The sequence below is a fragment of the Streptomyces sp. NBC_01591 genome (assembly GCF_035918155.1).
In the GTDB taxonomy this organism is placed as follows: Bacteria; Actinomycetota; Actinomycetes; order Streptomycetales; family Streptomycetaceae; genus Streptomyces.
This window is the reverse complement of the sequence record NZ_CP109327.1, coordinates 8,279,399-8,510,084: the sequence shown is the minus strand read 5'-3', so window position 1 is coordinate 8,510,084 and position 230,686 is coordinate 8,279,399. Positions and strand designations below refer to the sequence as shown.

Sequence of the window (230,686 nt, the reverse complement as noted above, 5' to 3'; positions counted from 1 at the left end):
CTCGCCCAGGGCATCGGGCCAGTGCAGACCGAAGACCGCAGCCGTGATCCTGGGTTCGATTGCCACAAGCGGCACTCTGATCGCGGTGCCCATGCTGATGCCGAAGTGGCCGACCGGCCCGCCGGTGCCGATCTCCGGAAGCTCCTGGAGCGCGTCCTCGTGACCGGCTGCGGCTTCCATGTCGCCGTCAGCGACGCGCCCGGTCACGGCGACCGGCCGCGCAGCCGCAGTCGGCGTCCGCGATCACTCACCGGAAGGGGATCCTGTCCTGACGCGGCGGACCATGGCCTTGACCATAACCTCCCTCACGTACGATCCGCATGTCGGCCCACCGGCCGATGCGGCCCCGGGCGGGCCCGAACGTCGGCGGGCACTGACGTGGAAGGGGCCCGCGGTGCCCCACTGGCCCTCTGCGGTTCGGACGATGGCGCTCATCACCGTGGTCGGCATACGGAGCGCTCCGGCACGGGCAGGGGATCGTGCCGCTGCACATGAGCACCCGCCTGATACCGGAGCACGCGTTCAGCCTCAGGCCGCCGCATGGCGAACCGGGGTCATGTGGTCGGTGAACCATTCACGGGCCAGATCGGTGACCTTCTCCAGGGCGCCGGCTTCCTCGAAGAGGTGGGTGGCGCCGGGGACGACCGCGAGCCGGTTCTCGCAGCGCAGCCGAGCTTGTGCCTCGCGATTGAGGTCGAGCACCAGCTGGTCGTGGCCCCCGACGATCAGCAGTGTGGGTGCCGTCACCGTCGGCAGCCGTGGCCCTGCCAGGTCGGGCCTGCCGCCCCGCGAGACGACCGCGGCGATTCGCGCACCCGGCTCGGCGGCTGCCCACAACGCGGCGGCCGCGCCGGTGCTGGCGCCGAAGTACCCGACAGCGAGCCCTTCGGCCTCTGGCTCTCCGAGCAACCAGCCGGTTGCGTCCGCCAGGCGCCGGGCCAGCAATCCGGTGTCGAACACGTTGGCCCGGTCGATCTCTTCCTCCTCGGTGAGCAGGTCAAACAGCAGGGTGCCCAGCCGGGCCCGATTCAGTCCGGCGGCCACGAACCGGTTGCGCGGGCTGTGCCGACTGCTGCCACTGCCGTGCGCGAACACCACGACCCCGCTCGCGCCCTCGGGCACCGTCAACTGCCCGCGCAGCACCACCGCACCAGCCCGCACGTCCACCTCCCGATCCTCGGGCACGGCGTGACGCGACTCAGTCCGGTCGGTGTTCACCGGGCGGGCGGCCGCCTCTTCCAGACAGGCGACGACCTCATCGTCGTCGACCTGGGAGAAGTCGACTGTGCAGAATTTTCCGACCGCAAAGAAGTTCCGTGGGGCGTGCAGACATATGAGTTCGTCGGCCTCCCCGCCGAGCCGTGCGGTCCAGTCGTGAGGCGCCACGGGGACAGCGAGCACGATCCGTGCAGCCCCGCGGGCACGGGCGACCCGGCAAGCCGCGCGCGCCGTGGACCCCGTGGCCACCCCGTCATCGACCACCAGCACCGTACGGCCCTCCAGCCTGATCGGTTCCCGCCCGCCCCGGCACCGCTGGGCACGGCTCTCCAGCACCTTCCGCTCACGGGCCTCGACCTCAGCCAGCTCACTCGGGGTGATGTGCGCCGTGCGCACCACGTCATCGTTGATCATGCGTACCCCGCCCTCACCGATCGCTCCCATTCCAAGCTCCGGGCGGAAGGGCACGCCCAGCTTTCGCACCAGGCAGACATCCAGCGGCGCGCCCAGCGCCTCGGCGACCTCTGCCGCGACCGGAACTCCTCCGCGGGGCACGCCAAGCACCACCACCGCAGCCCCCTTGAGATGCTCCAGCCGGGCGGCCAGTTGACGGCCGGCGTCACGACGATCCATGAAGAACACGATCAGACCTCCTTGTCACGGAGGAACACGGTGGCTGACGCGTACCCCCGTACTTCCATCCTCGCCCGCGCAGGGCACGGATGCGCACCGCTGCGAGACGCGCGTTCGCGCCTGTCCTCACACGGAGTGGTCGACCCGCGTGAGGACGGAGTACAGCTCCAGGGCATCAGGAGGCGATCACGATGTCGGGCCGTGTGGTCGGCTTCCACAAGCTGTTGCAAGCCTGAACGCCACTCCGGCAGGCGAGCTCGGACGGCCTTGACGGGTTTGAAGTGAGCGGTGGGGCCGAATACGCTCCTCGAACCACACAAAGCTGGCATCGGCCGGCACGGCACGCTGTGGCCATGCCGTCGCGCTTCCCGATGTCACAATGGCGTCGGCGTGAACGCAACCCCGCCCGTGGTGTGCTGGCTGTGCCTCTCCTCATGTCGCAGGGCTGCCGGAATGCGGCCAGCCCGCTGCGGTCCGCAGGGCTAGGAGGCGAAGCCTTGCCGTCCTTGCAGACGAACAGAGTGCGAGGGAATGCACCCGCCAGCGCTCCAGCCCCAGCGGCGCGCAGGAAGGCACGACGTGCTCTCGACCGCCGGCCCGATGGGCTGTACGAAGCGGGCTCCGCAACGCAGTTGCTTGGCCACCAGCGCAGAAACCTCTGGGAACACGTCGGACACGATGACTGCACCGTACGGAGCTCGGTCCGGCAGAAAAGCCTGGCGGAAATGCGTTCACGCCTTCGACCGGCGGCCGCCCACCGCGCCTCACACCCCGCCGGTGTCCGGCAACGGGGCGACCGGATCTGGGCGGACTTCTGCCTGCCGCGGCCCGTCCGACGATGCCGGGCACGGTCACAGACCGCCGCACTGCCGAGGGCGGTATTCATCAGCCACGTCGCCGTGCGGCTGACGTCCGAGAGCGAGACGATGACGACGAGCCTGCCGTGATCAGTGACCAGGACCCGGTGTTCGGCGCCCGGTTCCGCGACGGTGGTCCGCGTCTGCGGCACCATCACCTCCCTCACCGTCACGGCACTTCTCACAGCCCTGCCCTCGGAACAGCAAAGCAACTGAGACCGCCGGTCGGGTCCCCCCTCCCAAGATCCGGACCATACCCGGGCCAACGTCTGCCCGTATCCCTCCGCACAGCGCATTTGCGCTGGTCAGAGCCATGCAGACGGTGTACCACCAGCAGACGAAGAATCTTCTCGTGTCGTACTCGGCGAAGAAGCTCGGATTCTTCTAGGGACACGAGAACGGGTGCCTGACTTGGCCTTTCGCCGGTCAGGCACCCGTGTTTCGCTCCGAGAACAGCCGAGGGCGCTTTGCGCGGCAACTCCCAGTTCCTCACGCCGCCGTCCCGCTCTCGACCAGCTCACCCCACATGCCTCAGGCGCCCCGTCGGCTGACGGTCCCACTACCTGTCCCTCGCTCCGCAGGTGAGCGTGGGCCGGTGCGTCGAGGAGGCCCTGCGCCTCTACGGCCGAGATCCTCGACGCGACTCACCACCCTGCACACGCCTGCTGCTCAGCTCTGTCCCCCGCCACCGCTGGAACCCCACCGACGCCACGGCCGCCCGCCGCTCCCTCTGTTGACCAACCCGTTCCGAGCCCCGGACATCGCGGCATATCTCAACTTCCTGCCGAAGGACCTGGAGGCCCTCGGCCTGGGGCCCTGCCGACCAACTCGTCGATTCAGCTCGTCAGGCTCTGCCGGTGACAACTGCTGAGCCCCGACAGAGCGCGTGATGCCCCTTCAGGGAACCTGCTGCCCAAAACTGCGTGCATGGGATGCGAGAATCCGGCGCCGCCCAGCGTCCGCCGGTCTGTAGCTACGCGGCGGCAGAGCGGACCGGTATGAGGCTGAGGCAAGTGACACGGAGACCCCTGCCCCGGGCGGGATGATGGCAACACAGACATCAGTCCCGGGACTCCACAGTGATCGCCTTGTGCACCACGCCTGCGAACGAGGCCTATCCCCCCTGCCACCTCGCCTTGTAACCTCTGATCATATTGTTCACGGAAGACGACGGTTCGGGCACGCCGTCGCCTGTCTCCCACGGTGGGGCGAATGTCTACCAGCGATTCCGACACACGCGACCTACCGGCGATAGCATCACCCGGCTTGGTCGGACGCGAGCACGAACTCGCCGCCTTGAGAGCGGCGTTGTCCGATCCGCCGGTGGTCGTGCTGATCGAGGGCGAGGCCGGGGTCGGTAAGAGCCGACTGGTCCAGGAGCTACTCGCGGCGCATGCCCCGGCCCGGCAGCGGGTGCTGCTGGCAGCCTGCCCGGCTGTTCGACAACCCTTTACGCTCGGGCCGGTGGTGGACGCGATCCGACCGGCGACCGAGGATGTCGCCCGGCTCGGCCTGAGTGGGCTGGCGGGGGCGCTCCGGCCGTTGTTTCCCGAGTGGGCATCGGCGTTGCCGCCCACACCCGACCCGGCCGAAGACGCAGCAGCGGCACGACACCGACTGTTCCGGGCCATCGAGGAGATCCTGGAACGGCTCGAGATCGAGCTGCTCGCGGTTGAGGACGTGCACTGGGCAGATGAGGCCACCCTGGAGTTTCTGCTGTTCCTGACATCACGTCCGCGGCAACAGGTCAGCCTGCTGGTGAGCTACCGCCCGGAGGAAATCGCGCCGGACTCTCTGCTGCTGCGGTTGTCGTCGCGACAACCGGCGGGTGCAGCGCGGCTTCGGCTGTCGTTGGAACCGTTGGATGTCCCCGGGACCGCCACGATGGTGTCCTCGATGCTGGGTGGGCAACGGGTTTCCGACGAGTTCGCGACCATCCTGCACGACCGGACCGACGGGCTTCCGCTCGCGGTCGAGGAGTCTGTCCGGCTGATGTGGAACCGCGCCGGCCTGACCCGGCGGGGTGACTCCTGGGTGCGGCAGCGACTGAGTGAGATCGACGTACCGCCGACGGTGCGGGACGTCGTACTGGAACGCAGCGCACGGCTCGGCCCGGCGGCGCAGGCGGCGTTGCGCGCGGCCGCCGTACTCGCCGACCCCGCCCCCGAGAACGCCGTCGTCGAGGTGATGGCTCCGGAAGGCGATCCGGCGAACAGGCTCGCAGGCCTGGCGGAGGCGGTGGGTTCGGGGCTGCTGAGGGAGGACCCGAGCGGGCTGGTCTCGTTCCGGCACAAGCTGGCGTGCCGCGCGGTGTACGAGGCGATTCCTGGGCCGCAGCGGCGGGCGATGCACCTGCGTGCCGCACACGTCCTCGAAGGCGCCACCCCGTCCCCGGTCGCCCAGCTCGCGCGCCACTTCCGGGAGGCCGGCGACACGACGGCGTGGTGCCGGTACGCGGAACAGTCTGCCGACCTCGCGCTCGCCTCGGGTGACGATGCGACGGCGCTCATCCTGCTGCACGATCTGCTCACCAACGCCGACCTGCCGCCCGCCGACGTGGTCCGGCTGACCGGCAAGGTTCCGTTCTGTCTGCTCAGCGGGCACGAACGCTACGGCGAACTGATGGACGCCCTCCGCCTCGTGCTGGACACCGGTGAGCCGGCGCGGGGCAACGCGGCGGAGATCCGCTTCCATGTCGCCAGGCTGTTGCAGCAGATGGAGGCGTTCGAGCAGTCCCGGATCGAGATGGAACGAGCGTTGCCCGGCCTCGGGCACGACCCGGTGAAGGCAGCCCGCGCAATGGTGTTTCTCGGCCTGCCGTACGGGACGACGACACCGGCGGCCGAACACCTCAGGTGGTTGCGGCGCGTTGCGCAGGTGCCGGTCTCGATGGCGCCGGGGGACCGGCTGAGCATCCGGGTCGGACGGGCGAGCGGACTCTTGCTGCTCGGTGAGGAGGAGGGGTGGGCGGAGGCAGCGTTGATCGCCGATGATGCGTCCACTGCCGCGGAGAGGCAGCAGATCACGGTCGGCCAACTCAACGTCGGACACATGGCGCTGATCTGGGGGAGGTACCCGGAGGCGAGGCGGGTGCTCACGCTGGCCGCAGGGCTGGCCGACACGTATCAGTACCGGAAGCTTCGAAGGCTCGGGCAGGTGACGCTGACCCACCTGGACTGGCTCACCGGCGACTGGGACGGGCTGGCCGACCGGGCCGGATCGCTGGCCGGTGATGAGGAACTCCTGCAGCCGGTGAGTCGCCTGGCGCCGGCCATGGTCACCGGCTTGCTGTATGCGGCCCGCGGTGACCAGGACCGAGCGGACGAGGTCCTGCGGCTCGTCCTGGAGCAGGCGGACCGACATGGCGGTGCGGAGTATTCCGTCGAACCTGCCGGCGCCCTTGCCAGGCTCCGGCTCGGCGCCGGGCGGATCGACGACGTGCTGCAGCTGACCGACGATCCGATCCGGTTCCTGGAACACAAGGGCACTTGGATCTGGGCCACCGAACTCGCCCCGGTCCGGGCCGAGGCACTACTCATGGCTGGCCGCATCGACGAGGCCGGCGACCTGGTCGACGCTTTCGCAGCGGGAGTGCGTGATCGTCGCGCACCTGGCCCGCATGCCGCCTTGTCGACCTGCAGGGCTGTCCTGGCCCAGCATCAAGGCGATCCCCTCGGCGCCGCCGAACTGTTCGCGCGTGCGGCAGACGCGTGGCAGAGCCTTCCGCGGCCGTACGATGCTCTGCTCAGCCGTGAGCGACAGGCCCGCTGTCTGCTACGTGCGGGCCAGTCCGATGCGGCTCTCGCTGTCCTTACGGAAACCTTCCAGGGGTTGTCCACCCTCGGCGCTCGTGGCGACGCCGAGCGCGTCATGCACACACTGCGTGGATTCGGTGTCGGGGTCAAGCGTCCGTCGTGGCACGGTGGACGGCGAAGTTACGGCGATCAGCTGTCTCCCCGGGAGCTCGACGTAGTCCGGCTGCTCGTCGGAGGCCGGACCAACCGGGAGATCGCCGGTGTCCTCATCCTGTCGCCGAGGACGGTCGCGCGGCACGTGGAAGCAGCGATGCGCAAGCTCGAGGTGTCGTCCCGGACAGCGCTGGCCGTGAAGGTCGTCGAAGCCGGCTTCGTCGTCGACAGCCCGGCCGGCGCCCACCGTTAGGCGGGCGCGGCAGCAAAATTGGGTCATCTGCCCAATCGTCCGGTAGCCGGTGCGCGAACAACACTCAACGGCATGGAATCCTTACCTCCGCCTGTCGCCGTTCATCTCCCCGCGTCCGCAAGGCTTCTGGCGCACGGTCGAATCTGACGGATCGCCTCCACCGGCCCAGCCCTCCTGGTTTCCCACGAGGCCGTGTACAGGGGCGACCCCCGCAGGCCGACCGACCGGTACCACAGGTCACTGCCGCAGCAGCGGGACGCGTCGTTCGCCGCCCGGCGCCGTACCACCGATCGGCCCGAAGCAGCACCGGCCGGCACCCACCACGTTCGTCGACGCCATTCGGCGCGATGCGCGATCCCCGCAACCGCGCGGTACCCGCGCGCATTTTTCCCTCAGAAAAGGTCGTTGCCGCATGAGACAGTCACCACCGGCCGGGGCATCCAGGCTCCCGGTCCACCTGACCATCCCCATACTCCGGCGTTTGCCACACCGCTCGCATCGGGCGCTTACGGCGCTCCTGGCCACGGCCTGTGTGGCCGGGACGCTCGGCCTCCCCGCCATCGCCGCCGCCGATACGCCGGCCGCCCGGGCGAGTCAGCCGCAGCAGAACGGCCCGGTCGTCGCCGCACACACGCTCACCCTCGTCACGGGCGAGGTGGTGACACTGGAGCGCCATGCCAACGGCTTGCAGGTGGCGACGGTCGCGCCCGCGCCCGACGGCACCCCGGCGGCGTTCTCCTCCATCAAGGTGGGCGACGAGGTCTATGTCATCCCGGACAAGGCGCAGCCGTACCTTGCCGCGAACGAGCTCGACCGCGAGTTGTTCAACGTCACCAAGCTGGTCGAGTACGGCTACGACGACGCGCACCGCCGCGCCGTGCCGCTGCTGGCGACCTTCTCGGGCGCGCCGGGCAAGGCGGGCAAGGCGCTCAAGCAGGCCGCGCCGGCCGGTTCGGTGAAGGCCGACGAGCTGCCCAGCGCCAACGCGGTGGCACTGCGCGCGAACAAGAAGAAGGCGGCGACGTTCTGGGAGGCGGTCGACGACGACGGCGCCGCAACGGCGAAGGCGCCGAAGCTTGCCAACGGCATCAAGAAGCTCTGGCTCGACCGGCCCGTGCAGGTGACGCTGGACCAGAGTGTGCCGCAGATCGGCGCGCCGGAGGCGTGGGCGAAGGGCTACGACGGCGCCGGCGCCAAGGTGGCCGTCCTCGACACCGGTCTCGACCCCACGCACCCCGATCTGGCGGGGCGGGTGAAGGAGACGCAGAACTTCACCGACGACCCCGACGCGGTCGACCACCACGGTCACGGCACGCATGTCGCCTCGACCATCGCCGGCTCGGGCGCCGCGTCGGGCGGCAAGTACAAGGGTGTGGCGCCGGGCGCCGACCTGTACATCGGCAAGGTCCTCAACAACGCCGGTGAAGGCCCCCAGTCGGCAGTCATCGCCGGCATGGAGTGGGCGGTGGCCCAGGGCGCGGACGTCATCAGCATGAGCCTCGGCTCGGAGGCTCCCAGTGACGGCACCGACCCGCTGAGCAAGGCCGTCGACCAGCTCACCGCGTCCTCCGGCTCGCTGTTCGTCATCGCGGCCGGCAACACGGGCCCCGGCAAGTCGACCGTGGGCTCGCCGGGGGCCGCCGACGCCGCGCTGACCGTCGGCGCGGTGTCCAAGCAGGACGAGCTCGCGGGCTTCTCCAGCCGCGGCCCGCTCAAGGACACCTTCGCGGTCAAGCCGGAGATCACCGCGCCGGGCGTGGGTATCGTCGCCGCGCGCGCCGCCGGCACCTCGATGGGCACCCCCGTCGACGCCGACTACACCTCGGCCAACGGCACCTCGATGGCCACCCCGCACGTGGCCGGCGCCGCGGCGATCCTCGCGCAGCGCCATCCGGACTGGGCCGCCGACCGGCTCAAGCCGGTGCTGGCCGGCACCGCCGAGCAGGGCTCGTACACCGCCTACCAGCAGGGCAACGGCCGGGTCGATGTGGCCAAGGCCATCGACGCCCCGTTCTACTCCAGCCCCGCCGTCGTCAGCATGGGCAAGTCGTCGGCCGAGGGCGCGCCGGTCACCAAGACGGTCAGTTATGTGAACACCTCCGCGGCGGACACCACGCTGTCGCTCGGCCTGGCCTCGTCCGGGGAGACCGGGCCCGCACCGGACGGCACGTTCACGCTCAGCGCCACCAGTGTGACGGTACCGGCGAACTCCACCGCGAGCGTGACGGTGACCTACCACCCCGAGCTCGGCGACCTGGGTGACTACACCGGTGTCATCACCGCCACCGCGACCGACGGCACCGCGATCCACACCACCGTCGGCGCGACGAAGGGGGCGCCCACCGTCGACCTCACCGTCAACACGATCGACCGGCACGGAGCCCCGGCGACCGGCGAGCTCATGGTGTTCGACCTGGACACGGGGGCTGTCCAGCAGGTCTTCCCCCAGGGCGGAACCAAGACTGTCGCAGTGCCGCAGGGACGCTACTCCGTCATGGGTGTCGTCCACACGAGGCACAAGGCCGACTCGTCCCAGGTCACGGACTACACCCTCGCCGGTGAGCCCGTGGTGGAGCTGAAGGCGGATCGGACGATCACGCTGGATGCCCGGCTGGGCAAGGAGGTCAAGGTCGCGACGCCCAAGGAGTCCGAGGCGACGGGCGGCTCCAAGCTCGGGTACCGCCAGCAGCTCCCCGGAAAGCGGGGAATCGACTTCATGAAGGGCGCGTTCAGCCCGCTCTGGGACCACTCCTATGTGGTGCCCACCGAGCCGGTGAAGCTCGGCACGTTCGAGTTCCACTTCCAGCAGCGCAGGTACTCGCCGGTGATCCGCGCAACCTATGCCGGGCAGGAACGCACGCTCCCGCTGGAGCCAGTGGTGTACGCGGCCCGGCTGTACGGCACCAGTAGGCTCCAGGCGGTCGACGCCGGTATGGCACGGCCGGAGGACCTGACCGGCAAGGACCTCGGTGGCAAACTCGCGGTCGTCACCCGCGATGCCACCCGGAAGTCCATCGACCAGATCACCGCGGTCGCCGGCGCCGGCGCGAAGGCAGTGATCATCGTCAACGACCGGCCCGGCCCCTTCGCCACCATCGTGCCGCGCGCCACCGGCACTACCATCCCGGCCTGGTCCCTCACCCAGGACGAGGGCGCTGGGCTCCTCGGCCGGATCGCCGACGGCTCCACCCGGATCGACCTGAAGGGGATCACAGGCGTCCCCCAGGTGTACAACATCGCGACGATGGTTCCCGGCAGGATTCCGGCCGACCCCGTCGACGCGGTCACCGCGGAGAACTCGGCCGTGGTGAAGTCCCACTACAGCAACACCAAGGGCAGCGTGATCGGCGACGTAGTCTCGGCGATCCGCCCGAACGATTCCCTCGTCACCGACGTCTACGACTCCTTCGACGCGCCAATGGACCGGGAGGAGTGGTACTCCACCGGCAGCAAGCAACCGACGATGAAGGAGATGCGGTGGTGGCACAGGGTCTACCCGGACCGCGCAGACAACTCCCGCATGATGAGAGACGTACTACTCCGCACCTACCAGCCGGGCGAGCAGCGCAAGGAGACCTGGCTGGGCGCGGCAAACGGCCCGGCCGGACCGGAGACCAGCCAGGCGGTCCGCGAGGGTGACAACATCACCCTCACCATCCCGGAGATGGGTGACAGCCAGGGGCACGCCGGCTTCTTCGAAAACGAAGCCGACAAGCGGACGGTGCGGTTGTACCAGGACGGGAAGCTCCTCAAGGAGGTGCCGCGACTCTCGCTGACCACGCTGCCGGTCAGCCCCGACCCGGCGACCTACCGCCTCACCCTGGACACCCAGCGCCCTGCGTGGTTCCCGCTGTCCACAGAAACCAGCACCGCGTGGACGTTCAAGTCCGCCCGCCCGGCGAGCGACAAGGAGACCCTCGCGCTGCTCTGGCCGAAGTACGGCTTGGACCTGGACGCGGAGAACACCGCCCGGGGCGGCAGGACCGACCACTTCGATCTGGGGTTCGCCCTCCAGGCCGGCACGACTCCGGACATCCGCGGGGTCGAGGTCACGATGTCCACCGACGACGGTGACACCTGGCACCCCGCCAAGGTGAAGAGCGCGAAGGGGGACAGCTACAGGGTGACCCTGCGCAACCCGGAATCGGGCTACGTATCGCTGCGCGTCAAGGCATGGGATGCCAACGGCAGCAAGATCGAACAGACCCTGATCAGGGCCTACGCCGTACGCTGACCCTCGCGGCAGACCCTGACTTGTTCGGCCGCACCCCTGGCACGAGGCTTGTCCTTGTGCCAGGGGTGCCCCCGTTCGTTCCGTCGTCGCCGGTCCGACGCAGAACGGACGCACTACAGCGGCCGCCCGCGGCTCTCACGGTTCGCCCCGTCCTCTCCTGCCTCGCATACTCAAGAACGGCAACCCCGCGGTCCTCGGTTCCGAGGACGGCGGCGCCATCCTCGTCAACGCAGACCGCGTCCTGGCCGTCAACAACAGCAGCCTGACCGGCAACACCGCCCAGGAGGGCGGCGCCATCGCTTCCTTCGGTGGCAGCAGCACCCAGATCTCCAACAGCAAAATCAGGGGCAACTCCGCATTCTTCGGCGGCGGCGGCCTCTACAACCTCGGCGGCAGCATCGCGATCCGCTCCACCATCGTGTCGGACAACGAAGCCAACCACGGCAGCGGCATTCACAATCTCGGCACCCTGCTCATGCAGTCCAGCATTGTGCGGGAGAAATCCGCCCAGGCCGTGGGGGCGGTATCTACAACACCGGCACCGGGACGATCAGCAGCAGCGTCCCGTCACGCACCTCCTGCACGAGATCAGGGAACTGGGCCATACCGGCAGCGCCAACCTGCTGGTCCGCTACCTCAATCAGGGCCGCGCCGAAGGCGACCGCCCCGTGACGCCCCCCGCCGCCTCGCCCGGCTCCTGCTCACCCACCCCGAGCACCTGTGGACCAGAGACACCGACCTGCTCGGCCTCCTCACCGCAGCGTGCCCGGAGATGACCGCACTCGCCCGGCTCACCGGCGAGTTCGCCGCGCTCCTGGCCCCGGCCCAGGCCAACAACGACAAGCTCACCCAGTGGACCGCCACGGTCCGCACCACCGGCCTGCCCCACCTGCACAGCTTCTGCAACGGCCTCGAACTCGACCGCGCCGCCGTGAACGCCGGCCTCACCCTGCCCCACCACAACAGCCGGACAGAAGGCGTCAATACCCGAACCAAGAAGATCATGCGGCAGATGCACGGCCGAGCAGGATTCGACCTCCTCCGTCACCGCATCCTCCTGCAATAAGGAGAACGCACCGTCACCACCGACTACGGAACAGAGCCGCTCGTTTGACAGACCCCGGCCCCCTCGCTGCCGGAGATCGGGTCCGGTAGTCGTTGACAAAGTACAGAGAAGCACCCAGTACCAGCGCAGCAGGTCGTAGCCGTAGTTGCGGCAGGTGAGCGGGCTGACGTCGCCGAGCGTCAGGTCCCACAGGTAGCTGCTGACCGGCTGGAGCTCCCGGTCAGCGGCATCCACGACGTACCTCGGCGGTGATGGCGATGTACCCGCCACCACCGCACCCACTCGGGGCAGTTGAGCCCGCCCATACCGTGTGTGCTTGGGGAAACGCCTCCTCGGCTGTGCGGCCATGACGGTCGAGGAGGACCCATAGAGGATCGGCAGGATCAGACAGATAAAGGAAGGCGCGGCGACGGGCGGTGTTCCTTGACCGTGACGGCAACCTCAGCGCCCCCGCCACTCCCCCGCCCGCCCCGAGGTGGCCCAACAGTCGGACACCGCCGCCCCGCTGCGCACCCTCCAGTACGCGGGCCCCCGTGGCCGTCGTCACCAACCAAAGCGGACTGGCCCGCGAGCTGCACGTACACCGCTGCCCGGGACGCGATACACCATCAACCCCCAACTCTGCGTCGGGGGATTCGACTCGCTATCGCGGCCGGCGCCCTGGCTGAGCGGCCTCAGTGGGGCCGAGTCTCATGAAATCAGATACCCGGTCGGAAGATATCGCCGCGCTGGGCCAGCCCAGCGGTCACGGGATGGTAATTGGGCGGAATGACCCGCTCCAGGTCTCGTTCTATCCGCTGAGCTTCTCCGCGAACCGCGGCAGGGACATCGCCCTGTTCCGCGACAAGGCGGTTGTAAATCGGGGTCTCTTGGGACACGGGTGAAGTCTGCTTTCTCGGATTCGGTAGCGGGCGCAGCAGAGCAGAGGTCGTTGTACTGGCCGAAGACGCCGCACGCGCTTGCCAAACTGCGAAGGTCGGTTCGTCAGGCCACAGCCGCTCCGGGGCCTCGGCCGTGGCCCGCGGGCAGGCAAGGGCCGCAGATCACTTGCGGGCGACGAACCCCCACTGATCGACGGGCTCAGCACCGTCGTCGCTCGAGCTCGGACGCCACAGGGAGATGGACCCGAATCCCGGTTCGACCAGTTCCATCCCGTCGGCGCTCGCGAGAATCTCCTCGGGCCGGCGCACCAGGTAGGGCGGAGTGTCTCCGGCCGCATAGGCTTCCTGGGCTGCCAGTGTCTGGGGGGTGGCGATCGTGTCGCAGAGGACCAGGTAACTGCCTGTCACTGTGCCGGCCATGTACCGGCGCATGAGGTCGATACCGGCCCGGGGTTCGACGTGTCCCAGCGTGGACAGCACCATGACGGCCACGGGCTGTGTCATATCCAGGGTTCGGGACGCTTCCTGGAGTACTCGCTCGGCCTCCAGCATGTCCGCATGCACGTAGTCCGTCACTCCGTCCGGCGCGCTTGTCAGCAGGGCGCGGGCATGCGCCAGGACCAGCGGGTCGTTGTCGACGTAGACGATGTGTGCCTTCGGCTGGATGCTCTGGGCGACCTCGTGGGTGCTGTTCTGGACGGGGAGCCCGGTTCCGATGTCGAGGAACTGGGTGATTCCCGCTTCGTCGGCCAGGTACTGCACCGCACGCGCTTGGAAGGCCCGTGACGCACGGGCGAGGTCCCGGGTCTGGGGGTAGCTCGCGATGACCTGGTCTCCCAGTTCCTGGTCGACCGGGTAGTGGTCCTTGCCCCCGATCCAGTAGTTCCACACGCGGGCCGAGTGCGGTACGCCACTGCGGATCTGGGCCTCAAGCTCTGTCTGCTCAGTCATTTCGGTTCTCGTCTCGTAGTGTCTGAAGGGCAGCCGTGGCGGCCAGCGCCCCGCGTACTTCCCCCCAGGGACGAGGTCTCGGAAGGCCCCGTCACACCTGTGGCCGACCAGGCCCCGCGGCCTCCCAGGCCCGCTGCCGCTGAGCGAACGCCTCAGGCCGGCGCTCCACAAGCAGCAGCTGATCAAGCAGGATCCGAAGAGCCATCTCGCCCCGTACGTCCCAGGTCGACGGAGCGCCAGGTTCAGCTGGTCGATAAGGTACCCGAACCGTTGCCTGCACGGTCTGGCGCACCCTTCTCCGGTTGCAGACGACCGAGTTGACCCTGAATGTGGCATCGGCAGCAGCGGCCTGGCTCTGTGTGACCTTCAGCTCGAGCCGGGCCGAATCGGCCTGCTCCGCCCCCATACACGTACCAGCAAGAGTCAGCGCCACGGCAGCGGCCACAGCCGTACGCATGCGTCCGAACAACAAGGTGCTTCCCCCTCGCCGCCGTACCACTCAGGCACCGTGGTCCCCGACCAGGTTCCGCCCGCGGCCATCGAGGCCTTCAGGTGGCAGGCCACGCTCGCCGACATCGCCGACTGGCTCCGCGGCAAGGCACGAGCGCTCGAACCGCCTGTGAACCAGCGGTCGGGCAGCCGAGCGGCGGGATGACCTGGGTGACGTCGTTGCGGTTGCCGCCAGTCAGGATGATGGCGAGCGGGACGCCAGCGGTAGGGGTGTTCAAGTGGTGCTTGCTGCACACCTGAACGTCGACGGTTCGCGGCCTACTCATCGTCCTCATCCGGCAGGCACGGCGAGGTGAACAGCAGCTCCAGGACGTATCTCTCCGTGGTCGGGCATTGCGTCCATGCTTGAGCGATCTGCTCGCATGTCCAGTCGTCAGTGACCTGTCGCAGGGTTTCCTGTGTAGTAACTGGATGTGGCTTCTCGTCCGCTCCACCAGGCGACTCCCTCGTAAACGCCTGGCCGTGAAAGTGTCGCTTCTCCGGCAGGGCCCAAACCGAGCCGGCCGACGACAAGGGTTGCCGTCTCCGGTTCAATCGATACCTGGACACTTCCCTCTGCTTCAGAAGGCGGTTGCTGGACTGCTGGCCAGATACAGATGGTGATCTGTGCGCCAATGTCAGGTTGCACCAACATCCTCGCTCGCATTGACCTGCGGCATCGGCGTGATCCGCTGTGCCCCGAAGTGCTCGGCGTAGGCGGTCATCGTGGTCTTCGTCGCCTCCGGTTCGCTGATCAGTTCCGGGGCTGAGCTGAACCAGGTGAGTTCGGGGTCCTTCTCCGCGCCGCTCGCCTGCGCCTCTGCGGTGACGATGCGTTCGATCGCGGTGCGGACCAGGTCGCGTACGGCCGGGGTGTAGGTGCGGATGTTGATGCCCAGTTCCGCCGTGTCGGGATGATGTTGTCCTTGGTGCCGGCCTGCAGGCGGCCCACTGTCACGACCGCGGACTCCGCGGGCGGCACTTCTCGGGCGACGATGCCCTGGAGCCGGGTGACGACGTTGGCGGCCATCAGCACGGGGTCGATCGATGCCTCAGGACGGGAGCCGCGCGCCGCGGCCGTGCAGTGTCACGTCGAGGGAGTCCGCGGCGGCCATCACCGTTCCGGCGCCGTAGCCGATGAACCCCGCCGGCAGGGGGCCACATGCTGGCCCAGGACGATCTGCGGCTTGGGGGATTGCGTCTCGTCCTGGGGTGTCGGGTCGCGCCAGGGCACGGTGGTTCCGCCGGAGAGGCGGCAGGCCATGAGGTCGGTCATGGCAAGGCGGATCACTGCGCCGGAGCGGGTGGGCAGGGCTTCGAAGCGGATGGGCAGGGCCTCGTAGTCGCGGGCCAGGCGGCGGTGGAGCATCAGCCATCCGTACGTTCACTCGAAGGCCGATTGCTTCGGGATCGGGGTGAAGCCCCTTTTCCCGGGCTCGTGTTGGATGATCCCCACACCAACTCCCGGCGGGCATCGGACAGATCACCCGGATACGGGCGGCGGCATTCGGTCATGTCATGGCCGCATTCTTCAGATGTCTTGCCTCCTCTCATCGAGCCCTCCGCGGGGTCATCCGCCCGGAACACCGGGAAACCCTTATCGGACAGTTCCGGAATGCAGAGAGTAGGCCGGCCTTGACGAACAGGGACGCCCGTAGGAATATTCGGAGGCGTTTCATGTCCCGCGCTTCCCCTCAAGGCCACCCAGGTCTGCACGGCGGAAGTCATGACGGACGGCATATGCCGCAGAGGCAACCGCGACGCGCGCCGGACGGATTTGTGCCGGACCGGCTATCCCGTTCGCACACCACCTCGTCACGCTCCACATCACCCTTAGAAGGAGCAGTTTTGTCATCCTCGATCGATCACGCCACTCCGGCGGACGGATACGTTCCGGTCATCGACCTGTCCGGTGTCTGGACGAAGGCCGGGGAATTACTGGTCTCACAGGCGATAGGAAGCGCCTGTGAGAATTCCGGATTCTTCACCGTCGTCGGCCACGGCGTGGACCAGCGCCTGATCGACCGTATGTACGCGGCTTCCCGCGCGTTCTTCGAGCGGCCCGAAGAGGAGAAGGCCGAGGTGGCCGTCTCACCCGGCACCCACGGCTTCTACGTCAACGCCGGCAGCGCCTCCAAGAGCCTGGGCCATGACGCACCTCCGGACCTGAACGAGGTGTTCATCACCAGCGTCCGGGGGGACCAGCCCGCGGCACTGCGGGCTCCGGACGGGAACACGAAGACGCCCTGGGCTGCCGCGAACCGCTGGCCCGCGGCACCGGAGGAGTTCCGGGCGGTGTGGCTCGAGTACATGGCTGCGATGGAGCGCCTGGCGACCGACCTGATCCGCTTGTTCGCCCTGTCCCTGGGCCTGGACCGACACTTCTTCGACGACAAGATCGGCGACAACATGTCGACGCTGGCGGCGAACTACTACTACCCGCTGACCGAACCGCCCCTGCCCGGGCAGTTGCGAAAGAGCGCCCACACGGACTGGGGGAACCTGACCATCCTCTACCAGGACGGGGTCGGCGGCCTGGAGGTCGAGCAGAAGGGGCACGGTTGGCGCGAAGTGCCCTGCACACAGGGCAGTTTCGTCGTCAATATCGGCGACTTGATGGCGTTCTGGACCGCCGGGCGGTGGGTGTCGACCCTGCACCGGGTGCGCATTCCGGTCGAGGGACGGACCGAGGCGCGGATCAGTATCCCGTTCTTCCACATGCCCAACCACGACGCCCCGGTCGAGCCACTGTTCCCGTTCACCGACTCCACCACCGAGGAGCGGTTCCACATGGCCACGACGCCGGGCGAGTGGTACCAGGAGCGGCTCGCGGCGATGGTGCCCTGAGCGCGAGCCGGACCACAGGCTCAGGTCGGCCCCGTATCCGCAGGTCGACGGCGGACCTTGGGGCGCGTACAGCGTCTTATTAGCGTGGCACGGCACCGTGGCTCGGAACGCACGTCATACGCGTCGAGAAAGGTTCACGATGTCGACCACCAGATTCTTGCGGGATGTGCCGGCCCACGTGGCGCGGCCGATTCCCGTGCACCCGGCCGACGACGCCACCCCCGACGAGCGCTGCGGCGGCCGCCGGGGCCCCGGCGGCCGGGTGCACGGCGCCGCGTGCACCCGGCGCCCATCGGCGTGGCGGGGGCGGTCATGAGGGCGGCGGTGCTCCGCGCGCTGGGAGAACCACCGTGCTGCGAGGAGGTAGCCGAACCGCATCTGGAAGAGGGCGAGGAGGTCGTGCAGGTGACGGCCTGTCCGCTGACCAACCTGGACCGGGCGCGGGCCGCAGGCACACACTTCTCGGCTCCCGCCAAGCTGCCGGCGGTGTGCGGCTCCGCGCTGGCCGCAGGCCGGCTGCCGGACGGCACCCGGGTTCTGTTCAGGTCGCCGGGCGGCACCATGGCCGAGCGGGCGGTGACCCGGCACGGGTGGTGCTCGCCCATTCCGGAGGGAGTGGACGACGCACTCGCGGCCGCGGTACAGAATCCCGGGGTATCGGCGTGGAACGCGCTGGAGTGGCGGGCGAAGCTGCAGCCGGGTGAGTCCGTGCTCGTGCTGGGCGCGACCGGAGTGGCCGGCCAGATCGCGGTGCAGGTCGCAAAGCACCTGGGCGCCGGCCGGGTGGTGGCCGCCGGACGCAATCCGCGGGTGCTGGCCGGGCTGCCCGCACTGGGCGCGGACGCGACCGTCCAGCTCGACCAGCCGGACGATGCGCTGCGCCGCGCGCTGCGCGACGCAGCGGGACCCGCGGACTTCGATGTGGTGCTCGACTACTTGTGGGGGCGTCCCACCGAGGTCTTCATCAGCACGCTCGGCTTCGCCGACATGGAGCTTCGGTTCTCCCGAACCCGCCTCGTCCAGATCGGCGTCATGGCCTCCCCCACCCTGAACCTCTCGGCCGAGGTACTGCGCAGCAGCGGCCTGGAGATCGTGGGCAGCGGCACCGGCAACGCTCCCCCTGCCGAGGTGCTCGCCCGTGAACTCGGTCAGGTCTTGGACCTGTTGGCCGGCGGCAGGCTCCGCATGGAGGTCAATCGGGTGCCGCTCACCCGGGTGCGGCACGTCTGGGATCTCGACCAGCAGGGCCACAGGACGGTGCTGATCCCCTGACCTCCGGGTGTGGTGCCTCTGGGGCGCAACAACGCGCGGGCGCCATGGAACGGTTGCCGGACTCCCCCGCCGGACCCTCGGCTTGAGTGGATTTTTAGCAGGCGGGTGAAGTGTGGTGCCAGGCCACGGATCATGTGAGGAGAAGCGTCATGACGGAATCAGCACAGACCCCCTCCCTCTACGATCGTCTTGGAGGAACTTTCGGTATCGCCGCCCTGATGGACGTTCTCACGGACAGGCTTTACGACAACGTTTCGGCCAACCGCAATCCCGACGTGCAGAAGCTTCACGAGACGAATTCGCGTGCCGGGTTCAAGTTCATGGTTACGGCGTGGTCGATCCAGGAGACCGGAGGTCCCCAGTGCTATCCGGGACGTGACATGAGGGAAGCTCACGAGAACATGGTCGCGACCGAATACGATTTCGACGTCGTGGCGCTGGAGATCGCGGCCACGCTGAGCTTCTGCGGGGTCCCGCAGCAAGAGGCCAAGGAATACCTGGACATCATCGAAAGCTACCGGCACGATGTGCTCACCGCTTCGGCGGGGAAAGGGAACACCCCTTCCGCGGCAAGCGCGTAAAGGACGAGGCGGCGGTAGGAACCGCCGTCCGACCGCCCGTACCCGGCGCCATCCGACTCCGGAAGCCGTTCACCGGAACGGTGCCGAGTGACCCGCGTCGCGGCACCGTCCGTGACGCGGCGCGGGCCGCTTCGGTCAGCGGTCCCGTCACGGATCACACTTGGCAAAAGGATGAGGTCTCATGCCCAGCCTGATGATCGTTGTCGGCTCAACCCGCCCCGGCCGCGCCGGGCTTCCCATTACCCAGTGGTTCGTCGAGCAGGCTCGGTCCCACGGCGGGTTCGACATCACCCTGGTGGACCTCGCCGAGCTCGATCTGCCCCTGCTGGACGAGCCGCACATCCCCCGGCTGCGGCAGTACACCCAGCAGCACACCAAGGAGTGGAGCGCGATCGTCGATGCTTCGGACGCGGTCGTCCTCGTCACCCCGGAGTACAACTTCGGCTACCCTGCCACGATCAAGAACGCGATCGACTACCTCCACCAGGAGTGGCACCACAAGCCGGTCGGGTTCGTCTCCTACGGCGGGGTGGCCGCCGGCACCCGGGCGGTGCAGCAGCTCAAGCAGGTCATGACGACCCTGCGGATGCTGCCGGTGTGTTCGAAGGGGTGAACATCCCCTGGCACCCTCAGTTCATCGAAGACGGGCGGTTCCAGGGAACCGAGGTCATGGAGCAGGCCGCTACGGCCATGCTGGACGAACTCCTGCGCACCGAGGCGGCCCTGCGCCCGATGCGGCTGTCGGCCGGGCAGAACGGTGCCGGTCTGCCGGCCACCCCCTCCGGTAACGGCTCGCCGACCGCTCGGTGACCCGGTGCGGCGGCCCTCCCGGGAGGGCCGCCGCACCGGCCGCCTTCTGCGGGACACCTCGTCGCCCGGCACAAAGCCGCCGTTCCGCCCCGACCGGCCCCCGTACCGCTGCGACCGCCGCGGTGCGGGGGCCGGTCGCATGGACGGGGCTCATGTGGGGCCCGATCACGCGGCCGGCCGTTGCCGGGAGGCTCATGGGCCTCCCGGCAACGGCCGGCCGTGCCTGCCTCTCCCGGTCCCCGCGGTGGGGTCAGCGGCGGCCCGCGGGCTCGGGAACCGCGCCCCGGTCCACCTCCTCGAAGAGTGCCGCGGCCCTCTTCGAGGTCTCCTTGGCCCAACTACCGGTACTGATCAGTGCCAGGGCGACAATGCCGGCCCCGAGGCCGATCATCAGCCACCAGACGCCGTGCTCCGCGTGGGTGTACGAGGTGCCGCCGTGTGCCTGGGAGCTGCCCACGATGGTGCCCGCGATGGCGACACCGAGAGTGGTGCCGGTCTGCCGGCCGGCGGAGGCGAGGGAGGTGGCCACGCCTGCCATGGAGCGCGGCATGCCGGACACTGCGGTGTTGGTGATCGGCGGGTTGATGGTGCCCTGGAAGACGCCGATCAGCAGGTACATCGCGAGCACGGCCGGCAGCGACGTGGACGGCCGGATCAGCAGCGACACGGCGCCTCCGACCGCCAGCGCGGCCCCGGAGACCACCAGCGGCAGCCGGGGACCGTGCGCGCCGACGTACTTGCCGGTACGCGGGGAGAGCAGCACGATCAGCAGGCCCACCGGCAGCAGGCACAGACCGGCCTTGAGCGCCGACATGCCGCGGACCTCCTGCAGGTAAAGGGTGGTCACGAAGAGGAACGCGCCGAAGGCGCACAGCGCCCCGAAGGCCATCAGGATCGCCGAGCTGAACGGCACGCTGCGGAAGAGCCGCAGTTCAAGCAGCGGGTCGGAGCGGCGCAGTTCGTAGGCGACGGTGGCGAGCGCGGCGAGCACGGTGACCCCGAGCAGGGCGATGATGGTCGTCGAGCCCCAGCCCAGCTTGTGCGACTCGATGACGGCGTAGACCAGGCTGCCGAGCATGACGATCACCAGCAGCTGGCCGACAGGGTCGGGGCGGCGTGCCCGCGGGGCGCGGGACTCGGGGACGTACACGGCGGTCATCACGAACGCGATCGCCACGATCGGCACGTTGATCCAGAAGATGGACCGCCAGTCGAAGGCGTCGACCAGGGCGCCGCCGAGGATCGGGCCGAGTGCGAGCGACAGACCGGACATCGAGCCGAACACACCGATGGCCTTGGCCCGCTCCTTCGGGTCCGGAAACGTAGTGGCGATGATCGCCATCGCCACCGGGTTGAGCATGGTTCCGCCGATGGCCTGCACGGCGCGGGCGCCGATGAGCCAGCCGATGCCCGGCGCCAGGCCGCACAGCAGGGAGCCGATCCCGAAGGCTGCCAGACCGATCAGGAAGAGGCGCTTGCGGCCGATCCGATCGGCGGTGGATCCGGCCAGGAGCAGGAAGCTCGCCAGCACCAGGGTGTATGCGTCGACCGCCCACTGCAGGCTGGACACCGAGGCGTCCAAGTCGTCACGGATGTTCGGCAGGGCGACGTTGACGATAGAGATGTCCATGACGACGACGATCATGCTGGCGCAGCAGATGGCAAGCACCAACGACCGTCGCTGGGGACTGAGTTCGGTCATAGGGATCCAATCCAATCGAAGGCCACTGCCGGCGATCGCAAGTGACGCTTTTCAAGGGCCGTGCCGGTGGCCACGCGGATGGAGGCGGGGGATGCCCTGCCGGGTGGCACCGGCACGGCCGGCACGGTTGGCGGTTCCGTCGAAACGCCGGGCTTCTGCGGGTGGCTCTCGGGAGTGGCGGCCGCGCGTTCACCGCGACTGCGGCGACGGCCACCGACCCGGCCGCCGACGCGTGCCGGACGGCCTGCTGGAGCGGCTTCTGCCGCGGGGCCGCCAGGGCCCGAACGGGCACTGTCAGACCGCTTCCTCTCCGCGTATCCGCGGGCCGGGCCTGCCAGGAGCGGCGCTGGGCCGCGTTGAAGTGCTCATGTCCTCGACGCTACAATTTAGAGCGTGCTCGAAATCAAGTCGCAGACTCGATCTTCTTCCGTTCGCCCGCAGGGCGAGTCCGACCCGGGTATCGCCATCGCCGAGGCCGCACGCCGCACCGGCGTCAGCGTGCACACACTGCGCTACTACGAGCGCGTCGGTCTGGTCATCACCGACGTCGACCGCACGGTCGGCGGCCGACGCCGCTACCACCAACGGGACTTGGCGTGGATCACGCTCTGCACCAAGCTGCGGGCGACCGGGATGCCCATCAAGACGATCCTGCGGTACGCCCAGCTCGTCGCCGACGGGTACGGCAACGAGGAGGAGCGGCTGGCTCTCATGGAGGCGCACCGCGCCGAGGTGACCGCCAGGCTCGCCGAATTGCAGGGGAATCTGGCGCTCATCGACCACAAGATCGACGTGTACCGTGGCCGGCTCGCCGCCGGCGACGCCGACCAGCTCTGGGTCCCCTTCCCGGAGGCCGAAGCGAGCTGAGGAGCGGCCGCACCGTCCCCTCGCCACGCGAGCGTGACGGCCGACGAGGGCCGCACGTGTGACAGCGGGGCGCAACCCGCTCGGGCCGCGCCCCGCTCCCGCTTCTGCTGTGGATCACTCGTCCTCGACGATGGCGACCACCCGCGTCCATCCGGCGCCGAGTCCGGTGAGTTTGATGGGGAAACAGGCCACGGTGAACCCGGTGGCAGCGGGCAGCTCGTCCAGGTGGGCGAGCTTCTCCAATTGGCAGTAGGCGTGTTCGCGCCCGTACAGGTGAGCCGGCCAGAGGACCTTGTTGTCGCCGGTCTCCCGGTAGTCGCCGATCATCGATCCGAAGGGCCGGTCGAAGCCCCAGCTGTCGATGCCGATCACCTTGACACCGCGCTCGACCAGCCAGGCCGTGGACTCCCTTGTCATACCGGGGTGTTCGGCACGGTATGCGTCCGTTCCCCACAGCCGGTCCGCACCGGTCCAGATCAACACGATGTCGCCGGGGCGGAGTTGGTGTGGGATCTTCGCCAGCGCGTCTTCGATGTCCGCGGCGGTGATGCCGGTGCCCGGTGGCACGTGCCGCAGGTCGAGGCGGACTCCGGGCGCGTAGCACCACTCCAGCGGGATGTCGCCGATGGCGGCGGCCGGACGTCCTCCGCTGGTGAGCCCGTAGTGCAGGGGGGCGTCCATGTGGGTGCCGGTGTGGGTGGTCAGGGTGACCGTCTCGTTGGAGATCGACTCGCCCTCGGGGAAATCCTCGGGTGTCAGCCCCAGTGCGGCTGGCGCCGCGGCGTGGTCGAGGAGTTCCACCTCTACCGGTGTCGCCTCGCTCGGGCCGTCCACGGTCGGCACGCTGAGGTCGATCAGGCGCTGGGTCACGCGGGGCTCCCGACGACCTGCGCGCGCCGCTCGGCCTCCTTGCGGACCGCGTCGAGGTCGGCGTGACTGTTGCGGTCGACGGCGGCCCGCAGCAGCGTGGACGCCTGCTCCTGGCTGGGTACGGCCTCGGTGGGGCGGGCCGCGAAGTCGTGGGTGATGACCAGCTGCGTGCGGTTGTCGTCGAGCGGCAGGGCGCGCCACTCGCCGCCCATGAACTCGATCATCGGGGCGTTGTCCAGCTGACGGTAGGCGATGGTGCGGTGGTCGCGGTCGAGGTCGCGCCGGGTCACCCAGCTCTGCCGCTGCCCGCTGACGTCGACCACCAGACGGGCGATCTGGCAGGTCTCGGTCTCCTCCAGCATCGTCGAGGTCTCGGTGGGCGGGAACAGCTTGGCGTAGCCCTCGATGTCGGCCAGCACTGCGTAGACGACATCCGCGTTCGCCTCGACGGTCACGGTGTGCTCGGTGTGGAACATGGAAGGTCCGTTTCCGCTGCTCGACGGCAGCATCTGCTCGTGGTTTGCGTACGCGGCCTCGTAGTTGAGCTTTCCGCGCCACTTGCTGATGAACTCGTGCACGACGGGCCGCTCGGAGAACACCTGCAGGGTCTGCACGTCGTCGCAGGAGAACTGCGCGATGTGCGTCGCAGTCATCCCCTTGCTCTGCTCGTCGACGGGGAGCAGGACGTGCGGCTTCCAGCCGAAGGCCGAGACCAGACCGGAACCGACCGCGAGATCGCCCAGCCCCTCGAAGAACTGACGGATGTCCTCGGCATCGGCCTCCGGCGGGAACCGGTAGATGAGGGTGTGCACGATCATGCTGTCCTCCGAGTGGTGGGCGCAGGGCGGGCGCGCAGAAAGCGGTGAACCGGTGGAACGAGGTGTCGTACCCCGGCAGAACGGCCACGGGCCGCCGACGCCGCGGGCCGGGGCGGGTCCGCGGATCACCGGCGTCGCGTGACCAGGAAAAAAACGGTGGCCGCCCGCGGCAGGAAGGCTCGGGCCCCGGAGCGCGTCCACCGGGAGAGGGTGCCGCCCGCCGCCTTGTCCGACTTCCGGCCGCGTGCAGATGTCCTCACAGGCAGAGGTGCATCCGTCCGCGGTCGACTACATCAACGCGCACGGCTCGGGCACCAAGCAGAACGACCGGCACGAGACCGCGGCGTTCAGGCGGAGCCTCGGCGAGTACGCGTACAAGACGCCGATCAGCTCGATCAAGTCGATGGTGGGGCACTCGCTCGGGGCCGTCGGCTCGATCGAGATCGCCGCCTCGCTGCTGGCGATGGAGCATCACACGGTGCCGCCGACGGCGAACCTGCACGTGAGCGATCCGCAGTGCGACCTGGACTACGTGCCGAATGTGGCGCGCGAGCACCGCACCGACACCGTGCTGACGGTCGGCAGCGGCTTCGGCGGCTTCCAGAGCGCGATGGTCCTCACCCGGCCGGACCGGGAGGCCGCATGAGCGTGATCACCGGGCTGGGCGTGGTCGCGCCGAACGGCGTCGGCGTCAAGGAATTCTGGGCAGCCACCCTGACCGGCCGCAGCGGCATCGGCGAGCTGGACCGGTTCGACACCTCGGGCTTCCCGGCGCGGTTGGCCGGGCTGGTGGACGGTGTGGATCCGGCGCAGCACCTGCCCAGCAGGCTGATGTCGCAGACCGATGTCTCCACCCGTCTCGCCCTGATCGCCGCCCAGGGCGCCATAGAGGACGCCGGCGTGGACACCTCCGCCATGACCGACTACGACATGGGCGTCGTGACGGCCAATGCCTCGGGCGGATTCGACTTCACCCACCGGGAGTTCAAGAAGCTGTGGAGCCAGGGGCCGGAACACGTGAGCGTGTACGAGTCCTTCGCCTGGTTCTACGCGGTGAACACCGGCCAGATCTCCATCAGGCACAAGATGCGCGGACCCTCCATCGCTCTGGTCGCCGAACAGGCGGGCGGGATCGACGCGTTGGGGCAGGCACGACGGGTCGTCCGTACCGGTGTGCCGCTCGTGGTCTGCGGTGGAGTCGACTCCACCTTCGACCCGTGGGGCTGGGCCTCCCACCTGGCAGGCGGCCGGGTCAGCGTCGACCCCGACCCGGCCACGGCGTACCGCCCCTTCGATTCGCACGCGGCCGGACACGTACCCGGCGAGGGCGGCGCGATCTGCGTCCTGGAGGACGCCGGGGCGGCCCGCGCACGAGGGGCCCGTGTCTACGGTGAGATCGTCGGCTATGCGGCCACCTTCGATCCGGCCCCCGGCAGCAGACGCCCGCCGGGTCTGGGTCGGGCCGCGCGGCTCGCACTGGCCGACGCGGGGCTCGGCCCGGACGCGGTGGACGTCGTGTTCGCCGATGCGGCGGGCCTGCCGGCCCTGGACCGCGCCGAGGCGCAGGCCCTGCGGGACCTGTTCGGGGTCCGCGGCGTCCCTGTCACCGCCCCCAAGTCCCTGACCGGCAGGCTCTTCTCCGGCGGCGGCGTCCTCGACGTCGTCGCGGCCCTGATGAGCATGCAGGACAGCGTGATTCCCCCGACATTCGGGACCGCTTCGGTGCCCGACGAGTACGGCCTTGACCTCGTCATCGGCGAGCCCCGACCGGCGGCGGTGGGAACCGCCCTGGTCCTCGCCCGGGGCCGCTGGGGGTTCAACGCCGCCACCGTCATCCGCCTCCCCCAGAACGGAAGCTGAACATGTCCAAGTTGATGACCATCGACGAACTGCGCGGCATCCTCGTCTCGTGCGCCGGCGGGGAGGAGAACGCCGCGCTGCACGGCGACATCGCCGACACCTCGCTCACCGCACTCGGCTACGACTCGCTGGCCCTCATGGAGACTGCGGCCAGGCTGAAGGTCGACCACGGGGTGGCCATCCCCGACGAGCAGATCATCGAGGTGAGCACCCTCGGAGAGCTGCTGAGCCTGGTCAACGACCGCATCGCTGTCTAGAACCTCCCCATCGGACCAGGCCGGGTCGGCGGGCACCGGCACGCCGACCCGGCCTGATCCGAACGAAAGACCCTGGCGAGCGCAGGCAGCCCCGAGGTTTCCGCACTGTCCGTGAGCGGCGACGCCCCGCCCTTTCCGGCCTGCCTGCGTCCCGACCGAATCCTGCATCAACTCATGTTCGCCGCAGGGGAATCCGGGAGTCATTCCCGAAAATGCGTGACGTTCCCGGCCAGTGCCTTGAGCCCGTCACGGGCCCACTGGCAGGCCGTGCCGGTGACCCCGTGGAGGGGGCACTGCGCACCATCAGGGAGGTGTAGCCCTTCTGGATGTACGGACACGACGGTCGCAGTGCCGGTGCCCGATGCCCGACGGACCGGTCGGCACCGGAGGCAAGGGATGCCTGTCGCAGGTTGCGCTTTGCGGCCAGGCCACGACGATGGAACGGGAGACGTTTGGCCGGGGGCGGATCATCAGTCGCGGCCGGTGAGGCCGCGGGAACAGGGCGCGCCCGTGCTCGTGACAGGGAGTGAACATGACCGAGCTTCCTCCGCCGATCACCCCTTATCTCGAACCCGCCGCGAAGGAGCTGGCCGAGGCGGCCGATCCGCGCCCGCGGATCTATGAGGTCCCGCCCGAGAAGGGCCGTGAGATTCTCCTGGGTCTGCAGAGCGACCCGAGCGTTCCCCGGCCCGATGTCGACGAGGAGTGGGTCGACGTGGACGCGGGCCGGTGGGGCACGGTCCGCACCCGCATCATCCGGCCCGAGGGAGCCACCGGACCGCTGCCCGTCGTCTTCTGCATCCACGGAGCCGGGTGGGTCTTCGGTGACGACAAGACGCACGACCGCCTCTTCCGCGAACTCACCATCGGCGCCGGTGCGGCCGGTGTCTTTCCCGTCTACGACCGCGCGCCGGAGGCAAAATACCCCACCCAGGTCGAGCAGAACTACGCCGTCGGCCAGTGGGTCATGGAACACGGCGCACAGCACGGCCTGGACACCTCCCGAGTGGCAGTGACCGGCGACTCGGTCGGCGGCTGCATGTCGGCGGTGTTCGCGCTCATGAACAAGGAGCGCGGCGGCATCGACCTCAAGGCGCAGGTCCTGCTCTACCCGGTGACCAACGCCGACTTCGATACCCCGTCCTACCTGCAGTTCGCCGAGGGCTACTACCTCACCCGCGACGGCATGAAGTGGTTCTGGGACGCCTACACCACCGACCCCGCCCAGCGCGCCGAGGCTCATGCCTCCCCGCTCCAGGCCTCTCTGGAACAGCTCCGGGGACTTCCCACCACCCTCGTCATCACCGATGAGGCCGATGTCCTGCGCGACGAGGGAGAGCAGTACGCCAACAAGCTCCGCGAGGCCGGCGTCGACGTCACCTCCGTCCGCGTCGCGGGCATGGTCCACGACTTCCTCCTCCTGGACAGCCTGCGCGACACCCGCGCCGCCGGCGTGGCACGCAGACTCGCCGTGGACGCTCTGAGAACGGCGCTGCACAACAGCTGAGACAGCCCACATCGACTGCTCACACTCCCCCCTGGATCGGAAGCCCCGCCGCAGCCGGGGCTTCCGATCCAGGGGCGCCAACCGGTTACGCCAGCCGGTTCAGTGCCGCAGCGCCCTGTGACGCGGACAACCAGGTGTGGTAGCGGCGCAGTGCCCGTCGCTGCTTCCGCTGCTCGAAAACCGGGGAGCGTACGCCGGGTGGGTGCCCGGCCTGGGGCTGATACCCCGGGCGAGGCGGCGCATCTGCGCCATGCCGGCGGCCGAGGCGAGAGCCTTGTCGGACCAGTACACCGGCGTCATCTGCCGGTCGGCCTCACGGTCGTCTCGATCACCTGCCGGGCGTCGTCGGCGTCGAATCCGCCGTGCCGGAAGTCGGCGGAGTTGAGCTTCACCGCGACCGCGAAGGACGGTGAGACAGCAGCGCGGACTGCGCGGGCGACGTCGAGCAGCATCCGGGCCCGGTTCTCCAGCGACCCACCCCACGCGTCGGTGCGCTTGTTGACCAGCGGGGACAGGAACTGTGACAGCAGGTAGTCGTGCGCGGCATGGACCTCCACGCCGTCGAACCCCGCCTCCTCGGCGCGACGGGCCATGACGGCGAACCGGGTCACGGTGGCCTCGATCTGCTCGGGGGACATGGCGACCGGGCGGCCGAAGCGCCTGCTGTGCTTGCCCAGGTCGACGCCGACGGCGGACGGGCCCCACACGACGCCGGACCTGTCGGCCTGGATCTGGCGGCCGGGTGGTTGATCTGCATCCATATCGCCCCACCGCCGGCCCTGCCGGCCTCGGCCCACTCGGTGAACGGCTTCAGCGGCGCGGCATCGTCGAGCACGACACCGCCGGGGCCGGTCAGCGCCTCGGCGTGCACCATGACGTTGCCCGTGATCAGAAGTCCGGTGCCGCCGGTGGCCCCCCGCGATGTCACGGACGGGAGCCACGCCTCCCGAGTAGGCGATGACTCAGGAGGGACACACGGCACCGGCGCGGCCTGGCGCCAGACCGACCGGCCGGACAGACAGCGCCCCCGCGGCCGGTCGACACCTCAGTGGCAGCCTCGCCGTGACCAGGTGGCTCAGCCCTGATGGCCGGCCGCGTCCGGGTCAGGGCCGATACGGCCGCCGTTGTCGAGGGCGGTGATGTCGCGCAACTCCTGCGGGCCGAGGTCGAAGTCGAAGACCCTGAAGTTCTCCTCGATTCGAGTGGGCGTGGCGGATCTGGGGATCACCACGTGGCCGAGTTGGAGATGCCAGCGGATGACGACCTGGGCCGGGGTCTTCCCGTGCGTCTCGGCGATACGGGCCAGCGTACGTTCGGCGAGCAGTACACCACCCTGGGCGAGCGGGCTCCAGGCCCCCGTGGTGACGGACCGCTCGGCGCAGACCCTGCGCATTCGGCCTTGCGGGAAGTAGGGGTGAAGCTCGATCTGGTTGAGGGCCGGCACGATGTCGGTCTTCGCCAGCAGGCGGTCCAGAGTGGCGGCGGTGAAGTTGGACACGCCTATCGCCCTGGCACGTCCATCGGCGTGGATCCGTTCCAGAGCCTTGTACGACTCGACGTACAGATCCTGTTCCGGTACGGGCCAGTGGATCAGATAGAGGTCGACGTAGTCCGTACCCAGGCGCTGGAGGCTCGCGTCGAAAGCGCGCAGTGCGGCCTCGTAGCCCTGGTCTGCGTTCCACAGTTTGGTGGTGAGAAAGATGTCCTCACGGCGGACCCCGGCATCGCGGACCGCACGGCCGACGCCCGCCTCGTTGTTGTAGATGCGGGCGGTGTCGATGTGCCGGTACCCGGTGATCAGGGCGTGGGATACGGCGGTGTAGGCCTGTCCGTCCGTCAGCGGCCAGACACCGAGGCCGATCTGGGGGATGGAAACGCCGTTGTTGAGGGTGAGGCACTGCATGTGTGAACCTTCCGGATTCGTGTGCAGAGCCACAGAACCAATACGGTGCCCGGCGCTGACGAGCCTCGAAGGCTCCGGGAGCACCCCGCTCACCAGGTCACGGGCAGGGTGCGGGGAGCCCTGGTCTTCAGCCCGGCCTTCCATACCGGCGGTGCCGCGGTCCGCAGTCCCGGGAACCGGTGCAGGAGCCCGGTCAGGGCCTCCTGGAGTTGTACGCGTGCGATCTGCGCCCCGACGCAGTGGTGGACACCGTGCCCGAACCCCAGATGGGGGTTGCGGTCGCGGTCGAGGTCCAGCAGGTCGGGGGCGTCGAAGACGGTCTCGTCGTGGTTGGCCGACGAGTTCACCGCCATCACGGCTTCGCCCTCGGCGATCCTGACACCGCTGAGCCGGACCTCCTCGGTGGCGACACGAAGGTTGGCCTGGACATTGGTCTGGGCGTAACGCAGCAGTTCCTCGACGGCCTTGGGGACCATCCCGGGTTCGTGTCGAAGCCGGTGGTACAGCCTGGGTTCGTCCAGCAGGAGGTGCACCATACCGGCGAGCCGGTCGGCGGTGGTGCCGTAGCCTCCGGCGAGCAGTACCAAGCAGAAGGAGATCAGTTCGTCCTGACTGAGCCGGTCGCCCTCGTCGCGTGCGGCAATCAGGGTGCTCAGGACGTCATTGCCCGGATGGCGGCGCTTGGTGGCGACGAGCTCGGTGAGGTATCCGGTCATCTCACCGACGGCGGCGGTGACCTCGGTGTCGGCGATGGCGGTGAGGTTGCGCAGGGTGTCGCACCAGGCGTCGAGCAGGTCGCCGTCCCGTCGCGGCACACCGAGGAGATCGCAGATGACTGTCAGCGCAAGCGGCCGGGCGAACAGCGCGACCAGGTCGGCCGGGCGGTCGTGTGCGGCGAGTTCGTCGAGGAGCTCTCCCACGAGCCGGGCCACGGACGCCCGCATGGCCTCGGCGCGGCGGGCGGTGAAGGCCGGGGCGACCAGCTTGCGCAGCCGGGTGTGTTCCGGAGGGTCCGCGGCCAGGATCGAGTCCGGCAGGGTGGGGACGTGTGCCATGCGCGGCCCCGCTCCCCGGGTGGCACGTGTACGGCTGAAGCGCGGATCGGCCAGCACGGTGCGCACGTCGCCGTACCGGGTTATCAGCCATGCCGGGTCGCCACTGGGCAGTACGATCCGGGCGCACGGAGCGTCGCGGCGCAGCGCGGCCAACTCCGGGAGGGGACCGAGCCCGTCATGGTGCGGGAAGGGAAAGTCCGCGGTGGGGACCGGGCGACCGGGATCTTCGTCTGTCACGACTGCTCCGGGATGGTTTTCGGCGGGCGGCCGTGAGGAGTTGACGGCCACGTGGGGCGAGGGGCGCTGCGGGCCTGCATCAGCAGCGCTCGTAGACGGAGACGTGATAGGTGCTGTCGTGGGTGAACGGCCCGCCGGCCCATGAGCCCCGGCGCCGGCGCAGCCGCAGTCCGGCCCGCTCCGCCATGAGGTCCAGTTCGCCCGGTGACGCATAGTGGAAGCGCACCCGCAGGTGACGGGTCCGGTCCGCCTCGTGGACGAGGTAGTGGGACTGGTACGTCTGGGTGGACGGGTCGATCCTGCGATGGCACAGGATCAGATGCTCGTCGGTCTCGGAGACGACCTCGGGCACGCCCGACGCCGCGGCGACAGCGAGGGCTTCGGGCACGTGCGCGTCGAGGACGAATACGCCCGCCGGTTCCAGGTGGCCGGCCACAGCGGTCAGGCAGCGCTGCAGATCTTCGCGGCTCGCGAGCTCGAAGAACGTACCTCCGACGGCGTGGATGAGGGAGAACGCGCCGTCGACAGGTACCTCGGCGAAATCTCCGTGAGTGACCCGAATCCTGTCGCCGCCGGGTTTCGACCGAAGCCGTGCCGCCATCGCCTCCGACGCTTCGACGCCGTGGACGTGGAAGCCGCGTGCGGCCAGCGGCAGCGCGACTCGGCCGGTGCCTATGCCGAGTTCGAGTACGGGCCCGTCACCGGCGAGAGCCGCGAGGGCATCGACGGTCGCACCGGTGATTCCCGGTTTGGCGAACCACCGGTCGTAGTCGGCGGCGTGGATGTCGGCGTACCCGGAACCGCCTGCTGCGGTGGCAAGGTGGTCGCGCCCGCTGTCCGATGCAGCGTCGAGGTCGGCTGCTGTCGTGGGTTTCGGGTGGTCGTAGGACGTGGACATGCCGGTCTCCTCGGCCTGCGGACGGTCCGGTCGCCGCGGTGCGGACCGGGCCGGGTGGACATGGGCGCTGAGCGGGCTGTGCGAGTACCGCAGGATCATCCGAAGGGATGCGGGGCGGGGGTGAGGGGCAGGTCGCTTCCACCGTGCGGGCCGGTGGGCAGGGCTCGGGCGCCCGGGGCCACGACCCGTAGCACCGCCGAGCCCAGGGTGCGCGCCGGTCCGCAGGTGGTGTCCACGAGGACGAGGTCCCGGCCGGTGTGGGCGGACAGCACGTCGGTGCCGGACCGCTCGGGTCCGCCCGGAGCCGGTTCCGGCCGAGCACTGCTCTCCGGGGGACGCGCCGTCCACAGTCGGAGGCTGTCCTGCCGGTGAAAGGTCCACAGTGCGTGCTTGACGGCGGAGTCCGGGGCCTCGGCGCCCTGCCAGCGGGCCCACGTTCCTTCTGCCACCGGCGTGTTCATGCTCCAGCGCACCATGAGTGCCTCGTAGGCGGCCTTCTCGATCAGCGGGTCGATGTTGCCGTCGTCCGGGCCGCAGCGGGCTCCGAAGGTCTGACGGGTCCGGTCCGGCGCGTGGAGCGACACCGCGACACAGCGGGATCCGGTGGGCGCCGGGACGTCGAGCGCGGTGGCGATCACGTCCGTCCCCGTCAGGAGTTCCGCCAGCGGCTGTGGCAGACCGGCGGCCGGAATCACCTCGGGGGCACAGGACGGTCCGTACCAGCTTCTGCGGACGAGGTCGCGTTCCAGGACCTCCCAGGCGGCGTGCTGCGTGGCCGCATCCGGATCCGGATGCGCGGCGACGCCGGTGGAACCGACGCCGGGGCCGGGGTCGCAGCCTGTCGGCGCCCGGTGGTGCAGAAAGACCGCCCCGGCGGGTACGTGGATGTCGGCTCCGGAGTGCAGGGAGCGTCCGAGCACCCAGAGCCGGCGGTTGTCACGTGAGTCGTGAAGGCTGACTGGCGCGTCTTCCGGCAGGAGCTCGGCGGGGTCCACGGCGGGTATCCCCTTGCGCCGCAGTTCGCTGTGGCTCGCCACGACCGCGGCGTCCGCCTCGGCCGCACGGCCCGCGAGGATGTTGCCGACGCGTTCCAGGAGTTCGCCGCGCGCACTCGCCACAACGCGTTCCGTGTGGTGCCCGGCCGCGCTGCCCACGACGACAGGGCGGTCTCCGGCGGCGCAGACGGCGTCGAACTGCGGCGAGCGGGCCGCGACGCGCGCGAAGACGACTTGCGGCCAGGGCGCGTAGGGGGCGAAGACCTGAGGTGTCCAGGGAGACACACTCATCGGACACGCACCCGTGCCACCTCGGCGGTGTCCTCCAGTACCGCTCTCCCGTGGTCGGTGAGCATGTCACGGTGTTCCGTCATGGTGCGCACCGCATCGGCTGCGGAGAAGGCCAGTCGACCGTGGCGGGCCCGGACGGTCGCGGCCGCGCTGCTGCCCGCCGTGTCCCCCGCCAGCAGATGCCGGTACAGCAGAACGCTGCGGGCCAGGACGACCATCTGCTGGAACAGCCCGGTGAGCGGCCGGGGGTCGAGTCTGAGCGGCGTGGGGACCATCGGGCCGTCGTCGTCCAGGGGCCGCAGGAAGGGCTGGGCCGCCACGGACGCGGCATTGCACCGAGTGTGCGCGCCCTCGTGGACGAGTGCCTCGGCGAGCCGGACGGCCCCCGGCAGCCCGTCCGGATCCGGTGCGAGACGGCTGCGCCGGATGAAGACGGCACCGTGGACGGTGAAGTCGGTGAAGCCATCGATGGCAGGTCCGTCCAGAAGAGCGATCTGGAGCAGGATCTGCCTCAGCTCGGCGTACGCGCCGGGCCAGTTGGCGGCCAGGAGGGCGGCCGTCTCGCGGATGACCGCCTCTTCGTGTTCGCGCCATCCGACCACGGCGGAGCCGTGTGGTGTGCCGGGTTCTCCGCCCGGACTCGGGATGGACTTCACTGCGCGGGCGACGCTGCGTTCCAGATGGGGTCCTGGTGCCGTGAGCCGGTCCGGCCATGGCAGTGCGGACGCGGATGATGCCGTGATGTCCGACCGGGCCCGGTCGACCATGGCGCCGAGGCGGGCGAGGCGTTCCGGAGCGGGCGGGCCGGTCCGCAGGACGTACTGTGCGATGTGTGCCGCTTCGATGACCGCGGGGTGCGTGGCTTCCTTCGGGGAGACCGTCAATCCGGCCCGCTCCAGGGCCGACCGGGTCATGTGTGCCAAAGCGGAGCATTCCTCGGCGCTCTGGCGTGCGTCGGGTTCCACTCGCACCGTGCGTACCTCCATGAAGCCGGTAGGGGCGAGCGACGGGCCGGACCGACCCGTCGCCCGGAGCGACGCAGCGTCAGCTGGGTACGTCGATCATCAGCGCCAGGTCGGGAAGTTCTTCTTCGGGAATCTGCTCGATCTCCTCGTGCATATCGATCTCCCTTCGGATGACCGGCTCCTCCGACGTTGACGGGGAGTCACGGCGCTGCCACGGTACGCACGGTTCTGAAGTGATCACAAGATGCGAAGTAACTGCCCCCACGGACACGGGGCGCCCCGTGCCGACCACGATCCGCAGGGTCGGACACAGTCTTCGCCGCACACCATGGACACCGGCGGCGACGACCGCTCGACTGCCCCGACCTGCTGCTTCCTGCCCGGCAGAAAGGTCCGGACACTCGCGCTGAATCCGCCGCTCGCCCATCGGACCGACGCAACACCGCACATCCCGCTTTGCGCGACAACCCCCTCCGCCTCGGTCACTCTTCTGTCCGGAAGGTGCTGGGAAGACCTGCCGCACGGAGCACCGGACGGGGGTGCCGAGGTGCCGTCGTGCGGATGGGCACCTTGCGAAGCACCGCCTCGCGCCCCGGCCTCTCCGGACCCTGGGGACCGGCAGAAATCCGGCCTCGAAGAAGGGCCGAAATGCCACTCTTGGAATGCTCGACACCAGCCACGATGATGATGCGTCACCTGCTCCGTACGGCACAGCCATGTGAACCGCCTGTCCCGGCGCGTGGTTCACCCCCGCCCAGCAGCGGCTACGCCCCACCCGACTCGCACGATCCGGGCGACCGGACCACTGCCGCAGTACCCGCGTGACACTGCCCATCGTCGCGGCCCATCACGAGGAGACGCCTGTGGATTCGACGGACACGACGCCTCACCGACCCCACGCCACGGTCTGCCACGCGGTGCCCGCGAACGAAACCGAGCGGGCGTAGACCGGCATGCGCATCGCGTACATGCACGGAGGCAGCATCCCCTCCTACTTCGCCAACGGTGTACATGTCATGCGCATGTGCGACGCGTTCACCGCCGCGGGACATGAAGTCACCCTCTACTCCATGCCCGGCTCGGACGAGGACCCGTACGCCTACTACGGCGTCCACCACCGCTTCCCGATCCGCCTTGTCCCCTGCCCCGCCTACACGCCGACCGGCTACTGGAGGCGCGCCGAGACGGTCCGGGAACTGGTGACGAACGGACCTGCCCCCGACCTCATCTACGGACGCGACCCCTACGCCCTGGCCACTCTCTCCGATCTGGCGCCCCTCGTGTACGAGGTCCACCAGCTGCGCGAAGACCTGTCCCCGGCCGGGACCGAGGAAGCGCTCCTCCGGATGCCCCGGCTGTCCCGCGTGGTCGTGATCACCCACGTCCTCGCACGCGATATGCAACGGAAGTACGAGACGCTGGGCACCCTGCCCATCGTCGTCGCGCCCGACTGCGCGGATCCGCCCGCTCCCGCCGCGGCGAGCGGGACCACCCGGCTGCCGGGCCGCTCGGACGTACCGCGCGTCGGCTACGTCGGGCATCTTTACGACGGGCGCGGCATCGGCCTCGTCCTGGAGCTCGCGAACCGGTTTCCCGGCCTGGACTTTCATCTGGTCGGTGGCACCGACGAGGACCGCACCCGCTGGGAACAGGCCTGCCGATCCCCCCACGTGTACTTCCACGGGCACCGGCCGCCGTCCGCGCTCCCGGGCTACTACGCCCTCTTCGATGTCGTCCTCGCCCCCTACGAGCAGAAGGTGTACACGTGGGGCCGGCTCAGCGAGACCGGACGCTGGGCCTCTCCCATGAAGGTGTTCGAGTACATGTCCCACGGCTGCCCCGTGATCGCTTCCGATCTGCCGGTTCTGCGCGAAGTCCTCCAGGACCGGGTCAACTGCCTGCTCCGGCCTCCCGAGGACCCGGCCGCCTGGGCGGAAGCACTGGACGAGCTGATCACCGACGGCGCGCTGCGCCGAGAGCTCGGCGCCGAGGCCCGGCGGCAGGTCCTGGAGCGCTATACCTGGCGCCGCCGAGCCGATGTCGTCCTTGCGGGCCTCCACCGGCCAAACACCGGGAGATCCGGCCCCCTGTCATGAGGGCGGCAGCAGGAAAGGACGCCGTGCACAGCCCCGGCCCCACGACAGTGGCGGCGGCACGTCCCGAGAGCGGTGCGGGCCGCACCAGCCACACCGGCGGACCCAGGAGCCATGCCGTCGGCATCGGCCTGCCCCGTGTACGGACCAGTACTCCGGAGCCCTCCGCCGACGTGGTCGTGGACGGATATCCCGGCCGGCCGAGCGTTCGCGCCGGAGAGACCCTGCGGTTGCACGTCTCGACCCGCGCGGAACGGTTCCGGGCCGACTTCTACCGTTGCGGTGCCCGCCCGCGTCTCATGGGCGGTACCGAAGGTCCGGGCCGGTATGCGAGCCCGGGCAGCCACGACGAGGACTGGAACTGGCCCTGCCACGACTTCACGATTCCCGAAGAGTGGCCCTCGGGTGTCTACGTCGCGGTGCTCGGCCCCGCTACCGCCCGACCGACCGCCCCGCCCCCGGCCGATGCCGAAGCCCTGGACGCCCGGCACTCCCGGACGCTCTTCGTGGTGACGGCCCGCGAACCCGCCCGGACCGCTCACATCCTGTACAAGGTGCCCGTCTTCACCTACCACGCCTACAACAGAAGCGGAGGAGCGAGTCTGTACGGTGCCCTTCCACGTGACGAGGCGCACCGCACCGTCACTCTGCGGCGCCCGGGCGGCGGGATCGGCGGCCCGGTGAAAGGCATGCCCGACGCACACGACCCGCGAACACCCCGCCAGACCTTCGCGCATTGGGACGCGCCCTTCATCTCGTGGCTGGAGGCATCTGGGTTCACCGCCGACTACTGCACCGACCTCGACCTCGACGAATCTCCTCATCTCACCGACGGATACCGGCTGTTGCTGTCCGCGGGACACGACGAGTACTGGAGCCCGCGCACCCGCAGGAACGTCACCGCCTTCCGCGACCGGGGTGGCAACATCGCTGTTTTCGGGGCCAACACCTGCTGGTGGCGGGTCACACCGAATGACGACGGCACCGCCATCAGCTGTGCCAAGTACCCTCCCGGGGTCCCCCAGGGATCCGACGTCGACCGTATGCGAGGCGCCCCCGACCACTGGTGGGAGACCGAACCCGAGAACCTGCTCATCGGCGTCAGCTACCGCAACGGCGGCGGCCACTGGGACGGTCCGCGCGAAGAACTGGGCTTCACCGTTCAGCACACCGGGCACCCTGTCTTCGCCGGCACCGGACTGCGTGAAGGCGAAATCCTCGGAGCCGAACACTCCCTCGTGGGCTACGAATGCGACGGAGCCGCGTACCGGCGCGACATCCACGGGCCGGCCGTCCCGACCGGAAGCGACGGCACACCCGCCGACTTCACCATCCTGGGCGTCGCGGATCTTCCCACCGCCCCGGAATCCGGATGGAAAACCACCGCTCGCGAGAACACCGACCCGAGGAGGGCCGCGACCTTCGGGTTCTACACCAGGGGCGGAACGGTCTTCAACGCGGCCACCACCGACTGGCCACGGCTACTGCGCCTGGACCCACGGATACGCGCCATCACCCGCAATGTGATCACCCTGCTCACCTGAGGCCGGACACCGCCGCACCGGACCGGACGCGCGCCACCGTCCGGCCCGGCACCAACGCACCGGTGGCTCCGGGCAGTTCGACTGCCCGGAGCCACTCCATGGGGGCGAACACCCGGAGGGGAATACCTATGCCAGTACGGCCCGGCGCATGCAGCCGGAACGGCCCCACAGGAACCGCACCGCAGAGCCGGCGACCCGTGAGAACCCGTCCCCGAGGGCGCGCGACCAGGGGGGAAGGGTGAATCCCACCGCACCTGAAGGTCTCGGCCGCGTGGTCGTCGTCGGGCAGGGCTACGTGGGGCTGTCGCTGGCGGTCCGAGCCGCAGAATCCGGGTACGAGGTCGTCGGACACGACGTGGACAAGGAGCGGGTCGGCCGCCTCCTGGCCGGAGACTCGTACGTCGAGGACGTCTCCTCCGCACGGCTTGCCCCGCTGCTGGCATCCGGGGCCTACCGGGCCGGCCGGGACCCGGCCGACTGCGAGGGCTTCGACATCGCGCTCATCACCGTGCCCACACCCCTGAGCGACGGACTGCCCGACCTGTCGCACATCGTCGACTCGGCCCGGATGCTGAGCGGGTTCCTCCGGGTGGGAGCCACCGTCGTACTGGAGTCGACCACCTACCCCGGGACGACCGAGGAACTTGTCGCGCCTCTCCTGGAGACAGCGTCCGGCCTGGTCGCGGGCCGGGACTTCCATCTCGGGTACAGCCCGGAGCGCATAGACCCCGGCAACACACGCTGGCGCCTGGAGAACACCCCCAAGGTGGTCTCCGGGGTGAACGCGGCCTCACTGGAGTCCATCACGGACTTCTACGGTTCCATCGTGGACACGACGGTGCCGGTCAGCAGCTGCCGGACCGCAGAGATGGCCAAACTGCTGGAGAACACCTTCCGCCACGTGAACATCGCCCTGGTCAACGAACTCGCCACGTTCGCCCACGACCTCGGCGTCGACGTGTGGGAAGCGATCGATGCGGCCGCGACGAAACCCCACGGGTTCCTGCGCTTCCTTCCCGGCCCGGGCGTCGGCGGGCACTGTCTGCCCATCGACCCGTCCTATCTGTCCTGGTGGGCCGAGCGCGCGGCCGGTCGTACCTTCCGCTTCGTCGAACTCGCCAATGACGTGAACAGCCACATGCCCGACTACGTGGTGGGGCGGCTGGCAGAAGCGCTCGAGCGGCGCGGAAAGGCGGTCAAGGGCTCCCGCGTGCTGCTGCTGGGACTTGCCTACAAGGCGAACACCAGCGACGCCCGCGAAACCCCCGCCGCGCGTATCGCCGAACTCCTCCTCGCCCTGGGGGCGGACGTCACCGCGGCAGATCCGCATGTCGCCCAGTCGGTGCCCCCGGTTTCCGGGGTACTGGACGGAGTCCTCAGGGTGACGGCCGGTGCCGGCGAGCTGTCGGCCGCTGACGCGGTGCTCCTGCTCGCCGATCACGACGCGTTCGACTACGACCTCATTGCCGCATGCTCCGCCTATGTACTGGACTGCCGCCGACGGCTCGGCGGCGACAATATCGACGTCCTCTGACTCTGATCGGGAGTGGTGAGCGTGAAGATCGTGATCACCGGAGGTGCCGGCTTCATCGGCAGCAATCTCGCACATGCCCTCACCCGGCACAGCGAGGTGTCCGAAGTGCGGGTCGTGGACGATCTGTCCACCGGGTTCAAGGACAACCTCGCCGGACTCGATGTGCACTTCACCGAGGGCAGCGTCCTGGACGGCCCCCTCCTCGACCGGGCGTTCCAGGGCATGGATTCGATCGTGCATCTCGCCGCCCTTCCCTCCGTGCCCCGGTCGGTGGAGAATCCCCTCGCCAGCCACCACGCCAACGCCACGGGCACGCTCACCGTCCTGGAGGCCGCCCGGCGCGCAGGCGCGGCGCAGGTGATCGCGGCTTCCTCGTCCTCCGTCTACGGCGCCAATCCCGGTATCCCCAAGCACGAGGACCTGCGTCCTGTCCCCCTCAGCCCCTACGCGGTGAGCAAACTGGCCTCCGAGGCGTATCTGGCCGCCTTCCACCACTGCTACGACCTGCCGGTCCTGCCGTTCCGCTTCTTCAACGTGTACGGACCCCGTCAGGCCGCCGGGCACGCCTACGCAGCAGTGGTGCCCGCCTGGATCAGCGCGCTGACCACCGGTCGCCCGGTCGTCGTGCACGGCGACGGCCGCCAGAGCCGCGACTTCACCTACGTGGAGACCGTCTGCCGCGTGCTCACCCGAGCGGCACTGCGAAAGGTCGTCTCCGCCGAACCGGTGAACCTCGCCTACGGCACGCGCACTTCGCTCGGAGAACTGATCGAGGAGCTGGAAGCGGTCCTCGGGACTCCACTGAATCCGCAATACGTGTCCCCTCGCCCGGGGGACGTGCGGCACTCCCACGCGGAGAACTCCCGGTTGCTCCGCCTCTTCCCCGAGGTCGAACCCGTCCCCCTGCGCGAGGGCCTGGAACGCACCGTCGAATGGTTCCGGCGGCACGAAAAGCATGCTGAGGCATGGCCTTCCGCCGCCTCCACGAGCTGACGTCCGCGCTGCCACGCATGGCCCGCGCCCCCTGCACCGCACCGCGTCGTCGGCGCGTCCCGGCCACCCCGTACCCTCGGGTCGGCAAGGAATGAGATTGCGGGGCCGGGCGGCGTGTCATCGGGCGGCGTACGCGGGACCGGCCGCGCCCCGAGCAGGAAAGCGACAATGACCGATCCGTCCGAGCAGGCCATGGAATCCGGAGCGGGCGAACAGCTCCCGGCGGGGACGATACGTGTGTTCATCGCCCTCGCCCCGCCCGATGAGGCGAAGGACGAGTTGGCGCGGGCGCTGAGCCCCACGTACGAGGCGTACCCACGCATGCGGTGGAACCGCATCGAGGACTGGCACATCACCCTGGCGTTCCTCGGGGAGCTCCCTGTCACGGCAGTGCCCTTGCTGCTGCCACCCCTCGCGCATCTGGCCGCGACGCGCCCACCACTGGAACTGGCACTGCGCGGCAGCGGGCATTTCGACGAGCGGGTGCTGTGGAGCGGGATCGACGGAGACCTGGAAGGACTGCGCCTGCTCGCCACCGCGGTGCGCGCCGTGGTCGAGGAGTGCGGTGTCCCCTTCGCGGGCCGGCCCCTGCGGCCGCATCTCACCCTGGCCCGCGCCCGCCGCGACGACACCTCGTGCGCGGTGGCGGCCGCCGGTCTGTCCGGGTTCACCGGCCGGCCGTGGCGGGCGGCGCGCCTGCATCTGGTCGGCAGCAACATCGGCCGCGGTCCGGGGCCGATCCGCTACCGCGACATCACATCATGGGGTTTCGAAGGGCTCTGACGACAGCGAGCGGCCGCCAGAACCGCAGGAGGCCCGGGGTGTCGCCGCGGTGTCACAGGTCCTGGATACACCGGAAAGGCTGCTCCGCCTCCAGTGCGAACGCGGCCTCCAGCAGCGTCCGTTCACTGCCCGGGCGGCCGGAGAGCATGACGCCGACGGGCAGCCCGTCCTCGGTCGCGCTCGGGGCGGGCACCGAGATCGACGGTGTGCCGACCACGTTGTCGATGGGCGTGAACGCGACGTACGCGAGGATCCGTTCGATCAACGTCGGGTAGGGAATGGTGGGGCTGAGGTGGCCGATCGGGGGCGCGGTGTGGGCGAGTACGGGGGAAAGGATGAGGTCGAAGCCGCGGAACGCCGCCGCGTACGCCTCCCTCGTACGCCTGAGCCTCCGCAGCACGCCCGGGGTGCGCCGCCAGTTCTCCAGGTACGTATCCCGCAGCCCTCGGCTGAGGCCGTCCATGCGGTGCCGGTCGAAGTCGGCGCCGAGGGTCCGGCCTGTGGAACCGATGAGGAATGACAGCAGGCCCCAGTAGGTGAGGAAGTCGTCGGTGAATCGGGCGTCGAGGTCCAACTCCACCGGCTCCACGGTGTGGCCGAGCCGATCGAGCGTGGCCACGGTCTCCGTGACGGCCGCCCGGGTGGCGGTGTCGGCGTGGACACCGTTCGGCGAGTCCACCAGGAACCCGATGCGCAGCCGCCGCTCCGAGGGACCTTCGACCAGGCCCAGGGGCGGCAGCTTCGGGTTGCGCCAGTACCTCTCGGCGGCGGCGAGGAACGCGGCGGTGTCCCGAACAGAACGGCTCACGATGCCGTCGGAGACGATGTCGAGCGGCAGTCGACGGCTCTCGGCGTTCGCCACGACCCGTCCGCGGGTCGGTTTGAGACCGACGAGACCGCAGCAGGCGGCGGGGATACGGATCGAGCCACCGCCGTCATTGGCGTGCGCGATCGGCACCGCACCGGCGGCGACGAGCGCCGCGCTGCCGCCCGACGAACCACCCGCCGAGTACCCCGTGTTCCACGGGTTGCGAACGGGCTCGGCGCCCTCGAACTCCGTGGTCGGGCTGAACCCGAACTCGGGCAGCCGGGTCTTGCCCAGCACCGTGACGCCGCTGCTCAGGAACTGCCGGGCGAACGGCGCGTGCCGCTGTGCGGGCCTCGGGGTGAAGGCCGCGCTGCCATGGCCGGTGGGGAGCCCCAGGTAGTCGATGTTGTCCTTGACGAATGTCGGCACCCCGGCAAAGGCACCGCCCGCGCGGATGGCGGCCGCCGGGACGTCGACGTATGTCCGGACCGCGTTGAGCCGTGCCTCGACCATCCGTACCCGCGCCGCCGCGTCCCTGGCTGCCTCGGCGGCGCCGACCTCGCCCCGTCGGATCGCCGCGGCGAGACCGACGGCGTCGTGGTCTCCCAGGGCGTCGTCCCGGAAGGCGTGCACCCTGGTCCGTTCCTCGAAAGTCGTCATCGCTGCCTCAGCCCCCGCCGTGTGGTTGGTTGCTCCCATCATTCCTTACCGATAAGTAACACGCGAGGCCTCAAACACGGGGGGCGGTCAGTGAAGCCAAGGGCAGACGCGTCGCAGGGCTTGTGGCGCGAGCATGCGCGGGATGAGTCCCCAATGCGCGAACGCCTCTCGATCGGCCCCCTGCGTGCGCTCGTCGCCCGCTCCCGCTCCCCCGGCCACGTACGACCACACGGACGGCGGCATGGCGTTGCGGGCTCGTTCCTCCAAATCGTCGACATTCATGGGGTGTTCGGGGAGCAAGCCGAAGAGACCTTGGCGGTACATCTCGTTCCGGTAGGCGCTGCACGGCTCGTAACAGCAGACGAAGAACCTTTCCCGCGGCTGCTCCGCCGAGAAACCCGGTTCTTCCTGAAAGCCTCACGTCGGGTGCCCGGAGCGAGCATTGCTCTCCAGGCACCCTGGGGTGATCACGTGCTCTGCAGTGGCTCCTCTCCCCTGCCGGTGCGCAGTTCGGCGGCGAAGTCCGCGAACCAGGCCAGCATGTCGGGCCGGGTCACCGCGCCTTCCGTACTCACATCGGTGACGCGTGCGCCCTGGAGAATGTGCTTGACCGGGACCTCCAGCTTCTTTCCCGTGAGGGTGCGGGGCACCGCCTCGATGGGGACCACGATGTCCGGTACATGCCGGGGCGACAGGCTCTGCCGGATCGCGCCGACGATCTCGTCGCACAGGTCGTCGTCGAATCGCGCCCCTTCCGCGGGCACGACGAACAGAGGCATGCAGTAGCGCCCGTCCGGCAGCTCGGCGCCGACGACGAGACTGTCCGCGATCCGCGGGAGCTGTTCGACGACGGCGTAGAGATCGGCCGAGCCCATCCGCACCCCCATCCGGTTGAGCGTGGCGTCGGAGCGTCCGGCCACCACGACGGAGAGGTCGGTGTCGACGGTGACCCAGTCGCCGTGCCGCCACACGCCCGGATAGACGTCGAAGTAGCTGCTCCTGTAACGCTCGTCGCCAGGGTCGTCGACGAAGAACAACGGCATCGACGGCAGTGGCGCCGTCACCACCAGTTCGCCTTGCTGCCCAGTGCGCGGCTGCCCCGTGGCGTCCCAGGACGCAAGGGCCACGCCCAGGGCGGGCCCGGAGATCCGGCCCGTGCGCACCGGCAGCAGCGGGGAGCCGCCGGCGAGGACCGAGCAGATGTCGGTGCCGCCGCAGATCGACTGGAGCCGGGCGTCGGGGGCGAGCCGGTCGTGGACCCAGTGCCAGGTGCTGTCGGGCATCGCCGAGCCGGTCTGCAGGATGGACCGCACCGCGCGGAGGTCCGTATCGGCCCCCGGGTGGGCGCCCGCCTTTTCCGCGGCGATCAGGTACGCGGCGCCGACGCCGACGACTGTTGCGCCGGTACGTTCGGCGATCCGCCAGACCCCATTGATGTCGGGGTGGGCGGGGCTGCCGTCGTACAGGACGAGCGTGGCCCCGTGCAGCAGGCCCGCGACCATGAAGTTCCACACCATCCAGCTGGTGGAGGTGTGGAAGAGATAGCGGTCCTGCGCCCCCAGGTCGGCACCGAGCCCGAGGGCCTTGAGCAGTTCCACGACGATGCCGCCGTGGCCGTGCACGATGCCCTTCGGTACGCCGGTGGTGCCCGAGGACCACAGGATCCACAGCGGGTGATCGAACGGGACGTCGGCGAAGACCGGTCGGGCCTGCCGGTCGGCCAGTTCGGTCCACCTGTGCTGTGTCACATCCGGCCGCCGGGACCATGCCGGGCCGCTCTCGGACGCGTACAGACGGTCGACGACGACAAGGTGGCGGACCGTGGGCAGACCGTCCAGGATCTCGGCGGCGTGCGGGCGCCGGTCGTAGTCCTTGCCCCCGTAGCGGTAGCCGTCCGCGGCCACCAGAACCGTCGGCCGCGCCTGGCGCAGCCGGGCGAGCACGCTCGGCGTACCGAAGTCCGGCGAGCAGACCGTCCAGGTCGCGCCGACGGCAGCAGCGGCCAGGAGGGCGACCACGGCCTGCGGGATGTTCGGCAGGTACCCGGCGACACAGTCGCCGGGGCCCACGCCCATCTCGCGGAGGGTGGCGGCCACGCCGGCCACTTCGCTGCTGAGCCGGTCCCACGAGATCTCCGCAGGGTCGCCCGTCTCGGTCACGGCGATGAGTGCGGGGCGTTCGTCGGTGGCGCGGGCGAGGCACTGCCGGGCGAAGTTGAGGCGCGCTCCGGTGAACCAGGTCGCGCCGGGCATGGTCGCGTCGGCGAGCACCTCGTCGTAGTCGCTGACGGCGTGCAGGCCGTAGTACTCCCACACGGCCGACCAGAAGCCGGGCAGGTCGTCGGTGCTCCACCGCCACAGCTCGGCGTAGTCGGTGAACGACAGGCCGCGCTCCTTGCTCAACCATCGTAGGAAGTCGGCGGTGTTGGAGTTGGGTGCGCTCATACGGACGCCTCGGTGTCCGAGCTCGTGCCGCAGTCGAAGGTGTGGAGGAACTCCAGCGCCTGCGGCCACTCCCCGTAGCCCGACGCGGGGTTGAGGTGGCCGACCGGGCCGATGTCCACCAGGCGGCTGCCCCAGGCGCGGGCCAGTTCGGCGACCCGGTCGAGGCGGGCCAGGGGGTCGTTGGTGCTCGCCGCGACGACGCTGGGGAACGGCAGCGGGGTACGGGGGATCGGCAGCCATCCGTTCTCCCGCAGGGTCCCCGGGCCGGGGTGGCCGTCGGGCAGCGGGGTGTCGAAATCCGGTGGTGTCGCGAGCAGCGCGCCGCGCACCGGGTGGCGGTGCCGGGCCGCCCAGTGCACGGTGGTGAGCACTCCGGCGCTGTGCGCGACGAGCACCACCGGCCCCTGGATCCGGGACAGTGTGTCGTTCAGGGCCGTCACCCGCGCGCCGCGGCCGAGTCCGGCGTCCGTCGGAGGCGGCACGGTCACGGCGCCGGCGATCCGGGCGGCGAGTATCGTCTGCCAGTGGTCGGGGACGTGGTCACGCAGTCCGGGCACCAGCACGACCGTGGGGGTGGGGGTGGGGTTCATGTCGGGAGCTCCGATTCTCTGAGGGCCCAGGCCGAGACCGAGACGAGACCCTTGTCGTAATGGCGTCTGCCGAGGGCGAAGGCCAGGCCCGCCACCAGCGAGACGAGCGGGATCACCTGGAGCGCGGCGTGCAGGCCCATGCGGTCGGCGAGCATGCCGGTCACCGCGGGTCCGGGTGCCAGGCCCAGCAGACTGTTGGCGAGGGTGAGCGTGGCCATGGCGGTCGCCGGGACGGCGGCCGGGGTCAGGCTCACCACCATGGCGGCGGCAGGTCCCGCGGTGGCGTTGGACAGCAGTGTGCCGATGCCGACGAGGACGAGTTGCGGTGCGCCGGGAGGGAGTTGGAACCCTGCCGTGAGCAGTGCCAGCGATCCGAGGCTGCAGACGACGGCGACGGTCCATTTGAGATGGGGCTTTCCGCGTCCGAGCCGGTCACTGACCATTCCGCCGCCGATCATGCCGATCCCGGTGATCAGCGCGAAGACGCCGGCAGCGAGCCCTGCCTTGGCGGGCGCCAGGCCGTAGGAGCGATCGAGGAAGCTGGGCATCCAGGCCAGCAGCGCCATCGCGATGAACATCTGGAGCCCGCTGCCGACATAGGCACACAGCACGGAGACGGAGGAGAACAGCCGCGGCAGAAGGGTCCGCACCGGCCCCCTGGTATCCGGTGCGCCACCGAGTCCGACGTCGGCCGCTGCCAGTTTCCGCTCCGTCACGACGGCGCCGTAGACCGCTGCCAGGACCAGTCCGAACAGACCCATCAGGGCGAACGTCCAGCGCCAGCCCAGGTGTTGGGCCACGACACCGCCGATCGACACTCCGAGTACGGATCCGAAGGCGCCGCCCGCGATGAACGCGCCGGAGAGGGTGGCTCGCAGGCCCATCGGGAACACGCTCAGCACCACCGCGATGCCGACGCTGCCGTACGCCGCCTCGCCCACGCCGACCATGAAGCGGCCCAGGAACATCTGTCCGTAGCTCGCGGAGACGGCGCAGCCCAGGGTCGCCAGGCTCCACACCACCGCGGCCAGGACCAGGCTCCTGACCCGGCCCCATCGGTCGGCGAGCAGCGACAGCGGGAAGGTCAGCAATCCGACCATCAGGGCGACGATCCCGCTCAGGGAGCCCAACTGGGCGTCGGAGAGCAACCATTCGGCCTTCAGCAGCGGGAACACCGCGTTCAGGACCTGCCGCGACATGTAGTCGGACAGCAGCAGTCCGAAGCTGAGGGCGAACACCAGCCACGCGTAGCGGCGGGTCATCGGCTCAGCAGGGCCGGTCACCGGCGATCCCGGCGCGCTCCATCTTTCGGACGGCCGGCCAGTAGTCCTGGACGGCGTAGTGCTGGGTGGAGCGGTTGTCCCAGATGGCCACGCTGTTCGTGGTCCAGCGCCAGCGGACCTGGTACTCGGGGATCGCCGCCTGGCTGATCAGGTAGTTCAGCAGGAGATTGGCGCCGGGGGCATGGTCCTGGCCGAACCGTACGTTCTCGGGGGTGTGGTGGTTGACGAAATGGGTGGTGAAGGCGTTGACGAAGAGGATCTTCTCCCCGGTCTCCGGGTGGGTGCGGACCACCGGGTGCTCCGGGTCCGGGTAGCGGGCCTTGAGCTGGTGGCGCTGTTCCATCGGCAGGACCGCGCCGAAGCTCGCTTCGATGCTGTGCCGGGCTCGCAGGCCGGCGATCTGTGTGCGGATGTGTTCGGGGAGCCTGCGGTACGCCTCGGCCATGTTCACCCAGATCGTGTCGCCACCCACCTCGGGGGTCTCGACGCAGCGCAGCACGGCACCCATGGGCGGGCTGTCGCGCCATGTCGCGTCGCAGTGCAGGGCGTTCTCGTAGTGCTCGGGCTTGCTGTCCAGGTCCTTGTAGATGCGGACGAGGCCCGGGTGGTCCGGGTCGCTGCCGAGGACCGGGTGGTCCTCCAGCGGGCCGAGGCGGGAGGCGAAGGCGACGTGCTCGGCGCGGGTCATGTCCTGGTCACGCAGGAACAACACCTTGTGGCGGAGCAGGAGCTGTTTGATCTCGGCGTGGAGGGTGGCGTCGTGGGCGGCCTCGCTGAGCTGGACGCCGTGCAGTTCGGCGCCGATGGTGCAGGTCAGTGGTTCGACCTGGATCCGGGTGCGGGTGGAGGTCTGCGTCATTGCACTCTCCTGGGGCGGTGGGGGAATGAGGGGTTCAGGGAATGAGGACGGACGAACCCGTGGTGCGGCCCGCCTCCAGAGCACGGTGCGCCGCCGCCGCGTCGTCGAGGGTGTAGCGCTGGTTGACACGGATCGCGATCCGGCCGGCAGCGACGTGGCCGAACAGCTCGTCGGCCAGGCCGTCGCGCTCCGTCGGCTCGGCGATGTAGTCGGCCAGTGCGGGCCGGGTCACGAACAGCGAGCCGTGGAGGGCGAGTTGCATCGCGTCGAGCGGCGGCACGCCGGATGCCGTGCCGAAGCAGACCAGCAGGCCGCGGCGGCTGAGCGAGGCCATGGACCCGGCGACGGTGTCCTTGCCGATGCTGTCGAGGACGAGGGGCACACCTGCCCCGCCGGTCAGCTCCCGCACTCGCTCGGCGACGTCCTCCCGGCGGTACAGGATGGTGTGGTCGCAACCATGGGCACGGGCGAGTTCGGCCTTCGCGTCCGTGGAGACCGTGCCGATCACGGTGAGGCCGAGCAGCTTCGCCCACTGGCAGATGATCAGGCCGACACCGCCCGCGGCGGCGTGCAGCAGGATCGTGTCGCCGGGCTTCAGCGGATGGATCCGGCGCAGCAGGTAGGCGGCGGTGAGGCCACGCATGGTCATCGCGGCGGCGGTCTCGCAGTCGATGCCGTCGGGCAGCCGGATCAGCGGGTCGGCGGGCATGATCCGTTCGGTGCTGTAGGCGCCGAGCGGGCTGCCGGTGTACGTGACGCGGTCGCCCTCGGCGACGTGGGTGACGCCCGCGCCGGCGGCCTCGACGATGCCGGCGCCCTCGACACCGAGACCGGCGGGCAGCGGCGCCGGGTAGAGGCCGGTGCGGAAGTAGGTGTCGGCGAAGTTGAGGCCGATGGCCTCGTGCCGGACGCGGACCTGTCCGGGGCCCGGGTCACCGACGGTGACCTGCTCCAGCCGCAGGACGTCGGGGCCGCCGGTCTCATGGAAGCGGATGGCGTGTGCCATGGGATGCTCTCTTCGTTCGGCGGTGGTCAGCGGGTCGTGTCGCGGAGCATGAACCCGCGCTGTCCGGGACGCCGGTTGGGCACCATGCCGAGCCGGGCCAGGGTCTGGTCGGTGTCGGTGTAGTACTCGCCGATGCGGTAGATCTCCTTGGCCTCCGCGCCGCTCGCGATGTCGCGACCGAGGGCGTCGGAGATCCGCACCATTTGCTCGATCTGTCGGACGGAGCTCATGCGCTCGCCCTTGCTCGCCCACAGGTTGTCCTCGTTGCCCACGCGGACGTGCACGCCGAGGGCGATGGCGATGGCGTTCATGGGGGCGACGGCGCGCATCGAGGACTCGATGGTGAGGACGGCGCCGTCGGGGACGCGGCGGACGAACTCGATCAGGTCGGCTGGGTGGCGCCCGGCGAATCCGCCGCCGATGGCCACGTAGTTGAGGACCAGCGGGCCTGTGTACACGCCGCTGCGGATGAGGCGCTCGACGGTCTCCAGCTGTGCCATGGTGGCGAGTTGGAAGTGCGGCTGGATGTCGTTGGCGTGCAGGCGCTTCAGGTGTTCGAGGTAGAAGTCGGGACCGGCCTCGACGACCATGTCGCGGTAGGCCTTGTAGTAGTCGGGCTTGGCGATGGAGGTGCCGGTCAGATCGTCGTCCGTCATGATCTCGACGATGTTCATCTGGCTGGTGTTGATGGCGATCGTCACCTGGTCGGGACGCGGGGTGAGTTCTGCCAGCAGGTGGCGGGTGTCGTAGCTCAGCCATTTCGCATCGGCACCCTCGCCCTCGGGAGCGAACGAGATGGATCCCCCGATCTGCAGGACCATGTCCGGAACGGCCTCGCGCAGCCGTCCGAGCAGTTCGTTGAACATGGACATGCGCTTGGAGCCGTGACCGTCCAGTTCGCGTACGTGGATGTGGAGCACGGTGGCGCCGGCGTTGTAGCAGTCGACGGCGGCCTGGACGTGCTCGTCCATGGTCAGGGGGAGGTCGTCGGCGTCGCCGGGGAGCCACTCCGGGCCGTAGGGAGCGGCCTGGATCACCAGCTTTTCCTGGTTCTCGGGCAGCAGGGAGTCATCGAGGAAGTGCATGGGTCATCTCCTGGTACGCGGACGCGGCGGGCGGATGGCCGTCGGGCACCATCCGAACCAACTCGGGCTGTTCACAAGGGCATTGCTCGAAGGAGCTTCGGTGTCCCTTGCGGTACGGCCACGTTAAGAGCGGGTTACGCGCCGCGCTTCACCCGAGGTGACAGAAGACTTGTCACTTGGGGACAGGGCCGGTGGCCGCCCGCCGGGTGCGCCACTCGCGTGCGCTGGTGCCGAACTGATCACGGAACCAGCGGGAGAAGGCGCTGGGGGCCGAGAAGCCGAGCAGGCCGGAGATCTCCGTCAGGGAGCGGCGCGGGTTCGCCACCAGTTGCTCGGCCAGCTGTGTGCGCGTGGCGTTGACGAGCGAGGAGAACGTCTCGCCGGATGCGGCCAGATGCCGGTGGACGGTCCTGCGGTCGACGCCGAGGCTCCCCGCGACCTGTTCGATCGAGCAGCGTCCGGTCGGCAGCAGGACCTCGATCAGCTCGCGCACCCGGTCCAGCTCGGTGGTCTCCGAGGCCACCGCGATGGACTCGAAATACTGGCGGGCGTAGCCACGCAAGAGGGGATCCGACATCGAATTTGGGGTGTCGAGATCGGTGGCGTAGAAAACCAGGCCGTTGAATTCCTGGTCGAATTCCACCACTGGCCCGAAGTGGCGGCGGTGCGCCGCGATGTCGCGAGGGGCTCCGTGGGTGAAACACACGGACACCGGCCGCCAGCGGGCGCCGAGGAAGACCCGTAGAAATCCGTGGAAGGCACCCACGGCCAGCTCGACGGCCTGCCGGGCCTGGCGCACCTCACCGAGCTCCAGGCTCACCTTGACGGTGGCGAGGCCGTTCGCCTCGGTGAGCCGGCTGCGCAGCATCTCGTTGTACATGCGCTCGTGGCGGACCAGGAGCTGGATGACGCTGCGGACGTCGGGCTCCTCGCGCAGGACGAGGCTGATGGGCCCGAGATTCGAGAAGCGGCGGCGCTCGGCGAGAAGCAGGCCGAACTCGTCGCGGTCGGCGGCCGCGGCGGAGAGTTCGAGGAGCTCGGTGACGGCGATGCCGGAGATCCACCGGTCCTGGACGGCGAGCCCGACCGGATCGAGACCCACGCGCTTCATCAGGGTGCGCGGATCGATGCCGAGGGACTGGCTGAGCTCTATGTAGTTGCTCAGTGCTGCGTTGCGGACCAGCGGCTTCATCAGGGCACTCCAGGGCTCTGTTCCAGTCGGGGCGCTCCAAGACTCTGTCCCAAATTGATAAGCGCTCTGTCCCGTCAGGTCAAGCGATGCGTCGGGCCGTGACCTAGCGTGGCACCACCGCGGGGCCCTCACGGAATTCTGGCACAAACACCTTGGCAAATTCTCAGCCTTTTGAAAATGCCTCGTTCTCGACTCGAATTCGCGGACGAAATCGGGATTCCACCCCTTGGTGCAGCGGAATGCACCGAAGAAGAGAGGAGAAGAATCATGGTGGGCCGGCCATCAGTAGAGATTCCCCGTAGCCCCTGCACCGGTTCTGCCGTGTGGCGGGGTCCGGAGCTGGCGCACTCCCGTGCCTGGGAGTGGCATCTTGCACCGGCTCAGCTCGACGAGCTCGACGCGGCGCTGCAGGCAGTACGTGTACGGGGGACCCCGCTGCTGAGGATAACCGCAGACCGCTTCCCCGTACCGGGGCTTGCTTCACAACTTGCCTGCATGGCCGAGGAGTTGGAGTACGGCCGGGGCTTCGTCCTGGTCCGCCGCATCCCGGTCGAGAGACCTGGCCTCGCGGCGGCCGGCGTCCTTCTCTGGGGCCTGGGCCGGCACCTCGGCATCCCGGTGTCGCAGAACGCGACGGGGCACATGCTCGGCCACATCGAGGACACGCACGAGGTCCGGGCGGCGCGGCCGTTCCACACCGACGAGGCCGACATGCTCGCTCTGCTGTGCCTGCGCAATGACGGCAGCGGAGGGCATGCGGCGCTGGCCAGTTCGGCGGCGGTCCACAACACCGTGCTGGCGCGTCGACCCGAGCTCATCGGCGGTCTCTATCGCACGCATTTCCTCGACCGCCTCGGAGAGCAGGCTCCGGGGCAGCGCCCCTGTCACGCGGTGCCCCTCGCGCACCGTGGCCTGGAGAGGTTCAGCCTGCGTTACGACCGCCACCGGCTGGAGTCGGCACAGCGCTTTCCCGACGTGCCGCGTCTGACCCCCGGCGACCTGGAACTGTTCGACCACATCGACGGGTCGGCGGCCTCCCCGGAGCTCCGCCTCGACCTCGCCCTCGCCCCCGGAGACCTGCTGCTGGTCAACAACCACGCGGTCCTGCACTCCCTCACGACATCGGAGAGCACCACCGGGCCCGGAGCGCGGTTTCACGCACTCCGGTTGTGGCTCACCCCGCATCGCCCCCGCGAGCTGCCCCCGGAGTTCTGGGGCGATGCGCACTCCCCTGCCGGTGGCCGCGGCGGAGTCGCGCCACGCGATGTGATCACCCCGCAAACCCCGACGACAAGGAAGCCGCATGACCGACCTGTTCGCACTCCTGGCCCGATCCGTCCGGTCCCACGCTGACCGGACGGCCGTGCGGCAGGGCGGGGCCCTGCTCACGTACTCCCAGCTCGACGACATGACCGCCCGGCTCGCTGCACTCCTGCGCGCCAAAGGGCTGCGCGCGGGCGACCGCGTGGCGGTGGCCCTGCCCAACGTCATCCACTTCCCCGTCGTGTACTACGGCATCCTGCGCGCCGGTGGCGTGGTGGTCCCGATGAATCCACTGCTGAAGTCCGGTGAAATGGCTTTCGTGCTCCGTGACTGCGGTGCCCGTCTGGTGGTGGCCTCTCCCTCCTGCGCGGACGAGGCCGCACCGGCGGCGGCGCAGGCCGGTGCGGAGTGCCTGGTCGCGGATCCGGCGGTGTTCGACGCGCTACTGCGCTCGATTCCGGCGATGACCGGGGCGGCCCGCTGCGCCGACGACGACACCGCGGTGATTCTGTACACGTCCGGCACCACGGGGACTCCGAAGGGTGCGGAGCTGACACACCGCAACCTCGTGAGCAACGCGCTGACGACGGCGCGGACGCTGCTGCGCGTGGGGCCGGACGACGTCCTGTTCGGAGGCCTCCCGTTGTTCCACGCGTTCGGGCAGACCTGCGCCCTCAACACCGCGGTCGCGGCGGGCTGTTGCCTGACCCTGCTGCCCCGCTTCGACGCGGGCGGAGCTCTGGAGACAATGCGTCGGGACGAGGTGACCGTCTTCCTGGGGGTGCCCACGATGTACAACGCGCTCCTCCAGAACGGCATCGGACAACCCCTGCCGCGGCTGCGCCTCGCGGTCTCGGGCGGCGCCTCGCTGCCTGTCGAGCTGTTGCACGCCACCGAGCGGGAACTGGGCGTCACCGTGCTGGAGGGCTACGGCCTCTCGGAGACGTCTCCGGTGGCCTGCTTCAACCCGCCGGACAGACCCCGCAAGCCCGGCTCCATCGGGGTTCCCGTTCGCGGGGTCGAGTTGCGGCTCGTCGCGGACGACGGTTCCCCGGTCGGCCCCGGCGAGGTCGGCGAACTGGCGATCCGGGGGACGAACGTCATGAAGGGATACTGGAACCGGCCGGACGCCACCGCGCGCGCCTTCCGCAACGGGTGGTTCCACAGCGGCGATCTCGCCCGAGTCGACGAGGACGGCTACTACTTCGTCGTCGACCGCAAGAAGGACCTCGTCATCCGCGGCGGCTACAACGTGTATCCGCGGGAGATCGAGGAGGTTCTGTACCAGCACCCGGACGTCCTGGAGGCCGCGGTGGTCGGTGTTCCCGACCCCGCACACGGTGAGGAGATCGCCGCCGTGCTGGTCCTGCGGCCCGGTACCCGCACGACGTCGGACGAACTGCGCGACCATGTCAGACAGCGGGTGGCAGCCTACAAGTACCCGCGGATAGTGCAGTTCGTCGACGCACTGCCCAAGGGTGCGACCGGCAAGATCCTCAAGCGGGACATCGTGGTCGCTCCGCCGAAACCCCTGGACGCCTGACCGTCACGGCCGGTGGGCCCTGGGAGTGCTACGGCCTCCGGAGCCGGCTCGGGGGGTCGTGGGCAGTGTGCTCCGGATCACCGATGGCCGCGAGCCCGATCGCCTCCGCATCGCGGCGCTGGACACGGTGAGCATGGGCATCAGCCGTAGCAGGGCGCGTCCGGCGGACATGGTGTGCCCGCCGGGATCCGGCATCACGGGAGCTGCGGGCCGGATTTCGGGTGCGGTCACGGGCCTCCTCGGCCGTGCCCAGTGCAGGGAGGGCAGGACGGTTGTGCGGATGATGCGGGTGTGTGGGCGGCGGACACTCAGCTGTCGAAGCCGAGGCCGAAGCGGTCCAGAGACCTCAGCCAGAGGTTGCGGCGGCCCTCGTTGAGGTCGGCGCGGGCCAGGGACCATTTGGTGAGCCCGATGCCGATCGAGCGGACCGGCTCGGGCGGGAACGGAAGGGGTTTGCGGCGGACGAGGTCGAGCGCCGTGCGCTCGGTGCGCTCGCCGGCGAGCAGATCGAGCATGACCTCCGCACCGAATCGGGTCGCGCCGACACCGAGGCCGGTGTAGCCGGCCGCGTACGCGACCTTTCCGTGGTGACTCGTGTCGAAGAAGACACAGAAGCGGGTGCTGGTGTCGATGGCCCCGCCCCAGGCGTGGGTGAAGCGCACTCCGTCCAGCTGCGGGAAGGTCGTGAAGAAGTGCCGCGCCAGGGTGGCGAAGGTCGCGTGCCGCTGGTCGTGTTCGGCGCGGACGCGGCCCCCGTAGCGGTAGATGGCGTCGTAGCCACCCCACAGTATGCGGTTGTCCGCGGAGAGCCGCACGTAGTGGAACTGGTTGGCGCTGTCCGCGAAGCCCTGACGGCCCCGCCAGCCGACGGAGGCGAGCTGCCGCTCGCTCAGCGGTTCGGTCATCAGCGCGTAGTCGTAGACGGGGACGGTGTACGGGCGGTGGCGACGGAGCAGGGAGGGGTACGCGTTCGTGGCCAGGGCGACCCGTCGGGCCGTGATCCTGCCGTAGGGGGTGCGGGTTGTCATCACGGCGCCCCGCTCGTCGAGCGAGAGCGCCGGTGTGTGCTCGAAGACGCGGACGCCGAGGGAGAGGCAGGCGCGCTTGAGGCCCCAGGCGAGCCGGGCCGGGTTGACCATGGCGACGTCGTCCTTGTTCCACAGACCACCGAGGAAGGTCGGGGAGTTGATCTCGGCCCGGACGGCCTCGGTGTCGAGCAGGACGGGGTTGCCGCCGTAGCGGGCGACAACCTCGGCCTCGTGCTGGAGGCCTTCGACCTGGTAGGGCTCGGTGGCGACGACGATGGAGCCGGTGCGCTCCCAGGCGCAGTCGATGTCGTGGCGTTCGACGGTGTCCTCGATCGCCTGGAGGTTCTCGCGGCCCAGGCGTTCGAGGATGCCGATCTCGTCGGGCCAGCGGTCGAGGCCGTTGTGCAGGCCGTGGGTGAGGCTGGACTCGCAGAATCCGCCGTTACGGCCGGAAGCTGCACCGCCGGCCTCGTCGGCCTCGATGAGCACCACGTCGAGCGAGGGGTCGCGCTCCTTGGCGACGAGGGCGGTCCAGAGGCCGGTGTACCCTCCGCCGACCACGAGGAGGTCGCAGGTGGTGCCCCCGGTCAGGGCGGGAGTGCCCTGCGGCCTGTCGGGGTCGTCCAGCCAGAACGGGGTCGGTTCGGCGTCCCGGAGCGAGGTGAGGTGGTCCATGGGGCGGGCTCCTTAGGATCGCGGAGGTACAGGCCTCCGGAATGCCGTAATGAGACCCGCCCGGACTCGATAAGGTCAATGGTGTTGACGTAAGGGCCCACCGCACACCCGTTTCCGCAGGTCAGGCAGGTCTGGCCGGGTCCCAGCGGTCGAGGATCTCGTGCGCGATCCGGCTCGCCTCGGGCTCGAAGCGGAGCGCCAGCTCCCGGAAGAGCTCCTCGGCGCGCGCGGCCGGCCACTCCTCGGGCAAGTGCTCGGCCGGCAGGTGGGGGTCGCGTCGCACCAGGTCGAGCCAGTCGGTGTGGAGCAGGAGCTGGCGGCCGAGGTCGTCGCCGGCCTCGGCGGGCGCGGAGCCGCCGCCCCAGCGGACCAGGAAGTCACGGTAGCCCTCGGCGATCGCGTCGATGTCGAAGGCGGTACGGACCAGGGGGCCGACCTCGGTGGGCGCGGCGACCTCGCCCCGGAAGGCCCTGATGCGGTCCCCCAGTCCCAGCTCCGCCGCGAGGGGAGCAACGTCCACCCGGCCGGGGGCGACCCAGAGGCCGTTCTGCAGCGGGCCGAAGCCGGCCCAGACGAGCCGGGAGCGGAGGTCGTGGCGCTCGCGTCGCCAGGATTCCGGCAGCGAGAATCCGATCAGGGTCCAGGTGCCGTCCCAGGCTCGGTTCACGGCGCCGGTGCGCCAGATACGCTCCTGCCCGTCGGCGAGCACGGCGGCAGCGCGGCTCGTGAGCGAGAAGTACATCCTGCGGCCACGTCGGTGCCGCTCCAGCAGGCCGCGGCCGACCATGCGCGTGAGGGTGGAGCGGACGGCGTCCTCCCCCACCGCCACACGAGCGAAGGCGTCGATGACGCTCGCCGAGGAGAGCGCGGTGTCGGTACCGAGGACGTGGATACCGAAGAAGCTCAGCATCAAGGACTGGGGGCGGGGTGGGGCTCCGCGTTCGGCGGCAGGCTCCGGCTCGCGTCCCTGGGCGGGGTCGGGATGGGTCACGGGGACAGCGTAGGGGTGCGACCCGGGCGACGACGATCAATATTCGGCAATTCATTGACTGCCGACACGAACATGCCTAGCTTTGGCGCCATCGGCGCGTTCTACCGGTCGCTGCTCCGTACACGCTGCCCCGCAGAAGAACGGCGCCACGCGCCCGCGCCTCCGCGCTCCCCCCTCATCTCCCCCGTTCCACGGGAAAGGACCCCGTTCATGGATCTCTCCGACAAGGTCGCCGTCGTCACGGGCAGCGGCCGTGGCCTCGGGCTCGGCTACGCCCGGTCCCTCGCCGCCGCCGGTGCCGCCGTGGTGATCAACGACGTCGACGCCGAGGCCGCCGACGCGGCCGTCAAGCAGATTTCCGCCGCCGGCGGCCGGGCCGTCGCCGAGGTGGTGCCGGTCGGCACCACCTCGGCAGCCGAGGCCCTGGTCGCCCGCGCGGTCGACAGCTTCGGCCGCCTCGACGTCATGGTCACCAACGCCGGTGTGCTGCGGGACAAGGTGTTGTGGAAGATGACCGACGAGGACTTCGACACCGTCGTCCAGGTACATCTGCGCGGGACCTTCACCTGCGTCCGAGCCGCCGTGGCCCGGATGCGCGAGCAGGGCGAGGGCGGGCGGATCATCGTCGCCGGCTCCCCTGCCGGGCAGCTCGGCAACTTCGGCCAGACCAACTACGCCGCCGCCAAGGCCGGCGTCGCCGCCATGGTGCGCACCTGGGCGATGGAGTTGGCGCGCGCGGGCATCACCGCGAACGCCGTCATCCCGGTCGCCGCGACCGCCATGACCAAGACCATCCCCGCCTTCGCCCCGCACATCGAGGCGCTGGAGCAGGACGGCACGGCCTTTCCCGACAGCCTGCGCAAGGGCGAGGGGTTCGGCACCGTCGAGGACGTCGCTGGTCTGGTGACCTTCCTCGCCTCGAACGCCTCGGCCGACGTGAACGGCCAGTGCATCGGCATCGGCGGCGACAAGCTGTCCCTCTGGTCGCACCCGCAGGAGGTCTCGGTGGCGTACGCCGACGGGGGCTGGAGCGCCGACACGATCGCCGCCGCCTGGCCGGTGACCGTCGGCCGCACCCCGCAGACCTTCGGCATCCCCGCCCCGCGGCTGTGAGGGGCGGAGCATGCTGAACCTCGACGAGCTCGTCGCGATCGACGTCCACACCCACGCCGAAGTCTCCGCCAAGGGCGGCACTTCCCTCTCGGCGGAGCTGGACAGCGCCGCCGGCACCTACTTCAAGGCCGAGCACCGCCATCCCACCCTGCCGGAGATCGCCGCCCACTACCGCGAGCGGAAGATGGCCTGCGTGGTCTTCACCGTGGACGCGGAGTCGGCCACCGGCACGCCGCCGGTGCCGAACGAGGAGATCGCCGAGGCGGCCGGGCAGAACCCGGACGTGATCATCCCGTTCGCCGGCGTCGACCCCTACAAGGGCAAGGCTGCGGTCCGTCAGATCCGCCGTATGGTGGAGGAGTTCGGGGTCAAGGGCTTCAAGTTCCACCCCAGCATCCAGGCCTTCCACCCCAACGACAGGCTGGCGTACCCGCTGTACGAGGCCATCGAGGAGGCCGGCGCGATCGCCGTCTTCCACACCGGCCAGACCGGCATCGGCGCGGGCGCCCCCGGCGGCGGTGGTATCCGGCTGAAGTACTCCAACCCCATGGACGTGGACGACGTCGCCGCCGACTTCCCCGGCATGCGGATCGTCCTCGCCCATCCGTCCTTCCCCTGGCAGGACGAGGCGCTCGCGGTGGCCACGCACAAGCCGCAGGTGTACATCGACCTGTCCGGGTGGTCTCCCAAGTACTTCCCGCCCCAGTTGGTCCAGTACGCCAACAGCCTCCTCCAGGACAAGGTCCTGTTCGGTTCCGACTATCCGCTGCTCTCCCCGGACCGCTGGCTGGCCGACTTCGCCAAGCTCCCGATCAAGGACACGGTACGTCCGAAGATCCTCAAGGAGAACGCGGCCGCCCTGCTCGGTCTGACCAACCGCTGAGGGGTTTCCATGCGCAACCAGGGCATCGGCTCCTGGACCACCCGCCGGAACCGCAGGACGCCACGGCGCACCGCTCTCCTCCACGAGGGCCGCGCCATCGGCTACGCCGAACTCCACGAGCGCTCCATGCGGCTCGCGCACGTACTGCGGGGGGCTGGCGTGGGCCGCGGGGACCGGGTGGCCTACCTCGGCCCCAATCACCCCACCCATCTGGAGACGCTCTTCGCCACCGGCCTGCTCGGGGCCGTCTTCGTGCCGCTCAACACCCGTCTCGCCGTACCGGAGCTGCTGCACCAGCTCGACGACTCGGGCAGCCGGGTCCTGGTGCATGCCCGGCAGCCGGAAGACCGTGTGACGGCGCTGGCCGAGGGTGCCGGGCTCGGCACCGTCCTCGCCGTCGAGGCAGGACCCGGACGCCCGTACGAGGAACTGCTCGCCGCGGCCGGAACCGAACCGATCGATGAGGAGGTGAGGCACGAGGACAACTGCCTCATCATGTACACCTCGGGCACCACCGGCCGTTCCAAGGGCGCCGTCCTCACTCACGGCAACATCATCTGGAACAGCCTCAACGTGGTTGTCGACACCGACCTCGCGAGCGACGAAGTGGCTCTCGTCGGGGCGCCGCTGTTCCACACCGCCGCCCTCAACATGAGCTGTCTGCCCACCCTCCTCAAGGGCGGGACGGTTCTCCTGGAAACCTCCTTCGACGCGGCCCGCAGCCTGGAGCTGATCGAACGACACGGTGTCACCTGCATGTTCGGCGTCCCGACCATGTACGACGCGATGGCGGCAGCGCCCGGCTGGGCGAGCGCCGACCTGTCGAGCCTGCGCACACTGCTGTGCGGTGGCGCCCCGGTTCCGAACCGGACCGCCCGCGCCTATCTGGACCGGGGGCTCGCCTTCGTCCAGGGCTACGGCATGACCGAGACCGCCCCGGGGGCACTCGTCCTCGGCCGGGCCGACTCACTCACCCACGCCGGCTCGGCGGGGGTGCCGCACTTCTTCACCGACGTGAGCGTGCTGCTGCCCTCGGGCCAGGAGGCGGCGCCGGGCGAGAAGGGCGAGGTGGTCGTCGCGGGCCCGAACGTCACCCCCGGGTACTGGAATCTGCCGGAGGCTACGGCGGCGGCCTTCCTCGACGGGGGCCGCTTCCGCTCCGGCGACGTGGCCACGGTCGACGCCGAGGGCTACGTCACCCTCGTCGACCGCCTCAAGGACATGATCGTGTCGGGCGGGGAGAACATCTACCCGGCCGAGGTCGAGAACGTCCTGCTCGGGCACCCGGCGGTCGCCGAGGCGGCCGTCGTCGGCGTGCCCGACCCCAAGTGGGGCGAGGTGGGCCGGGCCGTCGTCGTCCTGCGCGCGGGCGCCACCGCCACGGCGGAGGAGCTCATTGCCCACCTGGAGGGCCGGCTCGCCCGTTACAAGATCCCCCGGGGGGTCGCCCTCGTCCCCGAACTCCCCCGCAATGCCGCGGGAAAGCTGCTCAAGGGACCGATCCGGGCGCTCTACGGCTCCGGGGACCGACCCGCTCCCTCCTCCTGATCATCCGCCCGCTCCACCTCCCTCTTCCGGACTTCTTCCGGGCTTCTTCCGAACTCCTTCCCAACTCCTTCCGAAACGGAGCACTCCATGCCCCTCACCGTGCACGGCATCGACGAGATCAAGGCGCAGGCCGGAGCCGACCTCGGCCACAGCTCCTGGCTGGAGATCACCCAGTCGCGGGTCGCCACCTTCGCCGACGCCACCGACGACCACCAGTGGATCCACGTGGACGTGGAGCGCGCCAAGGAGGGTCCGTTCGGCGGCACCATCGCCCACGGCTATCTGACGCTCTCCCTCCTGATCCCGCTGTGGAGCGAGCTGTTTCAGGTCGAGGGCGTGTCGATGGCGGTCAATTACGGCCTGAACAAGGTCCGTTTCCCTTCCCCCGTGCGGGTCGGCTCGAAGATCCGGGCACACGGCCGGGTCGTCTCCGTCGAGGACGTCAAGAACGGGGTGGAGGTCATCGTGGACCTGACCGTGGAGATCGAGGGCTCGGCCAAGCCGGCCTGCGTCGCCCAGGCGGTGTACCGCTTCTACGCCTGATTGCCACAGAGCCCGAAGGGGCGGCTGCTCGAAGCAGCCGCCCCTTCGGGCTCTTCTGAATGACCATCAGTTCTTGCTGAACCCCACGTAGTTCTCCGCCAGCGAGGTCGACGCCGCCTCCGAACCCGCGAGATAGCGCAGGTGCGAGAGGCGCAGCCTGCGGTCGAACTCGGTCTCGTCCGGTTCGCAGTGCAGCAGGGTTGTCATGGTGTACGAGAATTGCTCGGCCCTCCAGACGCGGCGCAGGGCGGTCTCCGAGTAGGCGTCGAGCAGCGATTCGTCCCGGTCGACGTGGAAGCGGGTGAGGGCCTGGGCGAGCAGGGTGACGTCGGCGACGGCGAGGTTGAGGCCCTTCGCGCCGGTGGGCGGGACGATGTGGGCCGCGTCACCGGCGAGGAACAGGCGGCCATGGCGCATGGGTTCGGCGACGAAGCTGCGCATGGGGGTGATGCTCTTCTCGGTGATGGGGCCGCGCCGCAGGCTCCAGTCGCCGTCGACGGAGAAGCGGGTCGCCAACTCGTCCCAGATCCGCTCGTCCGGCCAGTCGTCCGTGCTGTCGTCCGGGTCGACCTGGAGGTAGAGCCGGCTGACCTCGGGCGAGCGCATGCTGTGCAGGGCGAAGCCGCGCTCGTGGTGGGCGTAGATCAGCTCGTCGCAGGAAGGCGCCACGTCGGCGAGGATGCCGAGCCAGGAGAACGGATAGGTGCGCTCGGTCACAGTGAGCAGGCCCTCAGGCAGGGAGCGGCGGCCGATGCCGTGGAAGCCGTCGCAGGCGACGACGACCTCGCAGTCGAGGGTGTGCTCGGCGCCTTCGTGACGGTAGCGGATGACGGGGCGGTCGGTCTCGACGCCGTCCACGGACAAGGCCTCGGCCTCGAAGAGGACGGTGCCGCCCGCCTGTTGGCGCAGGGCTATGAGGTCCTTGACCACCTCGGTCTGGGCGTAGACCATGACCGACCGCCCGCCGGTGAGGGACGGGAAGTCGATGCGGTGGGAGCGCCGGTCGAAACGGAGCTCGATGCCGTGGTGCTCCAGGCCCTGCCGGTCCATCCGTTCGCCGGCGCCGGAGTCGCGCAGCACGTCCACGGTGTCCTGTTCGAGGATTCCGGCGCGCTGGCGTCGCTCGACGTGGTCCCGGCTGCGGAGTTCGAGGACGACGTTGTCGATGCCCTGCCGGTGGAGCAGATGGGAGAGGAGGAGTCCGGCGGGTCCGGCTCCGATGATGCCGACGGTGGTGCGAGGCATGGCTTCTCCGTAGAAGTGGTGGAGGGGAGGTCAGGAGGAGAGCGGAATGCCGTCCTCGGTCACGACGCGCTGGGCCGTGGCGAAGGCGGAGTTGGCCGCGGGGACCCCGCAGTAGACGGCGGAGTGCAGCAGGACTTCCTTGATGTCCTCGGGGGTGAGCCCGTTGCGGAGCGCGGCGCGAATGTGCATCGCCAGTTCTTCCTGGTGCCCGTGTGCGATCAGAGCGGTGAGGGTGATGCAACTGCGGGTGCGCCGGTCGAGGCCGGGGCGGGTCCAGATCTCGCCCCAGGCACAGCGGGTGATGTAGTCCTGGAAGTCCGCGGTGAACGCGGTGGTGCGGGCGACCGCCCGGTCCACATGGGCGTCGCCGAGAACCGCGCGGCGGACCGCCATTCCCTCCGTGTACCGGCCGGCGTCGGACTCGGGGGCGGCGAAGTGTCCGAGGAGCGCGGCGAGGACGGCCTCCGGGCGTTCCGCGGGGGCGAGATGGGAGGCACCGGCAAGTTCGAGGAGCGTCGCGTCGGGGATGCCGTCGGCGAGTTCACGGGCGTGCCCGGGTGGGGTGGTCGGGTCGGCGCGACCCGCGAGCACCAGGGTGGGCGCGCTGATCCGGGGCAGGTCCGCCCGGAGGTCGTATGCGGCGAGGGCGTCGCAGCAGGCGGCGTACCCGGCGGGGTCGGTGGTGCTCAGGTCGTCGACGAGGCGGGTGGCGGTCCGGGTGCCGGCGTAGCCCGCAGTGAACCAACGGCCGGGGGCGGTGGGGGCGAGGGCCTCGGTGCCCTCCGTACGCACGAGCTCGGCGCGGTCCCGCCAGGCGCTGGGCTCGCCGAAGCGCGCGGAGGAGCAGACCATGGCCAGGCCGTTGATCCGGTCGCGGTGGTGTGCCGCGAGGTGCGCGCCGACGGCACCGCCGAGGGAGATGCCCGCGTAGTCGAAGCGGCCCACGCCGAGCCGGTCGGCCAGGTCGAGGACGAGGCCGGCGAGGCCGGCGACGGTGGCGCCGGGGGCAGGCAGAGCCGCAGCCGGGGTGCCGCCGTGGCCGGGGAGGTCCCAGCGGATCACCCGGTGCCGGCGGGCGAGGGCGGGAACCTGGGCGTCCCAGACGGCGAGCGAGGTGCCGAGTGAGGGGCCGAGTATCAAGGCGGGCGCTTCGGGGGGTCCGTCGATCCGGTGGTGGAGTACGGGGGTCATGGGCGGCCTTCCGTGACTGCGGAGGATTGCCTCCGGAGGGCTTGGTCGACGAGGAGGGGCGCGGCGCCCGTGCAGGTGGCCGGGTCGGCGAGGGCGCGAAGCCGCTCAGGGGTGATGCGGCCGGTCAGTGCCGGGTGGGCGGTGAGGACGTCCGCGAGGCTCGTCTCCTCGCCCGTCACCCGGCGGGCGGCGCGGCCGAGGAGTTCCTTGGCCTCGGCCCGGCCGAGGAGGCCGGCGAGCGCGGCGGCCAGGCGTTCGCTCGCGACGAGGCCATGAGTGCGGTGCAGGTTGCCGAGCATCCGGTCCGGGAACACACGGAGCCCCTCGGCGAGTTCGGCGGTTTGGTGAGCAGCCGCACCGGCCAGTCGGAGCAGTTGACGCAGTGGCTGCCATTCGGCGTGCCAGGCGCCCGCGGGCCGCTCGTCCTCGGCGGTGAGCGAGCCGAGAAGGACGGAGGCCAGTGCGGGAGCCTGGCGGGCCGCGGCGGCGACGAGGGTGGCGCGTACGGGGTTGCTCTTGTGCGGCATGGCGGAGGAGGAGCCGCCGCTGCCCTCGGCGAGCTCGGCGGTCTCGGTGCGGGTGAGCAGCAGGACGTCCGCGGCCGGTTTGCCGAGCGCCGCGGTGGTGAAGGCGAGGGCGATGCCGAGGTCGGCGACGGGTGTGCGCAGTGTGTGCCAGGGCAACAGGGGTGCGGTGAGCCCGAGTTCGGCCGCGTACCGCTCGACGAGGACGGGTCCGCTGCCCGGTGCTTCCGCGAGGTACTCGAAGGCGGCCAGCGTGCCCGCCGCGCCGCCGAGTTGGGCGGGCAGCCGGAGAGCGGTGAGCCGGTCGACGGCGTCGAGGACGAGGTTGCGCCAGCCCGCCGCCTTGAGGCCGAAGGTGGTGGGGACAGCGTGCTGGCTGAGGGTGCGGCCGGCCAGGGGGGTGTCGCGGTGTGCGGTGGCGAGCCGCCCGAAGGCGGCGGCGGCGCGGTGCAGTTCAGCCGTGATCAGCGGGAGGACGCGGTCCGCGACGAGCATGGTGGCGGTGTCCAGGATGTCCTGGCTGGTGGCGCCCCGGTGCACGTACGGTGCGACGTCGGGCGGGACGCCGTCGGTGAGTGCGGCGACCAGCGGGATGACCGGGTTACCGCTCCGGCGGGCACGCAGCGCGAGGTCGCGCGGGTCGTACAGGTCGGCGTGGGCTGCTTCGGTCACGGAGGCCGCCGCCCGGGCCGGGGCTTGTCCGAGGGCGGACTGGGCCCGGGTGAGGGCGGCTTCGGCGTCGAGCATCGCCTGGAGGAAGGCACGGTCGCCGGTGGCCCGCTCGGTCTCGGTGCCCACGCGGTCGGGGGCGAGGAGCCCGAAGTCGTACGGGTCCGTCTCAGCGGAGGTCAAGGAACACCGTCTCCTCGGGCCCCTGGAGGCGGATGTCGAAGCGGTGGACACCCGGCCCCGCCGCCGTGGCGAGCAGGGTCGCCCGGCGCTCGGGTGCCAGCGCGGCGAGCAGGGGGTCGGCGTCGGCAGCGGGGCCCGGCAGATAGATCCGGGTGTAGAGGTGGTGGAGCAGGCCGCGGGCGAAGACGCAGACGGAGAGGTACGGGACCCCGCCGGGCGGCAAGGTGCGCACCGCCCAGTGGCCGTCGGCGTCGGTGGCGACGCGGCCGAAGCCGGTGAAGGTGACTCCGTCACGGCCCGCGTAGCCACCGGTGACCGGGTCGCGCCGCAGGGAGCCGGGGGCTCCGGTGCGGTCGCCGTCCGGGGCGGGCTGCCAGAATTCCAGGAGCGCGTCGGGGACGGGTGCGCCGTCGCCGTCGCGGACGTGTCCGTGGACGGTGAGGGTGCCGGGGTGACCGGTGGGGGCGATGTCGGAGCCGCCGGGGAAGGGCAGGGCGTAGCCGTAGAAGGGACCCACGGTCTGTGAGGGAGTGGGGAGCAGGGTCATCGGCCTTCCTCGATCCAGGTCGCGGCGGGGCCGTCGAGGACGATGTCCCAGCGGTAGCCGAGTGACCACTCGGGGGTGGACAGGTCGTGCTCGTAGGCGGCGACGAGCCGCTCGCGGGCGGTGTCGTCGGTGACGGACTGAATGATCGGGTCGTACCTGAAGAGCGGGTCGCCGGGGAAGTACATCTGGGTGACGAGCCGCTGGGTGAACGCGGTACCGAAGAGCGAGAAGTGGATGTGCGCGGGGCGCCAGGCGTTGGTGTGGTTGCGCCAGGGGTAGGCCCCGGGCCTGACGGTGGTGAACCGGTAGTTTCCCTGATCATCCGTCAGGCAGCGGCCGAATCCGGTGAAATGGGGGTCGAGCGGCGCCGGGTGCTGGTCGAGCTGGTGGGCGTAACGGCCGGCGGCGTTGGCCTGCCATATCTCGACGAGCTGGCCGCGGACCGGCCGCCCCGCGCGGTCGAGGACTCGGCCGGTGACGGTGATCCGCTCGCCGAGCGGTTCGTCGGCGTGGCCGCGGGTCAGGTCGGCGTCGAGTCCGGTGACGTCGGTGACACCGAAGACCGGGCCGGAGAGTTCGACGGCCTCCGGATCCCGGACGGCGACCAGGGGATGCCGTGGGTGGCGCAGCACGGTACTTCGGTACGGGGCATAGTCGCGGGCGGGGTGGTGCCGTATCTCACCGGCACTCAGGTACTGGTCCCGCTCCTCGGCGATCTGCGAGGAGATGTCCTGCTGGGTTACTTCCATGATGTTCTGTCACCTTTCCCTTGCGAGGGCGAGTCCTTGGTCACAATGTCTCCCCCGTGGGCACGCACACGGCCGCGCCGGTCCGACGCGCGATCTCGTCGGCGCTCACGCCGGGTGCGGTCTCCACGAGCAGCAGACCGTCGTCGGTGACGTCGAGTACACCGAGGTCGGTGATGATCCGGTGGACGCACGCCCGGCCGGTGAGCGGCAGCGTGCAGGTGTCCACGATCTTCGGCGAGCCGTCCTTGGCGGTGTGCTCCGTGAGGACGACGACCCTCCGGACGCCGTGGACCAGGTCCATCGCGCCGCCCATGCCCTTGACCATCCGGCCGGGGATCGCCCAGTTGGCGAGGTCGCCCCGGGCGGAGACCTGCATCGCGCCGAGAATCGCGGTGTCGATGTGGCCGCCGCGGATCATGCCGAAGGAGAGCGCGGAGTCGAAGAAGGCAGCGCCCGGCAGAACGGTCACCGTCTCCTTGCCCGCGTTGATCAGGTCGGGGTCGACCTCGTGCTCGTGCGGGTACGGCCCGACGCCCAGGAGTCCGTTCTCCGAGTGGAGGACGACATCGACGTTCTCGGGAAGAAAGTTCGGCACCCGGGTCGGCAGTCCGATCCCGAGATTCACGTACGAGCCGTCGGTCAGCTCGCGGGCGGCGCGGGCCGCCATCTCGTCCCTGGTCCAGCTCATCGGGTACGAACCGTCCTTCGCTCGATGCCTTTGGCGGCCGCCTCCTCGGGGGTCAGCGCCACCACGCGCTGCACGAACACGCCGGGCAGGTGCACCTGGTCGGGGTCCAGTTCACCCGGCTCCACGAGCTCCTCGACCTCGGCGATCGTGATCCGGCCTGCCATCGCGGCGAGCGGATTGAAGTTGCGGGAGGAGCGGTGGAAGGCGAGGTTGCCGTGGCGGTCGCCGCGGGCCGCGCGGACCAGGGCGAAGTCGGTGGTGATGCCATGTTCGAGAACGCAGGGGTGGCCGTCGTACTCGCGCACCTCCTTGGGCGGGGACGCCACCGCCACACCGCCGTCGGCCGCGTACCGCCAGGGCAGCCCGCCCTCGGCGACCTGGGTTCCGACGCCGGCCGGGGTGAAGAAGGCGGGGATGCCGCAGCCGCCGGCGCGCAGCCGTTCGGCGAGAGTGCCCTGCGGTGTGAGCTCCAGCTCCAGTTCACCGCCGAGGTAGCGGCGGGCGAACTCCTTGTTGTCGCCGATGTAGGAGCCGGTCACACGGACGATCCTGCCCGCGGCGAGCAGGATGCCGAGGCCCCCGCCGTCCACACCGCAGTTGTTCGACACGATGCTCAGTCGCCCCGAGCCCTGTGCGTGCAGGGCTCCGATGAGTACGTCCGGTACTCCGCTCAGTCCGAAGCCTCCGACGGCGAGCGAGGCGCCGTCTCCGATGTCTGCCACCGATTCGGCGGCAGACCTCACCACTTTGTCCATGTAACGACCCGATTCGCTGAGGATTGACGGCTGTTCGCCTGGTGAACTTTCGTTCATAAGTAACCTCGGGGTGAGTGTCCGTCCACGCTTCGGGCCCTGTCAACAACACCGGGTACGGTTTCCGCATCGTGATCAGCCCGCGACCCCGGTCCGCGACCAGCCAGAGGAGGCCGGACGATGGCACAGCCCACCGAGCCCGCCGCGTCACCCGACGAGCTGGTCGGGCCCCTGGAGCGTGGGCTCACCGTGCTGCGGGCCATCGCCGCAGGACCGGAGACCCGCCACCGTCCCGGGGATCTGGCCCGCACCACGGGGCTCGCCCGGTCGACGGTCGACCGGGTCGGCACGACGCTCGTACGGCTCGGATTCCTGCGCGCCGAAGGACGCGACCTGCTGCTCGCGCCGCGCTCGGCGGAGCTGGGCAATGCCTATCTGGCCGCCGCCGGACTCTCCGAGGCCCTCGGACCGCACGCCATCGCTCTCGCCGACGAGCTGGACGAGTCCGTGTCCGTGGCCGTCCCCGACGGGGACGGAGTGCGCTTCATCGCCCAGGCCACGCGGCGGCGGGCCATGGCGATCTCGTTCCGCACCGGCGACCTGCTTCCGGCCGAACGCTGCGCGCCCGGCGCGCTGTTCGCCGCCGGCTGGGACGAGACGGAGTGGGCGCAGTGGCAGTCCCGGCGCCGCGAGGACCCGCTGGACACCGGCTTCCCGGCGGTGCCACCGCGCGCTGTGGACGAGGAGGCCGAGAGCGGGTTTCCCGCCCGGATGCGGCGGGCCCGGGAGGACGGCTGGGCGGTGGACGACCAGCTGATCGAGCCGGGCCTGCTCGCGGTCGCCCTGCCGGTACGCGATGCGGCGGGGGCCGTGGTCTGCGCGGTCAGCGTGGTCAGCCACACCAGCCGCCACGACACCGTTTCCCTCCTCGCTCTGGCGCTGCCGCCGCTGCGCACCGCCGTGGTCGCGATGGAGCGCGCCCTGGCGGCCCCGGCCCCGCCGTCGGATGACACGGCACCCTCCGCCATCTGCGGGGACGCGGGCGTGGGGGCGCTCAAGGAAGAGCTGGGGGCAGGTTTTCTGCAGTCGCTGGCGCGTGGTCTCGACGTGCTGTGCGCGTTCGGGGACGCACGGGGTCCGGTGCGGCTCACCGAACTGGCGCGCCTCGCGGGGCTGCCCCGGGCCACCGCACGCCGGGCGCTGATCACGCTGCGGCACCTGGGCTACGTACGGGAGGACGCGGGAAGTTTCCAGGTGCGGCCGCGCGTACTGGAGCTGGGTTACGCCCGGCTCTCCGGGCTCGCGCTCGCCGAGATCGCCGGCCCGCACCTGACCGAACTGGTGGGCCTGGTCCACGAGTCGGCCTCCGTCGCGGTCCTCGACGGGAACGACATCCGCTATGTCGCCCGGGTCGCGAGCAGCCGGATCATGCACATCGACATCACGGTCGGCACGCGATTGCCCGCGTACGCGACCTCGATGGGCCGGGTACTGCTCGCCGCCCTGACGGAGGAGGAACGCGCGGCACTCCTCGCCCGGATCACCCCCGAGGCGTTCACGTCCCGGACGGTGCTCACGCCCGAGGCGCTCGCCGAGGCCGTCACCGAGACCGCCCGACGCGGCTACGGGTGGGTGGAACAGGAGCTGGAGGAGGGGCTGCGCTCACTCGCGGCGCCGGTCACGGACGGGCGGGGCCGGGTGGTCGCTGCCGTGAACGTGGCCCTGCACGCCGGACGTTGCCCGGCGGAGCAGAGCCTGACCACGCTCCTCCCCCACTTGTTGGAGACGGCGGCGCGGATCAGTACCGACCTCGCGGCGGTGGGCCGCTGGTCACCCGTCCCCGTGATCTGAACCGCCCGTCGTCCCGGTACCTGCGTCGCCCGTCCCCGGCAGCCTGGCCGCCACCGCTTCCAGCATCAGTTCCAGCGCGAAGGGGTACCCGCTGTCGCGCATGTCGGCGGCGAGCAACGAGAAGGCCGACGTGATGTTCGGATAGGTGTCGGGCGACAGCTTGCCGTACACCTCGTGCCAGACCTCGACGTCCACCTCCTGAGCGTTCGCGGGGCGAGCGAGGACGGCGGCGTCCTGTGCCGCGAAGGCGAGCGCCTGGTCGACGAAGGCGTGGTAGATCCGTACCGCCAGGGGGTTCGGAAAGCCCGCCCCGCGCAGGATGCCGAGGATTTTCTCGACGGCCCGGGTCTCGTGGGGACGGCCGGTCGTGCGGTGCGCGGCCAGGAGTGTGGCCTGCGGGTTGGAGCAGTACGACGCGTGGATCCTGAGCCCCATCGCCCGGAGGTCGGCACGCCAGTCACCGGTCGGCTTCCAGCCTTCCTGGGCGCGCCCGATCAGCTCGTCGGCCAGGGCGAGCAACAGGGCGTCCGTGTTGTGGAAGTAGCGGTAGAGGGCGCTGGGGTCGGCGCCGAGCGCCGCGCCCAGCCGCCGCACGGACAACGCCTCGGCGCCGTGCTGCACGACCAGACGCAGAGCGGTGTCGACGATGAGGCGTTCGGAAAGGACAGCGCCCTGCTTGGTGGGGCGGCGGCGCTTTCGCTGCCCTTCGGAAACCACGCGATCGGCCATGGCCGGACCTTATGACAACACCATTGACGTGTAAAGACCGTCCGGATTGCATGGCACTCGTCACAACGATCAACCGCCCCCTCACGCACTGGAGCAGCGCATGACCGCAGCCGATCTGGTCTTCACCCGCGGCCCCGTCTTCACGGCCGATCCGGCCCGCACCCGGGCCACCTCGCTCGCCGTCGTCGGCGACCGGATCGCCGCCGTCGGCCACGACGAGGTGCTCGAACTCATCGGACCCGGCACCGAAGTGGTCGACCTGCGCGGGAAACTGCTGCTCCCCGGCTTTCAGGACGCCCACATACACGCGGTGTTCGGCGGTTCGGAGCTGGCCGAGTGCGATCTGAGCAGCACGATCGGCGTCGAGGAGTACCTGGAGCGGATCCGCTCCTACGCGGACGCGCATCCCGACCGCGCCTGGATCACCGGCGGCGGCTGGTCGATGGAGAGCTTCGACGGCGGTCTGCCCACCCGGCAGTTGCTCGATTCCGTCGTCCCGGACCGTCCGGTGCTGCTCTCCAACCGCGACCACCACGGCGCCTGGGCCAACACCCGCGCCCTGGAGCTGGCCGGTGTCACCGCCGGGACCCCGGATCCGGCCGACGGCCGGATCGAGCGGGAGCCGGACGGCGCCCCCAGCGGCATGCTCCAGGAGGGCGCCACGGCCCTGGTCTCCCGGCTGATACCCGCGAGCACCCCGGCCGACCGCCTGGCGGGCCTGATGCGCGCCCAGGAGCTGCTGCACTCGCTCGGCGTCACGGGGTGGCAGGACGCGCTGCTCGGGGTGTTCAACGGCAAGCCCGACCCGTCGGACGCCTACCTGACCGCCGCGCGGGACGGATCACTCACGGCCCGGGTCACCGGTGCGCTGTGGTGGGACCGTGAGCGCGGGGCCGAGCAGATCGACGAACTGGTCGCGCTGCGCGAGAAGTTGAGCCAAGGCCGGTTCCGCGCCGGTTCCGTCAAGGTCATGCAGGACGGCATCGCCGAGAACTTCACCGCCGCGATGACCGCCCCCTACCTGGACGGCTGCGGCTGCGCCACCACCAACAGCGGGCTCAGCTTCGTCGACCCGGAAGCCCTGCGCGGCTACGTCACCCGACTCGACGCCCTCGACTTCCAGATCCACTTCCACGCACTCGGCGACCGAGCCGTCCGCGAGGCCCTCGACGCTCTCGAAGCCGCTGTCGACGCCAACGGCCACCGCGGCAACCGCCACCACCTCGCCCACCTCCAGGTCGTCCACCCCGACGACCTCCCCCGCTTCGCCCGGCTGGGGGCCATCGCCAACATCCAGCCGCTCTGGGCCGCCCACGAGCCCCAGATGGACGAGCTGACCATCCCCTTCCTCGGGCCCGAACGGGCTGCCTGGCAGTACCCGTTCGGCGAACTGGTCCGCGCCGGAGCGACCCTCGCGGCGGGCAGTGACTGGCCTGTGAGCAGCCCCGACCCGATCGAAGGCATTCACGTCGCCGTCAACCGGGTCGCCCCCGAGTCCCCCGGGAACCGCGCCTTCTACCCGGAGCAGCGGATCGACCTGCCGACCGCCCTCGCCGCCTACACCGCGGGCACCGCGCACGTGAACGGTCACGACGACTCCGGGAGCCTGCGCGCCGGATACCTCGCCGACCTCGTCGTCCTCGACCGCGACATCCTCACCGCACCGCCCGAGGAGATCGCCCAGGCGCGCGTGGAGCGGACATATGTGGGCGGCACGCTCGTCCACACGGTCTGAGCCGCCCGAGTGTGCCGCCGGGTCCGCTGCGGCTCAGTGCCCGCTCCTGCGGAGCGAGGACTCCCGCACGTCGAGCCGCGTCTGCACCAGCACGCCGGAGGGCTCCTCGCGGCCCAGTTCCAGGGCGGCCACGAGAAGTTCGATGCCGGCCTCCGCGATCTCCCCGGGCCGCAGGCTGAGCGTCGTCACGGGCGGCTCGGTGTGGGTGGCCGTGACGTCCTCGCTCACACACACCACGAGCAGGTCGTCGGGCACCTGGTAGCCGTGGCGGCGCGCCGCCTCCAGTACGAGGGGCGGGCTCGCCTCGGCGACGACGAGCAGCGCGTCGGGCCGGTCGGGCCCGCCGAGGGCCTCCTCGACGGCCCGGACCACCGGCCCGTTGCCGGCCTCGGCGGCGAGTGCGAGGCGCTCCGGCTGACCGAGCGCGACGCACCGGTCGCGGTAGGCGGTGAGCGCGCCCGTGTGGAAGCGGGTCGTGCTATCGGGCAGGACGAGCGCGGGCCGCCGCGCCCCCTGCCCGGTCAGATGGTCGAGCGTCTTCCGTACGGCCTTCCCCGCGTCGACGTCCACCCATTGGGCTCCCGGCCGTCCCTCCACGGAACGGTCACTGATGACGGGGATCCGGGCGGCGAGGAGGTCGCCCACGATCCGGTCGTCGGCGACCGGGTCTGCGACGATCACCGCGTCGAGCGGAAGATCGGCCCACTCGTCCTGGAGGGAGCCCGAGGGAAGCAGCACCAGGGCGTAGCCACGGCTGAGCGCCGCCTGTGCGGTCGCGCTGGTGAGCTGCGCGAAGTACGGCGACTCCAGGAACGTCCACGGGGCGCCGACGAACTCTCCGACCACGTATCCGATCAACCTGGCCCGTCCCGCGCGTAGTTGGCGTGCGGTGGCGTTGGGCCGGTAGCCCATCCTGCGCGCGGTCTCCCTGGCCCTCTCCCGGACGGCCGGGGAGAGCCGTCCGGTGCCGTTGAGCGCCGCCGAGACGGTGGTCTTGGACAGGCCCGCCTCTCGGGCCACGTCGACGAGCCGGACGCGTGGCGGGGTGGGCGGCGAGGCGTGCCCGCGTTGTGGAGCTTCGGTCATGGGGCTCATGCTGCCACCCTCACGACCTCGGCAAAATCGTTCCCGCAAAGCCTTGTGCGGGAACGTTCCCGCACCAATACTCGCTCCATCCCCCAGCGCCCGTCACTACACCCGTAAAGGGGTGGTTCTCCTTGCGCATGCCCAGAGCCATCGCGTCGCTCGTCTGTACTGCCGCGCTCGCGGTCACCGCCACCGCCTGTTCCGGCGCCACGAACCCCGGTTCCGCCGGGAACGGAACCGGTCCGGGGTACCGGGTCACGCCGACCTCCGCGCCGGCGAAGGGTTCCCTGGACTCCGTCACCTGGTCTCTCTACGCCGAGCCGTACACGCTCGACTACGCCCTCGCGTACGACTACCCGCCGAACACCGTGCTCGCCAACGTCTGCGAGCAGCTCCTCAGGGTCACCCCGGACTTGAAGATCGAACCGGGTCTCGCGGTCAAGTACGCCCAGCCCGATCCGCGTACCCTCGTCTACACCCTGCGCCCGGACGTGAAGTTCCACGACGGAACGACCATGACCGCGGACGACGTGGTCGCTTCCCTCAAGCGCCACACGGACCCGGCCACCGGCTCCCCGTGGGGTTCCTCGTTCAAGAACGTCGGCTCCATCAAGAAGACCGGCCCGCTGGAGGTGACGATCCGGCTGCGCAAGCCCGACGTCCTGTTCAGCGAACTCATGGCCGCTTCCCCCGGCACCGTCGAGAGCGCCGCCACCCTGGCCGAGAACGGCAAGGACTACGGCAGCCCGAAGGGCACCGTGAACTGCACCGGCCCCTTCGCCCTCGACAAGTGGACCCAGGGCGACAGCATCACGCTCAAGAAGAACCCCGCCTACTGGGATCGGGCGCTGATCCCCAAGACGGACACCGTGCAGTTCACCTTCGTCGAGGACCCCGCGGCCCGCACCAACGCTCTGCGCTCCGGCACCGCCGACGGCGGCTACATGGTGCCCTCCACCTCGCTCGCGCAGCTGCGCTCCAGCGGCAAGGGCCAAGTCCTCTTCGGCCCCAACACCGCCGCTGCCGACTTGGCCGTCCTCGACTTCCACGGTCCGCTCGGCGACCTCAAGGTCCGTCAGGCGCTCTCCATGGCGCTCGATCGCAAGGGCATCATCAAGGCGGCGGCCGGCGGCGTCGGCGTCCCCGCCAAGGCACCTGCGGCGCAGGGTGCCTGGGCCCTCGTGCCGGAGAAGACCTCCGGCTACTTCGACGCTCTGCCCGAACCGAGGTACGACGTCGAGGCCGCGAAGAAACTCGTCACCGAGGCCGGCGCCACGGGCCGGAAGATCACCATGGTCACCAGCTCGCTCGCGCCCGAGATCAGCGTCGTCGCCAACGCCGTGCAGGCGGCCGGCCGGCAGATCGGACTCGACGTCGAGCTGAAGACGGTCGCCCCGGAGGCGTACAGCTCGATCTTCGTCGACCCCAACGCGCGCACCGGTCTCGACCTGGTGGTCACCAACGGGTACGACAACACGCCCGACCCGCTGGAGTTCTACCAGTACCTGCGCACAGGCGACTTCGGGAACTACGGCAACTGGTCCGACGCCGGGTTCGACGCCGCCTTCGACCGGGCCAACTCCGAGCCCGACCCCGCCAAGCGCGCCGACCTGACCGCGAAGCTCCAGGAGATCGCGGTGCGCGAGCTGCCGGTGATCCCGCTCTACGAGGCGCCGTTCTCGGTCTACCTCGGCGAGCGGATCACCGGCGCCCCCACCGGCATCGCCCAGCTGTACTACCCCTGGGCCGCGACGATCGGGGCCGCTCAGCGATGACCCGCTACCTCCTCGGCCGGCTGGCCGGCCTGGTGACGGTGCTGTTCGTGACCTCGCTCGTGGTCTTCGGCACGGTCCACCTGGCCCCTGGCGACCCGGTCTCCTTCCTCCTGCACGGCCGCCCGGCGACCCCGGAGACCGTGGCGTCCCTGCGCAGCCAGTACCACCTGGACGACCCGCTGCCGGCGCAGTACGCGAAGTGGCTCGGCGGCGTCCTGCACGGAGACTTCGGGCGCTCCGCCCAGTACCACCAGGACGTCGCGAGCCTCATCGGCTCGCGGCTCCCGGGCACGGCCCTGCTGGTCGGCTACGCGGCCCTGCTGGTCGCGGTCCTCGGGGTGACGGCCGGTGTCCTCGCCGCGCTGCGCCCCGGGATCGCGGACCGCGCGGTGCTCCTCGGTACCGGTATCGCCACGGCGACGCCCTCGTTCGTCACCGCCATCGCGCTCATCTCGCTGTTCTCCGTACAACTGGGCTGGTTCCCGGGGCCCGGCGGCACGCCGGAGAGCCTCGGTGAACGGCTGTACCACCTGACCCTGCCCTCCTTCGCGCTCGCGCTCACCTTCGCCGGACTGCTCGCCCGGGTCACCCGCTCGGCGATGCTGGACGAGTCGGTCCGGGACCATGTCGAGGTGGCGCGCGCCCGCGGTGTGCCGGGGCGGGCCGTGGTCCGCCGGCATGTCCTGCGCAACGCGCTCGGCCCCGTCGTCACCGTCGGCGGCACCATGCTCGCCGGGCTGCTCATCAGCACCTCGATCGTCGAAACCGCTTTCGACGTGTCCGGTATCGGTTCACTGCTCGTGCAGTCGGTGACGGCCAAGGACTTCGCCGTCGTGCAGGCGATCACGCTGCTCAGCGTGGCGGCCTTCGTCCTCGTCAACCTCGTCGTGGACCTGCTGGTCCCGCTCATCGACCCCCGTCTGTCCCTCAACGGGGAAGGCACCTCATGACCCTCGTCCCACCTTCCGCGGCGAACGCGCCCGAAGCCCCCGGCCCGTCGGGCGCGTCCGGCGCCCTGCGCCGCCGCCCCGGCCTGCGCGGTCTCAAGGTCCTCGGCCAGGGACCGCTGTTCACGGCGGCCGTGGCCGTTCTGGCGGCGCTCGTCCTGGTCGCCGTCCTGGCGCCGCTCCTCGCCCCGTACGACCCCGAGGCCGTCGACCTGTCGGCGAGCCTGACGGGAACCTCGGCCGACCACCTCCTCGGCACCGACCAGTCCGGGCGGGACATCCTGTCCCGGCTGCTCCACGGCGCCCGCACCGGCCTGCTCGGTCCGCTGCTCGTCGTCGGCGTCTCCACCCTCCTCGGCACGTTCGTCGGGGTGGTCGCGGCCTGGGGCGGCGGCTGGGCGGACACGCTCCTCTCCCGGTCGATGGACCTGGTCTTCGCGATCCCCGGACTGCTGCTCGCGATCCTGCTCGTTTCCGTGGTCGGTTCCGGGATGACCGCGCCGGTCGTCGCGATGGCCGTGGCGTACACCCCGTACGTGGGACGCCTGGTGCGCGGGATCGCGCGACAGGAGAAGGCCCGCCCCTACATCGAGTCGTACCGGGTGCAGGGCTGGTCGGGATGGTCGGTCTGTCTGCGGCACCTCCTGCCCAACATCGCCCCGACCGTCTTCGCCCAGTCCGCGATGAACTTCGGGTACGTGCTGATGGACCTGGCGGCACTGTCCTTCCTCGGCTTCGGTGTGCAGCCGCCCACCGCCGACTGGGGAGCCATGATCAACGAGGGGCAGGCGGCACTCCAGCAGGGGGCGATGCTGCCCGCGCTCGCGCCGTCCGCGTGCATCGTCCTCGCGGTGGTGGCCTTCGGCATCGTCGGCGAGGGGCTCGCCGACCGCATCGCTCGGCGGGAGGAACGGTGAGCAGCATGACCGAGAACGGCACACCGGGCCCCGACCCGGTCCTGGAGATCGACGGACTCGGCATCCGGTTGCCGGGCGACAAGGCCGCCAGGCCGATCCTGGACGGGGTCGGTCTGCGGGTGCGCCCCGGAGAGACCGTCGGCCTGGTCGGCGAGTCCGGCTCGGGCAAGTCCGTGGCCTGCCGCAGCGTACTGGGGCTGCTGCCGGCCGGCGCGCGGACCAGCGGTGAGGTACGGGTCGCCGGGCGCGACGTCCTCACGATGAGCCGCACCGAACTGGCCGCGCTGCGCGCCCGGCAGGTCGCGATGGTCTTTCAGGACCCTCGTGCCTCCGTCAACCCGCTGCGGCGCGTGGGCGACTTCCTCACGGAGGGGCTGCGGGCGGCGGGCGCGTCGGCCGGGGCCGCCACCGCGCGGGCCGAGGAACTCCTCGACGCCGTCGGTATCCGCGACCCGCGCGGCGCGCTGCGCCGCTACCCGCACCAGTTCTCCGGCGGCATGCTCCAGCGGGTGGTCATCGCCGCCGCGCTCGCGGGCGAGCCCGCGCTGCTCGTCGCCGACGAGCCCACCACCGCCCTCGACGTCACCACGCAGGCCGAGATCATCGCGATCCTGACCCGTCTGCGGGCCGAGCGCGGCACCGGGATGCTCTTCGTCACCCACGACCTGGAGCTGGCCTCCGCCATCTGTGACCGGGTGTACGTGATGTACGCGGGCCGCATCGTCGAGACCCGGGGCACGGACGAACTGTTCGACCAACCGCGCCATCCGTACACAGCGGGGCTGCTCGCCTGCACACCCCGCATCGAGGCGGGCGCGCCGGCTCCGCGGCCGATTCCGGGCCGCCCCGTCTCTCTCGCCGAGGCACCGCCCGGGTGCGCCTTCGCCGCGCGCTGCGCCGTTGCGCAGCCGCGCTGCTCCGAGGAAACCCCCGCGCTGGCGCGACACGGCGACGGCCTCGCCGCGTGTCACCGCGCCGACGAAGGGATCACACTGTGACCGGCACGGCTCAGGAAACGAAGGGCCTCGTCGTCGAGGGACTGAGCAAGCGGTACGGGAACCACACGGCGGTCGACGACGTGTCGTTCACCCTGGCTCCCGGGGCCTGTCTGGCCCTGGTCGGCGAGTCCGGAAGCGGCAAGACGACAACGGTCCGGATGCTCGTCGGCCTGGAACGCCCGGACGGCGGCACCATCCGCCTCGACGGCCGGGACCGCTCGGCGCGCGCCCGCGGCCGCGCCGAACGGCTGGCGCGGGCCCGGGAGATCCAGATGGTCTTCCAGGATCCGTACCTCTCGCTCGACCCACGGGTGACCGTGGCCGATTGCGTCGAGGAGGTGCTGCGCCTGCACGGCTCCCTCGGCGCAGCGGCCCGCCGGGCCCGGGTCGCCGAACTCCTGGACCAGGTCGGCCTCGGCGAACGGGAGGCGGCGGCGCTGCCCCGGCGCCTCTCGGGCGGCCAGCGTCAGCGCGTGGCCATCGCCCGCGCCTTGGCGGTCGAGCCCCGCGTCCTCGTTCTGGATGAGGCGGTCGCGGCGCTGGACGTATCGATCCAGGCGCAGATCCTCGACCTGCTGGCCGCGATCCGGCGCGAGGCGGGGATCGGCTACCTGTTCGTCACCCACGACCTCGCCGTGGTGCGCCACATCGCCGATGAGGTGCTGGTCCTCAAGGCCGGACAGGTCGTGGAATCGGGCCCGACGGGCCAGGTCCTGGACGCCCCCGAGCATCCGTACACACGTCTGCTGCTCGGCTCCGTGCCCCGGCGCGGCTGGGACCCCTCCGCCGCGGCACCGCTCCGCCGCGCCCTCGGCTGACGGGCGTCCGCCGGCGGGGCGCCCATGGGAACGCGTACGCCGTGACGCCCACACGCGTCACGGCGGAGTGCCTGACATGCGCCTCGCCCTCAACCCCCGGCATCGTCGCCGCCACTTGGGCATGCCAGGCTGAGGGAGCGGTGAGCAGGCATGACACAGGAGCGAGGGGGCGACGGAAGCGGTGCTGGTCGAGGAGGCCGTCTGGACCTGGGAGCGCGCACTCCCGCTCAAGTACGTGCTGGTCAGCGAGGAATGGGACGGCGAGCTGATCGTGTGGGCGCGCTGCGCCGACGCCGACGGCCTGTTCGTCGAACCGGCCCCGCGCCGGGAACGGCTGACCCTCATGGACTGCGCCCCGACGGGGCGGTTGCGCAAGGCGGTCGAGCGCGCCCGCCACCGGTCGGTCGCACCGGACGGCCCCGCCGGGCCCGTCGGCCTCGGACAGATCGACCTCATCGTGGACCACCCCGAGCCCGGGGCCGACCCCGAGGACGGCCGCTTCTATGCCGATGACGCGCACCGCTGGAAGCTGCTCGACCCCGTCCTGCTCGGCTGCCGCCCCTCCGCCCTCGACACATCGCTGGTCGACGTGAACGTCGAAGTAGAGGTCGACGGCCCGGTATGGCACCGCACGGAACCCGTGGATGCCCGTTGGCGGCTGTTCAACGGCACCGGCGGCGCCGGCCTGGGCGAGTGCCGTCGGATCGACGGCCTGTACGCCAACCGACCCCTCCCCTCCGCGCCGCCGTTGCGGCTGATCGGCTGCGAGCCCGGTGAGCGGCTGCTGCGCCGGCTGGTGCGCTCGCGCGCCGACGGCGATCGCGTCACACTGCTCGCCCTGGACCGGTCCGGTCGTGTGATGCGCCACCAGGAGCACATGCCCCTCGGAGTCGTCGCCTCTCGCCCGTCGGCGCTCGGCGGGGCCCTCGTGGATCTGTGGCTGCGCGAGGGCCCGGCCGTGCGGCCCGTGCCGGCGGTCCGTCCGGTGTGGGACGCCTGGTTCGAGGGGCCGCCGACCGAGCCCGGGGCGTGGGCCGCGTTTCCACCCGATGGCCGGGCCGAGTGGGCCGCCTTCGCCGGCGCCCGACAGGACGCCGACAGACCGCTGCCCGACCCGGTGCGGCACCTCGACGGTCGGCACGTCACCGATGTGTCGGCGCTGGTGTGCGCCCTGGGCGAGGCGGTCGCCGGCCCCGGCGGCCACTACCACCAGTGCTGGGGCGCGTTGCGCGGCTGCGTGTGCGGCGGGGAGCGGCCGCCCGCTCCGTTCACGCTGGTCTGGCACGACGCCGAAGTGGCCCGGCGCGCGCTCGCCTCGGTGAGCGTGGACACGGCGGGCGAGACACCGTACGTCGACGACGTCCTCCGGCTGCTCGCAAAGGTCGGCATCACTGTGGAACTGCGCTGATCCTCCCTGCGGACTCCTGGCGCACGGACCGCGCACCCACTGCGGTGCGTGCGCGAGGTGCGCTCGTACATCGGGACCGCCGACTTCCCCCACCGGGTCTGGACAGCAGTCCCTTCCCGGCTGACGGACAGCACCCGGTGGGCGGGACAGCTCGAAGACGTCCGCCGGACCGCGGCCTTCGGTCTGATCGACATGCGCGCACCGGCGTGGGGCAACCGGCACTTCATCGACCGCCGGTCTGGGCTTCCGGTCGTCCGGTACCGCGACGGCACCTGGCTCACGGTGGCCCCGGTGCCGCGCCCGAAGTAGCGAGGGACCCGGGCTGCGCGTCCGCACCCCTCAATTGCCTTTGGCTTCGGTGTTCTCCTGTGGCAGGGTGCTGCGTCGTGACAGAGAAAGACAACATCCGGATCGTCCCGCTCGCCGAGCGTCCGTCGCTGATCTCGCGCGTCTACGAGATCAACGACTCCTGGCCCGTCTTCACGCCCCACGACCCGGTCGCAGGCGCCTTGTTGAGCCGGGTTCCCGAGGACTTCCCGCAGTACTGCGTGGTGGCGACGGACGGCGACCGGGTCGTCGCGCGCGGACTCGGCGTGCCGTTCAACGCCGAGATCGACGGACGTGAGGAGATGCCCGACCAGGGCTGGGACCGGGTACTGGTGTGGGCGTTCCGTGACCGGCAGTACGGGCACGCGCCGACGGCAGCCAGTGCGCTCGAAATCTCGGTGGACGTCGACTATCTCGGCCGTGGTCTGTCCTACCGCATGCTGGCCGCGCTGCGTCAGGCGGCGGGGCGGCAGGGGCACGGCACCCTGTTGGCACCGGTCCGCCCGACGGCCAAGCACTTGGATCCTCGCGTCCCCATGACCGAATACCTCCGCCGGCGTCGGGACGACGGGCTGCCGGCCGACCCGTGGGTGCGGGTGCACGTCAAGGCCGGCGGCACCATCGAGAAGGTCTCTCCCGCCTCGATGACGGTCAGCGGTTCGCTGGCTCAGTGGCGGCAGTGGACCGGCCTGCCCTTCGACCGGGACGGTGACGTCGACGTACCCGGCGCCCTGGCACCGGTGCACTGCGACACCGCACACGACCACGCCGTCTACGTCGAGCCCAACGTCTGGATCCGGCACGGCGTGCAGCCGCACACCGGCTGAGAACACACTCCCCGCTACGACAACGTATCGGCGACCACGGATGCCGCTTCCGCGATGAGTTCGTTGTCGTACTCGGCGTCTTCGTCCTTCCGGTTCGTCAGGATCGCCACGACGATGGGGGCGGTGTCCGGGGGCCACACCACGGCGATGTCGTTGCGGGTGCCGTAGGTGCCACCGGATCCGGTCTTGTCGCCGACCACCCAGCCCTTGGGCATCCCGGCCCTGATGAGCTCATCTCCGGTCATGTTGGTCCGCAGCCACTTCGTCAACTGCGCGCGTTCGCCCTTGCCGAGGACGTCTCCGAGGACGAACGCGCGCAGATCGCCCGCGAGTGCCCGCGGCGTGCTCGTGTCGGACGTGGCACCCGGGGACCACTGGTTGAGTTCCGGTTCACCGTGTTCCATCCGGGTGACGTCGTCGCCGATCCCCGAGAGTGCGGCGTCCAGGCCCCGGGGACCTCCCAGTCGGTCGAGGAGCAGGTTGGCCGCGGTGTTGTCGCTGAAGCGGACGGCGGCGTCGCACAGGGCGCTCAGGCTCATCCCGGTCGCGACATGCTTTTCGCTCACCGGAGAGTTGGCGACCAGATCGTCCCGGGAGTACTTGATCACCTCGTCCATCCCGCCGAGGGAGTACTTGCGCAGCACGGCACCGGCGGCCAGTGCCTTGAACGTGGAGGCGAAGGCGAAGCGCTCACCGTCCCTGTGGGTGACTTCGCGACCGGTGCCGGTGTCGATGGCGTAGACGCCCAGCCGCGCGTCGTACTTGCGCTCAAGTTCCTTGAACTGCCGGGCGAACGGCTTCGCAGTCCCGGTCGGTCCCGTCGCCCCGGCGTGCGGGGAGGACACCACCGGGGATGACGGGGAGGAGGGGCGGTCGTCCTCTCCGCCGCACGCCGTGAGCGGTACGAGGGCGAGCGCGGTCAGCGCACCGAGTAGGGCACGCCGGGCACGGCTGTGCTGCTGCATGGGGTCCGGACCTCCAAGGCGCCCCGTGGGCAGGGCGCATAGGGGATGGAGCGGCACCTCCCCATCCCGGGGCGTCGTCATGAGTGCCGGGCCCACCTTCGCCGTCCGGCGGCCATGCGGTCCAATACCCTCGCGCGTTGTTTCATGCCGATCTGGCATAGGGTTCGGGCTGTGGATCTGGTCGGAGCGTGTCGAGCATTCGTCAGCGTCAGCGAACACGGCAGTTTCACCGTAGGAGCAGCCGCGGCCCGGATGTCCCAGCCGGTGGCCAGCCGTCGCGTCGCCGCCCTGGAAGAACGCTTCGGTGAGCAGCTGTTCGAGCGCATGTCACGGCGGGCCGTCCTCACGGCCTTCGGCCGGGACATGCTGCCGGCGGCCAGACAACTCGTGCAGGCGGCCGATGTGCTGCTGCACGAGGCCGAAGCCGCCAAGTCCAAGCCCTGGCGGCTCGCAGTGCCCGGTCTCTGCTCGACGGCCGCTCTCGCCCGCCTGCTCGCGGAGGCACGGGGGCACGGCATCACTCTCGATCTCCGTATCGCCGCGCCCGCTCAGCGCATCGAGTTCATCCACTCGCAGCTGGTGCGCGCCGCCCTGCTCGCGGTGCCCGCGGACGAGGCAACCTGGTCCGTGCCGCTCGGGCTCGCCGGTGTCCAGGATCCCGGCGTGCGGCGCGTCTACATCGAGACGTTGCGGATCGGCCGGGCATCGCCGGGCCCGGCCCGCCGTATCTGGATCCAGCCGGAGGACGACGTGCCGCACATCCGCGACCCGCTGACCCGGCTGCGGGACGCGGTCGGCCTGCGGCCCGCGCAGCTCGTGGCCGCGACCGACCTGACGACCGCCGCGGCGGAGGTGCTCTGCACGCGCGATCTGCTGCTTTGCTCCCCGGCCCAGGCGGAGGAACTCGCCCTGAACTGGCGGCCCATCGGTGAGGTCGCGCTCAGCCGGGGGTTCGCCCTCGTAGCCGCCGCGGGCGGCAATCCACAACACATCGAGGCGCGGCTGGGCGAGGCCATCGGCCGCTGCCTGGGCGCGGACAGCGGGACGGGCAGTGCGGGAGAGGCGGCGGCGTGAACACTGAAGCGCTTCTGAGCGACATGCGCCGGCAATTGCACGACGGCGGACTGCACGGCTGTCTGCTCGTGCGGGATCTCCACACGGGCGAGGAAGTAGGGATCGCACCGGACACCCAGTTACCTGCCGCGTCCCTGGTCAAGATTCCGCTCGCGCTGGCGACGGCGGAGCGCATCCGGCGGGGCGAACTCGACGGAGCGACGAGGCTCGACGTGCAACCCGGACGCACGACCACGCCCGGCCCCACCGGGCTGAGCCGGTTCCGCCACCCCGCCCGGATCGCCATCGATGACCTGCTCTATCTGAGTACCTGTGTGAGTGACGGGGCGGCCGCCGACGTACTGTTCGGACTCACCCCGCCCGATCAGGTCACCGACATGCTCCGTGAGTTCGGTCTCCGCGGCATCACCGTCCGGCACAGCCTCGACGAGCTCACCGACACCCCGCTGGAACGCTTCGACGCCTCCCAGGCCCATCTCGCCCTCTCCCTCGCCATCGACGCCGGCACCAGCGGTCGCGGGCATCGGGTGCCCCAGCTCGACACCACCCGCGCCAGCACCGGCAGCGCGCGCTCCTACGTCGAACTGCTACAGGCCCTGTGGACGCCGTCGGTGATCCATCCCGAAGTGGCCGAGTACGTACGTGGCCTGATGGTCCACAACCTCATCCGGCACCGGCTCGCCCCCGACTTCAGCTCCGACGCCACCACGTGGTCCTCCAAGACCGGCACCCTTCTCAACCTCCGGCACGAAATCGGTGTCGTCGAGCACTCCGACGGCCAGGCCTTCGCCATCGCCGTCCTGACCGAGTCACTCGTCCCGGCCAGTGCTCAGCCCGGCGCCGACGCCCTCATGGCGCAGGTGGCCCGCACACTGCGCGACCACCTTCGGCAGCTCTAGGGCCGTTCCATGTGGTGGAGCAGTTCGGCCCGCCTCGGCGGGGTGCGGGTCTCAGGCGTGGAAGCCGTTGCACACGACGGATGTGTACTTCGTCGGCCCGCCCTCGACGTGGTACAGCACCACGGTCCAGTCGCCCCTGTCGTCTCCCACCGGGATCGCGTCGACGGTGCGTTTGCCGAAGTGGGCACGGAAGTCGTCGGGGTACTTGAACTTGACGGTTCCGCCGGAGGACCAACGGGAGTAGATGTCTACGGGTTTGCTCGTGAAGCCGATGCCCTTGCCCACCACGGACCGAACGGGCCGCCCGGTGACACGGTCCGTCTCGTGCGGGGGCCGCACCCCCACGGATATGTAGTACGGCGCGGGCCTCTTCCCTTCTCCGGCGTCCTTGGGACGCAACTCCAGCGAGGCGGTGTCCGAGCCCGTGGTGTGCGAGACGGAGGACTGCAGGCCCGTCGGTGGTGAGGAATCGGCGATGCTGGACAGATCGCAGGAGCCCATGCCCTGGGCCGCCTGTTCCGGCTCCTCGGACAGGGTCCAGCGGTCCTGCGAGACACGATCGTTCACGATGTGGTCCGGGGGCCGGACGGCGGGCACCCTGGTGGCCCGACGCGACGTGTCCGGCTGTCCGGACGTGGTCGCCTCCGTGGTGGGAGCGGCGCCGGTCTTCGTCCCGTCCGATTGCGGGAGCAGCCAGACCGTCAGCGGCACGGCGAGTGCCACCGCGCATACGGCCGTCCAGACCCTGCCCCGCGGGGCCCGGTCGGGGCGCCCCTGCGGGGTCGGCCGGTCGTCCGGTGCGGTGCCTGACGGCCCGGTGGGTGCGGTGGTCTCGGCGCGCTCCGCCACGTGTACGGCCGGCTCATGGTCCAGCGGCCGTGTCCGGACCTCGGTCTCCGCTGCCCGTGTCGTCTCCGTCTCCGGCTCCATGTGTGCGCCGGTCGGCGTGGGTGGCGTCTCCTCGTGCCCGGGTACGGGGACGGGCTCGGCGGTGCGTGCCAGCAACCGGTAGTGGACGTCCGACGCCAGCGGCGAGTCCACCGCGCACCGGGCGATCACGGCGGCCGGCTCCGGCCGGTCTGCCGGGTCCTTGGCGACACACTGCCGGATGAGTTCGGCCAGCCCCGGCCGTACCCCTGCCAGGTCGATGTCCTCGTGCACGGTCCGGTAGCTCACCGCCGCCGGCTCGCCCGTGCCGTACGGGGGCCGGCCCGTCGCCGTGTACGCGAGGGTCGCGCCCAGCGCGAAGATGTCGGCCGCCGGGCCCACCTCGTTGCGCAGGAGAACCTCGGGCGCCGTGTAGCCGGGTGTCCCCGAAGTCATCCCGTCCCGGGTGAGGATCGTCTGCTCAAGCCCTCGTGCGATTCCGAAGTCGATCAGTTGCGGTCCCTGCGGCGAGAGAATGACGTTGTGCGGTTTCACGTCCCGGTGCGTGACTCCATGGGCATGGACCGCGGCCAGTCCTTCGGCGAGCGCGGCGAGCAGCCTCAGAGCGCTGTCCGGCGGGAAGGGGCCGCTCGCACCGACGGCGCCGCGCAGAGTGGGCCCTGCCACGTACTCGGTGACCAGCCAGTAGGGAGGTGTGTCGAGCGAGGCCTCGATCAACTGCGCGGTGTAGGCGCTGCGCACGGCCTCGACGGTCGCGGTCTCCCGCCGGAACCGGGCCAGCGAGTCGGGGTGGTCGCTGATCTCGTCGCGGATGACCTTCACGGCCACCAGCCGTCCGCCGGGCGACCTGCCGAGATATACCTGTCCCATGCCGCCCGCGCCGAGACGGGCGAGCAGGTGGTAGGCGCCCATGCGCGCGGGGTCCTGAGGTCGCAGTGCATCCACGGCACGACTGTGCCATATGCGTACGCCCGGCGGAGTGGCGGGCCGGAACTCGTGATCGGATCGATCTGGGTCAACGTGCGGGAGCGGTAAACCGGTTGGCTACTGTGCGGGGTTCCGCACCGGAACGCCGTACCCGGTGCAGCCGCCTTTCGTACGCTCCGGCACGGTTCGTGGACCGGGCTACAGACCGACGATGACCAGGGCGGTGTCGTCGCTGTTGCCGTTCGGGGGAATCAGTTCGCGCAGCAGGGTGTCGGCGAGTGTTTCGGCGTCCGCCGACCGGTGGCGGGTGAGGCAGTCGGCGAGCCGGCGGAGGCCGGTGTCGATGTCTTCGCGGCGGCGTTCGACCAGGCCGTCGGTGTACAGGACGAGAGTGGCGCCTTCCGTGAACGCGGTGTCGGCCTGGGGTCTGGCGACATGTTCGGGGCGGGCGCCCAGAGGGGGGTCGGTGGCCTGGTCGAGGAACTCGATGGCGCCGTCGCCATGGAGCAGGGCGGGCGGCGGGTGCCCGGCGCTGCTGTAGGTGAGGGTGTGGCCGGTGTAGTCGACGACCACCTGGACCGCGGTGGTGGATTCGGCCCCGTCGACGGAGCGGGCGTACAGACCGAGTGCGTCGAGGGCGGCCGCGGGGCCGTCGGCCACACGCACGGCGGCGCTGAGCGCGCTGCGGAGCTGGCCCATGACTCCGGCCGCGTTCAGGCCGTGCCCGACGACGTCCCCGACGGCCACCGCGATCCGGTCCCCCGTCAGTTCGGCGAGGTCGTACCAGTCGCCGCACACGTTCAGGGAGCCGACGGCCGGCCGGTAGCGCACTGCTGCCCGGCGGCGGCCGACCGGGCCGGAGGCCGGCAGCATCGCGGCCTGCAGGCTCAGCGCGACTTCGCGTTCACGGGCGTGTGCCTGCCGGAGCCGTTCGTTGACCTCCTGCAGTTCCCTGGCCCGGGTGTACAGGTCGGCCTCCAGCACCCTGGCCCGGTCCCCGCCGTTGTGGCCACCGCGGGCGCGGATCAGCTCGGTGACGTCCTCCACCCGGTGCAGCAGCAGTGCGACGCGCCCGTCCGGGCCGGGGACCGGGACGTTGACCGGGCTCCAGTACCGTTCCTCCCACTCGCCGGGCCGGTCGGGGTTCTGGACGTCGTAGCGCTGCAGCGCCATGGCGTCGCGTTCGCCGGTGTCCGCCACCCGCCGCAGCGACATCTCCAGATTCCGTCTGCCGGTCGCGGTGGGGTCGTCGGGGTTGTCGGGAAAGGCATCGAACAGATAGCGGCCGACCAGTTGGTCATGTGTCCGCCGCGACACCCGCAGAAACGCCTCGTTGACATCCACGTACACGAGGTCGGTGGTCAGCAGCGCCACTGCTCCCGGCAGCACCTGGAACACCGCCTCGTAGTCGATGCCGGAATACTTCACAACGCCTCCAGCCTCCGTGCGTGCCGCTCACATGTGGTGTGGTGACAGGCATCGTGGCCCGGTCCCCGCCGGTCTCCGGCGCGCCCCGCGGCACCGGACGGGGCCGGATGGGCATCCGGCCCCTTGCGTGCGAGGGCTCAGGATGACCCGGCCGGCCGGCCCAGGTCCGCATTGCGCCATCGGCGGCATGTCACCGGCCGTGAGGTGAGGGACCGGACCCGGGTGGGCGTGTGAGCCACGGTGGGGCGGGCTGGGTTCAGGGGATGTCGCCACGACGGCGCGTCAGGCCGCGAAAGCTCTCCAGCTTCTCCAACAGCCGCCGCACGCCTTCCCGGTCGGCCGGCAGTTTCGCGGCGTCGTCCGGGTCGGTCGTGGGGCCTGCCGGAAAGCCGGTCAGCAGCTCGCCCACTGTGACCTGTTTTCCCGTCAGAAGCGGATCGAGTACCCGGAGCAGGTCGCCGGGGGTCAGGGCGGTCGCCGTGTCGTGCCCGTTCACGGCACAGTTCGTCCCTGCCGCGAGCGGTGCCCAGCGCACCGGGTTTCTCGGATCGGCCTCGACCACCGTGTCGTCCGTCAGCCGCCGCGGCCCGGCCGGACCGGGCACCGGCTCGAAGCCGCCGGCCGTGCGACGACGCAGCGAGACGGTGGTGACACGGTCCCGGATCGAACCCTGCTCACCGAACCGTCCGAAGGCCTGTACCGAGCGCAGCAGCCCCTCCGGCAGCACCGGTGACAGCAGTCCGTCCGGGCCGACGTGTGCGGAGAGCGCCGGAGTGCCGATGGGCTCCAGTCGGCTGTCGCGGCCGGGCCGGCCGGTCAGTGCCGCCGTGTCGAGATCGGCCAGGAGGTCCTCCAGTTCGTACCCGGCACGGTGCTCCTCCCGCGGCACTCCCACGTTCACGCTGGTGGCGGGCTCCGCGCCGACGCTCTCGCCGACGTGGTAGTAGCCCGACGGCCAGTACAGCAGGTCGCCGGGGCCGACCTCGGCCTCGAAGGAGCCGTCGCGGTAGCGGCCGTAGTCGAGCACCGTCGACACCGGCTCGTTCCAGGGCCGCTCCGGCCAGAACCGCATCCGCTTGCGGCCTTTGAGGCCGTACATGAACGTGGCGAACCGGTCCTTGTGGACGCCGACCGGACTGTGTTCGTACGTACCGTGGAAGAGCGTGGTGATCGCACCCGTGAGCGGCAGTCCGACGCCCGCCCACAGCCCTGCGTAGAACTTCCGTTCCCGGTCCCACAGAGCGAAGTCGTGGGCATGGAACCCGCTGATCACCAATGCGTAGCGGCGCCCGGCCAGCTCGGCCGGGAGTCGTTCCTGGTAGTGGTCGAAGGAGCGATCGGCCCGGCCGGGCAGGAGTGGTCCCGGCCGAGCTCGTTGCACTCTTTCGACGGTGAGGCTCACCGTCGGCGGTGGCTCGGTCGCCGGGGCCGCACCCGGCAGGCAGGCGGCGGTCGCTGCCGCGAACACCTCCGCCTCGGCAAAGGGCACAGGGGCGATCGACCGGAACAGCACGGGGCTCCGGTCCCAGTGCTGTGCGATGAAGGCCGGCCAGTCGAAGCCCGTATTCACCACGGTCAGCGGCTCGGTCATGGGGTCGGCTCCTTCTCCGGTCGTGACCGTCTGCCGACTGCCGCGGCGGACCCGTCCGCGTCGGACGGCGGCTCCGACGACGGATCGTCCGTGAGGTCGACGGCGCGCAGGGCGTGCAGTTTCCGCAGCAGGGCCAGCGCTCCCGCGTGGGAGGACTGCGGCAGTTGTCGGCACAGGTCTCCGACCGTGGGTGCGGCGGTGGTGTTCTCCTGGAGGAGCTCCAGCAGCCGCTCTCCCGACTGCCCTCGCAGGGCGAAGGCATGGCCGTTGGCCGCCCACACCCAGCCGTTGCCCTCCGGCATCCGCAACACCGGCGCGGTGACCCTCACCCGTTGTCCAGCCTCGGGGGGCGGTGGGCTCTGTCGTGGTGGCGGTACGGGTTCGAGTCCGCCCGCGCTGGCCCGTCGGGCCCACAGGATGCGGAGCACCCGCTCCAGCCGCGGGCTCTCGCACTCGTGCCCCAGCGCCGCCGCGGTGTCCGTCAGCGGCCGCACATCGGGCAGGGCGGCCCGCGGGTCCTCGGAGGGTGCGTCGTCCAGGTACGGGACCGCGTCGTCCGAGCCATACCTGTGTTCCTGCAGCAGGCCCGACACCACGTCCTCCACGGCTCGGTGCAGCAACCGGGGATCCGCCGGGATCCGCAGACGAAGGGCCAACGTGCGGGGTTCGTACCGGACTTCGGCACGGTGGCCGGCGGGGCGGTACACCACTTCGCCGACGCCCGCACGCAGGGTGAGAGCGTCGCCGCCACCGTCATCGCCCGCTCGTAGCCGGACAGTGAGGCCACCGTGCAGCACGAACGTCACCGTGGCGTGGGTCCCCTCGCCTCCGGGAGCCGTCGGCACCGTGATTCCGCCGCCCGCGAGCAGTTCGGTGACCACGGGGAGCACCGGGGAACCGATCCGCTGCCACAGCGGGGCGACCAGCTCACGAGTCTGTGACCAGAGCTCGAAGTCCAGCATCAACGGCTGTTCCACGGCGAGCAGTCGCCCCTGATCCGGCAGCCGGGTGTCCAGCCGGTCGTGGTAGTCCGTGACCGTGGCGTCGTCCGGGCCCGGCAGCAGGTCACCCGGGGCTCCGATGCAGCCGCTCCCGACCAGGAAGCGGACGTCGGGCAGGACACGGAAACGAGTGCCGGCCCGGAACGGTGCCGCGGCGGCAGCCATCGTCCGGTACGCGAGCGGGCCGTCCAACGGAGGTGTGCCGGTTCCGCTGTCCCATGCCCGCAGCAGTGCGGGAGTGCCGTCCCGGTGGTGGCGGGCGAGGTGGTCCCAGACGGTTGTGTTCACGCGTCCTCCGCGGCGGGGGCCGGGAAGCGGCGACGAATGCGTACCGCGTAACGGGCCAGCGGCTCCATGCCCAGCTGCCGTCGGCGTTCGTCCACCGCCTCGGGCCGTTCGATCGGGCACGGTTCGAGTCCGTCGGCCCCCCGTCTGAACTTCGTGCCGTAGAGCTGCGGACCGCCCTCGCTCAGCCGCACCGCGTCGGTGGCAAATGCGACATGTCGCCAGGGGATGTCGCCGTCGGCGGCGGCCTGTTCCATCCGGTCCAGGCATTCGCGCAGCAGGTCGGGCGCGCCTCGGGCGTGCTGGACGAGCCGGCAGGCGGCCTCGGCAGCACGCTCGCCCACCAACGCCCTTCCGGGCCAGCCGTGTTCACGGATCACATCCATCAGCCAGGCCAACGCGGTGTCGGTGATCTTCCCCAGCCGTTCCTCGGTCCCGGCGTCGGTGAAGCCACCGGCCGTCCACCGTTCACGCAGTGCGGCATCCACCCGGTCCAGCCGCAGGAGCCGTCTGCTGATCGCCGCATTGCGTACGGTGACGCGGAAGGGCTCGATCCGCAGCCGTACGGTCGTACGGTCCCAGCTGTACACGATCCGGCGGCCCGCCTGTCGCCAGTCGAAGGCCACTTCGCCTTCGCAGGCGCTGCTGAGCCGAATGCGGGTCCCGTTCGCGGGATCGTCGAAGCCGCCGGGCCCCACGTCGTCGAAGACGTATTCCACGGCGTCGCGCAGGGCCACGCCGAGGCCGGCGAGTTCCAGCCGCACGGTGCTCCGCGGAAGCACCGGCGGTATCCCGTGGGCCGCCGGATCCGGGCCGGGGAGTGCGGTGAACTCGGCGATCCGCGGAGGCGGTTCCATGCACAGCAGCGGGCCGTCGGCCTGAGCTCGGAAGAAGTACGGAACGTCGCCGCGTCGCATCTGTTCACGCTCGGCGGGGGCGAAGGCGTCCTGGTCACGCATTCCGGCCAGCAGTTCGCCGGCGAGCGCGTCGGTGTACACCGCGGTCGGGTGCGGCAGCACGCGGACGAACCGCTGCTCCGCACCGTCGGCGATCAGCTCGTTGAGCCGTCCCTGGTTACGGCACATCAGGGTCCAGGCGTCGAACATGCCGCGCAGAAAGGCCGGGAGGTGCGGTCCATATCCGGTACGGCCGTTGGTTTCGGCCACCACGTTGCGGGTTTCGGACCGGGCGCAGGGTGCGCTTCGGGTACGCAGTTCCAGTCCTCCCCCACGGCCGGCAGTGAAGTACGCCGCCGGTCCGTCCACGGTGCACCAGCGGGCGGAGTTCTCCATGCCGGGGTGATGGTGGCCGGCGCCGTCGGGATCCGCGATGAGCCCGGTGTCGTGCAGCCGCCGGAGCGGCAGGAGGAAGATCTCCAGGTCGACGGGGTAGAGGAGCGCGGCGGTCGCGCCGGGCCGGGTGCCCGTCAGCAGATTGCCCTCGCCGAGGTCGGCTATCCCGAAACCGAAGCACGCGGCGGCGAGGGATCCGGCACGGTGCCAGAAGCGCGGGGCCTCGCGGCGGCCGAGCCGGGTGCCTGCCAGGCGGAGCCCGGTGGAACGGCGGAGCGTACCCCAGTGGGCCGGTGGTTCGATCCACTCCTGCCAGGAGTAGGCGCGCCGGTCCCGGCCCCGGCCGCTGCGTTGGCGCAGCAGCGGCAGTTGCACCTGCCCCGAGACCGGCGGCAGGGTGTTGAGGAGGCCGAAGACCGATTTCGGGGCGTCGGGGACACTCTCGGCGAGAAAGAGTGCCTCGCCGCCGGTCGGCCGGGGCTTGTACGCCACGCGTCCGCCGCCGGCCATCCGTAGCCGCAGCACCCGCTGGCCGCCGTTGTGACTCTCGGCGCCGTGTGCCCGCAGCTCCGTCAAGGGCGGGCAGAGGGCCGGGTCGTCGAACCAGGAGGACCGAAGGTCGCGCCGGAGCCGTCGCAGGAAGAGGTCGAGAAAGTCCTGGTACTGGCGTCCGCGGCGCGTCCAGGGCTCTTCGTCGCCGTTGTCCTCGCGGTTCGGGTTTGGGTCCGGCGGTGTGTCGGGGGCTGCGGCGCAGCCGGTGAAGACCTCCGCGACCAGAGGACCGAACAGTTCGGCGTTGCCGACCGTGAGGAGTTCGGGTGCGACGAACGATCGATGGCGGCGCCGGGCGCCACGGCACCATACGTCCAGGCTCGTGAGGAGAGCGAGCAGTGGCGCGAATCGCGGCTGTGTGAGGATCTGCGCGATCAGCCGGGCGTCGCTGTCGCCTTCGAGCGACCGGCCGGGGGCCAGAACCCCTTCCTGCGTACTGCGCAGAACCGGAGGAAAGAGCCCGCTCGCCGTGCCGGAGCGGATCGCTTCCACGATTTCCCGCGCCGCGGGCGGGAGCTGCGGGGCGGAATCCGCTGCTGCGGCTGCGGGTTCGGACTGCCAGAGCACGTTCGTCATACGGCGTTCGTTCCCCGGGGTGGGTGGTGCGGGACGCCGCCCGACGGACCGGACGGCGTCGTGCGCCAAACGGTCAGAACGTACAGTAGATCCTCACGCATGTGCTCGTCTCGGAGGACGAACGAGCCGGGATCTCCTGCTCCAGTTCACCGATCACGAGGTCGAGTTCGGCCTCGTTGTCCGGGGTCTCGGACAGTAAGTGCATAGGGCTGGTGGACATGCTCTGCTTCACGACAGGCCTCCTGCAGGAAACGTGCGGTCGATCAACTCGCGTAATTCTAAGGAGCATTGATGGTCCGTGGTAGTGGGCGTGCGGCTCAGACGAGAGCGGGGGCGGTGAGGTCGAGGGTCAGCCGGTTCTTCCAGTCATTGGTGAAGACCGCGGTCGCTCCCTCATGGTGCATGCCCACGAAAGGGTTGGAGCAGAACATCACGGCGAGCCATCGCAACGAGCAGTCGGAGCCGAGGCGGGAGAGGTAGCCGATGTTGCCCATCCCGCTGCCTCCGCCGGACATCCAGCCCGATCCGTCCGGCAGCAGGGTCTCGAAGCAGGTGTCCACCTCGATGATGCCGCCCTCCTCGATGGCACGGGCCACGTCGAACGGCTCTCCGAGGCGGAAGGGGATCGGCTGTCCGGCGTCCGGGCGGTAGGCGCCGGGGCCGGCCACGTGCAGCTCCAGCCCGGTGTCGTCCGGCCGGTACAGCCCGTCGTGGAATGGCATCTCCCCGGCCGCCCACAGCCGCTCGATCATTCCCACAATCCCGCCCCGCCCGTCCAGCAGTCCTCACACGGTGTCACTTCCGACCACCTAAACACATCTGCGTCAGTAGGCGGAGTTGACGTTGTCGATGGATCCGTAGCGGTCGGCGGCGTAGTTGGCGGCCGCGGTGATGTTGGCGACGGGGTCGGTGAGGCTCTTGGCGGTGCCGTTGACGTGGTAGGCGTTGAAGGTCGGCTCGATGACCTGGAGCAGGCCCTTGGAGGGGGTGCCCTTCTGTGCGTTGACGTCCCAGCCGTTCTGGGCGTTGGGGTTGCCGCTGGACTCGCGCATGATGTTGCGGTGCAGGCCCTCGTAGGTGCCGGGGATGCCCTTGGCCTTCATGACGGCGAGGGATTCCTTGATCCAGCCGTCGAGGTTGTTGGCGTAGCCGCTGTTGCCCTGCTGGGTGTCGCCGGTGGTGGCGGTCTTGGCCGCGGGGGTGGTGGGCTGCTTGGTCTCGGCGGCGTGTGCGGAGGTCGAGGTGAGGGTGAGGGCGGCTGCCGCGGCGGCGGTGGTGGCCAGTGCGGTGAGGGACAGGGTGCGCAGGCGGCTGGTGCGGTTCAGGGTGTGGGTGGTCATGCGGAAGTGACTCTCCTTGGTGTGGGGTGTGCCGTCCGGTGTGGGTGGCGGCGTGCGGGGCGGGGCCCTGCGTGGTCCGGCGGGGGTCCGTCCGGGCCGGTCGCGGTGTCCCGCAACGAGAGCCATGGTTAGCGGTGGCCGGGGCGGGGGTCAATGATGTGACGTACTACCCGAATACGGAGCAATGTCCGAAATAAGACGCTCTGGGCCGTTTCTATGCCGTTCGGGCGGCCCTTTTTCTACTATCCGGCCTAGGATGTGACGTGGCCCCTATGGGTGGCATCACATCCACAGGGCCATTTCGCTAGGGTCCCCACCCATGCCGGACATCCGTCACTCCCCCGAGGCGCCCACCCGCACACAGGCGATGGCCCCCGGAGAGCGCATCGACGCACACCGCCACGACGACCACCAGGTCGTCTACGCGGGCCCCGGTGTCCTCGCGGTCACCACCGACGCGGGCACCTGGTTCGCCCCCGGCACCCGGGCCATCTGGGTTCCCGCCGGCTGCGTCCACGCCCACCGAGCCCACGGGCACCTCGCCCTGCACCTGCTGGGCCTGCCCGCCGACACCAATCCCCTCGGCCTCGACGCCCCGACCGTGCTCTCCGTCGACCCCCTGCTGCGCGAACTGATCCTCGCCTGCACCCGGAGCCCGCACGACGACACCCCGGAGCGGCTGCGCCTGCGCACGGTTCTCCTCGACCGGCTGCGCACCTCGCCCCAGCAGCCCGTGCAGCTGCCCGCCCCCACCGATCCCCGCCTCAGAGCCGTCTGCGACGTCCTGCACCACGACCCTGCCGACCCGCGCACACTGGCCGCCCTGGCGAGCACGGCGGGGGCCGGAGAGCGCACCCTCAGCCGCCTCTTCCGTCGCGAGCTGGGCGTGACGTTCCCGCAGTGGCGCACCCAACTGCGCCTGTACCACGCCCTTCGCATGCTGGCCGAAGACGTACCGGTGACGACGGTCGCCCACCACTGCGGCTGGTCGTCGGCCAGCGCCTTCATCGACGTCTTCCGCCGCGCTTTCGGTTACACCCCGGGCACCCACAGCCGCCGGCCCTGATCACGCCATCACCATCCGGCGTGACGGGCGGATTTTCGGCAATGGTTGGCAGATTGCCGGAAGCGCGACAAGGCACCGGGCGTTGACCATGGCGGCATGCCCAGGAACAGATCAATCGCCCTGCTGTCGGTCGGTCATGCATGCGTGGATGTCTATCAGGGCGCCGTGGCGTCCCTCGTCCCGTTCTTCGTCGCCGAGCGTGCCTACACCTATGCGGCGGCCTCGGGCATCGTGCTCGCCGCATCACTGCTGTCCTCGGTGGCACAACCGGTGTTCGGTGCGCTCACCGACCGGCGGGCCATGCCCTGGCTGCTGCCCGTGAGCACGGTCCTGGGCGGGCTCGGGGTCGCGCTGAGCGGGCTCAGCGGTTCGTACCCGCTGACGCTGCTGTTCATGGCGGTGTCCGGGATCGGGGTCGCCGCCTACCACCCGGAATCCGCCCGCGTCGCACGGCTCGTCGGCAAGGGGAGCCACAGCGCGATGGGGTGGTTCTCCTTCGGTGGCAACGTCGGCTTCGCACTCGCCCCTCTCATGGTCACCGCCGTCGTGGCCACCGGCGGACTGCGGTTCTCACCGCTGCTCGTGGTGCCGGCCGTCGTCGGCAGTGTGTTGTGTCTGCCCGTCCTGCGCGCACTGGAGAAGACGACATCCGCCGGTTCCGGGGCCGCTGCCGCGGCGGGGACCGACGACAGGGTCTCGTTCGTGAAGCTGTCGCTCGCCGTGGTCTGCCGGTCGATCACGTTCGTCGGGCTGAGCACGTTCATCTCGTTCTACGCCCGGCAGCGCACGGGAGGCGGTACGGCGGCGGGCACGGCCGCGCTCTTCGTCCTCTACCTCGGTGGCGCGGCGGGCACCGTGCTGGGCAGCCGGCTGGCCAATCGGTGGGACCGGGTCGCGGTGGTGCGCATGTCGTACCTGATCACGGTCGGCGCCGTCGCCGGGACCGTATTCGTTCCCGGCCCGATGATCTATGTGTTCATCACTCTGACCTCCGTCGGCCTGTACGTCCCGTTCTCGCTCCAAGTCACCCTCGCCCAGGACTACTTGCCCTCGCGCATCGGCACCGCCAGTGGAATCACCCTCGGGCTGACCGTCAGCATCGGCGGCCTGATCAGCCCTCTCGTCGGCAGCATCGCCGACGCCACATCCCTGCGAACGGCCCTCACCCCGCTCATCCTGATGCCCGCCCTGAGCTGGCTGCTGTACCGCACCATGCCCGAACCGGCCACGCCGAAGCACCTCGGTCCCGTGCCGCCGGCCGGGGACGACACCGGCGTGGAGCACTCGGCCGCCGGGCGGCGCCAAGGCCGACCCCCGCGGCCCGATCGGCCCGTTTGAATGATCAAAGTAGCGAGGGGTTACCATATGAGCGCCGCCTAGCTCGAAAGATAAACCTGTGACTGTCAATGACGACTCGTTCACCAGCTGGAAGAACCGCGAGGAGATCGCGGAGTCGATGATCCCGGTCATCGGGAAACTGCACCGGGAGCGGGACGTAACGGTCCTGCTCCACAGCCGATCCTTGGTGAACAAGTCGGTGGTCAGCATCCTGAAGACCCACCGATTCGCCCGCCAGATCGCCGGTGAGGAGCTGTCGGTCACCGACACGCTGCCGTTCCTCCAGGCCCTCACCACACTCGACCTCGGTCCTTCCCAGATCGACATCGGCATGCTCGCCGCGACCTACGAGGCCGACGACCGCGGTCTCTCGGTGGAGGAGTTCACCGCCGAGGCCGTCGCCGGCGCCACGGGTGCCAACAAGATCGAGCGCGGTGACGGACGCGACGTCGTCCTGTACGGCTTCGGCCGCATCGGCCGCCTCGTCGCCCGCCTGCTCATCGAGAAGGCCGGCTCCGGCAACGGACTGCGGCTGCGCGCCATCGTCGTCCGCCAGGGCGGCGAGCAGGACATCGTCAAGCGGGCCTCGCTGCTGCGCCGCGACTCGATCCACGGCCAGTTCCAGGGCACGATCACCGTCGACGAGGCGAAGAACATGATCGTCGCCAACGGCAACGAGATCAAGGTGATCTACGCCAACGATCCGTCCGAGGTCGACTACACGGCGTACGGCATCAAGGACGCCATCCTCATCGACAACACCGGCAAGTGGCGCGACCGCGAGGGTCTGTCGAATCACCTGCGCCCCGGCATCGACAAGGTCGTCCTGACCGCACCGGGCAAGGGCAACGTCCCCAACATCGTGCACGGCGTCAACCACGACACGATCAAGCCGGACGAGCAGATCCTGTCCTGCGCGTCCTGCACCACCAACGCGATCGTGCCGCCGCTGAAGGCAATGGCGGACGAGTACGGCGTCCTGCGTGGTCACGTGGAGACCGTCCACTCGTTCACCAACGACCAGAACCTGCTGGACAACTACCACAAGGCCGACCGCCGCGGCCGTTCCGCGCCGCTGAACATGGTCATCACCGAGACCGGTGCCGCGTCCGCCGTCGCCAAGGCGCTGCCCGAGCTCAAGGCGCCGATCACCGGCAGCTCGATCCGTGTCCCGGTGCCGGACGTCTCGATCGCGATTCTCAGCCTGCGGCTCGGGCGCGAGACGACCCGCGACGAGGTCCTCGACTACCTCCGCAACGTGTCGCTGACCTCGCCGCTCAAGCGCCAGATCGACTTCACCACCGCTCCCGACGCGGTGTCGAGCGACTTCATGGGGTCGCGCCACGCCTCGATCGTCGACGCCGGCGCCACCAAGGTCGACGGCGACAACGCGATCCTCTACCTCTGGTACGACAACGAGTTCGGCTACTCGTGCCAGGTCATCCGCGTCGTCCAGCACGTCTCCGGCGTGGAGTACCCGACCTACCCGGCCCCGGCGGTCTGATCCCGGCGGAAGGCAGCACGAAGGGCGCTTGATGGGCAGATGCCCGTCAAGCGCCCTTCGTGCTGCCTTCCGGCCCGTCCCGCCGCCGATCAGTTGGACGAGGCGGCTCAGTCGAACGAGGCGGCGAACATGCCGGGTTCGTAGGAACCGCCCTGCTGGTGCACGATCACTGCGAGCCGGTTGGCCGCGTTGATCAGGGCGACCAGGGCGACCAGGGCGACCAGGGCGGCGATCCGGTCGTCGTCGTAGTGCTTGCGCACCTCGGCCCAGGTCTCGTCGGACACGCCTTGGTGGGCGTCGGCGAGCCGGGTGCCCTCTTCGGCGAGCGCCAGCGCGGCCCGTTCGGCCTCGGTGAACACGGTGGACTCGCGCCAGGCGGCGACCAGGTTGAGCCGGACCGCGGTTTCACCGGCGGCTGCGGCCTCCTTGGTGTGCATGTCGATGCACCAGCCGCAGCCGTTGATCTGGCTGGCGCGCAGCGACACCAGCTCCTGTGTGGAATGCGGCAACGGCGACTGCTGGATCACCAGGCCGGCGTTGGCGAACCGCTTGGCGAACTTGCCAGCGATCTCGTTGTCGAACAGGTTGAGTCGGGCGTCCATGGCTTCGTCCTCACTCGTGGTGTTGCACTCGACGAACACGGGACGCCGGCGATCCGCTCCTTGTGACGGGGCGATTGTGTGACGTGTGCCACTGCTCATGGGCGTCACAGAACCGAGGGCAGTGGCGTCTTGTGCGCGTGGCACCGTCGAGAGCGAGCAGGCAGGCAGGAGCAGCCGGTGAAGAGCGAGCACAGCGAGCGCACACAGGACTTGGCCGGGGAGCCCGCGGGCGGCGGACGCGCGGCTTCCGAACTCCTCGCCCTGCTCGACGGGTTGAGCACGCGTGTGGTCCTCGGTCAGCGAGGCGCGGACCGGGCGAATGTGCTGCGCATGGCGCTGTCGGCGACCGAGCGGCTGGTGGAGCGGGGGTGAACCCGCCGGTGCTCCGTACCGCGGCGCTCGACCATCGGCGGCGGCTCGTCCCCTGATTTCTGGGATACGGTTGGTTCGCAACACGGCGTGGAGAGGACCACATTGACGCGGGTTGCGATTGTCGGTGGCGGGATCGGCGGCCTGGCCGCAGCGTTGTTCCTTGGGCGTCGGGGTCATCCGGTGACCTTGTTCGAGCGGGACGCCCACCGGCCGGGACAGGACCTCGACGGGGACTTCTTCGACTGGCACCGTCCAGGTGTGCCGCAGGCGGTCCAGCCGCACGGACTCCTCGCTCCCGTCCGGACCGTACTGCGCGCGGAAGCTCCGGACGTGTACCGCGAGATGCTGTGCATGGGCGCCCGCGAACGCAATGAGTTCGAGTGGTTCGACGAGCGTCCGCCCGCCCGTCCGGGGGACGAGGACCTCGTGACGGTCCAGACCCGGCGCATCGTGCTGGAGGCCGCTCTGCACGATGCGGTGCACCGCGAGCCGAGCGTCGATGTGCGGCTCGGGGAACCCGCCGATGGGCTCCTCCTCGACCGGAGCAGTGCCATCCCGCGGGTCACGGGGGTGCGGTCCGCATCGAAGACGCACGATGCGGATCTGGTGCTCGATGCGGGCGGGCGCCGGTCCCCGGTGCCCCGGTGGCTTTCCGAGGCAGGCTGCCGGGACGCGATCGTGGAGAACCACCGTGTCGGAATCGCGTACTTCTGCCGCTGGTACCGGTTGCGCCCCGACGGGCCGCGTGATCCCGGACGCGTCAAGGCCGGTTCGTTGTCGGCTTTCGCCGTCGGCGGGGTGTTCCCGTCGGACAACGGCATCTTCGCGGCGTCCTTGACGGTCTCCACCGCCGATCCCACCCGCGCCGCCCTGCGGGACCCCGAGGTGTTCGAGAGGGTCGCCCGGACGTTTCCCGCCATCGCGGCATGGCTGGAGCTGGCGCCCGAGCCGGTCTCCGGAGTGCTGGTGATGGGTGGCCTGCACAATCGCTGGACCGCTCTGGCCGACGCCGACGGGTCCGTGGTCACCGGCCTCGTCGGCGTCGGGGACTCGGTCGCGTACACCAATCCCACGATGGGGCAGGGAGTGGCCATGGCCCTGTGGGCGGCGCAGTGGGTGGCCCACCACGCCGGTGCCGCCTCGGACCCGGCATCGTTCACCGGTGAATACCACCGGTGGACGGCGCGAACCCTGCGCCCGTGGTTCGACCTCCAGGTCGCCGCGGACCGGGCCAACGCGGCTCAACTCAGCGGTCCCGCACGGGTGTCGGCGGAGCCCCCCACCGCCGCCGTCCGCAGGAGCGCCGCACTCGCCGCCTGCGCGTTCGACGACCCCCTCGTCATGCGCGCACGGGCAAAGGTCCGCCACCTCCTCCTCACCGCCGATCAGGCATACAGCACCGAAGAGGTACGTGCCCGTCTGGCGCACTGGCTGGACGAGCACCCGGACTTCGTGCCCCGGTTCGACGGCCCCGGGCGTGCGGAATGGGAGTCGGCCACGGGGCAAGCGGAGCACGTGGTCTGAACGCTGCGCGGCGTCCGGCCCCCGTCGATGTCGGGCGCCAGCAGGACGCCAGGAACCTTTCGTGCCATTTTTGCACTGCTACCACCCTTACAGGTGGTGTATCGCTGGGTGTGGCCATATTGTCGTTTCAGGAACGACGGCTGGAAGAAGGGCACCACGACCGACGACCGCGCCGGGCGGCGTGGGCCCGCCATGAGGCAGCCGAGGAGCCGATATGCACACACGCAACCTCAGGACAGCGGTCATGCTGTGCGCCGCCACGGCGCTCGCAGCGGCGATTCCCGTACCGGCATCCGCTTCCGCAGCGTCACCCGCGTCCGCGGAGTCCCGCTCATCGGCTCACGTGGTGGCCGTCGACTGTTTCTCGAACGCACAGGTACGCCCCGACGACTTCCTGCTCGCGTGCGGGGACGGCAACAATCGCCTCATCGAAATCCAGTGGTCCCACTGGGGGCCGACATCCGCTGTGGGCAGGGCACTTGACGCAGTGAACGACTGCCAGCCCTACTGCGCGGCCGGCAAGTTCCACTCCTACCCCGTCATCGTGCGACTGGACCGCCCGGAGACCTGGAATTCCCATCCCGAGCTGCGGCAGTTCACCCGGCTGCACCTCGTGTACACCGACGGCACGCCGGCGCACACGGAGCGGGTCGTGACGCACGAGCTCTGGGACTGACCCCTCCCGGACCCGGCCACGGCGGAACACCGGCCGCGAGGTGATGTGCGTGAACGTTCGCGAATGCACATTCAACACCGGCAGCGGATGGCGGCCCGGCTATGTGGCTGCGGCGTTGGTGTTCGCCATCGGGATGGCCGGGACCACCTTGCCCACCCCGTTGTACGGGCTCTACCAGGAACAGATCGGGTTCTCCGAGCTGATGGTGACCGTGGTCTTCGCCGTCTATGCCGTCGCGGTCATCACGGTGCTGCTGGTGGCCGGAAACTACTCCGACGAGATCGGCCGAAGACCTGTGCTCCTGTGCGCGCTGGCGTTGTCGGCGGCGAGTGCGGGGTGTTTCCTGCTGGAAGGCGGCCTGCCGCTGCTCTTCGCGGGACGGCTGCTGTCCGGCTGCGCGGCCGGTCTGCTGAGCGGGGCGGCGACGGCGGCCGTCATCGAACTGGCGGGTCCTGAGCACAAGGCGCGTGCGGGGTTCGCCGCCACCGCGGCGAACATGGGCGGTCTGGGCTGCGGGCCGCTGCTCTCCGGGATCCTCGCGCAGTACACGCCCTGGCCGCTGACGCTTCCGTTCTGGGTCCACCTGGGCCTGGTCGCCCTGGCCTGCGGCATCACCTGGTTCCTGCCGGAGACCGTTGCCGAGCCGAAGCGCCGGCCGCGCCTGAAGCCGCAGGGGCTGTCCGTTCCCCCCGAGGTGAAGAGCGTCTTCCTGCCCGCCTCGCTGGCGGCCTTCGCCGGCTTCGCGCTTCTCGGCCTGTTCACCGCGGTCGCACCGAGTTTCGCCGCGCAAACACTCGGTGTGCACAATCTGGCGGTCTCGGGCGCCGTGGTCTTCTCCGTTTTCCTCGCTTCGACTGTCGGGCAGTCCCTGACCCAGCGGATCGGCGCGCGCCTCGCCCTCCCCGTCGGCTGCGCGGTCCTCGTCGCCGGTCTGCTGCTGGTGGCTTCGTCGCTGATCGCCGAATCCATGCTCCTGCTCGTCCTGGGAGCCCTGTGCGGCGGCACCGGCCAGGGACTGGCGTTCCGTGCCGCGCTCACCCTGGTCAGCGGCGCGGCGCCGGCACAGCATCGCGGCGGCACCATTTCGGCGTTCTTCGTCGTCGCCTACGCCGGGATCTCCGTACCAGTGGTCGGCGTAGGCGCCATGGCCACCTGGCTCGGGCTGCGGCAGGCCGGGCTGATCTTCGCGGGCTGCGTCATGCTGCTGGCGGCGGGCGCGGGCACGTACGCCGCGCGCAGACTGCCTCGCGAGCCGGATCTGCAACCGGGTCCACCGCCGACAGCGTCCTCCCGGTTCTGAGCAATCGGCCGGAACGGGCGCCAACGGCCCGTCCTTGTATAGGGTGCCGTTCGATATCGGCGTTCTGCGTGGGAGACGTAAGTGATGAGTGGTCAGCAGCCGGACCCGGGAAGGGCCTCTCAGGTCTTCCAACCGCTTGAGGGAGACGACCCGACCACCGTCGCCGGATACCGGCTTGCCGCCAAGCTCGGCGCGGGCGGTATGGGCAAGGTGTACCTGTCGTACACACCCGGCGGGCGGCCCGTGGCCATCAAGGTGATCCGGCCCGAGTTCGGCGAGGACGCCGAATTCCGCCGCCGGTTCGCCCAGGAAGTGAAGTCCGCGCAGCGAGTGCAGGGCCTGTTCACGGCGCCGGTCATCGACGCCGCCACCGACGCCGCGCAGCCGTGGCTGGCCACCGCGTACGTGCCGGGCCCTTCGCTCGCCGACGCGGTCGTCGCGCACGGGGCGCTGCCCGTCGAGACGGTGGTGCTGCTGATCGCCGGCATGGCCGAGGCGTTGCACGTCATCCACGGCGCGGGCATCGTCCACCGTGACTTGAAGCCGTCCAACGTGCTGCTCGCCGCCGACGGCCCCCGCGTCATCGACTTCGGCATCGCCCACGCCGCCGACGCGACCTCGCTCACCGGCAGCGGCGTCACCATCGGCACCCCCTCGTTCATGGCGCCGGAACAGGCCGCCGGGCGCAAGGTGACCCCGGCCACCGACGTCTTCGCGCTCGGCCAGGTGGCGGCGTACGCGGCGACGGGGGCCCCGGCGTTCGGCGAGGGGACCTCGCACGGTGTCCTCTACCGGATCGTCCACGAGGAGCCCGACCTCACCGGCGTCCCGGAGCGGCTGATGGAACTGGTCAGCCGTTGCCTCGCCAAGGACCCCGCGGCCAGGCCGTCGATCGCCGAGGTCATCGCGCTCTGCCAGTCCGCGAACGCGGAGACGGTGCTGCGCCGCCCCGAGGACTGGCTGCCCGCCCCGGTCACCGCCGACATCACGGTGCGCGCGGCGGCTCCGGCCCCGGTCCAGACCCCGCCGCCTCCGGCCTCCGCCCCGCCCGTGGCCTACTCGCCGACCACGCCGGTGGCCCCGGCGGGCCCGCCACAGGGCTACGGTCCGCCCGTGGCGTACCAGCCCACGCAGCCGGCTCAGCCTTCTCAAGTCCCGCTCCCACCACAGCCCCAGACCCAGACCCAGTACCAAGTGCCCCATCCGGCCCAGGGTCAGGCTCACGCCCATGCCTACGCCCCGACACAGATGCCCACGCAGGCGCAGACGTACCCCGGTCACCCCATGCCTCAGGCGCCCCAGCGACCCGAGAGCTCCGGCAAGCGGCGTGCGGTCATCGCCATCGCCGCCGCGCTGGTCCTCGGTGTCGTGGGTGGCGGCACGCTGTACGTCCTGGCCAAGGACAACGGTAAGCAGAAGGAGGCGGGCAACTCCTCGCAGGGCAGGCAGACGAGCGACGGGACCGCGGACGGGAACAACGGGGACGGGAACAACGAGGCCGACTCCAAGCCGAGCACCAAGCCTGAACCGAAGCCCGTCCCCTACAAGGGCATCAACCTGACGGCCGGCTACCACCTGACTCTCGGGGACAACACCGTCCGGCCTCAGAAGGGCGAGGACGGTGGGTACGAACTCTCCTACGACACCGGCGGATATCTCGACGCGGAGTCCACGGGCGGCAGCCTGGTGCTGCTCGATCCGGGGCAGGCGGGATCGCTCGCGACCTGCCTCGCGGAGACCCGGTTCACCGAGACCATCGAACTGAACACGATCTCGCAGGGCAGGCAGATCTGTGTCACGACGGGAACGGGCCACATGGGCCTGGTGACCATCCAGGGGCTCTCGGCCGAGGAATCGCCCAGTGAGTACCTGACTCTGGACCTCACCGTCTGGCGTAACGCGGCAGGTTCCGGCTCCGGCGGCTGAGCCCTCGCCAGCCGCCTCCGTGCCCCGTCACCGGCGGGGCACGGAGGCGGTGTGCCACGTACGCCGCCGGCTTTCTCCCGGTGGCGGGGCCTGCCGCCTCTGTCCAGCATGGACACATGTCGCTCGACCAGGAAGACCCCATGCCCATCGCGGTACTCGGCGCGACCGGTGGTCAGGGTGGCGCGGTTGCTGCCGCCCTGCTGGAGGCGGGGCGTGCCGTGCGGGCCGTGGTACGCGATCCGGGCAGCGGTCGGGCCCGGGCGCTGGCGGCGGCCGGAGCGGCGGTCGTGCCGGGCGATCTGTCCGACGCGGCCTCGCTCGCCAAGGCGTTCCGGGGCACGGCGGCCGCGTTCGCCGTCACCACCCCGTTCCAGGACGGCCTGGATGCCGAGGTCGCCCAGGGCGCGGCGATCGTACGGGCGGCCGCGGACGCCGCTCTGCCGCATCTGGTGCTGGCCTCCGTCGCCAGTGCGGACCGTAACACCGGCATCCCGCACTTCGAGACCAAGGCCAGGACCGAGGAACTGCTCGCCGGCTCGGGACTCCCGGCGACGGTGGTGGCACCCACCTACTTCTACGACAACGCCCTGGGCGCCCTGGACGAGGTGGCCGCCGGTCTCCTCACCATGCCGATCCCCGGCGACACCCCCCTCCAACAAGTGGCGCGGCAGGATCTGGGCCGGGTCGTGGCCGCGGTCGTCGCCGATCCGGACCGCTGGATCGGGCAGCGGATCGAAGTGGCGGGCGACGATCCCACGCCGGTCCGGATGGCTGCGGAGATCGGGCGGGCCGCGGGCGGCACGGTCGCGTTCCGCCAGTCGTCGCTGGAGGACCTGCGTACCGCGAACCCCGATATGTTTGCGATGTACAGCTTCTTCGCCGGCGCCGGATACCAGGTGGACATGGCGGCGCTGCGGACACAGTTCCCCGCCATCCCCTGGACGTCCTACCCCGCGTGGGCGGACGCCCAGGACTGGCCGGAGCCCCGCGCCTGACCCCCGCACCGCGGACGAGCACTCCTACCAGGTGACGGCGATCCGCCGCGGACTGCGGGAGGTGGTGCCCAGGTGCCACTCGACGTCTTCGACGGGCTGCGCCAGGCGCAGGCCGGGCAAGCGGGCGGCGAGCCGGTGCAGGGCGAGCTGGAGCTCCAGCCGGGCCAGCCAGGCACCCAGGCAGTAGTGCGCGCCCGCGCCGAACGACAGAGTGGGCGCCGCCAGAGGTGCGAAGAGGTCGTCGAGCGGCCGGGGCGGAAACACATCGGGATCACGGTTGGCCGTGCCGCAGTCGGCGAGAACCACCGATCCCGCCGGGATCGTCACGCCGCCGACCTCCGTGTCGGTGGCGGCGTGACGCGCGGTCCCCCGGTCGTCGCCGAGCGGAATCAGGTGCAGCAGGCGCTCCGCCAGTGTTTCGGCGGCCTGTTCGTCCGCCCCGAGACGGGGCCAGACCTCCGGCCGTTCACCGAGCAGATAGAGCAGCGAGTTGCTGAGCATCGTCATCGTGCTGTCATGACCTCCCACGACCAACCCGCATACCAGGTCGACGAGTTGCCCCTCCGGTACGCCGCCCTCCTCGTCGGCCGCCCGGACCAGCACGCTGGTCAGGTCGTCGCCCGGCTCGCTCCGTCGCTCGGCCAGCAGCTTCGCTCCGAAAGCGGCGAACTCCACAAGCGCTGACACGATTTCCTCCTCGGGGTGGGAGCCGTCGGAGAAGGCGTACAGGCTCCAGTGGCGCAGCCGCTCCCGGGCTTCGGTGTCGAGGCCCATGAGTCTGCTGATCACGGCGACCGGGAGCGGGAGGGTGAAGCCGGTCACCAGGTCCACCGGGCGTCCGCTGTCCGCGAGTTCGTCCAGGCACTGTTCGACGATCGTGGCGATCCAGGGCCGCCAGCGGGCGACGGCCCGGGGCGTGAACGCACGCCGCACGGTGCGGCGCAGCCGCAGATGGTCCTCGCCGTCCTGGTTGAAGATCAGGTCGATGCTGCTCACCAGGCCGGATTCGCCCGACAGGGACGGGGACTCCGGTGTGTGAAGCCGTGCGCGTCCGAATCGGGAGTCGGTCAGGACCTTGCGGACATCCGCGTAACGGCTCACCAGCCAGGCCCGGGTCCCGTCGGGTAACGCGACGAGCCTGGGCGGGCCGGGTGGGTCGAACGTCAGACGGTGCAGCGGGGGCATGGGCGGGCCGGGACGGACATGGGCATCGGCGTCGGCGTCGGCGGGGCAGGACACGGGGCCTCCTGGCTTGCGCGGGTGCGGCGGACTGCGGGGCGGGGTGGCGGGGAGGGTTGTTGCGGGGCCGGCGGGCAGAGTTCGGCCCTGGGGCCGTGGGTCAGAGTTCGACCAGTACCTTGCCCCGGTTGGCTCCGGTGCCCTGGTACAGGCTCCGGTAGGCGTCCGGGATGCTCTCGAAGCCGTGGTGGAGGGTGTGTCCGCAGCGCACCTCGCCCCGTCGGACCAGGCCGCCGAGCTGGTCGTGGAGCGCGCGCCAGTTCTGTTCGGTGAACCACTCCAGCGAGAAGATGCCACGCACATGTGCGCGCGGGAACATGATGTACGGCAGCAGTCTCGGTCCTGAGACGTCACGGCCCACCTGGGTGGCCCACTGCCAGCACACGGCCACCTGGCTGTCGATGTTGAGCATGGAGAAGACGGCGTCGGTGACGGTGCCGCCCAGATTGTCGAAATACTTGTCGACGCCGTCCGGCGCGGCCCACAGGAGGGCGTCCCGTACGGCCTCGCGGTTGTCTCCGTGGCGGTAGACGACGACCGCGTCGAATCCCAGCTCGTCGAGGTAGTCCGCCTTCTCCGCCGTGGACGTGGTGCCCACCACCCGGGCGCCCGCGAGCTTGGCCAGCTGGCCGACCAGTGAGCCGACGGAGCCGGAGGCGCCGCTGACCACGGCGGTGTCCCCCGGGCGGATCGACATGAACTTGGTCAGGGTGCCCCAGGCGGTCATGCCGGGGCCGCCCATGACGCTGAGCGCGGTGGGGAGCGGCAGCGCGTCGTCGTACCAGCGGGGGTCCAGGCGGCGGTAGGCCGGGAAGACCATCGGGAACGTCCCGGTCTGCCAGGGGGTGGGCGCGCCGTTGCTCACGAGATGGGTGCGCCAGCCGCCGAAACCCTGCACCAGATCACCGGGACGGTGGGCCGCCTCCGGACCCGCTTCCAGCACTTCCATGATCGAGTCGGCCCCCATGTGCCCACCGAGCGGGGTGTCGAGCGCGATGCCCTGGAGGTAGGGGTCCACCGATACATAGCGCGTCCTCAGGAGCATCTCGTCCGGGGCCAGTTGGGTGTCGATCTCCTCCTCGACCTGTCCGTAGACCCTTTCGACGTCGGGGACGCCCTCGATGTGCTCGCGCACCACCCATTTCCTGGCCCTCATCCCGATACCTCTCTCTCGACGAGGGCCGGTCGGCCCTCTGCGACGGGCCGTGGCACCGGCCGCGGACCCACCTCGATGACGCGGTGGGTCGGTGGCGGACCGCTCTCGTCGACGGACGCGGTGAATTCACGGCCGTCGTCGCGGCAGATGAACTGCATGACGTGCCGGCCGGCCGCCGCCGCGCGGATCAGACCGCCCGTGGTGGCCCAGACGCCGGACTGGTAGAAATTCCGCAGTCCCGGCAGGCCGGGGCCGTGTTTCTTGACGAGCTTCTCCAGCGTTTCCCCGCTCTCCACGAAGGGCTGCCAGCCGAGCACCGTGCCGTCGTAGTTGCCCGTGTAGCGGACCTGGGTGAGCGGGCTGGACACATCGCGTACGGCGATCGCGTCCGCGATGCCGGGGTGCTGCCGCTCCAGAAACGCCACGAGTGTCTCGCGGGCCCGGCGCTTGGCCGCGTAGTAGCCGCGGCCGTGGCGTACCGGAAGCGTGTGGAGTTCCTGCCCGCCGCGGGTCCGGGTCGCCTGTTCCGGGCCCTCGTCCAGGGCGCGCCAGGGGGCGATGTCGCAGAAGTAGGTGACGTACGCGATGCTCGTCCCGGGTGGGGAGAGCTCGGGGTAGTGCCTGTTGCGGAACTGGACGTTGATGCTGGGGTGCCGTATGCCGGTCAGTCCGGCCGCTTCCGCCTCGTCGAGCAGATAGGTGGTGCAGGGGTCGGCGTCGGGGAATTCGCGGCGCAGGCCGAGGAAGAGCGTGAAGTATCCGGGGAAGACCATGCCGGGCTGTTCGATGGTCCGGGTGTAGAGGCGGCGGTACGCCTCGTTCAGGTAGCGGCCTTTCAGCAGGTCCATCATCGTGGTACGTCCGTCGCAGGCGGAGACGATGATGTCGGCGCGCAGTTCACGTCCGTCGCTGAGCCGCACCCCGACCGCGCGGTCGTCCTCGACCAGCACCTCCTCGACCTTGGCGTTGTAGGTCACTTCGCCGCCGAGCCTGCGGTAGCGCCGCTCGATCGACTCGGCGAGCCCGAGCGATCCTCCTTCGGGGACGCCCGCGGAGAGATTGGCGTGCGAGGCGAGCTGGAAGTGGAACGGCAGTACGGGGAAGGCCGGATGCTTCTCGTACAGAATGAAGTTGAACGCCTCGCGCAGCAGGGGGTCCTTGAACCTCGCCGAGTAGTCGGTCATGAGTACGCCGAGGGATTTGCGCACGACGTTGAAGTACGGGACGAAGGAGGCCAGCATGCGCCAGCGTTCCATCGCCGGCATCAGTCCGACCGGTCTGAGGAAGGGATAGACGGCGAGGCATTTACGGAAGGCGCGCAGTTGCTTGCAGAAGTCCCTGATCAGGGCGGAGTCGGCGGGCGAGAGCTCCGTGAGGTGGGCCTGGAGGCGGTCGGGGTCGGAGTAGAAGTACACCGCCCGGCCGCACCGGCCGCGTACGACGTTGAACACGTCGAAGTGCCGGATCTCCTTGCCCTGCAACGCACCGAGCTCCAGCCAGATCCGGTGCATCTCGTTGCCGGGACCGCTGCCCAGGAGCCAGCTGACGCAGGGGTCCAGTGTGAAATCACCGCGGTCCCAGGCCGTGCAGCAGCCGCCGGGCAGTTCATGCATCTCCAGGACATGGGTCCGGTAGCCGTTCATCCGGGCGTAGCAGCCGGTGGAAAGACCGCCCAGCCCTGCGCCGATGATGATCATCGACTGTCGTTCGGAACGCGGCATGAACCTGTTCTCCTCGGTGCTCATGTGCGGGTGTCACCACGCATGGACCAGTTGTCGAGCTGGGGCAGCCGGCCCAGCTTTCCGGGGTGCCAGGGCTCGGTGCCCCGGCTCTCGGACGCCGTGAACCCGCGTCCCAGCTCGTCGCAGAGGTACTGGACGACGAAGCGCCCGGTGGACGCGGCGCGGATCAGTCCGCCCATGCCGACCCACTGCCCGGCCATCGAGAATCCGTGCAGGCCCGGCAGGCGCATGCGGTCCTTGCCGACCAGTTTGGACGCGATGTCGTCGGCCTCGGAGAACGCCTTCCAGGCCAGGATGGAGCCGTCGTGGTTACCGGTGTAGCGCCGGGTCGTCGCCGGGGACGCGACATCGACCAGCTCGATGCGCTCGCCCACCCCCGGCAGCCGACGCTCCAGGAACCCCCTGACGAAGTCGGCCACTTGGCGTTTCTTCGCGCGGTACTCCTTGCGGTCGGCGGCGCGTAGTTCCTTCCAGTACGCGAAGTCACTGAAGTAGGTGCAGTGGATGACCGATCTTCCGGGCGGGGCGAATCCGTCCGAGTAGTCGGAGCGCATCTGCACCACCACGCTGCTCTGCAGTGCGCCGGGCAGCTGCTCGGCGTCCTGCGGGTCGAGCAGGTATGTGGTGCTGTGGGCCCGGCCGGGGCCCAGCTCGCCCCGGACCCCGACGAAGGCGGAGACCACCGCGGGGAACAAAGTGCCGGGGCGGTGCAGCAGTTCGTCGTACAGCTTGTCGATCCGGGGTCCGGTGAACCGGCCCTGCAGAAGTCCGTGGATCGTGGTGTGGCCGTCGCAGGCCGAGACGACGTGGTCGGCGTAGTACCGCCTGCCGTTGCGCAGTTCGATGCCGACGGCAAGCCCGTCCTCGACCAGGATCCGTTCAACCCGTGCCCGGTAGCTGATCCGACCGCCCAGCGATGTGTAGCGTTCCTCGATCGACCGGGCCAGGCCGAGCGAACCTCCTTGCGGGAAACCGGCGTTGTGATGGTGGGCGCCGGCCATGTTGAACAGGTACGGGAGGAGCGGGAAGCCCTCCGGGTCCTGGAAGAAGATGTTGCGGAACGCCCTGCGGAGAAGCGGGTCCTGGAACCGGTCGGCGAATGCGTGCATCGGTGTCGACGCCGTGCGCCAGAACAGGCGGAACGCGGGCAGGACGGTGCGCAGCAGCGCCGCCCTCTCGCGTACGGTCCGCAGGGCGGGGGCGGTCAGGAACGGGTACAGCTCGATGTCGATGAACCGGCGCAGATCCCGGCAGAACGAGCGGATCAGCCGGGCGTCGGCGGGCGAGACTTCGAGCAGATGGCGTTCCAGCCGGTCGGGGTCGTTGTAGAAGGTCACGGAGCGGCCGGTCTCGTCGACGACCCGATTGAACATCTCGAAGTTGGTGATGGTCTTGCCGTCGAGCGCCCCCAGTTCGCGCCACACCTGGTTGGCGTCGTTGCCGGTGGCCGTGCCGATCAGCCACTCGATGCAGTAGTCGAAGATGTAGCCCTCGCGCGACCAGGCCGTGCAGCAGCCACCGGGCAGCACGTGCTTTTCGAAGATGCGGGAGCGCATCCCGTTCATCTGCGCGTAGCACCCGGTGGACATTCCCGCGACGCCGGCACCGATCACGATGACCCGGGGGCTGCCGTCTCCCTTCCGGTCACGGGTGCTCCACTCGTCCTCCGCCTCATCGGACATCGGCGCCGCCCTCCTGGAGGATGCCGCGCACCAGATCGGCATTGCGGGCCGCATGTTTGGGATCGAGCATGTCGGCGTGGATCCCTGAGCCTCGCAGCACGGCCGTGGCCGTGGTCGAGCTGCCGTGCCAGGTGCCGGATTCGCCCGCCGCGTAGAGTGCCGTCTTCTCCTCGTCGGTGACCACGCTGACGGTCGCGGACACCGTTCCGAGGTTCGGTGTGCGGCCGCAGAAGGCCAGGTACTCGGCGGCGTGGTCGAGGGTTTCGCGGGCGACGGCGTCCGATCCGGTGTGTTTGCCCAGGTGTTCGGCCAGTTCCGCCTCGAAGAACTCGATGTGTTCGGGGCCGGGTACGTACGGTTCGAGGATGCGGTGCGAGTCCAGCACGATCACATGGGCGACGTCGCGTCCCCGGCTTTCGAGTTCCTTGGCCACCTCGAATGCGAGGTTGCCGCCGAGCGAGTAGCCGAGCAGCAGGCATCGGCCCTCGGGGCGGTGGGACTCGACGAGGTCGGCGTAGCGGGCCACCTTGTCCGCGCCGGGGACGTAGTTGAAGGCGATCAGCCGGTATTCGGGCAGTGTGGCGGCGAACCCCCGGTAGACGAGTCCGTGGCCGCCCGCCGGTGGGAAGCAGAACACGGTCCGCTCCCGTTCGCTGTTGAAGCTGAGGCAGGGCAGGTCGTCGGAGATCGAGCCGGTGGCGAGGCGCTCCAGCGTCGCGGCCATCCCGTGCAGGGTCGTCACCCGGTACAGCAGGCTGACGGGGATGCCGACGCCGAATTCCTTGCGCAGCCGGTGGATCAGCTCGATCAGCTTGATGGAGCTGCCGCCGACCTCGAAGAACTCATGCGTCAGGCCGACCCGCTCCAGTCCGAGCAGTTCCTGCCAGTGCCGGGCCATGCTCACTTCGAACGGTGTGCGCAGCGTCTCCTCCGGTTCGTCGTCCGCGTCGAACCGGGGCATCGGCAGGGCGGCGGGGTCGACCTTGCCGTTGGCGGTCAGCGGCAGTTCCGGCAGCACGACGAAGTGCGCGGGGACCATGTACGCGGGCAGCCGGTCCCCGAGGTATCGGCGCAGCGCGCGGCGGTCCGGTGCGGCCCCTTGGGCCGGTACGCAGTAGGCGACCAGCACGTCCTCGCCCCGGGCGTCGGGGCGCACCGTGACGACCGTCCGGGCCAGCTCGGGCCACTGGGCGAGGTGTGCCTCGATCTCGCCGATCTCGATCCGGTGGCCCCGGAGCTTGACCTGGTCGTCGACCCGGCCGAGCAGGTGGACCCGGCCGTCCGCGTCCCAGCGTGCCGCGTCGCCGCTGCGGTAGAGGCGTACGGGGCCGGCGCCCGGTTCCCGGCTCAGTGTCCGGGTGACGAAGCGCCCGTCCGTCAGTGCGGGGTCGCCCGCGTAGCCGAGTGCGACGCCGTCGCCGCCGATCCACAGCTCGCCGGGCACACCGGGCGGCACCGGCTCGCCGTGCCGGTCGAGCACATGGAGTGTGCTGTTGCTCAGGGGCCGTCCGATCGGCACCGTCCGTCCGGGTTCCAGGTCGTCGACGGGCCCTTCGAAGCAGGCGCTGTCGATGGTCGCCTCGGTGACCCCGTAGGAGTTGATCAGTCGGGTGTGCGGCCCGCACAGCTCGTGCAGTCTGCGGTACTCCCCGGCCTTCCACACGTCGGATCCGACGACGAGCAGACGCATGAAGTCCAGTCGCAGGCCCCGGCGTTCGCAGTGTTCCATCAGGCCGCGTACGACGGCGGGCACGAACTCCGCGCAGTCGACGCGCTCCTCGCGCATCGTGGTGTACAGGCGCTCGGTGTCGAAGAGCAGATCGCGGTCGACCAGCACCAGATTGCCGCCCGAGCACAGGGCGCGCACCACGTCGCCGGTGAAGACGTCGAACGACGGGGCGGCCATCTGAAGGTGCACCCGGACGTCGCGGTCCAGCCGGTACTCCTGGAGCCAGGCTCCGCAGGCCGAGGCGAGGTTGCGGTGGCTGACCCGCACGGCCTTGGGGAGGCCGGTGGAACCGGAGGTGTGGATGATGTACGCGGGCGAGTCCGGACCGGCCTGCTCCTCGGCACCGGAATCGGTCCCGCTCCGGTCGTCCGCCGCAGGCGCGGCCTCGCGCAGCTCCCGCAGCGTCAGCGTCCGGGCCGGCAGCCCCGCCATCCGTTCCCGGCAGGCGTCGTCCTCGACGACGACGAGGGTGGCGCCCGCGGTCCGTACGGTGTGGGCGGCGCGGTCGGCCGGGTGGTCGGCCGGGATGGGGAGGTAGGCGCCACCGGCCTTGAGGACCGCGAGCAGTGCGACGACGAGGTCGGGCGACTTGTCCAGGCAGAGCGCCACCACCGAGCCGGCACCGGCCCCTAGCCCGCGCAGCTGCCGGGCCAACTCACCCGATCTGCGGTCCAGTTCCGCGTACGTCAGCCGGTGGGACGCCCCGTGAGGCGTCGGGACGGTGACGGCCACGGCGTCCGGACAGCGGGCGGCGGTCTCACTGATCAGCCGATGCACCGGACGGAAGCCGTCCGCCTTGCCCTCCCCCGCCACCGGGGGCAGAGCGAGGCGCCCGGCACCGCTCCACTCGCCGACCAGTCGCTCGCGCTCCTGGGCGCCCAGCATCTCCAGCCGGGAGGTGGGCCGATCTGCCGGGGCCCGCGTCATGCTGTCGAGCAGCGCGGTGTAGTGCGATGCCATCCGCCGCATGGTCTCCGGCTGGAACAGGTCGGTGTTGTACTTCAGGACGCAGTGGAAACGCCGCTCCGCCTCGTCCTCGTACACGGACAGCGTCACATCGAACTGGCCCTCCTCTTCGGGGAGTTCGATGTACTGGAGCCGATAGCCGTACTTCTCGGTGGCGACCTTGTGGGTGAGCAGGATGAACATGGCCTGGAACACCGCGGAGCGGCTGGGGTCGTGCTGGAGTCCCAGCTCGTCGACCAGCAGGACGAACGGGTACTCCTGGTTGTCCAGGCCGCCCAGCACGGTCGTCCGGACCTGTTGCAGCAGCCGGGCGACGGACGGGTCGTCGGACAGGTCCGCGTGCAGCGGCAGCGGGTTGACGAAGTATCCGTAGACGGAGGCGAATTCCTGCTCGGTCCGGCCGGTCACCGGGCTGCCCACGATGACCTGGTCCTGGCCGGAATAGCGCTGCAGCAGCACGTAGTAGGCGCTCAGCAGCACCATGAACGGGGTCACGTCGTGCTCGCGGGCGAGGGCGTGCACCCGGGCGGTGAGCTCGGCATCCAGCACGAAGAACTCCGACGCGCCGTTGTGCGTCTGCACGGCCGGACGGGGCTTGTCGACGGGCAGTTCCAGGGTCGGCACCTCGGCCGGCAGGTGCGAGCGCCAGTAGTCGAGCATGCGCGGCGCCGCGGGTCCGGCCAGGAAGCGGTTCTGCGCGTTGAGGAAGTCCAGATAGCGGGCGGTGACGGGCGGCAGCGAGGGGGCGTGGCCCTGACGCAGCCCTTCATACACCGCCAGGAGTTCCTCGATGAAGGTGAACGTCGAGATCGCGTCGGAGACGATGTGGTGCACCGCCTTCATGATCACCCAACGGTCGTCGGCGCGCTTGAAGAGGCGGAAGCGGAACAGCGGATCGCACTCGAGGTCGTACGGCCTGCGGTACTCGGCCACGATCGTGCGATGGATGTCCTCCCACTCCTGGTCCTGCACGTCGAACAGCGCGACGTCCGGGTTCGCCTCCGGCGACACCTGCTGCATCGGGACGCCGTCCACCGTAAGGAAGTTGGTCCGAAGCGCGGGGTGTCGCGCCACCAGGCAGCGCACGGCCTCGAACATGAGGTCGGGATCGAGTGCGACCCGGACCTCGACCGCGCCGCCGATGTTGTACGCGTAGCCCTCGGGATTCAGCTGCCTGAGGAACCACAGGGCCTTCTGGTTCTGCGTCAGCGGGTGGCTGAGCTCGTCCTTGAACACCTCCACCGCGGCGGCGTCCGCGCCTTGGGCTTCGTGGGCAACCAACTCGGCCAGAGAGTCGTGGAGTTGCGTGATCAGCTCGGCGACGGGAGTACCGCTCAGCAGCGCCACCACGGGCGGCGCGACGCCGAGCTCGGAGCTGATCCGGGCGCGCAGCTCCATCGCCAGGAGCGAGTCGAGCCCCAGCGCGTTGAGCCCCGCCTGCGGATCGACCCGGTCGGGGCCCGTCCGCAGCACCGAGGCGGTCAGCGTGATGAACCGCCCGGTCACCAGCGCCAGGCGTTCCGCCGGGTCCGCGTCGCGGAAGGTGTCGAGGATGCCCTCGCCCGGCCCGGCGGCTGTGCCGGCGGGGGCCGCCGCCGCCAGGTCTGCGACCAGCGAGGGCGGTGACGCGTACCAGGCCAGGAACACCGGCCAGTCGACGACCGTGGCGACGAGCAGCTGGGCCCGGTCCTGGCCGATGACGCGTTCCAGCACGGCCATGCCGACGTCCGGCGCGAGCGAGCTCATCCCGCGGTTGTGGAGGTAGTGGTCGACGAGTCCCAGCTCTTCGATCATGCCGGTGGCCCACGGGCCCCAGTCCACGCTCAGCCCCGGCAGTCCGAGTGCCCTGCGGTGCTGGGCCAGCGCGTCCAGGAACGCGTTGCCTGCGGCGTAGTTGGTCTGGCCCGCGGTGGTCAGCAGTGAGGCGATCGAGGCGAACAGGACGAAGTGGTCCAGCGGTTCGTCCCGGAGATGGCGGTGCAGCAGGTAGGCACCGACGGCCTTGGGATCGTGGGCTTCGGCGAACGTCCGACGGTCCATGTCCTCGACGAGTGTGTCGCGGACCTGACCGGCGAGGTGGAACACGCCGCGGACCGGCAGCGGGTCGGTGCGCCGGTGAGTGTCCAGCCAGGACGTGAAGGCGGCTTCGTCGGTGATGTCGAGCGGTGCCAGGACGACCCGTGCCCCGAGCGCCTCCAGTTCCTTGACGAAGGCGGTGGCGCGGCCTGCGGCAGTGTCGGGGTCCAGATCCCGCCAGGCGGAGCGCTCCGGCAGTGCGGTGCGTCCGATCAGGATCAGGCTGCGCGCGCCACGCCGGACGAGCGTCCGGCAGAGCAATCGGCCGAGCGCTCCGAAGGCGCCGGTGACCAGGTAGTTCGCGTCGGTGCGCAGTTGCAGCGGAAGGGGGTGTGTCAGCTGGTCGGCCTGCCGGATCCGGCTGGTGAGGCGAGCCGCGCCACGCAGCGCGATCTCCTCCTCGTCGTCGGTCAGGAGTTCACGCAGCAGCGCCCGGGCCTCGGCCCGGCATCCCTCGTCGCTCGGCGCGCCGGGGTCGAGATCGATCAGCTTGCCCGGGTGGGAGAGCAGCTCCTGGTGTCTGAGCACCCGGCCGACTCCCCACGCCGGTGCTCCCAGCGGCTCGACGGTCTCGCCGGGTGCGACGTTCTGGGCGCCACGGGTCACGATGTGCAGCCGGCCGACCGCCTCGCGGCGGCGCAGCGTCCGGGCGAGCGCGATCAGCGAGTAGGTCCCGGTGTCGCTGTGCCGTACGAGGTCCTGGGGTGAGGCCTCGGCGAGGTGGGGCAGGTCGAGGTTCCACAGGTGCACGATGGGGCCGACGGGGCCCCCACCACCTTCGCTCAGATCGGTGAGGAGCCGCTCAAGGTCCGTGGCGGACCCCGGGACGACCGTGAACTCGCTGCCTTCGCCGCTTCTTCCGTACGTGTCTCCCCGGCGCACCAGGTGGCAGCGCTCGCCGCGCGCGGCGAGCAGTTCGCTCAGGGCGTCGCCGACGCCCTGGCGGTCGCCGAACACCAGCCAGTCGCCGGCGGTGGGCACGGGGCTGTTGGAGTCGGGGCCGACTCCGTCCTCGTCCGCGGCGGAGTCGAAGGGCCGGTCGATCCAGACGGTCTCGGCGAGCCAGGAGTCGATCGTGCCGAGGCCGACCGCGGTGGACGCCTTCTCCACGTCGGCTGCGCGGAAGCCATGGATGCCGCCGAGATGTTCACCGCTGTCCGCGTACACGGCCATGTCCCCGACGAGCTCGTCCACGTCGCCGCGGGTCACCGTCGCATGCACCCAGATCGGCCGGTCTCCCACCGGGGCGAGGCACAGCTCGTCGATCGAAAGGGGCAGGCGGATCCCGGAGGTCTGCCGTTCCGATTCGCCCGCATCTCCGGCTTCGGTCTCAGGCAACTGCGTCGCCAGCAGCGACTGGAAGCAAGCATCGAGCAGCACGGGATGGATGTGGTGTCCGGCCGCGTCGTCACCGATCTCCGCGGGTGGACGGAGCCGGGCGAGCACCTCTCCGGAACCGATCCACACCTCGTCGATGGCCCGGAACGCGGGCCCGTAGTGGTAGCCCAGTGCGGCGAGTGCCGCGTAGCAGTCCTCACCGCCCAGCCGACGCCGGGTGCGCGCCCGAAGGGCTTCGGTGTCGGCAGGGGGCCCGGCCGGTCGCGGCTGCCCCGAGCGCACGACTCCGCTCGCGTGGACCGCCCGGCCGCCCTCGTCCTGCGCTGCCGACGCGATCGTGAACGCCGCGTTCTGCGAGGAGAGGGTCAGACGCACGGCCCGGTCCTCGCCCTCGGGCAGGAACAGTGCCTTGCGGAACTCGATGTCCGTCAGCACGACATGGGTGCCGCCGGTCAGGGAGCGGACCGCCTGCGTGGCCATCTCCAGGTACCCCGCCGCCGGGAAGACCACCGTGGACTGGATGCGGTGGTCGTCGAGGTAGGGCAGCCGCTCGGTGTCCAGAGCGGTGTGCCAGGTCGGTTCGGTGTCTTCGGTGCGGCGGCCCAGCAGAGGATGGTCGGCGTGGCCGAGACGGACCTGGGCGACGGGTGCGGGCTCCGTCCAGTAGCGGTCGCGCCGCCACGGGTAGCGGGGCAGGACCACCGGCCGGCCCGCCGGGTGCAGGGTGTCCCATGCGATGGGGACGCCGAGGTTGTGCAGCTCCGCCAGCGAGGCGGCGAAGCGCTCCGGTTCGTTCTCCTGGCGGCGGATCGAGGGCAGGGTCCGTGCGGCCGTCCCCTTGGCGTCGAGGCACTCCCGGATGGAGTGGCCGAGCACCGGGTGCGGGCCGATCTCCAGGAACAGTCCGTACCCGTCGTCGGCGAGCCGGTCGACGGCCGAGCGGAAGCGGACCCGGTCGCGGACGTTCTTCCACCAGTAGGCCGCGTCCAGCTCACTGCCGTGCGCCGTGCCTTCCTGCCCGGTCAGGTACAGCGGTACCGTCGCCGCCCTGGGGTCGAGACCGTCCAGCGAGGCCAGCAGTTCGTCCTTGATCGTCTCCATTCCCGCGCTGTGGTACGGAACCTGCACCGTGAGGAACTTGGCGAAGACCTGCTCGGAACGCAGCCCGTCCGCCAGCTCGGCCAACGCGTCACGGTCACCGGCCAGGGTGACCGCCGACGGACTGTTGACCGCTGCCACGGACACCCGGTCACCGAACGCGGCCACCCGGTACTGTGCCTCCTCCTCGGGCAGGCTCACGGCGAGCATGGTGCCGGTTCCGGTCAGCTTCTGCTGGAGACGGCTGCGGTGGACCACCACTCTCACCGCGTCCTCCAGGGAGTAGACCCCTGCCTCGTAGAAGGCGGCGGCCTCCCCGGTGCTGTGACCGACCACGGCGTCGGGCCGCACACCGTACTGGCGCCACATGGCCGCGAGTCCCACCTGGACGGCGAAGTTGGCCGGCTGTGCGAGCCAGGTCTCGCCCATGCGCGATCCGGCTTCGTCGGCCCTCATCTCCTCGATCAGGGACCAGTCCGCGATCGAGCGGATGGCCTGGTCGCAGCGGGTGACCGCGTCCCGGAACGCTTCGTCGCCCTCGAACAGCTGGCGGCCCATCCCCCACCACTGCGGCCCCATGCCGGTGAAGACCCAGACCAGACCGCACTGTTCGGCTTCGAACTGCCTGCCGTGGACGACCCCGGGGTGCGGTTCACCGCGCAGGAAGGCGCCGAGTGCCTCGTCCAGTCCGGCCCGCGAGGAGTACACGACGGAGAGCCGCGACTCCAGGTGCTGGCGGCGGCGGGCCAGTGTGTAGCCGAGGTCGGGCAGCGACACCCCGGGCCCATCGCCACCTGCCAGCTCGCGGCGGATGCCCGCCGCCATCTCCGGCAGGGCTTCCGGGGTGCGGGCGGTCAACGGGAGGAGATTCCAGGCCCGTTCACCGGGCAGGGCCGGCGAAGCGCTCCTGTCCGGTGCCTGCTCCAGTACGACGTGCGCGTTGGTGCCACCGAATCCGAAGGAGTTCACCCCGGCTCGTGCGGGGCCCTCGTGCGCGGGCCATTCGGTCGGCTCGGTCGGGATGCGGTACGGGGAGGACTCCTGGTCGATGGCGGTGTTCAGCTGCTCCAGGTTGATGTGGGGCGGGATGAGGCGGTGCTTGAGGCAGAGCACCGCCTTGATCAGACCGGCGATGCCCGCTGCCGCTTCGGTGTGCCCGATGTTCGTCTTGACCGAGCCCACGTAGCAGGGAGTGTCCGGTCGGCGGCCCACGGCCAGCGCCCGGCTCAGTGCGTTCGCCTCGATCGGGTCGCCGACCGGCGTGGAGGTGCCGTGCGCTTCCACGTACTGAAGGTCGCCGGGTGTGATGCCGGCTTCGCCGCAGACGCGTCGGATGAGGGAGACCTGGGCGTCCGCGTTGGGCACGGTGATGCCATTGGTCCGGCCGTCCTGGTTGACCCCCGCGCCGAGGATCACCGCGTGGATGGGGTCGCCGTCGCGCAGGGCGTCGTCCAGCCGTTTGAGCGCGACCAGGCCGACGCCCTCGGCCCGTACGTAGCCGTTGGCCGTGGCGTCGAAGGCGCGTGAACGGCCGTCGGGCGACAGGAATCCGCCCTTGGTCTCGGCGATGGTGTACTGCGGCGCCATGTGCAGCAGTACGCCACCGGCCAGCGCGAGATCGGTCTCCCGGTTGTTGAGGCTCTGGCAGGCGAGGTGCACCGCCACCAGGGAGGAACTGCACGCGGTGTCGATCGACAGGCTCGGTCCGCGGAAGTCGAAGCAGTACGAGAGACGGTTCGAGACCATCGTCATCATGGTGCCGGTGGCGGTGTGGGCGGCGAGTGACGAGAAGCCCAGGTCGGAGAACTGGAGGATCTTGTAGTCCAGCGTGAACGCACCGACGAACACGGCGGTGTTGCTGCCGGCGAGCTCCGCGGGCCGCTGGCCACCGTCCTCCAATGCCTCCCAGGCGACCTCGAGCAGTTTTCGCTGCTGAGGGTCCATGTGGTCGGCCTCGCGCGGACTGATGCCGAAGAATGCGGGGTCGAATTCGTCGAAACCGTCGATGTATCCGCCACGGCCGCCGATCAGACGTCCGGGTTTCTCCTTGTGTCTACTGCCCAGGGTGCCGACGTCGTAGCGATCGGCCGGTGTCGGTGTGATGCAGTCCTTGCCCTCCATGAGGTTCTGCCAGTACGTGCGGTGGTCCGACGCACCGCCGGGCAGTCGGCACCCCATGCCGATGATCGCTACTTTGTCGCTCACGGAGGCACTGTTCACGTCGGGCAAGGCTGTACTCCTGATAGTCGTGGCGCCGCGGCACGGCATGGAAGGGCAGTTCAGGCAGAACCGGTCCCGGGCCCCTTCGCACGGCGCAAGGGGTGGAGAAGGCTGGCGACGATCTCCCCGGTGCCGGGGAAGGATGCTGGATCGCCGAGCCCGACCGCGACCGGCTCACGGCCGGGCCGCCAGGTGTAGCTGTCGAAGACGTGGTCCCAGATCGACAGGTCAGAGCCGTAGTGGCCCGCCTCGGACAGATCGGTGCTGTGGTGCAGTCGGTGTTGTTCGGGGCTGGCGAGCACATGATTGAGCCGGCCGATGCGCACGTCGATGTTGGCGTGGACGAAATAGCCCTGGGCGGCCACAAAAAGACCCACGAGAAACACGGAGTCACGGGAGAAACCGACCAGTGCCAGAGCCAGCTGAACGGTTCCCTGCGCGAGAACGATATCGAGTACGTGATTGACACCGTTATTGGCGACATTGACCTTTTTCGGCACATGATGAACGCCGTGCAGTCGCCACAGTATCGCGTTGGTATGACCGAGCCTGTGCACCAGATAACTGGCAAGGGAACCGGTCAGTAATGCTGCGGGTATTTCCGCCCAGAGATTGAACTCCGACTCGTGCGGCGACACCTCGGAGACGACTGCGGAAACCAGATATTGCGCAAATACGCTGGCCACCATCGTCAACAGGAAGTAGACGCCGTACCAGCGCCATTCACCGGCGTTCGGGTGCCAGGCCCGCCGGTGCGGGATCAGCCGTTCGAGCGCGGTGAGATAGGAGATGACACCGAGCAGGAAGAGCGGGCTCACACGGTCGGGGTCCCAATCGAGACACAGCGCCGCCGCTGCCACCGAAACCGCGCTCGCCAGCAGGAACGGGTACGCCGCCACACGCAGGACTGCGCGCATGAACGGTACCTGCGCCACCTTCCCTCCGGCCCGACCGGAATTCACCTCCGGGTCACCGCCGGGCAGCGGATCACAATTTTCCACTCACAGCACCTTTACGAAAGGAACCAGCACGGCAGAGCGCACCGTGAAGGAGAAACCGATTGCTACATGCAGGCGCACGGGTCCGGCGCACCGGACGCCATCTGTCACACGCAAGGAATGTGGGTTGAAGTGTCACACGGGCCGCCTCATGGACCCCGCGGACCCGAGTGCCGTCACCGGCCCGGCCCGCTCTACTAACTTTTCCCTGCTCGGCGACCTCAACCGTCGAATTCAAGCCTCGTACCGCTGCTCCGAGGCGGGCATGGCGAGAATTGTCGGTGAGACCTGGACATTCGGTCCGCCGTGAATATGAATTACTAGTAATACCGGGCACCGGGTCTTTTCGCTTCATTGCTTCGTCGGAGCCGGTGCCGCACGCCGGCGGATTCGCGCAACCGACGCGCTCAAGCAACCAGGGGCCGGTCCTGCGGCGCGATCGGCGCCGGGAGCACCGTGGAACCGCTCAGATAGCGGTCCGTCGCGGCGGCGGCGGACCGTCCCTCCGCGATGGCCCACACCACGAGGGACTGGCCGCGCCCCGCGTCACCGGCGATGAAGATCCCGTCCGTCCGGCTACGGGCCGCCCGCCCGGACGGCTCCGTCGTCTCGGCCCCGAAGCCGGCGTTCCGGGCGAAGTTGCCCCGGTCGTCCAGCGCGAGTCCGAGCTGCCGCATCAGCCCCGTGCCGTGTTCGGGGCCGTAGAAGCCGAGGGCGAGCAGGACCAGATCCGCCGGGATCCCTCGTTCGGTCCCCGGGCGCGGCCTTCTGGCCTCCGGTTCCACCTCCGCGAGGCACAACGCGCGCACGCGCCCCGACCGGTCCCCCTCGAAGCGGAGGGTGGCCGAGGAGAAGACCCGCGGATCCGCGCCCTCCTGCCCCCGGGCCTCCTCATGGGCATGGGATATCCGGTAGACCTTCGGATACGTGGGCCAGGGCTCGCTGTCCCGCCGGGTGTCGCCGGGCTCCGGATTGATGTCCAACTGCACCACGGAGGCGGCCCCCTGACGCAGTGCGGTACCCATGCAGTCCGAGCCGGTGTCCCCTCCCCCGATGATCACCACATGCTTGCCCGCGGCGGTGACGGCAGGCGCGTCGAAGTCACCCTCGGTGACCCGGTTGGCCAGGGTCAGATAGTCCATGGCCTGGTGGATGCCGTCCAGCTCACGGCCGGGGACACGCAGCTCCCGTTGCCCTCGCGCACCGACGGCGATGACAACCGCGTCGTGTCGCTCGGTGAGCTCGGCGGCGTCGAGGTCATTGCCGATGTCCACCCCCGTGCGGAATTTGGTGCCCTCCGCCCGCATCTGCTCGATGCGGCGGTCCAGGTGGCGTTTCTCCATCTTGAACTCGGGGATGCCGTAGCGCAGCAGTCCGCCGATGCGGTCGGCGCGCTCGTAGACGGCGACGGTGTGGCCGATTCTCGTGAGCTGCTGCGCCGCGGCCAGGCCCGCCGGCCCGGAGCCGACGACGGCGACGGTCTTCCCGCTGAGCCGCCCGGGCGGCCGGGGTGGCGCGTATCCGTGTTCCCAGATCTGGTCGGCGATGGCCTGCTCGACGTTCTTTATGGTCACCGGGTCGGCGTTGATGGTCAGCACGCAGGCGTCCTCGCACGGGGCGGGGCACAGCCGCCCGGTGAATTCCGGGAAGTTGTTCGTCGCGTGCAGCCGCTCGGCAGCGGCCCGCCAGTTCTCCCGCCTCGCGTACGTGTTCCACTCGGGGATGAGGTTTCCCAGCGGGCAGCCGCTGTGGCAGAACGGGATGCCGCAGTCCATGCAGCGCCCAGCCTGCTCGGACACGAGGGGGAGACGTGCCTGTCCCGCGTAGACCTCGTTCCAGTCGCCCAGCCGTTCCTGGACGGGTCGTGCCGGAACGGGGCGGCGGGGGAACTTGAGGAAGCCGTGCGGGTCGGTCATGGGCCGCCTCCATCGCTCACTCGCGGTGCACAGGCGTTTTTGCCAGCGTACGCCCGCTCCATCCCTCGGCCCACCATGCCGATGGCACCCCTTCGGCGGGATCGGAAGCGTCACCGGCCGGTCACGCGGCGGCGCATTACTGGTATGGACATGACCAATCGCCCCTGACTGGTCTCGACCTTGGTCTAGACCTAGCGGGGCGGAGTGCGCCCTCCCCACTCGTCTCGCGGCGCCCCCACACCTCCCTCAGGAGCGAAGCATGCGCAGAAGGATCACCTCGTTCGTTCTCGGCATCGGAATCGCCGGGGCCTCCCTCCTCGTCACCACCGGCAGCGCCCAGAGCCATGGCTACACCGATGCTCCCGTCAGCCGTCAGCAGCTCTGTGGCAACGGCACCGTGCGCGATTGCGGCCAGATCCAGTGGGAGCCGCCGAGCGTCGAGGGCCCGAAGGGCTTCCCCGCCCGCGGCCCGGTCGACGGCACCATCTGCGCCGGCGGCAACGGCCGGTTCTCCGAGCTCGACGACCCGCGTGGCGGTGCCTGGCCCGCGACGCAGGTCACCAGCGGGCAGAGCTACACCTTCCGCTGGCGCATCACGGCCCGGCACGCCACCACCGACTTCCGCTACTACATCACCAAGGACGGCTACGACCCCGCCAAGCCCCTCACCCGGGCCGACCTGGAGCCACAGCCGTTCCTGACCGTGCCCTTCGGCGGCCGTCTTCCGGCGTCCACCGTGACCCATGCCGGAGTCCTGCCGCAGAAGTCGGGCAAGCACCTGATCCTCGGTGTCTGGACGATCGCCGACACCGGCAACGCGTTCTACGCCTGCTCGGACGTCACCTTCTGAGCCCGGTCCGCACCGGGACGGCCTCCGCTGCCCGGGGTGGCCCCCACCCCGAGCAGCGGAAGTCGTCCGGCAGTGCGCCAGCCGATGAGGGCCTCGGTGAGCTGGCGGGTGGTCTGCGCGGCGACCCTGGGGTTGTCGCGTTCGCCGAAGTCGATGACCGCGTCGAGGCGGCCGTCGGTGGTCAGCAGGTTGCCGGTGTGGAGATCGCCGTGGAACCAGACGGGAGGACGGTCCCATCCCGGCGCACCGAGCGCGGCGTCCCACAGTTCGGTCATGGCCACCGCGTCGAACGTGCCGTCGACCGCCGCGATGGCGGCCCGCGTCGCACCGTCCCGGTCGGCCAGTGACCGTACGGTCAGGCCCTCGCGATCCTCACCGGGCGCGACCCGCTGGAGGGCGGCCAGGAATCCCGCCAGGCCCTCGACGGTCGCCACTTCGCCGTCCAGCCAGCGGGACACCGCCCAGGGCCACGGGTAGCCGAAATCCGGCTCCCCCACTCCCATCGGTATCGGGACGGGAGCGGCAGGTGCGGGGCGAGCCGGGGCAGCCATGCGGCTTCCTTGCGGGCCTGCCCGATGGCCCCCGGATGGCGGGGCAGCCGGACGGAGAGTTCCTCGCCGAGTCGGTGGATCACATGGTCCGAGCCGGCCCGGTCGAGCAGCTTCAGCGGCAGCCCCGCCCACTGCGGGAACTGTGTCGACCAGCCGTCTGACGAGTGCGGTGTCGATCGCGGGGTGGATGTCCACCGTTCGCCCGTCGGTCAAGAACGGCTCCTGTCTCCGGCCCGCTCGGTACGGCGGGCGGTGCCGGCCATCACAGTGCCCGGCACTCGCCTGTCGACCCGTTCTCCCAGCCGACCTCCTCACGGCGTTGCCGCTCCGACGCCGGTGACAGGTCCCTCGACGAACACCGGGGACGGGCCTGCCTCCAGGGTGAAACGGCCGTCCGTCGGTTGTCTGACGGAGCGTCGGCCCCAGGAGTCGACCAGAGTCACCGGGCCGGTCGCCGACACCGTGAGGTTGCGGGCGGTGGTCGACCACACCACGCGTGTGGTGCCGCTGCCGGTGAAACGGACGGAGTAGGCCGGTGCGGCCAGCCCGTCGTTGCCGGCGTACGTCTTGCCGCCGAGCATCCGGGCCACCACGGCCTGGGCGACCGCGGCCGGTTTCGGGGCGTTGGCGGTGACCGAGACCGGGTTCGCGGCGGTGGCGGTCACGGGCTGCCGGAGCATGCCGAAGTTCTTTTCCTTGTCGGCGGGGTCGCTGCCGTCGTCGACCAGGTCGTACCAGTAGACCCGGGTCACGCCGTTGGCCAGGCCGATGGCGTAGAGCCGGATCAGGTTGTCGGCCTGCTGGCGTTCGGTGGTGCCGTGACCGGTGTCGGTGGGCCAGCCCATCTCGCTGAGGATGATCGGTTTGTCCTTGCCGCCGTTGGCGGCGCGGATCCGCTGCCGCAGGCCGGCGATGGTGTCCCCGGAACTTCCCAGCCACTCCGGTCCGCCCGGGTAGTGGTAGGGGTGGACGCTGTAGGCGTCCATCGCCTTCAGTCCGCCGCGGTCGATCAGGTCCGGCGCGAAGCACTTGGTACCGTCGGCGTGCACGCAGTTGCCGATGCCGATGGTGGCCGGGCCGACGACCGAGGCGCCCGGGTCCGCGGCCTTCACGGCCTTGTTCACCCCTTTGAGCACCTCCAGGTAGCAGGCGGCGCTCTTCCCGCAGGCGCTGTTGTTGAAGGTGTCGGCGTTGTACTCGTTGAGCACCTCGACGTTGCTCTGGTCGTAGTGCTTCAGCACCGCGGCGGCGAACTTCCCGAAGGCGGCGATGCCTTCGGGACTGCTCGGCGTCCGGCCGTTGTCGTACAGGGAGTTGGCGCCGTTCGCGATGATCAGCGGAGTGATGCCGAGCGCGCGGACGCGCTCCATTTCGGTGGAGAAGGCGGCCGGGAAGGTGTAACTGCCCTTCGCGGTCTCGAACCGGTGCCACCAGGCGTCCTCGCGGATGTGCGCGATCCCTGTCTTGCGTGCCTCGTCCAGCACGTTCAGGCCCCAGCCTGCGCGGCCGATGTGCACGGCGGCGCCGAACGGTGAAGCCGGGGCGATCACGCTGTCCGGCACCGGTTCGATGACGGCGAACGAGGTGCGCAGGTCAGTCGGATCGGTGGAGGAGCCCGCGTGCAGGGAGAGTCCGAAGTAGCCGGGGGCGAGGTCGGAGACGGGGATGGTGGCTTTGCCGCCGGAGAGCCAGCTGGTGCCGCCGCGCACCCGGGTGCCCTGTTCATCGGTGACCGTCCAGGAGACCGAGGCCGCCGACGAGCCGAACTCCACCGCGCCCTGGCCCCGTTGGAAGATCAGGCTCGGGGAGGTGACGGACAGCGTGTGCGTCGCGGCGGGGGCGGACGGCGGGAAGGCCACGATCAGGGACAGCGCGAGGGCAGGCGCGAGAGCGAGAGCCGGCACGCGGGCGAACGGTGAGCGTCTTCGTGAACCCGGCCGGTCACGGCGCGGGCGCCGGGAGCCCGCCGTATCGCCGGTGCCGATGGAGGTGTTGGTCATGGTGGTTCGCCCTCTCGCGGCTGATGGTCGACGTGACGGTTGTCGGGAACGATGGCCGGTGGGCGCCGCGTGTCACGGCACCCACCGGCCATGAAGCAGGTCAGCGGGTCAGCTGCACCTGCTGGTAGCGCACCAGCTTCCAGTTGTTGAGCCCGTCGCCCCAGGTCTGCCATCCGTCCAGACCGAGCGAGCGGTAGTTGTCCCGCTGCACACCGTCGTTCTTGTTGACCGTCAGGGTCAGCGAGAACGAGGGGTCCTCGGGCGACAGCGGGGCGATCCGCTTCCACGGTACGGCGACGAGGTACGTCGTCGTCCCGGCGTCCTCGTCACGGGCCACTCGGACATCGGCACCCGCCACGGAACCCACCGGGTAGTCCTTCGGCAGGGATTCGACGAAGACACCCGGCCCCTCCGTCACGGTGTCACCGGCGTAGAGCATGTACCAGTCGGCGCCCCAACGCCCCAGCCCCTCCCCCGGTTTGCCCGGCTGCACCCCGATGCCGATGCTGTCACCGGCGGGCAGCCAGGCCACCTTCTCTGCCGTTCGGTGGTCCTTCTCCCGGACCACCGCGGACACGTAGAGGTTCTTGTCGTCCCAGGTCGCCCACATGTCACCGTCGGCGACGGAGGGTTCGATGCCGCTGTACGAGCCGACTTGGGAGAGGTCAACCTTCGGGGCGTTCCCCAGGCCCGTGAGCCTGCCGTCCACCAGGTGCGGGGTGGCCCTGGCGATCGGGCTGAAGCCGAAGGAGTCGCTGTCGCCTGCGGTGCGTCCGTCCGCGAGTCTGGCGGTCACCCCGACAGGCTCGACGGCATAGGCGGAGGCTCCTTCGACGGTGGTGCGGAAGGTGCGGGCGCCAAGCGGCGGGACCGTACCGCCGTCGTCGATGCCCCGGCCCGTGATCGTTCCGGTGAGGTCGCCGAAGGACCAGTCGATCCCGGTCACCCTGACCGATGCGTCCGGCGAGTGGTTGGTGACGGTCACCGCCAGTCGGTCGGTGCGGACAGCGCCCTTCACCGACATCTCCGGGGACACGTCGACCGTCACCGGATCCGCCGTCACCTCCGTGCCGGTCGCGACCGCCCCGGTCCGCTTCCCGTCGAGGGTGACCGCCGCGGTCAGGCCGCGGCTGCCGGGGGTGTCACCGGCCGGGGCCCTCAGCACAGCGCTCGCCCGTCGGCCGGGCGCCGCCGAGACGGTGACCCGCTCGCCCTCGATCTCGAAGACCGCAGTGCGCTTGCGTGCCGATGCCCCGTCACCGCGGGCCGTGGCACGGTTGTCGAGTGTGGCGGTCACCGGAATCTCCGCGCCTGCCGCGATGCCCTTCGGTGCGGACAGCGACAGCAGCGGTGACGGCTCGACCTTGTCCACCGCGGCCCGCAGATAGACCGGGGCGCCGGTGGCCGTGAGGTGCACCCAGCCGTCCACCGGTTCCAGCACCCGCTCCGAGCCGAGCATGTCCACCACGGTGACCGGCTTCCCGGTCCGCACCCGGACCGGTTTGCCGCTGCGGTCGCTGCTCCACAGGGCCGTGGTCACCGCGCCGCCACCGGGCGAGCCGGGCGCGGAACTGAAGGTGTAGGCGTGCAGGTCGCGGTCGCCGGTGCGCAGCCGCCCGGTGAACTTCGCTTCGGTCAGTTCGCGGGCGACGGTGGAGTAGGAGAGGTAGGCGGGCTTCGGGTTGAGCCCGTTGGCCTCCGGGCCCGTCTTGCGCAGCAGGCCGAAGTTGTGCTCCGCGTTGTTCGGGCCGTTGCCGTCGTTGATCAGGTCGTACCAGTAATAGCGGGCGATGCCCGCGGCCTTGGCCTCCAGCAGGGCGCGTGCGGTGGCCTGTGCCTGGGTCTGCTCGCTGACGCCGACGCCGTCCCGGCCGGCGGAGGTCCAGCCCTGCTCGGTGATCCAGATGGGGAGTTCCCTGCCGTCGTTGTACTGACGCATCAGCCGCTTGAGGCCCGCGATGTCGAGCTCGACACCCTCGGGGTCGCCCGGGGCACGGTAGGGGTGGATGGAGATCGCGTCCATGTGTTTGAGCCCGCCGAGCTTGAACAGCTCCTCGAACCAGTCCAGGGGCACCTTGAACGACGAGGCTCCGACCACGGTGACCTTCGGGTCGGCGGCCTTGACCCCCGAGTACGCGGCGGCCAGCGTCTTCGCGTAGCACTTCGCGCTCTGCGAGCACACGCCGTTGGAGAAGCCACCGTAGTACTCGTTCCAGACCTCCAGCGACTCGATCCGGCCGTTGGCCTTCTCCGCGACCTTTCCGGCGTACTTCCCGAACGCCTGGTACGCCTCGTCGGTGCTCGGGATGTTGCCGTAGTCCGAGTTGCCGAAGCCCAGCAGCATCAGGCCGTTCTGGCCACGTGCGCCGAAGTCCGCGGTGACGCGTTCGCTGGCCTCGGGCCACTGGTACTCGCCCTTGGGGCGCTCGATGCTGCTCCAGTAGGTGGAGTCGACGCGCAGTGTGTCGGCACCGGCGCGGGCGGCGAGCTTCGTGCTGTCGTCCCAGGCGTCGCCGGGGGCCGAGCGGTGGTGGTGGTTGATGCCGAAGAAGGAGTCGGTGGTGCGCTTCGGATCGGGGCCGGGGTGCTGCACCGCGAAACCGGCGGTGCGGGCGACGGGGGCTCCGTCCGCAGCGGTACCGCGGAGCGTCAATGTGTAGTAGCCGAGGGGGAGTTCGCCCGCGTCGACGGCGCCTTCGCGGGTGGCCGGGTCAACGGTGGCGGTGCCCCGCCGCACGGTGCGGCCGCGGTAGTCGCGGACGCTCCAGGGCACGGTGCGGTCGCGGGCGGAGAGGACCCCGAAGGTCGCCCGCTCCCCCGGGTCGAAGAGGTTGCCGGGCGTGGTCACATCGATCTGTACATCATCGGTGTCGACCGGGGACGGGGCGAAGGCGTAGCGGGCGAAGCAGACCGGTTTCTCACTGGATCCCATGTCCTGTGCCCAGGTGGCGATGCGCATGTCCCGGCCGTACTGCCCGCCGGTGAACGCCCCGTCCGGGATGTAGAAGTGTGCGGTCCTCCAGGTGTTGGTGCCGGTCGTCTTCACGATCCGTGAGGTGCGCCACGGGTTCGCGCCCCCGTCGTAGACCAGCGCGAACTTGGTTCCGGGCGCGTCGAAGTAGTCGATGTCGACGGCCGCGTGGTTCGCCCCCTCGTGCTTGAGGCGGGCGTCCACGGTGACGTTCAGATACTGGTTGGGGCGGCCGGGGCCGATCTCCCAGCAGTCGCGGTCGCCGTACGTCTTGACATTGGCGCTCGCCTCGTCGCTGCCGGGGGACGCGTCGAAGGTGGCGCCCTGGGCCGCAAGTGTCTTCCCGAACACGGCGGTTGCGGAGTCATTGCTGTCCGCGGCGGTGGATCCGGCTCTCTCCGCGGAGGCGGCGGCCGGGCCGAAGGCCAGGAGGCCGAGCAGCGTGGAAAAGGCCACCGCCGCACGGGACAGGCGTCTGCGTGGTCGATGTCGCATGGCAGTGAAACTCCCTGATCATCGGGCGCTGGGGTGCTGCGCGCGGTCTCTGCGGAGAACGTGGACGGACTGAGCCCGATGCGGCTCCGGGCCGTTGCGCAACCGCTTGCTCAAGCGCGGCACAGACTGGCCCCGCAAACAAACTCTGTCAAGGGTTCGCACAGCAACCGTCGTCATCGCACAAGCAGTTGCGCATCACGGATAGGCTGACGTCATGGCGGAACGGGGCAGGGTCACACTGAGCGATGTCGCGGCGGTCGCCGGGGTGTCGCTCTCCACGGCATCAAGGGCGCTCAACGGCGGCGGCCGCGTCTCGACGGCGACGCGATCACGCATAGCGGAGGCCGCGCGCAGACTCGACTTCCGCCCCAACGCCCTGGCACAGTCCTTCGCGTTGGGACGGAGCCGGACGATCGGCATTCTCGCCCGGAACGCCCGGGGAGCATTCACCGAGCCGGTGCTGGTCGGGGCGTTCACCCACCTCGGCGGCCGGGAACAGGCGTGCCTGCTCTACGACGCGAGTTTCGACCCGGACTCGATGGCCGACAGCGTCCGCAGGCTGCAGGCCCGCCGCGTCGACGGGCTACTGGTGCTCGGCGATGACCTCCGGGTCGAAATGCGCTCTGTCACGACCGAGTTCTCCGTCCCGGTCGCCTACGCGTACGGGCTCACCGACCGGGAGGGCGACTCCTGTTACGTCCCCGACAGCCGGATGGCCGGTCGGCTGGCGGGCGAACATCTTCTGTCGCTGGGCAGGCGACGCATCGCGCACATCACCGGAGAGGCGGCCGACACCGCCGCGACGGGACGCGAGCAGGGGCTGCTGACCTCGCTCGCCGAAGCCGGGCTGCCCCCCGCGACCGGCACTCTCCGGGGTGACTGGAGCCGGGCCTGGGGGGCCACCGCCTGCCGCCGGCTGATCGATTCCGGCGCCCTGTTCGACGCTGTCTTCTGCGGCAACGACCAGATCGCGCTCGGCGCGGAGTCCGTCCTGCGGGAGTCGGGCAGGCGCGTCCCGGACGATGTCGCGCTGGTCGGTGTGGACAACTGGGAGTACGTGATCAGTGGTCAGCGCACCCGCCATCTCACCACCATCGACACGGGGTTGGCCGCGCTGGGCGCAGCCGCGGCGGCCCAGGTGGCCGACGGGCGCGACGCCCCCGGGATGCACGCCCATCCGTGCACGCTGGTGGTCGGCGCGACGACGGCCGGGGAACAACCGGGGGGCTGAGCCGGTCGGCCCGACGGTCCTGCGCTCACTCGGTGACAGCGAGTCGGGCGCGCGGCTGGACGGTGACGAGGGCGATGCCCCCGCAGCACACCGCGAGGAGCAGCAGCTCGGCGGGGGAAGGAGCGGGGGCTGTGCCCAGCGCCCAGTCGCCGAGGCGCACGGTGAAGGGAACGGCCAGTTGCACGGCGGCCGTGAAGACCGGCCCGCGGAGCAGGATGAGCCGGTGCTGCACGAGGTAGGCGGGCGCGTACACGGCCGCGCCCAGCACGACTATGCCGCCGGTCGCGGCAAGTGTCGGCGGGTGGGCGATCAGCGCGGGCAGGGCCATCGGGAGCAGCAGACACGTGGCGGCCGCGAGCAGCACGGACAGCACGGCAAGCGGCGGCAGCCCCGACAGCCGCTCCCGGTACAGGAACCCGTACACGGCGAAGGCCACGGTCGCCGCCACCACCAGCAGCAGCCCCACCCCGTCCGCGTCACCGGCGTCCGCGCCGAGCGCCGCGTAGCCGGCCGCCGCCGCGCAGGCGAGTGCCGCCCCAGCCACCTTGCGCGGCCCGGACCGTTCGCCGAAGAACAACGCCCCGACCGCCACCGAGGCGCACGGCATCAGCGCGACGACGAGATTGGTGAGCGAGGTCCCGATGCGCGGGATGGCGAGGAGGGTCCCTGCCGCGTAACCGGCGAAGCCGAGCAGGCCCAGCAGCCATACGGTGCCCGGCCCGGCGGCTGCCCGGCGCAGGTCGGCCCGGCCGTCCGCGGTGGAGGCGGCGACGACGGTGAGCACCGCGCAGCACACGGCGGTGCGGCCCACGGCGACGATCAGCGGATCGGTCCCGGTGACCAGGGCGCCGGAGAGCAGCCAGGTTCCGGCCAGCAGCAGGACGAGGACGGCCGGCATCGCGTGGCCCTTCCGTGGGCGGTGGAGGAACGGGCAGAGGGTGCGCAGCCGTTCGGCCCCCACGGCCACTTTCCTGTTCCCTGCAGATGCCAACTATAACGACGGGGGGGTCGCCTCCACCGGGTCATGCGGTCTGCTCGCCGCCCTCACTCCGGCCAGGCTGAGTCCAGGATGGTGTCAACGAAGTTGCCACGCCGGTACCCGGGTGCGTAACGCTCCAGGACATCGGCCTTCACATTGCCGAACGTGGTGTCCGGCTTGGGTTCGATGCCTTCGGTGAAGGCCCTGAGGATGCGCCGCTTGAAGTCGGGGCGGGGGTGGAGGGCGACGATCGCCGCACGGTCCGCGCCGCTGATGTCGTCGTACCCGATGCCCAGTACGTCGTACTCCACACCGGCCGTCACCAGCGCGACCTCGGGCTCCATGAACGCCGGGATTCCCGGCGTCGTATGGAGCGCGATGGCGGTCCAGACGCGACGGATGCTGTCCTCGGGCACACCGTGGCTCTGCAGGAATCGCCGTGCCTCGTCGGCGCTGTCCACCTCGAACCGGCGCCCGCTGCCGCGGAATCCCTTGTTGAGGCCGAGATCGTGCAACATCGCTGCGACGTAGAGCAGCTCCGGGTCGAAGCTCAGTCCGCCGTCGTGTCTCCGGAGGCCGCCGAAGAAGTAGACACGGCGGACTGGTGGTAGATCAGGTCGTCGGTCGTGTTACGCACCAACTGAGTTGCCGCTAAAGCCAGTTCGATGTCGGGAACCGTCACTGTGGTGAAGGCGGGGAGATCGGCGCTGCTGGGCATGAGAACTCCTTTGTCGTACGTCGCTTCGGCCTTGCGGCCCTGGTTCAGCGCCGGGATTCGGGGTCGGGGGGAATCCGGCGCGGTGGAACGTCGGCCGCCTCGTCCCGGTCCGCCGGGGAGAGATGGAGATGGGCCAGATCGTGCGGGACCGGTCCGTCGGGACGGAAGAGCGGCGCGCTCTCCCCGTCGGCCGCCGTGGCCGGGGCGTCCGTGAGGCGCAGGCGGGTGCGGAGCCGCCCGTAGAAGTCGTTCGGGCCGAGCCTGATGACCCGCAGACGGCGCGGTGCCGCGTACACCCCGAGCCAGTCCCCGGCGTCCAGTACGCCGCGCAGCTGGCCGTCGATGGTCACCGCGCCCTGTCCCGAGTGCGGCAGGACCCGCACGGCGATCGGCTCGTCGGCCGCGGCGACCACGGTGCGGTCGAAGGTCATGTGCGCTGCCACGGGTGTGAAGAGGACAGCGTCCATGCGGGGGGAGACCACCGGACCACCCGCGGCGAAGCTGTAGGCGGTCGAGCCGGTGGGGGTGGCCATGATGACCGCGTCGGCGGAGTACGAGGCGAGGAGCCGGCCGCCGATGTAGACGCCGAGGCTCACCTGCCGGTCGCGGGCGAGTTTCTCCACGACGACGTCGTTGAGCGCGGTGACGTCCAGTGCCACGCCCCAGCCCTCCGCCGCGGCCTCCGCGTCGAGGGCGACGTGGGGAGGCGGCAGCATCGGGCGTCGTCCGTAGCCCATCAGGGCGTCGATGTCCTCGGGCACTTCGAGTACGCGGGAGGTTCTCATGGTCAGCGTCATGCGCTCCTCGACCACCGCCCGGCCCCGGTGGACGGCGTCCAGCGCCCGGACCACGTCCGCGACCGGCACCTCGGTGAGGAAGCCGACGCGGCCCAGGTCGATCCCGAGGACGGCGCCGTCGTTCTTGGCGGCGATCCTGGCGCCGCGCAGGAAGGTCCCGTCGCCGCCGAGCGTCACGATGAGCTCGGGGTTGCCCGCGACATCGGCCTCCTCGCGCCCGCCGCGCCTGCGTTCGTCGTCGCGCCACACGTCGATGTCCGTGCACGGGATGCCTTCGCGGGCACACCAGTCGCGTACGACGCCCGCCGCGACGACGGCCTCGGCACGGCCCTGGTGAACGACGACTCCGACCCGCTCGACACTCATCCCGCCACGACTCCCCGTGTTCCGACAACGCCCCCTCACCCCACTGTGAGGGAGCCAGGAGTGTGTCCGCCCGTCGTCGGGCCGACACGGCGCCCGGTCGGGCGATCGGTTCGTGACGGCCCCGGGGACGGCACGGGTGCGGCCCGCCCGCGGATGCTCTCCGCCGGCGGGCCGGGCACGGCACGGAACACGTCCGGTTCAGGACCGCGCGTCCTCCGGAATGCTGACCAGCCAGCGGGTCTCCCGGCGGGGCCGCAGGTAGAACGCCCAGTAGAGCGTGGCGACCGCCGTGATCCCGCCGGTCCACAGCAGGTACTCGGTCTCCTGCTGGGTCAGGATGTACGCCAGCACGGCGATAGCAGCACGGGGATCGCGGGCCACAGCGGCATGCGCCAGGCCGGCGCCTCGCGGTGCGTACCGCGGCGGCAGAGCAGCGCGGCGACGGCGACCAGCAGGTACATGGCGGTGACGGACACGCCGGTGACGCCGTACAGGGTGTCGAGGTTGACGAAGCAGAGCGCCGCACCGGGGACGCCGACGACCAGGGTCGCGACCCACGGGGACCCGAACCGGCCGAGTCGGGCCAGAGCGTCGTTGATCGGCTCGGGCCATGCCTTGTCACGGGCGGAGGCGAACAGCACCCGCGAGTTCTGGATGACCATCACGATGCCCGCGTTGATGATCGCGAGGGCGACGCAGAGGCTGACGAAGGTACCGACGGCCGAGTTGGACCAGGCGGCGACCATGGCGTTGAGGTCGCCCGAGGTCAGGGCCGCCAGGCCCGGGGCGCCCAGCGTGATGGCGATGACCGGGACGAGGATGACCGCCGTGGAGATGGCGAGGGTGGCGAGCACGGTGCGGGCCACGTTGCGCCGCGGGTTCTCCAGCTCCTCCGAGAGGTAGACGGCCGTGGAGAAGCCCTGGGTGATGAAGAGCGCGATCGCGAGCCCGGAGACCACCATCATCGCGGTGACGGTCGAGCTCGTACCGCCCGACGAGGCGACCGAGCCGTGCACCAGTGCCGAGGCACCGCGCTCGGAGTGCGCGAAGCCGAGAACGGCGACGACACCTGCCGCGATCACTTCGAGGACGAGGAAGATTCCGGTGATCCACGCGTTGGCGCGCAGGTCCAGAAGACCGGCGAGAGTGGCGAGCACCATGACGCCGGCACCCGCGACGGAAGCCGGAATGTGCACGATGGGAGCGAGGTAGTCGGCCGTCCCCATGGCGATGACCGGGGGCACGATCATCACGACCAGCAGCGAGAGCACGAAGACGAGCCAACCGGCGAGCCGTCCCGCCATGGTCGACACCATGGCGTACTCGCCCCCGGCGCTCGGAATGAGCGTGCCCAACTCCGAGTAGCAGAAGGCGACCGCGATGCAGAGCAGCGAGCCGATGGCGATGGTGAGGGCGGTGTACGTGCCGAGGCTGGAGAACAGGTCCGGTACGACCACGAAGAGGGTCGAGGCGGGCGTCACGCAGGAGAGCGTGAGCAGTGTTCCGCCCACGACGCCGATGGAACGCTTGAGCTTCTGTGGAGTGGGGCCGGTCGCTGGCGCGAGCGCCTGGGGAGCGCTGAGCGTTTCGGTCATCGTGCGGTTCCGATCGACAGGTGCGGTGTCTGAGCACGGGAGCGGTATCGCCTCCAGACGAGGACGTGGTGAGTGGTTTCGTCGCTCCCAGCGCGACATGCAATCCCGACGTGTTCCGCAGGTCAAGAGGTGTTCACCTTCGGAATTCGTTGTTCCGAGGGGTCAATCCGACGATTTGGCGCTAACGACGCATCAAAGCACGGGGATCGGCGGGTGCGGGAACCGCAGCCCGGCCCGGTGGAAAGTTTCCACCGTATCCAGCATCCGGAAGGGCGGAGCGGCGTCCCGGACCGTGGGGCCCGGGGTGCGGTCGATGTGCGAGGCCCACGGGTCGCGCTTCCTCGGGCTTGGTGTCAGCCTGGAGTCATGGCTTGGGCGTCGTGGACGACTTGCGGTGTGTTCTCCGGGCGCGGTGGCGTGCTCACGGACGAGGTCGGTGTCCTGTCCGGGGACCTGACCGTGCACACGACTTGGGCGGACGACATGGCCCAGGTCACTGTGCAGTACACCGGTGCGATCGACTGGTTCACCATGTCGGGCAGTCCCGTACGGTGCCGTTCGGAGGAGGACAGCCGTCACCTGCACGACGCGGTGGTGCAGGCGGTCCGGGACGGGGAGGCGGCCACCGTACCCGCGCTGCCTCGCCCCGAACCGGAGCAGGCGGCGGAACCCGCCCAGGAGTGACGATCACGCGGCGGACGTCCAGGAGCGACGATCACGTCGGTGGACGTCCAGAAGGCACGACCACATCGGCGGCCCGAGCGGGGGCGGCCGGTGTCACTCCCGGGCCGAAGCCTCGCGATCCCCGCCGGAGTCGCGGAGCGCCGCGGCGACCAGCCCCGCGATCTCGCCCCTCGGCACTCCCCCGCCGCCCACCAGCCGGTCGAACACCAGGCCGTCCACACAGGCCAGCAGTGTGAGCGTGCGCCCCTCGGCGTCGGCCACGCCCTGCGCGCCCAGGAACGCCCGCACGGCTTCACGCGCCGCGTTCTCGCGCGGCACAAGAATCTCGCGCAGCTCCGGGTGGCGCACGCTCTCGACGGCGCACGCGTAGCGGGCGAGTGACCGCCGCCGCCCCACCCCGGTGAGCCGCCGCTCGACGAAGCCGGCGAGCCCGTCCGTCAGTTCGTCGGCGTCGCGCGGCGTCGCCGCCTGGTCGCTGGCCGCCTGCAGTTCCGCCTGGTCGTGCGCGACGAGTCGTCGGACGAGCGCGGTGAGCAGCGCCTGACGGGTGCGGAAGTACGCCGAGGTGGTGCCCGGAGGCAGGCCCGCAGCCCGGTCCACGGCCCGGTGGGTCAGGCCCCGCATCCCCGCCTCGGCCAGCACGCCGATGGCGGCATCGGCAAGGACGGTCCGTCGATCAGTGGTCATCACCCCTTTCTACACCTGTAGAGACGGCGTAGTACGCTCCTTCTACAGGTGTAGAAGGCCGTGGCAGGGCACGAGAGGGGACCCGGCATGGGCAACAGCGCGGTGGTTGTCGGCGGAGGCATCGGCGGGCTGGCCGCCGCGATCGGGCTGCGCCGCATCGGCTGGGAGGCGACGGTCGTCGAACGCGCCCACACCCTCGACGACGCGGGCGCGGGCATCTCGCTGCACGCGAACGGTATGCGCGCGCTGGATGCCCTCGGTGTCGGCGCGGGAGTGCGCGCGGCCGCGCGGCCCCAGTACACCGGTGGCACCCGCACCCCGGACGGACGCCTGCTGGCACGTATGGACGGAGCCGCGCTGGAGCGCGAGCTGGGGACCCCGATCGTGGGCATCCCCCGGGCCACGCTGCACCGGTTGCTGCGCGAGGCGCTGCCGCCCGGATCCCTGGTCATCGGGGCCGAGGTGACGTCCGTCGACCGATCCGACGCCTCGCGGGTGCGCCTCACCGCCGGTGACACTCTCCGCGACGCGGATCTGGTCGTGGCCGCCGACGGGATCAGCAGCCGGTTGCGCTCCCAGCTCTTCCCGGGGCACCCCGGTCCGGCCTACAGCGGCTCGACGGTGCTGCGCGCCATCACCGAGTCCCCGGTCGACCTGCGGACCGACTTCGAGCTCACCTGGGGACCGGGGGCCGAGTTCGGTCACATCGCCTTCTCGGACGGCCGGGCAGAGTGGCACGCGGTGCTCAACGCTCCCGCCGGTGTGCGCCATCCGGACCCGCTCGCCGAGGTCCGCCGCCGGTTCGGCGGCTGGCACGACCCCATTCCCGCCCTGCTGGCGGCGACCCGGCCCGATGCCGTCCTGCACCGTGACGTCAACGAGCTGGTCGCCCCGCTCCCTTCCTACGCGGTGGGCCGGGTCGCCCTGCTCGGCGATGCCGCCCACGCCATGACCCCGAATCTCGGCCAGGGGGCCTGCCAGGCACTGGAGGACGCGGCGACGCTGGCCGCCGCGCTCGCCACCGAACCCACCGTCGAGTCGGCGCTCAGCCGCTACGACGCCGAGCGCCGGCCCCGCAGCCAGTCGGTCGCCCGGGCCGCTCGGCAGGCCGGCCGGATGGGCCAGCAGCTGTCCCGTCCGGCGGCCGTCGCCCTGCGCAATACAGCGCTGCGGCTCGCACCGTCCCGCGTCACCGTCCGCACGATCCTGCGCCACGCCGACTGGACGCCCCCGCGGCTGGGCTGACCGCGGGGGCGACGGCCGGGCGGCGGCGCCGTACGTCAGTAGGCTCCGAAGACGTTGTCGATGGAGCCGTACTTGGCGGCCGCGTAGTTGCACGCTGCCGTGATGTTGGCGACGGGGTCGTAGCTGTCCATCGCGGTACCGGGCACGTGGTAGGCCCGGAACGTCGGATCGATGACCTGGAGGAGCCCCTTGGACGGCGTCCCGGCGGCGGCGTTCGAGTCCCAGTTGTTGATGGCCAGGGGGTTGCCGGAGGACTCGCGCATGATGTTGCGGTGGATGCTGGCGTAGCTGCCGGGGATGCCGTGCTTGGCCATGACGGCCAGCGACTCCTTGATCCAGCCGTCCAGATCGTTCGTGTACGTCGCGGACTGCGCGGCCGGGGCGGCGGCGCTGACGGACTGCGCCGGCGCCGCCGAGGCGGTGTGGGCACCGATCAGCGGCAGCATGAGGGCGGCTGCGCCCGTGCCCACGGCGATGAAACCCCGGGTCAGCGAGGTGGACTTACGACGACGGTACGTACCCGTTGAGGGCATGATGGATTCCTCTCCGTCGCCTGCGAGGTGAGCTGTCGGGTTCAGGCTGGAGATGCCTGGCCGCACATGGGCGCGACTTCACCCCGAGCCGTTCCGGATACCGGGATCGGCGGCTTACCTGGGTTCCCCGCTCCTGCCGTACACGAGTGGGTCGGATTGCCGGACGGCGGCAGGATTCGGCGTTCCGTCCGGATTGACGGTGACCGTAGGCGAGGAGACACGAAAGGGACAAGCCCCCAATTTTCGAATGCAATTCACCCACAAGATCAAGGCACGGGAATTTCGGTAATCCACCTCACACCGCGCGTCCCCTTTTCCTTGCCCGGAAAGGGAACCGACTCGCGCGACTCGCCGTCCAGGGCGCCGAACGTGACTCGCGCCACAAATACCCAAAAGGTGCATTTCGCGCCATGATTAAAAGCGATATTGGTGGCGAATGATCCTTTTATTAACCAAAAGATCAATTCGGGTGAATAACTCATACCGGACAGATGCCTCGCCGTGCGGGTCTCGCGCCCCCGACGCCCACCCGGCACCGGGAGGCATTGCCTTTCCCCCTCCCTGTCGTTATGGTTTCCATGTCCTGTTGTCTCCGATAGAGGTGGACGTTGCGCATCTGAGGTTCGCGAACATCGCGCCGTACGGCTCCGCCCGTACGCCCGTCACGCTGTAGCAGTGCTCCGCACTGCCCGTGACCCCGCGTGGATGCGACCTCGGTGCATGAGCCGTCCCTCGATCTTCTGGACCGCCACACCTCTGCCCCTGCCCGGTCGCTGCGTGGTGCTCGCATACGAGGCCCCCATTCACCACGTTTGCGACTGCGAGGAACACCATGGCGAGACCCACCACCCCCGGCGCCTCCCTCACCTGCTCGGCCCTGACCTTCCGGTGGCCGGACGGCACGACCGTCTTCGACGGGCTCTCCCTCAGCATCGGCCGGGGCCGCATCGGTCTCGTCGGCACCAACGGTGCGGGCAAGTCCACCCTGCTCCGACTGCTCGCCGGTCAACTGCGCCCGTCCCAGGGGTCGGTGACCGTCGGCGGCAGCCTCGCCCACCTTCCGCAGAACATCACCCTCGACACAACACTGCGGGTGGACCGGGCCCTGGGCATCGCCGAGCGGCGCGACGCGCTGCGCGCCATCGAGGCCGGCGATGTCGACGAGAAGCACTTCGAGACGATCGGCGACGACTGGGACGTCGAGGAACGGGCCCTGGCGACACTCGGCTCGCTCGGGCTGGGAGGCATTGAACTGGACCGCACCGTCGGCCAGTTGTCCGGCGGTGAGACCGTCCTGCTGCGGCTGGCCGCGCTGCTGCTGGAGCGCCCCGACGTCCTGCTCCTGGACGAGCCCACCAACAACCTCGATGTGTTCGCCCGCCGGAGGCTCTACGAGGCCGTCGACTCCTGGCGCTCGGGCGTACTGGTCGTGGTCAGCCACGACCGCGAACTGCTGGAGCGCGTGGACCGCATCGCCGAACTGCGCACCGGATCCGTGAACTGGTACGGCGGTGGCTGGTCCGCGTACGAGGAGGCCGTGGCCACCGAACAGGAGGCCGCCGGGCGGATGTTGCGGTCCGCCGAGGCCGACGTGCGCCGCCAGAAACGCGAACTGGAGGAGACCCATGTGAAGCTGGCCCGGCGGCAGCGGAACGGCAGGAGGATCGAGGCCGAGGGCAGCCTCCCGAAGATCCTGGCAGGCCGCCGGAAGCGGTCCGCGCAGGAGTCGGCGGGCAAGCTTCGCGGCGTCCACGAGGAACGTCTCAGTGAGGCACGCGAGCGCCGGGAGGAAGCCGCGGACGCGATCCGGGACGATGCCGAGATCCGTGTGAGCCTTCCCCACACGGCGGTGCCCACCGGACGCACGGTGTTGAGCCTGCACGGGTTGCGACCCCGGTTCGGCAGACTGCGCGAGGGCAGCCTCCATGTGCACGGGCCCCAGCGGATCGCGCTCGTCGGTCGCAACGGCGCCGGGAAGACGACGCTGCTGCGCACTCTCACCGGTGAACTGGCCCCGTTGTCCGGCGAGGCCCGGACCTTCGTGCCGGTGCGGTTCCTTCCGCAGCGGCTCGATGTGCTGGACGAAGAACTGAGCGTCGCGGCGAACGTGGCCCGGATGGCTCCCGGGGTCACCGACAACCACATCCGCGCCCAGCTCGCGCGCTTCCTGTTCCAGGGGAAGCGCGCGGAGCAGGCGGCAGGCACGCTGTCGGGCGGGGAACGCTTCCGGGCCGCCCTCGCGGCGACGATGCTCGCCGCGCCAGCCCCGCAGTTGCTGATGATGGACGAACCGACCAACAACCTCGACATCACCAGTGTGCGGCAGCTGACCGGTGCGCTGGAGTCCTACGAGGGGGCGCTCCTGATCGCCAGTCACGATCTGCCGTTCCTCGAATCTGTCGGCATCACCCGGTGGTTGCTGGTCGAGGAGGAGCTCCGGGAGACCACCGCACAGGAGGTGGCCGACCTGCTCGCGGCGCCGGAGCACGCGAGCCCGGCCTGATCCGCACGAGAGGCCCGAGGGGGTGTGGGCCTTCGCATGACTCCATCCGGACCGTCATGCGAGGAGGCCCACACCCCTGCCGGGATCAGAGCCTGTCGAGGATCTTGTTCATCTGTTCGATCTCGGCGGTCTGGGCCGTGATGACGGCGTCGGCGAGCTTCTTCGCGTCGGCGTTGTCACCGTTCTTCTGCTCGTCCTCGGCCATGGCGACCGCGCCCTGGTGGTGCCCGATCATGAGCTGGGCGAACTTCTTGTCGAACTCCTTGCCCTTGGCGGCCTTCAGGTCGCTCATGTCCTTGTCGGACATCATTCCGGGCATTCCTGAAGCGTCCGAGCCGTGGTCCATCCCGGGCATGTCACCCATCGAGGACGAGGACGAGGGCAGCGGCTTGCCCCACGACGTCAGCCAGCCCTTCATCGTGTTGATCTCGGGGTCCTGGGCCTTCTCGATCGCGGTGGCCAGCTTCTTGATCTCGGGGTCGGCGGCGCGGCCGTCGGCCAGCTTCGCCATCTCGATGGCCTGTTGGTGGTGCGGGATCATCTGCTGCGCGAACTTCACGTCCGCGTCGTTGAACGCGCCGCCGGGGGTGGCCGGTGCGGAGGCGCCGGCCGAGCCGTGGTTCATGCCGGGCATGGACGAACCGTCGGACTTCGAGCCGTCGGAGGAGCCGCAGGCCGTCAGGGCCAGGGCGAGTGCGGCGACGGTGCCGGCGGCCGCAACGGTGCGACGGCGGGCAGCGGAGGACAGGGAAGCTGACATCACAGGTTCTTTCCGGGTGGATGCGCCACATCCGTGGCGCGCGAAAGGGGCAGGGTCGTCCGGCCGGTCCGGCCGGTCCGGCCTCGGCGGGCCGTGGACCGGCGGATTCCTGTCACGTCCGCGCGATGCACACCTGGAGCAGCAGCTCTCTGCCGGCGAACGGCGGTCCACGCCTCGCCGGTCCGCGTACGGCGGCACGGCGCCCGGCGAGCGCCCCAACGGCCAGGAGTACCAGGCCCAGCGCCATCAGCAGCGGCAGCACCCGGTCACGGGCATGGGTGAAGATGCATGACGCGCCGTCCATCGCGGGCATGGCGGCGGCCGCGTGAGCGGATCCGTGCTCGCCCCGCATCGCAGGGTGGCCGGCATCCGCCGTCATGGACACGGGTGCGGCCGCCGTCACGGCCATCGCGTCATGACAGCCCTCCGCGGCGCTCGCCGGTGCTCCGTGCATGAGGAACAGTCCGAGCAGGACGGCACAGAGCACGAGCAGCCGGGGCGCTCCCGGTGTGCGTGTCCGTCCGCGATCCACGGCTGCCTCGAATGCTCGGTCGTACGGGTCCTGCGGTGCGTGCCCGACGATACCCCCACCGGGTTTCCCGTTCCGTAGCGCCCCGCCCCCTGCCGGACACCTTGCTCGGCTACCGTGCCCCGGAACTGCGCATCCGTACCGACCGCGGGACCTCCCCGCGCGGGGTGCACGGCAAGGAGTGGGCGATGACCACGTCGATGTCAGCGGCGACCGGCGGGCTGAAGCGCCGTCTGGGCGTGTTCGACGCCGTGGTGATCGGCCTGGGTTCGATGATCGGGGCGGGCATCTTCGTCGCACCGTCACCCGCCGCGGGCGCGGCCGGGTCCGGGCTGCTGCTGGGCCTGGGGCTGGCCGCGCTGGTGGCGTACTGCAATGCGACGTCCTCCGCCCGGCTGGCCGGCCGCTACCCGGAGTCCGGCGGCACGTATGTGTACGGTCGGGAACGCCTCGGCGAGTTCTGGGGCTACCTCGCCGGATGGGGTTTCGTCGTCGGCAAGACAGCCTCCTGCGCGGCCATGTCCTTGACCGTCGGCTCCTACGTGTGGCCCGGCCAGGAGCACGCGGTGGCCGTCGCGGCGGTGGTTGCCCTGACCGCCCTCAACTGCACCGGCGTGCACAAATCGGCCCGGCTGACCCGGGTGATCGTCGCGTTCGTCCTCGCTGTCCTCGCAGCGTTCGTCACTGCCTGTCTCGGCGGCGGTGCCGCGGAGGCCGGGCGGCTGGCCATCGGTGCGGACGCCACCGCCGGTGGTGTGCTCCAGGCTGCCGGTCTGCTGTTCTTCGCGTTCGCCGGATATGCGCGGATCGCCACGCTCGGCGAGGAGGTCCGCGATCCGCGACGCACCATCCCCCGCGCGATCCCGCTCGCGCTGGGTATCGCTTTGCTCGTCTACGGGGCCGTCATCGTCACCCTGCTCGCCGTCCTGGGGCCCGACCGTCTCGCCCACACCCCGGCCGCGGCGGCCGAGGCCGCACGCGCCGCCGGTGTTCCCGGCCTCGTGCCCGTGGTCCGAGCCGGCGCGGCCGTCGCCGCGCTCGGCTCGCTCCTCGCGCTCATCCTCGGTGTCTCACGCACCACCCTGGCCATGGCCCGCGACCGCCATCTGCCGCACGCCCTGGCCGCGGTCCACCCGCGCTTCCAGGTGCCGCACCGGGCGGAGCTCGCCGTGGGCGCCGTCGTCGCGGTCCTCGCCGCCACGACGGACGTCCGCGGGGCGATCGGCTTCTCCTCGTTCGGCGTCCTCGCGTACTACGCCATCGCCAACGCCGCCGCCTGGACGCTCGCCCCGGACGAGGGCCGTCCGCCACGGATCGTGCCGGTCGTCGGACTGGCCGGCTGTCTGCTGCTCGCCTTCGCGCTGCCGTCGGCGTCGGTCGTCTCCGGCACCGCGGTTCTCACGGCCGGTGCGCTGGCCTACGGCGTACGCAGGGTCCTCGTCCGCGCACGCCGGTAGCGGCCGTCCGGCGGACAGCGGTGTCACCTCGGCGGGTCCTCCCCGACGAGACCGTCCACCGACTCCCGGATGAGGTCGGCGTGGCCGACGTGGCGGGCGTACTCCTCGATCACGTCGATCAGGACGCGCCGCAGACTCGGGGACTCGCCGCCGGATGTGGTGTACCGGCCGATGTGCCCCGGGCCGCCGTCCGCCAGCGCCTCGGCGACCACGGCACGGGAACGCTCCACCGCACCCTGCCAGAGCGTCAGCAGTTGTTCTGGGGTGTCCTCGGCGGCCGATCGCCAGTCCCAGTCGGGGTCGGCGTCCCAGTCCACGACGTCCCACGGAGCTCCCGGTTTCCGCGCGAGCAGCAGCCGGGCGAAATGTGTGTCCTCGACGCAGGCCAGGTGCTTGAGCAGCCCGCCCAGGGTGACCGTCGAAGTGCCGAGCGTCGCTCGCAGGCCGGCTGCGTCCAGTCCCCCGCACTTTCACGCCGGAGTCGCGCGTTGGCGCTCCAGCGAACCGAGGAGGGTGGCGGTTTCGTCGCCCGCGAGCGGAGGTTCCGGGAAAACTGATGGGTCGTTGTCGCTCATGGCGAGCAGAGTACGGTCCATTGCGGACGTTCTACTTCCGGAATCGGGACCCACCTTTCCGAAGGCTGGAAGTACGAGGTGGAGGTCGTCATCGACGCCCCCGTCACCGCGGTCGCCCAATGGCTTCCGCGCAGTCCGGGGCGCCTGGAGATGGTGGGACCGGACCGCACCCGCCTCGCCCGACCACGGACGAACCGGACTGGTACGCCGAACAGCTCACGGCGGTCCGGGCGGCCTTCCGTATCGTCGCGCCGCCCGAACTGCGGGAAGCCGCCCGCGTTCTCGGCCAACGGCTGCTGCGGGCCGACACCCTGTCGCTCGATGAGGGTCACGACGACTGAACCGGTCGCCCGGTGACGGGCTCAGCGGCGGCTGTCGGCGCGCGTCCAGGCGGCGTCGCGGAGCAGGCGCAGGCCGTTGAGGCCGACGATGACGGTGGAGCCCTCGTGTCCGGCGACGCCCAGCGGGAGCGGCAGCGTACCGGCCAGGTCCCAGATGACGAGGCCGGTGATGAAGACGGCGGCGATCACCAGGTTCTGTACGACGAGTCGGCGGCACCGCCGCGAGAGCGCCACGGCGGTGGGAATGGTGGCGAGTTCGTCACGGACGACGACGGCGTCGGCGGTCTCAAGGGCGAGGTCGGAGCCGGCCCTGCCCATGGCGATGCCCGTGTGGGCCGCGGCCAGTGCCGGGGCGTCGTTCACGCCGTCCCCGACCACGAGCACCTTGCGCCCGGCGCTCTCCATCTCCTTGACCGCGTACACCTTGTCCTGCGGCAGCAGACCGGCCCGGACGTCGGCGATGCCGACCTCGGCGCCCAGACGGGCGGCGGCACGCGGGTTGTCCCCGGTGACCAGCACCGGCGTGCCGCCGGTGAGTTCGGCGAGGCGGGCGACGGTGGCCGGGGCATCGGCGCGCAGTCGGTCGGCGATGCCCAGGACGCCCACGGGCGTGCCGTCGAGTACGACGAGCGCTGCGGTGCGGCCGTCCTCCTCCAGTTGTGCGGCGATCTCGGCTGCCGCTTCGGCCTCGCCGGTACGGGCGTCCAGCAGGCGGGCCGGGCTGCCGACGGCGACCGTGCGACCGTCCACCGTGGCAGTGACTCCGGTACCCGGGGCGGAGGCGAAGTCCTCGACGGTCGGCAGGGCGAGACCGCGTGTCCGGGCGGCCGCGGTGACGGCGCGTGCGAGGGGGTGTTCGCTGGGGTGCTCAGCCGCCGCCGCCAGGGTGAGCAGGGCGTCCTCGGTCAGGTCCGAGGACGCGAGGGGGCGGATGTCGGTGACACGTGGGGTGCCTTCGGTCAGGGTGCCGGTCTTGTCGAGTGCGACGGCGTCGATCTGGCCGAGGCGCTCCATCACCACGGCGGACTTGATGAGCACCCCGTGCCGTCCGGCGTTGGCGATCGCGGACAGCAGCGGCGGCATCGTGGCCAGGACCACGGCGCACGGCGATGCCACGATCATGAAGGTCATCGCCCGGAGCAGCGTCGGCTGCAATGCCGCGCCGAAGGCCAGTGGCAGGGCGAACAGGGCGACGGTGGCGGCCACCATGCCGATCGAGTACCGCTGTTCGACCTTCTCGATGAACAGCTGGGTGGGGGCCTTCGTTCCGGAGGCCTCCTCGACCATGGCGACGATCCGGGCGATCACGGAATCGGACGGGTCGCGCTCCACCGCCACCCGCAGCGCCCCGGTGCCGTTCAGGGTTCCCGCGAAGACCTCGTCGCCGGTCTCCTTGGCCACCGGCAGCGGCTCGCCCGTGATGGTCGCCTGGTCCACCTCGCTCGCCCCGTCGAGGACCCGGCCGTCGGCCCCAACGCGCTCGCCGGGACGTACCAGGATCACGTCCCCGACCGCCAACTCCTCGGTGGGCACGGCCTCTTCGACGCTCCCGTCGCCGAGGCGGGTGGCCGCGGCGGGTGCGAGGTCGAGCAGTCCACGTACCGAGTCCGCCGTCCGTGCGGTGGCGAACGCCTCCAGAGCGCCCGAGGTGGCGAAGATGACGATCAGCAGGGCTCCGTCCAGCACCTGTCCGATCGCCGCCGCGCCGAGAGCCGCGACGACCATCAGCAGGTCGACGTCGAGCGTCTTCTTCCTGAGCGCCTTCAGTCCTTCCCAGCCCGGCTCCCAGCCGCCCGTGATGTATGTGAGCGCGTACAGCGGGCCCCACGCCCACCACGGGGCGCCGAGCAGTTGCAGGGGCAGCGCGGCCAGGAACAGCACCAGCGCGGCGGCCGCCCAGCGGGCCTCCGGAAGAGCCAGGAACCGGGTGCGCCGCCCGGCCGCGACCGCGTCCCGGACCGGACCGGTGGGCGGGGCCGGACGGGTGAGGGTGAAAGACATGGGCGGTGATCCTTCACGCGAGAAGGCGGAGTGGTTCGACCCCCGCACCATACAGGACCACATGAACACACATTCATGTGTCCATCTCCGTAGGATGAGGACATGGGCCACGGAGTTGACGCGAAGACCGCTGCCACCGCGCGCGAGCGCCTTGACGCGGTGGGGGCCACCGACGTGGCGTCCACCCTGCAGGCTCTCGCCACCCCGTCCCGGCTCCGCATTCTGGCCCGCCTCCAGGAGGGCCCCTGCCCCGCGACGGAACTGGCCGACGCGGTCGGCATGGAGCAGTCCGCCTGCTCCCACCAGTTGAGGCTGCTGCGCAACCTCGGCCTCGTCACGGGCGAGCGCCGGGGCCGCTCGGTGATCTACGCGCTGTACGACAACCACGTGGCCGAACTCCTCGACCAGGCCCTTTTCCATGTCGAGCACCTGCGCCTCGGCCTCCACGACGCCCCGGCGGAGGACGCCGCGGGGGCCGATGACACGGCGACCGCCCTGCACTGAGGTCCGGCCGGCACGATCACGCGGTGGTCGCGCGCGAGGTCCGGCACCTGCTCGTCCCACATCCCGTGGTCCAGGAAGCCGCCGTGCAGCAGCACCAGCAGCGGGCCCTGCCCGGTGTCGCGGTGGACGAGGCGGCCGTCCTCGGTCTCGAAGGAATTCAGCTCTGAGGCAGCATTCATGACAACCAAGGTGCCATCTGTTGCCCACATTGACAACCAAGGTGCCATGATGGCCGGATGACCGATATCGACCCGCCCCTGGCACCCGAGGAACTGGCCCACCGGCTCACGGAGGTCTTCGCCCTGGTCGGCCCGCTCTACCGGCGCGTGCAGCGCAAGGTGGAACAGGCCGCACCGATCGAGGGCCTGTCCGTCGGCGTGCGTGCCGTGCTGGATCTGCTGCGTGAACACGGCCCCATGACGGTCCCGCAGATGGGCCGGGCACAGGCCCTGAGCCGGCAGTTCGTGCAGCGCATGGTCAACGACGCCGCTGCAGCGCAACTTGTCGAGATCACCCCCAACCCGGCACACCAGAGGTCATCACTGGTCCGGCTGACCGGGGGCGGCAGGGCGGCGATCACCGCGGCCCTGGCCCGAGAGCAGTCCCTGCTGCGCCAGGTGGACGGGGATCTCACCGATGCCGATGTGACGGCCTGCGTACGGGTGCTCGACAGGATGCTGGACCTCTTCGACCACGTCGACGTGGACTGAGACCGCGCACGGGTCCCGCCCGGGACAGGGCGGGATCGCCGGCGGGATCGGCGCTTCCGCCACCGAGTGCGGAACCAATTCCCGCCGTTTACGCTCATGTGTGGATCTATGCCGCCAACAGTCGTGAGTCGACAGGAAGCGAGATCCCCATGGAGCGGCTCAAGAAGTCGGGAATCGCCGGGGAACTCTCTGCGGAGTTCCTCGGCACGATGATTCTCATCCTCTTCGGCTGCGGTGTCGTGGCCCAGGTCGCGGCCGGCGGTGCGCTCACCGACCCGCCGGGCGGCCTCGGGGATCACGACAGCATCGCCTGGGCATGGGGGCTCGGAGTCACCCTGGGCATCTACGTGGCGGGCCGGCTGAGCGGCGCCCACCTCAATCCTGCGGTGACTCTCTCGCTGGCCGCCTTCAAGGACTTCCCCTGGAAGAAGGTGGCTCCGTACTCGCTCGCACAGCTCGCGGGCGCCTTCATCGGGGCACTGCTGGTGCGATGGAACTACACGGAGGCACTGGCGAAGGCGGACCCCGGACACACCATCAAGACGCAGACCGTGTTCTCCACCCTGCCCGCCAACGGGAACCCCGCGCTTCCGGTCCACGAATGGGGAGCGTTCCGGGACCAGGTCATCGGCACCGCCATCCTCGTACTGCTGATCTTCGCGGTCACGGATCTCCTCAACACCCCGCCGGGCGTCAACCTCAGCCCGTTCATCGTGGGCCTCATCGTGGTGGCCATCGGCATGGCGTTCGGAACCAACGCGGGGTACGCGATCAATCCCGCCCGTGACTTCGGCCCCCGGCTCGCGAGCTTCCTCACCGGCTACGGAGGGGCGTGGCGGGACCAGTACGGGAACTTCTATTTCTGGGTGCCGATCGTGGGCCCGTTCGTCGGCGGCCTGGTGGGAGCGTTCTTCTACAAGACCTTCATCAGCCGTTTCCTGCCCTCGGCGGAAGAGGAACCGGAAGGCAGCATCCCCGTACTGCCGGAGAAGTGACGCCCGGTTCCATCACCGAGCCCGGACTCAGGAGAGGCAGCATGCCATGGCGGACTTCATCGGTGCAGTGGACCAAGGCACCACCAGCAGCCGCTTCATGATCTTCGATCACGGCGGAAACGAAGTGGCCAGACACCAGTTGGAGCACGAACAGATCCTCCCCCGCCCCGGCTGGGTGGAGCACGATCCGGTGGAGATCTGGGAACGCACCAACTCGGTGATGCAGAACGCCCTGCGCACCGGTGGTCTGAGCGGCACGGATCTCGACGCCATCGGGATCACCAACCAGCGCGAGACGACCGTCGTCTGGGACCCCCGCACCGGCCGCCCGTACTGCAACGCCATCGTCTGGCAGGACACCCGCACCGACTCGATCGCCAAGGCCCTGGAGAACGAGGGGCATGGCGAGGTCATCCGGCGCAAGTCGGGCCTTCCTCCTGCCACTTATTTCTCCGGCGGGAAGATCAAGTGGATTCTCGACAATGTCGAGGGGGTCCGCGAGGCCGCCGAGCAGGGGCACGCGGTGTTCGGGAACACGGACTGCTGGGTGTTGTGGAATCTCACCGGTGGCCCCGACGGCGGCACCCACGCCACCGATGTGACCAACGCCAGCCGGACGATGCTGATGAATCTGGAGACGCTCGACTGGGACGACGAACTGCTGGACATCTTCGGTATCCCCAGGGCGATGCTCCCGGCCATCAACGCCTCCTCCGACGCGGAGGCGTACGGCCGCACCCGCACGTCCCGCCCCCTGCGGGCCGCGGTCCCGATCACCGGGGTGCTGGGCGACCAGCAGGCGGCCACGGTGGGACAGGTGTGCTTCGAGCCGGGCGAGGCGAAGAACACGTACGGCACCGGCAACTTCCTGGTGCTCAACACCGGTACGAAGCTCATCCGGTCGCAGCACGGACTGCTCACCACGGTCGCGTACCGGTTCGGGGAGAGTCCGGCGGTCTACGCCCTGGAGGGTTCGATCGCGGTCACCGGGTCAGCGGTGCAGTGGCTGCGGGACCAGATGAAGATCATCACCGACGCGGCGGAGAGCGAACGGCTGGCCCGGTCCGTCGAGGACAACGGCGGGATGTACTTCGTGCCGGCCTTCTCGGGTCTCTTCGCTCCGTACTGGCGCTCGGACGCCCGGGGTGCCATCGTCGGCCTCGCCCGGTACAACACCAACGGCCATCTGGCGCGGGCCACTCTGGAGGCGATCTGCTACCAGAGCCGGGACGTGGTGGAGGCGATGGAGCAGGACTCCGGTGTCCATCTCGACGTGCTCAAGGTCGACGGCGGGGTCACGGCCAACGACCTCTGCATGCAGATCCAGGCCGATGTGCTCGGCGTACCCGTGAGCCGTCCGGTCGTCGCCGAGACGACCGCGCTCGGTGCCGCCTACGCGGCCGGGCTGGCCACCGGTTTCTGGCAGGACCAGGGCGAGTTGCGGGAGCACTGGCAGGAGTCGAAGCGCTGGGAGCCCAAGTGGAGCGAGGAACAGCGGGCGGAGGGGTACGCCGACTGGAAACGGGCGGTGGAGCGCACCCTCGACTGGGTCAGCGTGGATTGACGGTCCGACGCACTGTGCGGGCGTGCCCGGCCGGACATGCCCGCACAGTGCGTCAGGGGCTCAGGCCCGCGTCCGCAGCCCGGCCAGGAGTTGGTAGACGGTCTCGGTGCCCCGCCGCAGTGCTTCGACGCCGATGTGTTCGTCGGTTCCGTGCATGCGCTTGAGCATGTCCCGGTTCACGGTGAACGGGTACATGCCGTACACGGGTACGTTCTGTTCCCGGAACGGCACCGCACTGGTGACCGCCTCGAACTGGCAGGCGGTGGCCCGTACTCCGGGGTGGGTCCGGCGTACGGCGCTCTGCCAGGCGCGGAAGACGTCCGTGTCGTAGTCGGAGTCGGGCGTGGCCAGATAGCCGCGCAGCCGGTCCAGGGCCTGCTGCTCGCTCTCGCCGGGGTTGCCGACCACACTCAGCGTCGCCCGGTTACCGATCAGCGAGCGCAGTTCGGCGACGATGCGTCCGGGGTCGTCGGCCCCCGGCAGGAAGGCCGCCCGGAACTCCGCGGTCGCGGTGCCCGGCACGATGCTCGGGTAGTAGCCGGACCGGGCGGAGGTGAAGGCGAGCGTGGTCCGCAGCATCGCGTTGTGCAGCTCCGGGGTCTCGCTGAGCCGCACCACCGCTTCCCCCGCCCTGTCCCGCCGCTGGTCCGTGCGGGCGGCGAGCATCTCCCGGAGCGCCTCGGCGAACGGCCGGTCGGTGGTGGCTTCGGCCAGTTCGGCGAAGTACTGCCGGGACAGCGCGTTCGGGCGGATGTGGGCACGCCACCCCCCGAGCTGGTCGAGCACCTCGCCCAGCCGGATCACCGCCTGTCCGCTGAACGGTTTGGAGGTGTGGGTGGCGTACGAGGCGGTCTCCAGGCGCAGCAGCAGGGAGCGCTTGTCGTTGCAGGTGAGCGAGGCGATCATGGGCGTGGTGCCGTCGCGCTGGTTGAGCACCCAGCCGCCCTCGGTGACGACCGCGCCCGCCGCCACCTTGCCGGGGTGTTCCGTGAGGAACCAGCGCACGCCGTAGGGGCCCTGTTCCTCGTCGCAGTCGGACCAGAAGACGATGTCGCGGTCGAAGGCCGCTCCCTCGCGGACATGGCGCAGCAGAGCGGCGACGAAGGCGGCGTTGACGCCCTTCATGTCCAGCGAGCCTCGGCCGTACAGCTTGCCGTCCTTGATCTCTGCGGCGAAGGGGTCCGTCTCCCACCTGTCGCCGATGGCGGGCACCACATCGGAGTGGCCGAGCAGGACCAGGGGCTTCTTCGTGGCCGGTCCGCTGCCGGGTACGCGGGCGAAGAAGTGGACGTTGCCGTCCTTCGGAGTGGGCACGATCTCGGTGCCGACCCCGGCGTCCCGGAAGATGCCCTGGAGCATCCGGGCGAGCGGCAGGGTGACCGCGCCGTCGCCGGGGTTGCTGGTGTTCTGGCGGATCATGGCGACGGCCAGGGCCACGGGGTCGGTGGGATCGCCGTCGAAGGAGACGCCGCCCGTCCCCGTCGGCGCGTCGGCCCGCGCCGCGGGTGACGCCGATGCCACCGCGCCGAGGCCCAGCACCGTGGACGCGACGGCCGTCGCCCCGGCACCGAGCACGGAACGCCGTGACGGCCGGGTTCCGGGGAGTCCGTCGAGGCAGGCGGAGATGACCGCGGCCGGATTCTCCTGATGGGCGTAGTGACCGCCCTCGACGGATTTCAGGGTGCATTCGCCCCGGGTCCATTCGGCCCAGCGGCGCACGGTGACCTCGGGCACGTGCGGGTCGTCGGTGGCCCACACCGCACGCAACTCGACCTGTGGTACGGCTCCCCGCCGGCCGTCGTACCCGGCGGCCAGCCGCAGATCGGCGATGACGGGAGGCAGCAGCACCTCCTCGAACTCGGGGTCCGCCAGCAGCTCCGGGTCGGTCAGTCCGGTCCCGGCGACGAAGGCGCGGGCGTCCTCGACGGTCACGTCCTCGCCGCGGCCGTGGAAGTCGCCGGGGCACTGTCCGGCCACGGCGCACAGGCGCGCGACGGGCACACCGGCGTCGAGCAGCCGGCGGCAGGTCTCGTACGCCAGCAGGGCGCCGAGGCTGACACCGATCAGCACCAGCCGCCGCCCGCCCAGCAGTTCACGTATCCCGGCCGCCACCGCGTCGGCGTAGGCGGCCATGTCGGTGACGGGCTCCTCGTCGACGCGGGTGCCGCGGCCGGGCGGTGCGACGAACGCGAGGGTGGTGTCCTCGGGAAGCAGGCCTCGCCAGCTCGCGAACGTCGAGCCGTGGGCACCGGTGGGTGCGAAGCAGACGGCGAGGGTGCCAGTGGCGGCGCCCTGCGGCTGCTCGCCCGGCACGGTCAGCCATGGGTCGTTCATTTCTGCTCCTCCTGCTGGATCTCGCGGCACAGGGCGGCGATCGCGGTGACGGTGGGTGCGCCAAGGATGCGGCGCAGCGGCACGCGGCGGCCCGCCGTCGCCGCCAGCCGGTTGGCGAGCCGGACGGCGAGCAGGGAGTGGCCTCCGGCGTCGAAGAAGTTCTGGTCCGCGGTTGCGGGCGGTGCGCCGAGCAGTTCCTGCCAGAGCGCGGCGACGGCGGTCTCGGTGGCGTCGGACGGGGTGAATCCGGCTGCCCGTTCCTGCCCGATGCCTGCCACGAGTGTGCGCAGGGCGGTGCGGTCCAGCTTGCCGTTGGTGCTCAGCGGGAGCTGCGGGACCTGCTGGATGCGGGCGGGCAGCATGTAGTCGGGCAGCCGGTCGCGCAGATACGCGCGAAGTGCGGCGGCGCCGGTCGCCCCGTCGGCGGTGACACAGGCGACGATGCGTGTTTCGCCGTCCTCGCTCTCCGCGTAGGCCCCCGCGTCGGTGACGTCCGGTGCCTTGCGCAGGGTGGCCTCGATCTCCTCCAGCTCGACGCGGTAGCCGCGCACCTTGATCTGGTTGTCGGCGCGGCCGGTGATCTCCAGTACGGAGTCCGGGAGTTGGCGGCCGCGGTCGCCGGTGCGGTAGTGCAGGACTCCGGCGTCGTCGGTGATGAAGCGGTCCTCGCCGTCGCCGCCGACGTAGCCGAGGGCGAGTGGTGGTCCGGAGACCCACACCTCGCCGGTCACACCGGCCGGGAGGCGTCGGCCGAGCCGGTCACGGACCGAGAGCGAGGCGCCCGCCACGGGGCTGCCGACGGGGACGCGTTCGGCGTCGGCGGGCAGTCGGGCGGTGTCGTAGGCGGCGACGTTGGAGGCGGTCTCCGTCATGCCGTACAGGTTGAGCAGGGTGGTGTCGGGCCAGACCTCGCGGAAGCGCCGGACGGTTTCCACGGGCAGGGTGTCGGCGCCGCTGGTGACAAGCACCGGCCGGTGCCCGCCGGGGCGTTCGGCGCTCTCCTCCAGCAACCCGGCGATCAGCTGCGGGGTCAGGAAGAGATGGGTGATCCGTTCCTGCTCGACGGCGGCGGCGAAGAGCACCGGATCGAGGAGTTCATCGGTGGCGAGCACGACGGACGGGACGCCCTTGAGCAATCCGCCCAGCAGTTCCCAGGGCGAGGCGACCAGTGCCAGGGACTTCTGGACGGCGAGCACCGCGTTCTCGGGGAACGGGTGGTCCTGCCACATCCACTCCAGCCGGCCACGGACCGAACAGTGGCTGATGCGCACGCCCTTGGGGTTTCCGGTGGTCCCCGAGGTGTAGACGATGTGGAACAGCGCGTCCTCGTCGGGCTCCTGCTCGGGGGCCTGGTGCAGCGGGCCCTCGGCCAGGGGTGCCAGTGTGACGCGGGGTGCGTCCAGGGTGGGGAACTGGTCGAGTCCGGGCTCGGCCAGCACGCAGTGCGGCCCGGTCTCCTCCACCATCCGGCGCTGCCGTCGCACGGGTATCGCGGGGTCCAGCCCGAGGTAGGCGGCGCCGGTCTTCAGTACGGCGAGGACGCCGGCGACGGCGGCGGGGCCGCGCTGGGCGGCGAGTGCCACCAGCGAGCCCGGGCCGGTGCCCTTGGCGGTGAGCCGGGCGGCCAGCCGGCCGCTCCATTCGTCGAGTTCGCGGTAGGTGACGCTGGTACCGGTGTGGCGCAGGGCGACGGCCCGGGGGTGGGCCGCCACCTGCTCGGCGAAGCGTTCCAGCAGGGTCGGCGTGGTCATCGGTGATCGTCTCCGGGCAGCAGATCGAGGGAACGAACGGTGGTGTGCTCGGCGCGCTCCGGGTCGGTGAGGGCCCGCAGCGCGATCAGGGTGGAATCCAGTACGTTGCGGGCGGCCGGCGCGTCGAGCAGCTCCCGCTGATAGGCGTACTGGAGCAGCAGTTGGCCGGGGCCGTGCGGCTGGACGTACAGGGCGCAGTCGTACTTGGTGTAGCCGGTGTCCAGTTCGACGAAGCGGAACCGGACGTCCGACGCGGTGGTGGCGCGCGCCGGGTAGGGCAGCATGTTGAGCATGGTCTGGAAGACCGGGGTCGCCGATGAGCTCCGTGAGGCGGCCGGAAGCCGCCGCAGCGTCCAGCCCAAGGGGTGCTCGGCCGCGGCGTAGGCGTCGTACACCGTCTCCCTCACCTGTGCGGTGAACTCCGCGAGGGTGGCGGCCGGGTCGATGTTCAGGCGCAGTGGCAGCATGGCGAGCATGAAGGCGGGCACGTCGGCGGTCTCCGGCCGCTCCCGCCCCGCCATCGGGGCGCCGACGATCACGTCGTCGGCGTCGCTGTAGTAGCTCAGGGCCAGTGCGTAGGCGGCGAGCAGCGGTACGAACGCGGTAGCGGACGCGGCCAGCGCCGTGTCGCGCAGCCGCCGGGACAGCTGCTCGTCGAGGACCGCCTCGGTGATCTCGCCCCGGTAGGTGGGTGTGGCGGGCCGCTGCTTCTGTGCGATCTGGAGTGCCGGGAGCTCGCCCGCGAGCCGGCGCAGCCAGTACTCCCCCGCCTCGGCCACCTCCTCGGTGGCCAGCCGCTCGGTCAGGTGGTCGAGATAGCGGTCGTAGCGGGTGGCGCGTTCGGGGTCGGGCCCGGCGGGCTCCTGTTCGTAGAGTTCGGCCAGCCGCTGGAACAGCACGGTCGCTCCCCAGCCGTCGAGAAGCAGTTCGTGCATGGTGACCAGGAGCCGGTGCCGGCCGTCCGGCAGCCGGAACAGCCCGGTCCGCAGGGCCGGTTCGGTGAGCAGGTCGAAGGGCCTGGCCGCCTCCTCGGCGGCCACCGCGCGGAATGCGTCCGCGGTGATGTCCCGGGCGCTGCCGGGCAGCGGAACCTCCCAGTGCGGGTAGTGGTGCACCACCTCGTGCACCGCTTCCTGCACCGCCTCCTGCCCGACCGCCCCGTCGGTCTCGGCGAACCGGGCGAGGAGCAGCGGATTCTCGGCGAGCAGCAACTGCCAGGCCCGAGCCAGCCGTGCCACGTCGAGGGGCCCGTCGAGTTCCAGGGAGCCCTGGTAGCTGTAGTAGGGGCTGAGCGGGTCGAGCCGCCAGTGGAAGTACACCCCGGCCTGCTGCGGGGTGAGCGGCCGGGAGCGCGGCGCGTCGTCCCGTGCCCTCTCCGTGCGGGAACCGGGCGCGGGCCGCCGTTCGTGGCCGAGTGCGGCGAGCGCGGCGGGGCTGCCGTCGCGCAGCACGTCACGCAGGCCGGCCGCCGATCCCGTCTCGCGCAGGGCGGCGACCAGCCGCATGGCGAGCAGCGAGTCGCCGCCCAGCTCCAGGAACCTGTCGTTCCTGCCGACCCGTCCGGTGCCGAGGAGCCCGGCGACGACGGCCGCGATCGCGGTCTCCGCCGCGCCGCGCGGCGGGGCGTACGGGCGGGTGTCGGGGCGGCTGCGGCGCGGTGGTGCGGGCAGGGCCTTGTAGTCCGTCTTGCCGTTTCGGGTGAGCGGGAGCCGAGGCAGGACGACGAAGGTGTGCGGCACCATGGGCGCGGGGAGCCGGCCGCTCAGATGGGCGCGCAGTGATTCCTCCGTCGGCTCGTCGCCGGAGGCGGTGACGTACGCGACGAGCCGGGGCGGCTGCGCGGCCACCGGCGTGTGCGCGCTCTCCCGGGCGACCAGGGCTCCGGTGTCGTCGGGGGTGTGGACGGTGACGGCGCAGGCGGCGATCCGGGGGTGGTCGCCGAGCACCGCCTCGATCTCGGCGAGCTCCATGCGTACGCCGCCGAGCTTCACCTGCCGGTCCACCCGGCCCAGGTATTCCAGTTGGCCGTCCGGAGTCACGCGTACGGCGTCCCCGGTGCGGTAGAGGCGTCCGCCGTCGATGCCGAAGGGGTCGGTGAAGAAAGCGAGTGCGGTGCGCTCCGGGTCACCGAGGTAGCCACGGCCCACGACGAGTCCCCCGACGAACAGCTCCCCCGTCTCCCCGTGCGCACAGGCGTGCCACTGCCCGTTCTCCTCGCGCAGTACGTACAGTTCGGCGTTCCCGATGGGCGAGCCGATCGGCAGATGGCGTACTCCGGCGGCCGGAGGGCCGAGTTCGGCATGGGTGACGTCGTCCGAACACTCGGTGGGCCCGTACGCGTTGAGCAGTCGGATGCCCGGCATGGTGTCGTGCCAGCGCCGGGCCAGCGCGGGTGGCAGTTCCTCGCCGGTGGCAATCATCCAGCGCAGCTCGCCGGGCCGGACTCCCGCGGTCTCCTGGGCGTCGAGCAGGAAGCGGATCAGTGTGGGTACGGTCTCCAGCACCGTGGTTCCGCGTCCGCGCAACTCCTCCAGCAGCACGGCGCCGTCCTGTGCCTGCTCGTCGGCGAGGATCTGGACCCGGCCGCCGACGAGCAGCGGGGCGAGCATCTGCCATACGGAGATGTCGAAGCTCAGCGGTGCGGTCTGGGCCAGCCGGTCGTCCGCGGTCAGCCCCAGGTCATCGATCTTGGCCCAGAGGTGGTTGAGCATTCCGCGGTGCTCGACGATCGCGGCCTTGGGGCGGCCGGTCGACCCCGAGGTGTAGAGGACGTAGCGCACCTCGTCGGGGGCCGGCGGCAGGGTCCGGGTGTACGGAGCGCCGGCCGGTTCCGGTGTCGTGGTGGGTACGCCGGCCGCGCGGGCGCCCTTGACCAGTTCCCCGGTGTCTGCCGGTGCGCCGGTGGTCAGCATCAGTGCCGCGCCGCTGTCGGTGAGCAGGGATTCGACGCGTGCGGCGGGCCAGCTCGCGTCGACCGGCAGGTAGACGGCGCCCAGCAGCTCCAGGGCGAGGAAGGCCGTGACGACGTCGGCGCCGCGCCGGCCGCCGACCGCGACGATCTGCCCCTGCGAGATCCCGGCGGCCGCCAGCTGCGCGGCGGTGCCACGCATCCGGTCGGCCAACCGGCCGTATCCGACGGACACTTCGCCGTCCTCGACGGCGGTCCGGTCGGGGTGTGCGGCCGCGAACAGCTCGACGTAGGCGTGGACCCCTTCCCCCAGCTCGTACGGTTCGTGGCGGGTGAGTGCCGCGGCGACGGCGCGCTCCCGCGCCCCTTCGGCCAGCGGGAGGCGCGGGTAATGCTCGGGCAGGCCGGTCACCGTGCCGCCCGCTTCTCGGCGATGACCAGCAGGTACTCGACCGGTACGCCCGTGCCGCGCTCGTCCGTGGTGTGGAATCCCTCGGTCATCTCGACCATTTCCGCACGCAGTTCCTTCCATCGCGAGGGCGGCGAAATGGTGTTCCTCGCCGCGATGCAGGGGCCGAAGCAGTTCTCGAAGAAGGTCACCAGGTCCTCGGCCGCGGCGAACGGGTAGAAGAGTTCCCGGCGTTCGGATGTGACCGTGAATCCGGGGCCGAGGAGTTCGGCGAGATAGTCCGGCGAGCCCCACAGCATGGGCTGTCCCTGATGGCCGTTGGGCGAGGGGAAGTAGGCGGAGAGGATCTCCTGGAAGTGCGCGGTCCAGCTGCGTGCCGTCCAGTTGCACATGCCGATGCGGCCGCCCGGCCGCAGCACCCGGGCCATCTCCCCGCTCGATGCTGCGTGGTCGGGCGCGAACTGGATTCCGTAGGTGGAGGTCACCAGGTCGAACGAAGCGTCGGTGAAGGGGAGTTCCTGGGCATCACCCCGTCGCAGCTCCACCTGGACGCCGGCCTGGGCGAACCGTTCGCGTGCGTCGGGGAAGAACTCGTCGGTCAGGTCCAGCCCGGTGACGATGCAGCCGCGCCGGGCGGTCAGCAGCGCGACGTTGCCGTTGCCGGTGGCGACATCGAGATGGGCGGTGTCCGGCGCGGGGGCCAGCCGGTCGATCAGCTCGACGGCGCCCGGCCGCAGCAGATCGGCGACGTGCCGGTACTCGCCGTACGACCACATGGTGCGGTTGATCTCCTGGATGTTCTGATCGATCGTCATGCGGATCCCCCTCAGAGCGTGAGCCGGGCGCCGAGACCGGCGGCTTCGGCGCGGGCGTGGATGCGGTCGGCCACGGCGACGTCGAGGATCGACATCCCGAACGGGTTGCTGATCACGATCTCGTCCTGGTCGCGGCGGCCCGGGTGACGCCCGGCGAGCACATCGCCGAGCGTGCCGTCGACGCGGCGGGCCCCGGGCCGGGCGGTCACTCCTTGCCGCGGGGTGCCGTCGGGGCCGAGCAGGGTGCCCGCCCGGTGCATCCGGCCGAGCAGCCGTCGCGGGTCGTCACGGACCAGGCTCCAGTCGTCGACGATGACCGTGCCGGCCGAGAGCACGGCCGCCTCGGTGAGGTCGTCCAGCGAGACATGGCAGACGAGCGCGCCGGGCCGCAGCCAGTCCGGCTCGATGTATCCCCGGGTCACCGTGGTGACGGGCACGACGAGTTCGGCGTCCCGTACCGCCTCGCGCGGCCCGTCGGCGACGACCGTGTCGATGTCCGCCGCACCGGGCAGCGAGGCGATGTGGTGGGCGACGGACTTCGCACGGTCGGGCGCCACGTCGTACAGCGCGATGCGACGCAGGGTGGGCACGGTGCGCAGCAGCAGCTCGATGTGTGCCTGCGCGAGGGCGCCGCAGCCGAGGAGTGCCAGCCCGCGCGGTTCCGCCACCGCCAGGTGGCGCACGGCGAGCGCGGTCACCGCCGCGGTGCGCATCGCACTGATGTAAGCGGCCTCCATCAGGGCGAGGGGGCGGGCGGTCTCCGGGTCGAGGAGCAGGGTGAAGCCCTGGGAGCGGGGTATGCCGCGCCCCGGGTTCCCGATCGAGGCGTTGATGGTCTTCATGCCGATGACCGGCGGCCGCCCCTCCTGGGCAAGTGCGCCGGGCATGGCCAGCAGCCTGGCCGAGTCGCCCTGCGGTGTGGTCCAGCCGAGGTATGCCTCCTCGGGCAGGACGGACTGACCGGCGGAGTGCAGCCTGAGCGCCTCGGCCACCGCCGCCACGATGTCCACGTCGCGGGCGGCCTCGATGACGTCCGCGCGGGTCAGATAGCGGAAGTGGCTGTCGGGGTATTGCTCGAAGTCCATGACGGGCGGGGCTCCTTGGCGAGAGGGGGTCGGTTGCGGTGGAGACCGTGCGGGAGCGGGTTCAGCCGCCGGGGGCGTGTGCCGCGCGGAGCATCACGAAGGGGACGAGCGCACCGAGCAGCAGTACACCGGCGAGTGCGATCCAGCCGGCCGTGCCGAGGGCGAGGACGACGCCGGTCATCAGTACCGGGCCCGCGACCCGGTTGGCCACCGTGCGGCTGGTGTTGAACAGCACCAGGTAGGCGCTGCGCGCCCCTTCCGGTGCCAGGTCGAAGGAAAGGGTCCACGAGGCGCCGACCTGGAGCAGCTCGGCGAAGGTCAGGAGGACGACGGCCGCGCCGAGCACCAGCAGTGCCTCCCGCGCCCCGAAGCCGGGCGCGGCGGCGAAGGCCAGGGCGCCGCAGCTGAGCAGCAGGGCCGCACCCGCGTACGAGAGCCATGCCCGGCGCGTGGTGCCGTAGCAGCGGTTGAGGGGGTACTGGAGGGCGATGCACAGCACGGTGTTGACGGCGTACAGGATGCCGACATAGCGCTCCGGTACGTCCGTCTCGGTGACGAGCCACAGCGGGAAGGCCACGTTGAGCACCGGCATCCAGAGCGACACCAGTGCGTTGTACGCGGTGAAGCCGAGCAGTCGGCGGTCCTTGAGCAGATCCGCCACCCGGGCGCTCCCGACCGCCGTCGGCGCCTCCTCCTCCCGCCGCGCGGTGGCGTACACGGCGGCCACCGCCACATAGGCGACCGCGCCACCGATCAGCAGCGGCCGGAAGGCTCCCGGCGCGCCGGAGCCCAGGGCGACTCCGGCGATCAGCCCGCCCAGGCTGATGCCGAGGTTGACGACGGTGCGCTGCACGGCCATGACCTTCGCGCGCAGGTTCTCCGGGGCGCGTGCACCGACGTACGACTGGACCAGTGGGGGTGAGGACTGCTCGGTGACGGCGATGACGGCGACCACGAGAAGAAAGCTCCACCAGCCGTCCACCCAGAGGTAGCCGACGGTGGCCAGTGCGCGCAGCAGCATCACACCGATCAGCACCGGCTTCGGCCCGAAGCGTCCGGCCAGCCGGGCGATGGGCACGGCGGCGGCGATGGCGACGGCCCCGCCGATGGTCAGGCCGGTGCCGACGGACGAGGTGCTGAGATGGGCGACCTTGACGAAGTAGATGGTCGAGACGGCGAGGAAAAGGCCCGTTCCGGTCCATTCGATCAGCGTGGCGCCCTGCACCAGCGGCAGGTACTGCCGGTGGCCGGGGCGTGTCCGCTGCCGGTCAAGGGTGGTGCTGGTGCCCATGTTCAGTGCTCCTGGTGCTTTCGGTCGAAGAAGAGTCCTTCGCTGCGCAGTTGTTCCACGGCGGAGGTGATCTCCTTGGCGACACCCTGTTCGGTCGCCCAGTTGTCGGAGTAGAGGGTGTCGCGGTATTTGGCGCCGCCGTCCGCGGCCAGGCAGACCGCGAGCCGGCTGTCCGTCCCGGTCTCGTCCTGATCGGTCAGCATCGCGCGTACGGCGCAACCGCTGGAGCCGCCGAGTGCGAGCCCGATGTCCTCGGCGATGATCCGGCACACGGCGATCGCCTCGATGTCGTCGACGTGCACCGCGCGGTCGTAGCTGTGCGGCGCCTTCAGGAAGACGGACGGCCGGCTGGCTCCGATGCCCGGGACCAGGCGTCGTCCGGCGCTGCCCGAGACGGCCAGTGAGCCGCGTACGTCCACGGCGACCGCGGCGACGTCGGGCCGGTGCTCGCGCAGATGGGCGCCGATGCCCGCGAGGGTGCCGCCGGTGGAGACCGGGATGTACACCGCGCCGAGCTCCGGTCCTGCCTGCTCGGTGAGTTCGGGTCCGGTGGTGCGCCGGTGGATGTGGGGCGCGGCCCAGTTCTCGTACTGGTCGGGCCAGCGGTAGCCGGGGTTGTCCGCGCACAGCTCGCGCACCCGGCGCAGCCGGCTCAGCAGGTAGCCGCCCAGGCCGTCGGGTTCGTCGACGACGATCACCCGGGCTCCGCTGTCGGCGAGCCTGCGGCGGGTGGCGTGCGGGGTCTTGAGGTCGACCACGGCGAGGAAGTCGCAGCCGACCGCCGGCAGCAGCCGGGCCAGGGCGAGGCCCAGGTTGCCCGAGGTGGATTCCACCACCACCGTGCCCGGGGTGAGCGGCTGTTCGTCGTGCAGCGCCCGCAACAGTCCGACGGCGCTGCGGTCCTTCACCGATCCGGTGGGGCCGTGCTCTTCGAGTTTCAGTCCCAGACGCCGCACCCGACCCCGGTGGGCGACGTCCAGGCGGAGTAAGGGTGTTGTGCTGAGGGCCCGTGCCAGGACGGGATTGACACGCGACACTGCTTCTCCCTGTGCGATGCGTCGTTCGACGATGGCGATGGATCGACCGGCCGGCCCAGCTGCGTGCTCTCAGACCTTAGGCAGGTGGCCCCCGGTGTCACCACGGCACTCCCGCGCGCGCGTGTCGCGGTTGGCCGGGAACAGTGCTTGACGTTTCTCTCGTTCCTGTCCTCCTGCCGCTGCCGGGCCCGGTGAAGTCGCGGTACCTGTCCGGTGTTCCGGCGGGTTCGGGTGCGCGCGGGGAATCGAATTGGCCGGTTCGACGCCGGGTGGCCCGGACGGCCGGGCGGTCGACGGCCGGGCCGCGATGACGAGGTGGACCGACCGGCACGACCTCTCCCGACGGCCTGTTATCTTTACGTGACTTCGAGACAGAACTCTCGGTCATGCTTTGGCCTTTGCTCTGGCGGAGTCGACGTGCCGGCATGTGGCGGCGGACGCTCAATGACCACTGCACGGGCGCGGTCGCGGTCTGCGGCCGTCCCTGCCTGTCCTGGCTGGACGGAATGACACTGCACAACATATTCAGCAGGACGGCGCGGGCCGCACGGACCGTACTGGTGCCGGGGACCGGGCGCCGGAAACAGGCGAAGCGCCCGTTGGCCCGCCTGCCGCGCAGACCGGACTATCCACGCGCGGGCCGAAGCGGCTGGCCAAGATGGGTGCCCTCGTGGCGGCTGGTCCTGGGCTCGGTCCTGATGTTCACCGCGACGCTGGCGACCGTGGTGGGAATCGCCTACGCGCGTACGGACATACCCGAGGACCTCAACGCGTTCGCCACCCAGCAGGACACCGTCTACTACTGGGCCGACGGCACACCGATGGCCCGGACCGGCTGGGTGAGCCGCCAGGAGATGCCCCTGTCGAAGATCCCCGACCACGTCCGATGGGCCGTACTGGCGGCGGAGAACGCCGACTTCTACTCCGACCACGGCATATCGACGCAAGGGATCACCCGCGCGCTGTGGCGTACGGTCGGCGACGGGGACACCCAGGGCGGGTCCACCATCACCCAGCAGTACGTCAAGAACGTCTATCTGTCGCAGGACCAGTCCTTCTCGCGGAAGTTCACCGAGATGCTGCTGGCGGTCAAGCTGGACCGCCGCCTGAGCAAGGACAAGATCCTCCAGGAGTACCTGAACACCAGCTGGTTCGGCCGGGGCACCTACGGTCTCCAGCGTGCCTCCCAGGCGTACTACGGCAAAGAGGTCACCCAGCTCAACGCCAGTGAGGGCGCGTTCCTCGCCTCCCTGCTCAAGGGGGCCTCGCTGTACGACCCGGCCGTCAACCCCCGCAACCGTGAGCGGGCCGTCGAGCGGTGGCGATGGACGCTGGACCGCATGGTGAAGATCGGCAGACTGAGCGCGGCCGAACGGGCCACGTACACCACCTTCCCCGAGCCGAAGCCCCCGCACCGGCCGAACAGCGCGGGCGGGCAGGACGGCTATCTCATCCAGCTCGCCGAGTCGTACGCCAAACGGGCCGGGCACATCTCCGACGCACGCTTCGACCTCGGCGGCTACCAGATCTACACGACCTTCGAGAAGCCGCGGATGACCGCTCTCACCCGGGCCGTCCGCGATGCGCGTGGCGAACTCGATCCCAAGCAGCGCAAGGCCGATCGGTTCGTCCGGTTCGGCGCCTCTACCGTCGCCCCGGACGGCCGGATCCTCGCGGTGTACGGCGGACCGGACTTCGAGCGGCAGGCCTTCAACGAATCCAACGCGGGCACCGTCCCGGCCGGCTCGGCGTTCACCCCCTTCGTCTACGCCGCCGGTCTGCAGCACGGCGTGACGCGCCAGCGCAACGGTCCACGCTCCACCGTCGTACCGTCGACCGAGTACGACGGCGACGACGACATACCGGTCATGACACCCGAGGGCCCCTACTGGGACCGCAGCGGGAAGATGGTCAAGGGCGACAACGACGGCGACATCTCCCACGGCCGCATCAGCCTGCACGACGCCATGGCGAAGTCCGTGAACTCCCCCTTCCTCCAACTCGGCATGGACGCGGGGCTGAAGAAGGTCCGCAGTACGGCCGAGGCATCGGGACTGCTCCCTTCCAGCTTCGGCCCGCCCGTTCCGGCGTTCTCGATGGGCAACTCCACGCCCAGCGCCATCCGGATGGCCGACGCGTACGGAACGTTCGCGGCCCGCGGCGTGCACACGGATCCGTACTCGGTCCGCAAGGTCACCCGCAACGGCGAACCGGTCCGGCTCGACCTTCCCCGCCCGAGACGCGCCGTACGGTCCGACGTCGCCGACGAGATCACCAGATCGCTCACCCGGCCGACCGGCGTGAACGGTATCTCTCCCGCCGGTCCGGTCGCCGTCAAGACCGGCACCACCGAGGACGACACCGCGCGCTGGTACGTCGGATACGGAGCGGCCGCGTCCACCGCCGTCGTCGTCTACCGCATGGACCTGACGAAGAGCCTCGCGCCACTGCCGCTCAAGGGGCTGGCCGGTGGCCCGGCCGACGACGGGAAGCTCCCGGCCCAGATCTGGAACACATATACGGAAGCCGTGACGAAGTGACAGAAACCAGAGCCAAGTCCACCGTTCGCCGCATACGGGCCCGCCTCACGCCCCGTATCGTCCTGGGGCTCGTGGCCTGTCTTGTGGTGTCGGGATCCGCGGCGCTCGTCCCGCTGCTGTCCGACGACGCCTCGGACGGCCGGACCCCGCAGCAGGGCGCGAGCACCATCGCCGCGCCGAAGCCGACCAGCCGGGAGCATCGCGGGGGCGGAGGGAGTACGGAGGAGGAGGACTGGGACGGAAAGGTCAAGATCCTGGGGGACGGCTCCACGTCCTACACCGGTCCGCAGCCAGACCAGTTGAAGGCCGAGCGGCTCAAGCCCGGTGAGCGCCCGCCCCAGTTCGTGGTGTTCTCGTGGGACGGCGCGCTGGAGGGCGACGACCACATGTTCTCGCGCTTCCGCCGTGCGGCGAAGGAGAGCAATGCCCACATGACGTTCTTCCTGACCGGCATCTACCTGCTCCCGAAGGAGAAGCGGGACCTCTACCGGCCGCCCCAGCACAAGACCGGGGCCGCCGCGATCTCGTACCCGACGCGCGAGCACATCCGGATGACGCTGGAGCAGCTCGGCGACGCCTGGCAGGAGGGCAACGAGATCGGGTCCCATTTCAACGGCCACTTCTGCGAGAAGAAGGGCGGTGGCGACTGGAGCAAGGACGAGTGGATCAGCGAGATCAGCCAGTTCTACTCCTTCGTCCAGAACTGGAAGACGAACACCGGTTTCAAGGACCTCGATCCGCTCCCCTTCGACCCGACCCGTGAGGTCGTCGGCGGGCGTGCGCCCTGCCTGGAGGGCCAGAAGACCCTGCTGCCGGCGACCAAGCCGTTCGGCTGGCGTTACGACGCGAGCTCCCCGGGCGACTTCCAGATCTGGCCGTCCAAGAAGAACGGCGTCTGGGACCTCCCGCTGCAGATGCTGCCGTTCCCGGGCAAGGACTTCCAGGTGCTGTCCATGGACTTCAACTTTCTCTACAACCAGTCCGAGGGCAGCACCGAGGGCGACCCCGCGAAGTACGAGACGTGGCGCAAGGAGGCACGCAACGCGTACGTCGCGGGCTTCGATCGGGTCTTCCACGGCAGCCGCGCACCGCTGTTCATCGGGAATCACTTCGAGGACTGGAACGGCGGGATCTACATGGACGCCGCCGAGGACACGATGCGGGAGGTCTGCCCCCGCAAGGAGGTGCGTTGCGTGTCCTTCCGCGAACTGACCGACTGGCTCGACGCCCAGGATCCCAAGGTCCTCGCGCAGTGGCGGAACCTGGACCCCGCCCAGCCCCCGAGCTGGAAGCAGTAGGCGGCGAACCGGGCAGCGCGGCTCCGGCCGGACCGTTCGTCCGTATCGACGAGCCGTTCTGTTCCCGGGAGCCGCGCTGCCCGGGTGTGCGGGCGTCGTAGGCAGCGGCGGTCAGTGCGCCTTCTCGACGAACTCCGTGGTGTACGTCTTTGGCCAGGTCCACCTCGGCGTTCTTCAGGTTCGGGTTGAAGGCCTTCAGGACTATCTCCTTGTGGCTGTTGACCCAGGGCCCTGGTCTGCACGTCGAGCGCGGAGAAAGGCTCGTCCATGAGCAGGATCTCGGGGTCGTTGACGAACGTGGCCGCGAGAGCGACGCGCTTGCGCTGGCCGCCGGACGGCTGGTGGGGGTAACGGTGCTCGAGGGCTTCGCGATCGACGACCCGGTCTTCCTCTCGACCGAGCTCGTGAACTCCCGGATCGATCCCTCGCTCGCTGCCCGCCGCACACTGCACGACGAGTCGCGCGCGGCCGCCCTGACGGCCGCGCGCGAGCTGGGCGGAGGCATCCGATGAGCTGGCTGCTGCTGATCTGCGCCGGGCTGGTCGAGATCACCTGGTCCCAGAGCATCAAGCCGACGCAGGGCTTCACCAGGCCGCTGCCGACGCTGGTGTGCGCCGTGCTCATGATCGGCGCGGTGTATCTGCTCGCGCGGGCCATGGAGGGGCTGCCGGTGGGCACGGCGTACGCGGTCTTCACCGGCATCGGCGCGATCGGGGCCATCGCCCTGGGGATCCTCGTCCATCACGACCCGGTGAGTCCGGGACGGCTGGCGGCGGTCTCCCTGATCGTCGGCGGTGTGGCGCTGGCGCGGATGACGACGCCGTCCGCGTGACCGGCGGGTGCCCGCCTCCCCCGAGGACATCCGGAAGGCGGGCGCCCGGTTCAGCGCGTACCGGTCACGTCCGTCACCCGCCACCCCGCACCGGCGGCGCTTCGCGCAGTGGCTGGTGGCCTCAGGGCCTGAGGCTGCTGACGACGTCGGCCGTGGCCGCCAGGCCGTCCTGGATGGTCGGCGCCATGCTCGTACCCGCGAGGAAGAACCCGAGCATGGCGCAGACCAGCGCATGCGAGATCTTCAGCCCCCCGTTGCGGAGAAAGATCACCGCGAGGATCAGCAGAAGCAGCACCAGTGAGATCGAAATGGCCATGGCCAACCTCCTCCGCCGCGCCGGAATGCGGCATTCGGCCGCCAGTGTGGCGTAGCGGAGGAGCGGTCCGGCGCGCTGGCGTGTCCGCCATCCGGGTGTTGACTGGCTGTCACGCTCGGGGCGGCGCGACCGGTCAGCCGCGGGGGCGGGCGGCCCCGGTCCGGGCGTCCCGGTCATGGGTACGGAGGAAGCGTTCGAGACCCGCCAGATCATCGGTGTTGAGGTGGTCGACCCCGGCGGCCAGCAGCTCCGTCCAGACCGCGTCCCGCCCCGGTCCCGGCGCGTCCGGCGTGGCCCAGAAGCGGACGCGTTGGCCGCTGCGGTGGGCCGTGGCGACGAGCGCGCGCAGTTTGTCCCGCTCGGCCGCGGGGAAGGGGCCCGCGCCCAGCCAGCTGAAGTCATCGCTCCAGCTGCTGCTGATGAGCGGGATGAACGAGGCGGTGGCCGAGGTTTCGAGGTCTTCGGGGCGGCCGTCGTAGAAGGCGTAGCGCGTGCTCTGCGCCTCCATCGGGACGCGGGCGGCACGGTCGCCGGAGATGACTGGGGTGATGGCGCCGGGCCGGACCCGGCCGTGGTGGTACGACGTCAGCATCCGCCGGTAGTGCCGGAGCTGTCGGTCGAGTTCGAGGTAGGCCGCGACTCCGTCCGTCTTGATGTCGATCAGCAGCTGCACGGGTTCGCGGTAGCCGGGGTGGACCGTGCCGTGGTTGGCCCGGACCCTCGCCAGCAGCGGGTCGAGGTAGAGCGAGGCGAGGGTGCGGGCGGGGTCGAGTTCGGTGGCCTCGTGGGCGACCAGCAGTTCCCCGTCCACGAGGAAGATGTCGGCCTCGACGCTGGTGAAGCCGTGCGCGAGCGCGTCGTGCAGGGGGCGCGTGTGCAGGTAGTCGTTGTGCGCGTGGGCCCTGCGCAGCGCCCGCGTCCGGGGACGTCCCGCGGCCGGGGACGCGGAGGCCGCTCCGGAGGCGGCGGCCGTCTGCGAGGGCAGGAACGCGCCTGCGGCCACGGTGGCGAGCGCGGTGGTGACGACGCTTCGGCGGGTCGGGAACGCCATGGATTCTCCCGGGAACGAGTGGTGGACCGGACGGGCGGACGCGACCGAGTATGCGACGGTGATCGCCGCAACGGGCAGACCCCTCACAAGAGTTGATCCGGTCGTCGTCCGCCCGTCGACTGCCGTTCCCCGATCAGGCCGGGACCGTCCAGTGCTGGTTGGCGCCACCGGTGCAGGTGTAGATGCCGAGCGGGGTGCCGTTGGCGCTGCCGCCCCCGTAGGCGTCGAGGCACTTCCCGGTGGCGGGGTTCACGAGGGCCGTTCCGTCGGCCCGCCACTGCTGGGCGGCCGAGCCGTCGCAGGCCGCGGTCCGTACGGTGGTGCCGCTCACGGTCATGCAGTGGAACTGCGCACGGAGCGTGCCGTCGGCGGCCCGTACCCAGTTCTGGTTGTTGCCGCCGTTGCAGCTCCAGAGGTTCAGCTGCGCGCCGGTGGTGCCGCCGGGGATGTCGACGCAGGCGCCCCCGATGCCGGTGAGGGATCCGGACGACGAGTTGCCGATGCCGTCCTCGTGCACGCTGCCGCCGCCCTGCCCCTTCACCGCGGCGCCGCTGGAACACGTACTGCTCACGCTGGTGGAGCCGAGGCCGGCGGTGACGGCACCGCTGCCCGCCGTGCCGCTGGGCAGGTCGAGGAGGGCCTTGGAGTACGGCGAGTCGGCGCAGGTCGCGGCGTTGTTGTTCCAGTCGAAGTACTCGACCCAGTCGACCATTCCACCGGTGGCGACCTTCGCGCCGGTGCCGGTCTGCAGGCTGCCGAGGACGAATGATGTCCCTGCCGTGACGTCGGTGATCGTGGCCCGGTACCAGCCGGCCGTGATGTCGGGTGCGATGCGGAAGCGGTAGTGGTGCCCGGCCGTGAAGCGCTCACCGAGCCGGCAGGTGTAGCCGGTGCCGCCCTCGGTGAACGTCTGGCAGTAGGTGCCCGTGCTTCCCGGCCTGCCTCCGGTGGAGTCCCAGAGCGAGAAGAGGAACAGGCCGCCACCGGAGCGGTTGCGCTGCATGCCGATGTAGCCGCCGACCCCGTTGGTGAAGCCGAACTGGTGGGACCAGAAGACGTTCGCCCGGCCGGGGTCGGACTGTACGGTCGTTCCGAAGGTGACCTCGTCGAGGGCGGTCGTCCCGGCCGGGAACGTGTAGTTGCTGTACGAACCCGGGGTCTGGCCGGTTGCGGCGGACGGCCCAGCCAGCCCCAGGCAGGCGGCGACGGCGAGGATCACCACCACGACGGTGGCGCGCGCTCTGTGCATGTCCCACTCCTTGTCCGGACGGATTGACCCGTCAGTCGGTCATCGACTGGCAACTAGGGCCTCTCCGACGGATCAGGGTCGGACAGGGCGCGGCGTCTGGTGCGGTGCATCGCAAGGCGCCGGAGCGTCTTAATAGCGGAGCTATTCGGACGTTTCGGCAACGCCGCGAGGTGCCGTGCCAGACGCCGCGACCCCGGCCATGATCCGTCGGACAGGCCCTAGTCATGGACTCGTCAATCAGGGTGGGGGTGGCCACGCGCCAGGGGCATGGACTTATCCGGTCGGACTCATGGACTCCTGCGGTGCGCGCGGTCCGGCGCATTCCCGCCAGCCGACCGTACGGTCGCACCAGCGTTCCAGCAGCACCCGGTCGTGGCCGACGGCCAGCAGCCCGGCCCCGGACTCCCTCCGGTAGGACTCGACGACCGCCACCAGCGCGGCGGTCGTCGACGCGTCGAGCATCGCGGTCATCTCGTCGCAGATCAGCCAGCGCGGCCGCAGGACCAGGGCCCTCGCCAGACAGGCACGCTGCAACTGGCCGTCGCTCACCTCGTGCGGGCGCCGGCCGAGCAGCTCGGGCGTGAGCCCGACGGCCGGTGCCAGCCCGGCCACCCGGTCCGTCACCTCCGAGCGGCGGCCGGTCGCCCGCAGCGGCTGGGCGATGAGTTCGCGCAGGGTGAGCCGGGGGTCGGCGGAGAGCCGGGGCTGCTGGAAGACGACGCCGACGGCGGTGCGCTGCGCACGCGGGGCGCCGTGCCGCCAGCCGCGTACCGGTTCGCCGTCGAGCACGACCGTGCCCGCGTACGGACGGTGCAGCAGGGCGGCGACCCTGGCCAGGGTGGACTTGCCGCAGCCGCTCGGGCCCAGCAGCCCGAGGGACTCCCCCGGCGCGAGGCTCAGCGACGCCTCACGGACGACAGGATCGCGGGGGTCGTATCCGGCGGTGATGCGGGTGAGTTCAAGCACGGGCCGGCTCCTCCTCGTCCGCCCGCACAGCGTGGTGGCAGGCGAGACGGCCGTCGAACGGGGGCAGTACGGAACAACGGTCGTCGGCGCGGGTGCAACGGGCCGCGAACGCGCACCCCTCGGGAAGCGCTCCGAGCTCGGGCGGCATTCCGGGGATCGGCACGAACGCGCGCTCCGGCAGCGCGTCGAGGAGGCCGCGCGCGTACGGGTGGCGCGGTCCCGGCTCCCCGAAGAACCCCTCGGCGTCGGCGAGTTCGACGATCCGTCCCGCGTACATCACGGCGACCCGGTCGGCGATCCGCTCGGCCGCCGCGAGATCGTGGGTGATGATCAGCAGCGCCCGGCCGCCGTCGGTGTGGCGGCGCAGTTCGTCGACGGTCCGCTCGACCAGTTCGCGGTCGAGTCCGGTGGTGGGCTCGTCCGCGAGGAGCAGGGGCGCGTCGCCGATCAGGGCGAGTGCGGTCGCGGCCCGCTGGGCGAGACCACCGGAGAGCTCGTGCGGATACCGGTCGAGGTGCCCGGCCGGGAACGAGGCACGTGCGGCGGCCTGTTCGGCCGCCGGGCGCAGGGCGGGCCCGCGGACGCCGGTCAGCTCGCGGAGGGTCTCCTCCAGCTGGGCGCGCACGGTGCGGACCGGGGTGAGGTGCGCGGCGGGGCTCTGCGGCACGAGTCCGATGCGGCGGCCCCGAACCGTACGGGCGAGGGTGCGTTCACCGGCGGTGAGAAGGTCGGTGCCGTCGCCGAGCAGCGCCGAGCCGGAGGTCCGCGCATTGCCGGGAAGCAGCCCCAGCAGTGCCGAGGCCAGCACGGATTTGCCGCAGCCGCTCTCGCCGACCAGGGCCAGGCACTCCCCCGCCGCGAGGTCGAAGTGTGCGTCGGCGACGGCGGCGATGTGCCGACCGCCCCGCATCCGGAAGCGCACGGAGAGTCCACGGACGGAGAGCACCGGCGTCTTCGGGCCGGGGGTGGTCATCACAGCATCAGCTCCGATCGGCGGCGCGGGTTGATCCGTTCCCGCCAGGCGCCGGCGAGGCCCGCCAGCGCGAGGGTCGGAACGATCAGGAACAGGCCGGGGAAGAGCGTCGGCCACCAGTCCCCGGCGAGGAGCGAACCGCGCGCAGTCTGTACGAGATTGCCCAGGCTCGCCTGATGGGTGGGCAGTCCGAGCCCCAGGAAGGAGAGCGCGGACTCGTGCCACATGGCATGCGGCACCATCAGCACGGCGGCCAGGCCCGCCTGCGGAAGCACCGCGGGCAGCAGATGCCGGACGACGACCCGCCCGCGCGAGGCCCCGCCGGAGATCGCCGCGTCGATGAAAGGGCGCGAGCGCAGCGACAGCACCTCGGAGCGGACGATCCTGGCCGTCGAGAGCCAGTGGGTGAGCGCGACGGACACGATCACCGGGCCGACGCCGGGCCGGAACATGGCGACGATGAAGATGCCGAGCAGCAGGTGCGGTACGGAGGAGAAGGTGTCCACGAGCCGCATGACGATGCGGTCGGTCCAGCCCCCGGACGCCGCGGCCAGCGCGCCGACCGCGGTCCCGATGACGGTTGCGGTGAGCCCGGCGACGACGCCGACGAGCAGCGAGACGCGGAGCCCGTAGACGCAGCGCAGCAGCAGATCGCGCCCGACGTCGTCGGTGCCGAACGGGTGCTCCCAGGACGGTGGCCGGAGCTTGGCGCCGAGGTCGACGGCCTGCTGGTCGAGCTGGACCAGCGGCGGCACGAGCAGGACCGCGAGCAGCACCGCGGCGACGATCCCGGCGGAAGCGATCACGCGGATGCGACGGGTGGTGCGGCGCGCGGGTCCGAGGTCGGTCTCAGCCATCGAAGCCCACTCTCGGGTCGGCGATCGCGTACAGCAGATCGGAGAGGAGGTTGCCGAGGACGACCGCCACGGTGGCCAGCACCGTGAGCGCGGCCAGCAGCGGGAAGTCGACAGAGGTGGCGGCCTGCACGGTGGCGGCGGCGATGCCGGGCCAGCTGAACACCGTCTCGACGAGCAGGGCGCCGGTGATGAGTTCGGGGACGCGGGAGCCGATGAGGGTGAGCATCGGCAGCATCCCGGAGCGCAGCGCGTGGCCGAGCAGTACGGTGCGCTCGCGCAGTCCACGGGCGCGGGCGCCGCGCACCGGGTCCTCGCCGAGCGCGTCCGCGACACCCTGGCGCACGTAGAGGAAGAACCACGGCAACTGGGAGATCCCGAGCACGGCCGCGGGGAGCACCAGGTGGGTGGCGACCTGCCCGAAGGTGACGGTGTCGCTGGCCGCGTCGGTGAGGCCGCCGGCCGGGAGCACGTCGAGTTCCAGGGCGAAGAACCAGATGGCGAGCAGTCCGAGCCAGAAGGCCGGGGCGGCTTCGAGCGTGTACGCGGCGGAGCTGACGCACCGGTCGAGCAGGCGGCCTGGCCTGCGTGCGGCCAGCACGCCGAGGCCCGTGCCGAGGACCACGGCGACGGCGAAGGCGGTCGCGGCGAGCAGTACGGACCAGCCCAGGCGTTCGCCGATGACATCGGCGACCGGCTGGCGCATGACGGCGGAGTCGCCGAGGTCGCCACCGAGCGCGGAGGTCAGCCAGTTCCACCAGCGGCTCACGAGCGGCTGGTCGACACCGAGGTTGGCCCGAAGCTGGTCGAGGTTCTCCTGCGACGCGCTGAGGCCTGCGGTGCCCGCATACGCCTTGACCGGGTCGAAGGGGGAAGCGGCGGCGACGGCGAAGACGCCGAACGTCACGGCGGCCAGGACGGGGACGGCGAGCAGCGCCCGCCGTCCCGCCATCCTGCCCATCGACCCCCAGGGGAGGCGGTGGTTCACTTCTTCGGCGTCCAGTCCTCGACGTTCCACCACGGGCCGGATGCCAGTCCGTGGTCGTGCGGTTCGACCTGGGTGGTGAGGGCGCCGAAGCGGTCCTTCACGACGTAGAGGTGGTCGATGTGCGTGAGGAAGGTGTAGCCGGGGTCCTTCACCAGTTCACGCTGGACGGTGTCGTAGGCGGCCTTGCGTTCGGCGCCGTCACCGCTCCTGCGGCCCGATTCGAGGGCCCGGTCGACGGCCTTGTTGTCGTACCACGCCATGTTGTTGAAGCCGTCGCCCGCGAGCGAGGACTTCAGCAGCGAGTACTGGTCGAAGTCGGGGTCGGCGGGTGATCCGCCGCCCGCGAGGACCGCGTCCTGCTTCATCCGGGGCTCGATGACCTCCCAGGTCCCGGCCTCGGTGGTGATGTCGATGCCTGCCTTCTTGGCGTCGGAGGCGTAGGCGAGCGCGTGGTCCTGGCGCAGCTTGTCGCCGGTGAGGTACCAGAGCGGGAAGGCGGCGCGTACACCGTCCCTGGTGCGGATGCCGTCCTTGCCGGGCTTCCACCCGGCGTCGTCGAGGATCCTCTTCGCGGCGGCGAGGTCGTGGGTGCGTTCGGTTCCCTTGGTGAACCACTCGCTGTCGGTGGGGACGGGCCCGTAGGCGGGCCTGCCCTCGCCGTTGAGGATGGAGTCGACCATGGCCTTCCGGTCGACGGCGACATCGAGGGCGCGCCGGACGGCGATGTCGCCCGTGACCTCGTTGTGGGTGGGCAGGGTCACGGTGCGGTAGTCGTACGTCGTGGCGGCGTACGTCCGGGTGCCGCTGCCGCGGGCGAAGCCCTTGGCCAGGGCGGGAGGCAGGATCGCGCCGTCGAGATCCCCGGAGCGCAGCCGGGTGGCGCGTACGTCGTCGTCCTTGATGATCGCCATGGTGAACTTCTTCACCTTCGGCGCGCCGCCCCAGTAGCCGGGGTTGGCCTTGAAGCTGATCTTCTCACCCTTGGACCACTTGGTGAGCAGATATGGTCCGGTGCCTATGGGACGGGTGGTGAAGGCGCCGGTGTTGACGTCCTGCTTGCCCGCGACGTGTTCGGGTGCGATGGGCAGGACCGTGCGCTGGGCGAAGGGCGCATAGGGGTATTTGAGCGTGAAGACGACGGTGTCGTCGCCGGTCGCCTCGACGCTCTTCACCGCGTCGAGTTCGGTGCGGGAGGCGTTGTTGGTCTTCTTGTCGAGGATGGTCCGGTAGGTGAAGACCACGTCCTTCGCGCCGAACGGTTCGCCGTCGCTGAACTTCACGCCCTTGCGGAGCCGGTACGTGTACGTCAGCCCGTCGTCGCTCACCTCGGGCAGTGCGGTGGCGAGCGCGGGCCGCAGCTTCATGCCGTCGTCGAGGGCGAGCAGTCCGTCGAAGATCTTGGAGTTGCCGTCCTTGCCGTAGCCGAGCAGCGGGCTGAGGCTGTCGGGCTCGTAGGCGATGCCGACCACCGCCGAGTCCCCCGCGCCCGATCCGGAGTCGCCGCCGTCCGGGCCACCCGGTTGTGAACAGGCCGCCGCGGTCAACGACAGCACGGTCGCCAGTGTCGCGGCGGCCGCTCCCCGTATCGATCGGGCCGTCATACTCTGCACATCCCTTTACTGAAGATCAGATGTTATTGCGAATCAGTCGCAATTAAACAGCAGGTAAAGGGGTGCCCGGTACCCCGCCGGACAGAGAAAGCGAGGAGCGGAGGCGCGCGTTCACGCACCTCCGCTCCCAAGTCCCGCAGTTCCGCGGGGTGTTCCTTCCCCCGTCGTTACGGTGCGGGCAGTTCCACGAGTTCGGCGATGGTCTCGCGGTGCCGCCCGGCCGTGCCGTACGCGATCGAGTCGGCCTTGGCACGCTTGAGATACAGATGTGCCGGGTGCTCCCAGGTCATGCCGATGCCGCCGTGCAGCTGAACGCACTCCTCCGCGGCGTGCACGGCGACCCCGGAGCAGTACGCCTGCGCGACGGCCACCGCCAGCGGCGTGTCGGGGCTGCCGGTCGCGAGGGCGTCCGCGGCGTTCCGTGCGGCGGCGCGGGCCGACACGACCTCCAGCCAGAGCTGCGCCATGCGGTGCTTGAGAGCCTGGAACGAGCCGACCGGCCGGTTGAACTGGTGCCGTTCACGGGTGTACCGGACCGTCTCGGTCAGACACCACTCGGCGAGTCCGAGCTGTTCGGAGGCGAGCAGTCCGGCGCCCGCCAGCAGCCCTCGGCGCACGGCGGCGACCGCGGACGCGCCGTCGGCCAGCCGGGTTCCGGCGGCCCCGTCGAGGGTGACGGTGGCAAGCGGGCGGGTCAGGTCGAGCGGTACGAGCGGCTCGACGGCAACCCCTTCGGCGCCCGCCTCGACCGCGTACAGGCCGTCGGTCGTGGGCACCAGCAGCACATCGGCGGCGGCCGCGTCGGCGACGCCGGTCACGGCCCCCGTCACCCGGCCGGCCACGACACCGGAGGGCTGTGCGGCGTCGGGCGTCGAGGCGGTGAACGGCACGGCGAGCGCCGCGACCTTGCGGCCCTCGGCGAGGTCGCCGAGGAGTCCGGCGACCGGCCCGTCCGGCGCGCCCAGCGCGAGGAGCGTCTCCGTGGCGACGACCGCACTGGTCAGATAGGGCGCGGGCGTGACGCCGCGGCCCAGCTCCTCCAGCACCACCGCGGCCTCACGATGGCTCGCGCCCTGCCCGCCGAGCTTCTCCGGCACCAGCAGCCCGGCGGTGCCGATGTCGGCCGCGAGGGCCTTCCAGAGGTGCGGGTCGTACGGCGTGTCGGACTCGACGCGGGCCAGCACCGTCGGCGCGTCGCTCCGGTCGGCGAGCAGTGAACGGACCGCTGCCCGCAGGTCCTCCTCGGCCTCCGAGTACAGCAGATCGGGCGCGTGGGTCTCTTCGGTCGGTGCGCTCATCGGGCCAGGTCCTTCCAGGCGACGTCCTTGTCGTTGCGCGGCTCGGCGGGCAGGCCGAGGACGCGCTCGGCAACGATGTTGAGCAGCACCTCGCTGGTGCCGCCCTCGATGGAGTTGCCCTTGGAGCGGAGATAGCGGTAGCCGGCGTCGCGGCCGGTGAAGTCGACGAGCTCCGGCCGGCGCATGGTCCAGTCGCCGTACAACAGCCCTTCCTCGCCGAGCAGTTCGACTTCCAGGCCGCTGATCTCCTGGTTGAGCCGGGCGAAGGCGAGCTTCATCCCGGAGCCTTCGGGGCCGGGCTGTCCGGCGACGAGCTGCTGGCGCAGCCGGGTGCCGGTGAGCCTGGCCACCTCGGCCTCGACCCAGAGGGTCAGCAGGCGCTGATGAAGGTCGTGGGTGCGCAGTTCGGGGCGTTCGCGCCAGGTGCGGGCGACCGGGCCGATCATGCCGCCCTCGCGCGGGATACGCGCCCCGCCGATGGAGACCCGCTCGTTCATCAGCGTGGTCTGCGCGACCTTCCAGCCCTCGCCGACCGGGCCGAGGCGCCTGCTGTCGGGGATGCGTACGCCGGTCAGGAAGACCTCGTTGAACTCGGCCTCGCCGGTGATCTGGCGCAGCGGCCGGACCTCGACGCCGGGGTCGGTCATGTCGCAGATGAAGTAGCTGATGCCACGGTGCTTGGGCAGGTCCGGGTCGGTGCGGGCGATGAGGATCGCCCAGCGGGCCAGATGGGCGCTGGACGTCCAGACCTTCTGTCCGTCGACCACCCAGTCCTCGCCGTCGCGGACGGCGCGGGTGCCGAGGGCCGCGAGGTCGGAGCCGGCGCCCGGTTCGCTGAAGAGCTGGCACCAGACCTCCTCGCCGACCCACAACGGCCGCAGGAAGCGCTGCTTCTGCTCGTCGGTGCCGTAGCCGAGGATGGTGGGGGCGGCCATGCCGAGGCCGATCCCGATCCGGCGCGGGTCGTTGTCGGGGGCGCCCGCCGCGGCGAGTTCGGCGTCGACGACGGGTTGCAGGGAGCGCGGCGCGTCGAGGCCGCCGAGGCCGGCCGGGTAGTGCACCCAGGCCAGTCCGGCGTCGAAGCGGGCCTTGAGGAATTCGGTGCGGCCGGTGGTGGCCGGGGGGTGTGCGGCGAGCAGGTCCTGGGTGCGGCGGCGGAGTTCGGCCGCGTCGGGTGCGGTCATCGGGCGGCTCCTGACGGGAGGACGACGATCCGGCCGGTGCTGGTGCCGTCGGCGACCCGCTGGACGGCCGCCGCGGCCCCGGCCAGCCCGACTCGTTCGCTGACCAGCGGTTTGACGACACCCTGCGCGGCAAGCCGGGTGAGTTCGTCGTGGCAGGCCCGGACGGCGGCCGGGTCCTTGGTGTTGTACAGGCCCCAGTGGAGTCCGACGATCGAGTAGTTCTTGACCAGTGCGTGGTTCAGCGCCGGGGTGGGGATGATGCCGCTCGCGAAGCCGACGACGATCACCCGGCCCTCGAAGGCGATGCACTTGACGGACTTGGCGTAGGCGTCGCCGCCGACCGGGTCGTACACCACGTCGGCGCCGCGTCCGCCGGTGGCTTCCTTGACCGCGGCGACGATGTCCTCGCTGTGGCGGTCGATGACCAGGTCGCAGCCGAGCCCGGTGGCGGTCCTGGCCTTCTCCGGGCCCCCGACCACGCCGATGACGGTGGCTCCGGCGGCCCTGCCGAGCTGGACGGCGGCGCTGCCGACCCCACCGGCCGCCGCATGGACCAGCAGGGTCTCGCCCGCGCGGAGGTGCGCCCTGCGGTGCAGGCCGAACCACCCCGTCTGGTAGCCGATGTGCAGGGCGGCGGCCTCGGCGTCGTCCAGGGCGTCCGGGGCGGGCAGCAGCGCCGCCTCGTCCGCGACGACGTACTCGGCGAACCCGCCGTTCGGCAGGGTGGGGGTGGCGAGCACCCGCCGCCCGTCCGCCGTCCGGCCGCAGATCTCCACGCCGGGGGTGAAGGGCAGCGGCGGCCGCACCTGGTACTGGCCCCGGCAGAGCAGCGCGTCGGGGAAGTTGATGTTCGCCGCGAGCACCTCGACGAGCACCTGCCCGTCGCCGGGCATGGGCCTGTCCGTCTCCTCCAGCCGCATCACCTCGCTCGGCTCGCCGTTCCGGTGCACTCGCCATGCCTGCATGAGGGGCCTCCACAACACTGTCGGCATTACCACTGCTCCGGCGCATACTAAGCAGTCGCTTGCTCCTCTGGGAACAACCTGCCGGCACCGGTTTCGGCCGGACCCGGACATGGGTGCGCCCGGTCCGGTCCGAAGAGGCTTCGGACCGGACCGGGCGCGGGACGGTTCGTGCGGGCGTCAGCCCTGGCCGGCCACCACCACCTCCGCGATCTGCGGTGCCGCCGACCCTTCGCGCCAGGCGAGCCGCACCGCGTCGGCCGTGCGGCCCGCCGTGTCGACCCGGGTGTACGGGCCGTCGAGCGCGCCGACGGTCTGCCACTTGCCGTCGGTCCCGCGCAGCTGGATGTCGGCGCGGGCAGCGGACCCGGCCGACTGCAGGACGGTGACGGAAGGCACGTCACGCGCGGCGACGAGCCCCAGCTCCAGCGTCTCCCCGGCCTCCGGGGCGCGGGCCGCCCGGTAGACGGTGCCCGGGTCCCCGTCAGACGCCGCGCGCAGCGAGGATCCGGCCGCGGCGGGCGGCCCTCCGGCCACCGCGCCGTCATCCGTCGGGACGCTGAACTCCCGTACGACGAGCCAGTTGTCCTGGCCCGCGGTCGCCCGTGCCCGCATGTAGCGCGCCTTCGTTCCGGCGGGCGCGGTCGCGGTGACGTCCGGCTTTCCGGAGAAGGCGGCGAGCTGCTGCCAGTTCTGTCCGTCGGCCGAGTACTCGAGCACCCCTTGGTGGAGGTAGTCCTCGCTGCTGCCGGGCTTGCCCATCGCGAGGGTGACGGAGCCGATGTCACGGACCCGGCCGAGGTCCACGGTGATCCCGTCGCCCGCGGCGGGCGCCCCGTCGCTCCAGAAGTACGTGGAGTCGTCGCCGTCCAGCATCCGGGCGACGGTGTTGCTCTGGTAGGTGCCCAGGTCCGTCGAGGCCGTGGGCCTGCCGCTCATGCCGAGTATCCGGTCGTGCTCGGCGTTCGCCGCGTCGATGAACCGGTCCAGGACGCCGTCGCCGACGAGGACCGGCACCCTGCGTCCGTCGAGCCCGGTGTAGGTGAAGGACTTCGCCGCGGTGACCTGCGCGGGCAACTGCTGCCGCAACTCCCAGGCCTGCGCGCCCTTTCCGGCGCGGGCCGCCTCGACCATGCGCAGGGCGTTACGGGCGGCGGTGGCCCAGGACCCGGTCGCGTCCAGCCAGGGGCCGGCGTCGGCGATGAAGCCGCGGTCCGGAAGGCCGTCGCGCAGCCGGCCGGGGGCCGAGCCGAGCGCGCCGAGCACCGAGGTGAGCCGGGCGGCGTCACCGGACTTCCAGTAGCGGGCGAACTCCGCCGCCAGTTCGGGGGCCTGGTCCTTGTTGAGGGCCGAGCTGTAGTTCGCGTCGGCGAAGGCCCGCAGTGCCTTCTGGGTGCGCGGGTCGCCGCCCGCATACTCCTTCAGCCCCTCGCCCCATGAGGTGCGGGGGTCGTACGCGGCGTCGTTCCACGCGTAGTCGGCGACGGTGTACAGCGCGATCTTCGAGGCGTACGGCTGGATCATCGGGTTCGCCGTGATCCCGGCCAGCTTGCCGGGCAGGCCCTTCTCCCGACCGCTGAACGGGCCGAGCAGCAGCCGGTTCGTCGCGTAGTCGTTGACCGGGTAGTTGTCCCAGGTCAGGATCGGATGACCGAAGACCGTGCGGGCGGCCTCCGCCTGGGCGACGGTCATGGTCGGCGCGACGACTCCGACGCCCGTCCACTCGACCAGGACATTGGGGTCGAGCTGCTGGGACAGCGCCTTCTTGTACGGCGAGGCGGAGACGTTGTAGTACTCGGTCGGGACCATCTGGAGCGGCTGGGCACCCGGGTGGGTCGCGATGAACTCCTTGTTGACCCGGTTGAGCAGATGCGCCTGCGCCGCGCCCGCCGCACCGCCACCGGTCCCCCACTTCGCCTTGTCCTCGGCGCAGTTCCAGTCGGTGTAGCTGATGTCGTCGAGCGGCACGGCGAAGGTACGTACACCGATGTCCCAGATGGTCTGGAACTTGTCGACGAGCGCCTTGGCGTCCGCGTCCGAGCTGTAGCAGACGGAGAGGCCGGGCGAGAGCGCGTACGTGAACTCCACATGCCGCTGCGCGGCCCGGTCCGCGAGCTCCTTGATCCGGTCCAGCTGGTCGGCCGGGTAGGCGTCGCGCCACTTCGCTCGGAGATACGCGTCGTCCTTCGGCGAGTACACGTAGATGTTCATCTTGTGCTCGCCGTAGTAGTCGAGCTGGTCGAGCCGCGCCTCGTGCGACCACGGAGTGCCGTAGAAGCCTTCGATGACACCGCGCAGCGCGGTGCCGGGCCAGTCGCGCACCGCGAGTCCGGCGACCCCGGCCCCCGGATGCTTCGCCTGCGGCAGGATCTGACGCAGCGTCTGCGCCGCGTAGTACGTGCCCGTGGTGTCCTTGCCCGCGAGGACGATGCGCTCGGCGCCGATGCCGAGCACATAGCCGTCGGCGGGCAGCGCGGACGGGCCGTCGATCCGCTGCGCGGCGAGCGCGGCGGAGTCACCGACATGGACCGTGAGCCCGCTCCGGGCGGGTCTCTCGGCGCGTACGACGCGCTGGGCGCCGGCCCGGCGCAGCGCGCTCTCCACGACCTGCATGGCGGACTCGTCGGAGGTCTTGCCCGCCACCAGGGTGACGGTCGGGCTGATGGTGATCCGGTCGGCCCGGGGCTTCACGGACTGCGGGGTCGGCGTGATGGCCGGGGCCGGCCGGCCGTCCGCGGCCGTCGTCGGGGTGGCGGCGCGGGTGCTGTCGGCCGCCTGGGCGGGCGGCACGGCGGTCAGCAGACCGCCGACGAGCAGGGTCGCCGCGGTGCCGAGCGCGGCGAGACGGGGTGGGCGAGGCGTCACAGGTCCTCCATTGATCACTCAAGTCACCGGAGTCGCGCAGCAGAACAACACCGAATTCAACATCGTGGCGCTTGCATGTCAATGGTCTGGACAACATCAACACGTGGACCTGCGGTTTTACCTTCCGAAGCGGTACCCGCATACGCGCGACATCGAACACGCACAGCCGGAACGCCGAGCGGATCCCGGACCGGAATCAGCGGGTGAAGAGTTCGAAGGCGACGGCCGGGCAGCCGCCGAAACGCTTGCCCTCGGCCCGCGCGTGACCGGTCAGGAAGGTGCGGCAGTACACCTCGGGGTCCTCGTCCGTGAGCCCTTCGATGTACGTGCGGTGCGCCAGCAGCGACTTCACCGAGCGCTCCAGCCCGACCGTCGCGTCGACGGCATGGGTGGGCGTGTTCGACCCGGCGACCGCGACCCACCGCACCCCGTTCCACGGCTGGAGCCCCGACTCAGCGAGTTCCGGAAAGATCCAACGATTGCCCGCGTCGGCGGCGGCGTCCAGAGTGGCGCGGCCGACCGCCCGGTGGTCGGGGGTGTTCCAGGCGACGCCGCCCCAGGTGTCCCGGTGATTGAGCGTGATGACCAGCTCGGGGCGGTGCCTGCGGATGGCCGCGGCGATGTCGCGGCGAAGCGGGAGGCCGTACTCGATCACGCCGTCACGGTGATCCAGGAACTCCACGGTGGAGACACCGACGACCGCGGCGCTCGCCCGCTGCTCCCGCTCGCGCAACGGCGCGCACTTCTCCGGTTCCAGCGTTTCGATGCCGGCTTCACCACGGGTGGCGAGGAGGTAGGAGATCTCGCGCCCCCCGTCGGTCCACCCCGCGATCGCCGCCGCGCAGCCGTACTCCAGGTCATCGGGGTGCGCGGCCACGGCGAGGGCGCGACACCAGTCCGCGGGCATGGGTTCGAGCTGCTCCGTCATGTCGGCAGGCTAGCCGCCCGCGATCGACCCCGCCCCGCGTTGCGCGAGCACCTTCCCCGGCGTCGCGCACGTCTCACCGGAGGGGAGAAATACCCCCTGGGGTATTGGTGTTAATCTGATGCAGAGATACCCCCCGGGGTAAAGCATCACGGAAGGAGCCATGTCGTGTTCTTCGTCGACACCATCGAGACAGCGGGCCTCGGCAACCGCAGCTATCTGGCGGGCGGGCAGCGGGCCGCCGTGGTCGTGGACCCGCCGCGCGACATCGACCGGGTCATAGCCGCTGCCGCCCGGCGCGGCGTACGGATCGCCCTGGTGGCGGAGACGCATCTGCACAACGACTATGTGACGGGCGGCCTGGAGCTGGCCCGCGTCACCGGGGCGCGCTACCTGGTGCCCGCGGCGGCACAGGTCTCCTTCGCCCGCGTCCCGGTCGCGGACGGTGACATCACCCCGGTCGACGACGGCCTCGCGCTGCGTGCACTCGCCACCCCCGGCCACACCCCGCACCACACGTCCTACGTGCTGACGGAGGAGGGCCGCGACGTGGCCGCCTTCACCGGCGGTTCGCTGCTGATCGGCAGTGTGGGCCGGCCCGATCTGGTGGAGCCCCGGCTCACCGCCGAACTGGCCCGTGCCCAGCACGCCTCCGTGCACCGGCTCGCCGATGAGCTCGCGGACGCGGTGCCCGTGCTGCCCACGCACGGCTTCGGCAGTTTCTGCTCGTCCTCGCAGGCCGAGGGGTCTGCCACGACGATCGGCGACGAGCGCGGGCGGAACGACGCGCTGGTCAAGGACGTGGACACCTTTGTCGCGGAACTGCTCGCCGGTCTGGACGATGTCCCCGCGTACTACGCGCACATGGGCCCGGCCAATGCCGCGGGACCGGCTCCGCTCGATCTGACCCCGCCCGACCCGGCCGACGCCGAGGAGATCGCCCGGCGGCTGGCCGCGGGCGAGTGGGTGGTGGACCTGCGCAGCCGGGTGGCGTTCGCCGAGGGGCATGTCGCCGGATCGTTCAACTTCGAGGGCGAGGGCCGGCTCGCGACATATCTGGCCTGGCTGATCCCGTGGGGCAAGCCGGTCACTCTCCTGGCGAGCACCGCCGCCGACATCGCCCACGCACAGCGGGAGCTGTCCCGCGTCGGCATGGGCCGTCCGGTCGCCGCGGCCACCGGCGGTCCCAAGGACTGGGCTGGCACGTCGACGGAGCTGCGGTCGTTGCGCAGGTCCGACTTCGCGGGCCTGACGGCGGCCCGGGAGCAAGGCGAGGACCCGGTCGTACTCGATGTGCGCAGGAACTCCGAGCACCGCGCGGGTGCGATCACGGGAGCGGTGCACATTCCCCTGCACGAGCTGCCCCGGCGGCTGGGCGAGGTGCCGCCGGGCGTCGTGTGGGTGCACTGCGCGGGCGGGACGCGGGCGGCGATCGCCGCGTCGATGCTGGGCGCGGCAGGGCGTGAGGTGGTGGCCGTCGACGACGGTTTCGGCGCGGCGGCACCAGCCGGACTGTGTCTCACAGCTCCCGTGCCCGTCCCATGACCGCGCTGATCGTGGCGCTGGCCGCCGGGGCGGTGGTCGGGCTGGCGCTGGGCGGACTCGGCGGCGGCGGAAGCGTGCTCGCCGTCCCCGCGCTGATCTATCCGCTCGGCTTCGCCCCGGCCGCGGCCACCACCGCCGGGTTGCTCATCGTCATTGCGACGTCGCTGACCGGACTGGTCGCCCATGCCAGGGAGGGCAGGGTCCGCTGGCGTACGGGAGGGCTCTTCGCGGCAGCCGGGATCGTTCCGGCCGCGGTCGCCGGGGCGCTGTCGGTACGGGTCCCGTCCGGGGTGCTGACCGCGGGGTTCGCCGTGCTCGCGGTGGTCGCCGGGATGCGGATGCTCCGCCCGCGGGGCGAGTCGGCGCCGCAGGTCGGGCAGGGTGCGGGGTTCGCGCCCGCCGGACGGGTCGCACGGACGGGCGCCGGGCTCGGCACGGTGACCGGGTTCCTCGGTGTGGGCGGCGGGTTCCTGGTGGTACCCGCGCTGGTCACCGTGGTCGCCGTCCCGATGACCGCGGCGGTCGGCACCAGCCTGCTGGTCATCTCGGTGAACTCGACGGCCGCGCTGGTCACCCGTCTCGCCACGCCCACCGCGCTGGACTGGGCGACGATCGCCCCGTTCACGGCGACGGCGGTGCTCGGTGCCTGGGACGGGCAGCGGCTCGCCGCGAAAGTGTCCACGGCCGCCCTGCAACGGATCTTCGGCGCGGTGCTGCTGGCCGTGGCCGTGTTCATGTTCGTGGACGCCGTGGCGTGAACCACGGCGTCACCCCCGGCCGGCTCAGGCCAGCGAGAGAAAGAGCTTCTCCAGCCGTGCCCGCATCCGGTCGCGGTCCTCCGGCTCGCTGCCGCCGTCGGCCATGCAGTGCTGCAGGCCCGTCGCGATGATCGCGAAACCGGCCCGGTCGAGCGCCCGGGACACGGCCGCCATCTGCGTGATCACGTCCTCGCAGTCCCGGCCCTCCTCGATCATCCTGATCACCCCGGCGAGCTGGCCCTGCGCGCGGCGAAGGCGGTTGAGGACCGATTTCAGTTCGTCGGCCGCCATGTCGAGTTCCACAACATCCTCCTCCTGATACCCCAAGGGGTATTCTAGCCTGACCGGGGAAGGGGGACCGAGTCCCTCCCGAGCCCCGGTGAACGAAAGGAAACACTGCTCGTGACCAGCCCCGTCTCCCTCTCCCCCGCCCAGGCCGCGGCCCGCCTCGCGGAGTTCACCGTCATCGATGTGCGGGCCCCCGGTGAGTACGCTTCCGGGCATGTTCCCGGTGCGTTGAACGTCCCGCTGGACCGCCTGCCCGAGGCCGTGCACGCGCTGAAGTCCGCCGCGGCACGCGGCTCGCTGCTCATGGTGTGCGCCTCCGGCGTCCGCTCCACCCGGGCCTGCGACATTCTCGCCGCCGCCGACGTCGAAGCCGTGACGCTCTCCGGCGGCACCTCGGCCTGGGAGGGTGAGGGACGCGATCTCGACCACCCCTCCGGGGCCCGCGCGACCTGGCCGATGGAGCGTCAGGTCCGGCTCGCCGCCGGTTCGCTCGTGGTGGCCGGCCTGCTCGCCGGGGTGCGTTTCCCCGCGGCGCGCTGGATCTCCGCCGGTATCGGCTCCGGCCTGGTGTTCTCCGCCGTGACCAACACCTGTGGCATGGCGGCGGCCCTGTCGAGGCTTCCGTACAACCGCGCCCCGCGCTCGGCCACGAGCCTGGACGACACGCTGCACGCCCTCCAGGGCTGAGACCCGGCGCGGCGCGCCGTCATCGCGAGGAGCCGGTCACGCAACACGCGCGGCCGGCTCCTCGCGTCACGAGAACGGTCAGATTTCGTCCCGGACCAGGGCCAGCAGCCGGTCCAGTACCCGTGGTCCGCCCGCACGCAGCCCGTCGTGCTCGTACTCATCGGTCACCCAGGTGCGCAGGCCCCGGATCGACGCCGCCGTGCGCAGCGCGTGTTCCGTGTCGACGTACATGTCGTCGTGGTAGACGGCCGCTGCGACCGGCACCTGATTGGCTGCCAGGCGCTCGGTGTCGTACAGCGGCGCCCAGTCGGTACGCGCGGCCAGCAGTTCGGCGGTCTCGCGCAGCGGACGCAGCGCCGGGTCCACCTCGAAGTGCCAGGGGTGGATGCTCTCACCGGTGAAGAGCACCGGGCCGTCGCCCTTGACCGCCGCGGCCGCGTCGAACTGCGGGAATTCCGCCCGGACCCGCTCGGCCGCCCAGCCGGTGGGCTGCTCGCCCTGGCCGTAGATCGCCTCGTGCATCAGCGCGTAGAGGGGATGCCCGGCGAACGAGTTGGCGGCCCTCATGGCCTCCTGGAAGATGTCGGAGAGCTCCGTGCCGAGCGGTGTGCGGACGAAGGCGTTCTCCAGCAGGTAGTGCAGCTGGTGGCTGCCGTTGCCGCCGCCCAGCATGATGCCGAGGGACTGGAACCCCTCGGGCGTCAGCCGGTGTCCGGCACTGTCGGTGGGACGCTCCAGCAGATGGCCGGTGATCTCCCGGGCGCGCTCGACGTCCTGCGGGTAGCGGGCGTAGTGGGCGGCGACCTTGCGCTCGATGCGCGGGTAGGCGGCCCGGTACACGTCGTCGGCGTGCGCGTCGAGGGAGGGCAGCCCACCGGTGATGAGAACGGCCTTGAGCCCTTCGGGGGCGGCCGAAAGATAGCGGACGGCGCAGAAGCCGCCGAAGGACTGGCCGAGGACCGTCCACGGTTCGCCGCCGGTGAGCTGCGGGCGGATCAGCTCGCAGTCGCGCACGATGTTGTCGGACCGGAAGTGGGCGAGGTAGTCGGCCTGCTCGCGCGGGCCGCCGCGCAGCGGCAGGGTCTGCCGGTTGGCCGGGGTGGAGAGGCCGGTGCCGCGCTGGTCCAGCAGCAGCACCCGGAACTCCTGTACGGCCCGCCCCAGCCAGGCCTCCGTACCGATGAAACGCCGGGCACCGAAGCCGGGGCCGCCCTCCAGGTAGACCAGCCACGGCAGCTCCTCGCCGGTCCTGCCGCTCGCCACGGCCTCCCTGCCGAAGACTTCGATCTGCTCACCACCCGGATCGCTGTGGTCGAGCGGGACCGTGAAATAGCGGTCGGTGAAGACGATGCCGGGGTGCCGGTAGCTGCTCACAAGGTGCTCCTGAATCAGATGTGCCACGGACAGTTCAGCACACGGCCGTGACACGGACAGTCGCGGCCCGTGTGCGGAACGCCCGGACGCCTCCTACCGTGCAGGCATGATCCGGTTCGAGCAGGTCAGCAAGGTGTATCCGGACGGCACGAGCGCGGTCGACGATCTCTCCTTCGAGGTCTCCGAGGGGGAACTGGTCACCCTCGTCGGGCCGTCCGGCTGCGGCAAGACGACCACGATGATGATGGTGAACCGGCTGATCGAGCCGTCGTCGGGCCGGATCCTCGTCGGCGGCGACGACATCTCCGGTGTCGACCCGGTGAGACTGCGCCGCCGGATCGGCTACGTCATCCAGCAGGTCGGTCTCTTCCCGCACCGCACGGTCCTCGACAACACCGCGACCGTTCCCGCGCTGGTCGGCTGGAAACGGGCGAGGGCCCGGCAGCGGGCCGCCGAGCTGCTGGATCTGGTGGGCCTCGACCCGAAGACGTACGGCTCCCGGTACCCCGCGCAGCTCTCCGGAGGCCAGCGCCAACGGGTGGGCGTGGCAAGGGCGTTGGCCGCGGATCCGCCGGTGCTGCTGATGGACGAGCCGTTCGGTGCGGTCGACCCGGTGGTGCGCGAGCGGCTGCAGAACGAATTCCTGAGCCTGCAGGCGACGGTCCGCAAGACGGTCCTGATGGTCACCCATGACATCGAGGAGGCGGTCCGGATGGGCGACCGGATCGCGGTGTACGGGGCGGGGCGCATCGAGCAGTTCGACACCCCGGGCGCCGTGCTCGGGGCTCCCGCGACTCCGTACGTGGCACAGTTCGTCGGCGCCGACCGCGGTCTGAAGCGGCTCTCGGTCACCACGATCGAGCCGGATGACCTGGAGGAGCCGCCGGTCGCCCGGCTGGACGAGCCGGCCGGCGCGGCGGCGGCACGGCTGGGCGGTACGGGTGCCCGCTGGGCGGTGGTGCTGAACGGCGAGGACGAGCTGCACGGCTGGGTGGCGGCGGACGCGCTGCGGATCGCGGGTGACCACGGCACGGTCGGCGAACTGGCCCGCAGGATGGATGCCTGGGTGCCGGTCGGAGCCCCGCTGAAGCAGGCGTTCAGCGAGATGCTCCAGCACGACGCGGGGTGGGTCGCGGTACTGGACGGGGCGAGGTTCCTCGGCGTGCTGACGCCCGCCAAGCTCCACGAGGCGCTGCGCCGCTCGGTCGACGCGGACGCGCGGGGTGTGGGCCGGGACGAGGTGCGGTTCGACTCGGTCGCGGACGCGTAGGGCCGGCCGCGCCCCGTCCCTCACCCTCCCCCTACACGGCGCGGGCCACGGCGATGGCCCCCTGGAGTCGCTCGCCCGCCTCGTAGACCATGTACGCCGCCCCGTCCTGGGTGCCGAAACTCGGTGCCGCGCTCCGTCCGTTGTCCGGTGCTCCGGAGAGCGAGTCGTGGAAGAGACCCAGGTGGTTCCGGCGGGTGAAGTCGTTGCCGACCTCGGTGATCAGGAGGTTGCCGCCGCTTGCCTTGTCGGTGTTGTAGACGACGTACGCGCTGCCGTTCCGGGTGAGCAGGTGCGGGCCCCCGATGTTCACGGCACCGACGTCGGTATGGCTGACCAGGGACTGCTGGTCGAATGTCCAGCCGCGGCCGTCGGCGGACCAGCCCCAGCCGATGTCCCGGTGGTTGGTGGTGTCGTTCCGCATGAACAGCATCACGTAGCGGGCACCGCGCGAGGGCAGATCGTGCCGGAAGACCCGGGCGTACGACGTCTCCGTCGTCCCGGCCGGGAGCATCGCCGTGGTCAGTACCACCTTGTCGTACGTGAAGTGGATGCCGTCCTTCGAGCGGGCGAGGCGGGTCGTGGTGTTCTCGCCGTGGAAGTAGAGCCACATCTCGTGCGCGTCCTCGTTCCACAGGACGTGCGGGGACGAGACGTGGCTGACCTTGTAGTGCGGCTGCCAGTCGTTGGCCACGATCGGGTTGGCGGGGTACTCGGTGAAGGGGCCCTCGATGTTGTCGCCGTAGGCGAGGCAGATGCCGCCGGGGGCGTCGTGCGGGGCGTAGTAGAGGTAGTAGCGGCCCAGCGGCTTCGGCACCCGGCCCGCCGCTCCCCTGATGCAGGGGAAGATGATCTCGCCGGTGGGGTTGTACTTCAGCTGCGAGGGGTCGAGCAGCGTCCTGACGTACCGGTAGTCGGGGAAGCCGGCGGGCGCGGCGGCCGCGGTGCCGGTCGTGATGGCGCCGGTGGCGAGGACCGTGCCGGCGGCTGCGGCCGAGCGCAGGAAGACTCGGCGGCCCATCCGCGGCTCGCTCTCCGGATTGGTCTGCGGCTCGTTCATGGGTGAACTCCGTCCCGGGAGTGGGTGAACGTGTCAGAGATAGGTGGCGGCGGTCACGCAGAAGCCGCCGAGTGCGACGGCCCAGACGTACGGCAGGGTGCGGACCATCACCTGCTGCGGGGAGACGCCCGCGTACTGCGCGCTCCACACGGTCTGGGTGCTCGTGGGGTCGGCGACGCCGAACACCTGGTTGTACGAGGTGGCCAGGCCCAGCACCGCGGTGGCGGGGTAGATGCCGGCGGCGATCAGGACGCCGGCGATGCCCGCGCCGAGACCGAAGACGTTGAGCGGGCCGCGGTAGAGGCAGAGCGGTACGAGGACGGTGAAGACGAGCACGAACAGCACCGCGTTCTGCGGGCTGACCGCCTTGACGAGGGGTTCGAGCGCCTCGATCGCTCCGGGCAGTTTCACCGCCGCGAGCAGGATGCCGATGGCGATGAACAGGGTGATCGGTGCGGCGGCCACCTCGAAGCCGCCGTAGAGGGTGCGCAGCAGCCGCTTGTTCATCTCGCGCGGCCGGGTGGTGGTGACCAGGCAGTAGAGAACGCCCGCGAGCAGCGAGGGAATGATGGCCACTTCGAGGCCGAGGGCCAGGACCAGGGGAACTACCGGCGTGAGCAGCGCGTACCAGGGGGCGTCGCCGAGCCGGGCACGCCTACCGGAACGCGCCTTCGGCGCAAGGGACTTGGCGGACCAGGCGTGTTCGACGCCGCGGCGGCGGGACTCGACGAGGACGAAGAGGACCGCGGCGGCCAGTGCGAACGGGAACAGCTTGATCATGAAGCCGCGCACGGTGGGGATGGGCAGTTCCAGCGCGGTGGAGAAGAACTGCCAGACGGGCAGCTCGAACGGCATTCCCGCCGCGATGCCCATGAGGATCGTGCCGGCCGCGGTGACCTTGGGGATGCCGACGGCGATCATCGCCGGGATGCCGATGATTCCGGCGAGCATCGCGGCGGGCGCGGAGCCCGTCACCGTACCGACGAGGGTGGAGACGGCGAGGACTCCGAGGGCCACCACGACCGGGCGGTCGCCGCCGAATTCGACGATCTTGCGGACGAGGGTGCCCGCGATGCCGGTCTCGTCCAGGAGCTTGCCGAGCCAGGAGCCGAGCAGGATGGCGATCATGGTGGCGGCGAGGGCTGGTGCGCCCTCCTGGAGGACCGTGTCCAGGACACTGTTCTTGCCGGTGAGCGGGGCGCCCGCGACGAGGGCGATGACGACGGCCAGGACGACGAGCGCGAAGGCCGTGGGGAGTTTCCGGGTGAGCATCGCGGCGACACCGGCCGCCATGACGAGGAGGATGACGACACCCATGGCGTTACTTCTCTCTTCCGTGCGGGGCAGTGGTGGGGTGCGCGTCGGCCGTGGCCAGCGCGGCGGTCAGCAGCAGCGGGCTGCGGCCGAGTCCACAGGCGGTGCGGGCATGGGCATGGGCGGCGATCTCCTCGGCCCCGGCGACATGGCCGTACAGGCGTCGGCGTCCGGCGCGCAGCACGACATGGCCGAGCGCCTGTTTCAGCGCTGCTCTGGCCGGGCCGTGATGGAGCAGTTCGTGGACGGCCTCGTGCGCGAGGGCCGCCGCACGCACCGAGCCCGCCGGGTACCAGTGGCGCCAGCCGCGCTCGTCGACCAGTGCCTCGGCGCGGGCGAGGGTGTCGGTGTACAGCTCGACGGTGGCGGGGCGTGAGGTGTAGCGGGCGAGGAGGCCGTGTTCCAGCCCGCCGTCGCGTTCGACGACGCGGGCGCGGGACGGGGCGGGGGTGAGCCGGGCGCCGAACTCCGTTGCCACGGTGGCCCAGTGGCGCAGCAGCTCGTGGTCGCGTCCTTCGTGCGTGGGGGTGGCCGCCAGGAGCCGTACGCCGAACTCGATGTCGTCCGTGGCGGCGAGGTCGACGGGCGTGCTCATGTCCGTACCTCCACGACCGCGATCACGGACTCGTCCGCGGCGCGGGTGCCGAGTTCGCTGCGGGCCAGGGCCAGCAGTGGCTGCGGGTCCAGGACGCCGGAGAGGTCGGCGATGCGGGAGCCGAGGAGCAGTCGCAGGGCGGGGGCGCGGACCCCGCCGTCGCCGTACGAGGTGGCCTCGCCGACGAGCCGGGCGAGCGTCTCGGGGGCGCTGCCGACGGTGGTGGTCTCCACCCGGGCGTCGGGGGCGTGCAGCCGGACGACGCCGTCGGCGTCGACGACCCGCACGGGATGCCGGGTGGTGCGGAAGCGGCGCCGGATCTCGGTGCCGTAGACGGTATGGGCGGGGGTGGTGGCGAGGATGCTCACGTCCGACGGGTCGGTCTTGAGGCTGGCCGCCGCGGCGCGCAGACGTTCGTCCTCGTCGGCGCGGTGGGCGCGGTCCTGGGTGCGGAGTTCGGTGGCGCCGGTGGCCACCGCCCGTACGGTGCTGGTCTGCGGGTCCACGGTCACCTCCACCTCCACGCCGTCGGCGGCGGCGCCCTGGGCGACGACGGCCGCCTCGGCCTCGGCTCGGACGGCGAGGATCTGCTCCTGGCCGGCGCCCGGGATGATCCGCTCGATCTGCTCACGGACCAGGGCGAGGGCGACTCCGATCGGGCTGATGACCTCGCTGTGCCGGGCGATCCGGCCCTCCTGGCCGGTGACGGAGGCGAGGTGCGGGGTGACGGACGCGGCGCCCCCGCCGCCCCCGACCAGGACCGCGGTGTCCTTCTCCAGCCGGTAGTCGCGGATCATGGCGTCGGTCACGGCCCTGACCTGCTCGATGCCCGCGTCGAGGAGCCGGGCGGCGGCCGTCGCGACATCGGTGGACAGTGCGGCGGCCAGCGGGGCCAGCCCCGCCTGGGCCACGTCCTGGTCGCAGCGGGCGAAGTCGCCCTCGGGCACCCGGCCCAGCGCGTTGGCCGCGCAGGTCATCGTGATCGCGTACCGTCCGCCGGACGCGTCGATGACCGCGTAGTCGTCGGGGTCGCCCTCCATAGGCCGGACGGTGGTGACGCGCGCGTCGCGCAGCTCGTCGAGGGTGGCGAAGCAGGCGTACGGCAGTCCGGCGATGTGCGCGCTGCGGGGCCCGACGCCGACGACCCTGCCGCCGCCGATCCGGACCATGGACCCGCCGCCGACGCCGACGGTCCGCACATCGAGCGCGGAGAGGTAGGACGCCTTGCCGAGGATGGTGGCGTGCCGGACGGCGACCTTGCCGCGGCGGACGACGCTGATGTCGGTGGACGTGCCGCCGGTCTCCAGGAAGAGGCCCTCGCTGATCCGTTCCTGCATCAGCGCGCCGGCCACTCCCGCGGCGGGTCCGGAGAGCACGGTCAGCAGCGGGCGCCTGCGCATCTCGTCGAGCGACATCACACCGCCGTCGCACCGCATCACCATCAGGGGCGCGTTCACCCCGGCCTTGGTGATGGAGGCGTCGACGAGGTCGGCGGTGGCCAGCATGCGCGGCAGGATCGCGGCGTTGACCACGGCGGTACGGGTCCGCTTGGCGAGTCCGTACAGGGAGGTGATCTCGTGCGCGGCCGTCATCGGCAGTCCGCGCGGGCGGGCCGCCTCGAGGACCGCCTGCTCGCCCTCCGGCCGGTCGACGCCGAACGGCTCGCTGGCGACGAGGACTTGGGCCCCGTCCCGGGTGACGGCTTCGACGGCGGTGCGCACCTCGTCCGCGTCCTCGGGGTCGGTCACATGGGCGTAGGAGAGCGGGAGCCGCTTTCCCGGGGCGAGTTCGAGCCTGCCGAGCGAGGCGAGCCGGCGGGTGAGCACGGCGCCGGGTCCCGTTCCGATGCCGATCAGCCCGACGGTGGCGACATCGCCCTCCAGCAGGGCGTTGGTAGCCTGTGTCGTGCCGTGTGCCAGGAACGCGACATCCTCGGCGGCGCGGCCGGTCTGTTCGAGCAGCCGGTCGAGTGCCTCGACGATGCCGTGGGCAACGCCGTCCTCGTGGTGGTGGCTGGTGGGAACCTTCACCTGCCCCAGCAGTTCGAGGGTCGTGGCGTCTACGGCCACGGCGTCGGTGAAGGTTCCGCCCACGTCGATGCCGACGCGGATGCGGTGGGTGGTCATGGCTGGGCACCTCCTTGTGCGGGTGGGTTGATGCGCGGGCGGGCCGGGTGGGACAGGTGGAGCTGTCCCACCCGGCGTTTCACGGTTTCGGGACGGGCCGTCAGTAGCCGCGTACGTCGGGCCAGTGGCGCTGGACCCCGTCGTGGTCGAGCAGTCGCGCGAACGTCTCGTACCGCTTGTCCTCGGACTGGACCTGCTGCGGTTCGACACCCTCGGTGAGGCAGTGGGCGGCCAGGGCACCGGCGACCTCGCCGATGTTCCACTCCACCGGGTGGAGCCGGTAACAGCCGTTGGTGATGTGCGTGGTGCCGATGTTCTTGCCCGCGGGCAGCAGATTGCGGACCCGGCGCGGTACGAGGGCGCCGAGCGGGATCTCGAACGGCACCGAGCCGATGTCGATGTAGTTGTCGCCTCCGGTGGAGGGGTGCAGATCGATGCGGTAGCTGCCGACGCCGACCGCGTCCCGGTGGCGTGTGCCGCCGTGCGGGCCGACGAGGTCGATCGACACGTCCTGCTCGGTGACGGTGGTGACGGCCTTGATGCGGCGGGACTCACGTACGTACGGCGCCTTGGCGAGGCCGTCCTCGGTGCCGGTGATGTCGGGGCGGATCCGCAGACCGGGGAAGCCGGTGCCGCCGTCCTGGCGCGGGGCCTCGGTCTGCAGCCAGTACAGCAGCGAGAGCGACAACTGCCGTGCCTCGGCGACCGCTTGGGCGGACACCTCGTCCCCGGCGCCGACCAGGGGCTTGAGCCAGTAGTCGTTGAGCGGCCAGTTGACGAGCGTGATGTCGGAGTGGAAGGCGCCGGGACGGTGCATGCCCCGGGCGAGGATGCGGCGGAAGCCCCACAGTTCCTTGTCGCCCGCGTCCGTGCTCTGGTCGGCGCTGACGGCGAGCGGGTCGATGTCCGGGTTGGGGACGAAGGTGCGCGGTACGGATTCCAGGGAGCGCGGGTCGGGCGCCTGGAAGCCGAGGAGCGGACCGGGCCAGAAGTCGGGGCGGTAGGCGCGCCAGAAGCCGTAGTCGGCGGGGCGGTCGACGGTGTGGTTCTCGCCCTCGTGGTGGGAGAGCGCGAAGCAGACGGTGATGCCCTGCTGGTTGAGCGGCTGGGCCTGTTCGGGGGCGTGCGGTTCGTCGAACTCGCTCCGCGCCTCGGCGCCGATGGCGTGCTCGACGCCGCCGAGTTCGAGGAGTTCACCGGTCTCGGTGGCGTCGACGACGTAGCGGGCGGTGACGGTGGTGCGGTCGCCGGTGCGCAGGTTCTCCAGCGTGACGGCCCGGATGACATCGTTGTCCGCCTCGGTGGCCACCGCTCGGTGCTCGGTGAGCAGGGTGAGGCGGCCCGCCGCCCGGTGCGGTGCGAGCATCGCCTCCAGCACGGTGAGCGCGACGCGCGGCTCGTGGCAGAGCTTGCTGACGCGTCCGGCGCCCGGGTTGAGGTCGGTGAGGGCGAGGGCCTCGGAACGCATCGGGTACCACTGGCGGTAGTACGCCCGGATGCCCTCGCGCAGCCTGCGGTACGAGGCGGTGGTGCCGAACTGCTCCACCCACGGGTGCTCGTCCGGGGGGACGGCCTGGGAGGTGAGCTGGCCGCCGATCCAGTCGGTCTCCTCGGTGAGGACGACGGTGCGTCCGGCGCGGCAGGCGGCGAGCGCGGCGGCGACGCCGCCGAGTCCGGCGCCCACGACGAGGATGTCCGGTTCGGGTATCACTGGTCTCCTTGAGCTGTACGTACGAGTGGTGCGGTCGGTCAGTGGTCTTCGGCGGCGGGTGGCGGGCCCGATGTGGCGCCGGGCCGGAAGGTGCAGGCGACCAGGGGTTCGGTGGCCTCCTCCCCCGCGACCAGCGCGGCGAGCATGCGCACGGCGGCCGCGCCGAGCCGGGTGCGGGGGATGTCGAAACCGGTGGGGTCGGGGTCGTCCGCGAGGTCGGCGGGGGGACTGCCGAGCAGCGCCAGCGAGACGTCGCGCGGGCAGTCGATCCCGGCATCGGCGACCGCGCGGCGCAGGGCGCGCCAGGCGGCTCCGGTGTCGGTCTCCTCGGCGACGAACGCGGTGACGCCGTCGGCGAGCCAGCTCCGCAGCCGCTCGGGGGTGAGGTCTCGTTCCGGGTCCGCGGAACGGAAGACGGCCTCGGGGCCGCCGGTCGGGCCGATGGTCTCCAGCCCCTCGAGGAAGCCCTGTTCACGGTCGGTGGAGGCGGGTGCTTCGTCGTCCTCGCGGATCAGCACCATCCTCCGGTGCCCGAGCGCGGCCAGGTGGCCGACGACTTCGCGGGCGGCGCTCACGTAGTCGGCGCCGACCCAGTGCAGGCCCTCCGGCTGGTCCCGGCGGCCGAGGTGGACGACCGGGAAGCCGTCGGCGACCAGCCGGCCCAGCTCCTGGACCGGTGCGTGGCGGCCGAGGAACAGACAGCCGTCGGCGAGGCGGACCCGGCTCAGCGCGTCGGGTCCGGCGGCCCCCGCACCGCCGGTGCTCGACCCCGTGAACAGCACCAGGTCGTAACCGCGCTCCGCGGCCTCGCGTTCCACGCCCACCAGGAACGGGTAGTACGAGTGCTGCACATCGGTCGGGAACGTCGCGGTGAAGCTGAACACGCCCAACAGGCTGTTGCGCGCCGCCGCGAGCCTGCGGGCCGCCGGGTCGGGCACGTAACCGAGGCTGCGGGCCGCCTCCAGGACCTTCTGCCGGGTCTCCTCCGAGATCGCGGGGCCCTGCCTCTTGTCCGCGAGCACCAACGAGACCGTGGCCTGCGAGACCCCGGCGAGCCGTGCGACCTCCGCCTGTCGCGGGCGGGCCGTGCGGCCTGCCGGTGCGGGTGAACGGCCGGGCCTGGCCCGCTTCCTGGGTTCCTCCACCATGGCTCCTCAGATCAATTAATGCGCATTAGTAATGCGCATTAACGAGTACTGTGAGGGCAGGCCGGGCGCCGGTCAAGGGGTCGGGTACAACTTCTTCACCGCGCGCCCCCCCGTACGGTGTGATCAACCATCCCTGCGAAGAAGGCGGTCCCACATGTCCCTGTTCGATCTGCCGCTCGACCAGCTGCGTGACTACCGCAGCGGATCGGTGGAGCCGGAGGACTTCGACGCGTTCTGGTCGAAGACGCTCGACGAGGCCCGGTCCCACGACCTCGACGCCCGTTTCGAGCTGCGCACCGGCACGGGGCTGAGCACCGTCGACGTGTACGACGTGACGTTCGCGGGCTTCGGCGGTCACCCGGTCAAGGGCTGGTTCGTCCTCCCGGCGGGCACCACGGACCCGCTGCCGGTGGTCGTCGAGTTCATCGGCTACGGCGGTGGGCGGGGCCTGGCACACACCCACCTGCTCTGGGCGTCGGCCGGTTTCGCCCACTTCGTGATGGACACCCGCGGCCAGGGCAGCGGCTGGCTCGTCGGCGACACCCCGGACCCGGTGGGCAGCGCCCCCGCGTACCCCGGCTTCATGACCCGTGGCATCGAGGACCAGGAGTCGTACTACTACCGGCGCGTGTTCACCGACGCGGTGCGTGCGGTGGAGGCGGCGCGCTCGCACCTGCTGACCGACGCGGCGCGCACCGCGGCCATCGGCGAGAGCCAGGGCGGTGGCATCACGCTCGCCGTGGGCGGGCTGATACCCGACCTCGTGGCGATCGCGCCGGACGTCCCGTTCCTGTGCGACTTCCCCCGCGCCCTCACCGTCACCGACCGGACCCCGTACCGCGAGGTGGGCAACTACCTCAAGACGCACCGCGGCCGGGCCGAGCAGGCGCGGGCCACGCTGTCCTACTTCGACGGAGTGCACTTCGCCGCACGCGGGCGCGCGCCGGCGCTGTTCTCGACCGCCCTGGAGGACATGACCTGCCCGCCCTCGACCGTCTTCGCCGCCTTCAATGCCTACGCCCACCAGGACAAGACCATCGAGGTGTACGACTTCAATGATCACGAGGGCGGCGGGCCGTTCCAGGAGGCCGTGCAGCTGGGCTGGCTCCCGGGAAGGCTGACGGCCTGACCGCGGAGGCGGCGGTCAGCCGCGCGGGATGAGGTTCTTGGACACCAGATAGGTGCGTGCCACGTCCTCGGGCAGCCGCCGCCAGCTGTCGACCTGCTCGTTGAGCCGGGCCAGGTCGGCGGTCGTCAGTGCGGTGTTCAGCCTGCCCAGCGCCGTGCGTACGCCTTCGCTGCCCGCCCGGGACCGGTTGACGACCGGGACGAGGTAGTCGGCGTTCTGGAGATGCTTGTCGTCGGCGAGCAGGACGAGGCCGAAGCCGTCGAGCGTGGCGTCGGTCGTGGTGGTCAGGACCATCTGGTCCTGACCGTTCTGGACGGCCTGTTTGGCCTGGGTGGTGCCGACGCCCTTGGGGTCCACGGCGGCGATGCGGATGCCGTACGTCTTCTTCAGCCCGGGTGCGCAGTAGGGGCGCTGCACGCATTCGTCACCGGCGGCCAGACGTACGGGCAGCCCGGACCTTCCCAGGTCGCTGAGGGTCTTGAGGTGGTGCTCGGTCGCATACGGGGCAGCGACCGCGAAGGCGTTCTGGTCGACGGCGCGCCCGGGGTCGAGGACGGTGAGGCCACGGGGCTCGGCGAGGGCGCGCAGGGCCTTCATGGTGTCGGCGAGGTCGGGCGAACCGACCGGGGCCGCGTCGGCTCCGTTCTTCTTGGCGTTCAGCCAGTCGGCGAAGGTGGCGGCGTACTCCGGCACGACGTCGATCTGGCCGCTCTCCAGCGCCGGTTCGTAGATCTCCCGGTTGGTGACGGAGATGATCTTCGTGGAGTAGCCGGCCCGGTTCAGCAGCAGGGCGTACATCTGGGCGAGCAGATCGCTCTCGGTGAAGCCCGCGGAGCCGATGGTGAGGTGTCTGCTGTCGCCCGGCGGTGCGGTGACCTCGCCCTGCTTCTCCAGCGAGGGGCCGGTGGTGCAGGCGGCCGCCGAGAGCAGCACCAGCAGCACGGGGACGGCGGCTGCCGGCCTCATTTGGATTCTCCGCCGCGGAGCCGGCCCGGGACGAGCAGCCGGCCCGCTTCGAAGAGCCCTTCGACGGCCAGTGCGAAGACCGCGACGAGCACCGCCCCGGCGACCACCTGGGCGGTGGAGGCGAGGTTGAAGCCCGCCGTGATGATGCGGCCCAGTCCCCCGCCGCCTGCCAGTGCCGCGAGGGTGGCGGTCGCGACGAGCTGGACGGCGGCGATCCGCACGCCGGTGAGGATCAGCGGGAGGGCGAGCGGCATCTCGACGCCCAGCATCAGCTGTCGGCCCGTCATGCCCATTCCTCTGGCCGCGCGCACGACGTCGCGGTCGACCTCCCGCATGCCGACGTAGGCGTTGGTGAGCAGCGGCGGTACGGCGAAGAGCACGAGGGCGATGATGGTCGGCCACTCGCCGTGCCCGCCGATCGGGGTGAGGAGCAGCAGCACCAGCACGGCGAAGGTGGGTACGGCCCGGCCGATGTTGGAGATGTTGACGGCGAGTGCGCCGCCCCTGCCGAGATGGCCGAGGACCAGGGCGACGGGCAGCGCGGTCAGGCAGCTGATCAGCAGGCAGACGACGGTGAGGAACAGGTGCTGGCCCAGCCGGTTCCAGATGCCGCCGTCACCGGACCAGTTGGCGGAGGTGGTGAGCCAGGACCAGGCGTCGGCGAGGGTGTTCACGACTGCCTCCTGGTCCACGGGGTCAGCAGTCGCTGCGCGAGCAGGAGCAGCAGGTCGGCGGCGACGGCGATCACGACGCAGAGGACGGAGGCGGTGAGCACCTGGGCCTTGAAGTAGGTGTTCATCCCGGAGTAGATGAGGTTGCCGAGTCCGCCGTAGCCGACGATCGCGCCGACCGTGACCAGGGAGATGGCGGAGACGGTCGCGATCCGCAGTCCGGCCATGGCCGCGGGCAGCGCGAGGGGCAGCTCCACGGCGAGCAGCAGCCGCAGGGGTCCGTATCCCATGCCGCGCGCGGCCTGCCGGGTCTCCTCCGGCACGGCGCGCAGCCCGGCGAGGATGTTCCGTACGAGGAGGGTGAGCGAGTACAGCACGAGCCCGGCGACGACGAGCGAGGCGGAGAGTCCGTACACCGGAAGCAGCAGCGAGAACATGGCGAGCGACGGCACGGTGTAGAGGATGGTCGTCACACCGAGCACGGGGCCCGCCGCCCAGCGCCGGTGCCGTGCCGCGAGGGCGAGCGGAACGGCGAGGACCAGTCCGATGAGCACGGAGACCACGGTGAGCTGGAGGTGCTGCACGACGGCGTCCCAGAGAATCTCGCGACGGCTGGAGAGATAGGCCCCGCAGAGCCACTCGTTGCGCGCGAGGCAGTCGTCCGGGGGCGCGGTCACCCGTCCATTGGAGCGCGCGGGGCGGCGCGGGCGCGCGTCCTGATCGGCTGTCCGGGGGGCCGCCCGGGTTCCGGGGCAGGACGTGCTGCGTACGGGGGGCGTCGGCGCGTCTACTGCCCGGTACGGCCGGACGTGACGGTAGACCGGGGTCCACGTCCCGCGTTCCCCGTACCTGCCAAGGAGCCCCCGCATGCCGCCGCCCGGCCCCTCCGACGACGCCTACCGCTTCGACGACCTGCGTGCGCTGTACGTCAACTGCACCCTCAAGCGCTCCCCGGAGATCAGCAATACGGAGGGGCTGATCGACCGCAGCCGCGCGGTGATGGCTGAGCGCGGCGTCAGCACGGAGGTGGTCCGGGCCGTCGACCACGACATCGCAACCGGCGTCTGGCCGGACATGAGGGAGCACGGCTGGAAGACGGACGCCTGGCCCGCGCTGTACGAGAAGGTGATGGCGGCCGACATCCTGGTGCTGTGCGGGCCCATCTGGCTGGGCGACAACAGCTCGGTGATGAAGCGGGTCGTCGAGCGCCTCTACGCCTGCTCCAGCATCCTCAACGACAAGGACCAGTACGCGTACTACGGCCGGGCCGGTGGCTGTCTGATCACCGGGAACGAGGACGGGGTCAAGCACTGTGCCATGAACGTGCTCTACAGCCTCCAGCACCTGGGCTACACGATCCCGCCGCAGGCCGACGCGGGCTGGATCGGGGAGGCGGGGCCCGGCCCGTCGTATCTGGACCCCGGGTCGGGTGGTCCGGAGAACGACTTCACCAACCGCAACACCTCGTTCATGGCCTGGAACCTGATGCACCTCGCCGCGATGCTGAGGCGTGCGAACGGCATCCCGGCCCACGGCAACCAGCGCTCTGCGTGGGATGCGGGCTGCCGTCCGGACTATCCCAATCCAGAGCACCGCTGACCGTGCCCCCTGCGACGGTCGTCAGTGCTGCCCGGACGCCGGTTCGAGGACGAGGACCGGGATCTGCCGCTCGGTCTTGAGCTGGTAGTCGGCGTAGTCGGGGAACGCCTTGACCGCGCGCTGCCACCACAGGTCCTTCTCCTCGCCGGTGGCCTCGCGGGCGTTCATGTCCTGGCGGACCGGGCCGTCCTGGAGTTCCACCCGGGGGTCGGCCACGATGTTGTGGTACCAGACGGGGTGCTTCGGGGCGCCGCCCTGCGAGGCGACCACGGCGTACGTGCCGTTGTGCTCGACCCTCATCAGCGGGGTCTTGCGGATCCTTCCGCTCCTGGCCCCGCGGGTGGTGAGGACGATGACGGGCATGCCCCGCATCGTGTTTCCCTCGGTGCCGCCGGAGCTCTCGAACAGCTCGACCTGATCGCGGACCCACTGCTCGGGGCTCGGCTCGTACTCTCCCTGGAGAGGCATGGAAATCTGTCCCGTCGTCGACGTGCGGACACACGGACGCGCAGGCACACGGGCCCGCGGACATCGGTGTGTCCTGCTGCTGCGAAAAACTCTCGCACCATTCCGTCCGGACGGCGCCCGGGGCGGGTCCGCGTGCCACGGCGACGGGTGTCCCGCCTCAGGAGTACGGCGGCCTCAGCCGCAGTTGCAGCATCGCTTCGAATCTCGCCTCCGGGTCGTCGAGATCGATGCCCGCGACCAGGGCCAGCCGCTTGAGCCGGTAGCGGAAGGTGTTGGGGTGGATGTGTACGGCGGCAGCGGCGGCGGCCACATCGCCGAAGGTGCTCAGCCAGGCGTCCAGGGAGTCCGTGAGGGCGGTGTTGTGCTGGGCGTCGTAGGCGCGCAGCCGTATGACGGGGCCGTCCGGCAGGTCGTCGTCGGCGGCCATCCGGTCCGTCAGCTCCTCCAGCAGCGAGGCGGCGTAGACGTCAGACAGGCGGGCGGCCCTGCGCTGTGTGCGGCCGGAGCCGAGGACCCGCAGCGCACGGTCCGCGTCGGCGCGCGAACGGCGCAGTTCCACCGGGCGGGCGGCGAGGCGGCCGATTCCGATGACGGCGGGCACCCGGCCGCCGATGCGGCCGAGGAACGCCTCGGCCACCCGTAGCCCCTGTTCGTCCGAACTCGTGGGCAGGACGGCGTAGGTGACTCCGCCGAGTGTGGCCGTGGCGGTACGGGGGTGGATCGCGGCCAGGTGCAGGGTCAGCGCCTCGGCGACGCGGTGGCCCGCGGCCACCCGGTCGGGCTCGTACTGCTCGCCGGTCACCGCGAGCGCCAGTACGCAGGCGGGCTGCGCGGAAAGGCCGAGCCGTACGGCGGCCTGCGGTGCGTGCGTACCGCCCTCCAGGACGGTGGCGAGCAGATCCGCGCGCAGCCGGCGTTCGGCGTCCTCGCCGGTGCGGCGGCGCAGCAGATGCAGGGCGGCCACCTTCGCCGCCTCCTGGAGCGCCTTCGTCCGGTCCGCGCTCAGCGGTCCGTCGACCACGACCCAGATCGAGCCGAGGATCTCGCCGCCGGCGCGGACGGCGATCGCGACCCGGGGCTTGTCCGAGATGCCGTCCACATAGACGGGTTCCTCCTTCCGGTAGAGGGCCTGGAAGGCGCCGCGTTCTTCCAAGGCGCGCAGTTTCTCGGCGGGCACCTGGCGGTCGAGGACGGTTGCGATCCGGTCGTTGTCGCCCTCGTCCTGCCGGCTGGAGAAGGCCAGCACCCGCCCGCTGCGGTCCTCCACGGTGACCGGGCCGTCCAGCAGTCCGGCCGTCGCGTTGGCCAGGGCGAACAGGTCACCGGCGAGCGGCTCGGCGCCGTCGGCCTCGTCGGGGCCGCCCACTGTGCCCAGTTCGTCGACCGCGAGCAGCGAGCGCAGCAGTGCGGCCACCTGCGCCCAGGACGCGCCGGGGGTCAGGCCGAGCACGGTCAGGCCGGTGCGGGCGGCCGCCTCGGACACGGGGCCGTCCACCGGGACCGGGGACCGGACCACCACGGCCGCCGCACCGAGCCCGGCGGCCCGGTCGACCAGGGCGGCGACCGGCCCGGCGCCGTACACCCCGACGCCCAGCACCACCGCGCCGGGCAGCCTCGCCGGCTCGTCCAGGGGGTCCTGGATCAGCACCCCGGTGACGGTGCGGGCCGGGTCGGCTTCCCCGGCCACCACTTCGATCAACGTCGACCCGAGATCGTTGAGGATCCGGCCGAGCACGGCCCGTGGCTGCTCCGTCATCTTCACAACGTAGTTGATCGGAGTCCGTGCACCGCGGGGGCGACCGCCCGGTGGCCGGAGCCGGTCATCGGCCGAGCCATTCCGTCGACTCGGTGACCTCGGCCAGTTGCCCGGGGATCGGATCGATTCCGAGGCCGGGTCCGTGCGGCACGTCGAGATGGCCGTCCCTCAGCACGAACGGCTCGGTGATGTCGGTCCGGTAGTAGCGGTCGGAAGCGGACGTGTCGCCGGGCAGGGTGAAGCCGGGCAGTGCGGCAAGGGCGACGTTGGCGGCCCGGCCGAGGCCGGTCTCCAGCATCCCTCCGCACCAGACGGGCACGCCGTTCGCGGCACACACGTCGTGGATCCGCCGGGCTTCCAGATAGCCGCCGACCCGCCCCGGCTTGATGTTGACGACCGAGCAGGCGCCCAGCGCGATGGCGTCGGCCGCCGAGCGGGCGGACACGATGGACTCGTCCAGGCAGATGGGGGTGCGCACCTGCCGGGCGAGTTCCGCGTGGCCCCGGATGTCCTCCTCGTCCAGGGGCTGTTCGATCAGCAGCAACCCGTACGGGTCGAGCCGGGCCAGCTGTGCGGCGTCTGCAAGGGTGTACGCGGTGTTGGCGTCCACCTGGAGCTGTACGTCGTCGCCGAAGCGTTCCCGGACCGCGCGAACGGGTGCCACGTCCCAGCCGGGCTCGATCTTCAGCTTGATCCGCAGATAGCCCTCGGACAGATAGCCGTCGACGGTGTCGAGCAGTGCGGGGACCGAGTCCATGATGCCGACCGACACCCCGGCCGGTACCCGTTCGGCCGTCGCACCCAGCCACTGGCCCATCGACAGATCATGGGCGCGCAGCCACGCGTCGAGGACCGCCGTCTCCAGTGCGGCCTTGGCCATCCGGTGGCCCTTGAACGCGGCCAGTGCCGGGGCGACCGCCCACGGGTCGAGCGCCGGCAGGGCGGCGAGCGCGGGTACGAGGTAGCCGCGCAGCACGTCCGCCGCGGCCGCGGTGTACTCCGAGGAGTACAGCGGATCGGCCATGGTGACGCATTCGCCGTAGCCCTCGTGGTCCTCGGTCTCGACCCTGACCAGCAGGATCTCCCGGGTGGTCATCGTGGCGAACGAGGTCCGGAACGGTGCGACCAGCGGCATCGCGATCCGGCGCAGTTCCACACCGACGAGCTTCATGCCTGACTCTCCTGACGTCTGTCGATCACGTACCAGCCGTCCCGGGTGAATCCGGTGACGGTGTGCCCCTCGGCCATCAGGCCGCCGAGTACCTCGCGCAGCGCGTACCGCCATTCGCGGGCCAGGGGCGGGTCGGTCCGGCGCAGTTCCTCGGCCTCTGCGGGGATCCGGACCAGGACGGTGGCGCCGTCCCGGCGCCCGACGACGGGGCGGCCGTCGGGTTTGGCGTCCAGTCCGACCACGGCGCGGGGGCCCGCGCCGTCGGCTGTGACGGTGTGGCGTGCGCCCGCGGCGGATCCGACGGCGTGCTCGCCGGTCAGCTCCCAGCGGACCATCAGCCGGTCCGTCTCGGTCCCGGCGTTGACCTCGTCCTGCATGGCACCGTAGAAGTCGGCCAGGTACTCGCTCGGTTCCGCGCCCAGTTTGGCCAGGTTGAAGTAGGCGTTGCGGCTGATCAGCGGGTCGAAGGTCCAGGTGACGGTGGTGATGGAGCGGGCCAGCGCCCAGGCCCGCTGGTGCTGTTTGACCGCGAAGCCGACATTGCGGCCGCGGACGCTGTCGTCCACCCCGGCGATGTGCGAGTGCAGTCCGGCGCTGGCCAGGAAGCCCAGGCAGAAGCCGACCATCCGGCCGCCCCGGTCGACCCCGACGACATAGCTGCCGGAGTGCGCGAAGACCCGCAGCAGTTCCGGGGTGATCAGCGGGTTTCCGGGATCGGGCCGCCAGATCCGGTCGAGCACCCGGCAGGCCTCGTGCATCTCGTCCAGCCCGTGCAGTTCCCTGATGGTGACGCCCGCACGCTGCGCGGCCAGGTCCGCGGCGGCCGTCGCGGCAGCCGCCTGCACAGCGTTCACGGTCCCACCTTGCCGGGGACGGCCGTCGGCGAAACGCGCAGCAGCGAGGCCACCAGGGAGGCGACGAGTGCCGCGCGGCGGGGCAGTTCGGCGACGACCACATGCTCGTCGTCCGCGTGTGCCCCGCCGCCCACGGCCCCCAGGCCGTCGAGCGTGGGTGTGCCCACTCCGGCGGTGAGGTTGCCGTCGGAGCCGCCGCCGACCGCCACGCCGCGCAGTGGGCCGAAGCCCAGCTCCGCGTAGTGGCCGCGGGCGAGTTCGAAGAGTTCGGCCGACGCGCTCGTCGGCAGCGGCGGCCTGTTCGGGCCGCCGGAGAACCTGAGCGAGGCGCCGTCGAGCACCGGCCGGAGGCCGTGCACGGCACGGTCCACCCGGTCCTGTTCGGCGGCCGTCCCGACGCGTACGTCGACCATCAGCCGGGCCGCGTCGGGCACCGTGTTGCGTGTGGTGCCGGAGGAGGCCACGGTCGGCGTGACCGTGGTACCGGCCGCCGGATCGGCGAGTGCGGACAACGCGAGGACCTGGTGGGCCAGTTCGGTGGTCGTGTTGACGCCCTTGTGGGGTTCCAGACCTGCGTGCGCGGCGCGTCCGGCGATGGTCAGCTCGTAGCCGGACATCCCCTTGCGCGCGGTCTTCAGCGCCCCGCCCTCGCTCGCCTCCAGGACGAGTACGGCCCGGGTACGGCGGGCCTCGGCCTCGATCAGGGTGCGCGAGGTCGGGGCGCCGATCTCCTCGTCGCCGGTGAGCAGGACCGAGACCCTGTCCAGGTCGTCCAGCGCCGACAGGGCGTGGAACAGCTGCACCACGCCGGCCTTCATGTCGAAGCAGCCGGGTCCGGTGAGCCGGCCCCCGGCGACCTCGAAGGGGTGGCCGGCCAGGGAACCCACCGGCCACACCGTGTCGAAGTGGCCGAGCAGCAGCACCCGGTCGCCGGAGCCGAAGCGCCAGCGCAGGGCGGGCCGCCCCGAGCCGTCGATCCACTCGGGTGCCGCGCCGGTCAGCCGGGTGCCGATCTTCGCGACGACGCGGGCGCAGTCGGCGACCGCGGCCAGGTCGTCACTGGGCGACTCGGTGCGGACCAGCTCCTCGATGTCGGCCAGCAGGCCCGGCAGCCCGGCCTCCAGGGCGGTGGCGATCGCGGTCATGTCAGCCCACCTTGGGGGTGGCGCGGCCACCGTGGTGGATGTACGGAGTGCCGTCGGCGAGTGTGTAGAACACGACCGGGACCCAGAGCTCGAACCCCGGCCGCTGCACGACGAACAGCCCCGGCTCGACGGGGTGCAGCTCGTACTCCTTCTCCGTGTCGGGGGTCAGTTCGGCCAGTGGTCCGGTGATCCGGTCCAGCATCACCAGGCCGCCGTCCCGCTCCACGATCTCCACCGTGCTGGAGAGCCGCTGGTACACGCCGACACAGTCGGCGGGGTCCACCGCCACCGGTTCTGTCGCGGGCTCGATCGTGGTGCGCATTGTGACCCCGGCCAGCTCCTGGACAATCTCCGCATACACGTCCCGGTAGAGGCTGGAGGTGTCACCGCCGTTGGTGAGCAGGCAGATCGCCAGCTCCGCCTCGGGCAGGACCCGCAGGTAGGCGTTCTGTCCGATCGTGCCGCCGTCGTGTCCGTACACCCGTTGTCCGTCCCAGGTGTCGAGGAACCAGCCGAGCCCCCAGGCGTTGCCCAGGATGTACGGGTCGGGCAGCTCGACCTGCGGGGTCTGCATGGCGGCGACGGACTCCTCCGAGAGGAGCTTGGTGCCGTCGCCGGTGACGCCCTTGTCGAGGTGCAGCCGGGCGAATTCCAGTACCTCGCGCGGCGTGGAGCAGATCAGTCCGGCCGGTCCGGCCGAGCGCATCAGCCCCCACATCGGGGCCTGTGCCGGCGGGCTCCCCAGGTGCCCGATGGCGGCGCGGAAGCGCAGCACCTCCTCCGGCAGGGTCGCGGTGTGCGTCAGGCCGAGCGGACGGTACAGGCGCTCGCGCATCAGCTCGTCCCACTGGACGCCGGTGACGACCTCCAGTACCCGGCCGAGCAGGGTGAAGCCCGCGTTGCAGTACGACATGGTGGCGCCGAGCGGGTGGTTGGGGGTGACGTCGCCGAGCAGCGCGGCGAACTTCTCCAGGCAGTCGTCGCCCCGGCCGGTGTCGGTGAAGAGGTCGCCGTCGATGCCGCTGGTGTGGGTCAGGAGGTGACGGAGTGTCAGTTCCTGGGTCAACTCATCGTTGGCGAGCCGCAGTTCGGGGAGTACGGACACGATGGGCGCGTCCAGTTCGAGCAGGCCCTCGTCGACGAGTGCCATGGCCACCGTGGTGGTCCACACCTTGGAGATCGAGCCGATCTGGAAGAGGGTGTCGGTGGTCGTCCCGATCCCGGCCTCCGTGTTGGCCAGGCCGACGGCGGTCTCGGCGACGATCTCGCCGCGGTGCAGGATGGCCAGACCGGCTCCGGGGACGGAGTGACGGGCGGCGAGTTCGGTGAGGCGGGTCGTCCAGTGGGCTGACAGGTCGGTGGTGTCGGTCATGTCGGGCTCCGATTCCGTTGCGTTCAGCGGTTGGTGTGCGTGGTGACCCATTCGATCAGCCTGCGGGAGTAGTCCTCCCGGTGCGAGGGCCGGCCGTCCAGTAGGAAAAGATGCGAGCTGCCGGGGTACACGACCAGCCGGACCGGTACGTCCCGGGTGCGCAGCGCGTGGAACCGCTGCTCGGCCTGGCCCACCGGGCAGGTGTGGTCCGCGCCGCCGTGCAGGATCAGGGTGGGTGCGCGTACCGCGTCGGCATGGCTCAGCGGCGAGAGCTCCGTCAGCCGTTCCGGGTCGCCGATCTCGTGGTCGGCGATCAGGTGTCCTTCTTCGGAGGTGCCGGCCATGCTCTTCAGATCGACCAGGACGCCGCCCGGTACGACGGCGGCGAAGCGGTCGCTGCGGGCGGAGAGCCAACAGGTCAGATAGCCGCCGTAGCTGTAGCCGGTGAGCGCGATCCGTGCCGGGTCGACGAGTCCCTCGGCGAGGAGGGCAGCGACCGGTTGCAGGACGTCCTGTCCGTCCGTCTCGCCCCAGGCGCCCACTGCGGCCGTGTAGAACGCCTCGCCGTAGCCGTCGCCGGCGCGGACGTTCAGCGTCAGGATCGTCCAGCCCTGTGAGGCCAGCTCCTGGTGGTAGAGGTGGACCGGATCGGAGTGCGGGGCCCAGGCGTTGTGCGGGCCGCCGTGCACGTCCACCAGCAGCGGGCCGCCCGGAGGTGTGTCCGCGGCGCGGGTGATCATGCCGTGTACGACCGTGCCGTCCGCGATGGTGAACTCGCGTTCGGTGACCGGGTGGAGGGCGATCCCGGGCAGCGACCGGGCCATGTGGTCGGTGAGCCGCGCGGGCTCCCGCCCTGCCGACGGCAGGCCCGCCTCCCCGGCCGCCCAGGAGTCCAGGTCGAGCAGCACGACCTCGGCGAAACGCGACGCGTCGGAGACCACAACCGCCGCCAGCCCCGCCTTCGCGGCGACCGAGCATCCGCTGACCCCGGTGCCGGCGGGCAGCGGGGACGCGCTGATCCCGGCCGCGTCCACCCGGTACAGGCGGGTTGCGCCCCGGTCGCGGGCGCAGAACACGATGTCGTCGCCGTGGAACTGCGGCAGCGCGCCCGGGTATCCGGGGCCACCGCCCATGACGTTGCGGTCCAGGGCCGCGCTGAGGGACACCGGCGCGGAACCGTCCAATGGGCCGCGCCCGCCGTCCGGGTCCTGCGGGCCGTTCTGTTCCTGGTCTCCGTGCCTGCGGTGCTGGCCATGGTCACCTCCGAGGGAGCGGCACGCCGCCGCCGAGTGAGGGAACATTAGGCAGCGCCGGACCGGCTCCGAGTGGTCGCGCCGCACGAAAAACCGGCCGCCCGATGGTGCGCCGCGACGAAGACGGACGCGAGGACAAAGTGGCTCCGGACGGAGGAGTTCCGACGGAGAGAAAACTGATTGCACTGAATTCCGGCAGGTGAAAATCTCGGACGCATGACCTCGCAGCACCGGATACGGGCCGACTACGACGCCCGGACGATCGTCGTCTACCAGGCGTACTCACCGGCGGTCGCCGGTCCGGCTCTGCGGGCCAAACGGTTCGTCCCACCGTTCTCGTTCAACCGGATGACCTGGATCAAGCCGTCGTTCCTCTGGCTCATGCACCGCAGCAACTGGGCGCAGAAGTCGGGCCAGGAGCGGATCCTCGCGGTACGGATCACCCGGGCCGGATGGGAGGAGGCGCTCTCGCAGGCCGTGCTGACGACGGCCGACCCGTCGGCGGTCGCCCAGGCTCCCGTGCACGTCCAGTGGGATCCCGAACGCTCACTGCGGGGAGCCGCTCTCAACCACTACAGCATCCAGGTCGGGGTCGGACGCGGTCTGATCCGCACGTTCGCCGAGGAGTGGGTCGTCGACCTCACCGACGTGACGCCACGGGTCCAGAAGATCGCGGCGCTGAGGCAGAGCGGCCGGGCCGCGCAGGCCCAGCGGCTGCTGCCGCCCGAGCGGATCTATCCGGTGCCCCCGGCTGTCGCGAAGGGCCTTCGTATCGACGCCTGAGACCACAACGGCCCGGTACGCACATCCACTCACCGGGTTACGGTCTCACCACGCCTCACTGTGCTACTGCATCACCTCGAGCGCGGTGTGCCCGAAGGACCGCTCACAGGAGTAGACCTGCATGGTGTAGCCGCGGCCGATGGTGACCTGGGTCGGCTCGTGCGTCTGCGGGTGGACCACTCCCGGCGCCGCGTCGGCGGCTTCGTCCTCGACGGGGCGCCAGCTCTGTTCGTTGTCCCATTCGCCGCTGTCGACGGTCAGCAGCGGGCGGACGGGCCCGCCGCAGTCCGGGCACTCCATGGGCCACGGATCGCAGAAGCTCCAGTTGCCCCAACCACCGATCTTCCATCCCGGCGCCACGGACAGGGCGTACTGGTACAGGTAGTCGCGCGTCTCCTCCCAGGCCCTGACGCGTTCCGCGAGTTCTTCGTCCAGTTCGTGCGGTGCCGGGTACTCGGTGACCGGTTCGGGGTGCAGGAGGCAGGGGCTGGGCAGATAGTCGCCGTTGTCGATCACCGACGGCTCGGGGGGCGCGGACAGCGTCGGACCGACTTCCGCGGCCCGCCGCCACACCAGACGCACCTGTGGAAGGCAGTCGTCGCCGTGCTCGAAGGGACACCACAGCACCTGGAGCAGATCGGTCTCCTGCGGGCCCGGCCACAGGCCGTCGCCCTCGGCGGCCGGGAGGTCCCGTGCGTACAGCTGGGCGACTGCCAGCAGGGGGACCGGCCCGTTCTGCGGGATGCGCCGGCCGCTGTAGCCGACCCGGTCCACCACTTCCCGCTCCTGCGGGGTGAGCATCAGACGGTTGCCCTCCGCACGTGCCCAGGCCGCGGTCAGGACACGGCGTTGGGCCCGCACCTCGTCGGGTACGAAACCGAGGTGCCACGGGCCCGCGTGCTCCGGGCAGGTGGGCCACGGTTCGTCCCGCGGCCACAGCAACGGTCCACCGACGGAGCTGTCCCCGACGGCCGGCTCCCCCGGGCGCGGGTGCAGCCGCACCGCTGTGCGTGCCAGCGGAGCAAGCTCCGGGAACTCCGTGGTGATGTCGACCGGGCGAGGAGGCGTCGTGCGATGCATCGGAGCAGCGTAGTTGCCGGTCACCCGGCCCGGCACACCGAGCACCCATCCGTCCCGCCGGCTTGTCCCTACAGCGGTGGCTCGTCGGCGAGTTCAAGCAGCCAGCGCGCGCCCGCCGCGTCGCCGGCCCCGCCGACGCCGCTGTACGCGCCGGGGAAGAGCCGTCCCCAGGAGCAGGCCCGGCCGATCGCCCCGAGTCGCCAGGCCAGACTCAGGGCACGCCGCAGTTCGGCGTTCGTGCGGCCGTCGCCCGTCCACTGTTCCAGGTAGGCGTCCCGCAGGCGGGGCAGCACCTCGGGCCCGAACCGCTCCCGGGCCGCTCGGGCGGGGACGAGAAAGCTGCAGAAGGGGTGGGCGACGGCCGCGTCGCCCCAGTCGAAGAACGTGAAACGGCCCGGCTCCGGCGCGAAGAGCTGACCGTCGTGCAGATCGGAGTGGTCGAGCGTATCGGCGATGCCCACTTCCGCGAGCTCCTCGCACCACCCCACGAGCCGGGGCCGCAACGCGCCCAGGGCCCGGCGGTCGGCGGGCTCCAGTGCGGTGTTCCCGTCGACGACCCGGTCGAAGATCTCCGGGAGCACGGCCGTGCGCGCGCCGGGGACACCGAGCAGTTCGATCTCCTCGGCGTACGGAACGAGTGCGCGTTGCATTCCGGCGTACTGCCGCAGCGGTTCCTCCCAGGCACGCGGATCGACCGCGGTGCGGGCCGCCGCGTCGAGTGCGTCGCGGAAGATCGTGCCGCCGTCCGGAAGCAGCGACCAGCCCCGGCCCGCGTCGACGGCGAGCGGCTTCAGTACGTACCCGGGCACCCAGCGGGCCAGTGCCTCGGTCAGCCCCGCCTCGAAGGCGCTGGCGGGCGGGTTGGCCTTGAACCACACGGCGGCGCCACCCGCGACGGACATCCGCACCAGCACGGACCACGGCCGGAGCCGCACCTTCCGTGGCCCGGTTTCGCGCAGTCCCCGAGCGGCGAGCCCGCGCTCCACCCATCCCAAGGCCTCCTCCCGCCATGCCTCCTGCTCCCAGGGGGTCACCGCGTCCTGGTACTGCCCTCGGTCCACCACTGCCGGCACATCACTTCGCATCGCGCCATCCCATCACCGTGCCGGTCGGGCCTTCATCCGAATTTACGGAGATGGTGACGGTGCGCACCGGGCGATGCGGGATCGGGGTCTCGCGAGGGCGGTACCCCGCTCCCTCGGCCGCCCGGCACGGGCGATAGCGTGAGTGTCATGACGATCGAGCGTGCTGCCGGCCGGATCGCTGTCACCGCACTGACCGCGCTTTCCGGTCTGCATGTCGCGTGGGGGCTGGGGTCGACCTGGCCGCTGCCCGACCGGAAGACCTACTCCGACGTGGTGATCGGCCGCCCGAACCCACCTGGTCCGGCGGCGTGTTTCGCGGTGGCGGGCGCGTTGGGGACCGCGGCGCTGCTGGTCTCGGGCCGGCCGCGGCGGCGCCCGGCGCTGTCCCGGATCGGCGCAGCCGGCGTCGCGGGGGTACTCGCTCTGCGCGGTGCGGCCGGCTTCTCGGGCCGAACGGACCTGCTGGTCCCGGGAGCGCTCTCGCCCCGCTTCCGACGCCTCGACCGGCTCGCCTATTCGCCCCTGTGCCTCGCCCTCGCCACGTCGACCGTGATCGCCACCGCCCGGCGTAAGCGGTAGGCGGCTGCTCCGGGGCCGGGAGCAGGACGAACGGCCTACTGCCGCGCCTCTCGCGCGCCGATCATCCCGAGACTGTCGACCGCCGCAGGCGACAGCCGCGATTCCTCCAAACCCGACAAGGGCATCCAGGCGACGGCAGAGGTGGAATCGTCGGTCTTGGTGACCGCGAGCGGTCCGGGCCCGAGGTCGACCAGATAGAAAAGCCCCACGAGATTCCAGTTCACCCCGAGCCGGTGAGCGGTGTACGCCCGCGCGTCCACCAGCCGGGCATCGAGGAGTTCGAGGCCGGTCTCCTCGTACAGTTCACGTGCCAGTGTCTCCCGCGGTTGCTCACCGGGATCGATGCCTCCGCCGGGCAGGTGCCACAGTCCGGGCATGAAGACCGGTGAGCTGTCCGAGAGCTGAGTCAGCAGCAACTGGTGCTCCGCGACAGCGATGGCATACGCCGAGACGCGTGAATGTACGTCACTTCCCATGTGTGTCCCTCCGGACTTCGAGGTCCACGGCTCCGCCCGAGCCGTACGGGACAACCTATCGATCACACAACGGAGTCCGGACGCGGCACCGGCCGAATGACGGTCGTCGACATCGCGAGAGCGGCCCCGGTCTACCGGCGCTCCAACACCCCCCGTACGAAGGCGGCCTGGCCCGCGTGTTGGAGATCGTCCGAGATGACGCTGATCAGACGCACCCCGAGAGTGACCGGCGGCGACCACGCCTCGTCGACGATGCGTTCCAGAGCCCTGTTGTCGAGCCCACGCACGAAGCCGGCGGTCTGCTCGTGGACCGCGTCGTGGTAGCCGAGCAGCAGTTCCGCCGAGCGCACCCGCACCGCCGCGACATCCGCGCTGCGGTGTCCGTACCCGGTGGCCTCCTTCTCGAAGGGCAGATCGAAACGGGAGGCCCAGTCCTCGGAGAACCAGACCTGCTCGACACCGGCCGCGTCCGAGACATGGTCGTCCTGGATCCGGGTGAGATGCCATACGAGCCAGCCGATCGAGTTCGCCCCGTCGTCGAGGCGAGCATGGAGATCGGCGCGTGACAGGCCCTCGACCGCCGAGTGCACCGTCTCCCGGACGCGGGTGAACGCGTCGGTCAAAAGGTCAGCACTGTTCATGCCCTCACCATCGCCGCTGCCGCGCTCCTCCCCCGCCATCGACACGCACGCTGCTCCGCCGCGTCGAACAGCGCGGGCACCGCCATGGCCTGCTTCAGGATCCCTCCCCGGCTGCCGTCGGTCGAGTCCACAAGGGTGTGAGGGATCGTCCGGTCGGCGAAGAAGCGGTCCCAGGTGCGCCGGAGATCGTCGAACGGCGCCGGCATGTCGTGTCCGAGGTCCAATGCATCGAGCGCGGTCACAATCCAGTCGATGCCGCTCAGGCCCGCTTCCGTGTACGCGCGGTGGGCGGCCCAGCGGACGATGGACCGCTGGGCCACTGGTCCCGCCGCATCCACCGCGTGCAGGAGGTCGCAGTCCAGACGCAGCAGCCCCGCCACATTGCCGCCGACCTCCCCGAAGGCTCTGGCTGGGCAACCGCCCGCCCCATTCCAGGGCTTCGGCGCGCCTCTGTGCGGCCTCATCGGCCCGCGCCTGCTCCGCTGCCCGGCGGCGCTCTGCCTCGGCGCGCTGTTGCGGTGACGGAGGCGGCGGCAGAACGTGCGCCTGCCGATGCCAATCGTCCGCAACCCCTGCCGTCTGCCTGACGACCTCGTCGGGGCGGGGCGCCGCCGGCCAGAACTGCAGGTACTGATCGGCGGTGGTCTCACCCTCGAGAACGGCGATCAGAAGCGACCCGTTCTCCTGATTCTGTTGTTCACCGGATTGCTGATCGTCGTGGTGATGGGCTGCGCCGGGTACCGGGTGTGGAACGGGACACCGTATCCGGCGACCGATCCGGACCGGGTGGCTGTCCGGCTCGAACAGGAGGCACAGCGGGTCCACGACGACCGGCGAGAACGTCACCGACATGGGCTTCAGGTTCGAGCGCCCGGACACCGCCTACATGGTCGGCGTGGACTGGCACCGGCCCACCGGAACGCTCGCCGTCGTGGTTCACGCCCCGTGCGGGAAGCTCCCGGACGGCTTCGACGAGTACGCATGGCCGGAGGCCGCATGGAGCCCCGAGTGACGGTTTCGCAGGGCAGGTGCTCGGCGACTCGCACGGCCGACCGGCTCTCGCCGCTCGTGGTGCGTTGTCACAGGAGTGCGCCGGGCACTCCCCGGTGCGGGGTCAGTTGCGCGATCCGGGCCAGGCGGCGCAATGAGTCGACCAGAGCCGCACGGTCGTACGTACTGGTCGTCACGAGCACCTCGTCGGCGCCGGTCTCCTTGATGGCCGTTTCGAGCTCCGTGACCACTTGGTCCTCCGTGCCGTGGAGGTGGCCGCGCAACCCGTTCTCGTAGAAGCCGCGCTCCTTCTCCGTCATCGTCCGCGCCTCGACCCGCTCGGCGGGGGCGAGCGGCGGGAAGACGCCGTGGGTCCGGGAATGGGCCATGGACCACGCTTCCGGGATCAGGAGCCGACGGGCCTCCTCCGCGCTGTCGGCGAGCGCGATCGTCCCGGCCACGACGACGTAGGGCTCCGCGGCCCAGGAGGAGGGGCGGAATTCCTGGCGGTAGCGTTCGACGGCTCGCAGCAGCTTCTCCCGGCCGCGGAGGTCTCCGATCACCAGCGGCAGCCCCGCAGCGGCCGCGATGCCCGCACCCTCGCCGGTGGCCAGCAGGAACGGGGGGATGCGCAGACCCTCGGTGGGAAGGGCATGCACCTGCGGGTGGGCCCGCTGTGTACCGTCCAGCCAGCCGAGCAGTTCGGTGAGCTGCCCGGCGAAGTCCTCGGCGGCGGACTTGTCCCGTCCGAGCGCCCTGCGGATGCCGTCGGTGAAGCCCACCGAGCGGCCGAGGCCCATGTCGATCCGGCCGGGGAACAGGGACTCCAGCACACCGAACTGCTCGGCCACCAACAGCGGTTGGTGATTGGGCAGCATGACGCCGCCCGTACCGACCCTGATGGTGGATGTGGCAGCCGCGACGGCTGCGGCCAGCACGGTCGGCGCCGAACCGGCGACACCCGGCACACTGTGGTGTTCGGACACCCAGAACCGGTGGAATCCGAGCGCCTCCGCCTCCTGGGCGAGGCGCACCGAGTCGCGCAGTGCCGCCGGGCCGTCGTGCCCCTCACGGATGCGGGACCGGTCGAGCACGGAAAACCGGGTGGATGCGATCACTGAGCTCACACCGTTGTTCAACGTCCGGGGCGCGTCAGCATTCCCCCGGTCCCGTACGGCGTCCTGCCGGTACGGAACCGGGGGAACGGGGAAACGGGGCCGGACCTTCCCCGGCCTCACTCCAGGGGGTAGATATCGCCACTCGCCATGCCGCTGACCTGCTCACTCTCCGATTCGATCCTGCGGGCCTTCTCCTTCAGGCGCCGGCGTTCCTCCGGGTCGGTGGCGCGCTCGGCCTCGTCCTTCAGGTTCTTCGCCTTGGCTCGCATCTGTTGCACACGATTGCGGAGTTCGTCCGACTCACTCATGGTCACTCCTTGGATGTGCGGGCCCCGCCACGGAACCCGGCGTCGCCCGTACGGGCCCCGGCCGATCTGTCAGCCCCGGGACCGGTGCCATGGACATCTGGACGCGGCCGCGCGTGACCGGCGGGCATTGGCGCCCAGGAAACCGAGACCGATGCCCAGCATCCAGAAGTCCTTGGCCATGGGGACGCCGTTCTGGGTGGGCCGGAGGCTTCCGGGCTCCCGCATTCCGGGAACCCGGAGATACAGACCGATCAGGCCCCCGGAGAACCCCGTCAGCGCCAGCCCGGCCAGTCGGGTCGGCACAAAAGGGGCGAGCAGCGTTCCACCGACCGCGATCTCCGACCAGGCGAGCAGCCGGGTGAATCGCTCGGGCTCGATCTTCTTCAGGAACGGGTAGGCGACACAGGCCATGCCGTGCAGGCCTTGGGCCGTCTCCGCGTCGGCCTTCAGCTTGCCCAGGCCGGAGTTCAGGATGAACGCACCGGTGGCGAGGCGAGGGGGGACATCACGCGGTTCGAGAGTCGTCGTCATGGCAGCCTCCGTCCCGTACTGGGCCCCTCGTCGAGCTTAGCCAGTGGGCGCCTGTACCGCTTCACAAGGAGGGACCCGGCCGCGGGCACGGCGTTGTTCCGGATTCAATGATTCAGTCCGCTGCGGGCCCGGCCGCCGCGGCCGCGTTGCCCACCACCGTGACCTGCCGCCCCGGCCCGTGGTCTGCGAGGTGGTGCTCAGGCAGCTGCCGGACGACGGATCGGTGACCGTGGGAAGGCCGCCCGTATGGGCCACGCCCGCCTCGGTGCCGACCGGCTTGCAGTACGTCACCGTGATCCGCTGGCCGCAGCCTGCCGGGAGGTAGGGCTCGATGAATCCCTGATCGGCGCTCTTGAGCCGGCCCGAGGCAGACGGCAGCCCGAAACTGCCGATGTGGGCCACCGCCGCCCCTGTCGCCGTCTCGACGACGTCCCCGGTCATCAGCTGCGTCGCCCCGCTCACGGAGGCCCGCTTGAGCACCAGGTAGACGCCGGATGCGTCCGGCGCGGAGTCCACGGCCCTCGGAAGCGTCAGCGTGGTCACGGGCGTGGGTGCGTTCGCGGTCCAGCGGAGGGTCGGCGTCGAGGCCCAGGACTGCCCCCGCCGTCCCGACGGCGAGCAGCGCGGTGGCGGCGAGGACCGTGCCCGACTGGTGCGGGGGCTGCGCGTCAGCATGTAAGCGATTGCCATACGACGCAAGAGGCTCTCAAATGTTTCTGTCTTTTACTATGGCCAGGGCATATGGCGGCGACAGTAACCGCTGACATTCGTCGGCATTACGGATGGAGTCGGCGACGTCAGCCAGGGCGGTTCCGGCCCCATGGCCACGTACAGGCCGACGCAGGGCCGCAGCCCTGCCGTAGCGGCAATGTCGACTTCCGTTGATCTCGGAGCAACCTCGGACGCGCGACCGTCGTCTTGATCCACAGCAAAGCGGTTCGCCGCAAGCGGCAAGCCGACGTCCGACCCCCCAAGAGCACCCGAGTCCGTCCATCAAGGCAACTATGCACTACATGTATACATGGAGCGTATAGTTGCTCCTGCCTCGATCCGGCAGTGCACGAAAGGCTCCCATGCACAGCAAGGCACTGGCGCCCGAGTACCAAGGCGCCCTCACCAAGATGTCGGTGAACTCCTCTCTCACAGATGTACTGGCAGAAGGAGTACGGCACTTGAGGGAGGCCGAACTCTCCGGTTCGCAGCAGGAGGTGGCCCGGTGCGGGCTCGCCGTGGCCGAGGCGCACCGCAGGCTCGGCAACGTGGCGGAAGCCGATCGGGCCTGGAAGGCCAGCTACCGGTCCGCCCGCTCGGCCGGTGACCTCGGGGCAATGGCCTGGGCACTGTGGAGCGGGGGGACGCTGGCCAGACAGCGCGGTGAACTCAGGCTCGCCTTCCGACTGTTGGGGCTCGCGGCCGACATGGGCAAGCGCGGCGGGGACATCGTCGCCCGCGGCTACTCCCTCGCCGGCCTTGCGGAGACCGGTCGAATACAGGGCGACTACCGGACCGTTGCTGCACTGCACGAACAGCTGCTCGCCGAAGCACGCGCGCGAGGCGAGGCGCGTCACACCGTGTGGGCGCTGGAGGGAATCGCGCAGATCCACCGCAACACGGGCTCGCTCGACACGGCCCTGGCCATGTTCGAGGAGGCGGCCGAACTCGCGGGCAACGCGGACGACCGGCGCGGCCGGGCGTGGGCCCTGCGTGGCATGGCCGACATCATCTCCCTGCGGGACGCCGATCCGGAGCGTGCCCTCGCCCTGTTGGCGGAGGCCGAACTCACGTGCCGCGAGATGAAGTTGTCCAGTGCGCTCGCCTACAACCACAAGATGCGCGCCAACGTCCTCTTCCGCGCCGGCCGGTACGAGGAGGCGCGCGGGGTGTACGAGGAAGCGCTCGGGGAGTTCCGCGCCATGACCGAGCCCCGGGGTGAGGCACTGGCCCGGCTCGGGCTCGTCAAATCGCTGGCCCGGCTCGGCCGCGACCGGAACGACACCGCAGCGGATCTGAACGAATTGCGCCGCACCCTCAGCCGGATCGGCCTGCTCAACGCCCGCGACATGGTGGACAAGGCGTACGCCGAACTCGGCGTGGTGCCGGTCGACGGCGACACGGACGAGGAGAGCGGACGACGATGACACCACCGCCCGCAACCCGACTGGCCGCGGCGCCGGAGGTGCTCGCCCGCTGTCGCGACCTCGTGCGCCCGGCGCTCGCACAGGCCGTGCGGCGCCTGCATCCGTGGCACGCGGAGATGGCCGCCTTCTCCCTCGGGTGGGCCACGGCGGACGGCAGCCCCGCCCCGGGCTCACAGGGCAAGGGGATCCGCCAGACCCTCACGCTGCTCAGCGCCGAGGCCGCCGGCGCACCGGCGGAGGACGCGGTCGTCGGCGCGGTCGCCGTGGAACTGATCCATGTCTTCTCGCTCCTCCACGACGACATCATGGACGGCGACGAGACCCGCAGACAGCGTGCCACCGTGTGGAAGGCGTACGGAACCGGCCCGGCGATCCTCGCAGGCGACGCACTCTTCGCGCTGGCCGTGCAGACCCTGGCCGACTCCCCCGGAAGGCACAGCGCGGCGGCGGTCCGTCATCTCGCCCGGACGCTGACCGACCTGGTACGCGGTCAGGCCGACGACCTGCTCTTCGAGTCCCGGCCGTGGATCGGGCCGGAGGCGGTCCAGCCGCACGAGTACCGGTGGATGGCCGAGCACAAGACAGGTGCGCTGCTCGGCTGCGCGGCCGGTCTGGGCGCGGTGCTCGCGGGTGCCCCGGCCACTACCGTCGACGCGCTCGCCCGGGCGGGCCGGCATCTCGGGGTGGGGTTCCAGGCGGTGGACGATCTCCTCGGGATCTGGGGAGATCCCGAGGTCACGGGCAAGCCCGTGCACAGCGATCTGCGCCGGCTGAAGAAGACGTACCCCGTCCTCTCGGCCCTGGCCGCGGACCGTCCCGCCGCCCGGCGGCTCGCCACACTGCTCAGCTCCGGAAACCCGCTCGACGGCACCGGCGCCCGGCGGGCAGCCGAACTCGTCGAGGAAGCCGGCGGTCGCTCCGCCACCCTGACCGAGGCCCACCAGCAGCTGGACAGCGCTCGCCGCAGCCTGGAGACTGTTCCGCTCGCTCCGGCCGCGCTCGACGAGATCCTCGCGCTCCTCCCGTTCCTCATCGACCGCACCGGGTGATCCGGGTCCGGCCACCGGTCTCTTCCTCCGCGGCCCGTCAGCCGGTGGGCCGGATGCCGCCCGTGCCACCGTCGGCACGGGCGGCGTCGAGGAAGGTCGTTCACCCGGCGTCGTGGAAGACGAGACCGAGGGTGCGGCGCCGACCGGTGCGGACGGTGCTGACACCGTGCCTCATGGGCGCGGTCGACCAGCCGCGCTTGGAGGCGACCGGCCGGTCACGGGTGGTGAAGACCAGCCCGTGACCCTGGAGAAGAGTGGTGGCCGATCCGCGGGACTGTGCGCGGGGGCGCTGTTCGGTCATGACGAACTCACCACCGGTGTAGTCGGTGCCGGGCACGTCGAGACCGATGACGACCTGGAGCGGGAAGACCATGTCGCCGAACACGTCGCGATGCAGGGCGTTCCAGTCTCCGGCACCGTAACGCAGAAGGATCTGGGCGGACTTGGACTGCCCGGCCTCGTGACACATGCCGAGCCACTCGGCCAGCTCGTCGGGCCACGGCGCACAGGTGCCCAGCTTCGCGGACCAGTCACGGGCGATGCGCAGCAGGTGCGGATAGAACGCCTCCCGCAACTCCCGTACCACTTCGGGCAGATCGTGGGTGAAGTAGCGGTACTGCCCGGAACCGAACCGGTGGCGGGCCATGTCGACGGTGGAGCGGAAGCGTTCGGTCTCGTCGTACAGAGCGGCGGTCTCCCGGCACTGAGCGGGGGTGAGCAGTGGCCCCGTCGGGGCGCTGCCGTATTCGGCGATCTCGTCGGTGAGTGCGGTCCAGTCGGTGGCGTCGACCAGGTCGCGCACCGTTCCGGCCGGGTGTGCTGTGTCGATCATGGGTCTGGTTCCTGGTTCCTGGTTCCTGGTTCCTGGTTCCTGGTTCCTGGTTCCTGGTTCATCGGTACACGGGCTCCGGTGCCGTAAATGCTGGCCGACCCCGGACGCCGAATCTGGCGCTATTCGGACATTGCGCTCCGCGACGCGCACTGCGCGGCAGCGGCGTTCTCCCGCTGGTACGGCCGTACGGGAGACTCGCCCGGCCCGGCCGACGGGCGACCTGGCCTCTCGCGCCGGTCCCGCCGGACGTGCGACGGATAAAGGACACCGTGCGCTGCGATGCGGGGGGTGCCGGATGCCTGCACAGCCGCTCGACGACGCGACGCTGAAGGAGCTCGTCGCCGATGCCACTGCCGCCCCGTCCATGCACAACGCCCAGCCCTGGCGGTTCGGGTTCCGGCGCTCCAGCCGGACTCTCACGCTCCGGGCGGAGTTCGACCGTGAGATGCCGGAGGCCGACCCCTCGACTCGCGGCTTGCATGTGGGGTGTGGCGCGGCACTGCTCAATCTCCGGGTGTCGGCGGAGCACCGGGGCCTCGACGCGGTGACGACGCTTGTTCCGGTCCCCGCCGATCCCTCCGTCGTGGCGGCGGTACGCCTGGGGGAACGCCCCGGAGCCCCCGAGAATCCGGCGGCCGCGGCACTCGCCGCTCTGCACCCCGCGATCCCGCAACGTCACACCAGCCGATTTCCGTTCGACGACCGGGCGATCCCCGACGACCTCCGCGCGCACCTCACCGAAGCGGCCCACGACGAGGGGTCCGACTTCGCGTTTCTGCCGCCGAAGCACCTGGAGAGAGTGCTCGTAGTGATCCGGGACGCCGAGGGCTTCGACCTGAGCGACCCGGCGAGGGAGGCGGAACAGCGCTACTGGACCCGGGACACAAAGGTGGAGGCGCCGGTCGACGGCGTCCCGGACCACGCCTTCGGCCCCACCGACGCATCGGGCAGAGCCCTCAACCGGGATTTCGCAGGCACGGACATCGTCCCGGGCCGGGCTCACGTCCCCTTCGAGGGCCGGCCGCAGCTCGCCCTGCTCCGAACCGCGCGCGACCGCCCGGCGGACTGGCTGCGTGCCGGTCAGGCCCTGGAGCGCGTCCTGCTCACCGCCGTGCTGCACGGGCTCGTCGCCTCGTTCGCGACTCAGCCCCTCGAATGGCCGGAAATCCGGCATCTCCTGCGCGACCCGGCCCTCGGCACGGGCCACCCGCAGATGATCGTGCGCCTCGGATACGGACCCGACGGGCCGCGCACGCCTCGCCGCCCCGTGGCCGAGGTGCTGACGGTCGAGCCCTGACGGCCGGACACGGTGCCGGTCCGGGCTGTAGGCCCCTGAACACAGCGGCAGCCGACGGAAGTTGTGCGCCCCGCGCATACCTCTGCACGCCTCTGGTCGCTACTTCCTCATCGAGGATCAGGGGCTTATTCTGCTGCGTCGGTCGAAAGAGCAACGGAATGGATGTTGGCATGAGGGAGCAGTTGGGGGCGGCGGACTCCCGCCAGGCCGGACCGTACCGGCTCGTGGCCGCGCTGGGGCGAGGGGGCATGGGGCGAGTGTTCCTGGGCCGGTCCCGCGGCGGCCGGCTCGTCGCCGTGAAGGTGGTCGACGAAGCGCTCGCGGGGGACGAGGAGTTCCGGCGCCGCTTCGCGCAGGCGACACAGGAGGCCCGCAGGGTGGGGGGCTTCTACACCGCGCAGGTGGTGGACGCGGACCCCGACGCCGACCCGCCGTGGCTGGCGTCGGCATACGTCCCGGGCCCTTCTCTCGATGAGGCGGTACGCGCGCACGGCCCGTTGCCGTACCAGGCCGTGCAGGTGCTCGGCTCCGGGCTGGCCGAAGGTCTGGCCGCGATCCACACCGCGCAGCTCGTGCATGGCGGCCTGAAGCCGAGCAACGTGATCCTGGCCGATGACGGGCCGCGGATCACCGACTTCGCCCTCGCGCGGGCCCTGGACGCCGCGCATCCGTCGATGACGGTGAGCGCCGAGCACGGCGCGTTCATGTCGCCCGAGGCGGCGCGCGGGCAGCATGCCGGACCCGGGTCGGACGTCTTCTCCCTCGCCGGGGTGCTCGTCTTCGCGGCCACGGGGCACGGGCCCTTCGCGGGCGGTGTGGGGGCCGAGGTGCTCCACCGCATCGTCAACGCCGAGCCGGACCTCACCGGCGTCCCGGACCCGCTGGCCGGGCTGCTCGCGGCGTGCCTGGCGAAGAATCCCGAACAGCGGCCCAGCCTGGGCCATCTGCTCCAGCAGCTTGCCCCGGGCGATGGGCAGGGCGCCGGGCAGGACACCGGGTGGCTGCCGCCGCCGGTCGCGGCCATGGTGGACGGACAGCGGACCGTCCCGTCGGCGAACCCCATGCGGCGGCGGGCGTTCCTGGCGGGCGGAGTGGCGGCGGCCGCGGCCGTGGCGGTTCCCGTGGGGATCTGGCTCAGCTCCGGCTCCGGCTCCAGCGACGGAAAAGGAGCGTCCGGGAGCGGGTCGAAGGGCGGGGGATCGGCCGAGGAGAAGCCGGCCGGCCCGAAGCTCACGCCGACCGAGACCATCGACATCGGCAAGACCGACGCCTCCATCCACCTCGCCTACAGCCCGGACGGCAAGCAGCTGGCCATCGGCCTCAAGAGCAGCGTGACGCTGTGGGACTCGGCTTCCCGGTCGAAGATCGCCACGCTGACGCCGAAGGCCGAGGGGCTGCTGGCCCACTGCGTCGCATTCGGCGGCGACGGCCTGCTCGCTCTCGGCTATCTGAAAGCACCGGCCCGGGACAACGACTTCCAGATGGGCGCCGGCGGGGTCACGGTCTGGGACACCGCCTCGCGCAAGGAGATCGCGGCGCTCTCCGCACCCGCCAAGGGCAGCAGCCTGTACCCGATGCAGTCGGTGGCGTTCAGTCCGGACGGCAAGCTGCTGGCCGGAGCCCGAAGCGGGCCGCGCGACAGCTTCGGCGAGGTTCCGCTGTGGGACGTACGCTCCGGGAGGAAGGTCAAGGACCTGGTCGTCGGAGCGGGCAAGGGCAGCAGCATGAACGCGGTGCGGAGCGTCGCGTTCAGCCCGGACGGCAGGATCCTTGCAGCCGGGTACGGCGGCGAACTCAAGGGCGGAGTAGTCCTGTTCGACACCTCGTCCTGGTCGCCGATCGCGACGCTGCCGCTGAACGACACGGATGCCTTCGGGGTCACCACCGTGGCGTTCGCTCCCGACGGCAGGACCCTCGCCGGTACCTTCGGCGGGATCGCTCTGTGGGACGTCGCCGCACGGAAACTGACCGCCAGGATCGGCGCTGCCGCCGACCAGATCCAGAGCATGGCGATCAGCCCGGACGGCTCCGCCGTGGCCGGGGCCGGCGGCGGTCACGCGGTGGCAGGCCATATCGCTCTGTGGGACCTGGCGTCGCACAAGGAGATCGTCTCCGTCCCGGCGGGCCGCAGCGGCGTCGGCGACGTGGTCTTCCATCCCGACGGCCGTACCCTCGCCACCGCCTACACCAATGCCAAGATGCTCTCCACCGTGCAGCTGTGGACCGTCGAGTGACCGACCCCATGGCGGCCGGAGACCCGCGCCGCGTCGGCCCCTACCGCCTCGTGGGCAAGCTCGGACGCGGCGGCATGGGGCAGGTGTTCCTCGGCCGGTCGCAGGGCGGCAGGATGGTTGCGGTGAAGCTGGTGAACCCGGAACTGGCCGAAGACACGGAATTCCGGCGGAGGTTCGCCCTGGAGGCCGAGGCGGCCCGCAAGGTCGGCGGCTTCTACACCGCCCAGGTCGTGGACGCGGGCGTGGACGACGATCCGCCGTGGCTGGTCACCGCCTACATTCCGGGACCGTCCCTCCAGCAGGCGGTGCGGACGCACGGCCCGCTCCCGTACACCGCGCTGCGGGTGCTCGGCTCCGGCCTGGCCGAGGGGCTTGCCGCGATCCACAACTGCGACCTCGTCCACCGTGATCTGAAGCCCGCCAACGTGATCCTGGCGGACGACGGGCCACGCGTCATCGACTTCGGGATCGCCCGTGCCCTCGACTCGGCACACCTGACGGCATCGGTGATCGGCACACCCGGCTTCATGTCCCCCGAGCAATGCCTCGGCCGCGAGACCGGGCCCGCTTCCGATGTCTTCGCCCTCGCCTGCGTCCTGGTCTACGCGGCCACGGGGCGCAGCCCGTACGGGCAGGGCGGCGCGGCCGCGATCCACTACCGGACCGTGCACGAAGCCCCCGACCTGACCGGTGTGCCACCCGAACTCGTCCCGTTCCTGGAGGCATGTCTGGCCACGGAGCCGGAGCGTCGTCCGACCGTCACCGAGGCCCTGGAGCGGCTGGCAACGTCGACGGACGACACCGAGTGGCTTCCGGCGGGTGTGAGCGCGATGGTGCGCGAACGCCGCGCGGAGACGAAGGTGCTGCCGCCCGACGAGGTCCCCACGGATCCCGGCAACGGCGGCTCGTCCCGGTGGCGCGGACGGCTCGCCCTGCTGGCCTCCGGCGGCCTGGTGCTGACCGCGGCCGCCGTCTGGGGCGCCGTGGCCTGGCTCGCCCCTCCCGACCGGACGGACGACGCCGCCGCCGCCGGCCATGGCAGCCCCCGGGCAACACACAGCGGAGAACCGGCCGCCGACAGTACCGACCCGTGCGACATCATCGACCGCGACATCATCCAGGAAAGCGTGCTCGTGGATACAGGTACTCCGGGCGGGTACAGCAGTGGCTCGGAGACCATGAAGTCCTGCAAGTGGCAGACAGCCCAGTTCGGCGACCCCGACACCGACATGGACGGCTTCTACACGCTGGTGTACGCACCGAACCGTATCGAGGTGATCCGCAAGGACCGCCGGCCCGACCCGGTGGACCTCTCCGGCATCCCGGACGCGCAGGCGTACTCCAACGAGTCGGAGTCCGGCTGCGAGGTCTCGTGGCCGACGTCCTTCGGCTACGCCATCGTCTTCGGCACCGAAGGAGACAACTTCCTCGCAGGGGACTGCGTCGTCGTGGCGAGGTTCGCCCAGGCAGTCTACCCGAAGGTGCCCAAGTAGCTGCACAGTATGGCCAGTTGCCGCGCCACGTCACCCCGGGCGCGCCGAGAGTGGTGGCGACAACCGTGCCGCGTCAGAGCTGCGGCCGGCCTTCGGCCCGGCTTGTGAGGCGGAGGGTGTGCGTGGCGGCAACGCGGATGGCGCGAGCGCCTTGAGACGCCCGTCGACTGCTCAGCTCGCGCAGGATCGGGCGTGGGGTTCGCGGGTTCGCAGCCAGCAGGACGAGGACGTCCGGCGCGCCGGTTGCGGCGAGTGCGGCGGCCGCCTCGGCCTCCAGGAACGGGCTGGACGCGTCCCTGCGGTGCTCGCGGCGCCGGAGCGCGTCGGAGACGCGCGGGTCGGTCGAGTCCCGGGCGCGGGATTCGAGCAGTTGGCCGCGACCCCGGACCCGGCGAGGTGACCGGCCAGGCTGGTGGTCAGGTCGACCACCGCCGCCTTCGCCGCCGAGTACTCGACCATGTTCGACAGCGGAGCCGTCGCCGCCCGGCTGCCCACGTTGATGACCCGCGCGCCCCCATCCGCGCTCTCACATCCCCGGCGTCAGGGCCCGGATCATCCGCACCGCGGACAGGACGTTGCCGTTCATCGCCTCCGGGCCATCGCCGCACCGATTCCCCCCGTGCTCGCCGTCACCATCGCACGTCGTCCCGCAAGCCCGAGATCCATATCTCCCGAGGCTGGTCGCCACCTGTGACATCCGGCTCCGATCGGCGGGACACACCCACCCCGACTCCGCCCCCGCACGGCCACTAATTCGTATTAGTACCTTGACTTCTTCCATCGGCGGGTTCGAAGCTGAGCGCCACCCACCGTGAACACGCATGAGTGAGGACGCCATGAGTGAGATCACCCGCAGAGGGTTCGGCCGCATGGCCGGGCTGGCAGTACTGGCCGCAGGATTCACCGCCGGGACGGGAGGCGTGAGCCGGGCCGCCGCCGCCACGGCCCAGGAACCGTTCGAGCTGCGCCACCTCAGTTCGTTCGAGCAGCGGCGCTACTTCACGTACCCCACCCACAACGGCTTCGTCGACGCCGACCGCATCGTGCTCGGGCAGCGGGAGACCGGGGCCACGAGCCTGTGGGAGGTGAATCTGCGGTCCGGCAAGGAGCGGTTCCTGGCACGGTTCGCCACCCCGGCGAACGACCGGAATCCGTTCGTCTGGTGGAACATCCACTCCGGACGCCTCGTCACCTGCGCCGAGAACGCGATCTGGCTGATCGATCTGGCCGACCCCGCGCCCGTAAAGCTCTATTCACCGCCGCCCGGCCGCGCGCTCAGCGTCGTCGTCAATCTCCACCCGGCGGGCGACCGAGTGCTGTGCAGCCACTACCCGGCACCGATCACCGCCGGCCCCACCACGGCGGTGGAGATCGAGCTCGGCGACGGCCGGGTCAGAGAGGTCTTCTCGGGGGAGGTGCTCGCCACGCACTTCCAGTACAGCGCCCACGATCCGGAATGGATCGGCTACGCGCTCGGCGGCAACATCCACTCCTGGGCCCTGCATCCGGTCCACGCGCCGCACGGCAAGATGATCTGGGACCAGGCCGCTGCGGGCGTCCCGGTCGGCACCCACGGCGTGTGGAAGTCCCGCGCCGATACCGGGTGTCTCGTCGTGGGCATCGGCGGCAGCTCGTCGGGGCTGTGGGTGGTCCACCCGGACGACCGGCCGGACCGGCTGCTGGCGCCCGGCCCCTCGGGCGCGAACGGCGCGTACAACCACTGCGACCTCACCGCAGACGGCCGCTGGGCGGTGACCGACACCAACGGCCGCAACGGATCGGCACGCGGACAGGTGGGTGCGGTGGCCCTGGTGGACCTGACCGGCGTACACCCGCCGCGCACGCTCGGCCTGGCGGGCTGGGGGTCAGCCCATCCTGCCCATCCGCATCCGGCCTTCTCGCCCGATGGCCGCCTGGTCGCCTACACCGACACGGAGGCCGCCACCGACCGCACCCGTGTGGTGCTCTGCGACTCGCACGGCAGCTGGACGCCTCGCCCCCTGGACTGGGTGGCAGAGGCGGAGGAGCTTGCGTTCTCCGCATCGGGTGGCCGCGCCGAGGTCTTCACCGATCCCCAATGCGGCGCCGGTCACGGGCTGTTGTTCACACCGGCCGCCCCCGGCGATGCGCTGACCTGCGAGTTTCAGCAGCCAGGCCCCGGTCTGCGCACCCTGCGATTGCGGGTGAAGCGGCACTACTCCCGGGGCATCTACCGGCTGTCGGTGAACGGCACCACGGTCGGAGAGCCGCTCGACCTCTACAGCCCGGTCGTGGCCTACGCCGAGCCGGAGTTCGCCCAGGTCCCGCTGCGGGCGGGACGCAACACGCTCCGCCTGACCCACCTCGGGCAGCACGCCGACAGCACCAGCGTCCCCGGGACGTGTGCCATCGACCGCATCGGCGTGCGCCACGCCGACTAGGGTCTTTCGTCTGGATCAGGCCGGATCAGGGGGCGGGGTGTGCCGGGCCCCGCGACAACCGGCCCCCTCAGCCACGCGTGGGAGCGCGGGCGCCGATGGCGTCCAGCATCAGGTCCAGCGCGAAATGGAAGCTGGCGTCGTCCTCCACCGAGGCCAAGTAGGGGGCCGCCGCCGCGATATGGGGGTGGGTGGCGGCGGATACGGCCGCGTACTCGCCGGACCAGGCGGACTCGTCGCCGCGGCGGGTGTGTGCGTCGAGTGTGCTGTAGGTGGCGTCCATGCACGACCACGCCAGGATGAAGTCCACCAGTGCCCGGTGGTGGCGTACCGCCTGCTCGGGCGGGAATCCCGCGTCGGACAGCGCGGTGAGGGTCGTCTCGATCACCCGCATCTCGGCCGGGCGCCGCGTGATGCGCACCGTGGCGAGCATGGCGGCGCGCGGGTGCGAGAGATAGACCTTGTGGATGCGGATGAACAGGCTGCGCAGCGTCTGCTGCCAGTCACCGGAGGGCTCGAATCCTTCGAGACCCTCCTCCAACAGGTGGTCCGCCACCGCGAGCAGCAGATCGTCCTTGTTGCGGAAGTGCCGGTAGAGAGCCGTGGGGTCGGCGCCCAGCTGGGCGCCGATCCGGCGGAACGTCAGGGCATCGGCACCTTCGATGTCCATGAGTTCGAGGCATGCCTCGACGATCAGCCGAGGGCTGAGCGACGGCCGCGGACGGCCGGAGTCGGCACGTTTCCCCTTCGCCGCCGCGGCCCGCTTCCCCGTACGTGACTCCACTGCGCACTCTCCTCGCTCCGGGTCAGCCCCATTGTGCCGCCAGTCGCGCCCCGGTACGCCACACCGTGCCGCCAGTCGCACCCCAGTGCGCCGTACTTCCGGACCTCGCGAGTCAACCACGCTGTCATCACCGTTGACTTGGTGGCTCGCTCCCCTGCCACGCTGCCGCCACCCGCACCACACCCTGCACATCGCACCGCCCCGTCGGGGGCCGAGGAGGAGCCCATGCCCGGTCATCCGCTCCGTGCCTCGGCGCGGGCCGGCACGGGCCGGGGTTGTGCGGCGGCTGGGCGAGGTCACGGGTGGGGCGGCGGTGACCGGCTCCGGCCATCACCGTGAGCGGGTGGTAGGGGGTGATGGGCCAGTCGGAACCGAGGACGACGGCGGCGCCCGAGTCCCACAGGTCGCGGCGCGCTCCTCCCCGAGCCGCCGGGACCAGTTGTCGGTGTGGTCGGCGCGGGTGAAGCCGCAGCAGTGCGTGGGTTGCATGGACGCGATGACGCCGAGTTCCGCGAACCGGCGCAGGGTGTCGTCGGGGACCGTCTCGATGTGCTCGATCCGGTGCCGGACTCCGCGGTACTCCGCACTCGTCGCCGTCTCCACGGCGTCGAGGACGTGGCGCACGGCGGCATCGCCGATGGCGTGGGTGGCCGCGGGCACACCGGCCCGGTGGAACTCACCGGTGATCTCGGTGAAGGAATCGGGGTCGGGCCAGAAGGCGTGGGTGGACTCGCCGTGGCAGTCGGGCCGCTCCAGCCAGGCGGTCCCGTTGTCGATGGTGCCGTCCATGAACAGCTTGACGCCCGCCACCTCCCACAGCCGCCCGCCCGTGCCCTGCTGCCCGATGAGGTCGGCCACGGCCCGGCTGTCGGCTCCGGGCCGGCACCAGGGAGCGACCCTCAGACGCAGCGGCAGTTCATCCGCCTCGTCGAGCTCGGCGTACAGCGACAGGCTCTCGCCGTTGGCATCCATGGCGTGCCCGCCGGTGAGCCCGGAGGCGGCCACGTCGCGCAGCGCCGAGGCGAGGCGGGCACGGCGCTCGGCGGGGGCGATCCGCGGTGCGCCCTGGCGACCGGCACGGCAGAGGCCGTCCTGTGTGTCGGCACGGAGCTCTACATGGGCCCGCTGGCTCGCGCGGCGGGCGGAATCGATCTCGCGCTCCGGTCGGCATGGTGGTCGCCGCCACCGTCTACGCCCTCGGGATGCGTCGCCGCCTCACCGCACCCCTTTTCCGTGGGCCTGCGTCCGGTACGTGATCCAGCGTCGATCCTTGCGGCCTGCGGACCCGGGCCGCCGACCGGACAGACGCGATACGCTCGTCTTGTAGGCACGCGTTCCGACAGTGGAGGCGGCCATGAGGGAGAACATCGAGTACCCGACTCCGTCGCAGGCCGAGGGCGAGAGGCTGGACGAGGACAGGGACCCGGCCGAGGAGCGACACCCCGCCACCATGCGCACCCAGCCGTCCCAGGCGGAGGGTGAGCGCCGCGCGGAGGACGAGGAGACCTGACTCGGGCAGTTCCGTACGGGGCAGGGCCCCACCGCGCCCGCCCGCTGCGGAGGGCTCCGGCGCGCCGCTCGCTCAGTCGACCGCGCCGCCGGTGATTTGATCCGCGGCGGGCAGGCGCAACCTGTCCCGCCGAGCACGAGGCCGACGAGCTGCCGCACCGTGTCCTCGTGCTCGCGCACGGGCGCGGGGCGGAAGGAACGTCGGTAGACGAAGAATCCGTTCCACAGGTCAAGGAGTGCGTCGACGTCGATGTCTGTCGGCATGTCGCCCGCGTCGCCGCCCGGCTCGACACGTACAAGGACCGGCTTCTGGAGTTCAGCCACGCGCTGCACGACGATCCGGAGACGTCGTTCGCCGAGAACCGGCTCCGAACGGCTCGCGGTGCTGCTGGAGGACGCCGGGTTCACCGTGAATCGCGCGGTGTGCGATCTGCCGACCGCGCTGACCGCCGAGTACGGCAGCGGTGACCTGACGGTCGGGGTGCGCGCGGAGTACGACGCGCTGCCGAGATCGGCCATGCCTGCGGGCACGACATCATCTGCGCCGCAGGTGCGGGTGCGGCGATAGCCCTGGCCGCGGCCGCCGACGAGCTCGGCTTCCGGGCGAAACTGCTCGGCCGGCCAGGGTGCCGCGCCGCGGGCAGCGGGCCCTCCGTCCATCAGGCTCCTTCACCGGTCGGGGCACCGAATTCCTTCGTCATGCCAAGTTCCTTCGTCGTGCCGAGTTCCTTCGTCGTGCCGAGTTCCTTCGTCATGAAGACGCGGCTGGTGCCCGATGGGTCGCAGGGGACCTCTGCCAGGTGCTTCCACCCCTGCTTCCGGTAGAAGTCAGGGGCCTGGAAGCTGATCGTGTAGAGCACGGCCGTGCGGCAGCCACGGGCGTGAGCCTCGTCCTCGGCCCGCCGGAGGATCTCGCTGCCCAGGCCACTGCCTCGCAGCTCGGGCGGCAGGAAGAAGAGATCGACGAAGA

Annotated in this window: 186 protein-coding genes, 9 pseudogenes and 1 riboswitch (2 of these 196 cut by a window edge); of the genes and pseudogenes, 78 read left to right on the top strand and 117 right to left on the bottom strand. The window is 70.8% G+C overall.

What is annotated here, in order from left to right:
- A pseudogene (locus tag OG978_RS39310) lies at positions 1-156 on the bottom strand (alpha/beta hydrolase) (its annotated part extends 42 nt beyond the left edge of the window); the annotation flags it as partial.
- Positions 157-528: 372 nt separating this feature from the next.
- Positions 529-1,860 (bottom strand): phosphoribosyltransferase family protein, encoded by a 1,332-nt coding sequence (locus OG978_RS39305; RefSeq protein WP_326769804.1) that lies wholly within the window; start codon positions 1,858-1,860, stop codon positions 529-531.
- Between the two features lie 2,114 nt (positions 1,861-3,974).
- On the opposite strand from OG978_RS39305, the gene OG978_RS39300 reads away from it, so the two are divergent.
- The 3 genes and pseudogenes from OG978_RS39300 to OG978_RS39290 form a co-directional block, all read left to right on the top strand.
- Positions 3,975-6,869: an ATP-binding protein gene (locus tag OG978_RS39300; RefSeq protein WP_326769803.1), complete on the top strand. Its 2,895-nt coding sequence runs from the start codon at positions 3,975-3,977 to the stop codon at positions 6,867-6,869.
- A 481-nt stretch (positions 6,870-7,350) separates the two neighbouring features.
- Positions 7,351-11,103 carry a S8 family serine peptidase gene (locus OG978_RS39295; protein WP_326769802.1) on the top strand — a complete coding sequence of 1,251 codons (3,753 nt, stop codon included), beginning with the start codon at positions 7,351-7,353 and terminating at the stop codon, positions 11,101-11,103.
- Positions 11,104-11,669: 566 nt separating this feature from the next.
- A pseudogene (locus OG978_RS39290) lies at positions 11,670-12,169 on the top strand (transposase); the annotation flags it as partial.
- A gap of 1,043 nt (positions 12,170-13,212) precedes the next feature.
- On the opposite strand, the gene OG978_RS39280 reads toward OG978_RS39290, so the two are convergent.
- Together OG978_RS39280 and OG978_RS39270 are read right to left on the bottom strand one after the other, a co-directional pair.
- Positions 13,213-14,001: an SAM-dependent methyltransferase gene (locus OG978_RS39280; RefSeq protein ID WP_326769800.1), complete on the bottom strand. Its 789-nt coding sequence runs from the start codon at positions 13,999-14,001 to the stop codon at positions 13,213-13,215.
- Positions 14,002-15,691: 1,690 nt separating this feature from the next.
- A pseudogene (locus OG978_RS39270) lies at positions 15,692-15,955 on the bottom strand (IS5 family transposase); the annotation flags it as partial.
- A gap of 383 nt (positions 15,956-16,338) precedes the next feature.
- Between OG978_RS39270 and OG978_RS39265 the strand changes: the two are divergent.
- The 5 genes from OG978_RS39265 (at position 16,339) to OG978_RS39245 (ending at position 20,000) form a co-directional block, all read left to right on the top strand.
- Positions 16,339-17,337: an isopenicillin N synthase family dioxygenase gene (locus OG978_RS39265; RefSeq protein WP_326769799.1), complete on the top strand. Its 999-nt coding sequence runs from the start codon at positions 16,339-16,341 to the stop codon at positions 17,335-17,337.
- Between the two features lie 276 nt (positions 17,338-17,613).
- Positions 17,614-18,609 (top strand): quinone oxidoreductase family protein, encoded by a 996-nt coding sequence (locus OG978_RS39260; RefSeq protein WP_326769798.1) that lies wholly within the window; start codon positions 17,614-17,616, stop codon positions 18,607-18,609.
- A gap of 149 nt (positions 18,610-18,758) precedes the next feature.
- The gene (locus tag OG978_RS39255) at positions 18,759-19,190 is read left to right on the top strand and encodes a group I truncated hemoglobin (protein ID WP_326769797.1); all 432 of its coding nucleotides are present in this window, start codon (positions 18,759-18,761) and stop codon (positions 19,188-19,190) included.
- 181 nt (positions 19,191-19,371) lie between these two features.
- Complete coding sequence (locus tag OG978_RS39250; RefSeq protein ID WP_326769796.1) at positions 19,372-19,803, top strand: NADPH-dependent FMN reductase; 432 nt, start codon at positions 19,372-19,374, stop codon at positions 19,801-19,803.
- Positions 19,788-20,000, top strand: a complete 213-nt coding sequence (locus OG978_RS39245; RefSeq protein WP_326769795.1) for a hypothetical protein — start codon at positions 19,788-19,790, stop codon at positions 19,998-20,000. Before OG978_RS39250 ends, OG978_RS39245 begins: the two co-directional genes overlap by 16 nt.
- 250 nt (positions 20,001-20,250) lie before the next feature.
- Here the strand turns inward: OG978_RS39245 and OG978_RS39240 are convergent, their stop codons facing one another.
- Positions 20,251-21,702 (bottom strand): MFS transporter, encoded by a 1,452-nt coding sequence (locus OG978_RS39240; RefSeq protein WP_326769794.1) that lies wholly within the window; start codon positions 21,700-21,702, stop codon positions 20,251-20,253.
- A gap of 393 nt (positions 21,703-22,095) precedes the next feature.
- On the opposite strand from OG978_RS39240, the gene OG978_RS39235 reads away from it, so the two are divergent.
- Positions 22,096-22,569, top strand: a complete 474-nt coding sequence (locus tag OG978_RS39235; protein ID WP_326769793.1) for a MerR family transcriptional regulator — start codon at positions 22,096-22,098, stop codon at positions 22,567-22,569.
- A 114-nt stretch (positions 22,570-22,683) separates the two neighbouring features.
- Here the strand turns inward: OG978_RS39235 and OG978_RS39230 are convergent, their stop codons facing one another.
- Both OG978_RS39230 and OG978_RS39225 read right to left on the bottom strand, forming a co-directional pair.
- Complete coding sequence (locus OG978_RS39230; protein WP_326769792.1) at positions 22,684-23,439, bottom strand: cyclase family protein; 756 nt, start codon at positions 23,437-23,439, stop codon at positions 22,684-22,686.
- Complete coding sequence (locus OG978_RS39225) at positions 23,436-24,257, bottom strand: aromatase/cyclase (RefSeq protein WP_326769791.1); 822 nt, start codon at positions 24,255-24,257, stop codon at positions 23,436-23,438. The genes OG978_RS39230 and OG978_RS39225 overlap by 4 nt, the downstream gene beginning before the upstream one ends.
- A 259-nt stretch (positions 24,258-24,516) precedes the next feature.
- Here OG978_RS39225 and OG978_RS39220 point away from each other — a divergent pair.
- The 4 genes and pseudogenes from OG978_RS39220 to OG978_RS39205 form a co-directional block, all read left to right on the top strand.
- A pseudogene (locus OG978_RS39220) lies at positions 24,517-24,903 on the top strand (beta-ACP synthase); the annotation flags it as partial.
- Positions 24,900-26,117 (top strand): ketosynthase chain-length factor, encoded by a 1,218-nt coding sequence (locus OG978_RS39215; protein WP_326769790.1) that lies wholly within the window; start codon positions 24,900-24,902, stop codon positions 26,115-26,117. The pseudogene OG978_RS39220 and the gene OG978_RS39215, both read left to right, overlap by 4 nt.
- Before the next feature lie 2 nt (positions 26,118-26,119).
- The gene (locus OG978_RS39210) at positions 26,120-26,374 is read left to right on the top strand and encodes an acyl carrier protein (RefSeq protein WP_326769789.1); all 255 of its coding nucleotides are present in this window, start codon (positions 26,120-26,122) and stop codon (positions 26,372-26,374) included.
- Positions 26,375-26,906: 532 nt separating this feature from the next.
- The gene (locus OG978_RS39205; protein WP_326769788.1) at positions 26,907-27,881 is read left to right on the top strand and encodes an alpha/beta hydrolase; all 975 of its coding nucleotides are present in this window, start codon (positions 26,907-26,909) and stop codon (positions 27,879-27,881) included.
- Positions 27,882-28,177: 296 nt separating this feature from the next.
- Here the strand turns inward: OG978_RS39205 and OG978_RS39200 are convergent, their stop codons facing one another.
- From OG978_RS39200 to OG978_RS39170, 7 genes are all read right to left on the bottom strand, one after another.
- On the bottom strand, positions 28,178-28,642 hold the full coding sequence (locus tag OG978_RS39200; protein WP_326769787.1) for an oxidoreductase: 465 nt from the start codon (positions 28,640-28,642) through the stop codon (positions 28,178-28,180).
- Between the two features lie 314 nt (positions 28,643-28,956).
- Positions 28,957-29,784: an aldo/keto reductase gene (locus tag OG978_RS39195; protein ID WP_326769786.1), complete on the bottom strand. Its 828-nt coding sequence runs from the start codon at positions 29,782-29,784 to the stop codon at positions 28,957-28,959.
- An 89-nt stretch (positions 29,785-29,873) separates the two neighbouring features.
- Entirely contained in the window at positions 29,874-31,076 is a 1,203-nt protein-coding gene (locus OG978_RS39190) for a cytochrome P450 (RefSeq protein ID WP_326769785.1), read from the bottom strand.
- Between the two features lie 79 nt (positions 31,077-31,155).
- Positions 31,156-31,974 carry a class I SAM-dependent DNA methyltransferase gene (locus tag OG978_RS39185; protein WP_326769784.1) on the bottom strand — a complete coding sequence of 273 codons (819 nt, stop codon included), beginning with the start codon at positions 31,972-31,974 and terminating at the stop codon, positions 31,156-31,158.
- 95 nt (positions 31,975-32,069) lie between these two features.
- Complete coding sequence (locus OG978_RS39180; RefSeq protein WP_326769783.1) at positions 32,070-33,260, bottom strand: YcaO-like family protein; 1,191 nt, start codon at positions 33,258-33,260, stop codon at positions 32,070-32,072.
- Positions 33,257-34,174, bottom strand: a complete 918-nt coding sequence (locus OG978_RS39175; protein WP_326770292.1) for an aKG-HExxH-type peptide beta-hydroxylase — start codon at positions 34,172-34,174, stop codon at positions 33,257-33,259. The genes OG978_RS39180 and OG978_RS39175 overlap by 4 nt, the downstream gene beginning before the upstream one ends.
- Positions 34,175-34,304: 130 nt before the next feature.
- Positions 34,305-34,466: a hypothetical protein gene (locus tag OG978_RS39170; protein ID WP_326769782.1), complete on the bottom strand. Its 162-nt coding sequence runs from the start codon at positions 34,464-34,466 to the stop codon at positions 34,305-34,307.
- A 712-nt stretch (positions 34,467-35,178) separates the two neighbouring features.
- On the opposite strand from OG978_RS39170, the gene OG978_RS39165 reads away from it, so the two are divergent.
- The 5 genes from OG978_RS39165 (at position 35,179) to thpR (ending at position 41,172) form a co-directional block, all read left to right on the top strand.
- The gene (locus OG978_RS39165) at positions 35,179-36,321 is read left to right on the top strand and encodes a glycosyltransferase family 4 protein (RefSeq protein WP_326769781.1); all 1,143 of its coding nucleotides are present in this window, start codon (positions 35,179-35,181) and stop codon (positions 36,319-36,321) included.
- 23 nt (positions 36,322-36,344) lie between these two features.
- Entirely contained in the window at positions 36,345-37,862 is a 1,518-nt protein-coding gene (locus OG978_RS39160; protein ID WP_326769780.1) for a N,N-dimethylformamidase beta subunit family domain-containing protein, read from the top strand.
- 238 nt (positions 37,863-38,100) lie between these two features.
- Positions 38,101-39,396: a nucleotide sugar dehydrogenase gene (locus OG978_RS39155; protein ID WP_326769779.1), complete on the top strand. Its 1,296-nt coding sequence runs from the start codon at positions 38,101-38,103 to the stop codon at positions 39,394-39,396.
- A 21-nt stretch (positions 39,397-39,417) separates the two neighbouring features.
- Positions 39,418-40,389: an NAD-dependent epimerase/dehydratase family protein gene (locus tag OG978_RS39150; protein ID WP_326769778.1), complete on the top strand. Its 972-nt coding sequence runs from the start codon at positions 39,418-39,420 to the stop codon at positions 40,387-40,389.
- A gap of 168 nt (positions 40,390-40,557) precedes the next feature.
- Positions 40,558-41,172, top strand: coding sequence for an RNA 2',3'-cyclic phosphodiesterase (gene thpR / locus OG978_RS39145; RefSeq protein WP_326769777.1), 615 nt, complete (start codon positions 40,558-40,560; stop codon positions 41,170-41,172).
- Between the two features lie 52 nt (positions 41,173-41,224).
- Here thpR and OG978_RS39140 read toward each other — a convergent pair whose 3' ends face one another.
- From OG978_RS39140 to OG978_RS39105, 8 genes are all read right to left on the bottom strand, one after another.
- Positions 41,225-42,640, bottom strand: coding sequence for an amidase (locus OG978_RS39140; protein ID WP_326769776.1), 1,416 nt, complete (start codon positions 42,638-42,640; stop codon positions 41,225-41,227).
- Positions 42,641-43,107: 467 nt separating this feature from the next.
- Entirely contained in the window at positions 43,108-45,084 is a 1,977-nt protein-coding gene (locus tag OG978_RS39135) for an acetoacetate--CoA ligase (RefSeq protein ID WP_326769775.1), read from the bottom strand.
- Positions 45,081-45,674: an RBBP9/YdeN family alpha/beta hydrolase gene (locus OG978_RS39130; RefSeq protein WP_326769774.1), complete on the bottom strand. Its 594-nt coding sequence runs from the start codon at positions 45,672-45,674 to the stop codon at positions 45,081-45,083. Before OG978_RS39130 ends, OG978_RS39135 begins: the two co-directional genes overlap by 4 nt.
- Positions 45,671-46,936: an MFS transporter gene (locus OG978_RS39125; protein ID WP_326769773.1), complete on the bottom strand. Its 1,266-nt coding sequence runs from the start codon at positions 46,934-46,936 to the stop codon at positions 45,671-45,673. Before OG978_RS39125 ends, OG978_RS39130 begins: the two co-directional genes overlap by 4 nt.
- A gap of 4 nt (positions 46,937-46,940) precedes the next feature.
- A complete protein-coding gene (locus OG978_RS39120) occupies positions 46,941-47,816 on the bottom strand; it encodes a TauD/TfdA dioxygenase family protein (RefSeq protein WP_326769772.1) in 876 nt (291 codons plus the stop codon).
- Between the two features lie 34 nt (positions 47,817-47,850).
- Positions 47,851-48,822, bottom strand: a complete 972-nt coding sequence (locus OG978_RS39115) for a quinone oxidoreductase family protein (RefSeq protein WP_326769771.1) — start codon at positions 48,820-48,822, stop codon at positions 47,851-47,853.
- Positions 48,823-48,848: 26 nt separating this feature from the next.
- Entirely contained in the window at positions 48,849-49,907 is a 1,059-nt protein-coding gene (locus tag OG978_RS39110; RefSeq protein WP_326769770.1) for a 3-keto-5-aminohexanoate cleavage protein, read from the bottom strand.
- A gap of 172 nt (positions 49,908-50,079) precedes the next feature.
- Positions 50,080-51,099 carry an AraC family transcriptional regulator gene (locus tag OG978_RS39105; RefSeq protein ID WP_326769769.1) on the bottom strand — a complete coding sequence of 340 codons (1,020 nt, stop codon included), beginning with the start codon at positions 51,097-51,099 and terminating at the stop codon, positions 50,080-50,082.
- A gap of 177 nt (positions 51,100-51,276) precedes the next feature.
- Between OG978_RS39105 and OG978_RS39100 the strand changes: the two genes are divergently transcribed.
- Positions 51,277-52,452: a TauD/TfdA family dioxygenase gene (locus OG978_RS39100; RefSeq protein ID WP_326769768.1), complete on the top strand. Its 1,176-nt coding sequence runs from the start codon at positions 51,277-51,279 to the stop codon at positions 52,450-52,452.
- The gene (locus OG978_RS39095) at positions 52,403-53,905 is read left to right on the top strand and encodes a long-chain-fatty-acid--CoA ligase (protein WP_326769767.1); all 1,503 of its coding nucleotides are present in this window, start codon (positions 52,403-52,405) and stop codon (positions 53,903-53,905) included. The genes OG978_RS39100 and OG978_RS39095 overlap by 50 nt, the downstream gene beginning before the upstream one ends.
- A gap of 308 nt (positions 53,906-54,213) precedes the next feature.
- Here the strand turns inward: OG978_RS39095 and OG978_RS39090 are convergent, their stop codons facing one another.
- Entirely contained in the window at positions 54,214-55,608 is a 1,395-nt protein-coding gene (locus OG978_RS39090) for an NAD(P)/FAD-dependent oxidoreductase (RefSeq protein ID WP_326769766.1), read from the bottom strand.
- Positions 55,609-55,729: 121 nt separating this feature from the next.
- Entirely contained in the window at positions 55,730-56,599 is an 870-nt protein-coding gene (locus OG978_RS39085) for a PaaX family transcriptional regulator (RefSeq protein ID WP_326769765.1), read from the bottom strand.
- Positions 56,600-56,809: 210 nt separating this feature from the next.
- Here OG978_RS39085 and OG978_RS39080 point away from each other — a divergent pair, with 210 nt between their 5' ends.
- From OG978_RS39080 to OG978_RS39065, 4 genes are all read left to right on the top strand, one after another.
- The gene (locus OG978_RS39080; protein ID WP_326769764.1) at positions 56,810-57,712 is read left to right on the top strand and encodes an SDR family NAD(P)-dependent oxidoreductase; all 903 of its coding nucleotides are present in this window, start codon (positions 56,810-56,812) and stop codon (positions 57,710-57,712) included.
- Positions 57,713-57,722: 10 nt separating this feature from the next.
- The gene (locus OG978_RS39075; protein WP_326769763.1) at positions 57,723-58,595 is read left to right on the top strand and encodes an amidohydrolase family protein; all 873 of its coding nucleotides are present in this window, start codon (positions 57,723-57,725) and stop codon (positions 58,593-58,595) included.
- A 9-nt stretch (positions 58,596-58,604) separates the two neighbouring features.
- On the top strand, positions 58,605-60,143 hold the full coding sequence (locus tag OG978_RS39070; protein WP_326769762.1) for an acyl-CoA synthetase: 1,539 nt from the start codon (positions 58,605-58,607) through the stop codon (positions 60,141-60,143).
- Between the two features lie 87 nt (positions 60,144-60,230).
- Positions 60,231-60,686, top strand: coding sequence for a MaoC family dehydratase (locus tag OG978_RS39065; protein ID WP_326769761.1), 456 nt, complete (start codon positions 60,231-60,233; stop codon positions 60,684-60,686).
- Positions 60,687-60,752: 66 nt separating this feature from the next.
- Here OG978_RS39065 and OG978_RS39060 read toward each other — a convergent pair whose 3' ends face one another.
- From OG978_RS39060 to OG978_RS39030, 7 genes are read right to left on the bottom strand one after another with little or no spacing between them, the layout of a single operon-like run.
- Positions 60,753-61,931 (bottom strand): 4-hydroxybenzoate 3-monooxygenase, encoded by a 1,179-nt coding sequence (locus OG978_RS39060; protein WP_326769760.1) that lies wholly within the window; start codon positions 61,929-61,931, stop codon positions 60,753-60,755.
- Positions 61,932-61,961: 30 nt separating this feature from the next.
- Complete coding sequence (pcaDC, locus tag OG978_RS39055) at positions 61,962-63,122, bottom strand: bifunctional 3-oxoadipate enol-lactonase/4-carboxymuconolactone decarboxylase PcaDC (protein ID WP_326769759.1); 1,161 nt, start codon at positions 63,120-63,122, stop codon at positions 61,962-61,964.
- Positions 63,119-64,498, bottom strand: a complete 1,380-nt coding sequence (gene pcaB / locus OG978_RS39050; protein WP_326769758.1) for a 3-carboxy-cis,cis-muconate cycloisomerase — start codon at positions 64,496-64,498, stop codon at positions 63,119-63,121. Before pcaB ends, pcaDC begins: the two co-directional genes overlap by 4 nt.
- A complete protein-coding gene (gene pcaG, locus OG978_RS39045; RefSeq protein ID WP_326769757.1) occupies positions 64,485-65,045 on the bottom strand; it encodes a protocatechuate 3,4-dioxygenase subunit alpha in 561 nt (186 codons plus the stop codon). The genes pcaB and pcaG overlap by 14 nt, the downstream gene beginning before the upstream one ends.
- Positions 65,042-65,794: a protocatechuate 3,4-dioxygenase subunit beta gene (gene pcaH, locus OG978_RS39040; RefSeq protein WP_326769756.1), complete on the bottom strand. Its 753-nt coding sequence runs from the start codon at positions 65,792-65,794 to the stop codon at positions 65,042-65,044. Before pcaH ends, pcaG begins: the two co-directional genes overlap by 4 nt.
- Before the next feature lie 40 nt (positions 65,795-65,834).
- Positions 65,835-66,482, bottom strand: a complete 648-nt coding sequence (locus OG978_RS39035) for a CoA transferase subunit B (protein WP_326769755.1) — start codon at positions 66,480-66,482, stop codon at positions 65,835-65,837.
- Positions 66,479-67,237: a CoA transferase subunit A gene (locus OG978_RS39030; protein WP_326769754.1), complete on the bottom strand. Its 759-nt coding sequence runs from the start codon at positions 67,235-67,237 to the stop codon at positions 66,479-66,481. The genes OG978_RS39035 and OG978_RS39030 overlap by 4 nt, the downstream gene beginning before the upstream one ends.
- 177 nt (positions 67,238-67,414) lie before the next feature.
- Here OG978_RS39030 and OG978_RS39025 point away from each other — a divergent pair, with 177 nt between their 5' ends.
- A complete protein-coding gene (locus tag OG978_RS39025) occupies positions 67,415-69,085 on the top strand; it encodes an IclR family transcriptional regulator domain-containing protein (protein ID WP_326769753.1) in 1,671 nt (556 codons plus the stop codon).
- Here the strand turns inward: OG978_RS39025 and OG978_RS39020 are convergent.
- Positions 69,065-69,814, bottom strand: a complete 750-nt coding sequence (locus OG978_RS39020) for a TetR/AcrR family transcriptional regulator (RefSeq protein ID WP_326769752.1) — start codon at positions 69,812-69,814, stop codon at positions 69,065-69,067. The two genes, OG978_RS39025 and OG978_RS39020, sit on opposite strands and share 21 nt — an antisense overlap.
- Before the next feature lie 100 nt (positions 69,815-69,914).
- On the opposite strand from OG978_RS39020, the gene OG978_RS39015 reads away from it, so the two are divergent.
- Positions 69,915-71,549 carry an amidohydrolase gene (locus OG978_RS39015; protein WP_326769751.1) on the top strand — a complete coding sequence of 545 codons (1,635 nt, stop codon included), beginning with the start codon at positions 69,915-69,917 and terminating at the stop codon, positions 71,547-71,549.
- Positions 71,550-71,582: 33 nt separating this feature from the next.
- On the opposite strand, the gene OG978_RS39010 is transcribed toward OG978_RS39015, so the two are convergent.
- The gene (locus tag OG978_RS39010; RefSeq protein WP_326769750.1) at positions 71,583-72,635 is read right to left on the bottom strand and encodes a LacI family DNA-binding transcriptional regulator; all 1,053 of its coding nucleotides are present in this window, start codon (positions 72,633-72,635) and stop codon (positions 71,583-71,585) included.
- A 137-nt stretch (positions 72,636-72,772) separates the two neighbouring features.
- Between OG978_RS39010 and OG978_RS39005 the strand changes: the two genes are divergently transcribed.
- From OG978_RS39005 to OG978_RS38970, 8 genes are all read left to right on the top strand, one after another.
- Positions 72,773-74,410: an ABC transporter substrate-binding protein gene (locus tag OG978_RS39005; RefSeq protein WP_326770291.1), complete on the top strand. Its 1,638-nt coding sequence runs from the start codon at positions 72,773-72,775 to the stop codon at positions 74,408-74,410.
- Positions 74,407-75,360, top strand: a complete 954-nt coding sequence (locus tag OG978_RS39000) for an ABC transporter permease (protein WP_326769749.1) — start codon at positions 74,407-74,409, stop codon at positions 75,358-75,360. The genes OG978_RS39005 and OG978_RS39000 overlap by 4 nt, the downstream gene beginning before the upstream one ends.
- Positions 75,357-76,274 carry an ABC transporter permease gene (locus tag OG978_RS38995; protein WP_326769748.1) on the top strand — a complete coding sequence of 306 codons (918 nt, stop codon included), beginning with the start codon at positions 75,357-75,359 and terminating at the stop codon, positions 76,272-76,274. Before OG978_RS39000 ends, OG978_RS38995 begins: the two co-directional genes overlap by 4 nt.
- 5 nt (positions 76,275-76,279) lie before the next feature.
- Positions 76,280-77,272 carry an ABC transporter ATP-binding protein gene (locus OG978_RS38990; protein ID WP_326769747.1) on the top strand — a complete coding sequence of 331 codons (993 nt, stop codon included), beginning with the start codon at positions 76,280-76,282 and terminating at the stop codon, positions 77,270-77,272.
- Entirely contained in the window at positions 77,269-78,090 is an 822-nt protein-coding gene (locus OG978_RS38985) for an ABC transporter ATP-binding protein (RefSeq protein WP_326769746.1), read from the top strand. The genes OG978_RS38990 and OG978_RS38985 overlap by 4 nt, the downstream gene beginning before the upstream one ends.
- 181 nt (positions 78,091-78,271) lie before the next feature.
- Positions 78,272-79,498 carry a barstar family protein gene (locus OG978_RS38980; protein ID WP_326769745.1) on the top strand — a complete coding sequence of 409 codons (1,227 nt, stop codon included), beginning with the start codon at positions 78,272-78,274 and terminating at the stop codon, positions 79,496-79,498.
- A 48-nt stretch (positions 79,499-79,546) separates the two neighbouring features.
- Positions 79,547-79,807, top strand: coding sequence for a hypothetical protein (locus OG978_RS38975; protein ID WP_326769744.1), 261 nt, complete (start codon positions 79,547-79,549; stop codon positions 79,805-79,807).
- 77 nt (positions 79,808-79,884) lie between these two features.
- Positions 79,885-80,652 carry an N-acetyltransferase gene (locus OG978_RS38970; protein WP_326769743.1) on the top strand — a complete coding sequence of 256 codons (768 nt, stop codon included), beginning with the start codon at positions 79,885-79,887 and terminating at the stop codon, positions 80,650-80,652.
- 14 nt (positions 80,653-80,666) lie between these two features.
- Here the strand turns inward: OG978_RS38970 and bla are convergent, their stop codons facing one another.
- On the bottom strand, positions 80,667-81,617 hold the full coding sequence (gene bla / locus OG978_RS38965; RefSeq protein ID WP_326769742.1) for a class A beta-lactamase: 951 nt from the start codon (positions 81,615-81,617) through the stop codon (positions 80,667-80,669).
- Positions 81,618-81,761: 144 nt separating this feature from the next.
- On the opposite strand from bla, the gene OG978_RS38960 reads away from it, so the two are divergent.
- A complete protein-coding gene (locus OG978_RS38960) occupies positions 81,762-82,691 on the top strand; it encodes a LysR family transcriptional regulator (protein ID WP_326769741.1) in 930 nt (309 codons plus the stop codon).
- A complete protein-coding gene (locus OG978_RS38955) occupies positions 82,688-83,590 on the top strand; it encodes a serine hydrolase (RefSeq protein WP_326769740.1) in 903 nt (300 codons plus the stop codon). The genes OG978_RS38960 and OG978_RS38955 overlap by 4 nt, the downstream gene beginning before the upstream one ends.
- A 51-nt stretch (positions 83,591-83,641) precedes the next feature.
- Here OG978_RS38955 and OG978_RS38950 read toward each other — a convergent pair whose 3' ends face one another.
- From OG978_RS38950 to OG978_RS38915, 8 genes are all read right to left on the bottom strand, one after another.
- Positions 83,642-85,423, bottom strand: coding sequence for a serine/threonine-protein kinase (locus OG978_RS38950; RefSeq protein WP_326769739.1), 1,782 nt, complete (start codon positions 85,421-85,423; stop codon positions 83,642-83,644).
- Positions 85,424-85,603: 180 nt separating this feature from the next.
- Positions 85,604-86,833, bottom strand: a complete 1,230-nt coding sequence (locus tag OG978_RS38945) for a PP2C family protein-serine/threonine phosphatase (protein WP_326769738.1) — start codon at positions 86,831-86,833, stop codon at positions 85,604-85,606.
- Between the two features lie 256 nt (positions 86,834-87,089).
- Positions 87,090-88,424: a JmjC domain-containing protein gene (locus OG978_RS38940; protein ID WP_326769737.1), complete on the bottom strand. Its 1,335-nt coding sequence runs from the start codon at positions 88,422-88,424 to the stop codon at positions 87,090-87,092.
- The gene (locus tag OG978_RS38935) at positions 88,421-89,713 is read right to left on the bottom strand and encodes a hypothetical protein (RefSeq protein WP_326769736.1); all 1,293 of its coding nucleotides are present in this window, start codon (positions 89,711-89,713) and stop codon (positions 88,421-88,423) included. Before OG978_RS38935 ends, OG978_RS38940 begins: the two co-directional genes overlap by 4 nt.
- Positions 89,710-92,130, bottom strand: a complete 2,421-nt coding sequence (locus OG978_RS38930) for a DUF4135 domain-containing protein (RefSeq protein WP_326769735.1) — start codon at positions 92,128-92,130, stop codon at positions 89,710-89,712. The genes OG978_RS38935 and OG978_RS38930 overlap by 4 nt, the downstream gene beginning before the upstream one ends.
- A 73-nt stretch (positions 92,131-92,203) precedes the next feature.
- Positions 92,204-92,362: a hypothetical protein gene (locus OG978_RS38925; protein ID WP_326769734.1), complete on the bottom strand. Its 159-nt coding sequence runs from the start codon at positions 92,360-92,362 to the stop codon at positions 92,204-92,206.
- Between the two features lie 85 nt (positions 92,363-92,447).
- Positions 92,448-92,882, bottom strand: a complete 435-nt coding sequence (locus OG978_RS38920) for a hypothetical protein (protein WP_326769733.1) — start codon at positions 92,880-92,882, stop codon at positions 92,448-92,450.
- A gap of 72 nt (positions 92,883-92,954) precedes the next feature.
- Complete coding sequence (locus tag OG978_RS38915; RefSeq protein ID WP_326764284.1) at positions 92,955-93,470, bottom strand: transglycosylase SLT domain-containing protein; 516 nt, start codon at positions 93,468-93,470, stop codon at positions 92,955-92,957.
- Between the two features lie 319 nt (positions 93,471-93,789).
- Here OG978_RS38915 and OG978_RS38910 point away from each other — a divergent pair, with 319 nt between their 5' ends.
- The 3 genes from OG978_RS38910 to OG978_RS38900 all read left to right on the top strand — a co-directional run bounded on the left by OG978_RS38910 (position 93,790) and on the right by OG978_RS38900 (position 97,378).
- The gene (locus OG978_RS38910) at positions 93,790-94,536 is read left to right on the top strand and encodes a helix-turn-helix transcriptional regulator (RefSeq protein ID WP_326769732.1); all 747 of its coding nucleotides are present in this window, start codon (positions 93,790-93,792) and stop codon (positions 94,534-94,536) included.
- A gap of 96 nt (positions 94,537-94,632) precedes the next feature.
- Positions 94,633-95,874: an MFS transporter gene (locus OG978_RS38905; protein ID WP_326769731.1), complete on the top strand. Its 1,242-nt coding sequence runs from the start codon at positions 94,633-94,635 to the stop codon at positions 95,872-95,874.
- A 58-nt stretch (positions 95,875-95,932) separates the two neighbouring features.
- Positions 95,933-97,378 (top strand): glyceraldehyde-3-phosphate dehydrogenase, encoded by a 1,446-nt coding sequence (locus OG978_RS38900; RefSeq protein ID WP_326769730.1) that lies wholly within the window; start codon positions 95,933-95,935, stop codon positions 97,376-97,378.
- 107 nt (positions 97,379-97,485) lie between these two features.
- Here the strand turns inward: OG978_RS38900 and OG978_RS38895 are convergent, their stop codons facing one another.
- A complete protein-coding gene (locus OG978_RS38895; protein ID WP_326769729.1) occupies positions 97,486-97,980 on the bottom strand; it encodes a carboxymuconolactone decarboxylase family protein in 495 nt (164 codons plus the stop codon).
- 177 nt (positions 97,981-98,157) lie between these two features.
- Here OG978_RS38895 and OG978_RS38890 point away from each other — a divergent pair, with 177 nt between their 5' ends.
- The 6 genes from OG978_RS38890 (at position 98,158) to OG978_RS38865 (ending at position 104,773) form a co-directional block, all read left to right on the top strand.
- On the top strand, positions 98,158-98,352 hold the full coding sequence (locus OG978_RS38890; protein WP_326769728.1) for a hypothetical protein: 195 nt from the start codon (positions 98,158-98,160) through the stop codon (positions 98,350-98,352).
- A gap of 102 nt (positions 98,353-98,454) precedes the next feature.
- A complete protein-coding gene (locus tag OG978_RS38885; protein WP_326769727.1) occupies positions 98,455-99,876 on the top strand; it encodes an NAD(P)/FAD-dependent oxidoreductase in 1,422 nt (473 codons plus the stop codon).
- A gap of 214 nt (positions 99,877-100,090) precedes the next feature.
- Entirely contained in the window at positions 100,091-100,552 is a 462-nt protein-coding gene (locus tag OG978_RS38880) for a hypothetical protein (RefSeq protein WP_326769726.1), read from the top strand.
- 49 nt (positions 100,553-100,601) lie between these two features.
- The gene (locus tag OG978_RS38875) at positions 100,602-101,852 is read left to right on the top strand and encodes an MFS transporter (protein WP_326769725.1); all 1,251 of its coding nucleotides are present in this window, start codon (positions 100,602-100,604) and stop codon (positions 101,850-101,852) included.
- A gap of 84 nt (positions 101,853-101,936) precedes the next feature.
- Positions 101,937-103,778 carry a serine/threonine-protein kinase gene (locus OG978_RS38870; RefSeq protein WP_326769724.1) on the top strand — a complete coding sequence of 614 codons (1,842 nt, stop codon included), beginning with the start codon at positions 101,937-101,939 and terminating at the stop codon, positions 103,776-103,778.
- 116 nt (positions 103,779-103,894) lie between these two features.
- Positions 103,895-104,773 (top strand): NmrA family NAD(P)-binding protein, encoded by an 879-nt coding sequence (locus OG978_RS38865; RefSeq protein ID WP_326769723.1) that lies wholly within the window; start codon positions 103,895-103,897, stop codon positions 104,771-104,773.
- A gap of 24 nt (positions 104,774-104,797) precedes the next feature.
- Here OG978_RS38865 and OG978_RS38860 read toward each other — a convergent pair whose 3' ends face one another.
- The 7 genes from OG978_RS38860 to OG978_RS38830 all read right to left on the bottom strand — a co-directional run bounded on the left by OG978_RS38860 (position 104,798) and on the right by OG978_RS38830 (position 122,933).
- A complete protein-coding gene (locus OG978_RS38860; protein ID WP_326770290.1) occupies positions 104,798-105,958 on the bottom strand; it encodes a cytochrome P450 in 1,161 nt (386 codons plus the stop codon).
- A 154-nt stretch (positions 105,959-106,112) separates the two neighbouring features.
- Positions 106,113-107,168, bottom strand: a complete 1,056-nt coding sequence (locus OG978_RS38855; protein WP_326769722.1) for an MDR family NADP-dependent oxidoreductase — start codon at positions 107,166-107,168, stop codon at positions 106,113-106,115.
- Positions 107,165-108,913: a phytoene desaturase family protein gene (locus OG978_RS38850; RefSeq protein WP_326769721.1), complete on the bottom strand. Its 1,749-nt coding sequence runs from the start codon at positions 108,911-108,913 to the stop codon at positions 107,165-107,167. The genes OG978_RS38855 and OG978_RS38850 overlap by 4 nt, the downstream gene beginning before the upstream one ends.
- Entirely contained in the window at positions 108,910-110,592 is a 1,683-nt protein-coding gene (locus tag OG978_RS38845) for a phytoene desaturase family protein (RefSeq protein WP_326769720.1), read from the bottom strand. Before OG978_RS38845 ends, OG978_RS38850 begins: the two co-directional genes overlap by 4 nt.
- Positions 110,582-120,028, bottom strand: coding sequence for a non-ribosomal peptide synthetase/type I polyketide synthase (locus OG978_RS38840; RefSeq protein ID WP_326769719.1), 9,447 nt, complete (start codon positions 120,026-120,028; stop codon positions 110,582-110,584). The genes OG978_RS38845 and OG978_RS38840 overlap by 11 nt, the downstream gene beginning before the upstream one ends.
- Before the next feature lie 50 nt (positions 120,029-120,078).
- Positions 120,079-120,936 carry a sterol desaturase family protein gene (locus OG978_RS38835; RefSeq protein ID WP_326769718.1) on the bottom strand — a complete coding sequence of 286 codons (858 nt, stop codon included), beginning with the start codon at positions 120,934-120,936 and terminating at the stop codon, positions 120,079-120,081.
- Between the two features lie 488 nt (positions 120,937-121,424).
- Complete coding sequence (locus OG978_RS38830; protein WP_326769717.1) at positions 121,425-122,933, bottom strand: glutamate synthase subunit beta; 1,509 nt, start codon at positions 122,931-122,933, stop codon at positions 121,425-121,427.
- A 259-nt stretch (positions 122,934-123,192) separates the two neighbouring features.
- Here OG978_RS38830 and OG978_RS38825 point away from each other — a divergent pair, with 259 nt between their 5' ends.
- Positions 123,193-123,783: a lytic polysaccharide monooxygenase auxiliary activity family 9 protein gene (locus tag OG978_RS38825; protein WP_326769716.1), complete on the top strand. Its 591-nt coding sequence runs from the start codon at positions 123,193-123,195 to the stop codon at positions 123,781-123,783.
- Positions 123,784-123,926: 143 nt separating this feature from the next.
- Here OG978_RS38825 and OG978_RS38820 read toward each other — a convergent pair.
- The 3 genes and pseudogenes from OG978_RS38820 to OG978_RS38810 form a co-directional block, all read right to left on the bottom strand.
- Positions 123,927-124,547, bottom strand: a pseudogene (locus OG978_RS38820) (phosphotransferase); the annotation flags it as partial.
- Between the two features lie 98 nt (positions 124,548-124,645).
- Positions 124,646-126,334: a hypothetical protein gene (locus OG978_RS38815; protein WP_326769715.1), complete on the bottom strand. Its 1,689-nt coding sequence runs from the start codon at positions 126,332-126,334 to the stop codon at positions 124,646-124,648.
- 100 nt (positions 126,335-126,434) lie between these two features.
- Positions 126,435-129,761 (bottom strand): glycosyl hydrolase, encoded by a 3,327-nt coding sequence (locus OG978_RS38810; RefSeq protein ID WP_326769714.1) that lies wholly within the window; start codon positions 129,759-129,761, stop codon positions 126,435-126,437.
- Between the two features lie 253 nt (positions 129,762-130,014).
- On the opposite strand from OG978_RS38810, the gene OG978_RS38805 reads away from it, so the two are divergent.
- Entirely contained in the window at positions 130,015-131,031 is a 1,017-nt protein-coding gene (locus OG978_RS38805; protein WP_326769713.1) for a LacI family DNA-binding transcriptional regulator, read from the top strand.
- Between the two features lie 25 nt (positions 131,032-131,056).
- Here OG978_RS38805 and OG978_RS38800 read toward each other — a convergent pair whose 3' ends face one another.
- From OG978_RS38800 to OG978_RS38785, 4 genes and pseudogenes are all read right to left on the bottom strand, one after another.
- A complete protein-coding gene (locus tag OG978_RS38800) occupies positions 131,057-131,992 on the bottom strand; it encodes a DMT family transporter (protein WP_326769712.1) in 936 nt (311 codons plus the stop codon).
- A gap of 83 nt (positions 131,993-132,075) precedes the next feature.
- Positions 132,076-132,728, bottom strand: a pseudogene (locus tag OG978_RS38795) (HD domain-containing protein).
- A 44-nt stretch (positions 132,729-132,772) separates the two neighbouring features.
- On the bottom strand, positions 132,773-133,891 hold the full coding sequence (locus tag OG978_RS38790; protein WP_326769711.1) for an NAD(+)/NADH kinase: 1,119 nt from the start codon (positions 133,889-133,891) through the stop codon (positions 132,773-132,775).
- Between the two features lie 198 nt (positions 133,892-134,089).
- Positions 134,090-135,486, bottom strand: a pseudogene (locus OG978_RS38785) (APC family permease).
- A 366-nt stretch (positions 135,487-135,852) separates the two neighbouring features.
- Between OG978_RS38785 and OG978_RS38780 the strand changes: the two are divergent.
- Entirely contained in the window at positions 135,853-136,170 is a 318-nt protein-coding gene (locus OG978_RS38780) for a hypothetical protein (RefSeq protein WP_326769710.1), read from the top strand.
- Between the two features lie 93 nt (positions 136,171-136,263).
- On the opposite strand, the gene OG978_RS38775 is transcribed toward OG978_RS38780, so the two are convergent.
- Positions 136,264-136,857, bottom strand: a complete 594-nt coding sequence (locus OG978_RS38775) for a TetR/AcrR family transcriptional regulator (RefSeq protein WP_326769709.1) — start codon at positions 136,855-136,857, stop codon at positions 136,264-136,266.
- 87 nt (positions 136,858-136,944) lie between these two features.
- Between OG978_RS38775 and OG978_RS38770 the strand changes: the two genes are divergently transcribed.
- A complete protein-coding gene (locus OG978_RS38770; RefSeq protein ID WP_326770289.1) occupies positions 136,945-138,102 on the top strand; it encodes an FAD-dependent monooxygenase in 1,158 nt (385 codons plus the stop codon).
- Between the two features lie 35 nt (positions 138,103-138,137).
- Here the strand turns inward: OG978_RS38770 and OG978_RS38765 are convergent, their stop codons facing one another.
- Entirely contained in the window at positions 138,138-138,635 is a 498-nt protein-coding gene (locus tag OG978_RS38765; RefSeq protein WP_326769708.1) for a transglycosylase SLT domain-containing protein, read from the bottom strand.
- Between the two features lie 2 nt (positions 138,636-138,637).
- A riboswitch (cyclic di-AMP (ydaO/yuaA leader) is annotated at positions 138,638-138,827 on the bottom strand.
- A gap of 640 nt (positions 138,828-139,467) precedes the next feature.
- Here OG978_RS38765 and OG978_RS38760 point away from each other — a divergent pair.
- The gene (locus OG978_RS38760; RefSeq protein ID WP_326769707.1) at positions 139,468-141,138 is read left to right on the top strand and encodes an ABC-F family ATP-binding cassette domain-containing protein; all 1,671 of its coding nucleotides are present in this window, start codon (positions 139,468-139,470) and stop codon (positions 141,136-141,138) included.
- Positions 141,139-141,223: 85 nt separating this feature from the next.
- Here OG978_RS38760 and OG978_RS38755 read toward each other — a convergent pair whose 3' ends face one another.
- Positions 141,224-141,898: a DUF305 domain-containing protein gene (locus tag OG978_RS38755; protein WP_326769706.1), complete on the bottom strand. Its 675-nt coding sequence runs from the start codon at positions 141,896-141,898 to the stop codon at positions 141,224-141,226.
- 112 nt (positions 141,899-142,010) lie between these two features.
- Complete coding sequence (locus OG978_RS38750; protein ID WP_326769705.1) at positions 142,011-142,385, bottom strand: hypothetical protein; 375 nt, start codon at positions 142,383-142,385, stop codon at positions 142,011-142,013.
- 230 nt (positions 142,386-142,615) lie between these two features.
- Here OG978_RS38750 and OG978_RS38745 point away from each other — a divergent pair, with 230 nt between their 5' ends.
- Positions 142,616-143,884 (top strand): APC family permease, encoded by a 1,269-nt coding sequence (locus OG978_RS38745; RefSeq protein WP_326769704.1) that lies wholly within the window; start codon positions 142,616-142,618, stop codon positions 143,882-143,884.
- Positions 143,885-143,907: 23 nt separating this feature from the next.
- Here the strand turns inward: OG978_RS38745 and OG978_RS38740 are convergent, their stop codons facing one another.
- Together OG978_RS38740 and OG978_RS38735 are read right to left on the bottom strand one after the other, a co-directional pair.
- Positions 143,908-144,342, bottom strand: a complete 435-nt coding sequence (locus OG978_RS38740) for a mycothiol transferase (protein WP_326770288.1) — start codon at positions 144,340-144,342, stop codon at positions 143,908-143,910.
- 12 nt (positions 144,343-144,354) lie between these two features.
- Entirely contained in the window at positions 144,355-144,480 is a 126-nt protein-coding gene (locus tag OG978_RS38735) for a hypothetical protein (protein WP_326769703.1), read from the bottom strand.
- Positions 144,481-144,578: 98 nt separating this feature from the next.
- Between OG978_RS38735 and OG978_RS38730 the strand changes: the two genes are divergently transcribed.
- Entirely contained in the window at positions 144,579-144,800 is a 222-nt protein-coding gene (locus tag OG978_RS38730) for a hypothetical protein (RefSeq protein WP_326769702.1), read from the top strand.
- A gap of 21 nt (positions 144,801-144,821) precedes the next feature.
- Here OG978_RS38730 and OG978_RS38725 read toward each other — a convergent pair whose 3' ends face one another.
- Positions 144,822-146,801, bottom strand: a complete 1,980-nt coding sequence (locus tag OG978_RS38725) for a heavy metal translocating P-type ATPase (RefSeq protein WP_326769701.1) — start codon at positions 146,799-146,801, stop codon at positions 144,822-144,824.
- 102 nt (positions 146,802-146,903) lie between these two features.
- On the opposite strand from OG978_RS38725, the gene OG978_RS38720 reads away from it, so the two are divergent.
- The 5 genes from OG978_RS38720 to glpK all read left to right on the top strand — a co-directional run bounded on the left by OG978_RS38720 (position 146,904) and on the right by glpK (position 150,574).
- Entirely contained in the window at positions 146,904-147,305 is a 402-nt protein-coding gene (locus OG978_RS38720; protein ID WP_326769700.1) for an ArsR/SmtB family transcription factor, read from the top strand.
- A gap of 23 nt (positions 147,306-147,328) precedes the next feature.
- On the top strand, positions 147,329-147,472 hold the full coding sequence (locus OG978_RS38715) for a hypothetical protein (RefSeq protein WP_326769699.1): 144 nt from the start codon (positions 147,329-147,331) through the stop codon (positions 147,470-147,472).
- Positions 147,473-147,541: 69 nt separating this feature from the next.
- The gene (locus tag OG978_RS38710; protein WP_326769698.1) at positions 147,542-148,015 is read left to right on the top strand and encodes a MarR family winged helix-turn-helix transcriptional regulator; all 474 of its coding nucleotides are present in this window, start codon (positions 147,542-147,544) and stop codon (positions 148,013-148,015) included.
- Positions 148,016-148,164: 149 nt separating this feature from the next.
- Entirely contained in the window at positions 148,165-149,010 is an 846-nt protein-coding gene (locus OG978_RS38705) for an MIP/aquaporin family protein (RefSeq protein WP_326769697.1), read from the top strand.
- Between the two features lie 46 nt (positions 149,011-149,056).
- The gene (gene glpK, locus OG978_RS38700) at positions 149,057-150,574 is read left to right on the top strand and encodes a glycerol kinase GlpK (protein ID WP_326769696.1); all 1,518 of its coding nucleotides are present in this window, start codon (positions 149,057-149,059) and stop codon (positions 150,572-150,574) included.
- A gap of 60 nt (positions 150,575-150,634) precedes the next feature.
- Here glpK and OG978_RS38695 read toward each other — a convergent pair whose 3' ends face one another.
- From OG978_RS38695 to OG978_RS38665, 7 genes are all read right to left on the bottom strand, one after another.
- The gene (locus OG978_RS38695; RefSeq protein ID WP_326769695.1) at positions 150,635-152,908 is read right to left on the bottom strand and encodes a M20/M25/M40 family metallo-hydrolase; all 2,274 of its coding nucleotides are present in this window, start codon (positions 152,906-152,908) and stop codon (positions 150,635-150,637) included.
- Complete coding sequence (locus tag OG978_RS38690) at positions 152,905-154,659, bottom strand: non-ribosomal peptide synthetase (protein ID WP_326769694.1); 1,755 nt, start codon at positions 154,657-154,659, stop codon at positions 152,905-152,907. Before OG978_RS38690 ends, OG978_RS38695 begins: the two co-directional genes overlap by 4 nt.
- Positions 154,656-157,979, bottom strand: coding sequence for an amino acid adenylation domain-containing protein (locus OG978_RS38685; RefSeq protein WP_326769693.1), 3,324 nt, complete (start codon positions 157,977-157,979; stop codon positions 154,656-154,658). Before OG978_RS38685 ends, OG978_RS38690 begins: the two co-directional genes overlap by 4 nt.
- A complete protein-coding gene (locus OG978_RS38680; protein WP_326769692.1) occupies positions 157,976-158,791 on the bottom strand; it encodes a class I SAM-dependent methyltransferase in 816 nt (271 codons plus the stop codon). The genes OG978_RS38685 and OG978_RS38680 overlap by 4 nt, the downstream gene beginning before the upstream one ends.
- A gap of 11 nt (positions 158,792-158,802) precedes the next feature.
- Positions 158,803-159,876 (bottom strand): ornithine cyclodeaminase family protein, encoded by a 1,074-nt coding sequence (locus OG978_RS38675; protein WP_326769691.1) that lies wholly within the window; start codon positions 159,874-159,876, stop codon positions 158,803-158,805.
- Between the two features lie 61 nt (positions 159,877-159,937).
- Entirely contained in the window at positions 159,938-161,167 is a 1,230-nt protein-coding gene (locus OG978_RS38670; protein ID WP_326769690.1) for an MFS transporter, read from the bottom strand.
- Positions 161,168-161,169: 2 nt separating this feature from the next.
- Positions 161,170-162,204: a pyridoxal-phosphate dependent enzyme gene (locus OG978_RS38665; RefSeq protein ID WP_326769689.1), complete on the bottom strand. Its 1,035-nt coding sequence runs from the start codon at positions 162,202-162,204 to the stop codon at positions 161,170-161,172.
- Positions 162,205-162,629: 425 nt separating this feature from the next.
- On the opposite strand from OG978_RS38665, the gene OG978_RS38660 reads away from it, so the two are divergent.
- Together OG978_RS38660 and OG978_RS38655 are read left to right on the top strand one after the other, a co-directional pair.
- Entirely contained in the window at positions 162,630-164,744 is a 2,115-nt protein-coding gene (locus OG978_RS38660; protein WP_326769688.1) for a transglycosylase domain-containing protein, read from the top strand.
- Positions 164,741-166,042: a hypothetical protein gene (locus OG978_RS38655; protein ID WP_326769687.1), complete on the top strand. Its 1,302-nt coding sequence runs from the start codon at positions 164,741-164,743 to the stop codon at positions 166,040-166,042. Before OG978_RS38660 ends, OG978_RS38655 begins: the two co-directional genes overlap by 4 nt.
- A gap of 224 nt (positions 166,043-166,266) precedes the next feature.
- Here the strand turns inward: OG978_RS38655 and OG978_RS38650 are convergent.
- Positions 166,267-166,407 (bottom strand): annotated as a pseudogene (locus OG978_RS38650) (ATP-binding cassette domain-containing protein); the annotation flags it as partial.
- A 143-nt stretch (positions 166,408-166,550) separates the two neighbouring features.
- On the opposite strand from OG978_RS38650, the gene OG978_RS38645 reads away from it, so the two are divergent.
- Complete coding sequence (locus OG978_RS38645) at positions 166,551-166,874, top strand: DMT family transporter (protein WP_326769686.1); 324 nt, start codon at positions 166,551-166,553, stop codon at positions 166,872-166,874.
- A 121-nt stretch (positions 166,875-166,995) separates the two neighbouring features.
- On the opposite strand, the gene OG978_RS38640 is transcribed toward OG978_RS38645, so the two are convergent.
- From OG978_RS38640 to OG978_RS38580, 13 genes are all read right to left on the bottom strand, one after another.
- Positions 166,996-167,190, bottom strand: a complete 195-nt coding sequence (locus OG978_RS38640; RefSeq protein WP_326769685.1) for a hypothetical protein — start codon at positions 167,188-167,190, stop codon at positions 166,996-166,998.
- Between the two features lie 133 nt (positions 167,191-167,323).
- Entirely contained in the window at positions 167,324-168,241 is a 918-nt protein-coding gene (locus tag OG978_RS38635; RefSeq protein WP_326769684.1) for a phosphatidylinositol-specific phospholipase C/glycerophosphodiester phosphodiesterase family protein, read from the bottom strand.
- Positions 168,242-168,374: 133 nt separating this feature from the next.
- The gene (locus OG978_RS38630) at positions 168,375-169,490 is read right to left on the bottom strand and encodes a ricin-type beta-trefoil lectin domain protein (RefSeq protein ID WP_326769682.1); all 1,116 of its coding nucleotides are present in this window, start codon (positions 169,488-169,490) and stop codon (positions 168,375-168,377) included.
- A 273-nt stretch (positions 169,491-169,763) separates the two neighbouring features.
- Entirely contained in the window at positions 169,764-170,456 is a 693-nt protein-coding gene (locus OG978_RS38625) for an ABC transporter ATP-binding protein (RefSeq protein WP_326769681.1), read from the bottom strand.
- Positions 170,449-171,429, bottom strand: a complete 981-nt coding sequence (locus OG978_RS38620; RefSeq protein ID WP_326769680.1) for an ABC transporter ATP-binding protein — start codon at positions 171,427-171,429, stop codon at positions 170,449-170,451. The genes OG978_RS38625 and OG978_RS38620 overlap by 8 nt, the downstream gene beginning before the upstream one ends.
- Positions 171,429-172,286 (bottom strand): ABC transporter permease, encoded by an 858-nt coding sequence (locus tag OG978_RS38615; RefSeq protein ID WP_326769679.1) that lies wholly within the window; start codon positions 172,284-172,286, stop codon positions 171,429-171,431. The genes OG978_RS38620 and OG978_RS38615 overlap by 1 nt, the downstream gene beginning before the upstream one ends.
- Positions 172,279-173,244, bottom strand: coding sequence for an ABC transporter permease (locus tag OG978_RS38610; RefSeq protein WP_326770287.1), 966 nt, complete (start codon positions 173,242-173,244; stop codon positions 172,279-172,281). Before OG978_RS38610 ends, OG978_RS38615 begins: the two co-directional genes overlap by 8 nt.
- Positions 173,245-173,267: 23 nt before the next feature.
- On the bottom strand, positions 173,268-174,872 hold the full coding sequence (locus OG978_RS38605) for an ABC transporter substrate-binding protein (protein WP_326769678.1): 1,605 nt from the start codon (positions 174,870-174,872) through the stop codon (positions 173,268-173,270).
- 176 nt (positions 174,873-175,048) lie between these two features.
- Positions 175,049-176,179 (bottom strand): acyl-CoA dehydrogenase family protein, encoded by a 1,131-nt coding sequence (locus tag OG978_RS38600; protein WP_326769677.1) that lies wholly within the window; start codon positions 176,177-176,179, stop codon positions 175,049-175,051.
- On the bottom strand, positions 176,176-177,363 hold the full coding sequence (locus tag OG978_RS38595; protein WP_326769676.1) for an acyl-CoA dehydrogenase family protein: 1,188 nt from the start codon (positions 177,361-177,363) through the stop codon (positions 176,176-176,178). The genes OG978_RS38600 and OG978_RS38595 overlap by 4 nt, the downstream gene beginning before the upstream one ends.
- A complete protein-coding gene (locus OG978_RS38590; RefSeq protein ID WP_326769675.1) occupies positions 177,360-178,328 on the bottom strand; it encodes an NADPH:quinone oxidoreductase family protein in 969 nt (322 codons plus the stop codon). The genes OG978_RS38595 and OG978_RS38590 overlap by 4 nt, the downstream gene beginning before the upstream one ends.
- Positions 178,329-178,505: 177 nt before the next feature.
- Positions 178,506-181,190, bottom strand: coding sequence for a beta-N-acetylglucosaminidase domain-containing protein (locus OG978_RS38585; RefSeq protein ID WP_326769674.1), 2,685 nt, complete (start codon positions 181,188-181,190; stop codon positions 178,506-178,508).
- 196 nt (positions 181,191-181,386) lie between these two features.
- Positions 181,387-182,118 (bottom strand): PIG-L deacetylase family protein, encoded by a 732-nt coding sequence (locus OG978_RS38580; protein WP_326769673.1) that lies wholly within the window; start codon positions 182,116-182,118, stop codon positions 181,387-181,389.
- 165 nt (positions 182,119-182,283) lie between these two features.
- Here OG978_RS38580 and OG978_RS38575 point away from each other — a divergent pair, with 165 nt between their 5' ends.
- A complete protein-coding gene (locus OG978_RS38575; protein WP_326769672.1) occupies positions 182,284-183,660 on the top strand; it encodes an MBL fold metallo-hydrolase in 1,377 nt (458 codons plus the stop codon).
- A complete protein-coding gene (locus OG978_RS38570) occupies positions 183,657-184,418 on the top strand; it encodes a sulfite exporter TauE/SafE family protein (protein WP_326769671.1) in 762 nt (253 codons plus the stop codon). Before OG978_RS38575 ends, OG978_RS38570 begins: the two co-directional genes overlap by 4 nt.
- 24 nt (positions 184,419-184,442) lie before the next feature.
- Here OG978_RS38570 and OG978_RS38565 read toward each other — a convergent pair whose 3' ends face one another.
- Positions 184,443-184,721 carry a metal-sensitive transcriptional regulator gene (locus OG978_RS38565; RefSeq protein ID WP_124720304.1) on the bottom strand — a complete coding sequence of 93 codons (279 nt, stop codon included), beginning with the start codon at positions 184,719-184,721 and terminating at the stop codon, positions 184,443-184,445.
- A 99-nt stretch (positions 184,722-184,820) separates the two neighbouring features.
- On the opposite strand from OG978_RS38565, the gene OG978_RS38560 reads away from it, so the two are divergent.
- Entirely contained in the window at positions 184,821-185,393 is a 573-nt protein-coding gene (locus OG978_RS38560) for a rhodanese-like domain-containing protein (RefSeq protein ID WP_326769670.1), read from the top strand.
- A 78-nt stretch (positions 185,394-185,471) separates the two neighbouring features.
- Here OG978_RS38560 and OG978_RS38555 read toward each other — a convergent pair whose 3' ends face one another.
- Positions 185,472-186,767, bottom strand: a complete 1,296-nt coding sequence (locus OG978_RS38555) for an alpha/beta fold hydrolase (RefSeq protein WP_326769669.1) — start codon at positions 186,765-186,767, stop codon at positions 185,472-185,474.
- A 106-nt stretch (positions 186,768-186,873) separates the two neighbouring features.
- Here OG978_RS38555 and OG978_RS38550 point away from each other — a divergent pair, with 106 nt between their 5' ends.
- Positions 186,874-188,037, top strand: coding sequence for an ABC transporter ATP-binding protein (locus OG978_RS38550; RefSeq protein ID WP_326769668.1), 1,164 nt, complete (start codon positions 186,874-186,876; stop codon positions 188,035-188,037).
- 31 nt (positions 188,038-188,068) lie between these two features.
- On the opposite strand, the gene OG978_RS38545 is transcribed toward OG978_RS38550, so the two are convergent.
- From OG978_RS38545 to OG978_RS38520, 6 genes are all read right to left on the bottom strand, one after another.
- Positions 188,069-189,094 (bottom strand): hypothetical protein, encoded by a 1,026-nt coding sequence (locus OG978_RS38545; protein WP_326769667.1) that lies wholly within the window; start codon positions 189,092-189,094, stop codon positions 188,069-188,071.
- Positions 189,095-189,127: 33 nt separating this feature from the next.
- A complete protein-coding gene (locus tag OG978_RS38540; protein ID WP_326769666.1) occupies positions 189,128-190,411 on the bottom strand; it encodes a transporter in 1,284 nt (427 codons plus the stop codon).
- Positions 190,412-190,415: 4 nt separating this feature from the next.
- The gene (locus tag OG978_RS38535) at positions 190,416-191,003 is read right to left on the bottom strand and encodes a hypothetical protein (RefSeq protein WP_326769665.1); all 588 of its coding nucleotides are present in this window, start codon (positions 191,001-191,003) and stop codon (positions 190,416-190,418) included.
- Positions 191,000-193,129, bottom strand: coding sequence for a hydantoinase/oxoprolinase family protein (locus OG978_RS38530; protein ID WP_326769664.1), 2,130 nt, complete (start codon positions 193,127-193,129; stop codon positions 191,000-191,002). Before OG978_RS38530 ends, OG978_RS38535 begins: the two co-directional genes overlap by 4 nt.
- A 100-nt stretch (positions 193,130-193,229) precedes the next feature.
- Positions 193,230-194,840, bottom strand: coding sequence for an FAD-dependent oxidoreductase (locus OG978_RS38525; RefSeq protein WP_326769663.1), 1,611 nt, complete (start codon positions 194,838-194,840; stop codon positions 193,230-193,232).
- 38 nt (positions 194,841-194,878) lie between these two features.
- Positions 194,879-195,988, bottom strand: coding sequence for a LacI family DNA-binding transcriptional regulator (locus OG978_RS38520; RefSeq protein ID WP_442817806.1), 1,110 nt, complete (start codon positions 195,986-195,988; stop codon positions 194,879-194,881).
- A gap of 154 nt (positions 195,989-196,142) precedes the next feature.
- On the opposite strand from OG978_RS38520, the gene OG978_RS38515 reads away from it, so the two are divergent.
- Positions 196,143-197,117, top strand: a complete 975-nt coding sequence (locus OG978_RS38515; RefSeq protein ID WP_326769662.1) for an acetylxylan esterase — start codon at positions 196,143-196,145, stop codon at positions 197,115-197,117.
- 15 nt (positions 197,118-197,132) lie between these two features.
- Here the strand turns inward: OG978_RS38515 and OG978_RS38510 are convergent, their stop codons facing one another.
- Genes OG978_RS38510 through OG978_RS38500 form a run of 3 tightly spaced genes read right to left on the bottom strand, consistent with a single transcriptional unit; the run spans position 197,133 to position 199,431 of the window.
- Positions 197,133-198,083 carry an ABC transporter substrate-binding protein gene (locus tag OG978_RS38510; protein WP_326769661.1) on the bottom strand — a complete coding sequence of 317 codons (951 nt, stop codon included), beginning with the start codon at positions 198,081-198,083 and terminating at the stop codon, positions 197,133-197,135.
- A complete protein-coding gene (locus OG978_RS38505; protein WP_326769660.1) occupies positions 198,080-198,757 on the bottom strand; it encodes an ABC transporter permease in 678 nt (225 codons plus the stop codon). The genes OG978_RS38510 and OG978_RS38505 overlap by 4 nt, the downstream gene beginning before the upstream one ends.
- Positions 198,754-199,431 (bottom strand): ABC transporter permease, encoded by a 678-nt coding sequence (locus OG978_RS38500; protein ID WP_326769659.1) that lies wholly within the window; start codon positions 199,429-199,431, stop codon positions 198,754-198,756. Before OG978_RS38500 ends, OG978_RS38505 begins: the two co-directional genes overlap by 4 nt.
- Positions 199,432-199,621: 190 nt before the next feature.
- On the opposite strand from OG978_RS38500, the gene OG978_RS38495 reads away from it, so the two are divergent.
- On the top strand, positions 199,622-200,353 hold the full coding sequence (locus OG978_RS38495; RefSeq protein ID WP_326769658.1) for a flavodoxin family protein: 732 nt from the start codon (positions 199,622-199,624) through the stop codon (positions 200,351-200,353).
- A gap of 21 nt (positions 200,354-200,374) precedes the next feature.
- Here the strand turns inward: OG978_RS38495 and OG978_RS38490 are convergent, their stop codons facing one another.
- The 7 genes from OG978_RS38490 to OG978_RS38460 all read right to left on the bottom strand — a co-directional run bounded on the left by OG978_RS38490 (position 200,375) and on the right by OG978_RS38460 (position 208,285).
- Positions 200,375-200,821: a nitroreductase family deazaflavin-dependent oxidoreductase gene (locus OG978_RS38490; protein ID WP_326769657.1), complete on the bottom strand. Its 447-nt coding sequence runs from the start codon at positions 200,819-200,821 to the stop codon at positions 200,375-200,377.
- Positions 200,822-200,978: 157 nt separating this feature from the next.
- A complete protein-coding gene (locus tag OG978_RS38485) occupies positions 200,979-202,577 on the bottom strand; it encodes a PucR family transcriptional regulator (protein WP_326769656.1) in 1,599 nt (532 codons plus the stop codon).
- 64 nt (positions 202,578-202,641) lie between these two features.
- Positions 202,642-203,748, bottom strand: coding sequence for an o-succinylbenzoate synthase (gene menC, locus OG978_RS38480; RefSeq protein WP_326769655.1), 1,107 nt, complete (start codon positions 203,746-203,748; stop codon positions 202,642-202,644).
- On the bottom strand, positions 203,745-204,602 hold the full coding sequence (locus tag OG978_RS38475; RefSeq protein WP_326769654.1) for a GNAT family N-acetyltransferase: 858 nt from the start codon (positions 204,600-204,602) through the stop codon (positions 203,745-203,747). Before OG978_RS38475 ends, menC begins: the two co-directional genes overlap by 4 nt.
- Complete coding sequence (locus tag OG978_RS38470) at positions 204,599-205,747, bottom strand: M20 family metallopeptidase (protein WP_326769653.1); 1,149 nt, start codon at positions 205,745-205,747, stop codon at positions 204,599-204,601. The genes OG978_RS38475 and OG978_RS38470 overlap by 4 nt, the downstream gene beginning before the upstream one ends.
- A gap of 1 nt (position 205,748) precedes the next feature.
- A complete protein-coding gene (locus OG978_RS38465; protein ID WP_326769652.1) occupies positions 205,749-207,119 on the bottom strand; it encodes a serine hydrolase domain-containing protein in 1,371 nt (456 codons plus the stop codon).
- 23 nt (positions 207,120-207,142) lie between these two features.
- Positions 207,143-208,285 (bottom strand): alpha/beta hydrolase family protein, encoded by a 1,143-nt coding sequence (locus tag OG978_RS38460; protein WP_326769651.1) that lies wholly within the window; start codon positions 208,283-208,285, stop codon positions 207,143-207,145.
- A 303-nt stretch (positions 208,286-208,588) separates the two neighbouring features.
- Here OG978_RS38460 and OG978_RS38455 point away from each other — a divergent pair, with 303 nt between their 5' ends.
- Positions 208,589-209,155, top strand: a complete 567-nt coding sequence (locus tag OG978_RS38455; protein WP_326769650.1) for a DUF4291 domain-containing protein — start codon at positions 208,589-208,591, stop codon at positions 209,153-209,155.
- A gap of 63 nt (positions 209,156-209,218) precedes the next feature.
- On the opposite strand, the gene OG978_RS38450 is transcribed toward OG978_RS38455, so the two are convergent.
- Both OG978_RS38450 and OG978_RS38445 read right to left on the bottom strand, forming a co-directional pair.
- On the bottom strand, positions 209,219-210,235 hold the full coding sequence (locus OG978_RS38450; RefSeq protein WP_326769649.1) for a hypothetical protein: 1,017 nt from the start codon (positions 210,233-210,235) through the stop codon (positions 209,219-209,221).
- A 68-nt stretch (positions 210,236-210,303) separates the two neighbouring features.
- On the bottom strand, positions 210,304-211,320 hold the full coding sequence (locus OG978_RS38445; protein WP_326769648.1) for a phosphotransferase: 1,017 nt from the start codon (positions 211,318-211,320) through the stop codon (positions 210,304-210,306).
- A 147-nt stretch (positions 211,321-211,467) separates the two neighbouring features.
- Here OG978_RS38445 and OG978_RS38440 point away from each other — a divergent pair, with 147 nt between their 5' ends.
- Positions 211,468-211,899, top strand: coding sequence for a DUF3995 domain-containing protein (locus OG978_RS38440; RefSeq protein WP_326769647.1), 432 nt, complete (start codon positions 211,468-211,470; stop codon positions 211,897-211,899).
- Between the two features lie 35 nt (positions 211,900-211,934).
- On the opposite strand, the gene OG978_RS38435 is transcribed toward OG978_RS38440, so the two are convergent.
- The 3 genes from OG978_RS38435 to OG978_RS38425 form a co-directional block, all read right to left on the bottom strand.
- A complete protein-coding gene (locus OG978_RS38435; RefSeq protein ID WP_326769646.1) occupies positions 211,935-212,375 on the bottom strand; it encodes an NUDIX hydrolase in 441 nt (146 codons plus the stop codon).
- Positions 212,376-212,506: 131 nt separating this feature from the next.
- Positions 212,507-213,016 (bottom strand): mycothiol transferase, encoded by a 510-nt coding sequence (locus OG978_RS38430; RefSeq protein WP_326769645.1) that lies wholly within the window; start codon positions 213,014-213,016, stop codon positions 212,507-212,509.
- The gene (locus OG978_RS38425) at positions 213,013-213,480 is read right to left on the bottom strand and encodes a hypothetical protein (RefSeq protein ID WP_326769644.1); all 468 of its coding nucleotides are present in this window, start codon (positions 213,478-213,480) and stop codon (positions 213,013-213,015) included. The genes OG978_RS38430 and OG978_RS38425 overlap by 4 nt, the downstream gene beginning before the upstream one ends.
- A gap of 386 nt (positions 213,481-213,866) precedes the next feature.
- Here OG978_RS38425 and OG978_RS38420 point away from each other — a divergent pair, with 386 nt between their 5' ends.
- Complete coding sequence (locus OG978_RS38420) at positions 213,867-214,028, top strand: hypothetical protein (protein WP_326769643.1); 162 nt, start codon at positions 213,867-213,869, stop codon at positions 214,026-214,028.
- A gap of 67 nt (positions 214,029-214,095) precedes the next feature.
- Here the strand turns inward: OG978_RS38420 and OG978_RS38415 are convergent, their stop codons facing one another.
- The 4 genes from OG978_RS38415 to OG978_RS38400 form a co-directional block, all read right to left on the bottom strand.
- The gene (locus OG978_RS38415) at positions 214,096-215,133 is read right to left on the bottom strand and encodes an MsnO8 family LLM class oxidoreductase (RefSeq protein ID WP_326769642.1); all 1,038 of its coding nucleotides are present in this window, start codon (positions 215,131-215,133) and stop codon (positions 214,096-214,098) included.
- A 107-nt stretch (positions 215,134-215,240) separates the two neighbouring features.
- The gene (locus OG978_RS38410; RefSeq protein ID WP_326769641.1) at positions 215,241-215,432 is read right to left on the bottom strand and encodes a DUF6381 family protein; all 192 of its coding nucleotides are present in this window, start codon (positions 215,430-215,432) and stop codon (positions 215,241-215,243) included.
- A gap of 69 nt (positions 215,433-215,501) precedes the next feature.
- Positions 215,502-215,963: a hypothetical protein gene (locus OG978_RS38405; RefSeq protein ID WP_326769640.1), complete on the bottom strand. Its 462-nt coding sequence runs from the start codon at positions 215,961-215,963 to the stop codon at positions 215,502-215,504.
- A gap of 36 nt (positions 215,964-215,999) precedes the next feature.
- Complete coding sequence (locus OG978_RS38400; RefSeq protein WP_326769639.1) at positions 216,000-216,506, bottom strand: hypothetical protein; 507 nt, start codon at positions 216,504-216,506, stop codon at positions 216,000-216,002.
- 4 nt (positions 216,507-216,510) lie between these two features.
- Here OG978_RS38400 and OG978_RS38395 point away from each other — a divergent pair, with 4 nt between their 5' ends.
- From OG978_RS38395 to OG978_RS38385, 3 genes are all read left to right on the top strand, one after another.
- Entirely contained in the window at positions 216,511-216,642 is a 132-nt protein-coding gene (locus tag OG978_RS38395; protein ID WP_326769638.1) for a hypothetical protein, read from the top strand.
- Positions 216,643-217,036: 394 nt separating this feature from the next.
- Positions 217,037-218,101, top strand: coding sequence for a tetratricopeptide repeat protein (locus OG978_RS38390; RefSeq protein WP_326769637.1), 1,065 nt, complete (start codon positions 217,037-217,039; stop codon positions 218,099-218,101).
- Positions 218,098-219,150 (top strand): polyprenyl synthetase family protein, encoded by a 1,053-nt coding sequence (locus OG978_RS38385; RefSeq protein ID WP_326769636.1) that lies wholly within the window; start codon positions 218,098-218,100, stop codon positions 219,148-219,150. Before OG978_RS38390 ends, OG978_RS38385 begins: the two co-directional genes overlap by 4 nt.
- Positions 219,151-219,250: 100 nt before the next feature.
- On the opposite strand, the gene OG978_RS38380 is transcribed toward OG978_RS38385, so the two are convergent.
- Positions 219,251-219,982: a 2OG-Fe(II) oxygenase gene (locus OG978_RS38380; RefSeq protein ID WP_326769635.1), complete on the bottom strand. Its 732-nt coding sequence runs from the start codon at positions 219,980-219,982 to the stop codon at positions 219,251-219,253.
- Positions 219,983-220,277: 295 nt separating this feature from the next.
- Between OG978_RS38380 and OG978_RS38375 the strand changes: the two genes are divergently transcribed.
- The 3 genes from OG978_RS38375 (at position 220,278) to OG978_RS38365 (ending at position 225,006) form a co-directional block, all read left to right on the top strand.
- Positions 220,278-221,279: an Acg family FMN-binding oxidoreductase gene (locus OG978_RS38375; RefSeq protein ID WP_326769634.1), complete on the top strand. Its 1,002-nt coding sequence runs from the start codon at positions 220,278-220,280 to the stop codon at positions 221,277-221,279.
- Positions 221,280-221,449: 170 nt separating this feature from the next.
- Positions 221,450-223,513: a WD40 repeat domain-containing serine/threonine protein kinase gene (locus OG978_RS38370; RefSeq protein ID WP_326769633.1), complete on the top strand. Its 2,064-nt coding sequence runs from the start codon at positions 221,450-221,452 to the stop codon at positions 223,511-223,513.
- Positions 223,498-225,006: a serine/threonine-protein kinase gene (locus OG978_RS38365; RefSeq protein WP_326769632.1), complete on the top strand. Its 1,509-nt coding sequence runs from the start codon at positions 223,498-223,500 to the stop codon at positions 225,004-225,006. The genes OG978_RS38370 and OG978_RS38365 overlap by 16 nt, the downstream gene beginning before the upstream one ends.
- 171 nt (positions 225,007-225,177) lie before the next feature.
- Here the strand turns inward: OG978_RS38365 and OG978_RS48500 are convergent, their stop codons facing one another.
- Positions 225,178-225,465, bottom strand: a complete 288-nt coding sequence (locus OG978_RS48500) for a hypothetical protein (protein WP_442817805.1) — start codon at positions 225,463-225,465, stop codon at positions 225,178-225,180.
- A 377-nt stretch (positions 225,466-225,842) separates the two neighbouring features.
- Here OG978_RS48500 and OG978_RS38360 point away from each other — a divergent pair, with 377 nt between their 5' ends.
- Positions 225,843-227,426, top strand: a complete 1,584-nt coding sequence (locus OG978_RS38360) for a hypothetical protein (RefSeq protein ID WP_326769631.1) — start codon at positions 225,843-225,845, stop codon at positions 227,424-227,426.
- A 67-nt stretch (positions 227,427-227,493) separates the two neighbouring features.
- On the opposite strand, the gene OG978_RS38355 is transcribed toward OG978_RS38360, so the two are convergent.
- Positions 227,494-228,207: a TetR/AcrR family transcriptional regulator gene (locus OG978_RS38355; protein ID WP_326769630.1), complete on the bottom strand. Its 714-nt coding sequence runs from the start codon at positions 228,205-228,207 to the stop codon at positions 227,494-227,496.
- Between the two features lie 271 nt (positions 228,208-228,478).
- Positions 228,479-229,344, bottom strand: a pseudogene (locus tag OG978_RS38350) (amidohydrolase family protein); the annotation flags it as partial.
- 217 nt (positions 229,345-229,561) lie between these two features.
- On the opposite strand from OG978_RS38350, the gene OG978_RS38345 reads away from it, so the two are divergent.
- A complete protein-coding gene (locus OG978_RS38345) occupies positions 229,562-229,717 on the top strand; it encodes a hypothetical protein (protein WP_326769629.1) in 156 nt (51 codons plus the stop codon).
- Positions 229,718-229,966: 249 nt separating this feature from the next.
- Positions 229,967-230,284 (top strand): hypothetical protein, encoded by a 318-nt coding sequence (locus OG978_RS38340; protein WP_326769628.1) that lies wholly within the window; start codon positions 229,967-229,969, stop codon positions 230,282-230,284.
- Between the two features lie 91 nt (positions 230,285-230,375).
- On the opposite strand, the gene OG978_RS38335 is transcribed toward OG978_RS38340, so the two are convergent.
- Positions 230,376-230,686 carry the 3' portion of a GNAT family N-acetyltransferase gene (locus OG978_RS38335; protein WP_326769627.1) on the bottom strand. The gene runs 235 nt beyond the window's last position, so 311 of the gene's 546 nt are visible here — the last part of the coding sequence; its start codon lies off the right edge, out of view; its stop codon occupies positions 230,376-230,378.

Excerpts from the sequence above, each read along its gene's own strand:
- OG978_RS39280 (WP_326769800.1), bottom strand. The coding sequence starts at position 14,001 with ATGACTGAGCAGACAGAGCTTGAGGCCCAGATCCGCAGTGGCGTACCG.
- OG978_RS39255 (WP_326769797.1), top strand. The coding sequence starts at position 18,759 with ATGACGGAATCAGCACAGACCCCCTCCCTCTACGATCGTCTTGGAGGA.
- OG978_RS39250 (WP_326769796.1), top strand. The coding sequence starts at position 19,372 with ATGCCCAGCCTGATGATCGTTGTCGGCTCAACCCGCCCCGGCCGCGCC.
- OG978_RS39240 (WP_326769794.1), bottom strand. The coding sequence starts at position 21,702 with ATGACCGAACTCAGTCCCCAGCGACGGTCGTTGGTGCTTGCCATCTGC.
- OG978_RS39225 (WP_326769791.1), bottom strand. The coding sequence starts at position 24,257 with ATGATCGTGCACACCCTCATCTACCGGTTCCCGCCGGAGGCCGATGCC.
- OG978_RS39215 (WP_326769790.1), top strand. The coding sequence starts at position 24,900 with ATGAGCGTGATCACCGGGCTGGGCGTGGTCGCGCCGAACGGCGTCGGC.
- OG978_RS39210 (WP_326769789.1), top strand. The coding sequence starts at position 26,120 with ATGTCCAAGTTGATGACCATCGACGAACTGCGCGGCATCCTCGTCTCG.
- OG978_RS39205 (WP_326769788.1), top strand. The coding sequence starts at position 26,907 with ATGACCGAGCTTCCTCCGCCGATCACCCCTTATCTCGAACCCGCCGCG.
- OG978_RS39200 (WP_326769787.1), bottom strand. The coding sequence starts at position 28,642 with ATGGATGCAGATCAACCACCCGGCCGCCAGATCCAGGCCGACAGGTCC.
- OG978_RS39195 (WP_326769786.1), bottom strand. The coding sequence starts at position 29,784 with ATGCAGTGCCTCACCCTCAACAACGGCGTTTCCATCCCCCAGATCGGC.
- OG978_RS39185 (WP_326769784.1), bottom strand. The coding sequence starts at position 31,974 with ATGTCCACGTCCTACGACCACCCGAAACCCACGACAGCAGCCGACCTC.
- OG978_RS39180 (WP_326769783.1), bottom strand. The coding sequence starts at position 33,260 with ATGAGTGTGTCTCCCTGGACACCTCAGGTCTTCGCCCCCTACGCGCCC.
- OG978_RS39175 (WP_326770292.1), bottom strand. The coding sequence starts at position 34,174 with ATGACCCGGTCGGCCCTGGAGCGGGCCGGATTGACGGTCTCCCCGAAG.
- OG978_RS39165 (WP_326769781.1), top strand. The coding sequence starts at position 35,179 with ATGCGCATCGCGTACATGCACGGAGGCAGCATCCCCTCCTACTTCGCC.
- thpR (WP_326769777.1), top strand. The coding sequence starts at position 40,558 with ATGACCGATCCGTCCGAGCAGGCCATGGAATCCGGAGCGGGCGAACAG.
- OG978_RS39140 (WP_326769776.1), bottom strand. The coding sequence starts at position 42,640 with ATGACGACTTTCGAGGAACGGACCAGGGTGCACGCCTTCCGGGACGAC.
- OG978_RS39135 (WP_326769775.1), bottom strand. The coding sequence starts at position 45,084 with ATGAGCGCACCCAACTCCAACACCGCCGACTTCCTACGATGGTTGAGC.
- OG978_RS39130 (WP_326769774.1), bottom strand. The coding sequence starts at position 45,674 with ATGAACCCCACCCCCACCCCCACGGTCGTGCTGGTGCCCGGACTGCGT.
- OG978_RS39125 (WP_326769773.1), bottom strand. The coding sequence starts at position 46,936 with ATGACCCGCCGCTACGCGTGGCTGGTGTTCGCCCTCAGCTTCGGACTG.
- OG978_RS39120 (WP_326769772.1), bottom strand. The coding sequence starts at position 47,816 with ATGACGCAGACCTCCACCCGCACCCGGATCCAGGTCGAACCACTGACC.
- OG978_RS39115 (WP_326769771.1), bottom strand. The coding sequence starts at position 48,822 with ATGGCACACGCCATCCGCTTCCATGAGACCGGCGGCCCCGACGTCCTG.
- OG978_RS39110 (WP_326769770.1), bottom strand. The coding sequence starts at position 49,907 with ATGCACTTCCTCGATGACTCCCTGCTGCCCGAGAACCAGGAAAAGCTG.
- OG978_RS39105 (WP_326769769.1), bottom strand. The coding sequence starts at position 51,099 with ATGAAGCCGCTGGTCCGCAACGCAGCACTGAGCAACTACATAGAGCTC.
- OG978_RS39100 (WP_326769768.1), top strand. The coding sequence starts at position 51,277 with ATGCCTCGTTCTCGACTCGAATTCGCGGACGAAATCGGGATTCCACCC.
- OG978_RS39095 (WP_326769767.1), top strand. The coding sequence starts at position 52,403 with ATGACCGACCTGTTCGCACTCCTGGCCCGATCCGTCCGGTCCCACGCT.
- OG978_RS39090 (WP_326769766.1), bottom strand. The coding sequence starts at position 55,608 with ATGGACCACCTCACCTCGCTCCGGGACGCCGAACCGACCCCGTTCTGG.
- OG978_RS39080 (WP_326769764.1), top strand. The coding sequence starts at position 56,810 with ATGGATCTCTCCGACAAGGTCGCCGTCGTCACGGGCAGCGGCCGTGGC.
- OG978_RS39075 (WP_326769763.1), top strand. The coding sequence starts at position 57,723 with ATGCTGAACCTCGACGAGCTCGTCGCGATCGACGTCCACACCCACGCC.
- OG978_RS39070 (WP_326769762.1), top strand. The coding sequence starts at position 58,605 with ATGCGCAACCAGGGCATCGGCTCCTGGACCACCCGCCGGAACCGCAGG.
- OG978_RS39065 (WP_326769761.1), top strand. The coding sequence starts at position 60,231 with ATGCCCCTCACCGTGCACGGCATCGACGAGATCAAGGCGCAGGCCGGA.
- OG978_RS39060 (WP_326769760.1), bottom strand. The coding sequence starts at position 61,931 with ATGCCTCGCACCACCGTCGGCATCATCGGAGCCGGACCCGCCGGACTC.
- pcaDC (WP_326769759.1), bottom strand. The coding sequence starts at position 63,122 with ATGACCCCCGTACTCCACCACCGGATCGACGGACCCCCCGAAGCGCCC.
- pcaG (WP_326769757.1), bottom strand. The coding sequence starts at position 65,045 with ATGACCCTGCTCCCCACTCCCTCACAGACCGTGGGTCCCTTCTACGGC.
- pcaH (WP_326769756.1), bottom strand. The coding sequence starts at position 65,794 with ATGGAAGTAACCCAGCAGGACATCTCCTCGCAGATCGCCGAGGAGCGG.
- OG978_RS39035 (WP_326769755.1), bottom strand. The coding sequence starts at position 66,482 with ATGAGCTGGACCAGGGACGAGATGGCGGCCCGCGCCGCCCGCGAGCTG.
- OG978_RS39030 (WP_326769754.1), bottom strand. The coding sequence starts at position 67,237 with ATGGACAAAGTGGTGAGGTCTGCCGCCGAATCGGTGGCAGACATCGGA.
- OG978_RS39025 (WP_326769753.1), top strand. The coding sequence starts at position 67,415 with ATGGCACAGCCCACCGAGCCCGCCGCGTCACCCGACGAGCTGGTCGGG.
- OG978_RS39020 (WP_326769752.1), bottom strand. The coding sequence starts at position 69,814 with ATGGCCGATCGCGTGGTTTCCGAAGGGCAGCGAAAGCGCCGCCGCCCC.
- OG978_RS39015 (WP_326769751.1), top strand. The coding sequence starts at position 69,915 with ATGACCGCAGCCGATCTGGTCTTCACCCGCGGCCCCGTCTTCACGGCC.
- OG978_RS39010 (WP_326769750.1), bottom strand. The coding sequence starts at position 72,635 with ATGACCGAAGCTCCACAACGCGGGCACGCCTCGCCGCCCACCCCGCCA.
- OG978_RS39005 (WP_326770291.1), top strand. The coding sequence starts at position 72,773 with ATGCCCAGAGCCATCGCGTCGCTCGTCTGTACTGCCGCGCTCGCGGTC.
- OG978_RS39000 (WP_326769749.1), top strand. The coding sequence starts at position 74,407 with ATGACCCGCTACCTCCTCGGCCGGCTGGCCGGCCTGGTGACGGTGCTG.
- OG978_RS38995 (WP_326769748.1), top strand. The coding sequence starts at position 75,357 with ATGACCCTCGTCCCACCTTCCGCGGCGAACGCGCCCGAAGCCCCCGGC.
- OG978_RS38990 (WP_326769747.1), top strand. The coding sequence starts at position 76,280 with ATGACCGAGAACGGCACACCGGGCCCCGACCCGGTCCTGGAGATCGAC.
- bla (WP_326769742.1), bottom strand. The coding sequence starts at position 81,617 with ATGCAGCAGCACAGCCGTGCCCGGCGTGCCCTACTCGGTGCGCTGACC.
- OG978_RS38960 (WP_326769741.1), top strand. The coding sequence starts at position 81,762 with ATGCCGATCTGGCATAGGGTTCGGGCTGTGGATCTGGTCGGAGCGTGT.
- OG978_RS38940 (WP_326769737.1), bottom strand. The coding sequence starts at position 88,424 with ATGACCGAGCCGCTGACCGTGGTGAATACGGGCTTCGACTGGCCGGCC.
- OG978_RS38930 (WP_326769735.1), bottom strand. The coding sequence starts at position 92,130 with ATGACGAACGTGCTCTGGCAGTCCGAACCCGCAGCCGCAGCAGCGGAT.
- OG978_RS38920 (WP_326769733.1), bottom strand. The coding sequence starts at position 92,882 with ATGATCGAGCGGCTGTGGGCGGCCGGGGAGATGCCATTCCACGACGGG.
- OG978_RS38915 (WP_326764284.1), bottom strand. The coding sequence starts at position 93,470 with ATGACCACCCACACCCTGAACCGCACCAGCCGCCTGCGCACCCTGTCC.
- OG978_RS38910 (WP_326769732.1), top strand. The coding sequence starts at position 93,790 with ATGCCGGACATCCGTCACTCCCCCGAGGCGCCCACCCGCACACAGGCG.
- OG978_RS38905 (WP_326769731.1), top strand. The coding sequence starts at position 94,633 with ATGCCCAGGAACAGATCAATCGCCCTGCTGTCGGTCGGTCATGCATGC.
- OG978_RS38895 (WP_326769729.1), bottom strand. The coding sequence starts at position 97,980 with ATGGACGCCCGACTCAACCTGTTCGACAACGAGATCGCTGGCAAGTTC.
- OG978_RS38880 (WP_326769726.1), top strand. The coding sequence starts at position 100,091 with ATGCACACACGCAACCTCAGGACAGCGGTCATGCTGTGCGCCGCCACG.
- OG978_RS38870 (WP_326769724.1), top strand. The coding sequence starts at position 101,937 with ATGAGTGGTCAGCAGCCGGACCCGGGAAGGGCCTCTCAGGTCTTCCAA.
- OG978_RS38865 (WP_326769723.1), top strand. The coding sequence starts at position 103,895 with ATGTCGCTCGACCAGGAAGACCCCATGCCCATCGCGGTACTCGGCGCG.
- OG978_RS38860 (WP_326770290.1), bottom strand. The coding sequence starts at position 105,958 with ATGCCCCCGCTGCACCGTCTGACGTTCGACCCACCCGGCCCGCCCAGG.
- OG978_RS38855 (WP_326769722.1), bottom strand. The coding sequence starts at position 107,168 with ATGAGGGCCAGGAAATGGGTGGTGCGCGAGCACATCGAGGGCGTCCCC.
- OG978_RS38850 (WP_326769721.1), bottom strand. The coding sequence starts at position 108,913 with ATGAGCACCGAGGAGAACAGGTTCATGCCGCGTTCCGAACGACAGTCG.
- OG978_RS38845 (WP_326769720.1), bottom strand. The coding sequence starts at position 110,592 with ATGTCCGATGAGGCGGAGGACGAGTGGAGCACCCGTGACCGGAAGGGA.
- OG978_RS38835 (WP_326769718.1), bottom strand. The coding sequence starts at position 120,936 with ATGCGCGCAGTCCTGCGTGTGGCGGCGTACCCGTTCCTGCTGGCGAGC.
- OG978_RS38830 (WP_326769717.1), bottom strand. The coding sequence starts at position 122,933 with ATGACCGACCCGCACGGCTTCCTCAAGTTCCCCCGCCGCCCCGTTCCG.
- OG978_RS38825 (WP_326769716.1), top strand. The coding sequence starts at position 123,193 with ATGCGCAGAAGGATCACCTCGTTCGTTCTCGGCATCGGAATCGCCGGG.
- OG978_RS38815 (WP_326769715.1), bottom strand. The coding sequence starts at position 126,334 with ATGACCAACACCTCCATCGGCACCGGCGATACGGCGGGCTCCCGGCGC.
- OG978_RS38805 (WP_326769713.1), top strand. The coding sequence starts at position 130,015 with ATGGCGGAACGGGGCAGGGTCACACTGAGCGATGTCGCGGCGGTCGCC.
- OG978_RS38790 (WP_326769711.1), bottom strand. The coding sequence starts at position 133,891 with ATGAGTGTCGAGCGGGTCGGAGTCGTCGTTCACCAGGGCCGTGCCGAG.
- OG978_RS38780 (WP_326769710.1), top strand. The coding sequence starts at position 135,853 with ATGGCTTGGGCGTCGTGGACGACTTGCGGTGTGTTCTCCGGGCGCGGT.
- OG978_RS38775 (WP_326769709.1), bottom strand. The coding sequence starts at position 136,857 with ATGACCACTGATCGACGGACCGTCCTTGCCGATGCCGCCATCGGCGTG.
- OG978_RS38770 (WP_326770289.1), top strand. The coding sequence starts at position 136,945 with ATGGGCAACAGCGCGGTGGTTGTCGGCGGAGGCATCGGCGGGCTGGCC.
- OG978_RS38765 (WP_326769708.1), bottom strand. The coding sequence starts at position 138,635 with ATGCCCTCAACGGGTACGTACCGTCGTCGTAAGTCCACCTCGCTGACC.
- OG978_RS38760 (WP_326769707.1), top strand. The coding sequence starts at position 139,468 with ATGGCGAGACCCACCACCCCCGGCGCCTCCCTCACCTGCTCGGCCCTG.
- OG978_RS38755 (WP_326769706.1), bottom strand. The coding sequence starts at position 141,898 with ATGTCAGCTTCCCTGTCCTCCGCTGCCCGCCGTCGCACCGTTGCGGCC.
- OG978_RS38745 (WP_326769704.1), top strand. The coding sequence starts at position 142,616 with ATGACCACGTCGATGTCAGCGGCGACCGGCGGGCTGAAGCGCCGTCTG.
- OG978_RS38735 (WP_326769703.1), bottom strand. The coding sequence starts at position 144,480 with ATGGACCGTACTCTGCTCGCCATGAGCGACAACGACCCATCAGTTTTC.
- OG978_RS38730 (WP_326769702.1), top strand. The coding sequence starts at position 144,579 with ATGGCTTCCGCGCAGTCCGGGGCGCCTGGAGATGGTGGGACCGGACCG.
- OG978_RS38725 (WP_326769701.1), bottom strand. The coding sequence starts at position 146,801 with ATGTCTTTCACCCTCACCCGTCCGGCCCCGCCCACCGGTCCGGTCCGG.
- OG978_RS38720 (WP_326769700.1), top strand. The coding sequence starts at position 146,904 with ATGGGCCACGGAGTTGACGCGAAGACCGCTGCCACCGCGCGCGAGCGC.
- OG978_RS38710 (WP_326769698.1), top strand. The coding sequence starts at position 147,542 with ATGACCGATATCGACCCGCCCCTGGCACCCGAGGAACTGGCCCACCGG.
- OG978_RS38705 (WP_326769697.1), top strand. The coding sequence starts at position 148,165 with ATGGAGCGGCTCAAGAAGTCGGGAATCGCCGGGGAACTCTCTGCGGAG.
- glpK (WP_326769696.1), top strand. The coding sequence starts at position 149,057 with ATGGCGGACTTCATCGGTGCAGTGGACCAAGGCACCACCAGCAGCCGC.
- OG978_RS38695 (WP_326769695.1), bottom strand. The coding sequence starts at position 152,908 with ATGAACGACCCATGGCTGACCGTGCCGGGCGAGCAGCCGCAGGGCGCC.
- OG978_RS38690 (WP_326769694.1), bottom strand. The coding sequence starts at position 154,659 with ATGACCACGCCGACCCTGCTGGAACGCTTCGCCGAGCAGGTGGCGGCC.
- OG978_RS38680 (WP_326769692.1), bottom strand. The coding sequence starts at position 158,791 with ATGACGATCGATCAGAACATCCAGGAGATCAACCGCACCATGTGGTCG.
- OG978_RS38675 (WP_326769691.1), bottom strand. The coding sequence starts at position 159,876 with ATGGACTTCGAGCAATACCCCGACAGCCACTTCCGCTATCTGACCCGC.
- OG978_RS38670 (WP_326769690.1), bottom strand. The coding sequence starts at position 161,167 with ATGGGCACCAGCACCACCCTTGACCGGCAGCGGACACGCCCCGGCCAC.
- OG978_RS38660 (WP_326769688.1), top strand. The coding sequence starts at position 162,630 with ATGTGGCGGCGGACGCTCAATGACCACTGCACGGGCGCGGTCGCGGTC.
- OG978_RS38645 (WP_326769686.1), top strand. The coding sequence starts at position 166,551 with ATGAGCTGGCTGCTGCTGATCTGCGCCGGGCTGGTCGAGATCACCTGG.
- OG978_RS38640 (WP_326769685.1), bottom strand. The coding sequence starts at position 167,190 with ATGGCCATTTCGATCTCACTGGTGCTGCTTCTGCTGATCCTCGCGGTG.
- OG978_RS38635 (WP_326769684.1), bottom strand. The coding sequence starts at position 168,241 with ATGGCGTTCCCGACCCGCCGAAGCGTCGTCACCACCGCGCTCGCCACC.
- OG978_RS38630 (WP_326769682.1), bottom strand. The coding sequence starts at position 169,490 with ATGCACAGAGCGCGCGCCACCGTCGTGGTGGTGATCCTCGCCGTCGCC.
- OG978_RS38620 (WP_326769680.1), bottom strand. The coding sequence starts at position 171,429 with ATGACCACCCCCGGCCCGAAGACGCCGGTGCTCTCCGTCCGTGGACTC.
- OG978_RS38615 (WP_326769679.1), bottom strand. The coding sequence starts at position 172,286 with ATGGCTGAGACCGACCTCGGACCCGCGCGCCGCACCACCCGTCGCATC.
- OG978_RS38610 (WP_326770287.1), bottom strand. The coding sequence starts at position 173,244 with ATGGGCAGGATGGCGGGACGGCGGGCGCTGCTCGCCGTCCCCGTCCTG.
- OG978_RS38605 (WP_326769678.1), bottom strand. The coding sequence starts at position 174,872 with ATGACGGCCCGATCGATACGGGGAGCGGCCGCCGCGACACTGGCGACC.
- OG978_RS38600 (WP_326769677.1), bottom strand. The coding sequence starts at position 176,179 with ATGAGCGCACCGACCGAAGAGACCCACGCGCCCGATCTGCTGTACTCG.
- OG978_RS38595 (WP_326769676.1), bottom strand. The coding sequence starts at position 177,363 with ATGACCGCACCCGACGCGGCCGAACTCCGCCGCCGCACCCAGGACCTG.
- OG978_RS38590 (WP_326769675.1), bottom strand. The coding sequence starts at position 178,328 with ATGCAGGCATGGCGAGTGCACCGGAACGGCGAGCCGAGCGAGGTGATG.
- OG978_RS38580 (WP_326769673.1), bottom strand. The coding sequence starts at position 182,118 with ATGACGGAGCAGCTCGAACCCATGCCCGCGGACTGGTGTCGCGCCCTC.
- OG978_RS38570 (WP_326769671.1), top strand. The coding sequence starts at position 183,657 with ATGACCGCGCTGATCGTGGCGCTGGCCGCCGGGGCGGTGGTCGGGCTG.
- OG978_RS38550 (WP_326769668.1), top strand. The coding sequence starts at position 186,874 with ATGATCCGGTTCGAGCAGGTCAGCAAGGTGTATCCGGACGGCACGAGC.
- OG978_RS38545 (WP_326769667.1), bottom strand. The coding sequence starts at position 189,094 with ATGAACGAGCCGCAGACCAATCCGGAGAGCGAGCCGCGGATGGGCCGC.
- OG978_RS38540 (WP_326769666.1), bottom strand. The coding sequence starts at position 190,411 with ATGGGTGTCGTCATCCTCCTCGTCATGGCGGCCGGTGTCGCCGCGATG.
- OG978_RS38535 (WP_326769665.1), bottom strand. The coding sequence starts at position 191,003 with ATGAGCACGCCCGTCGACCTCGCCGCCACGGACGACATCGAGTTCGGC.
- OG978_RS38530 (WP_326769664.1), bottom strand. The coding sequence starts at position 193,129 with ATGACCACCCACCGCATCCGCGTCGGCATCGACGTGGGCGGAACCTTC.
- OG978_RS38520 (WP_442817806.1), bottom strand. The coding sequence starts at position 195,988 with ATGGTGGAGGAACCCAGGAAGCGGGCCAGGCCCGGCCGTTCACCCGCA.
- OG978_RS38515 (WP_326769662.1), top strand. The coding sequence starts at position 196,143 with ATGTCCCTGTTCGATCTGCCGCTCGACCAGCTGCGTGACTACCGCAGC.
- OG978_RS38510 (WP_326769661.1), bottom strand. The coding sequence starts at position 198,083 with ATGAGGCCGGCAGCCGCCGTCCCCGTGCTGCTGGTGCTGCTCTCGGCG.
- OG978_RS38495 (WP_326769658.1), top strand. The coding sequence starts at position 199,622 with ATGCCGCCGCCCGGCCCCTCCGACGACGCCTACCGCTTCGACGACCTG.
- OG978_RS38490 (WP_326769657.1), bottom strand. The coding sequence starts at position 200,821 with ATGCCTCTCCAGGGAGAGTACGAGCCGAGCCCCGAGCAGTGGGTCCGC.
- OG978_RS38485 (WP_326769656.1), bottom strand. The coding sequence starts at position 202,577 with ATGACGGAGCAGCCACGGGCCGTGCTCGGCCGGATCCTCAACGATCTC.
- menC (WP_326769655.1), bottom strand. The coding sequence starts at position 203,748 with ATGAAGCTCGTCGGTGTGGAACTGCGCCGGATCGCGATGCCGCTGGTC.
- OG978_RS38470 (WP_326769653.1), bottom strand. The coding sequence starts at position 205,747 with ATGACCGCGATCGCCACCGCCCTGGAGGCCGGGCTGCCGGGCCTGCTG.
- OG978_RS38465 (WP_326769652.1), bottom strand. The coding sequence starts at position 207,119 with ATGACCGACACCACCGACCTGTCAGCCCACTGGACGACCCGCCTCACC.
- OG978_RS38455 (WP_326769650.1), top strand. The coding sequence starts at position 208,589 with ATGACCTCGCAGCACCGGATACGGGCCGACTACGACGCCCGGACGATC.
- OG978_RS38450 (WP_326769649.1), bottom strand. The coding sequence starts at position 210,235 with ATGCATCGCACGACGCCTCCTCGCCCGGTCGACATCACCACGGAGTTC.
- OG978_RS38445 (WP_326769648.1), bottom strand. The coding sequence starts at position 211,320 with ATGCGAAGTGATGTGCCGGCAGTGGTGGACCGAGGGCAGTACCAGGAC.
- OG978_RS38440 (WP_326769647.1), top strand. The coding sequence starts at position 211,468 with ATGACGATCGAGCGTGCTGCCGGCCGGATCGCTGTCACCGCACTGACC.
- OG978_RS38435 (WP_326769646.1), bottom strand. The coding sequence starts at position 212,375 with ATGGGAAGTGACGTACATTCACGCGTCTCGGCGTATGCCATCGCTGTC.
- OG978_RS38430 (WP_326769645.1), bottom strand. The coding sequence starts at position 213,016 with ATGAACAGTGCTGACCTTTTGACCGACGCGTTCACCCGCGTCCGGGAG.
- OG978_RS38425 (WP_326769644.1), bottom strand. The coding sequence starts at position 213,480 with ATGAGGCCGCACAGAGGCGCGCCGAAGCCCTGGAATGGGGCGGGCGGT.
- OG978_RS38420 (WP_326769643.1), top strand. The coding sequence starts at position 213,867 with ATGGGCTTCAGGTTCGAGCGCCCGGACACCGCCTACATGGTCGGCGTG.
- OG978_RS38410 (WP_326769641.1), bottom strand. The coding sequence starts at position 215,432 with ATGAGTGAGTCGGACGAACTCCGCAATCGTGTGCAACAGATGCGAGCC.
- OG978_RS38405 (WP_326769640.1), bottom strand. The coding sequence starts at position 215,963 with ATGACGACGACTCTCGAACCGCGTGATGTCCCCCCTCGCCTCGCCACC.
- OG978_RS38390 (WP_326769637.1), top strand. The coding sequence starts at position 217,037 with ATGCACAGCAAGGCACTGGCGCCCGAGTACCAAGGCGCCCTCACCAAG.
- OG978_RS38385 (WP_326769636.1), top strand. The coding sequence starts at position 218,098 with ATGACACCACCGCCCGCAACCCGACTGGCCGCGGCGCCGGAGGTGCTC.
- OG978_RS38380 (WP_326769635.1), bottom strand. The coding sequence starts at position 219,982 with ATGATCGACACAGCACACCCGGCCGGAACGGTGCGCGACCTGGTCGAC.
- OG978_RS38375 (WP_326769634.1), top strand. The coding sequence starts at position 220,278 with ATGCCTGCACAGCCGCTCGACGACGCGACGCTGAAGGAGCTCGTCGCC.
- OG978_RS38370 (WP_326769633.1), top strand. The coding sequence starts at position 221,450 with ATGAGGGAGCAGTTGGGGGCGGCGGACTCCCGCCAGGCCGGACCGTAC.
- OG978_RS48500 (WP_442817805.1), bottom strand. The coding sequence starts at position 225,465 with ATGGTCGAGTACTCGGCGGCGAAGGCGGCGGTGGTCGACCTGACCACC.
- OG978_RS38360 (WP_326769631.1), top strand. The coding sequence starts at position 225,843 with ATGAGTGAGATCACCCGCAGAGGGTTCGGCCGCATGGCCGGGCTGGCA.
- OG978_RS38345 (WP_326769629.1), top strand. The coding sequence starts at position 229,562 with ATGAGGGAGAACATCGAGTACCCGACTCCGTCGCAGGCCGAGGGCGAG.
- OG978_RS38340 (WP_326769628.1), top strand. The coding sequence starts at position 229,967 with ATGTCTGTCGGCATGTCGCCCGCGTCGCCGCCCGGCTCGACACGTACA.